A 225,469-nucleotide genomic window follows, 5' to 3' on the forward strand; every position below is an offset into this window, starting at 1 on the left:
GTGCTCACCCAATTGCGGCACGACCCGCGGTCGATCGCGCTGATGCTCATCGCGCCGAGTCTGCTCGTGGGCCTCTTCGCCTGGCTGTTCAGCGATCAGGACGGCGTCTTCGATCAGTTCGGCGGCGCGATCCTGGCGCTGTTCCCGTTCATCGTGATGTTCCTCATCACCTCGATAACGACCCTGCGCGAGCGCCGTTCGGGCACCCTCGAACGCCTGATGACGACCCCGCTCGAGAGGGCCGACTTCATCCTCGGGTACGCGCTCGCGTTCGGTCTGATGGCTCTGCTGCAGGCGGTGATCACGGTGTCGTTCGCCGTCGGGGTGTGCGGGCTCGACGTCGAAGGTCCGCTCTGGCAGCTCGGCCTGGTCGCGGTGGTCGACGCGCTGCTCGGTACCGCGCTCGGTCTGCTCGCGAGCGCGTTCGCGCAGACCGAGTTCCAGGCGGTGCAGTTCATGCCGCTGCTGGTCTTCCCGCAGATCATCCTCGGCGGGCTCTTCATGCCGCGAGATCAGATGCCCGATGTGCTGCACGCGATCTCCGACTGGCTTCCGCTGAGCTACGCGATCGACACGATCAACGCGGTCGCCGCGGGCGACGAGGGGTGGGATGTCTTCGGTCCGCTGCTGATCGTCGTGGCCTTCGCGGTCGGCGCTCTCGTGCTCGCCTCGCTGACACTGCGGCGGCGCACCCGCTGACTCCCGTCCCGGTCGGTGTTCAGCGCGCGGCGCGGTTCTTGGTGTGCTTGGTCGGTGTGGCGGCCCACGGATCCTCGGGCCAGGGATGCCGCGGGTAGCGCCCCCGCATCTCGGCGCGGACCTGTGTGTAGGGGCCGGACCAGAACGAGGCGAGGTCGTCGGTGACCGCGAGCGGACGCCCCGCGGGGGACAGCAGGTGGAACAGCACCGGTACCCGTCCGTCGACGAGGCGGGGGGTCTCCGCCCAGCCGAAGCACTCCTGCAGCTTCACGGCGACGACAGGACGTGACGTCGGGTCGCCGTCGGGTTCGGGGTAGGTGATGCGGACGCGGGATCCGCTGGGCACCTCGAGGCGCTCCGGCACGAGGTCGTCGAGTCGCACCGCTTCGGGCCACGGCAGCAGCCGACGAAGAGCCGACAGCAGGTCCAGCCGGCCCACGGGGGTGCCGGCAGCGAGCGCGTCCAGCTCGGACGTCAGCCAGGTGTCGAGGGTCTCTATCAGTCCGGCGTCCGAGACATCGGGCCACGGATCGCCGAGCTCGCGTCGCAGCATCGCCAGACGGCGGCGCAGTCCGTCGGCGGCGTCGGGCCAGCTGAACAGCGTGAGTCCGTCGCGCCGGAGCACACGACGCACGGCATCCCGCCCCTCCTGGGCCGATGCCCGCACCGGCACCGATGTGCGCAGGATCGCACCGATCCGGCGTTCGCGTCGGGCCTGGACACGACCTCCGACGAGGTCTGCCTCGACGCGGTCGGTCATCAGGTGGCTGGCGGCCTGCTCCATCTGCAGTTCGGTGAGCGCCGCAGCGGAGCGGATGATCGCACCGGACCCGGCCGCCGCACGGCCGGAGGCACGGGTCACGTCGGCGACGGCGAGCCATTCGACGGCCGCGAGCGGGCCCGTCACCCCTGCGCGTGTCCCGGAGGCGAGCAGGTACGTCGCTCCGGTGGCGGTGCGCTCGACGCGGTGGGCGATGCGCTCGGGAAAAGCCAGCGCGATCACGAGGCCGACCCCGTCGAGGTCCGCGCGCACGCCCGGCGCCGGGCCGATCATGCGTTCGAGGCGGTTCGCGTCGTCTCGCCATCGGCGGGCGTCCGGGGTCCGCCCGTTTCTGAGGGCGATGAGGGCCCGCGCGATGTCGGCCTCGGGGCTTCGCAGATCGCCACCCACGAGCGCGACGACCTCAGCCGCGAGACGGCTGCCGACCGTCGGGCTGCCGTCGCGCAGAGCACGGGCCAGCCGGGGATCGGTCGGGATGCGCGCCAGTGCACGTCCCTCGGCGGTGGCGCGGCCCTCGTCGTCGATCGCGCCGAGGCCGTGCAGAACAGCGATGGCGTCGGCCAGGTGGGCGGCGGGCAACGGGTCGATCATCCGCAGGCCGGTTCCACCCGGGGCACCCCAGCACGCGAGCAGGAGCGCGGCATCGGCGAGGTCGACCACGGCCAACTCCGGCACCGGACGGGCGGGTGCCGCCGCGTACGAACGCTCGTCGACGCAGCGGATCACCGCGCCGGGGCCCTGGCGCGTGGCGCGTCCGGCCCGCTGCACGCACGACGAGCGAGGCGCAGCGCTGGTGACCAGGCCCGTCATGCCGCGGGCGGCGTCGCGCTGCGGATACCGCGACAGGCACGTGTCCACGACCAGACGGACGCCCGGCACGGTGAGCGAGGATTCGGCGAGCGACGTCGTGATGATGATGCGCGGACGGTCGTGCGGTGTACGGCCCCGGATCACGGCGTCCTGTTCGGCCGGGGGAACGCGGCCGTGCAGCTCCCGCACATCGAACCTGTCGCCGGCATCTCGGACGCGGCGGGCGATCTCCGCCACCTCGCGGGCACCGGGGGCGAAGACCAGCACGTCGGCATCGGGCTTCTCGCGGAGCAGATCCCGTGCCGCTGATACCGTGACCGCCGCGACGTGGTCGAGGAATCCCCACGTGACACCGCGCTCGTCGAGCCGGGGCACGGGGCTCGGTGCCCAGCGTTCGGCGAGAGGGAAGGCCGGGACGTCGTGGTCGACGATCGGCGCCGGTGTCGCATCCGTGGCGATGACGGAGGCGAGGCGTGTCGCGTCGAGGGTGGCGGACATCGCGATGACCATGAGGTCATCGCGCAGCTCCCGCACCTCGGAGAGCAGACCGATCAGCAGATCGGTCTCGAGCGCGCGCTCGTGCACCTCGTCGATGATCACGGCATCCACGCCGTCGAGCCCCGGGTCGTCGAGCATGCGTCGAAGCAGCACGCCGGCGGTGACGAACTCGACCCGTGTCTCCGGACCGGCCGCGCGCTCGCCGCGGACGGTGAAGCCGACGCGTGCGCCGAGGGTCGAGCCGTCGAGGTGGGCGAGTCGGCGGGCGGCGGCGCGGGCGGCGACACGGCGAGGCTGGGTGACGATCACCCGACCGCTGCGCCGTGAGGCCACGAGCGGCGGTACGAGTGTGGTCTTGCCGGTGCCCGGGGGCGCGGTCACGACGACCGACCCGCTCGTGTCGAGCGCGGCCGAGACCTCGTCGAGGGCGGCCGCGAACGAGAGCCCCGCGCCGATGGCGGCGAGGTCGAATGCGGCGGGGGTCATCCGTCCAGTCTGCCCGGTCGGGCGACGTCCGGAGCCGTTCGGAACTCAGGAGATCTGCGAGGGATTCGGCGGAGCGGGCAGTACGGCGCGTCCACGGGGGCAGGTGTCCTGAGTCGTGAACCGGGGACGGCGGTGCCCGCTCCGGAAACAGCGGATGCCGCGACCGGGTCGGTCGCGGCATCCGCCGAAGTGCTCTGCCTGCTCCGCCTACTCTGCTGTGGGAGATGCGGGGGTTGCGGAAGCGGGCGGTGGTGGAGTGGTCGGCGTCGACACCCGGGGCGCGGGTGCGGGTGCGGGCGGCGTAGCCTCGGCGACTCCTGCACCGAAGCCGCGGCCGACGGCCTGCCCCTGGATGATCCCGGCGAGGTCGAGCCCCGTTGCCGAGTGGACGCTGTCGAACACCGAGCGCAGGGCCTTCGCGCTGTCGGCGCCGACGACGTTCGAAGCGCCGTCTTCGCCGGAGCTGCCGATGATCGACACGTTGCCGATCGCCGCATAACCCTTGGAGAACTCGGCCATGATCGACGGCAGCACCTCGAGCACACGCTGCGAGAGGAACGCGTCCTGGTTCGAGGCGATGGCCTTCGCCTCCGCCTCGAGAGCGGCGGCGCGGGCATCACCCTCGGCGCGGATGGCGTCGGCCTCGGCGCTGGCGCGCAGACGGCGGGCTTCGGCCTCGGCTTCGGCCTGAGCACGCAGCGCGTTCGCCTCACCGCTGGCCTTGGCGATCGCGGCCGCGGCCTCACCGTCGGCACGAGCCTTGTCGGCCTGCGCCTGCTGCTCGGCGATGCGGGTACGGGCCTCGGCCTGCTTGACCTGCTCGATCGCGGCAGCCTCGGCGGCGCGCTCGCGCGTGTAGAGCTCGGCCTGTGCGCGGGTCTCGGCCTCATACCGCTGTGCATCGGCGACGCGCTTGACGTCGGCGTCGAGCTGGGCCTGCTTGTTCTCGGCCTGCTGCTGCAGAACGGCCTGCTCAGCCTGAGCACGAGCCAGCGCCTCGGCCTGCTCGGCTTCGGCACGGGCGCGGCCGATCCCGGAGTCGGAGTTGGCCGTGTTGGTGTCGAGCGCGGTCTGCTCGATCAGGTTGGCTTCCTTGTTGGCGATGTTCTTCTGGTTGATCGCACGGTCGGCGTTGGTCTGCGAGATTTCGGCGGCCTGACGCTTCGCCTGGATCTCGGGAGCGCCGAGGGACTGGATGTAGCCGACCTTGTCGGTGATGCCCTTGATCTGGAACGAGTCGAGGATCAGGCCCTGCTCGGCGAGCTCCTGCGAGACGTCGGCGGCGATCTGGTCGGAGAACTTCTTCCGCTCGCGCATCAGCTCGACGACGGAGAGCGTGGCGACGATGCCGCGGAGGGCACCTTCGAGCTGTTCGGTGGTGAACTGCTCGATGGCCTTGTCCTGCGAGGCGAAGCGCTCGGCCGCGCGGCGGACGTACAGCGGGTCGGAGCCGATCTTCACGATCGCGACGCCGTCGACGTTCAGTGTGACGCTGTCGAGCGACTGGGCCTCGGCGTTGAGGGACACCTGGCGCGAACGCAGGGAGATGATCTCGTGGCGTTGCGTGATCGGGTTGACGAGCGACTTGCCGTTCACGATGACCGTGACGGGCGACTCCGCCAGCTCGGAGCTGGTCGTGCCGTCGGCGGCGATGACCGCCCGCTGGATCTTCTGCTTGCGGCCCGAGATGACGAGTGCTTCGTCGGCTCGCGCGACCTTGATCCAGCTGCGTGCGAACAGCAGCAGGATGAGCAGCAGAACGACGGCGACGACGACCGCGATTCCGACGATGACGAGGATGCCGACGATTCCGGCGATCTCCATGAATGACCTCCCTGGTCCCCCGAAGGGGCGGTCCCGAGCGCGCCGTGGTGCGCGCCTTCGCCCCCCACCCTGCCAGAAATGCAGAGAGGCCGTTCCGGGGGGGCATCGTGGTGGGCGGGAAACTCCACGTCGGGAGGAAGGTCTTCGGCCATACGTCCGCCCGACGAGGAGATCTCCTCCTGCGGGGGTGCGGGCAGGGGCTGGTCAGGGTGTGCGGGCAGGGGAGGTGCCGAGGCCGAGGGCGTCAGCGGGCGCGGAGCTTCTCCGCGAGGTCGCGCAGGGCGCGCAGCTCGTCATCGTCGAGACGGGACATGCGGTCGGCGATCGAGCGTCCGTGCACGGTGGCGAGCGAGCGGAAGGCCCGGGCCCCCTCGTCCGTCGCCCGGATCAGCGCACCGCGACCGTCGTCGGGGTCGGCGCACTTCGCCACGAGTCCTCGTGTGACCATGCGGTCGACCAGGCGCGAGACGCTGGGCTGGCTGATCAGCATGTTCGAGGTGATGTCGCGCAGCCGCGCTGTCATGTCGGGGGAGCGGGTGACGGTGAGCAGCACGTCGTACTCTGCCTGCGCGATATCGCTGTGCTCGAAGTCGCTCATCATCTCGGTGAACAGCTCGTGCTGCGCGCGGAACAGGCTCTCCCAGGCCTCCAGGGCGAGCTTGCGATCGGTCATCCTCACAGAATAGTGCGAACAGTAAAGGGCCGGTCGGAGAGGCTCCCGACCGGCCCTTGTCCCTTGCACCAAGAGTGTCCTGCAATCACATGCGGTGGATGCCACAGCAAACATTCACCGTGTCATCACTGTATAACGGCGAGATAACGAATGCAACGGTTCGATCACGGAAAGTTCTCGATCTCAGGCGACGGTCGGCGCCTTCACGCGGCTCCGGGTGAGGAATCGGAAGCTGACGTCCCAGACGTACTCGAGCGGTCCCTTGCGGAAGCGGCGCATCCAGAGGTTCGCGAACAGGATCACCAGAGCGGCGATCACGAAGAACATCGCCAGGGTTCCGACCAGAGGGTCGAGCGTCTCCGCAAGCGGCGAGTGACCGATGATCGACTGCGCCACCCGACCGAGGATGTTCTGGAGCACGTAGCAGCTCAGGGCCATCTGGCCGACAAGGGAGAGTCCGCGTCCGACGAATCCGATGCGGTGTCCTCGATAGAAGGAGGCCATGAGAGCGAGGATGCCGAATGCGACCAGCGGCGCGGAGAGGAACCTGTTGAGTCCGAACGTCTCTTGCATGAGGAAGAACACGACCTCCCCCGGAACGCCCGCACCGAGGCCGACGATCATGACCCATCTGCGCAGTCGCGCGCCGCGGGCCTCGAACAGTCCGTGGCGGTAGAGCATGGCGCCGAGGGTGAAGACGACGAGACCGAGGGTGAGGATCGAGCCGGTGTCGGTGCCGACCGTCAGGTCGGAGAACACGGTCAGGGTGTTCATCTGCACCTCTTCCCAGTATGTCGGCCTGCCGCCGACCGTCGGGGACTCCCCGGGGATCACGAGGCCCGGGAACATCATGACGCTACCGGTGAAGAGGGGGAGAAGGATGAGCGTGGTGTGCGTCACCAGCGCCACGCCGATGAACACCCACTGGCGTTTCTCGGGGAGCAGCAGGACGAATGCCACGACGAAGCCGAGGACGGCGTAGGCGCGGAGTACGTCGAACTGCACCACGAAGATGTAGTTGAGCATTCCGTCGATGAAGAGCAGACCGGCACGAACGAGATAGGTGCCGGGCCACCGGCTGCCGCGCCGGATCGCTGCCTGGCGCTGGATCTCGAGTCCGATGCCGAACATGATGGTCAACAGGCCCAGGAACTTCCCTTCCGAAAGTGCGGAGACGAGGTCCTGCCACCAGATGTCGACCACCCGTTCGCCGAAGAACGCCTGGAACAGCCAGACGTTGCTGGCGAGAGTGCCGATGATGGCGACGCCGCGGATCACGTCGAGCGAGGCTATGCGGCCAGGCGATGCCATCGCGGTCGTCTCGGGTGCCTCGTGCTCGGCCCTCCCGGCCCCTGCCTGCTCCGGGAGGAGGCCGTCGCCGTGGGGCGGCTTCGCCGTACGGCGATAGCGGGGAAGGGCAGCTCGGGCAGAAGTCTCTGTCATACCTCCAGTCCAGGGCGCGCGCCGTTGCGTGGCCGTATGCCGTTCTCGATATGAGGACGATATGCCGACCACAGGGGCGTCGCCATTCCGCATGGAAAGCGCCGGTCGCCGTATGGGTTCCGTCTGTCAGGCGCTCAGAGGCACGCGTCCGGAGCAACGTGGGAGGCATGTCCGTGTCCCGTCCTCCCCATCACGTCCCCGCGCAGACACTGCCGAGCGCTTCGTGCCCTCCATGCTGGGGCCATCTGTCGAGGACCGTGAGCCACTACGGCACCGTCGCGTGCGTGCTCGCGGTCTATCCGCCCGACTCCACGGACGTGGAGCGGCGCATTGCCGAGGCGCACCGCTGGTTCACTCCGCTGTCGCTCGGCGGTGGCGTCGTCGCGTGGGTGGTGCTGTGCGCCGCGGGTTTTTCTCCGTTGCTCGCTGCGATGCTGCTCGTCGCTGCTCTGCTTCCGATCGGCATCATCCTGTCGCGGCGCTCGCGCAGCATCCGTCGGCGCGTGGTCACGGTATCGGCATGTCGGTCCGGGCTCAGCGAAGACACCGCGGCCGAGCGCGCCCAGCAGCTCCGTCTGGAGACCCTGGCCCAAGCGCTCGGTGACGCCGCTCTCGCCTGCCGTCAGGGAGTGATCGGTCGTGATCGGTTCGACCGGGTGTGGACGGCTGCCTACGCGCAGGCCGCTGTCATCGCGACCGGTTCCGCCCGGTGAATCCCCGGCTTCTCGGCGACTGTCCGAGGCCCCTTCTACTGTGTGTCTCACTCCGCAGACCGGGAAGAGGGAAGAGCCATGACCGCAGCCACGAGCGCAGCCCCGAACGGCTACACGAGCGTCGCCCCCTGGGTCGTCACCGACGACACGGGCGCGCTGCTCGACTTCATCTCCCAGGTCTTCGACGGGGAGGAACTGGCGCGGGTCGCCACGGAAGACGGTCTGATCGGACACGGTGAGATACGCATCGGCGACACCGTCGTCCTCGCCTTCGATCGTCGGCCGGAGTGGCCCGTGATGCCGAGCCTGCTTCGGGTGTGGGTGCCCGACGCCGCAGAGGCCTTCACCAGAGCCGAGGCTGCAGGGGCGACCGTGGTGACCGCCCTCAGCGACAACGCCTTCGGCCAGCGCGGTGGGCGCATCAAGGATCCGTTCGGCAACATCTGGTGGGTCGTGAGCCACGTGGAAGACGTCGATGAAGAAGTGATGTGGCAGCGGCTGCAGCAGACCGAGTATGCCGACCAGATGCGCGTCGCGCAGGAGACGCTCGACGCCGAGCTGAGCGGTCGTGCGCACGGGCGCAGCAGCGCGCCGACGCGCTAGTCGGCGAACGGCTCCCCCCGATACTTGCGGCACACGCCTCCTGTCTCTTCGACATCTTCCGCGACGGCGTCGACGACCGCGACGGCGGCGGTGCGCGTGCGCGGTGCGACCTGGCTCAGTGCGAGGGCACCGGTGCACGCGAACACGATCAGGTCGCCGGGGGAGAGCGCCTTCGGCAGCCGGGCGTGCAGCCGTGTGTCGTCTTCGTCGGTGCGGAGGACGGTCTGCACCAGGTCTCGAGCCCGGGGCGTGCGCAGCCGCTCGACGTGGGTGACCAGCGGGACGATCGCGCGGAGATCGCAGTCGACGGTCGCCGACGCCTCGCGATGCCACCCCGGAGGCTCTTCGCGGGCGGTGATCCGTGCCACCACCAACGTCACGTGCGGGTCCGCTTCGGGGTGCGCCGCAGAGGGCGCGACGGGCGCGATCAGTATGCAGGGGGTGCGTCGTTCGCGCGCGAGATCGGACAGCGCTCGCCCGGCGACGACGATGTCGTGCACACCGATCACGGTGTCTTTCGGCCACAGCTGCCGTGCATCGCGTCGCGGGTCGTTCCATACGAATGCGGTCGAGTGCAGCACGGTGTGCAGGACGGTCATCGTGACGCCTCCACAGAGAGCGCGGCGGCGGCGCGTGGACGCACGTTTCGGAGCGTGACAGCACCGACGCAGGGGACGACGACGAGATCGCCTTCCCGGAGGTCGGCAGGAAGAGGCGCGATGGGGTGCGGCCAGGCCACGCCGCCCTCCTCGCCGGGGATCAGCTCGATCTTCGTCGTCCGCGCCGAAGAAGCCCGGCCGATGAGGCGGCACTCCTCCCACGCGGCATCCACACCGTCGAACGAGCAGTCCGTGAGCGCGATGCGCTTGTCCTCCTGGGTGTCGACGCGCAGCGTTATCCGGAACAGCAGCACGGTCACGTCGGTTCCCGCGGTCGGCAGCGGCAGGTCGCCGGTGAGGACCGCGGGTGATCCGCTGATCTCGAACAGCCGCAGGAGCGAGATGCCTCCCACCACGACATCGGTGGTCGTCGGGTGCGTGTGCACCGGCCACCTCCATCCGTCGAGGGGAGTGGGAATGCTCTGTCGAAGCGTGGGAAGGATGTCGGTGAGGGTCATGACTCCGTCCTACGCCTGGGTGATCCTGGCGATGAAGGAGTCTCACGGAACCCATGCGCGTCCATCCCGATCACTCACGACGTCCCGACCTCGTCGAAACGACGCCGACCCGGCGACGCCGGCGTGACAGGATCGGGACATGGGCACACAGGACATCCTCTTCATCGGCGGCAGCGGTGTGATCAGCGCGGCATCGGTGCGACGGGCGGTCGAGCTCGGACATCGAGTCACCGTTCTCAATCGCGGTCGCTCCGAGGAGAGGGCGCTGCCGGAAGAGTCCGAGCTCCTGCAGGGCGACATCCGCGACGCGGACGCGGTGCGGGCAGCGCTCGGGGACCGCGAGTTCGACGTCGTGGCCCAGTTCACCGCCTTCACCCCCGCCCACGTGCAGGCCGACATCGCGCGTTTCGCCGGCCGGACCGGGCAGTACGTGTTCGTCAGCTCCGCGTCGGCGTATCAGAAGCCACCGTTGCGCTTCCCGATCACGGAATCGACGCCGCTCCGCAATCCGTTCTCCGGATATGCGCGCGACAAGATCGCCTGCGAGGACGCCCTCACCGCCGCGTATCGCGACCAGGGCTTCCCCGTGACGATCGTCCGCCCGTCGCACACCTACGACCGCACCAGCATGCCCACGCTGGCCGGGTGGAACGACGTGGCGCGGATGCGCGAGGGTCGGCCGGTCGTCGTCCACGGCGACGGTACCTCACCGTGGACGATCACGCACACGAACGATTTCGCGGTGGGTTTCGTCGGCCTCTTCGGGCGCCGTGACGTGCTCGGCGACGTCTTCCACATCATGGGGGACCACGCGCCGACGTGGGATCAGATCTACACCTGGCTGGGCGAGGCGGCAGGGGTCCGTCCCGAGCTGGTGCACGTGTCCTCCGACACGATCGCCGCAATCCGGCCGTCGTTCGCCGCAGACCTGCACGGCGACAGGGCTCACCCGATGGTGTTCGACACCGCCAAGATCCGACGTATCGTCCCCGAGTTCTGCTCCCGTGTGCCGTTCTGGATCGGTGCGCAGGAGATCATCGAGTATCACGATGCCACGCCGGCCCGACAGGTCGTCGACGCCGATCTCGACGCCGATCTGGACCGGATGATCGCGACCGTCCGCGGCTAGAGGCGGCGGTTCACGACCGCAGCGGCACCCCGATCGCGAGCCGCTGATCCGCGAGGGGGCAACGGAACACGTCGCGCTCGCCGAGACCGACCCGGTTGATGTAGCGAACCACGATCGCGTATGAGGCGAACAGGCCGACCTGGGTATATTGCACGTCGTGCTCCCGGCAGTACGCGGCGATGATCGGGGCGGCGCGACGCAGATGCGGGCGGGGCATCGAGGGGAACAGATGATGCTCGACCTGGTAGTTCAGCCCACCCATGGCGACGTCGAGGAAGCGGCCGCCGCGCACGTTCCGACTCATCAGCACCTGCCGCCGCAGGAAGTCCAGGGTCATGTCCCGAGGTACGACCGGCATCCCCTTGTGGTTGGGGGCGAAGGCGATCCCCATGTAGAACCCGAACAGTCCCAGTTGCACCGTCAGGAAGACGAAGGCGATTCCGGGGGACAGCACGATGAACACCAGTACCAGGTATCCGATCATGCGGACGCTGAGGAACGTGATCTCGGCCCACCGGCGTTCGAGCCGGCCCCGCGCGAACATCCGCCGCACGCTCGAAGCGTGCAGCGAGAGTCCTTCGAGGAGCAGGATCGGGAAGAACAGCACGCCCTGATGTCCGCGCAGCCACGTGATGACCGGTCCCTGGTGCCTCGTCGCAGCCTCGGCGGAGACGGCGATGACGGGGAGCTCGATGTCGGGGTCGGAGCCCAGCTTGTTCGGGTTGGCGTGGTGGCGGGTGTGCTTGTGCTGCCACCATCCGTAGCTCATGCCGACGAGCAGGTCGCCGAGGATGATGCTGATCCAGTCGTTCCACCGGCCGGACACGAAGATCTGCCGGTGCGCCGCATCGTGCCCGAGGAACGCGATCTGGGTGAACACGATCGCCAGGACGGCGGCGGTGAACAGCTGCCACCAGGTGTCGCCGATCCAGAGGAACGCGAGCAGGCACACGCCCACAGCGATCGGGGCGGCGATGAGCTTCGTCCAGTAGTAGCCGTAGCGCCGGTGCAGGAGCCCGCGCTCGCGTACCTGCTGCGCCAACTCGGTGAAGGCGCTCGATCCTCGGGACGCGTTGTCGCGCGGACGGGTGTGGACGGTCGGACGGATGACGTCCATGATGACCTCGTCTCCGGCGTCGCCCAGAGCGGGCGGCGGAGGTGTTGTTCTTTCGCGAACGGCCCTTCAGAGCGTCGCGTTCGGATCTTCAGTTGTGCTCGCTGGTGCTGACGGTACGCGCCCAAGCTGGGTGCGCGTTCAGGGTCGGGACGGCGCCCGGCGACTCATGATCGGAAGCCCGATCAGCGTACGCAGCTGTTGGAGTACGTCCCGACAGTGCTCGACGGTCCGCCGGGGCGATGATCGTCGCGGCGCTCAACGCTGCCTGATCAGGCGTGGGATCACCGCGACCATCGCCACCATGACGATCAGCTCCACCATCGTCTGGGTGACGACGACGAGTGGCGTGAGCGTGAACGCGTCGGGCAGGGCCAGAGCGAGCGGGAGCACGACGAGAGAGTTGCGCGTGACACCGCTGAAGACGACCGCGCGGCGGCCCGGCGTGTCCACGCCGGCGACCCGCGCGAGGACTGCGCCGAGGGGCGCGGCGATCACGGCGAAGATCGCGAAGACCGGCACCGTGAGGAACAGACGCCCCCACGCGCCGCCAACGGCGAACACCTGCGAAGCGACGACGGCCGCGAGGGTGAGCATCATCAGCGGCACCATCGCCGTGGCGGAACCGCGTTCGATCACGCGGGCCGAGGCGAACCTCCTGGTCAGCACTTGGGTCAGTGCGGCGAGTGCGAGCGGCAGTGCGATCAGCAGCAGGAACGCGTCGATGAACGGGCGCGGGTCGACGACGCTCATCGCATCGGTGCCGAGGAAGAGGGAGAGGTAGACGGGGAGCAGCAGCATCTGCAGCAGCATGAGCAGCGGTGTCGCGGCCAGAAGCCGGGAGCGGTCGCCGCCCGCCAGGCCCGTGAACACGATCACGTAGTCGACGCACGGGGTGAGCAGCACGAGAAGCACCCCCAGCAGGATCGCCTCATCGGCCGCCACCACTCTGCTCACGCCGAAAGCCAGCGCCGGCACCACCACGAAGTTCAGGAGCAGAAGCGTGCCGAGGAAGCGCCCGTCGACGAATGCCCGTCCGATGTGCGCGAACGGCACGCCCAGGAACGTCGCGAACAGCAGAACGCCGAGGAGCGGGGTGACCGCCGACTCCCACACCGGTGCCGTCGAGGGGGAGAGGAGGCCGACGACGGCGCCGACCGCGATCGACGCCAGGTACAGCGCCGCCTGATGCCGTTCTCCCCATGCCGTGAACGCGCGCACGGTCACCTCCACGACCCGGTATTCTCTCGCCCGTTACGTCGGATGCGATACATTGCAGTGTAGGTAGAACTTCAGGCTCTACAGCGATTCCGTGCTCGAGTGGAGGACAAAAGCGGTGGCACTCTCAGGCGGACCCCTCGAGCGCAGGTCGATGAGCGACGAGGCGTACAACCGGTTGCAGGATGCGATCATCAGTGGCGAGCTGCGCCCGGGTGAACGTCTGCGAGACTATGAGCTCGCAGAGCGCCTCGGCACGTCGAAGACCCCGATCCGGCATGCCCTGGACCGCCTCGCCGACCATGGTCTCGTCGAGATGCAGCGCAACCGCTACACCCGCGTCGCCCCGATCGATCTCGATCAGGTCCGCAACGCCGTCGATCTCTTCGGAGACATCTGGATCGGCTCGGTGCGCCACGTGATGCCCCTGATCCAGGACGACGACATCGTCTATCTCACCGAGCTTGCCGACGAGATGTCCGCGGCGGTGAAGGCACGCGATGTGGCGGGGTTCGGTATCGCGCTCCGTGCGGTCGCCACCGGATTCGCGCGCATCGAGGGCAACGCGTCGCGAGCCGTGATCATCGAACGTCTCGGGCCGCAGATCCGGAGGTTCAGCCAGCACTCGCGGGATGCATTCGACTGGGAGGTCGTCGGTGCTTTCGTCGTCTCCCTTCGGGAGGCGATCCTCGAGCGTGATGCGGTGAAGACCCGCGCGGTCCTCGTCACCTTCTTCGACGAGGTGCTCCCCGCCATCATCGATCGCGCCCAGGAACAGGAGCTCGTCCGCTCCGATATCCAGGACTAGCGGGCTCATCCAGTTCTAACGGACTGCAGCTCGCTCAGGCCGAGTCGGACGTCTCCGTCGGTTCAGGCGTGAAGTTCGCACCCTGTCGCAGCGCCTGAACCTCGCTGATCCTTCGCCGGGCGAGGAACCAGCCGCCGATCAGTGCGGGGACGATGACGATCAGCGTGCCCACGGTCCAGGTTCCGGTGGGGTAGTCGAACGCCATGAGGACGATCACCGACGCCAGGAAGGCGAGGGTGAGGTAGGACGTGAACGGCGCCCCGAACAGTCGGAACGACGGCCGCACGATGCGTCCCTGCAACGCCCAGGAGCGGAGGCGCAGTTGGCACAGGATGATCGTCGCCCACGCGGCGATGATGCCCAGCGCCGACATGTTCAGCACGATCTCGAAGGCGTCGTCGGGAACCGCGAGATTGAGCAGGACCCCGATCAGGGCGAACCCTGCGGTGAAGAGGATTCCGGCGACCGGGACGCCACGCCTGCTCATCATTCCGGCGACCTTCGGGGCCGCACCGGAGGCGGCGAGGGAATGGAAGACGCGGCCGGTCGAGTACAGGCCTGCGTTGAGCCCGGAGATCGCGGCGGTGATCACGACGAAGTTCATGGCGCTCCCGGCGATCGCCCCGATCTCCGGGCCGCTGATGTGGGTGAAGAAGGTCACGAAAGGACTCTCCCCGGCTCGGTAGACCGTATACGGGAGCAGGAGTGCGAGCAGGAGCACCGACCCCACGTAGAAGACGCCGATCCGCAGGATCACGGAGTTGACGGCTCGAGGTACGAGCTTGGCCGGATTCTCGGTCTCGCCGGCAGCCGTACCGATCAGTTCGATCGAGGCGTAGGCGAACACGACGCCCTGCATGACGATGACCGCGGGAAGCACGCCTTCGGGACTGAAGCCTCCGTTCTCGCTGAGCATCTGCAATCCCGTCGGTCCCTGATCTGTCTCCCAGCCCGCGGCGAGGACCACGATGCCGATGAGGAGGAAGGCGACGAGAGCGGCGACCTTGATGATCGAGAACCAGAACTCCATCTCGCCGAACAGGCGGACCGAGACGAGGTTGAGTCCGACCACCACCACCAGCGCGACCAGGGCGAGCAGCCACTGGGGTACGACGTCGAACGCCGACCAGTAATGCACGTACAGTGCGACGGCCGTCGAGTCGACGATCGCGACCATGCCCCAATTCAGCAGGTAGAGCCACCCTGCGGCGAAGGCCAGCTTCTCGCCGTAGAACTCGCGAGCGTAGGAGATGAACGATCCGGATGACGGCCGGTGGAGCACCAGCTCGCCGAGCGCTCGGAGGATGAAGAACGCGAAGACACCGCAGATCAGGTAGGAGACAGCGAGCAGGGGGCCGGCCGTGTGCAGTCGTCCCCCCGCTCCCATGAAGAGGCCGGTGCCGATCGCTCCGCCGATGGCGATCATCTGCAGATGCCGCGCCTTGAGAGAGGTGTGATACCCGGTCTGCTCGTGTGCGAAGTCCTGGACCGACGTCGACACGTCGCCGAGCCTCTCGCGGTCGTTCTCGAGATCAGGGGCCCGGTCTCGGGCGCCCGGCTTCTCGGTGGCATCATCGCTGGCGTGCGGCATCGCGGCTCCTGTCTGGTCGGGTGACGCTCCGCAGCATCGGACGCGACCGAAAAGGGATAGACGGGTAATACGTGAAATGTTACTGATTCACGCGTCGAAACCCGATATGCCGTTCTCTCTCGTGGCGTGACGTTATCAGCAGATCCACAGGAAGAGCAAAGGGTCTTCTCCTAATCTGAAGACACCCAAGGGGAGTACTCCGACACGGTGGGGTCGTCATTACGGATGCACGTCGCATCCCGGGCCACCGGTTCCATGTTCCATGGAATGGAGAAGACTTTGGCGGTACTGTCGTACCCCGAGTCTGGAGTCCGCATTTGGATATCACCCCTCTGATCTGGATCATCACGATCGCGGTCACGATCGCCTTCTTCGTCTACGAGTTCTTCGCTCACGTGCGCACACCGCACGAGCCGACGATCGCGGAATCGGCGCGCTGGTCGATCTTCTACATCAGCCTCGCGCTGCTGTTCGGTGTGGGTATCGGCGTCTTCTCCGGGTGGACGTTCGGCGGCGAGTACTTCGCCGGATACCTCACCGAGAAGGCCCTGTCGATCGACAACCTGTTCGTCTTCCTCATCGTGATGACCGGTTTCGCCGTGCCGAAGAAGTACCAGCAGAAGGTGCTGATGATCGGCATCGTGATTGCGCTGATCCTGCGCGGCATCTTCATCGCCGTCGGCGCGACGCTCATCGAGAACTTCTCGTGGATCTTCTACCTGTTCGGCGCTCTGCTGCTGGTGCTCGCCTACCGTCAGGCGTTCAGCAACCACGAGAGCAACCCCGCCAACGGGCGCTTCATGACGTTCGTCCGTCGGCACCTGCCCGTCAGCGACGAGTACAACGGCGACCGGCTCACGGTCGTGAAGAACGGCAAGCGCTTCGTCACGCCGATGCTCCTCACCATCATCGCGATCGGCTTCATCGACCTGGTGTTCGCGGTCGACTCGATCCCCGCCATCTACGGTCTCACCGACCAGGCCTACATCGTCTTCACGGCGAACGCCTTCGCGCTCATGGGACTGCGACAGCTGTACTTCCTCATCGGCGGTCTGCTCGAGCGCCTCGTCTACCTGGCGCAGGGACTCGCCGTCATCCTCGGATTCATCGGCGTCAAGCTGGTCCTGCACGCTCTGCACGTCAACGAGCTGCCGTTCATCAACGGCGGCCAGGGCGTCGAGTGGGCGCCGGAGATCCCGATCTGGTTCTCGCTGCTGTTCATCGGCGCGACCATCGCGGTCGCCACGGTGGCGAGCCTCATCAAGACGCGCCGTGCACCGGGCGACACCTCCCACGACATCTCATCCGCCGACACCACCACCAAGAAGGAGCACTCTTGAGCGCGCAGCGCTGTTCTGACTCTTCGGATTCTGACAGTACGAGCGCCCGGTTCGTCCCGGGCGCTCACCCCACCACAGACGAGGCGGCCCGTTGATGGGCGACCTGCTCTGGAACATCGCCCTCGTCTTCGCGTTCGTGCTGATCGGCGGTGTCTTCGCTGCGACGGAGATGGCGCTGGTCACGCTGCGCGAAAGCCAGATCAATGCGATCGGCCAACGAGGGCGGCGCGGTGCGAAGGTCGCCGCCCTCGCCCGCAACCCCAACACGTTCCTCTCGGCGGTGCAGATCGGTGTGACCGTGGCCGGGTTCGCCTCGGCGGCGTACGGAGCGACATCGATCGCGCCGTCGCTGGCGCCGGTGCTCGAGTCATGGGGTCTCGCCCCCGCTCTCGCCCTCACCGTCGCGACCCTCGTGCTCACGCTGGTGATCGCCTACCTGTCGCTGGTGCTCGGCGAGCTCGTGCCCAAGCGTCTGGCGATCCAGAGAAACGCCCAGTTCGCCTACGCGGTCGCGCCTGCCCTCAACGGGTTCGCGACGGTCATGCGGCCGGTGATCTGGCTGCTCTCGGTCTCGACGAACGCCCTCGTCCGAGTGCTCGGGGGAGATCCGCACAAGACGAGCGACGAGATGACCGACGAGGAGGTGCGCGACATCGTGGCGAGCCATCAGGGGCTGCCCGATGACGAACGGCGCATCCTCGATGATGTGCTCTCCCTCCGTGGGCGCCAGGTCAGCGAGGTCATGCGACCGCGCCCCGAGGTCGTCGCCCTCGATGAGGCCGCGAGCGTCGGCGAGGTGATGGCGCAGGTGCGCGACCTTCCCTTCTCGCGTTACCCGGTCTCGGAGACCTCGATCGACGACATCACCGGATTCGTGCACGTGCGTGATCTGTTCGAGGCCGCATCCGACGACCCGGAGCGTCCGCTGAGCGCGCTGATGCGCGACATTCCCTACATCCCCTCGACTGCGCGCGTGCTGCCGACTCTGACCCGCATGCGGGCGGAGGGCCACCACATCGCGGTGGTCGTCGACGAGTACGGCGGCACGGACGGTCTGGTCACCCTGGAAGACCTCGTGGAGGAAGTCGTCGGCGAGATCTTCGATGAGTACGACGCCGAGGTGTTCATCTCTGCGGATGACGGCATCGACGGACGCCTCAACCTGCAGGACTTCGAGGAGGCGACGGGGCTGGCGATGCCGCGCGGTTCATCCGACACCATCGCGGGTTTCGTGACCGAGCAGCTCGGGCGTCTCGCGGTCGTCGGTGACGTCGTGGAGGTGCCCGGAGCCACGATCCAGGTCGCAGAGGTGGACCGCCGACGCATCGCCCGCGTGCGGGTCATGACCGAACCCGTCGTCGAGCCGGAGGCGTGAGTCCAGGCGGTGGCTCTGACGAGTCCGGGTGTCACGAGCCCGGCCGTCGGGAGCCCGGCCGTCAGGAGCCCGGCCGTCAGGGGCGCCGATGTCAGAGGCGCCGATGTCAGAGGCGCCGACGTCAGGGGCGCCGCACCCGGGTGCCCAGTTCGCCGAGGCCCGCTGTGAGCACCTCGACGAGCAGGCGGGCGTAGCGCCCATCCGGGTCGAGGTCGGGATCGAACACCGTGATGGAGGCGCCGATCGCGCGCGGCGCGAGTTCCCGCAGCAGTGCGGTGAGTTCCGCCGCGCTGATCCCGCCGGCATCGGGGCTGTCGACCGCGGGCATGATGGTCGGGTCGAGCACGTCGACGTCGAGTTGGAGCCAGTACGCGGGACCGGCGACGGCGGCGCTCTCTGCACCCACGCGAGCGGCTCCGAGAGAGGTGACATCGGCGGCGGGGGTGACGCTGCCGAGGATGCCACGTACCTCGTCCTGATCCTCATCGTCGGCGCGGTGACCGATGTGCGCGGTGTGCTCGGACCGGAAGTAGGGCGCGAGCCCGTCGATGTCGGCGATCGACGGCCAGTGTGCGCCGACCGCGGCGGCGAGGGCCTCCCCGGCCACGCTCGCGCATTCGTCGCTGTTGCCCGGGTGACGGAAGTCGGTATGGCCGTCGATGTGCACGAGGCCGACACCGCCGCGGCGTGCGGTCGCGAGACCCGCTCCGAGGAGGATCGCGCAGTCGCCGCCGATCACAAGGGGAGCCTCGCCGCGGTCGATGGCCGCGCCGATGCGCGTGGCGAGGCGCTGGGAGTGGTCGATCATCGCGCTCTCGTTGCGCACGCGGCCGGCCGGCCGGGTGTCGTCGTCATCGACGTAGCGGCCGGCGAGGACGACGCCGGAGTCGGAGGCACCGCGTTCGACGAAGCGCGCGAAGAGGCCGGCATCGCGTAGCGCTTCCGGCGCCTTCGCCGCGCCCGGCACGCTCCCGCGCTCCGGCGGGCGCAGGCCGAGGTTCGACGGGGCAGAGAGCAGTGTGATCATGGGCTCATCCTGCCGCGGGGGTCGGACATAGCGGCCCGGATCATGTCGGGAAACGCACCCCGGTGAGGCGCTCTGCCGCGGTCCACAGCTGCGCCCCGATCGCGGCGGAGCGCACGTCGTCCGATGCGGTCACCCGTGTCGGCGTTCCGCGGAACTCGAGCAGTCCGCCCGGACCCCAGTAGTCGCCGTCGACGACCTCCGACCCGGTCGCGGCATGCACGATCGGGAGGGCCCCGCCGTCCTTGCCCTGCACGAGTGCTCGGGTCGGGGAGGCCACGGCACGGACGAAGCCGGAGACCTCGGCGAGGCCCGGTCGTGGGGGAGTGAGGGGATCGACCGCATAGCCCGGGTGTGCGCAGACCGCCGCGCGAGAGGAACCCGACCAGCGTCGCGCGAGCTCGAAGGTGAAGGCCATCAACGATGCCTTCGACCTTCCGTACTGTCGGAGCGAGGAGCCGCTCCACGGTGCGTCGAGGCTGGCGGCATCGAGGGCGGCGGCGTCGAGATGTGCGAAGCGGTGCGCGATCGATCCGACGGCGACCACGCGGGCATCCGGGGCGAGGAAAGGCTCGAGCTGGGCCACGAGTGCGAAATGACCGAGGAAGTTCGTGCCCACCATGAGGTCGTGGTCGTCGCTCGTGCGCGCCGAGCGGTCGGCCGCCTTCACCCCCGCGTTGCAGATGACCGCATCGAGTCGCTCGCCCACCCCCGTTGCCGCCAGGGCGATGCTGTCGAGGGAGCCGAGGTCGAGCACCCGCACGCGCAGGTCGGCAGCCGGAACCCGGCTTCGGATCGCGGCGACCGCGATCTGCGCACGTTCGGGGGAGCGGCAGCCCAACAGCACGCGTGCGCCCCGGGCGGCGAGCTGTTCGGCGCACCAGTATCCGATGCCGGCGTTCGCGCCGGTGACCAGCACTGTGCGTCCGCGCAGGTCTGCGGGCGGGAGGGGAGCGGCATCCATCTCCCCAACCTAGGCGTTGTGCGCGTCAGTGGTCAGTCGTCGTGGTGGTGGTGGTGGTGGTGGTGGTCGTGGTCGTGCGCGTCCTCGTCGTCGAGGAGCATCCCCACCGAGGTCGCGCAGGCATCGCCCTTCCACGCCTCGATGCCCTCGCGCACCGCGAAGGCGGCGATCACGAGACCGGCGACGGCATCCGCCCACCACCATCCGAGCAGCGAGTTGGCGATCAGCCCGATCAGCACGGCGGCGGAGAGATAGGTGCAGATGAGCGTCTGCTTCGAGTCCGCGACGGCGGTGGCCGATCCGAGTTCCTTGCCCGCACGTCGTTCCGCGAGGGACAGGAAGGGCATGACGGCGACGCTGACCGCGGTCAGGACGATACCGATCGTGCTGTGCTCGGGCCGCTCGGTCGTGACGAGCGCGGCCACGGAGGTGGCTGTCACGTAGAGCGCGAGCGCGAAGAAGGCGACGGCGATCACCCGCAGGGTCGGCTTCTCCCAGCGCTCCGGATCGCGGCGGGTGAACTGCCAGGCCACGGCGGCCGCGGACAGCACCTCGATCGTGGAGTCCAGCCCGAACCCGATGAGCGCGGCGGATGAGGCGACGGAGCCGGCGGCGATCGCGATGACCGCCTCGATCAGGTTGTAGCCGATCGTGATGCCGACGATCAGGCGGATGCGGCGGTGGAGGGTGTCGCGGCGCGCCGCGGTTGCCGTGGCGGTCATCAGCAGGTGCAGCCTTCGCCCGAGCAGCAGTCCGGCTCCACGATGAGGGTGACCCGCATGAGCATGTCGAGGGCTGGAGCGAGGTGGCGATCCGCGAGTCGGTAGCTGCTGCGGCGTCCCTCCGGAACGCTCTCGACGAGCCCGCATCCGCGGAGACAGGCGAGGTGGTTCGACATCGCCTGCCGCGAGACGCCGAGGGCGTCCGCGAGGTCGGCGGGGTAGCGCGGTGCTTCGCGCAGCGCGAGCAGGACGCCGGCGCGGGTGGGGTCCGACAGCGCATGCCCGAGGCGGGCGACGGCGGCCGTGTGGGTGAGGGAGGCCAGAGCAGTGGTCACGCCACTACTGTACAGAAAAGGCTGAATTCAAGAAAACTTGAATTCAGCCTTCTCTGTGAGGGTCTCAGCGGATCGCGTACACCGCGCTTCCGACGATGACGGCCACGACGGTGGTCCAGCCGATGATGGCCAGAGCCTGCCAGAAGAGGATGCGCGCCCTACCGATGCCGGAAGCCGCGAGCATGGTCGCGGTGAACTGCGTCGGCAGCAGGAGCGGTCCGAGCAGGCTGACCCCGGGAACGCCGTAGCGCTCGAACGCACGCTGGAACTTCTCGCGACGCGCGGTGCCGCGGCCCGTCTCGGCCGCATCCGCAGCCGGCTCGTCGATCGTGCCGCCGCCGGCACCGGCGAGCGCCGCGGTCTTGGCGCGCGAACGGTTCACGACGGCCTGTCGGGCTCCGGAGCTGACGAGCACCACCACCAGGACGCAGAGGAAGTTGCCCACGATCGCGGCGATCGCTGCGATCACCGGAGAGATGCCGCCGATGATGCCGATGCTCACCGCCCCTTCGCCCTCGATGAAGGGGATCGCGCCGGCGAGGGCGACGATGAGCGGCTGCACGAGCTCGGGGACCTGGGCGACCAGGTTCTGGAAGGTCTCGATGAGGTTCATGGGATGCCCCCGGTTGTCGGTGCGAACGGAGTCTCCGCCGCGATGACTCCAGTCCAGCCGAGTGCTCCGTTCGGCGGCAGTGTCGGCCCGTCATCGCTTCCCGGGCGGATCGCACGACGCATCCGTGACAACTGTCACGGCCCTATCGTGGGAGCGTGAGCAGCCGCGTCGAGCCCCTCGCCCCCGTCGAACCGAGTCCGGGGGCGAGACAACTGTCTCGCGGTATCACGGCGACGTGGTGGTACACCGTGACCGCCGTGATGTTCCTCCAGGTGATGCTGGTCTTCGCGTGGACGGGCATCCTCGCCGCGCAGGGTCAGAACGGTCCGCTGATCCTCGTGGTCGCCGTCGGCGGCCTGGTGTGGTGCGCATCGACGGCGTTGCTCCTGTTCGACTACCGCCACCGTGTCGACGCGGTGCCGGGATTCCGCTGGAGGCGCATCGCCGTCCCCCTGCTCATCGCCGTCGCGTACGGCACCGTCGCCGGGACGCTTGCCGGGAGCTGGCAGCTCGCGGCGATGCCGATCGTCCAGTCGGTGGTGCTCCTGAACTGGCCGCGAGGCATCCGCATCCGCGTCGTCGTGGCGGGAACGCTGCTCCTGCTGGTGCTGGCCGCCGTCGACTCCTCCGCTCACGCCTTCGGTGCGGTGCTCGCGTGGTGGGTGGCCGTGATCTACACCGCACTCTTCCCCGTGATGACCGTGAGCTCGTTGTGGTGGTGGGATGTGCTCGTCACCCTCGACCGCGCCCGCACCTCGGAGGCGAAGCTCGCCGCGACCCAGGAGCGGCTGCGGGTCGCGACCGACGTGCACGACCTGCAGGGTCACCATCTCCAGGTCATCGCGCTGCAGCTCGAACTCGCCGAGCGTCTCCTGCCGAGCGATCCGGATGCCGGCATGGAGCAGCTGCGCGCCGCGCGGGTCAGCGTCGACGAGGCGCGTCAGGGGACCAGGGATCTCGCGACGCGCTTCCGCTCGGTGCCTCTCGGCGATGAACTCGCCAACGCCCGCGACCTGCTGACCGCGGCCGGGCTCGAGGTGGACGCCGCCATCGGTGCGGATGCCGACTCCGCACCGGCATCGACCCTCGGCCCGGTCATCCGTGAGACGACGACCAACGTGCTGCGCCATGGCGGCGGGGAACGCGCACGCCTCGTGCTCACGCGCGTCGCGGGCACGTGGCGATACGAGATCGCCAACGACGTCGTGCCCGGCGCGGTCGACGAGGGTGACGGATCCGGATTGGACGGCGTCCGTCGGCGCGTCGAAGAGGTCGACGGCACGCTCGACGTGCGTCGGGACGGGGACGAGTTCGTGGTGGTCGTGACGGTCCCGGCGCGGTCGGAGGAGACACGATGATCCGTGTGCTGATCGCCGACGATGAGGCGATGATCCGCTCCGCGCTCGCCGCCCTCCTCCGGCTGGAAGACGATATCGAGGTCATCGCCGAGTGCGAGGACGGCGAGCAGGCGGTCGTCGAGGCTCTGCGACTTCAGCCCGATGTGTGCCTGCTGGACCTCGAGATGCCCGGGCTCGACGGCGTGCAGGTGGCCGAGAAGCTGCACAGGGCGATCGCGACGCGGTGCGTGGTCGTCACCCGTCACGCGCGTCCAGGCGTGCTGCGCCGTGCCCTGGCCTCCGGTGTCTCCGGCTTCCTGCCGAAGTCCCGTGGGGCCGACGAGGTCGCCGCCGTCATCCGCCGGGTCGCGGCGGGGGCTCGCTACCTCGATCCGGAGATCGCCGCCGATGCCCTGAGCGACGAGCGCTCACCGCTCACGGACCGTGAACTCGACGTGCTGCGTGCCGGTCGGCGTGGGGAGACGACGGGGCAAATCGCACGAGCGCTCGCTCTCGCCCCGGGGACGGTGCGCAACCACATCTCCGTCATCCTCGGAAAGCTCGCGGTCGGCACCCGTCAGCAGGCTGTTCTCATCGCCGAGGAGCGCGGCTGGATCTGACGGCCGATATGCTGATGCGCATGGGAACGATATGCGCAGCGCCCGTGATGGGGCGCAACCTCGTGTTCCGCGACCGCCGCGCCTGACGGCGCGCTCGCTCATCGCACGCATCTGCGCGCCGTCCACCGAGATGTCATCGCACCTCGGGACGGGCAGTCCTCAGCGACGCCTCTTCGCGTCCTCCCTCCTCCGAGGTGCTCCGATTCTTCTTCTGGAGCGCACTCATGCCTCGTTCGATCCATGGTGGCCGTCACGAACTCGGCCAGAACTTCCTCACCCATCGTCCGACCCTCACCCGCATCTCCGGCCTCGTCCGCCAGACGTCCGGTTCGATCCTGGAGCTCGGCTGCGGTGACGGCGCCCTGACCCGCGCTCTCGCACAGCTGGGCAGGCCGCTCACCGCGATCGACATCGACGAGCACCGCGTGCACCGACTGCGCGCGACGCTGCCCGGCATCCGTATCGAGATCGCCGACGCCACACGTCATCCGCTCGATGCCGAGGTGGTCGTCGGCAACATCCCCTTCCACGTGACGACGCCGATCCTGCGACGGCTGCTCTCCCGAGGCCGCTGGAACGAGGCGGTGCTGCTCACGCAGTGGGAGGTGGCGCGCAAGCGGGCAGGCGTCGGCGGTGGCACCATGATGACCGCGCAATCGGCGCCGTGGTTCGAATTCTCCCTCGAGGGGCGGGTGCCGGCGTGGGGCTTCTCGCCGCAGCCGAGTGTGGACGGTGGCCTGCTCGCGATCACCCGACGTGGTTCTCCGCTCGTCCCTGTCTCCGATCGGCGAGCGTACGAGGAGTTCGTTCGGGTGATGTTCACGGGGCGGGGAGGCAGTCTGCCCGCCGTCGTCGCGGGTGCGGCGCGGATCCCGATGTCTCGAGCACGACGCGTGGTGGCGGCTGCGGGGGTGACCGGCCGGAGTCTTCCTCGTGATCTGCATCCGGAGCACTGGGCCGCGCTCTGGCGCCAGGTCTCGCGGGAATGACGCGCTGAGGCCGTCGAGCGCTGAAGGGGCTCGACGGCCGCGTCCGTCACGTCGTCCTCAGTGCGCGAGGACCTCGCGCAGGCGGGCCGCGAATTCCGCAGGATGATCGACGAATCCCGTGTGGTCGCCGGGGAAACGGGTCGGCTCGATGCCGAGCTGTGCACCGAGTGCCGTCGTCGTGCGCTCGCAGAGCTGGTCGACCGACTCCTCGCCGATACCCAGGACGAGGTCGTCCGCCCGTGCCCGCAGAGTCTCGACGTCGGGCTCCCAGCGCACGCTGGCCGGCAGCTCGTGCTGGAACCAGAACTGCTCGTCCTCCTGATGCTGCGGATCGACCTCGCCGCCGAACCACTGGACGAGCATCTCCTCCGGCATCGGGATGTTCGCCTGCGCGAAGAACAGCCGCCAGGCGCCGACGCGGTCGCCCGAGAGGGCTGCCGCGGTGAGCTCGTCGGTGAGACGACGCTGCTCGACGCGGTCGGGGAGCAGCTCGAGCAGCGGGGGTTCGTGGGCGATGACCGTGGACGCGAGGTCTCCATGCGATTGCACGAGCGCCAGGCTGGTCACCGCGCCGCCGCTCGATCCGAAGACGACCGCCGGCCCGCGATCGACGTGGGCGATGAGTGCCGCGAGATCGTCGGCGCGCTGCTGGGGGCTCGAACCCCGGGAACGGTCGTGGAGGATGCTCCGCTTGGCGCCGCGCGGGTCGGATGTGAGCACCGTGTGATCGGTCGCGAGTTCGACGGCGAACGGGGCGAAGGCATCGGCGTCCATGGGGGCGCCGATCAGGACGAGGAGCGGTCCTTCACCGCGGAGTTCGTAGTGGAGACGGACGTCGGGCAGGTCGAGCGCAGCCGTGGTGGTGCTCATGTGGTGCTCCTTGTCATCGAGGTGGCGTTCCCGTGTTCTGCGGTTTCGGTAGGTCCAGGTTCGCCCCCCGATGCGTCCTGGCGCCATACCCGTCCGCAGAGTGCCGCGGACGATCGCTGTCGCTGTCGCTGTCGAGAGGTACCCTCGACGCATGCCCGCCTTCGCAACGCTCGCGACCCCGGTCGGCGTCATCGGCGTCGTCAGCGACGGTGCGGCGATCACCCGCGTCGCGTGGCGATCGACTCCGCCCGAAGGGAGCCTGGCGCCGTCAGACCCCACCTCCGATCCGCTGCTCGCCGAGGCGCTCGCCCAGCTCGCCGCGTACTTCGCGGGCACCCTGCATCGCTTCGACGTCCCCGTCGATCTCGGGGATCAGACGGTCGCGACGCGGGCGGTCCTCACGGTGCTGCACGAGACGGTCGGCCACGGTGAGACGATCACCTACGGTGGACTCGCCGCGCGCAGCGGCACAGATGTGCCGGCCCGGGGGATCGGGTCGATCATGGGGGCGAACCCCGTCCCGCTGATCGTGCCCTGCCACCGGGTCGTTGCGGGCGATGGGCTCGGCGGGTACTCGGGCGGCGATGAGGGACACGGGCTCGAGACCAAGCGCTGGCTGCTGGAACACGAGGGTGCGTTGCCGACCTCTCTGTTCTGAGCGGCTCTCTTCTGAGCGGAAGCCGCCTCTCGTGTCATCGCGTCATCGCGGACGGGAACACCCTGCGAGAATGGACGGGCCGAGTCCCGAGCCGAGGAGCCAACGTGCAGTTCATCTCCACCCGCGGCGGCATGCAGCCGCAGTCGTTCAGCGAGACGCTGTTGGAGGGCCTCGCGCCCGACGGCGGACTGGCGGTACCCGAGGCCATGCCGACCGTCGACGGCGAGACGCTCGAGCGCTGGCGCGCCCTGACCTACCCGCAACTGGCGACCGAGGTCCTCGGTCTGTTCGCGACCGACATCCCGCGCGCCGACCTGGCGCGCATGACGGATGCGGCCTACGCCGACTTCCCCGACGGCGTGGTGCCGCTGCGCGCGATCGATGACGAGCTCACCCTGGTCGGGCTCTCCGAGGGGCCGACCCTGGCGTTCAAGGACATGGCCATGCAGTTCCTCGGCCAGGTGCTCGAGTACACGCTCGAGCGCAACGACTCCGTGCTCAACATCCTCGGCGCCACTTCGGGAGACACCGGATCCGCGGCAGAGCACGCGCTGCGCGGCAAGGAGCGCGTCGCGGTGTTCATGCTGTCGCCGCAGGGACGCATGAGCGCGTTCCAGCGGGCGCAGATGTTCTCGCTCGACGATGCGAATGTGCACAACATCGCGGTCGATGGTGTCTTCGACGACTGCCAGAACCTCGTGAAGAAGCTCGCAGGAGACCTCGACTTCAAGCGCGCGCAGCACTTGGGGGCCGTGAACTCCATCAATCTGGCGCGCATCACGGCGCAGACCGTCTACTACTTCTGGGCGTGGCTGCGGGCGACGGACGCCGGTGGCTGGACCGAGCTGTCGTTCACGGTGCCCTCCGGGAACTTCGGCAACATCCTCTCTGGGTTCTTCGCGAAGCAGATGGGACTGCCGATCCGGCGCCTCGTGCTGGCGGCGAACGAGAACAACGTGCTGGACGAGTTCTTCCGCACCGGCGTCTACCGGCCGCGCAGTGCGGCCCAGACCCTCGCGACCTCGAGCCCTTCGATGGACATCTCCAAGGCGTCGAACCTCGAGCGGTTCATCTTCGAGCTGGTCGGTCGCGACCCGGCCCGCGTCGTCGGCGCCTGGGACGACCTCGAGGCGCAGGGCCACTTCGACTTCTCCGCCGAGCAGGAGCGCTTCCTGGAGGAGTTCGGCATCGTCAGCGGCACCTCGACGCACGAGGATCGACTGGCGACCATCCGCGCGGTGTACGAGACGACCGGTGAGGTCATCGACCCGCACACGGCGGACGGCGTCAAGGTCGCACGCGAGTACATCGAGCCCGGTGTGCCGATGCTCGTGCTCGAGACGGCCAAGCCGGAGAAGTTCGCCGAGACGATCCATGAGGCCATCGGTGTGGAGCTCGGCTACGCGCCGGAGCTGCAGGAGATGCTCGACGCGCCTCAGCACGTGACCGAGATGGGTGACGACGAGCACGCGCTCCGCGCCTTCATCGAGACCAACGCGCTGCACTGACCTTCGACCTCGACCCGCGAGGTGGTCGAGACCACGCCTCGAGCCGAGACCCACCCCTGGCGATGTCCGCAGGGGTGGGTCTCGTCGTCGGTCGTGATGTACCGGCGGCCGTGGACGGAGCGAGTGGTGTGCGATCTGCACATCCATGGGTGATTCTCGTGCGATATGCACATGTCGGCCGTGTGGGAAGCGTCGCTACTGTGGCGCACAACCCGTTCCCTCCTCCCGAAGGATCCTCATGGCACGCACGGCGCACGCAGACGACTTCGCGCTCTCCCGAGTGACTCCCGAGGCCCGCAGACCCTGGTTCGGAATCGCCGTGCAGCGATTCGGGCAGGTCTCGGCCCTCTCGCAGTTCCTCCTCGGCGCGACCCTCGGTTACAGCATGACTTTCGGCGAGGCCGTCCTCGCCTTCCTCTTCGGCTCGCTCATCCTCGAGGTGATCATGTGCGTGGTCGGCTTCATCGGCCAGCGCGAGGGCCTCAACACCGCCCTGCTCGCACGCTGGACCGGCTTCGGCGAGATCGGCGCCTCGCTGGTCGGCCTCGCGATCGGCATCAGCCTCATCGGCTGGTTCGGCATCCAGTCGGCCATCTCCGCGCAGTCACTCGACGCCCTCATGCCCGGTGCCCTGCCGGTCTGGGCCTGGAGCCTCATCTTCGGCCTCGCCGTCACCGCGATCGTGGCCTTCGGCTTCGTCGGGATGCAGTGGCTCGCGAACATCACCGTTCCGCTGTTCCTCATCCTGGTCGGCTGGTCGGTCATCACCGAGCTGAGCCGTCACGACATCGGCGAGCTGCTCACGGGACCGGCGCCCGGACCCACGATGAGCGTCTGGGCCGGAACCGGCATCGTCGCCGGTGGTCTCATCGTCGGTGCGATCATCACGGGTGACATGACCCGCTTCAACCGCTCGCGCGCCGACGTGATCAAGCAGACCGTCCTCGGCGTCTCGCTCGGCGAGTTCGTGATCGGTCTCGCCGGCGTGCTGCTCGCCCACGCGGCCGCCACGGGCGACATCGTCGCGATCGTCACCTCGTCGGTCGGTTTCATCGGTCTGTTCATCGTGCTCACCGGCACCCTGAAGATCAACGACTGGAACCTGTACTCCTCCACGTTGGGCCTGGTGAACTTCATCTCCACCGCGTTCGGCAAGAACCTGCACCGTGTCACGACGACCATCGTGCTGGGTGTCGTGGGATCGATCCTCGCCGCGGTCGGCATCCTCGGACAGTTCACCGAATTCCTGATCGTGCTGAGCGTCGCGTTCCCGCCCATCGCCGGGATCATGGTGGCCGAGTACTACATCGTGCGCCGCTGGCGCCCCGACCTCGACGCCACCCGAGACGCCGGCACCCTTCCGACGACCGCTCCGCGCATCGTCCCCGCGACGATCGTCGTGTGGTTGGTCTCCGCGCTGGTCGGCTACTTCGTGACCTGGGGCATCCCGTCGCTGCTGAGCCTGTTCCTCTCGATGGTGCTCTACATCGTGGCCGGCAAGCTCGGCTGGGTCCGTGGCGTCGGTGTGGCGACGACACGACAGGCCACCTCGGTCGAAGCAGCAGCAGCGGCCTGAGCCGCCTGAGACAGACACCCCTCACAGGAAAGCGAGAATCATGCATATCGGCATCGACGTCGGCGGTACCAACACCGACGCAGTCCTCATGGACGGCACCCGCACGCTCGCGGGCGTGAAGCACTCGACCACCCCCGATGTCACCGGTGGCATCATCCAGGCGATCGAGGACCTGCGGGCCGGGCACGCCTTCGAGGGCGCCGACGTCGATGCCGTCATGATCGGCACGACGCACTTCATCAACGCGCTCGTGCAGGCCAGCCGCCTGGCACCGGTCGCCGCCCTCCGGCTCGGGTTGCCCGCCACGCGGGCGCTGCCGCCGCTGATCGACTGGCCCGAGGTTCTGGTCGAAGCCACGCAGGCCCGCAGCTATCTCGCCCACGGCGGCTATGAGTTCGACGGCCGGCCGATCTCGCCGCTCGACCCGGACGAGATCCGGGCGCACGCGGAGGACATGAAGGCGCATGGCATCCGCTCGGTCGCGATCTCGTCGGTGTTCAGTCCGGTCAACCACGACCTCGAGGTGCGGGCGGCTGAGATCGTCGCGGAGGTGCTGGGTGCGGACGCCGCCATCTCGCTGTCCCACGAGATCGGTCGCATCGGGCTGCTGGAGCGCGAGAACGCGACCATCATCAATGCGGCGCTGCGCGAGCTCGCATCGGAGATCGTCGACGGGCTCACCTCCGCCGTGCGCGCCCAGGGCATCGAGGCGCCGATCTTCCTCAGCCAGAACGACGGCACGCTCATGGACGAGGAGTATGTGCGGCGCTACCCGGTCGCGACCTTCGCCTCCGGGCCGACCAACTCGATGCGCGGGGCTGCTGCCACGAGCGGACTCGACGACTGCGCCGTGATCGACGTGGGCGGCACCACGGCCGACATCGGTCTGCTGATCAACGGCTTCCCGCGTGAGACCGCGAACGAGGTGAAGGTCGCGGGCATCCGCACCAACTTCCGGATGCCCGACGTGCTCTCCCTCGGCATCGGGGGCGGGAGCATCGTCGACGAGGAGACCGCCGAGGTCGGTCCGGCTTCGGTCGGATACAAGCTGACCACCGAGGCTCTGGTCTTCGGCGGTTCCACCTTGACCGCCACCGACATCGCGGTCGCCGCGGGTCGCGCACAGGTGGGTGATGCGAGCAAGGTCGCTCACCTCGACCCGGCATTCGTCGAGCGGGTGCTCGCCCGCATCGCTGAACGCGTGTCCGAAGCCGTTGACCGCATGCGCACCTCGCCCGAGCCCATCGCGGTGGTCGCTGTCGGCGGGGGATCCATCCTGCTCCCCGATGAGCTGCCGCTGTTCGGCACCGTGCACCGCCCGGAGAACTATGCGGTCGCCAACGCCATCGGCGCGTCGATCGCGCAGGTCGGCGGCGAGATCGACAAGGTCTACGCGATCGAACCGGGGCGTCGCGACGAGACCATCGCCGAGGTGCGCGCCGAAGCCGTCGACAAGGCGATCGCGGCGGGCGCGAAGCCGTCGACCGTGTCGATCATCGACTTCGACGAGGTGCCGATCCCGTACCTCCCCGGCAACGCGACGCGCATCCGCGTGAAGGCCGTCGGCGACCTCGACATGGGAGCGTGACATGAGCTGGACGATCACTCCCGCGCACATCGACGGTCTCGCCCGCGGTGCTGCCGTCCTCGGCACCGGCGGGGGAGGAGACCCCTACATCGGAGCGCTGCTCGCTCGTCAGGCGCTGACCTCCGGCGACGTCACGGTCGTCGGCCTCGACGAGGTCCCCGACGACGCTCTCGTGCTGTTCGTCGCGATGATGGGAGCACCGACCGTGATGGTCGAGAAGCTCCCGAGCCTCGCCGAGGTCATCGAACCGGTCAGGGCGCTCAGCGTGCACCTCGGCCGTCCGATCACCCATATCGCGTGCGCCGAGGTCGGAGGGGTCAACTCGACCATCCCGATCGCCGCCGCTGCCGCGCTCGGCCTTCCGCTGCTCGACGCCGACGGCATGGGGCGAGCATTTCCGGAACTGCAGATGGTGCTCCCGACGCTGTACGGCGTAACGGCATCGCCGCTCGCGTTCAGCGATGAGAAGGGCAACACCGGCGTGCTGCAGACGGTCGACAACTCGTGGACCGAGCGCATCGCCCGCGTGGCCTGTGTCGAGATGGGGTGCTCGGTCATGATCTCCGGGTTCTCGATGTCGGGATCTGCTGCGCGGGAGTCGCTCGTCTCGGGGTCGCTGTCCCGCTGCATCGAGATCGGGCAGCGTATCGCCGCCGCACGCGACGAGAAGACCGATCCCGTCGCGGCGGTCGTCGAGCTTCTCGGCGGGCGCGAGCTGTTCGACGGCAAAGTCGTCGATGTGCACCGCGCCACCACGACCGGCTTCGCGCGCGGACGTGCACGCATCGACGGCGACGGCGACGGCGACGCGACGCTGACGCTGCAGTTCCAGAACGAGCATCTCGTGGCCGAGGCCGACGGGACCGTGCTCGCGACCACTCCCGATCTGATCATGGTGCTCGACGGGGAATCCGGCGAGCCGATCACGACCGAGGCTCTGCGTTACGGACAGCGCGTGCGGGTGATCGCGGCCCCCGCCGATGAGCGCTGGCACTCGGAGGTGGCGCTCGCGATGGTCGGCCCCGGCTACTTCGGGTACGACATGCCGGCGCACCGCTTCGACGGCAGCATCTCGGCAGGATTCGTCTCGAGGGGAGCCGCGGCATGAGCTGGCAGCTCACCGCCGCAGACCTTCCCGATCTTGCCCGCGGTGCGACGCTGCTGGGCACCGGCGGCGGGGGCGACCCGTACATCGGCAAGATGCTGGTCGAGCGCGTGCTGGGGGAGGGGAGCATCACGATCCTCGACCCGGACGAGCTCGCCGACGACCTCTTCGTGATCCCGACGGCCCAGATGGGCGCGCCGACCGTGATGATCGAGAAGATCCCCGCCGGGACCGAGCCCACCCTCGCCCTGCGCACACTCGAAGAGCACCTCGGGCGGAAGGCGGACGCGACGATGCCGATCGAGTGCGGGGGCATCAACTCGATGATCCCCCTCATCGTCGCGGCGGAGACCGGGCTGCCCGTGGTCGACGCCGACGGCATGGGCCGTGCCTTCCCTGAGCTGTCGATGGAGACCTTCGCCGTGTACGGCGTGCACGGGTCGCCCCTCGCACTCGCGGGAGAGCGGGGTGAGAAGGTCGTGATCGACACGGGAGACGACGACCGCCAGATGGAGTGGCTTGCCCGCGGCATCACCATCCGACTCGGCGGCGTGGGACACATCGCCGAGTACGCGATGACCGGAGCCGACGTGCGCCGGACGGCCGTTCCCCGGACGATCTCGATGGCCCTCGCGCTGGGCCGCGCCATCCGGATCGCCCGTGAGGAGCATCGCTCGCCGTTCGACGCGATCGCCGAGACCCTGGCGAGCACGCTCTACCCGCACCTGCGCGAACTCTGCGTCGGCAAGGTCGTCGACGTCGAGCGGCGCACGACCGAGGGGTTCGCCAAGGGGAGAGCCGTCATCGCGCCCCTCGGTGCCGACGAAGGCGACACCTTCGAGATCTCCTTCCAGAACGAGAACCTCATCGCCCACCGGAGCGGGACGCTGGTGGCGATCGTGCCCGACCTCATCTGCGTGGTCGATCACGAGACGGCGGAGCCCATCACGACGGAGGGCCTCCGCTACGGGCAGCGCGTGCGGGTGCTCGGCATCTCCACACCGGAGATGATGCGCACACCCGACGCGCTCGCCGCCTTCGGCCCGTCCGCGTTCGGCCTCACGGCGGAGTTCGTTCCGCTCGAGACGCTGGCCGCGGGTGAGGACGTTTCTCCCTAGGCTGGAGCGCATGATGCTGCAGCGCGACGACCTCACGGCGCTCGCCCGCGGCTATGCGCTGCTCGGCTCCGGCGGCGGCGGCTCGACGACCATGCTCGAGCTGATGCTCGCCGGTGCCGAGGGCTGGCCGATCGAGGTCTCGCCGATCTCGGCGCTCGACCCCTCCACGCCCTGTCTCGGGGTTGCCTTCGTCGGCTCGACCATGCTGCTGGAGGAGCGTCTTCCGGGTGCGGCGCCGTTCACCCGGCTGCTCGACGCCGTCGAGCGGTGGATCGGTCATCCGGTCCCGGCGGTCTGTTCCCTCGAAGGCGGAGGCATGAACGGGCTGGCGCCGTTGCTGCTGGCCGGGTCGCATGTCGTGGTCGATGCGGACTGCACCGGCCGGGCCGTTCCGGGACTCGACCAGATGTCGCTGTTCGTGGATCGCGTCCCCGGCCTCGTGTTCGCCTGCGATACGGGCTTCGATGGCGTCGCGCTCGTCGAGGCGCACCGGGCGATCGATGCCGAGCGTGTCGTCCGATCGGCGATCATCCAGGCCGGCGGGGTCGGCTGCGCCGTGCTGGGCGGGTTCACGGTCGGCGATCTGCGGGAGCACGCGATCGGCGGCCACCTCGCCCATGCGCTCGACCTCGGTCGGGCTTATCTCGGCGCCGCGACCGCTCCACTCCCGATCCTCGCCGATGCGCTCGGGGCGGAGCTTCTCGCCGAGGGGCGCATCGTCTCGGTCTCCTCGTCTGCGCACGATCCCCACGTGAACGCGGTGGAGATCAGCGGGCTCGCCGGGGCCGTGCACCGGGTGGTCAGTCGCTCCGAGACCCTCGCCGTGCTGACCGACGGCCGTCTGGTCGCATCCGCGCCGACGATCATCGTGGTCATCGATGCGATCTCGCGGGAGATCCTGGAGGTCACCGAGCTCCGACTCGCGCGGAACGTCGCGGTGCTCGCCATCCCCGCGCCGGAATGGTGGAATGCCCGACCGGATCGGCGGGCGAAAGTGCTGCCCTCGGCATACGGACTCGACGATCTGGACGCGGCGTGAACGAGAGACTGCAGTTGAGCGCGCTGCTCGCCCACGGCGAGAACGGCGGGCTTCGGAGAGTCGCGGGCCCCGAGGACGCCGCGTGGGAAGCGGTGACGGTAGGGGCGGGGGAGTCCGAGCTGAGCGCGAGCGGGCCCGATCGGCTCGCAGTCCTGACGGCGACCGCCCCGACGTCGACCTGGCAGCAGGACGCGCTGCTGCGGCGGCTGCGTGATCGCGGATACACGGGACTGGCGCTCTCGGGAGCGGCCTCGTTCGATGCCGGTGCTTTCCGCCTCGCGGATCGGATCGGTCTGTGCCTGCTCGATGTCGAACGTCCCATCCAACTCGCGAAAGCGTGCTGGATGCTGATCGAGGCGCGGGATGCGCTGACGCTCAGCCAGGTGCGCAAGGTCGCGCAGTCGTTCGAGTATGCCGCCGATGACCTGGCCGATCTGCTGGGGCACATCGCCGCGAACCTCGGTGTCGGTGCCGCGCTGATCGACTCGTCGGGAGTGCTGCAGGAGGCAGGTGCGCATCTCGACGAGCGACTGCACGCCGCGATCGGTTTCGAATCCTGGCTCGATCGGGCCGGTGTCGGCGATGCGGCGGCCGCGTCGGTGCGTGTGGACAGCCCGGGGCGCAGCGGGTTGCGGCTCGTGCTCTTCGGTCGAGGACTCGGGGAGGCACAGGTGCAGTCGCTCTCCGTCGCCGCCGAGGTGGCGATGCCGGCGGTCGCCGCACGCATCTTGATCGACGAGGTGGCGGCGGTGAACGACGTCGCCGTGTCCTCCGGGCTGCTGCGCGACTTCGTCGATCTGCATGGGACGGCCGACGCCGATGTCGAGCGGCGCATGGCCGAGCGCGGCTGGCGCACCGGTGGACATCACCTCGGCTTCCGGATGGTGGCGAGGGGACGACTCGATTCCTTCTCGCTGCTGCGGACGGTCAGTGCCGGGCTCAGCGCCATCGACGGCGATGCGCACGCGACGACGGCCGGTCGAGGACTGAGCGGGTGGCTGACCTTCCCGGAGTCGCCGGATCCTGACCGGGTGGAGCGGGCGGTCGCGTCCCTGCGGGAGCTCCATCTGAGTGCCCTGCGCGATTTCGCCGTCGCCACCGGCATCGGCTCGCTCCAGGGAGGACCGGAAGGACTCGCCGCGACTCTCGACGAGGCGGGGGATGCGGCGCGCATCGCGGCGTCGCGATCGGCGACGGGGTGGTTCGTGCGCGTCGACAGCCTCGGACTCGAGCAGCTCCTGCTCGCCTGGACCGGGAACGACACGTTCGTCCCCGCTGCGGAATCCCTGCTCGCACCGTTGCGGGAGGGAGGGGGAGAGCTGCTCACCACCCTTTCGTCGTACCTCGACCACGAATCGGGCATCGCTGCGACCGCGACGGCGCTCGGTCTGCACCGTAACACCGTGACCGTGCGGATCCGGCGTGTGCAAGAACTCCTCGGCATCGACCTGACCGACCCGGAAGCGCGCTTGGCGCTGCATCTCGCCTGTCGGGCGGTGCAGCCGCGCTGACGCGGAGTGGTCTCACTCCTCCGGGTCGCCGTGCAGCATCCACGGGATGCCGAAGCGATCGACGAGCATGCCGAAGAGGCCGCCCCACGGGGGCACGTCCAGCGGCATCGTGATCGTCGCGCCGTCGGAGAGCTTCTCCCACACGGCGCGGGTGGTGTCCTGGGAGTTGCCGCTCAGTGACACCGAGAACCCCTGCGGCTTCTCGTAGGGCATGCCGTCGGGGGAGTCGGAGGCCATGAGCACCAGACCGCCCGGAGCATCGAGTTGGGCGTGCATGACGAGGTCCTTCTGGCTCGGATCCTGCACCATGTCGGGGAACTCTCCGAAGGTGTTGATCACCAGGTCACCGCCGAGGACGCTCTGATAGAACTCCATCGCCGTGCGGGCCTCGGTGCGGAACGAGAGATACGGGTTGAGAGCGGGCATGAAGACTCCAGGAGTGTGTGAACGGTGTCATGACCGGCACCGCTGGAACTCAGTCTGCGCTCGGATCGAGAGGGTCCGCAAGAGGGATCCGGAGCGACGGCGGCCCTAGGCCGGGAGCGCCTTGACCGCGGCGGTGAGCACCTGCGGGACCGTCGGCACACCGGTGGCCCGGAAGACTTCGGTGCCGGTGGAATCGTGGATGATCACGGTCGGTGTGAACCCGATATCCAGCTTCTCGGCAGCATCCGGATCCTGTGCGACGTCGATCTCGGTCACGGTCGCGTCGGGGAGGAATCGTGCGGCCTCGGCGAGAACGGCCCGGGTCCGGGCGCAGGCGCCGCAGAACGACGATGACACCAGGGTCAGTTCCATGTGCACCTCCAGGGGGCGCCGCGCGCCACCCTGGATGCAACCGTCACCTGTTTCGTGGTGTTCCCGTGAGACGGCGGAGGTGTTCAGGCGACGGAACGCCGCACGCTCGGTCGGATCAGCCTCGAGAGGTCATCCGCGGTCGAGGCCGAAGGTGTGCTTCACGAGCGCGCGCACGTCGCGGTCGAGGCCTTCGATACGGCTCTCCACGGCGTCGATGCGAGTGTTCACCGAGACGAATCGCGCATCGACGGCCTCGAACCGCGCGACCATCTCGGTGCGGAGCCCACCGATCTCTGACCTCACGCCGCCGATCTCGGCTCGCAACACTCGGATGAACAGCGTCGAGACCACCGTGACCATTCCGAACATCAGCGCGATGACGGCACCGATCATGGTCCAGATCTGCGGCTCGGTCATCGTGATCACGCTCTCATTCTGGTCGGATGATCTCATCCTGCCAAGACCACGAACCTGGATGCGGCGAGTGGGGAGAAGCCTGTTCCGGAGCAGTATGTGGAGAGGGACTGGAGCAGGGGCACCGCTAGCGGGCGGCGAGCCATTCGGCGAAGCTCTGGCGTCCGAGATCTGCGTCAGGACCGGGGAGAGCATGCCCCGCTCTCATGCCGGCCATCTGCGGCCCCGGCACGTTGAGTCTCGGTATCCATCCGCGGAATCCCGTCCGCCGCGCGAACGCACGCACCATGTCAGACAACTGCTCTTCCCGAGGGCCGGCGAGGTCACGCACGCGTCCCTGCGGATCGGCAGTGGCGAGTGCTGCGAGACGCGCGCCCACTTCGCTCGCAGCCACGGGCTGTGTGCGGGCGTTCGGGGCGATGTGCACGGGTCCCAGCTTCGCCCGGGCGAACATCTGCTCCGCGAACTCATGGAACTGCGTGGCCCGCAGGATCGTCCACGGTACGCGCGACGCCTCGACGATCTTCTCCTGGGCGATCTTGCCGGCGTAATAGTCGTAGGGAATGCGGTCGATCCCAACGATCGACAGCAGCACGACCTGTCCGACTCCCGCATTCGACGCCGCTGAGACCAGGTTTCCGGTCGCGGCGGTGAAGAACTCGATGGCCGCGCTCGCCTTGAGCGTCTCGATGCTCGCGACGTCGACCACCGCGTCAGCGCCTGCCAGGGCGTCGTCCAGCCCCTGCCCGGTCACCAGGTCGACTCCCTGCGACCGGCTGAGGACGACCGCGTCGTGTCCCGCTGTGCGCACCGCCTCGACGGTGTGCCGTCCGACGGTCCCGGTTCCTCCTGCGACGGCGATCCTCATCCGTGTTCTCCTTCGTCTCGGTACATCTTCTCCGGAATCGACGATGCAGGCGACCGAAACGCGTGATGTCGGATCGCGCCGGAACGCGGCCCCGCTGCTGGGTACGATGGCGACTGTGACCACACCGACCGTGCGCCCGGGCATCGCCGAGCGACTTTCGCAGATGATCCGGATACCGACGGTCTCGGCCGAGCTCGAGGAACGCGGACCTGCGCCCTTCGAGGAGTTCGTCGCGCTGATCGCGGAGCTCTACCCGTTGACGCACGAGGAGCTGGGTCTGGAACGGCACACCGGCTTCGGCCTCCTGTTCCACTGGGAGGGGAACGGTGCGACCTCCGACGAGCCCGTCGTGCTGATGGCCCACTACGACGTCGTCCCGGTCGACGAGAGCGACGACTGGACCCATCCGCCGTTCGCCGGCGTGATCGCCGACGGATCGGTGTACGGCCGTGGAGCGCTGGATGACAAGGGCCCGCTGATCGTGGTCCTCGAGGCGGTCGAGAATCTGCTCGCCGACGGGTTCGTGCCGCCCCGTGATGTGTACCTCTCCTTCGGGGGCAACGAGGAGACGTACGGACGCGCCGCCGAGGAGATCGCGCGAGTGCTGCGCGAACGCGGGGTGGTCCCGTGGCTCGTGGTCGACGAGGGTGGTGCCGTGGTCGACGCGCCCCTGCCCTTCGTCCCCGGCCGTGCCGCGATGATCGGTGTCGGGGAGAAGGGCGTGATGACGCTCCGGCTGACGGCCCGCGGCGACGGCGGCCACGCCTCCGCTCCGCCGTCGTCGACCGCCGTCCGGCGCATCGCCACGGCCGTGGACCGACTCGGACCCACCACCTTCCGCCCGCGGGCGTCGAAGGCGATCCTGCGGATGCTGTCGCAGCTGGCCGGGCAGACTCCGGGCCCGGCTCGGCACCTGCTGCGGTTGCTGAGTTCTGCCCCGCTGCTCACCGCGCAGGTCTTCGCCGCCCTCGGCGGTGAACCCGCAGCTCTCGTGCGCACCACGGTCGCGCCGACGATGCAGTCGGGCGGTACTGCGGCGAACGTGCTGCCGTCTCAGGCATCCGCCACCGTCAACCTGCGCATCGCGCTCGGCGAGACGACGCAGCAGACGGTGTTCCGGGTACGTCGGCGCATCCGTGACCCGCTCGTCACGGTCGAGGTCGTCGAAGCGAGCGAGCCGTCGCCGGAGTCACCGACGGACAACGCCCAGTTCGCGCTCCTCGCCGAAGCCCTCGACGTCGCTTTCCCCGGGGTGCCCGCGGTGCCGTATGTGATGATGGCCGCCACCGATTCGCGACACTTCCACCGGTTCTCGCCGGCGGTCTACCGCTTCGCACCGCTGGACATGTCGAACGCCCAGCGTGCCTCGATCCACGGCGTCGACGAGTGCGTCGAGATCGCCGCCCTGGAGCGGGGGGAGCGATTCCACCGGGCGCTGCTCGAACGGCTAGGGTGATCTCACCCTTCCCCCGGAGTGTGCCGGGGAACCCGAAGCAGAAGCAGGAGACGCGATGACGCGCACCCGCACCCTGGGCACCCTCGCCATCGTCGTGGGCTTCCTCGCCTTCGTGGAGTTCACGAGCGGTGTGCTGCAGGGGTACTACACCCCGATGCTCACCGACATCGCGCGCCATCTGGGGATCCACGACGCCGATGTGAACTGGCTCGAGGGGGCGCAGCTGATGCTGTCGGCACTCGTGGTCCCGGCGTTCGCAAAGCTCGGTGACATGGTCGGCCACAAGCGGATGCTGCTGATCTCGACCGCTGTCACCGCCGCCGCCGCTCTGGTGCTGCCTTTCACCGACTCTTTCCCGGTGTTCCTCGCGGCGTGGGCGCTGATGGGGTTCTACGTGGTCTGGCTTCCGCTGGAGATCGCTCTGATCTGGTCGCGCTCGCGGCGCATGGAGGGGCGTTCCTCGATCACGACGAAGGCAGCGGGCCTCCTCGTCGCGGCGCTCGAAGGAGGTGCGATCATCGGCGCGCTCGTGGGTGGCGCGCTCATCGATGTCCTGCCGCTCACCGTGGTGCTGCTGGTGCCTGCCGTGCTGATCGTGGTCTGCTTCTTCGTGATCCTGTTCGGGGTCAAGGAGTCGCCGGAGCCGACGGGCGGTCTCTTCGACACGGTCGGCCTCGTGCTCATCTCCCTCGCCCTCGTCTGCTTCACCGGGGGTCTCAGTCTGCTTCGGCTGGAGGGCGGCCTGACCAACCCCTGGTCCTGGGCGGTGGTGGTGCTCGGCGTCCTGCTGGTGATCCCGTTCGTCCTCTGGGAGCTCCGCGCCGACGATCCGCTGATCGATGTGCGGATGTTCCGTTCGCCGGCGCTCGGCCCCGTCTTCCTGACCGCCGGGCTCTTCGGCGTCAGCGTGCTCGGCGCGCAGGCTCCGCTGTCGACGTTCGCGCGTACCGATCCGACGGTCTACGGCTACGGTCTCGGCACGAGCGGCTTCGCGACCTCGCTGATCATCGGCGTGTATCTGATCGCCATGATCGCGGGGGCTCTCCTGTTCCCGACCGTCGCCCGGCGGGCCACGCCGCGCCTGACGCTGATGGGTGCGTCCGTGCTGGTCGGCATCGGGTTCCTCCTCTTCCTTCCGTTCCACGACACGTACGCGCAGGTCATCACGAACATGGTCGTTGTCGGACTCGGCTCGGGAGCGCTGGTCGCCGCGCTCCCCGCCGCTGCCGCATCGGCCGCTCCGGCCACGCAGACCGGTGTCGCGACGGGGCTCACCAACTCGGTGAAGACCGTCGGCGGCGCGATCGCCTCGTGCGTGTTCGGCATCGCGCTCCTGCATGGGGTCGCGAGCACGGCAGGCGCGAGTGAGGGAACGGCCGGCTCGCTCGCGGGCTACTTCACGGTGTGGATCGTCTGCGGGGTGACCGCCCTCGTGGCCGCGGTGATCCTCGTGTTCGTCCCGAAGACCGCGTTCACCGACCGATCTGTCGAGACCGAGGCGGCCTCGGCCCTCTGACGCTCAGGCGCGCAGCCCGAGTGCGTGCACGATCTGCGGCCACGCGAGGGCACCGAGTTCTGCGTCAGCCGATGGTGAGCCTCCTCGTGCCATCGTCACTCCACCGGTGGCGATCGACTCGCCGGGCAGGATCATCCGGTGCCCGGCGGGGGAGTGCGTGATCAGCGTCGTCTCCCGTCCGTTCGCTCTGCGGCGCTCGACGACCTCGGCGGCGAACCGGTCGCTCGGCCAGACACGGTCGTCGCCTCCCGCGATGAGCACGACGACGCCGCGGATGCTCTCTGAGCGGATCGTTGCGGCTGCAGTGGCGTCAGGAGCGCGATCGAGGCTCGACTGGTACAGGGACCGGTACTCGGGCGGTTCGGTCGACGGCGACCACGACGAGTCGAACGGGACAGCCGGGAGCGGAGCCCCCTGCCAGGTCCAGTGCGACGACCAGTCCCCGTCGGCGAACCCCGCCCAGACGACGGATGACGGTGCGACCGCGACCGTCGCGTCGACCGGGTGAAGGGACGCGGTGACCAGGGCAGCCTCCGCACCGAACGACGTTCCGAAGATCGCGACGCGGCCGGCATCGTGCCGCAGGAGGTCCAGCTGATCCGTGAACAGCTCGATCGGCACTTCGTGGGGTGAGGGGCGCTGACCCGCACCACCGAACCAGCGGATGGCGCGGACCCGGGCCCCGTGCCGTGCGAACAGGTCGGCCCGTTCTGCCTCCACGCGCCCACTCGACCCCGCGAGGAGCAGGATCGCGGTGCCGTTGGGCACTTCCGGATAGGCGTCATACCGGTCGGGTGGGGCGACCGAAGCGTGGTCTCGAAGCGTCGTCATCCGTCGCGGTCGAGACCGAACGTGCGCTTCACGATCGCCTGCACGTCGCGGTCGAGCCCATCGATGCGGTTGTTCACGGCATCGAATCGTGCGTTCATCTCGGTGCGCAGACCGCCGATCTGCCCGTTCATCTCGGTGCGCAGACCGCCGATCTCACTGCGGACGATCCGGACGAACAGGGTCGAGACGACCGTGAGCGTGCTGAACATCAGCACGGTGAACGATCCGATCATCGTCCAGATCTGCGCGTCATTCATGAATCCCACTTCCTCATCGTCGCATCGATTCGGCAAGCCTGCCAGAGCACGGGAGCCGAAGATATCGGTCGCGCACGAGAGGGGGATAACCCGGCCTCTGACGTGTCGGAGCAGGAGAAGACGATCCGCCCGCGGATCTCGCGCGGATCTCGCGGGGAACTCGCGGGGAAGAGGTGGAGAGGAGACCGGGCGGTGGGATCCCACCGCCCGGTCCTGCTCAGTCGCCCTTCACGTTGACGATCTGCCGCAGCGTGTGCCGGATCGACACGAGTCCGGCGGCATCCGCCATCACCTGGGCGATCGGCTTGTACGCCTGCGGGATCTCGTCGATGAAGGCATCGGTGTCACGGAACTCGATGCCCGTCATCGCCTCTCGCAGCTGGTCGTGCGTGAAGGTCCGCCGCGCCGCCGAGCGGGAGTACTCCCGTCCGGCACCGTGCGGGGAGGAGTTCAGCGACTGCGGGTCGCCGAGCCCTTCCACCACGTACGAGGCGGTCCCCATCGACCCGGGGATGAGGCCCGGTCGACCGGCGTCCGCCTGGATGGCGCCCTTCCGTGACACCCACACCTGCTTCCCGTAGTGCTTCTCCGACTCGGTGAAGTTGTGGTGGCAGTTGATGCGCTCCTGTTCGTCGACCGGGGCTCCGAGGAACTCCGACACCTGCCGGATGACGCGATCCATCATCTCCTCCCGGTTCAGCAGCGCGAAGTGCTGGGCCCACCGCAGCTCCCGGATGTAGCGGGTGAACTCCGGTGTGCCCTCGACCAGGTATGCCAGGTCGGGGTCGGGAAGGTCGATCCACCACTGCCTCGCCAGCCGCTGGGCGACGGCGATGTGGTGCCCGGCGATCTTGTTGCCGACGCCTCGCGAACCCGAGTGCAGGAACAGCCAGACCCGATCGAGCTCGTCGACCGACACCTCGATGAAGTGGTTGCCTGAACCGAGCGTGCCCAACTGCAGACGCCAGTTCCCGGCGTACTGCGCCGGGTCGAAGCCGTTCTTCTCGGCGAGCTGCTCCAGCTCGGCGATGCGCGGTTCCGCGGTGGCCACGACCTTGCGGTTGTACCGGCCGGCCGACAGGGGGATGGCGCGCTCGATCTGCTCCCGAAGGTCGGCGAGCCGACGACCGTCGACGTCGCTCCCCGTGAACTGCGTACGAACGGCGATCATCCCGCAGCCGATGTCGACGCCGACGGCGGCGGGGATGATCGCGCCGAGCGTCGGGATGACCGAGCCGACCGTCGCCCCCTTGCCGAGGTGCGCGTCCGGCATCAGTGCCAGGTGCGGGTGGATGAACGGCATGCGGGCCGTGGTGTGCGCCTGAGCGAGTGTCTTCTCGTCGATCAGGGACGCCCACGACAGCAGCCGTGCGGAGAGCCTCTCCATGATTCCTTTCCTTGTGGTGATGTCCAGCCACAGGTCAGAGGAGTCTCCAACGGAAAACGCCCCGGACCTGACGGTACGGGGCGTTGCGAGAGCGGATGCTGTCACACGGCGCGTGCCGGAGGGTACGACTCGTAGCGGTCATTGCGCTTCTGCTGAAGCGGCAACACCGCTGCCTGGGGAAGGTTCCGCTGCGCGGTCATCCGTCGTGCTCCTCGGCTGGTGTGCTGCGCCGATCGGCACAGCTTTGCCACACTAGGGCGCGACACGCCCGGGAGTCAAGCCGTCTCACGGGGCGGGTTGTGCATGAACTCGACCCGGATGCCGTCCGCGTCCTCGACGAACGAGGCGTAGTAGCGCTCCGAGTAGCGCGGGTACTCTTTGGGCTCGCGGACGGCTGTCCAGCCGGCGTCGACCGCGACCGCGTGCAGGCGGTCGACCTGCTCGCGCGTCGGTACCGCGAAGGCGATGTGCTGCCAGCCGATGCGGCCATGACGGTGCGGAGCGGAGTCCTCATCCCAGGTGTAGAGGATGATCTCGGTCTCGTCGCCGTTGTTCCATGAGATCGAATGATCGTTCGCGCCCCCGCTCTGATACCCGAGAGCGGTGAGCACGGGGTGGAACTGCGCCCGTCCGCGCTCGAGGTCGTCGACGGTGATGCCCAGATGATCCAGAAGAGCCATGGGTCGAGTCTTCCAGCAACCGCCGACGTCGTACTAGTGCGGGGCGTGGTATTCGGCTTTGCCGGGAGGTAAATTACACACATGACAACTTCGAGCGCCGTCATCTACTGCCGAATCTCGCAGGACAGCGAGGGCAAGCAGGTTGGTGTGGAGAACCAAGAGGCGACCTGCCGCGAGCTTGCGAAGGCGCTCGGATTGAGCGTGCTCCGAGTCTATGTAGACAATGACCGGGGCGCGTCGTCCCTGTCCAAGAAACGGCGTCCCGACTTTGAGGCGATGGTAGAGGCCGCAGAACGCGGGGAGTTCGGCACGATCATCGCCTATTCGATGAGCCGCGTCACCCGCCGTCCTGCTGAGTGGGAAACGCTGATCACGCTCGCGCAGAAGCACGGGATCGAGTTCGCCTACAAGGTCAGCCCGAAGTACGACCTCAACACCGCAGACGGGCGCGCTACGGCTCGCACCGTTGCCGCGTGGGATGCTGCCGAAGCTGAGCGTACGGGCGAGCGCGTGCAGCATAATCAGGCGGCGAAGCTCGCGAAAGGTGAAGACCTGGGCGGCTCGCGCCCGTTCGGTTTCGAGCGGTCCCGAACCGAGATTCGCGAGAGCGAAGCGAAGTGGATTCGTGAGGCGTACGCGAGGGTGCTCGATGAAGGGCAGGCCGTCTACGCGGTTGCGAAGTGGCTCAGCGAGGCGGGCGTTCCGACCGCAGGGAAGGCCGACCTCTGGACACCGCGCGCGGTGCGGAACCTGTTGCTCCGTCCGCGCAATGCGGGCGTGCTCATCGTCAACGGCATGGAGCGTCCGACCGACAAGCTGCCTGCAATCGTCACACGCGAACGCTGGGAGCAGATGACGGCGCTGCTCAACAACCCCGACCGCAAACCGAAGCGCGGCCCGCGCGCGGCGCACCTTCTGAGCGGCATCGCGAAGTGCGCAGTCTGTGGGTATACGCTCGCACACACCGTTAGCCGGAAGGGCAAGAAAGCCGATCCGAAGACACGCGCCTACTCGATCTATCGATGCACCAATAATCAACCGGTGGGCCGGGGCACGCATCCGACGATGAGGGATGAGGCGCTAGAGGATGCTGTCGTGTCGAAGGTGCTCGACCTAATCGCGAACGGCGATGCGAATCCGACCGGGGGAGAGGCATCCAAGCTCCGCGTGCTGAGCGCCCGCCTGAACGAGATTGCCGATGAGAAGGCGCAGGCGACCGCACTCGGACTCATCCCGGGGGCAAACCTCGCGCTGGTGACAGCGCGCATCGGTGAGCTTGAAGCCGAGCGCGAGGCGAAGGAAGCCGAACGGGACGCTCTGCTCTCGGACACTGCATCGGGCGCGGCCTTCGACGACTTCCGCGAATACGTGCGCGCGAACGTGGGGGAGAAGGGCTGGGGCTACATGGTCGCCAGGAACGCCGCGTGGGAAGTTTGGCAGGCGTACGACATCGAGCGTCAGCGGTCGATACTGCGAGGCTTCGACTTGAGGCTTCACCCGAGCGCAGCGGATGAGCGCGTGACGGTCAAGCGCCGGTAGCTGCCGCTACGCTTCGAGCATGCAGATTCAGATCGACCCGTTCGCCTTCGGCACGGCGCTTTTCGCGGTTCTCATCGCATGGCGTGCGCACTTCCTTGCGAAGTCAGCCCCCGAAGTAGCCCGACGGCGAGAACTACGTGACTCTATCCGTGCTCACGTTCAGACCTTCGACTCTGCTCTGGCTGACGTTGACACGGCTCTGCAGATGGGAAAACCACTTCCGGAGAAGCCGGAAGAAGTCGAGACTGCCGCAGTGAGCATCCATGCGCTCGCGTCGCGTGTGCCCGAAGAGGCGCGCGTGCTACTTCTACACACATACATGCAGTCCGTGGCCAGCAGATGGAGCATGGCACATCATGATGAAGTTCGGCTTCTTTCGGCGCTCGACGCCGAACAAGGCTGGCAGGACGAGGCGAACGCCTCTGCGGCGAGGAACGCAAAGGCCGATGAGTTCGTGCGAAGAACTCTCTCGGACTACAGGGGACAGGTTGAGCGAGGTCGGCGAGCGGCGGATGCAAGCAGAACCACGCTTCGCGAAGGCATTGGGAAGTACAAGGCCGAACGGAAAATCTACATCGACTGGCTCGATGAGCTAGATCGAAGCAAGGGACACGGGTCAAACCGAGTTCTTGTATAGCGGTGACAGCGAGGCCCGGGGCGATTGCCCCGGGCCTCTTTCTGTTACTTGCCGTTCTTCTTCAGCTTTTCGATCTTCTCCATGTACTTAGCCTTCTCGATGAGGCGCTTCGCCTCTGCCCTAAGTTCACGGGGAGTCTTGTTGGTTGAGCCTGCCGGGCGACCCATGCCGTCCCCTTTCGATAGATTTATTGTATTTATACAGTATCTGCGAGCCGGTTGACTAGCATCAATCCGACAACAGACCCGACCGCCGCGCAGAAGCCGATGAGGATGCCGAGCGCGATCACGCGACACCCGCCATGCCAGGCACGTACACATACACGCCCTCGAACGTCATGACGCCGTTCGACTTGAACTCTCGGAACCCGAGATTGCGAATCGCCGTGTAGAACTTCGGGCCGCTCTTCGCGCGCACGTTGTTCTGATCGCACCACGAGACGTACCGGGCGTACAGCGCCGAGCGCGGCACGCGGTAGCTCGCGTTGCCCGCGTCCGCGTACACGAGTTCGTCGGCATCCATCCACTCGCGGATCGGATCGGACTCCCGAGCGAAGCGCTCGCGTACCTCACTCGCCGCGCCGATGATCTCGAAGTAGCGGGCCGGCTCCTGGATCACTTCGTCAGTCGGGCGACCGTTCGCGTCGAAGACCTGCTTCGGCTCGGTGCGGTAGTACAGATCGCGCAGTGCGTTCATCGCCTTGTTGAAGATGCCCGGTACCTCAGCGTGTAGCGCGGCCTCATCGAACGGCTTCGAGCGATCTACCTGGATGTCGAACGGGAGAATCGTCCAGCGCCGGAAGTACGCTCCCGACGTGTTCGCGGACTGCCACACCTTGTTCGTCGAGAAGATCGGCACGGCGAACGGGCGGAACGGGAATGCATCCTTGCCCTTACGCTCGTGCGTCATGGTGTCCCCGCCCGTGATCTGAAGGAAGAGGCTCGTGTCATCCATGTACGCAGCATCGATGTCACCGACGATGTTCGCGGCCTTGCCGTAGAGGCTGGACGCGGCGAACCGGTTTTCGGTCAGGCTCTTCAGGCTCTCGGCTGAGATGTTCTCTCGCCCCAGCATCTCTTCGAGCACTCGCAGGAGCGTGCTCTTGCCGGTGCCCTCTCGACCGAGCAGAAGGAAAGCGGTCTGAAGAGGGTTGCCGGTCATCAGCATGTAGCCGAGGCTTTCCCACAGCAGACCGTGGACTTCGTCAGGTAGTACCGAGTTGAGCCACGCATCGAAGTTCGGGCACGTCGTAATCGAACGGAAGCTGGATCGTCGATCGGTACTCGGGATCGTGCCCCGCGAACCGATCAGCCGCGTTCGTCTCGCGCCACTGGTAGACGCCGTTCCGCAGGTTGATCAGAGGGCACCATGGTTCCGGCTCTTCGGCGGACAGGTGAGGAACGATCTTCTCGGGCATGTAGCGCACGAGCCGTTCGACAACCGAGCCTCGCGAAATTGTGTAGTCGTTGCGCAGCACGCGAGCTACGCGGCGATCAACCACGTCAGGATCGGGACGGTACACACCGCCCTGATACGACCACAGCGAGCCGTCAGGGCCGACCGCGACCCCTTCGGCTACGTGCACGGCAAGAGAGTTCGGCTGGAACTTTCCATCCTTGCTGAACGCATCCTGACGCTTGATCTTGTCCGGGGTCTTGACGATCATCGCTCGACCTCAACCGGAGTCCAGGGGAAGACGCGGTGCACGCCTTCAAGGATCATCTCGTGAAGCTCGGTGGCGGTGAGCGCGTCGTTCATCTCACCGAGCCACAGGTTATATTCCGGATCGTAGACGTAGCTCACGCCGTCGATGCGCAGCGTCTCGTTCAGTCCGGTTTCGGTGTACTGGGGAATGTCACCCTGCTGGTTCTCAGCAGGCGCGGATAGGTCAGACATCGTGTCTTCGCCTTTCGGTTTGGTGTCGGGGTTTACGACTCTCGCGGGAATGGGGGCGGCGCTACGGTCAAGCACTCGCCGCCCCATGACCCCGACAAGAGCCACGCTGAAAGGAGCGTACGTCCTATTGTACAGCAATTCGGCACTATGAGAATTGCGCAAGATCGGCGCAAACTACTGCACATTATGACCGTGTCAAGCCGCCCCAAACCTTGCCCTAAAACTGCCCCAGCCATTTGATTCTATGGAATTGTTGGTTACCTTGGGGTACTTTCAGGGCAGTTCTGGGGTATCGATTGGGGTAGGTAGTTTCGCTCTATGACTGGGAAAGGGTGCCCAGGGTAGTGATTCTATGAAGAATCGGAAACAGGCCGTTTCGCCCGATGAACGCAGTGCGTGGGAAAAAAACTGCCCCGCTGCCCCCAGCGCCTCGACCTGCCCATTATCCCATGCTTGGCGTGTCTGAATCCAGCTCGGGAACCGGATCGTTACAACCCCTAAGTTTAGTGCCCATACCCTTGCGTGCGTTTATATAATGGACGCTCTCAGAATGTCATTAGTGCAATTCGCGGTACAATAGTTGACATGGATCAACTACCGCTACTCAGCCGATCCGGGGCGGCTCTTCCCCGGGAACCGAAGCACGGCACACTCTCGACCTACAACAACTACAAGTGCCGCGATGCGTGCCCGGGCAATGACCTGGGGTACACCTGCCGCATGGCGAACCGGGACTACCGATTCGTCAAGCGAGCCGAGGCCCGCCGCGCCCGTGAGGCGGCGGCATCGTGACCCGCTTCCACCGGTCGAAGGAGTGGGCCGCATTCACGAAGAAGGCCCGCCCGATCCTGGCGGCTAGCCTGCCTGCCCCGTGCGTCAACGCATACCGGGGGCCGGGGTGCCGGGGTGTCGTGCATCCGGGCGAGGCGTTCGACGTGGCGCACATCGTCAGCCACGGGGTAGACCCCACCCAGCCACTTGACCTATCTCGCGTGGGCGCTGCTCATCGTGCGTGCAACCGCCGAGCCGGTGCGGCTGAGGGTGGGCGCAAGCGTGCGGCACAGCGCAAGGCCGAGAACCCGAAGCGTCTTCCGCCTGCGGGGTCGGGATGGTGACCGTCGAACTCGAAGAGCGCAGCCTTCTTTTGAGAGAACGCGATTGCCCGCCTACTCGTGGCAGGAAACCGCGAACGCATCCCCGAGCACGCGGACGCCCATCTTCGAGCGCCCGAAGGAACTCTTCACCTGGCGACCCGGCGTCGGTGGCGTCGACTTCCTCAGCCCGATTCTGCAGAGCCAGGGCTTCCGCCTTGTGTGCGATGAGGAACGTCGATGGACGCTCCGCCGTGATGGGTACCGGGCATCCGGGAACCTGAATCTCGCCTACGCCGTGAACGTCATCGGCGCGGATGAAGAGATCACGCGCGAGTCGCAGGACTGGTTCGACGCGGCGACCTACGCGTACCGCTGGCGGGTCGCTGACGGCACAGAGAAGAGTGCAGACGATACATACGCCCTACCGGGCTACACGAAGCACGTTCGCCGCCAGATCGATCGCGAGTACCCCGGTCCCGGGCGCGCGCAGTACGCCGTGCAGCGTGCGCACAACCGAGGCCGAACGCTGGCTGTCGAGACGGTCGCGAACTGGGATGCGAAGGCAGATCAGGAAGTCCTCGTGCGACTTGACGGAACGCCCATCCAGCTTGGAACCGCCGACTCGATCGAGTGGAACCTCAGCAACGACCGCATGCGCGTGACCTCACGCACGGCGGACACCCCCGAAGGTGCAATCGACCTTCTCTCGGGAACGATCAACGCGCTTCCCGGAACTATCAACTCACTCACGTAAGGAACACATCATGGCAGTAGGTGACAAGGCGCTCGCCGAGGTCTTCCCGGTCGTCAGCGGGTCAGAACTGGCGAACACCATCGACACCGAGATCAACGTTTCGCGCGACCTGATCGCAGATCAGAAGCGCCGTATCCGCGTGCAGGACACGCAGCCTACCGAGAACCTCGTAGTTGGGACTCTGTGGGCGCAGCCTGTGGCCTGACATGGCGACCATCGCATCAGTCAACACCGGTAATTCCGGCACGCTGTTCATCGACGATGACGGCGTGTACATCCGCCTGTACATCGAGAATCGAGGCACGCAGACCTTCGCGAACGGCAAAGCGTGGAGCGTCAGCTTCTCCGGCATCGGCAACGACGGCGGCACGTTCAACATCGGCAAGGGCTACACGAAGATTCAAGTCGGCGGCGCGTACGCTCCGGGCTACTCGCAGACGGTCACCTTCACGATGGGCGCGACAGGTACAACCGGACTCGGTGGGCCTACGTCCGTCTCCGCGAACATCTTCCGCGCGACGATACCCGGCACTCCGGGAACGCCGACCATCTCCGAGGTCATGCCGCAGTCGATGCGACTTACCTGGACGATCCCAGGCAACGGCGGCGCGGCCATCGATCAGATGCTTCTACGTCGCTCGACCGATCCGAACTTCGGCACGTACACCGATCACCCCCAGGGCGGCGGCGTGACGACCGCCGTCGTCTCTGGACTCACGCCCGGTGTCGTGTACTACTGGCGCGTGTACGCACACAACGCCGTGGGCTACAGTCCAGCTTCGGGCGACTCGAATGCGCGCACGCTCTCGGGCTTCAAGGCCTGGAACGGCACCGCTTGGAAGCCGACGATCCTGCGTGCCTGGGACGGCTCGCAATTCAAGGTCTGCATCCTGCGCGAGTGGGACGGGACGCAATGGAAGGTCTGCGGCTGATGAACAAGACCATCATCTACATCGTCTTCGCCGTGCTCGCGGCGCTCGGAATCGTCGGTACGCTCGCGCTTCTCTTCTTTCGTCCGGACGCCACCGCAACGTTTACGGCCTTCGTCATCCAGATTCTCGGCATCGCCGCTGTCGCCGCCGGTACGTTCTACGGCTTCGGGAAGACGAACGAGAAGCTGGAAGCTGTGGAACGGCAGACCAACGGCAACCTTTCCCGGCGAGACGCGGAGATCGAGCGCCTGACCGCTGTGAACATCGAACTCGCGAAGCAGGTGCCGCCGTCCTCCGACGCCGAGCACGGGCGCTAGATGCAGCAAGGGGCTGGCGGATGACCGCCAGCCCCTTGCTGGTACTACTGTCGCTGGATCAGGCGACGCTACTGATCCGACCGCAGCGGCTGCACTTGAGCGAACCCGAGGCCTGCGTGAAAGGACCGTACTTCGCTCCGCAGCCCCGGCAGATCAGATAGAACGGGCCACTGACCCGCCTCGTAGCCATCAGCGGTTCCCGTGCTTCGTCGGATCGACCATGACGTAACCCATCCCCTTGCGCGGGGTGGGTGGCATCGGCTCGCCACGGGTTACCGTGCGCTCCGCTCCGGTACGTCCGCCACGAGGACCGACCTGTTCGTACTGCCCCGAACGCGGGGCCTTTTCTCCGGGGGAAAGGCTAGAAGCCATGTCGCACCTTCTTCCTAGTTTTCGAGGAAGAACTAGAACATGGAGACGGTCAATCGCGACCTACCCCGAGTTAGGGTCTAAGCTTGAAGTTGTCATCCCGTGCAAAGTTTGACGCTCGCAAGCCTGAGATCCTCAGTCCAACCTGAGGCTGTCTCAGGCTTTCGTGCTTCCTACGCCTTCAATGGTACATATAGGGACCGACATTGGGGGCGACCACAAGGGGTAGTAGTTACATCCGTGTAGTTTTCCACCGTTCTCCACGGTTACAACACACGTTGAGCACCGTTTCATCCACAGGCGACGCTCCCCCTTTCGGTGGTAGTGCCGCAATATTTCAAGGGTCTTGAGTCGCACCGTGTGTTCCATCCACAGGGGGCCCGCTACGCGCGGCATCCGACATTCGATTTTCTGTGGAAACTCCTCCACGGCGTGTCGCTGGCGTGTCGTAGAAGAAGTCGATGCGATGATGCAACCCGCGTAGGGTGTGTTATTTGCTTCCGGCCTCGCCGCGCTTCCAGTAACCCTTCACGACGGCTTTCGCGGTGTCGACGCTCCAGCGCTCGAGCAGCGCTCGGCCAGGCTTCACGATCGACTGCTCGGCGGCGATGAAGACGAACGGGTCGGCACCGATCGCGTGCTCGGCGGTCAGCCCCTCGAGGAAGGCGATGAGGGCGGAACCAGAGGGCGCCTCGCCACGATGCAGCCACTCGATGTCGACGGGCGCGTCGATGTCGACCTCTCGGCCGGGGTTCACGGTCTCGATCACGATGCGTGCGGGCGTGCCGTCCGGGATCAGTGCGGCGAAGCGACGGATCGCCGGAATAGCGGTTTCGTCGCCCACGAGCAGCCACGAGCCGGGCTCACCCGACAGAACTGCCGCTCCGCGGGGACCGCCGACACCGATCGTCGATCCGAGCGGTGCCGTCGCCGCCCACGGCGCGGCGACGCCCTGGTCACCGTGCACGGCGAACTCGACGTCGAGCCAGTCCTCGCCCCAGGCGAGCGGTGTGTATTCGCGGCTGGGTGACGCTCGGAGCTCCTCGACGGATTCGGTGGGGCCCGCGGGGAAGAACAGGCGCATGTGGTCGTCGGAGCCGGGAGAGTCGAAGCCGGCGAGATCGGAGCCCGTCAGGCGCACACGCACGAAGTCGGGGGCCAGCCACTCGCGGGCGCTCAAGGTGACGTTGCGGAAGCGCAGCTCGAGGCCGCGACGCTCGATCGAGAAACCGGATTTCGTATCGCTCATAAAGTAAGGCTAACCTAAATGTGCCGAGGGGAGTCGCCCTCCACTCTCGGCTTCCGGCGCCGCAGCGTGCGCATCGATCCCGCAGAACAGGAGTCTCTCCATGTCCGTGCCCAGAACCCTCACCGCCACGAGCGCCGCTCTCGTCGGCCTCCTCGCCCTCGCCGGCTGCACCTCCGGCGGCTCGGCGGAACCGGAGAAGACCGAACCCGCAGCAGCGACCGTCACGATCGAGGACAACACCGGCACGCACGAGATCGCGACGCCTCCCACATCCGTCGTCGCGCTCGACAACCGCACCTTCCAGACGCTTTCCGACTGGGACGTCGAGCTCTCCGCCGGGGCCGTCGCGCTCATGCCGGAGACCGTGTCGTACGTGAAGGACGACGCGATCGTCGACATCGGACTGCACAGCGAGCCCGACCTCGAAGCGGTCGTCGCCGTCGAGCCTGACCTGATCATCAGCGGCCAGCGGTTCACTCAGCACAACGCCGCGATCGCCGATCTGGTCCCCGACGCCACGATCGTCGACCTCGAGCCGCGCGAAGGTGAGCCCTTCGGAGACGAGCTCAAGCGCCAGGTCACCGTCCTCGGCGAGATCTTCGGCAAGCAGGACGAAGCCAAGAAGCTCGTGGACGACTTCGACGCCGCTGTCGAGCGCGCCAAGGCGGCGTACGACGATGCCGACACCGTCATGGCCGTGAACACCTCCGGCGGACAGATCGGCTACCTCGCCCCGACCGTCGGACGCTCGCTCGGACCGATCTACGACATGCTCGGCCTGACCCCCGCGCTCGAGGTCGACGACGCGACCGACGACCACCAGGGCGATGACATCTCGGTCGAGGCGATCGCCGCCTCGAACCCCGACTGGATCCTCGTGCTCGACCGTGACGCCGTCTTCGCGGCCGACACCCCCGACTACGTGCAGGCCGCGGAGATCCTGGAGAGCTCCGAGGCGCTCGCCGGCGTCACCGCTGTGAAGCAGAAGCAGATCGTGTACATGCCCACCGACACGTACCTGAACGAGAGCATCCAGACGTACACGACGTTCCTCGACGACCTCGCCGACGCCCTCGAGAAGAGCGCGAAGAACTGAGGTACGGCGGCGGCATCCGGACGATCCGGGTGCCGCCGCCCCATCATCATGGTCTCCACCGACATCGCTCCGCCGCCCCGCTACGCCGGGCGGCTCTTCGACGTGAAACTGCTCATCGGCGTGCTGATCGTCGTCGTCCTGCTCGCGATCTCGCTCTTCACGGGTGTGTACGACGTCACCGGCGCGGACGACGGCGCGCAGATGTTCCAGATCACCCGAGTGCCCCGCACGATCGCCCTGGTCCTCGCCGGCGCCTCGATGGCCATGGCGGGCCTCGTCATGCAGCTGCTCACCCAGAACCGCTTCGTCGAACCGACGACCACCGGCACCACCGAATGGGCCGGCCTCGGGCTCCTGATGGTCATGATCCTCGTGCCGCAGCCGTCGCTTCCCCTCCGGATGGCCGGCGCGGTGCTCGCAGCGTTCATCGGCACGATGGTGTTCTTCGCGTTCCTGCGCCGGGTGGCACTCAAGTCGTCCCTGATCGTCCCGATCGTCGGCATCATGCTCGGGGCCGTGGTCGGCGCATTGTCGATGTACCTCGCGCTGGCCACCAACTCGCTGCAGATCATCGGCGTCTGGTTCGCGGGCAGCTTCACCTCGGTGATGCGAGGTCAGTACGAGATGCTCTGGATCGTGGCTGTCATCGGGGTGATCGTCTTCATCGTCGCCGATCGGCTGACCATCGCGGGGCTCGGCGAGGAAGTGGCCACCAACGTCGGCGTGAACTACAACAGGATCATCCTGCTCGGGACGGTGCTGATCGCGGTCACCACCGGCGTCGTCACCGTCGTCGTCGGCAATCTGCCCTTCCTGGGGCTGATCGTGCCGAACATCGTCTCGATGGTGCGCGGCGACGATCTGCGCAGCAATCTTCCGTGGGTGTGCCTGCTCGGCATAGCGATCGTCACCGTGTGCGACATCATCGGACGCACGATCATCATGCCGTTCGAAGTGCCGGTGTCGCTGATCCTCGGGGTGGTCGGCGCCGTGGTGTTCGTCCTTCTCCTGCTCAGGCAGCGTCGACGTGGCTAGCGGGGGGACGGGCGACGTGGCGACCGCCGGTGCGCTCCGGTCGGCGGGCTCGTTCACGACCCCAGGTGCGCGCCGGCGTTACGCCGTGGTGCTCGGGATCCTCCTGGTCCTCGCGGCAGGGTCGGGCTTCGGTCTGCTCGCCTGGGCGAATCCGATGCCGGTCGGCTCCACCGGGTTCTGGCGGATCGCGCAGCATCGCGCCACCGACGTCACGGTGATGGCCCTCGTCGCGGTCGCTCAGGCCGTCGCCACGGTGAGCTTCCAGACCGTCACCAACAACCGCATCATCACGCCGTCGATCATGGGGTTCGAATCGCTCTATCGAGTCGTGCAGACCTCGACCGTGTACCTGTTCGGAGTGGCAGGGATCGTGGCGATCCAGGGAATCGGGCAGTTCGCGATCCAGGTCGCGATCATGGTCGGTCTCGCCGTCGCCCTCTACGGTTGGCTGTTGTCCGGACGCTACGGCAATCTGCAGATCATGCTCCTGGTGGGCATCGTGATCGGAGGCGGCCTCGGGGCGATCGCGACGTTCATGCAGCGCCTGCTCACCCCTAGTGAGTTCGACGTGCTCGCCGCGCGTCTGTTCGGCAACGTGTCCAATGCCGACCCCTCGTACCTCCCGCTGGCGATCCCGCTGGTCGTCGCGGCGTCTGCGTTGCTGTGGCTCCGTTCGCGCCGGCTCAACCTCATGGCACTCGGCCCGGATGCCGCGCGCTCCCTCGGTGTCGATCATCGCCGCGAACTGTTCATCGTGCTGTTCCTCGTCGCCGTGTTGATGGCCACCTCCACGGCGCTGGTGGGACCGATGACGTTCCTCGGCTTCCTGGTGGCGACGCTCGCCTACCAGTTCGCCGACACGCACGACCATCGGCTGATCTTCCCCGTCGCGGTGCTCACGGCCTTCACGATCCTGGCCGGGGCCTACTTCGTGATGAAGAACATCTTCTACGCGCAGGGGATGGTGTCGATCCTGATCGAGCTCGTCGGCGGCACCGTGTTCCTCATCGTCATCCTCAGAAAGGGCAGACTGTGATCGCTCTCGACGGCGTCCGCCGCGAATACAGCAGCGAGGTCGCGATCGGCCCCGTCGACCTCGAGATCCCCGCCGGCGGAATCACCGCCCTGATCGGTCCGAACGGCGCGGGCAAGTCGACGCTGCTCACGATGATCGGGCGTCTGACCGGGATGGATGCCGGTGCCATCGAGATCGCGGGGCTCGACGTGGCCTCGACGAGATCGAAGGATCTGGCGAAGGTGGTGTCGATCCTCCGTCAGGAGAATCACTTCGTCACCCGCCTCACCGTTCGCCAGCTGGTCGGTTTCGGGCGCTTCCCGCACTCGAAGGGCAGGCTGAACCGGGCCGACGAGGAGATCATCAGTCAGGCGATCGACTTCCTCGACCTCGGCGCTCTGGAGGGGCGCTACCTGGACGAGCTCTCCGGCGGGCAGCGTCAGCGCGCCTATGTCGCCATGGTCCTCGCCCAGGACACCGAGTTCGTGCTGCTGGACGAGCCACTGAACAACCTCGACATGCGGCACGCCGTGCAGATGATGAAGCATCTGCGCCGGGCCGCGGAGGAACTCGGGCGCACCATCGTGATCGTGCTGCACGACATCAACTTCGCCGGGCACTACGCGGACCACATCTGCGCGATGAAAGACGGTGCGGTCGTGGAGTTCGGCTCGCCGGCGGCGATCATGACGGACGACGTGCTCACGCGGGTGTTCGACACCCCGGTGCGGGTGGTCGACGGACCGTCGGGCCCGCTCGCCGTCTACTACTGAGTCGGGGCGACCACTCAGAGCTCGATGCCGTGGTCCTCGTCGTTGACCCCGGCGTTGTTGCCGCGGCGCGATTCGTATCCGAGGAACCAGCCGAGCCACACGATGGCCGCGAGCAGGACGCCGAGCCAGACGTTCTGGAAGATCAGCCCGATCACGACGCCGACGATCAGCAGGCCGACGGTGACGAGGATGCGCAGCATGGAACGGGACATGGCACCAGCTTAGGTGCCGACGTCAGCGGCGGCGATGGTCTTCGGGTGCGAGACGAGGCCCCCGGCGCGGTTCCTGCACACCACTCGCATGGATGAGGCGGACGACGCGTTGTCGTTGTCCGGCCCACGGCGAGAGGAGCTCGATCATCCCGGCGTCATCGGCGCGTGCGCCCGTCAGCGCGTGGCCGACCTCATGGGCGAGGTGGTAGTCGCCGATACTGACCGCGTCCGGATCCCCGAGAGCGCGGATGCGCGTCTCCGCCGACGTCCAGACCCCCACGCCGGGAAGGCTCGTGAGCACGCGGTCTCGGTCATCCCCTGAGGCGGCGGCTCTGACGGCTCGGGAGATGCGATCTCCGCGCTCGGCCGCACGCACGATGGTGCGCGACTGGGGCGGCTCGACGCCGGCACGATGCCAGGCCCAGGACGGGATGCGATGCCACTGGTCGGGGGACGGCGCGGCGAACATCGGCCGCGGGGTGGGACCGGGAGCGGGTGCTCCGAACCGCGAGATCAGCCAGCGCCACGCGCCGAAAGCCTGCATGCCGGTCACCTTCTGCTCGATGATCGCGCACGCGAGCGCATCGAACACCTCGTCGGTACGCGTCAGACGCAGCCCCGGGTGGCGTCGTGCGGTGTCGGCGATGAGCGGGTGCAGGGAAGGGTCGAAGCCGGTGGCGTCGTCGTGGGCACCGCAGAGCGCGGGCACCAGATCGAGGGCGATGCCCGATCCCGGGCCCCACGCGGTCGCGTGGACCTCGCCGCCGAGCATGCGCAGAGCGAGGGTCGTCGGTCCGAGGGGTGTGCGCAACGCGCGCCAGATGACGGTTCCGTCGATGACCATCGTCGGGTCGTTGCGACCGCGGCGGAGCATGCCGACCGTTCGGTGGAGATCGAGCTCGTGCGGCGGGCGGTAGACGGTCTCCTGAGCAGTGTCCGCGGGGGCGGCGTCCGTCGAGGCGGAGCGCGCTGTCAGGGTCATGCGCCCACCCTACGCGCAGCTGCTGACACCGGCTCCCGGCGACTCAGAAGCGGTCGGGCGAGGGGGTTCCGTGGCCGTAGCGGATGACGACGTCGGCGTGGCGGTCGAAGCGGTAGCCGATGCCGCGCACCGTGCGGACGATGTCCTCATAGCGACCCAGCTTCGCGCGCAGGCGGCGCACGTGCACGTCGATCGTGCGCTCACCGGGCGTCTCGTCGTCCTGGGCCTGCCAGAGCGCGGAGACCAGCTCGCTGCGTTCGATCGTGCGCCCCTCGCGGAGCACGAGGTACTGCAGCAGCTCGAACTCCTTGTATGTGAAGGCGGCGGACTCGCCGTCGATCAGCACGCGCTTGCGGGAGATGTCGACGGTGACGCCCGTCTCCTCGTCCGTGGTGTCCTCTTCCGCAGCGGCCTTGGTGCGCGCGATGGCACCGGGCTCCTGCAGAGCGAGACGGACCACGTCGAGGTCGCGGCCGCCCGATCCGTGCGGGGCGAGGGCGACCGTGGCGTGCGTCTCGGCTCCCGGGGCGAGCTCGGCGAGGGTGCGGCGCAGCGCGTCGACGAGAAGGGGGAGGCTGACGCCGGCTTCGGCGGCCTTGATCTCGTCCAGCCCGACGTAGAGGGCGAAGCCACGGGGTGAGCGCACGGCGGGAAGATCGGCTCCTGCGGCGGACAGGGGCGCGGCGGCTTCGTGCTGCGTGCGGATCGCGGCGGTGGTGGCGGGACGCTCGAGAAGTGCGGTGTTCGACATGATGATGAAGTCCTCAGGACGTGAGCCCGGATCGAGCGGGGCTCTGATGCGTTGCATGAATGACCGGCGGAGCCGGGAAGCGAGCAAGGGTGGATGCTCGGAGACGCTGACCTCGCAGATCGCGAGGAGTTCAGGTCAGGCGGGGTGGCTGTTCGTTCAGCGACACATTCGGCAACACATGCCAACGCGACCGGGCATCATCATCCCGGCAGTCCCGTTCGCCTCCTGGGCGGACAAAGGGCGTGCGTTGGTGGTCATGGGGGGATTATGTCCGATCGTGACGCCCCATGTCAAAACGCCCGGCGGCTCCGGGCGGGCGTAACGTGGTTCGAATGACGATCTCGCACACCGTCGGAGGCTTCATCCTGACCGACGAGAAGGACGCTTCGCGCTACACGCTCATGCGCGACGGGACGCTCGTGAGTGTTCTGGACTACCGGGACGACGGGCGCACCATCGCGCTCACCCGAGCCTTCACGATCCCGACTTTCCGGGGCAACGGCTACGCGGGAAAGGTCGTCGAGGGTGCGGTGGCCGACATCGAGGAGCGCGGTGATCGCAAGGTCGATGCCGTGTGCTGGTACGTGGCCGACTGGTTCACCGCGCACCCGGAGCACTCGGGTCTGCTGCGCTCCCGCTGACTCTCCGGCCATATGACGAACTGTTACGGTCGCTCCCTGCGAGGATGAGCTCATGAAACTCGCCGAGGCCCTCACCGCACGCGCCGACCTGCAGCGCCGCATCGAGCAGCTGCGGGCGCGTATCGTCGCGAACGCCCGCTACCAGGAGGGCGAGGAACCGGCGGAGGACGCGGCCGCGCTGATCGTCGAGGCCGATGCCGCGCTCACGCAGCTGCGCGATCTCATCCGCCGCATCAACGCCACCAACGCGCGCCTCGACCTCGGGGCGGACGGCACCATGACCGATGCGCTCGCCGCCCGTGATGTCCTACGCCTGCGGCACTCGGTGCTGACCGATGCCGCGACCGCCGCCTCGGGGGCCAACGACCAGTTCCTCCGCCAGATGAGGTCGGAGCTGCGTCAGGTCTCCGCGCTGCCCGTCGCGCCGCTGCGCTCCCGTGCCGACGCCGTGGCTCAGGAGCTGCGCGAGCTCGACAATCGGATCCAGCAGGCGAACTGGTCGAACGACCTCGAGGAGGAGAGCGGAAGTCGGTAGTCACGACGAGGCGGGCACAACCCTCAGCCGGCGGGGCAAGCCGGCACCTGTCGGGCGGAGGGCAGCCCTGATATCGCATCGCGCAGCCCCGCACGCCGCACAGGTGAAGGTGCACACGGCATCTCGCATCACCGCGTGCCGATCATCGTGACGAGGGTGGGTCAGGGGACCTTCCGCTTCCTCCTCCGCAGGGCGTGAGAGCGGTGCTGCGGCACGCCTCGGATGAAATGTCGGAGGGGGTTCGTACGGTGTGAGTATGCGCATCCTGCACACCTCCGACTGGCACATCGGCCGGACGTTCCATGGCAACTCGACCATGGACGCCCTCGCCGAGGTGCTCGGGGCGCTCACCGCGCAGGTTCGCGAGAACGCGGTCGACGTCGTCGTCGTCGCGGGAGACGTCTTCGACTCCGCCACGCCCTCCGGAACCGCATACACCCTGCTCGGCGATGCGCTGGTGGCGCTGCATGAGACAGGGGCGCGGGTGATCGTGACCAGCGGCAACCACGATTCGGCCGCGCGCCTCGGCTTCCAGGCGCGGCTGCTCCGCGAGGGCATCCACGTGCTGACCGACCCGCTCGCGGTGGGAGCGCCTGTGACCGTCAACGATGCGCACGGGCCCGTGCACTTCTTCGGCATTCCCTACCTCGAACCCGCCATCGTGCGACAGCACTGGCCCGATGGCGACAGCTCCGGGCGCCCGTTGCGCACGCAGGCGCAGACCATGGCTCACGCGATGCACCTGGTCCGCGCCGGCATGGAACAGCACCCGGGGCGCTCGGTCGCGATCGCGCACTGCTTCGCCGCCGGTGTCGACGCCACCGCCGGGCTCGAACGCGAGGTGCGTCAGGGCGGCCTCGACGTCGTGCCGCTGAGCGTCTTCGATGGTCCTGACTACGTGGCGCTCGGCCACATCCACGGGCGTCAGCAGCTCAGCGATCGGGTGCGCTACGCGGGCGCTCCTCTGCACTACAGCTTCGGCGAGCAGCACAAGCCCCGCGGTTCCTGGCTCGTCGACATCGATGCCGAGGGTCTCTCCGGAGTCGAATGGTTGGAGCTGCCGGTGCCGCGCCGCCTCGTCACACTCACGGGCGCGCTCGACGATCTCCTGTCGACCGAACTGGTCGCAGAACACGCGGGCGACTGGGTCTGTGCCGTCTACACCGACGCCGTGCCGCAGACAGAGCCGATGCGGCGTCTTCGCGAGAGCTACCCGTACTGCGCCATGGTGCAGCACCAGCCCTCGGTCACCGCCGAGGCGGACGAGCGCTCCTATGTGCAGCGTCTGCGCACCGCGGTCACCGATGCCGACCGCATCGAGGCCTTCCTCGAGCACGTCAGGGCGGGGCACGGAGCGACGGAGGCGGAGGGCGAGCTGATCCGCGCGGTGCTCGACGAGCGAGTTCGTGCCGAGGCTCTCGTCTAGATGCGTCTTCATCGCCTGGAGGTCGAGGGGTTCGGCCCCTTCCGGTCACGTCAGATCGTCGACTTCGACGCGTTCGCCGACGACGGCATCTTCCTGATCGCCGGACGGACGGGGGCGGGCAAATCCAGCATCCTCGACGCCGTCTGCTTCGGGCTCTACGGCGGAGTGCCGCGCTACGACGGTGGCGAGAAGCGGCTGCGGAGCGACCACTGCGAGCCCGACGATCCCTCCGAGGTCGTCGTCGAATTCAGCACGCCGACCGGCCGCTTCCGGGTGACCCGGTCGCCCGAGTACCTGCGCCCGGCCAAGCGCGGGGGAGGGATGACCAAGCAGGCCTCGGCCGTCGCCCTCGACGAGTGGACGGATGTCGGGTGGATCGGTCGTGCGGCGCGGGCCGTCGATGTCGCCGGAGAGCTCGACGAGATCCTGCAGCTCAGCCGTGAGCAGTTCCTGCAGGTGATCCTGCTCGCGCAGAACCGGTTCTCGGAGTTCCTCCTCGCGGGCAGTCGAGACCGCCAGGCGCTTCTGCGCCGCCTGTTCGGCACCCAGCGGTTCGAAGATGTGCAGGCGCGGTTCGACGAGCGTCGTCGTGTGGCCGAGCACGCTCTGGGCGCCCGGCTCGCGACGGTCGAGGCCCGCGTCGAGGAGGCCGAGCGGCTGGTGTCCGCCGATGGCCTGTCAGGAGAGGGCGATGAGACCCCGCCCGAGACGGTTCGCGCCCCGTCTTCGATCGAAGATCGACTCGACGCCCTCCGACGTGCGAAGGCCCGCGCCGACTACCGCGCAGAGCGTCGAGCATCCGAGCAGGTCGACGCGGAGAAGCGGTCGGCCGCAGCCGACGAGTCTCTCGCCGTGGCGCGGGACGAGCAGCGGGCGCAGCGCGAGCGCGACCGCGCGAGGTCGGCGCTCGAACGACTCGAGGCCGAAGCGCCCCTGATCGACGATGCCCGCGCAGAGCTCGCTGCGGCCCGAGCCGCGGAGGCGCTGCGGTCGACGATCGCCGCAGTGGCGCGCGCGCATTCCGCGCTCGCGGTCGCCTCCCGAGACGAACAGGACGCCCACGCGGCGGGTGAGGCGCTCGGTCTCGACGTGGACGGCGACCTCGAGGCCTGGACGGCGGCGGCGACCAGAGAGAGCGGTGCCTGGCAACGCGCGCGAGAACTCGAGGAGAGCGCGCCGACGCTCGACGCCGAAGTCCGCGCAGCGGAGGAGGCGGTCGTGGCAGCGACCGCGCGCATCGAAGCTGCGAACGTGAGGCGTGCCGCGCTTCCCGACGAGATCGCCGCGTTGCACACGCTGCGCGACGAGACCCGTCGCCTCGCCGATCGGGGGGAAGACCGGCAGGCCGCGCAGCAGGCGGCAGAGCTACGCCTCACGGCGGCGCACGAGGTGGAACGGCTGCGAATCGCCGAGATCTCCCTCGAGCAGGAGCTCTCGCAGGCCACCGCGCTGCACGCGGATACGCAGTCAGCTCTGGCGCGACTGCGTCAGCGACGAGCCGACGGCATGGCCGGAGAGCTCGCCTCGACGCTCCGCGACGAGCACCCCTGTCCGGTCTGCGGCTCGCTCGATCATCCGGCGCCGGCCACGCATTCGGATCCGGTCTCGCCCGAAGACATCGCCGCCGCAGAGGGCGCGCGAGATGCCGCATCGCAGAAGGAGCGTGATCTGGCGTCGAGCTCCTCGACGTTGCGCGCCGAACTCGCCGCCGTCACCGCCCGCGCCGACGGTCGGGATGTCGAACAGGCCGAGAGCGAGTACGCCGAGGCCGCTGAGGCACTCTCGAGCAGCCGTGCCGCCGCCGAGGAGCTGAAGACGCTCGACGGTCGCATGGACGAACTCGTCGCCCGTGTCGAACTCCTCGACGCCGAGCGGGAAGACGATGCCAGGGCTCTCGCAGAACTGCGCGAACGGCATGCGCTCCTCCGCCAGCGCAGCGCGGAGGCACACGAGCTGATCGCCGAGGCGCGGGGCGGTTTCGACACGGTTGCCGCACGGATGTCCGACACCGAGGCGAAGATCGCCGCGGCCCGCGCCGTGATCCATGCGATCTCGGAGCGGGCACGCAGGGTCGAAGCTCTCGCCGAAGCCGAGGCGGAGCGCGAGGCGGCGCTCGCAGACTCCGTGTTCGATGACGAGGCGGCGGCGGAAGACGCTCTACGCTCGGCCACAGAGCAGGAGGCGCTCGACACGCGGATCGCGCAGCATGCGGTGCAACGAGAGAAGGAACGGGCCATCCTGTTCGACCTCGAGTTGCGCACGCTGCCGGAAGAGCCGATAGACCTCGCGCCGGCCGAGCAGGCATCGGCGGACGCACGCAGCGTCTGGACGCGCGCGGTCGACGAAGCCGCCAGAGCCGCGGCAACCGCAGAGCGGCTCGGAGGGCTGATCGACTCGGCTTCGGACGAGCAGGCTCGCACCGCCGACGATGCCGCGGAGTTCGAGGTGCTGCAGAACCTCGCCGACACGATCGCGGGGCGAGGTGCCAACACCCGCAAGATGACGCTGGAGACGTTCGTGCTGGCCGCGGAGCTCGAGGAGATCGTCGAGGCGGCCAACCGTCGACTGCACGACATGTCCGCCGGTCGGTATCAGCTGCAGCACTCCGATGCGCTCGCTGCCCGCGGGGCGGCATCCGGACTCGGCATCGTGGTCTTCGACGCCTTCACCGGGCAGACCAGGCCGCCGCAGTCGCTGTCAGGGGGCGAGACGTTCCTCACATCGCTCGCTCTCGCCCTCGGACTGGCCGAGGTCGTGACCGCGCGCGCGGGCGGCATCCGCCTCGACACGCTCTTCATCGACGAAGGATTCGGTTCCCTCGACGGCGACACGCTCGATGTCGCCATGCGCACTCTCGATGAACTGCGGCAGGGGGGCCGCACCGTCGGAGTGATCAGTCACGTCGAGGCCATGCAGGAGCAGATCCCCGCCCAGCTCACGGTGCGCGCACTGCCGAACGGACCCAGCGTCATCGAGGCGCGCTGACCCGAGACCGAGGCTGACGCGAGCGCGGGAGGGCGCCCCCTTCGTCAGACGCCGTACTCGCTGCGGATGAAGTCGCGCAGCTGCACGCTGCATCGTGCGACGGCCTCGCGCCAATCCGTCAGCGCACCGTCCTCAGCCTGATCGGAGACGGCGCGGAACACGCGGATCGGCACATCGAACTGTGCGGCGACCCAGATGAAGGCGTACGTCTCCATGTCGACCAGGGCCGCCCCCGACGGACGGATCACGGCGGTGACCTCGGCGTCCTCCACGAAGTGGTCACCGGTGGCGATCAGAACACCTTCCCTTCCGGTGCTGACGCGCGCCGGAAGGGAGACGTGCTGGCCACGGACGCCGTCGAGGTCGGTCACGTCGTGCTGGAATGCGGTTCCGACCTCATGCACGGTCGCCTCGAGAGCGGGGTCGATCGCGCCCGCCGTGCCCACGACCACGATCTCGTCGTAGACCCGGGCATCGAGCGCGCGGGTGAGCGCATACGTCGCCGGCAGCTTGCCGGGGCCGGTCACGAGTCGGTCGAAGCCGTCCAGCTCTTCCGGGAAGGCGGACAGTTCGGAATCAAGGGCAGCGACGAGGAGCTTCACCGCCCCATTCTCTCAGGACTTCACTGGCAGGAACGTGCGAACGCCGCGGCGTCACCCGTGCGTAACACAGAGGGGCGATACTGATTCGAGGACAAGACGGAGGATGACATGTCGTTGCAGCAGCAGATCTCTGAAGACCTCGGCGTCCGGCCGGAGATCGACCCGGAAGCCGAGGTCGAGCGCCGGGTCGGGTTCCTCGTCGAGTACCTTCGCTCGACCGGCGCGAAGGGCTTCGTGCTCGGCATCTCCGGTGGGCAGGACTCCACGCTGGCCGGACGCCTCGCACAGCTCGCGGTCGAACGGGTGCGGTCCGAGGGAGGCGAGGCGAAGTTCCTCGCCGTGCGTCTGCCCTACCGCGTGCAGCACGACGCGGCAGACGCCGAGGCCGCCCTCGAGTTCATCGCACCCGACTCCTCGGTCGAGGTCAACATCCAGAACGGTGTCGACGGGGTCGAGGAGGACATCGAGTTCGCGGTCACGAGCGACATCAGCGACTTCAACCGCGGCAACATCAAGGCCCGCGTCCGCATGGTCACGCAGTACGCCCTCGCCGGCCACGACGGGATGCTCGTCATCGGCACCGATCACGCCGCCGAGGCCGTGACCGGCTTCTACACGAAGTTCGGCGACGGTGCGGCTGACGTCCTGCCGTTGTCGGGGCTGAGCAAACGGCAGGGGCGTTCGCTGCTGCAGTTCCTCGGTGCTCCGGACCGCCTCGCGTTCAAGGTGCCGACCGCCGACCTGCTCGACGGCCAGCCCGGCCGTGCCGACGAGGACGAGCTGGGGCTCACCTACGAGCAGATCGACGACTTCCTGGAAGGGCGCGACGTCGAGCCCGAGGTCGCCGGCCGCATCGAGGCGAGGTACCTCGCGACGCAGCACAAGCGCCATCTTCCGGTGACGCCCGACGACACCTGGTGGCGCTGACCCGCTTTCCCGGGAGGCCCGCGCTTTCGCCCGTGTCGGATGCCGCGGATAGTGTCGAAGCATCCGACAGAACGGGAGCATCGTGCGGATCGACACTCAGGCGCAGCGCGTCATCTGGAGCGCGAGCGACCTCAAGGCGGCCGCGGAGTGCGAGTTCGCGTGGTGTCGAGCGATCGACGCGAAGCTCGGAAGAGTGCCGGCGGTCGAAGAGCCGGAAGACGCGACCCTGAAGCGGGCCGCGGAGTTGGGCGATGTGCACGAGCAGAACGTGCTGGCCCGCTACATCGACGACCTCGGTGACGAGAACGTCCACCGCATCGAGAAGGTCTCTTCCGTCGATGCCGATGCATTGGCGGCTGCGGTCGACGAGACCATTGCCGCCCTCCGCTCGGATGCGGAGGTCGTCTTCCAGGCGGCTTTCGCGACCGAGGAGTTCGTCGGTTTCGCCGACTTCCTCCGCAAGGATCACGACGGCCGCTGGCGGGTGCAGGACTCCAAGCTCGCCCGCAAGGCCCGTGTCACGGCGCTCATGCAGCTGGCGGCATATGTCGACCAGCTCGATCGCCTCGGCATCCCGCGCTCCGACGAGGTCGACCTCATCCTCGGCGACAGCACGCTCAGCACGCACGCCGTCGACGATCTCCTTCCGCTGTTCCAGGTGCGGCGGGCGCGACTGCGCGCCCTCATCGCCGATCGACGCATCGCCGAGGGTGCGACGGGCGCGCCGCTCGCATGGGGCGATGATCGCGGCGACCTCCAGATCGTGGCCTGTGGCCGCTGCGCCACCTGCGAGGAGCAGGTGCTCGCGCATCGCGACCTCCTGATGGTGGCGCGGATGCGTCCGGTGCAGCGAGCACGTCTGCGGGCATCCGGCATCGAGACGATCGATGAGTTGGCTGTGGCACCCGACGCTCCCGCGGGCATGAACGTCGACACGTTCGAGACTCTCCGAGCCCAGGCGCGTCTGCAGCTGCGTGCTGACGCCGAGGGAGCACCGACATTCGACGTCCACTACGCGCAGGCGATCCACACACTCCCGCTGCCCAGTCACGGCGATATCTTCTTCGACTTCGAGGGCGACCCGCTCTACACCGAACCCGCTCCCGACGGCGAGGCGCAGTGGGGGATCGACTACCTCTTCGGCTGGGTCGACAACGCTGACCAGTACTCGGCGTTGTGGGCTCATACCTTCGCCGACGAGAAGCGGGCTCTCGAGACGTTCCTCGACTTCGTCAATGCGCGCAGGCTGGCGCATCCCGGCATGCACATCTACCACTACGCGCCGTACGAGACCTCGCACCTCGTGGCGATGGCCGCGCGGCACGGCGTGCGCGAGGGCGAGGTCGATCGGCTGCTGCGCGAGGGCGTGTTCGTCGATCTCTACCCGCTCGTGCTGCGGACCGTCCGGGTCGGCTCCCGGTCGTACTCGATCAAGAAACTCGAACCGCTCTACATGGGCGACGACGTGCGCACCAGCGACGTGCAGAAGGGCGACGACTCGATCGTGCAGTACGTCGCCGCTCGTGAGCTCGCGGCGGCGGGGGAGAAAGCCGAGGCCGACGCAGTGCTGGCCGACCTCGCCGATTACAACCGCTATGACTGCGTGTCGACACGACGCCTGCGCAACTGGCTCATCGACATCGCACGCCGGAAGGGCGTGACGCCCGCGCCGCCCGACGATGCCGACGAGGTCATCTACGAGCCGTCCCCCCGTTCCGTCGCGCTGCTCGCCGATGCGGAACGCGCCGTGGAAGACGGCGGCGACGGGCTCGTGCACCGTATCGCCGCCGCGGCCATCGACTACTTCCCCCGCGAGGCGAAGAGCTTCTGGGTGTCGCATTTCCAGCGGCTGCGAGAGCCGGTGACGATGTGGGACGGCACGCGTGATGTGGTGAAGGTCGATCGCCCGTCGTCGGTCGTGCGCCGCGAGTGGAGCATCGGCGAGGGACGACGTGTGATGTCGCGTGACATCGAGATCCGCGGCGAGGTGTCGCCCGGCACGACGCTCGGCCCGGGTGCGCAGCCGTTCGCGCTCTACGAGGTCCCGGCCCCCTTCGACACCGAGGTGCCTTCACGCGCCGTCCACGTGCCGCACACCGTCACGGTGGTCGAGGTGCTCGACGACGGCTACCTCGTCTCCGAGTCGGCAGTGCAGGGTCAGACCTGGGACGAGCTGCCGCTCGCTCTCACCCCGGCGGCGCCTCCGCGCGTGGTCTCACTGCAGGGAGCGATCGACGAGTGGGCCGATGCCGTGCACGCGGCCGCGCCCGGCTTCCCGCACGACGCGGCGACCGACATCCTGCGTCGAATTCCCCCGCGCACGACATCGGGCGAAGCACTGCCCCCGGCCCGCGACGACACGATCGATGCGATCGTGCGTGGTGTGCTCGACCTCGACCGCAGCTACCTGGCGGTGCAGGGCCCTCCGGGGACAGGGAAGACCTATACGGGATCGCGTGTGATCGCGCGCCTGGTGAACGAACACGGTTTCAAAGTCGGCGTCGTGGCGCAGTCGCATGCGATCATCGAGACCCTTCTCGCGCGCATCGTCGCCGACGGCGTCGCGCCGGCGCAGGTCGCGAAGGCGCCGAAAGATCCCGAGGCAGAGCCGCCGTACACCGTGATCCCGAAGAACGGCATGGCATCGTTCCTCGCCGAGCACGCGGGCGAGGGGGCCGTCGTCGGTGGCACGGCCTGGGATTTCAGCAACACCCAGCGTGTCGATCGTGCCGGCCTCGATCTTCTCGTGATCGACGAGGCGGGTCAGTTCTCGCTCGCCTCGACGATCGCCGTCGCGGCTGGGGCGAAGCGGCTGCTGCTCCTCGGCGATCCGCAACAGCTCCCGCAGGTGAGCCAGGGCGCGCATCCGGAGCCGGTCGACACCTCGGCCCTCGGCTGGGTGATGGACGGCGACCCCGTGGTGCGGCCCGAATACGGGTACTTCCTCGCACGGTCGTGGCGGATGCATCCGTTCGTGGCTGCGCCGGTGTCGAAGCTCGCCTACGCCGGACAACTCGCCTCGGCGCCGGGAACCGAGCGCCGCTCACTCGACGGAGTCGATCCGGGGCTGCACGTCGTGCCGCTGCGCCACCGCGGCAACGCGACGCAGTCACCGGAGGAAGCCGCCGAGGTCGTACGACTCGTGCGCGATCTGGTCGGGAGAACGTTCACCGACAACGACCCCGACGCCTCGACGAGGCCGCTCACGCCGTCCGACATCATCGTCGTCACGCCTTACAACGCGCAGCGTCAGCTGGTGCTCGACGCGCTTTCCGACGCCGGCTTCCCCGACGTTCCGGTGGGCACTGTCGATAACTTCCAAGGCAAGGAGGCTGTCGTCTCCATCACGTCGCTCGCCGCCTCGAGCGGACGGGACGCTCCCCGCGGACCCGAGTTCCTGCTGCTCCAGAATCGGCTCAACGTGGCGATCTCCCGCGCGCAGGTCGTCGCCTATCTGATCCACTCGCCCGCGTTGCTCGACGATCTGCCGTACACGCCGGAGGGAGTGGCTCGGCTCAGCGCCTTCGCCCGCTTGGTCGGTGCGGCGGAATGAGCGAGCCGACGCACGCGCACTCGACAGACGAGATCCTGCGCGCGGCTGCGGCCTGGGTGTGGTTCCCGCGCGACAGCGAGCACGAGCGCAGTGAGTTGCTCCTCGTGCGGGATCCGTCGAGATTCGGCGGCGGAGTCCGCGGTTCCCAGGTGAGCTCCGTCCTCGAGCCCACGGAGATCGTCGACCATGCTCTGGAGCGGACGGGAGCGTGGGGCGCGTCGAGATTCACCTTCTGGACGAACCCCTCCGACCGTCCGGACGTCGAGGAGGAGCTTCGTCGGCGGGGAGCGGAGCATATCGATACGGTGGCCGTGTTCGCTCGACCGGTCGATGGAGCCGCAGCAGTCGATGTGCCGGACGACATCACCGTCGAGGTCGTGCGCACGCTGGAGCAGGTGCGCGACGTCGACGCGGTCAACGTGCCCGTGTGGCAGCAGGAGCCCCTCGACCCGCAGGGACTGCGGGCGGAGCTCGCCGAGGTGACGACGGCGCTCGAGACTCGCGAAGGCTTCCGGATTCTCGCGCGGATCGGCGGCCGGGCGGTCAGCACCGGCGGGTGCACGATCGACGGTGGATTCGTCCGGCTCTGGGGCGCTTCGACACTGCCGGAGTACCGGGGGCGCGGCGCGTACCGCGCGGTCCTCGCCGAGCGCCTCCGAGAAAGCGCAGCCTGGGGAGCGACGACGGCGCTCGTCAAGGGGCGCGTCTCGACGTCGGCCCCGATCCTGGCGCGCGCCGGCTTCACCCACTTCGGCGACGAGCGTGCCTACCGCCTGACTCTCGAAGCCTGACTCCGTCGGGGCAGGTCCGCGTCAGACCGTGCCGTAGAGCCGATCGCCGGCGTCGCCGAGTCCGGGCACGATGTACCCCTTCTCGTCGAGGCGCTCGTCGAGCGCGCCGAGCACGAGGGTCACATCGCGGTCGCCCGCCATCGCCTCGATCGCGGCGACGCCCTCCGGGGTGCCGAGCAGGCAGATCGCCGTGACGTCCTTCGCACCGCGGTCGAACAGGAACTGGATCGCGGCGGCCAGCGAACCCCCGGTCGCGAGCATCGGGTCGATCGCGAAGCACTGACGGTCGCTCAGATCGTCGGGCAGACGCTCGGCGTAGGTCGTCGGCTCGAACGTGGTCTCGTCGCGCACCATGCCGAGAAAGCCGACCTCGGCGGTCGGGAGCAGCTTCACGAGGCCTTCGAGCATGCCGAGACCGGCACGCAGGATCGGCACGACGATCGGTCGCGGCTCCGAGATCTTCACGCCCGTCGTGGTGGTCACCGGGGTCGTGATCTCGATCGGGCTGACCTTCACGTTGCGTGTCGCCTCGTACGCGAGCAGCGTGACGAGCTCCTCCGTGAGCTGCCGGAAGACCGGCGACGGCGTGCGCGCATCGCGCAGTACCGAGAGCTTGTGAGTGATGAGAGGGTGGTCGGCCACGTGAACACGCATGGATACAGGGTAATGCGCCGCGCGGTCGGGCACGACATCGAAGCTCCGCCCGCGCTCGGCGGCTGTCGTAGGCTCGACGCATGACCGCTGCAGACGACCTCGCGATGCAGCGCGCCCTCGTGCTCGCCGCCGAGGCGGCCGCGGCATCCGAGATCCCCGTCGGTGCCGTCGTGATCGACGGGGGAGGGCGGATCATCGCCGAAGGGCGCAACACCCGCGAGGAGACCCACGATCCGACCGGTCACGCCGAGATCGAGGCGCTGCGGCGCGCGGCGGCGTCCGTCGGTTCCTGGAACCTCGACGGGCACACGCTCGTGGTCACCCTCGAGCCGTGCATCATGTGTGCCGGTGCCATCCTGCAGTCCCGCGTCGGCCGTGTGGTGTTCGGAGCCTGGGACGACAAGGCCGGCGCGGCCGGGTCCATGTACGACGTGCTGCGCGATCGCCGGCTGCCTTACCGGGCCGAGGTCATCGGCGGCGTCCAGGCCGACGCGGCCACAGCGGTGCTGCGTTCGTTCTTCGAGCAGCGTCGCTGAGTCGAGCCCCACTCAGTCGGACGACTTCAGCACGAAGACGTCGGTCGAGGGCTCGGGGTCGATCGCCGGGCGGTACACGTCGGGCTCGATGTAGACGATCCGCGCCACCGGAACGGCCTCGCGGATACGGGCCTCGATCGCGTTGATGTCGTCGGCGGCCTCGCGCAGCGGCTTGTCGGCGTTCAGCGCGATCTTCGCGGCGACCATCAGCTCGTCCGGGCCGAGGTAGAGCGTCTTCATGTGGATGATCTTCTCGATCTCGTCGCCCGCGTTGATCGCGTCCACGATACGGTCGTGGTCCGCCTGCGTCGCGCCTTCACCGACCAGGAGGCTCTTCGTCTCGACGCCCAGCACGATCGCGATCAGCACCAGCAGCACACCGATCATCACGGTGCCGAGTGCATCGAACATCGGGTTGCCCGTGATGAGGGTGAGGCCGACGCCGAGAAGGGCGAACGTGAGGCCGGTCAGCGCTCCCACGTCTTCGAGCAGCACGACCGGGAGCTCAGGTGCCTTCGAACGACGCACGAACGACACCCACGACTGGCCCTTCTCCCGCACGAGGTTGCTCTCGCGCACGGCGGTGCGCAGCGAGAAGGATTCGAGCCCGATCGCGACGACGAGCACGACGAGCGGCAGCCACCACCACGTCTTGTCGAGCTCGTGCGGATTCGTGAGCTTCTCGACGCCTTCGTAGATCGCGAAGAGGCCGCCGACCGAGAAGAGGATGATCGAGACGACGAAGGCGTAGACGTAGCGCTCTCGCCCGTACCCGAACGGGTGCGCACGGTCGGCCTCGCGTCGGGCCTTGCGCCCTCCCAGCATCAGCAGCAGCTGGTTTCCGGAGTCGGCGACGGAGTGGATCGCCTCCGCGAGCATCGAGGCAGACCCGGAGAGGGCCCAGGCGATGAACTTCGCGAGGGCGATGCCCATGTTCGCCAGGAACGCCGCGACGATGGCCTTGTTGCCTCCGGATGCACTCATGGGACGAGTCTAGAACCGCCCGCCCGAGGATGTCGGAGTGCCCGCCGTAGGATGACGACATGGCTGACTCGCTTCCTTCGCTCGCTTTCCTCGGTGCCGGCTCGATGGGTGGTGCGATCCTCCGTGGGGTGGTCGCCTCGGGTATCCCCATCGACGGCGGCATCGCCGCGACGAACCGCACCGCGGAGAAGGCGGAGGCATTCGCCGGGCTCGACGGCGTCACGAGCATCGCGCTCGCCGAGCGGCCGGACGGCAACGCCGAGGCGGTGGAGGGCGCCCGCATCGTGCTGGTCGGCGTGAAGCCGGCCATGGTGCCCGACCTGCTCCGCGAGATCGCCCCGCACCTCGCCGCCGACACGATCGTGGTGAGCGTCGCCGCCGGCGTCACGCTGCAGACCTTCGCCGACGTGCTCGGTGCGGATGCCCGCGTCATCCGCTCCATGCCCAACACCCCGTCGACCGTCCGCAAGGGGGTCACGGGAATCGCGGCAGGCGCCGCGGTCTCGGACGATGACCTGGCTCTGGTGCGTCGCCTCTTCCAGACCGTCGGAGCCGTGGTCGAGGTGCCCGAGTCGCAGATCGATGCGCTGTCGACGATCTCGGGCTCCGGTCCGGCGTACGTCTACCTGCTGATCGAGGAGTTCACGAAGGCCGCGGTGGGCATGGGGTTCGACGACGCCGACGCCCGCCTGATGGTCGAGCAGACGTTCATCGGCGCGACGGCGCTGCTCGACGCCTCGGGCGAGGACCCGACGGAACTTCGTCGTCGGGTCACCAGTCCGAAGGGGACGACCGAGCGTGCGGTCGCCGTGCTGCAGGACGCGCATCTCGAACGCACCTTCGCCGATGCCGCCGCTGCGGCTCTCGCGCGTGCCAGGGAACTCGCCGCCGGGGCGTGAGTGATGCGACTGCGGATCGAGGGCGCGATCTGGTACTGGCGCGGTCCCGCGCCCTTCCATTTCGTCACGGTGCCAGCCGCCGAGAGCGAGCTGATCCACGAGATCGCTTCCGTCGTCACGTACGGGTGGGGCATGATCCCCGCATCGGTCACTGTCGGTGAGACCACGGTGACCACCGCCCTGTGGCCGAAGGACGGCGGGTACATCGTGCCGATCAAGAAGGCGCTCCAGGACCGCGAGGGCGTCGGAGTGGGCGACGTGGTCGAGATCACCCTCGACATCGACGCCTGACGGGTTCCGGTCTCGCTCAGCTCTCGCTGGACACGTCGGCGAGCACCTCGGGCCAGCGACGATCCAGGACCCTCCCGCCGAGCACGGTTCCACCCCAGATCGTCAGTCCGCCGAACGCGATGCCGCATGCGAGGCTGACCCAGCCGAGGGCGGGGTTCCAGATCGCCGCGATCGCGAATCCGAGTGCGGGGGCACCGAGGGCGAGCGTGATCGGACCGATGATGATCATCGCGAGCAACGACTGCACTCCTCCGGACGAGCCGCGTCCGAAGGGATTCGCCTCCGGGGCGGGTGCGCGTCCGGGGAGGAAGCTCCCCACCCATGCACCGGCGCCGCCGGCGATCGCCGTCAGGCCGAGAGCGGCGCCGAGACTGCCCGGCAGCAGGTCGGGACGTCCGGCGAGGAGGCAGGTCGCCACGCACAGCACGATCGTCACCGGAACCGCGATCAGCCCGAAGCCGAGCAGGCGTCCCGCGCGGTCGGCGGCACCGCTGACCCCGGTGAGGATGTGGATGGCGACGGCATCGTTGTCGTAGGCGATCGCCATCTGCACGATTGTTCCGGCGAGCAGGGCGTTGATCGCGGGGATCAGGGTGATGGCCGGGGCGAAGCCGATCGCCTCCTCCTGCAGACCGTTCATCAGCGCGATGCCGATGAAGATCGCCGGCAGCAGCAGGAGCATCACGATGTTGACCAGTTGGCGCGGATCACGACGGAAGTAGCGCAGCGACCGTGCGGCGATCGCCCCCATCGAGTTCGCCGGCAGCACCCGGTCGAGCAGACCGCCGGAACGCACCCGTCCGCCCCCGCTGCTCTGGATCGGCGAGACGAGTCGCGCGGCCAGCAGCCGCTGCGACGCGAACCACAGCACGACCACCGTCGCGAGGGCGATCAGCAGGCGGAGCGCGGCGGTGAGGATGTCACCCTGTGCGGCCGAGGCGGACACCCCGAATACGGCACCCACCGGTGTCCAGGCGGCGATGTCGGCGATGGTGGTGAACGCCTCTCCGACGTCACCGACCCTGGTCAAGGCCCCGATCCCCAGGTTGAGGATGAGGCCGGACGAGGCGGCGAGCAGCACGCCGAGGGTCAGCACCAGGTCGCGTGTGCTGCGGCGCGCCAGCCAGCCGGCGAGGAGGCCGCTCACCACGCGGGCACCGAGCACACAGGTGCTGACGGCCACCGGGATCATGATCACGGCGCTCAACAGAGCGGGCATGCTGACCGACCAGCCGAGCAGCATCAGCAGCAGGGCGACCGTGGTGCCGATACCACCGATGGTCGTGGCTCCGGCGACGACGAAACCCGGCAGCAGTGCGGGTGCGGTCACGGGTAGCAGAGCGAAGCGCTCCGGAGCGAGCGAGTCGTCGGCGCTGACCAGGATCGACCCGATCCACCACCCGAGCACGATCACCGAGCCGGTGAGCACGATGGCGGTGACGGCGCCGTCGGGCGCGGCGAAGCGCAGCGCGACGAGTCCGGCGGTGAGCCCGGCGAGGAGCCCGAGCGCCACCATGCCCGTGATGATCAAGGTGACGATCATCCAGGGATTGCGGGACAACTGATGGCGGAGCTGCCGCCAGCGCAGACTTACGAGGAGCGCAACCATGCGAGCGTCTCCGTTCCGAGGTCGTGCGCCCCCACGAGCGTGAGGAAGCGCTGCTGCAGGGAGAGGCCGGCTCGCACCTCGTCGAGCGGGCCGTGCGCGAGCAGGCGTCCCTCTGCGACGATGGCGACTCTGTCGCACATCGATTCGACGAGTTCCATCACGTGGCTGGAAAGCACGACAGTGCCGCCGCCGTCGACGAACGATCGCAGGATCTGCCGGATCGTCTCGCCCGACACCGGGTCCACGGCCTCGAGCGGCTCGTCGAGGATGAGCAGGCGCGGAGCGTGGATCAGCGCGCAGGCGAGTCCGATCTTCTTGCGCATGCCCGCGGAGTAGTCGACGACGAGCGTGTCGCGGGCGTCGGCGAGCCCGAGGGCCTCGAGCAGGTCGACGGTCCGGGAGACGACGTCCGCCTCGGCCATGCCGCGCAGGAGCCCGGTGTATCGCAGCAACTCGGCGCCGGTCAGTCGGTCGAGCATGCGGATGCCGTCGGGCAGCACGCCCATACGCGCTTTCGCCTCGGCGGGGTTCTGCCACACGTCCGCGCCGAGCACCCAGGCGGTTCCCGCATCGGGACGCAGCAGGCCCGTGGCCATCGCGAGGGTGGTGGTCTTGCCCGCCCCGTTCGGGCCGAGCAGCCCCAGCATGGATCCGGCCGGCACGTCGAGGGAGAGACTGTCGACGGCGACCTTCTGCCCGAACTGCTTGCGAAGCCCGCGAAGGGCGAGGACGGGAGGAGCCGCGGTGTGGTCGGTCATGGGTCCCATCCCATCACGACGACGCGGACCCTCACATCCGCCGCGAGGGGGAGTCGGCAGACCGGACGACGCGTCGTCAGCGGTCGAGGCCGGCGAAGCGCTCGATGTCGCTGTTGGTGCCCGAGACGATGATGAGGTCGTGGTTCGTCACGATCGTGTTCGCCTCGGCGTAGCGGAACGGCTTGCCCGGACTCTTCACCCCGACGACGGTGACCTTGTACTTGGATCGCACGCCGGACTCGTTCAGTCCGACGCCGCGGATGAACTTCGGCGGGTACATCTTGGCGAGGACGAAGTCGTCGTCGAAGCGGATGAAGTCGAGCATCCGTCCGCTCACGAGGTGCGCCACGCGCTCACCCGCTTCGCGCTCGGGGTAGATGACGTGGTTGGCGCCGACACGGGCGAGGATCTTGCCGTGCGACTGGGAGACGGCCTTGGCCCAGATCTGCGGCACCTTAAGGTCGACGAGGTTCGCGGTGATCAGCACCGACGCCTCGATCGAGGATCCGACGGCGACGACCGCGACCTGGAAGTCCTGGGCGCCGATCTGACGCAGCGCGTCGATGTTCTTCGCGTCGGCCTGCACGGTGTGCGTGACCCGGTCGGACCACTTCTGCACGAGTTCGAGGTTGTCGTCGATCGCGAGCACCTCGCGGTCGAGGCGATCGAGCTCGCCGGCGCAGGCAGCGCCGAACCTGCCGAGACCGATGACGAGGACGGGAGCGTCGCCCCGCAGGACTTCAACCAACGATCGGCCTTTCCACGGGCAGTGAGTAGTACTGCGTTCGCGATGTCGCGGCGACCGCCGCGGCGAGTGTCACTGTACCAACGCGGCCCATGAAGATGGTCGCGGCCATCACGTACGAGGCCGAATCGGGAAGTTCCGCGGTGAGCCCCGTCGACAGGCCGACCGTGCCGAACGCCGAGATCACGTCGAACAGCACGTGGCTGATATCGGCCTTGGTGATCTGGGCGATGACGATCGTCGACAGCGCGACGATCGTGGCCCCCCACGCGACGACGCTGAGGGCCACGCGCTGCACGTCGCTCGGGATGCGGCGGCCGAACGCCTCGACGGACTGACGGCCCTTGGCCTCGGACCACACGGCGATGGCGAGCACGGCGAGGGTGGTCACCTTGATGCCGCCGGCCGTCGACGCCGAGCCGCCGCCGACGAACATCAGCATGCTGGCCGCGAGCAGGGAGGACCCGTTCAGGTCGTCCATCTCGATCACGTTGAAACCGCCGGATCTGGTCATCGCCGAGAGGAAGAACGCCTGGAAGGTGGTGTCGGTGGCGTCCATGGAGCCGAAGGTCTTCGGGTTGTTGAACTCGAGGATGACGAAGACGGCCGCGCCCAGGATGAACAGGAGGATGGTCGTGACGAGGGTGAGCTTGGTGTGCAGGGACCAGCGCTTCACGTGCCAGACGTGCTTGGCGAGCGTGTAGATGACGGGGAAGCCGATGCTGCCGAGGAAGACGCCCACCATGAGGAGTGAGAGCACCAGGTAGTCGTCGGCGAACACCGCGACGCCGCCGTCGTTGGGAGCGAAGCCGGTGTTCGTGAACGCCATCGCCGCGAAGTAGGGCGCCTCCCAGAGCGCCGCGATCGGGTCGACCCCGGCCATCACGAGCGCGGGATAGAGGAGGATCGCGAGCGACGCTTCGATGATGAGCGCCGAGACGGCGACGGTGGTCAGCAGCTGGCCGACTTCGCCGAGCCGCACGGTCTGGCTCTCGTTGACCACGCCGCCGTGCGCGCGCATCGGATTCGTGTCGCCGGCGGCCATCAGCTTGGCACGCAGGCCGAGGCGCTTCGAGATCAGCATGCCCATGAGAGACGCGAGGGTGAGGACACCCAGGGCGCCGATGTTCACGCCGAGGAACACCACGACGTGTCCGAAGGGGGACCAGTAGTTGGCCATGTCGACCGTTGCGAGTCCGGTGACGCAGATGGTGGAGACAGCGGTGAAGAGGGCGTCGCTCAGCGGCGTGACCGTGCCGCTCGCGGAGGCGATCGGCAGGGAGAGGAGAACCGTGAACACGAGGATCAGCAGCGCGAAGACGACGATCGCGAAGCGCGACGGCGACGAGGTGACGAGGTGCTTGACCCATCCGGCCGCACTCTTCAGGCTCTGCCGCGGGGACGACGCCGAAACGATGCCCGACATCGCTGCCCCCTCTGGTTTCTCCTTCGGTCGCGCCGAGCGACCGCACGGCGCCTGTCGCCGAGCCTTCGTCATGGTACTCCGTGCCGGGGACGACTACCCTGAACTCATGACGGACATCTTCGACGTGATCGCAGACGGTACGAGGCGAGACATCCTCCAGCTCCTGCTGCGGCGCACGACCGAAGGGGAGGCCGGCACCAGCGTCAGCCAGATCGTCGCCGATCTGGGCATCAGCCAGCCCACCGTGTCGAAGCACCTGAAGGTGCTGCGCGACGCCGAGCTGGTCACCGTGCGCGAAGACGGTCAGCGCCGTTTCTACAGCCTCGCGGTCGAGCCGCTCGAAGTCGTGGACGACTGGCTGGTGCCGTTCCTGGTCGACGCCTACGGCGACAGCGCACCCGACATCGATTACCACGCGGTTCCCGAAAGCGCGGCGCATGCCGCCGAGGTCGTCGGACGGGCGGCCGCCTCCGCGAAGCACGTCGTCGCGAACGCGCTCAAGCGGCTCGGAGCGTGACGGTTCGAGCGACGCCGAACGACCGCATCAAAGGCTTGTAGCTATTTAGCAAAGCTGTTAAATTCTAGGCATGAACCTCCTCATGCGCACACTTCGCGGCCGTATGCGGCGCCGTCTGCTGCTGACGTATCGGGTCGATCCGTCGGCGGCCGGCGAGATGATCCCCGCCCCCTTCCGCCCGCAGCTCATCGACGGGAGCGCGGTCGGCGGGGTGTGCCTGATCGCGCTGACGGAGCTGCGTCCCGGTTGGCTGCGACCGCGGTGGGGCATCTCCACGGAGAACGCCGCGCACCGGTTCGCGGTCGAGTGGGACGAGAGCGGGACCACGCGCACTGGCGTCTACGTGATCGAGCGGCACTCCTCGGACATCGTGCCCGTCATCGGCGGGGGTCGGTTCTTCCCCGGCGTGCAGCGGCGCGCGCGGTTCGACATCGACGAGACCGACTCGCGAATCCAGGTCCGGATGCAGGCGTCCGACGCGAGCGTCTCCGCAGACATCGAGGTGTCGGAGGAATGGGAGAGCTCGCTCTTCCCGACAGTGGGCGACGCTTCACGGTTCTACCGGGCTGGCGCCACCGGCTGGTCGCCGCGACGCGACGGCAGGGGAGCGGAGGCCGTAGAGCTGTCCGCGGCGCGCTGGGCCGTGGAGGCGGGCCGCGTGAACGAGGTCAGGTCGTCGTTCTTCGACGGTCTTCCGCAGGGCGCCGCGCAGATCGACAGCGTTCTGGTGATGCGCGATCTCCCCGTCAGCTGGCGGAGACCCGCAACGACTCGCCCCTGACGACAGGGGGGCTTGTCATCAGGGGCGAGGTGCGGGTCCCCACACCCGGGGCGGACTCGGCGGTGCCGGCACGAGCCCTGCGTCAACAGTCCCAGCGGCAGATGAGCGAAAGCCGCAGAACGCCTATGTCTCCGCTGGGATGTGGGCTCCGCGGGGATATGTCTTCGCGGGGATGCCCGCTGCCGCGGGTCCGCTCAGCGTCGCCCGGCTTTGCGGCGGAAGAGCCACGCACCCCAGGCGACTGCGATCGCGAGGATGACGACGCACCAGCCGATCGCCCACCACGCCTCGCTCTGCACGGGAGCATCAGTGAGCAGCCCGCGGATCGTCTCCACGATGGGTGTGATCGGCTGATTCGCGGCCACCGGCTGCAACCACTCCGGCATGCTCGCCACCGGGACGAACGCACTGGACAGGTAGGGGAGGAAGAGCAGCACGAAGCCGTAGCCGTTCGCCCCTTCCGGGCTTCCTGCGGCAAGGCCGATGGCGGCGAACAGATACGTGATCGCGAGGATGTACAGCGCGATCAGGGCGGCGAGCCCCACCCACTCCCCTGCGCTCGCGCTCGGACGGAAGCCCACGAGCACTCCCACGCCGATCACGATCGCCGTGGCGATGAGGTTGCGCAGCACGCTCGCGACGACGTGCCCGGTCAGCACCGCCCCCGCTCGCAGCGGCATCGTGCGGAACCGGTCGATGATGCCGGTGCGCATGTCGTTCGCGACATACACGGCGGTGGAGGAGGCTCCGAACCCCGCGCAGGTGAGGATGATGCCGGGCACCACGTAGTCGACGTAGGCGCCGGACGGATCGATCGCTCCGCCGAACACCCACGTGAACATGAGCATGAGCATGACGGGCAGCATGATCGCCATGAGCAGCGATTCGCCGTCCCTCAGCGAGTGGCGCAGGCTGCGACCGACGAACACCGCCTCGGCGGTGAGGCCTCGCAGGCGCGGGCGCGGTGAAGGGGCGGGGAGGGCAGATGCCGCGGAGCGAGGGGCGGCGAGGGTGATGTTCATGCGAGCTCCTTCACGGGGTGGTCGATGGGGGCGGCCGCGGTGACGGCGAGGAACACGTCGTCGAGGGTGGGGCGGCGCAGGGTCACGGTGCCGTCCTCTCCGTCTTCGTCGAGCAGGTCGAGCGCTCGCCGGAGGTCGGCGACCGTGCCATCGGTGGGGATCTGCCGGTGAAGCTCGCCGCGGCGGTCGTGGAGTTCGACGGTGTCTCCGCCGACGCGCGCCTTCAATGCGGCAGGCGTGCCGAGGGCGGCGACCCTGCCGTCGTGCAGCACGGCGATGCGGTCTGCCAGCTGATCGGCCTCCTCCAGGTACTGGGTGGTGAGGAAGACCGTCGTCCCCGCGTTCGCCAGCATGCGGATGATGTCCCACAGCCTGCGACGGCTGCGGGTGTCCAGACCCGTGGTGGGCTCGTCGAGGAACAGCACCTCCGGCGTCACCACGAAGCTCAGGGCGAGGTCGAGGCGACGTCGCATTCCGCCGGAGAACGTGCGCACCATGCGGGAGGCGGCATCCGTGAGATCGAACTGGTCGATCAGGTCGGCGGCACGTCGTCGCGCGGCTGCCCGTCCGAGCCCGGCGAGCCGCGCGAACATGACGACGTTCTCGGACGCGCTCAGTGCATCGTCGACGGCTGCCGCCTGGCCGGTGAGGCTGATCCGTCTCCGGACCTCGATCGCCTGCGTCCCGATGTCCCAGCCGGCGACCCGCGCCGAGCCGGCGTCTGCCGCGGTGAGGGTGGTGAGGATGTTGATTGTCGTGGTCTTGCCGGCGCCGTTCGGCCCGAGCAGGGCGAAGACCTCGCCGCGGGCGACCGCGAAATCCAGTCCGTCGACGACGGTCTTGTTCCCGAAGGCCTTGCGCAGCCCCTGCACCTCGATGGCTGTCTCCATCAGGCGCTCCTTTCTGTGTATGTAGAAAACTGTGTATCACCAACGCAACTGTGTATGACCGTAACACACTGTTTAGCTAATAAACAGAAGTAGGATGAGCGCATGACTGAGACGGAGCCGCCGGAGCTGCCACGCGGGATCGCGCTGGCGTGGGGTGTCGCCGCGAACCCGCAGCGTGGTCCCAAGCGCGAGATGAGCGTCGAGAAGATCGTCGACGCCGCCGTCGAGCTGGCGGATGCCGAGGGGATCGGCGCCGTGTCGATGGCCGCGGTCGCGGCGCGGCTCGGATTCACGCCGATGTCGCTGTACCGATACGTGACGGCGAAGGACGATCTGCTGCTGCTGATGCAGGAAGAGGCGACGGGGCTGCCGCCGCAGAGCCACCTCGAGGCCGACGGCTGGCGCGGACGACTGATCGCCCTGTATGAAGAGCAGGTCAAGCTCTACCTGCGCCATCCCTGGATGCTGTCCCTGCCGATCACCGGATCGCCGATCACCCCGAACAGCTCGGCCTGGCTGGATGCCGGGCTCGCCGCTCTCGACGGCACCGCGCTGACGACGGAAGAGCGCATGGCCGTCGCGCTCGCGGTGACCGGGCATGCCCGCTGGTGCGGGATCGTGCAGGCCGGCTACACCGAGCAGTCCCGCGGCACGGGACTCACCCCCGATGAGGTGGCCGCAAACGAAGCCGCTCTCTTCGATCGGGTGATCACGGCCGAGGAGTTCCCCGCGCTCCGTCGCGCGATCGAAGACGATGTGTTCACCTCGACGGCCGATCCGTTCCGGTTCGCCGTCGAGCGGACCCTCGACGGGGTCACGGCGTACATCGCGGGCCTCGACCGCGGAGAGCTGCACGCCGAGGCGGCGGAGTGGATCGACATCGACCCGGCCGAGGTGTCCGGGGATCGTCGGCTCAAAGAGGCGCAGAAGGCGGTGCGCGAGGCTGAGAAGGCTCTGCGGGCGGCCCGCAAGATCGAGCGTCAGGCATGGCGGGAGGCCAGGGAGCGGTCGGCGAAGGTGAAGAAGTCCGGCTGAACCTGAGTTCTCGCGGTCTGTCGCACCTCACTGATCACACGAGTCACAGAGGTTTACACGCGTCCCAGCTACCACATAGAGTGTGCACATCGAGAAAGGGGTACGTGGGATGCCCGAGGTTCCTGACGTCCGATTCCTCACGGTTGCTGAGGTCGCAGAGCTCATGCGCGTGTCCAAGATGACCGTGTATCGGCTGGTCCATGCGGGGGAGTTGCCGGCCGTCCGTTTCGGGCGCAGCTATCGCGTACCCGAGTCCGCTGTGGCTGATGCGCTGCAGCGCCCGATCGCCGACGTCGGCTGACGTCGATCGCCTTCTCGTGCTCCGCCGCCGGTGGGCGGTCGATGCGTGTGACAGGCGACGCCTTCGGGTTTGCTAGACTGACCCGAGGCATTTTCCGTGCCCGTACCCGGGTGTCCGATTTCGGCGACACCCAGCCACTGACTTAGTGAGGTTTCCGTGGGTTCTGTCATCAAGAAGCGCCGCAAGCGCATGGCGAAGAAGAAGCACCGCAAGCTGCTTCGTAAGACTCGCCACCAGCGTCGCAACAAGAAGTAAGCGACCAGACACGAGCGCCTGTCTTCGGACGGGCGCTTTGTGTCTCCGGCCGCATCTCCGTCCCGCCGAGAGGATGTCATGAAGTCGATCACCGTCACCGAGCTCGCCGAGCGCACCGGTATCCCGCTCATCGATGTGCGGGAGGTGGACGAGTTCGCTGCCGGCCATGTGCCGGGGGCCGTCAACATCCCGATGTCCGAGATCGGCAACCGGCTGGAAGAGCTGCCTGCCGAGGCGTTCGACGTCATCTGCCAGGCAGGCGGGCGCTCGGCTCGTGTGGTCGAGGCTCTGGAGTCGCGCGGTTACGACGCCACGAACGTCGAGGGCGGCACCGGCGAGTGGATCGCCCAGGGCCGCGCGGTCGAGGTGCCGTCGGCGTGACCACGCTGACTCTGATCGGCAAGCCCGACTGCCATCTGTGCGACGTCGCCTCCGACGTCATCGATGCCGTCGTCGCCGATCTGCCCGACGCCGCCGCCGAGCAGATCGAGATCGTCGAGGCGTCGATCCAGGACGATCCCGCGCTGTACGAGCTGTGGTGGGAGAAGATCCCGGTCGTGCTGATCGACGGCGAGCTGCACGCGCATTGGCGCGTCTCGCCCGACCGGCTGCGAGAGGCGCTCGAAGACGCACTCCGTGGTGAATCCCCGACCGAACTGAAGGAAGCCCTGTGACCATCCGCCATGTCGTGACCTGGAAGCTCGCCGCCGAAGACGCCGCCGAGCGTGGTGCCCAGGCTGCCGAGGTCGCTCGCCGGCTGAACGCTCTCGACGGTGTCGTCCCGCAGCTCCTCTCCATCTCCGCCGGCGCGAACGTCGCCTATCCGGAGGCGAACTGGGACGTCACGCTCGTCGCGGACTTCGCCTCGGTCGCGGCGATCGACGAGTACCAGGTGCACCCCGCGCACGCCGAGGTCGCCGCGTACATCCGATCGGTCGTCGCCTCGCGCGTCGCCGTCGACTTCGAGGTCTGACACCGCGTCGCACCGACCCAGGAACTCGGTTTCCACGTGTGATCGGGGCGTACTTGCAACACAAACGTAATGCGCGCGGATGCCGATGTCATTGGTCACGCGACGAGCCGCATGTTTAGATGAACTCCTACCCGTCAGCGGGCCTCCGTGCCCTCGACTCACAGGAGCCGACATGCCTCGTCGCAACCTCATCGCCGGCCTCGCCCTCGTGGCGACGGCCACTCTCGCGCTCGCCGGCTGCGCCACCGGATCATCCGACGCGGGAAGCAGTGACGCTCCCGCCGCCGACGACAAGTACGGTCTCGTCGAGGCCGGAACGCTCACCGTGTGCTCCGACGTCCCCTACCCGCCGTTCGAGGTCGAGGACCCCTCCAGCGAGACCGGCTACTCCGGCTTCGACATCGACCTGCTCAGTGCGATCGCCGAGAAGATCGACCTGAAGCTCGCCGTGCAGGACGTGGGCTTCGACGCGCTCCAGTCCGGCACCACGCTCGCCGCCGGCACGTGCGACATCGGTGCCTCTGCGATGACCATCACCGACGAGCGCAAGGCGAACATCGACTTCTCCGACCCGTACGTCGACTCGCTGCAGTCGCTCCTCGTGCGCGCCGACTCGGACATCAAGTCGATCGACGACCTCGACGGCAAGAACGTCGGCGTGCAGCAGGGCACCACCGGCGAGACCTACGCGGGCGAGAACGCTCCGGGTGCGCAGCTGGTGCAGTACCCCTCGGACGGTGAGCTGTGGCCGGCCATGCAGGCGGGTCAGATCGACGCCATCCTGCAGGACCAGCCCGTCAACTACGTGCACGAGCAGGACGACCCCGACTACAAGATCGTCGAGACGTACCCGACCGACGAGTCGTACGGCTTCGCCTTCGCCAAGGGCGAGAAGGACGAGCTGCGCGACGCGGTCAACAAGGCGCTCAAGGAGCTCCAGGACGACGGCGGATACCAGAAGATCTACGACGAGTACCTCGCGGCCAAGTGACCGGCGGGGTCGGTAGAGCGGGAGGTCCTCGACGATGGCGTTGAGGCGTACCACCAAGAGCAAGCTGTATCGCTACACGGTCTACGCGGTGCTGATCGCGATCGCCGTCTGGGCGATCGTGAGCACCGACTGGGCGAAGATCGGCCCGCTGTTCTTCAATCCTGAAGTCGCGGCGAAGATGTTCCCCGGGATCATCACGACCGCGTTGGTCAACACGCTGTGGTTCACGGCCGTTGCCTTCGCCGGGGGGCTGCTGCTCGGAGTCGTGCTGGCACTGATGAAGCTGTCGACCATCGCGCCGTTCCGGTGGATCGCGACGTGCTGGATCGAGTTGTTCCGGGGGCTCCCCGCGATCCTCACGATCTTCGGCATCGCGTTCATCCTGCCGATCGCGCTGGGCGTGCCCGGCACGAAGCTGGGCGGACCTGTCGTGCTCGGTCTCATCGGTCTCGTCCTCGTCGCCTCGGCATACATGGCCGAGACGATCCGTGCGGGCATCCAGGCCGTTCCGAAGGGCCAGACCGAGGCGGCGCGCTCCCTCGGCATGTCGCCCATGAAGACGACGTTCTGGATCATCGTGCCGCAGGGGTTCCGGATCATCATCCCGCCTCTGACCAACGAGTTCGTGCTGCTGCTGAAGGACACGTCGCTGCTCTTCGTGGCGGGTTCGTTCATCTGGTCGAAGGAGCTCACGACCTTCGCCCGCGATGCGAGCACGCAGAACGCGAACGGAACGCCGCTGATCATGGCGGCGATCCTGTACCTGATCGTGACGATCCCGCTCACGCGCTTCAGTGCGTGGCTGGAGCGACGGATGTCGAGGCAGCGATGATCACCGACCTGATTGATGTCCACGCCCCCGCCATCGACGTGCAGGGGCTCGTGAAGTCGTTCGGCGACAACGAGGTGCTCAAGGGCATCGACCTCACCGTCACCAAGGGCGAGGTCGTGTGCGTGATCGGACCTTCGGGCTCGGGCAAGTCGACGCTGCTGCGTTCGGTGAACCTGCTCGAGGAGCCGACCGGCGGCAAGGTGCTGATCGAGGGGATCGACATCACCGACCCCGACGTCGACATCGACCGCGTGCGCACCCGCATCGGCATGGTCTTCCAGAGCTTCAACCTCTTCCCGCACCTCGATGTGCTGGGCAATCTCACGATCGCTCAGCAGCGGGTGAAGAAGCGGTCGAAGAAGGAAGCCGAGCTGATCGCGCATGCCATGCTCGCCCGCGTGGGTCTGGCCGAGAAGGCCGACGCCTACCCGGGGCATCTGTCGGGAGGGCAGCAGCAGCGTGTGGCGATCGCCCGTGCACTGTGCATGAACCCCGACATGATGCTGTTCGACGAGCCCACCTCGGCGCTCGACCCCGAGCTGGTCGGCGAGGTGCTGCAGGTCATGCGATCGTTGGCCGACGAAGGGATGACGATGCTCGTCGTCACGCACGAGATGGGATTCGCACGCGAAGTCGGATCCCGCCTCATCTTCATGGACGGTGGGCACATCGTCGAGGAAGGCGACCCGCGCGAGGTTCTCGGCAACCCTCAGCATCAGCGCACGAAGGACTTCCTCTCGCGCGTGCTCTGACCCGAGATCCGGTTCGCCGACACCTATCGCAATCGCCGAGACCCCCTGTTGCAGACGTCTGCAACAGGGGGTCTCGGCGTGGAACGTGGGTATCGAGCTCAGTCGGCCTCGACGACCTCGGCGTCTGCGGCGTTGCGACGCACGGAGTCGATGCCGTTCAGGGCGGCGGACTTCGACGAGTAGCCTTCGCTGATCGCGATGACCTCGCCGTTGCCGGCCTTCAGGCGGAACCGGTACTCGCCGGACTTGTCGGTGTACAGCTCGAACGTGCCTGCCATGAGGCGTCCTTTCTCTCTCGGATGGAGGGAACCCCGCCCCTCGGGCCTCACGCTAGCGTTCGGGGCGGGCCCGGGGGAAGAGCGATGGGTTCAGCCGCGCGGGTGCACGGCGACGGGCTCGGGAGCGATCGCGATGCGCACCCGATCGCCGAACGCGGGGTGGGTGCCCGGCGCATGCTGCACCCGGACGAGCTCACCGGATTCGGTGCGGACGAGCGTACGACGCATGCTGCCGAGGAAGGTGCTCTCCTCGACCAGGGCATCGGCTGCGGCGTCGGGCTCGGATGCGAAGTAGACGTTCTCCGGTCGCAGATACACGTCGACCGGCCCGTCCGCCCGTGACTGGAGAGGAAGCCGCTGCCCCCAGACCATCACATGATCGCCCTCGGCGACCCCGGATACGACGCTGGACAGGCCGACGAAAGCCGCGACTCCGGCGGTCGAGGGCATCGTGTAGAGCTGTTCGGGGGAACCGATCTGCTCGATACGACCGTCGTTCATCACGGCGATCCGGTCGGAGACGGCCAGCGCCTCCTCCTGGTCGTGGGTGACGAACACGGTCGTGATGCCGAGGCGCAGCTGGATGCGGCGGATCTCGTCGCGCAGCTGCACGCGCACCTTCGCGTCGAGCGCGGAGAGCGGTTCGTCGAGAAGCAGCACCTTGGGCTCGGTCACCAGCGCACGGGCGAGCGCCACCCGCTGCTGCTGTCCGCCGGAGAGCTGGTGCGGAAAGCGATCGGCGAAGTCGGCGAGTCCGACCAGCGCGAGGGCATCGACGGCGCGGCGCGAAGCCTCCGCCTTCGCGATCCCGCGCCGGCGCAGGCCGAAGGCGGTGTTCTCGGCGACCCGCAGGTGCGGGAAGAGCGAGTACGACTGGAAGACCATCCCGATGTCGCGCTTGTTCGTGGGCACTCGGGAGACGTCTCCGCCGCCGAGCAGCACGGCCCCCTCATCCGCGCCCTCGAGACCGGCGAGCACACGCAGCAGGGTGGTCTTGCCGCAGCCGGAGGGGCCGAGGAGCGAGACGAACTCCCCGGGGGCGATGTCCAGGTCGACACCGTGCAGCACCCGGTTGCCGCCGTAGCTCTTGACGATGCCCTGCAGCTCGACGCGCGTTCCCTCGCCCGCCTGGGAGAGCAGCAGGTTGTCCTTGGTGCGCGGCAGCGCGTGGTCGAGGGTCATGAGCGGGCCTTTCCGGTACCGCGGGCGACGCGGCCGATGACGAGGAGCAGGAGGAAGACGAACACCAGCGCGAGCAGCGTGAAGATCGCCGGCGCATACGGATCCTGTTTGTTCACGACGACCATGGCGGTCTGGAACACCTGGCGGTTCAGGAGCGAGGCGATCGTGAACTCGCCGAGCACCACCGCGATGGAGATGAGCGATGCGGCGAGCAGCCCCTGGCGGAGGTTCGGAGCGAGCACCCGGAGGACGACCGTCGGCCAGCTGGCGCCGAGCGACCGTGCGGCCTCGGAGAGGGTGCGCAGGTCGGCGGCATCGATCGACGCCTGGATCGAGCGGAACGCGAACGGCAGCACGGTGACCCCGTAGGCGAAGGCGAGCGTCCAGGTGCCGGTGCCGAAGGCGCGACCGATCTGCAGGTAGATGGGAGCGAGGCCGACCACGAGCACGATGGCGGGGATGGAGATGGGCAGCAGCACCGCGAACTCGAAGGCGGGCTTGAGCTTCGGGAAGCGCAGGTTCACCAGGATCATGGTGGGGGCGAGCAGGAGCAGCACGATGGCCACCGTGACGACGGCCAGGATCAGGGAGTTGCCCAGACCCGCCCAGATCGGCCTCAGGGTAGCGGCCGCCGCGGGGTCGAACAGCGCGATCCAGCGGGCGAACGACAGCCCGCCCTCGGGGTCGCGCAGCGTGAAGAGGAACGTCGACACCAGGGGAACGGCGAAGAACGCACCGACGAGGATGCCGATGACCCAGCGGGTCGCGAGGGAGGGGCCGAGCCGGTTCACGACTGCCACCTGGCCGCGCGTCGTTGCACGAGGGAATACAGGGCCATGACGATCCCGACGATCACGATCATGCCGAGCGCGAGGGCGCCGGCGAGGTTCTCGCGGCCGAGGACCGTCTCGCTCGTGAGGGCAGTGCGAATCTGCAGCGGCACGATCTGCGCTCCCTGACTGGCGAGGGCGGCGGCGGTGGCGTACGACGAGAACGAGTTCGCGAACAGCAGCAGCAGGCTGGCGAGGAACGACGGCGCGAGCACCGGGATGCCGATACGCAGCCAGAAGCTCGCGCGGGTGCCGCCGAGTGTGAGGTTGGCCTCGGCCCACTGCGGCTTGAGCGCGGCGAGGGCGGGCATGAAGGTGATGACCATGAGCGGGATCTGGAAGTAGAAGTAGGGGAGGACGAGTCCGGGCAGCTCGTACAGCCAGGTGCCGTTCTCGAAGATGTTGACGCCGAACGAGTCCTTCAGGAAGACCGTGACGACACCCTGGATGCCGATGGTCGCGATGAAGGCGAACGCCAGCATGACGCCACCGAACTGGGCCAGCACGCCGGCCGCCGCGTCCACAGCCGAGCGCGTTCGCCCCTCGGGGTCCATGCCGAGCAGCGCGTAGCAGACGAGGGCGCCGACGAGCGCACCCACCACGGCGGTGAGCAGCGAGAGCCCGGCGGAGTTCGCGAAGGTGCTCAGCACGACGGGATCGGCGAGGGCCGACATGTTCGACCAGGTGAAGGAGCCGTCCTTGGTGAAGAAGCCGGAGCCGATCGACAGGATCGTCGGCACCGCCAGGAAGAGCACGACGTATGCGGCGAACGGGACGAGCCCGAGCCAGGCGACGGACGGAGCGGACCGCCGGGCCCTCGCGTGCGGCGAGGACCCGGCGGAGGTGGTGGGGGCGGATGCCGCGGCATCCGCCCCCGTTGCGGTGAGGGTGGTCACTGGACCGCCGAGGCCCACTTCTCGCCGAGCAGCGTGCCGGCGTTCGTCGACTGCTCCTCGGTCGGGACGACCGTCTCCTCCGGTGCCTCGGGGAGTGCCGCAGCGAGGTCGGCGTCGATCGTGCCGGCGTCGGTCATGGCCTCCATGCGCACCGGACGGGCGCCGCCCTTCAGCCAGAGGTTCTGCACTTCGTCGCTGTAGAGGAACTCCTGCCACAGGCGGGCAGCAGCCGGGTGCGGGGCGTCGGCGTTGATGGCCTGGTTGTAGTACCCGGCGTAACCGGTGCCGTCGAACACGACGACCTTCCAGTCCTTATTGTCGGCCGTGTGCGAGGCGTTCAGGTAGTCCCAGTCGAACACGACGGGGGTCTCGCCGCTCGCGATCGTCGCGGTGGTCACGTCGACCTTGAGCAGGTTTCCGGCCTTCTGCAGCTCGGAGAAGAAGTCGATGCCCGGCTGGAAGTCGTCGAGCGTGCCGTCGGACTGCACGGTGGCGAGGCCGACGGCGGCGAAGGCCGCACCGGCCTGGGTCGGGTCGCCGTTGATCGCGACGGCGCCCTTGTAGTCGGCCGAGAGCAGGTCGGAGAGTTCGGCCGGAGCGTCGAACTTCGACGAGTCGTAGCCGATCGACATGTACCCGCCGTAGTCGCCGACGAAGAGGCCGGTGGGCTCCTTCAGCTCCTCGGGGATGTCATCCCACGTCTGCACCTTGTACGGCGCGAAGACGTCGGTGTTCTGCAGGGCGACCGTGAGGCCGATGTCGAACACGTCGGGCGCGGTGTCGAGTCCCTCGTTCGTCTTCGCGGCCTGGATCTCCTCGGCGCTCGAGACGTCGGGGGAGGCCTCGTTGATGGTGATCTCGGGGTACTTCTCGGCGAACAGGTCGAGGATCTCGCCGTAGTTCGCCCAGTCGCGGGGGAGCGCGATGACGTTGAGCGAGCCTTCGGCCTTGGCTGCAGCCTCGAGGTCGGCGAAGGTGCCGAAGTCGGTGACAGAGGTCGCGGCGGAGGCGTCGACGTCGGAGCTGCCTCCGCCGGTCGCGTCAGCTGCGCCGGAGCAGGCCGTGAGTGCGAGTGCGGCCGTGGTGGCCAGGGCGATGCCGGCGCCGATGCGCGCGCGGCGGGTGAAGCGAGCCATGAGTGTCCTCTCGGTGTCCGGCGCTGTGAGCCGGTTTCGGGTTGCGAGAGGACACTATGAGGCGCAGGTTGCCGCCCGTCGCGGGTCTGGTGAACGGACGGTGGCGAGCCGGTGGCCGAACAGGGCCGCTGAGCTCAGCCCTGCGGCACGCTGTACTTGAAGCCGCGGTGCGAGCCGATGTAGCCGAGACGCTCGTAGAAGCGGTGCGCGTCGGTGCGGGCGGCATCGGAGGTGAGCTGCACCATGGTCGCGCCGACTGCGGGGGCTGCGGCTTCGCCGACCCAGCGCATCACGGCAGAGCCGATGCCCGACGAGCGCAGTGTGCTCTGCACCCGCACCGCCTCGACGAGCAGCCGCCGCGCGCCGCGGCGCGCCATCCCGGGGATCGAGGTGAGCTGCAGCGTCGCGACGATCGCGCCGTGGAGCTCGACCACGAGCAGATCGTTCGACGGCTCGGCCAGGATCTCGACGAGCCCGCGTGCGTACGCGGGACGATCCTCGTCGGACGCCACATCACCGCGGGCCGCGCTGATCGGGTCGTCGGCGAGCAGTGTGATCACGGCATCCGTGTCGTCGACCGTCGCACGGCGCAGGAGCGCGGTTCCGATACGCGATTCGAGCGGCTGGGGCAGCGGGAGGGCGTCGAGCATGCCTCCAGTCTGCCAGCGCCCGCGTCCGGTGCGAGCGCGGATGCGGGGGTCGTGCCGACTCTCTGGAATCATGGCGAGGTGGATATCGGCGCCGTGCTCGGACTCGAGCAGCTCACGTGGGGGGTGCTGCTGCTCGTGGTGATCGCCGCGTTCTGCGCCGGCTGGATCGACGCGGTCGTCGGCGGGGGAGGGCTGCTGCAGCTGCCGGCCCTGCTGCTGATCCCCGGCATCTCCCCGGTGCAGGCGCTCGCCACCAACAAACTCGCCTCGGTGTTCGGCACCGCGACCAGCAGTGTGACCTACTACCGACGAGCCAGGCCCGACCTGCGCACTGCCGTGCCGATGGCGATCATCGCGTTGATCGGGTCCTTCGGCGGAGCAGCCGTCGCGACGGTGCTGCCGCCGGCCGCGTTCAAGCCGATCATCGTGATCGCGCTGCTCGCGGTGGCGCTGTTCACCGCGTTCAAGCCGCAGATGGGCGCGGCGACCCAGCTGCGGTTCGACGGGCACAAGCACCACATCATGGCGGGTGCCGCGGGGCTCGGCATCGGCTTCTACGACGGCATGATCGGACCCGGGACCGGCACCTTCCTCGTGATCACCCTGGTCGCGCTGCTCGGCTACGACTTCCTGCAGGCGAGCGCCAAGGCCAAGATCGTCAACCTCGCGACGAACGCGGGTGCGCTCATGCTGTTCATCCCGCACGGTGCCGTGCTGTGGCTGCTCGGCGGCATCCTCGCAGTCGCGAACGTCGCCGGCAGCTACCTCGGCTCGCGGATGGCGATCTCGCGCGGGACCACCTTCATCCGCGTGGTCTTCCTCGTCGTCGTCATCGCGCTGATCGCGAAGCTCGGCGTCGACGTGTGGAACGAGAACATCGTGCCCGCGTTCGCGGCGCTCTCGTCTTAGGCTCGAGATGCTCTGCGGCGCGTGGCCTGGGGGATCAGGCAGAAACGCCGGATCAGGCAGGTTCTTCGCAGAACCGCCTGATCCGGCGTGTGTGCCTGGGCTCGCGCGAGGCGGTGGGCGTCAGGCCTCGTCGTCCTCGGGCTCGTAGTCGACACCGGCCTCGGCGCGCTGCGCGTCGGTGATCGGTGCCGGGGCGGAGGTCAGCGGGTCGAAGCCGTTGCCCGACTTCGGGAACGCGATGACCTCGCGGATCGACTCGGTCTTGGTCAGGTGCTGCAGCACGCGGTCCATGCCGAGTGCGATCCCGCCGTGGGGCGGTGCGCCGAACTTGAACGCGTCGAGCAGGAAGCCGAACTGCTCGTCGGCCTGCTCGTCGCTGATGCCCATGACCTCGAACACACGCTTCTGCACGTCTTCGCGGTGGATGCGGATCGAGCCGCCACCGAGCTCCGAGCCGTTGCAGACGATGTCATACGCGTAGGCGAGAGCGGAGCCGGGGTCGGTGTCGAACGTGTCCTGGAACTCCGGCTTCGGGCCGGTGAACGCGTGGTGCACGGCCGTCCAGGCCCCCGCGCCGACGGCGACGTCGCCGGAGGCCACGGCGTCGGCTGCCGGCTCGAACATCGGAGCGTCGACGACCCAGGTGAACGCGAACTCGTCGGGGTTCAGGTAGCCGAGGCGGCGGCCGATCTCGACGCGCGCGGCGCCGAGGAGTGCGCGGCTCTCCTTAGTGGCACCGGCGGCGAAGAAGACGCAGTCTCCGGCTTCGGCGCCGACGAGGTCGGCGAGCCCGGCCTGCTCGGCCTCGGACAGGTTCTTCGCGGCGGGGCCACCGAGCGTGCCGTCCTCGTTGAACAGGACGTAGGCGAGGCCGCGTGCGCCGCGCTGCTTGGCCCAGTCCTGCCAGGCGTCGAGCTGCTTGCGCGGCTGCGAGGCGCCGCCGGGCATACGCACCGCACCGACGTACTCGGCCTGGAAGACGCGGAACGGGGTGTTCTGGAAGTACTCGGTCGCGTCGACGAGCTCGAGGCCGAAGCGCAGGTCGGGCTTGTCGGAGCCGTACTTGGCCATGGCGTCGGCGTAGGTCATGCGCGGCAGCGGGGTCGCGACCTCGACGCCGATCGTCGCCCACATCGCCACGATGAGCGACTCCATGAGGGTGATCACGTCTTCCTGGTCGACGAAGCTCATCTCGATGTCGAGCTGCGTGAACTCCGGCTGCCGGTCGGCGCGGAAGTCCTCGTCGCGGTAGCAGCGCGCGATCTGGAAGTACTTCTCGACGCCGCCGACCATCAACAGCTGCTTGAACAGCTGGGGGGACTGCGGCAGGGCGTACCAGCTGCCGGGGCTCAGACGAGCGGGCACCAGGAAGTCACGGGCGCCCTCAGGCGTCGAGCGGGTGAGGGTCGGGGTCTCGACCTCGGTGAAGTCGTCGGCGTGCAGCACGTCGCGGATCGCCTTGTACACGTTCGAGCGCAGACGCAGGGCAGCGGCCGGGGCCGGGCGGCGCAGGTCGAGGTAGCGGTACTTGAGGCGGGCTTCCTCGCCCACGGTCTCGGTGTCGGCGAGAGCTGTGGAGACCTGGAAGGGCAGAGGCGCGGACTCGTTCAGCACCTCGACGTCGGTCGCGATGAGCTCGATCTCGCCCGTGGGCAGGTTCGGGTTCGCGTTGCCCTCGGGGCGCAGCGAGACCTCGCCGGTCACCTTCAGCACGAACTCGTTGCGCAGCGGGTGGGCGATCTCCTCGTCGCGGATGACGACCTGGGCGATGCCGGAGGCGTCCCGCAGATCGATGAAAGCGACTCCTCCGTGGTCACGACGGCGATCGACCCAACCCGAGAGGGTGACGGTCTGACCGATGTGCTCGGCTCGCAGAGAGCCTGCCGAGTGGGTGCGAAGCACGGAGTATTCCTTCTGATCTGGGAAATGGGGAACCCGCCCATTCTACGGGGGCGGTCGGGAGGTCTTCGGCCCGGTCACCCACTCCCGGGCCGGCATATCAGTAGGATCGCCACGACACAGCTCTTACACAGAAAGGGTGCACGTGGACAACAACGGCATCTCCGATCTCTACGCATCGATCTTCTCCGGTACCACGGGCCTGATCGCGCTCGTCTTCTACATCCTCGTCGCCATCGGGCTGTGGAAGGTCTTCACGAAGGCCGGATACCCCGGCATCCTCGCGATCATCCCGATCGTGAACCTCGTCTTCCTGGTGAAGATCGCCGGATTGTCCGGCTGGTTCGCACTGCTCTACCTCATCCCGATCGCGAACCTGATCCTCGCGATCATCGTCGCGTTCAAGCTCGGCGAGCGCTTCAACAAGGGCGGGGTCTTCTCGTTCTTCCTGCTGTTCCTCTTCCCGTACATCGGGTACCTGATCCTCGGCTTCGGGGATTCGCGCTACAGCAAGGCGTGAGATGACGGCGTCCCGGTTGCACCTCGTCCGACACGGCGAGGTGCACAATCCGGCCCGCGTGCTCTACGGTCGTCTTCCCGACTACCACCTGAGCGACGCGGGCCGGGGGATGGCCGCAGCGGCCGCCGGCCATGTGGCGGCGCTCGACCGTCCCGTCTCCGCGCTCTACGCGTCGCCGCTCGAACGCGCGCAGGAGTCGGCAGAGCCGTTCGCCGAGCGCTTCGACCTCGTGCCGGAGATCGACATCCGTCTGATCGAGCCGACGAACGTGTTCGAGGGGACGCAGATGCGTCGCTCGCTGATGAATCCCATGAACTGGTGGCACCTGCGGCAGCCTTCGCTGCCCAGCTGGGGCGAGCCCTACTCGTCCATCGCGGAGCGGATGCTCGGTGTCATGGACGAAGCCTGGGACGCGGCGCCCGACGGCGACGTCGTGATGGTGTCGCACCAGGCGCCGATCTGGATCACCCACCTCCGCGTCGCCGGCCTGCCGTTGCGGCACGACCCGCGCACCCGTCGCTGCGCCCTCTCGAGCGTCACCTCGTTCGAGCGCGTCGGCGATGTCTGGCGTGAGGTCGCGTATGCCGAGCCTGCGGCGACCGGCGGCGCCGTCGACGTCGGCGCGGTCTGATCCGCGATTCGGGCGCGGTCAGCGCTCAGCGGCCAGCAGCGACTGGATGATGCCGACCGCCGCGAGTTGACCGGCAGCCGCGGCCAGCAGCACTGAGGCCATGGGCCCGGGAAGGGTCGCGCGGTGCGCGAGGTCGCCTGCAGCGAAGACGCCGGGGCGCGAGGTGCGTCCGAACTCGTCGATCTCGATGCACCCGGAGTCGAGCATTCCCAGTCCGAGCTGGGCGGCGAACGGCGACCGCTGGCGCATCTCCCCGGCGGAGATGAAGACGCCGTCGACGACGCTCTCGTCGGTGTCCGTGTGAACGCGGACACCTCCGTCGACCTTCTCGACGGAGGTGACCGGCGTGCGGCGCACCTGCGCGCCTTTCGCCTCGAGAGTTCGGACCTCGTCGTCTGCGAACTCCTCCCCGACGGGTACGACGGTGATGTTCCCGGCGATCCGACCCAACAGGCCGATGAGGTGCTCGGCCCGAGGTGCGGCGCCGATGATGGCGATGTCCCTGCCGGCATGCTCGTGTCCGTCGCAGAACGGGCAGCTGAAGGCGAATGTGCCCCACAGGTCGTGCAGCCCCGGGACATCGGGAAGGTCGTCGGCGACGCCCGTGGCGAGGACGACCCGACGGCCCTCCGCGACGGTGCCGTCGGACACGCCCACGACGAACGCGCCCTCGACGCCCGAGATGCTCGTCGCCGCCGCGTCGCGGATCTCCACGTCGTCGTACTCCGCGAGCTCGGCGCGGGCGGTCGCGCGCAGCTCCGACGGTGGCATCCCGTCCGCGCCGATCATGTTGTGCATGTGCAGGACGGTGCCGTTGCGGTACTCGCCCGAATCCAGGAGCAGAGTCGAGCGGTGCATCCGTCCGAGGGTCAGGGCGGCCTGGAGTCCTGCCGGCCCTGCGCCGATCACGATGGCGTCGTACATGGGGGTCCTTCCGGTGGCGGGGTTGCTTTCCCCGTCAGTCTGTGACTTCATGTCAACATGAAGTCAAGCGAGGGGCACCCCTGGTCCGTCGGCGAGGTCGCCGACCGTTTCGAGCTGCCGACGAACGTGCTGCGGCACTGGGAGTCGGTGGGTCTGCTGCGGCCGCCGCGGGACTCGGCGGGGCGACGGCGCTACGGCGAGGATGAGGTCGTGCGCATCGCCGTGATCCAGCGCAGCAAGGCAGCGGGGATGAGCCTCGAACAGATCGCGGTGCTGCTCGACGACGGGAGCGCCGGGCGGCACCAGGTGTTGCAGCAACACCTGGACGACATCGATCGCCGTATGGAGGAGATGCGTCGATCGCGGGAGATGACCGAGCACGCGATGGACTGCCGCGCGCACGACATCGCCACCTGTCCGCGGTTCCGGGCGGGTGTGGACGACGTCCTGGCGCGCTTCTGATGGGCCTCCGGAGGGTGCTCGTTTCCGGCTCGCGCATAGGAAGCTCTGCGTAAACTCGGAGTCGTGCCAAGCGATTCGACGGTCCGTCCGATCCGCAGCGGCCGCTCCTCCCGCACACGGCGCTCGCGCCGTGCGGTCGGTGCCGCGCTCGCTGCGGTGCTCGCCATCGGTCTGAGCGCCTGCGCTCCCGATCCGGTCAGCGAATCGTTCCTGAACGGCGAGAACACCGGTTATGTCGCCGCCGACGGGGCGATCGTCGAGATCCCGGTCTCCGAGCGCGGTGAACCCGTCGTCTTCAGCGGAGTGACCGAGAAGGGCGAGGAGTTCGACAGCGCCGACATCGCCGGACAGGTCGCTGTCGTCAACTTCTGGTACGCCGGCTGCGCGCCGTGCCGCCTCGAAGCGGCCGATCTGGAAGGTGTCTGGCAGGACTTCCGCGATCAGGACGTCGCGTTCATCGGCATCAACACCCGTGACCAGGCGGACACGGCGGTCGCGTTCGCGAACGAGTACGGTGTCACGTACCCGAGCCTTATCGACGTCGACACCGCCCAGGCCAAGCTCGCCTTCGCGAAGGAGACGCCGATCGCCGCGACGCCGACGACCCTCGTGCTCGACAAGCAGGGCCGGGTCGCCGCGCGCATCATCGGCCCGATCGACGGCAAGTCGATCCTCTCCACGCTCGTCAAGGACGCCCTCGCGGAGACGTCGTGACCACCCGGGGAACGTCGTGAATCCCGAAGCGATCATCGGATCCGGGGCCCTCTGGATCGCGATCCCGGTGGCGATGCTCGCGGGACTCGTCTCGTTCCTCTCCCCGTGCGTGCTCCCGCTCGTCCCCGGCTACCTCGGCTTCCTCGGCGGTGCCGTCGCGCCTCGGTCGACCGCTGCTGCCGGTGCGGAAGGCGGGACGAAGACGCAGACCACCGAAACCGCGACGAGGGGGCGGCTCGTCGGGGGCGTGCTGCTGTTCATCCTCGGGTTCACGATCGTCTTCATCCTCTACACCGTGCTCGGCGGAACGGCCGGGGTCTTCCTGCTGCAGTGGGGCGACCTCATCACCCGCATCCTGGGCGTGGTCATCATCGGGATGGGCCTCGTGTTCCTCGGCCTCTTCGGCTTCGCGCAGAAGGAGTTCCGCTTCCACGTCGACTCCAAGGCGGGGATCGTCGGTGCGCCGCTCCTCGGGGTGGCGCTCGGGATCGGCTGGGCCCCGTGCATGGGGCCGACGCTCGCGGCCATCCTCGCCCTCTCCTTCAACGCCGGCGATCCGGTGCGCGCAGGTTTCCTCGGCCTGGCCTATTCGCTGGGCCTCGGGATCCCGTTCCTGCTCGTCGCCCTCGGCTTCGGCTGGGCGACGAAAGCGGTCGGCTTCCTCCGCCGCCACGTCCGGGTCGTCAACATCGTCGGCGGCGTGATGCTGATCCTGCTGGGCATCCTGATGGTGACCGGCCTCTGGACCGACATCATGTCGCGCCTGACGGCGGTGATCGGAAGTGTCATCCTCCCGCTCTGATCGCTCCACGACGTCCACCAGCTCCGACAAGAACCCCCGCACTGAGAAGGCCATGACCAAGAACAAGGGTGCCGCGAACAGCGACTCCAGCGATCCGCTCCGCCCGTCCGACCACGTCGACGGCGACGACTCGATCACCCAGCCGCGGCTGGGGTTCGTCGGCTGGCTGCGCTGGGGTTGGCGTCAGCTGACCTCGATGCGCACGGCGCTCGTCCTGCTGCTCGTGCTCGCGATCGCCGCGATCCCGGGCTCGATCTTCCCGCAGCGGATGGCCGACCCGAACGGCGTCACGCAGTGGGAGCGCGACAACCCCGACCTCTTCCCGGTGCTCGACGGGCTGAAGCTGTTCGATGTGTACCTGTCGCCGTGGTTCTCGGCGATCTACCTGCTGCTGTTCGCCTCGCTCGTCGGGTGTGTGATCCCGCGCATCAAGCACCACGCCAAGGCACTGCGCGCGCGTCCGCCGCGCACTCCCGCCCGACTGCAGCGACTCGAGGACTACCGCGCCGTCACGCGCGATCCCGCTGTGGACTCCGGAACCAAGACGGGTGATGCGGAAGCGGAGGCGGCCGCGTCCATCGACGTCGCGACGAAACAGCTGAAGGCCCTCGGCTACCGGGTGGAGCGCTACGACCGCGGACGCACGTTCTCAGTCTCCGCCGAGCGCGGCTACTGGCGCGAGACCGGCAACCTGATCTTCCACCTCGCCCTCGTGGGCGTGCTCGTCACGGTCGGCATCGGCGGCGGTTTCTCGTACACCGGTCAGCGCGTGCTGGTGGAGGGGGAGACGTTCGCCAACACGCTCCTCGACTACGACTCGATGAACCGCGGTCGCTTCGTGGGTGACGATGCGTTCGCCCCGTACTCGATGCGCCTCGACTCGTTCGATGTGACGTATCAGCCGTTCGGCGAGCCCGGCTCCGGACAGGCCGGCGACTTCTCCGCCAACGTCACGGTGCAGGAGAACGGGGAGGAGCGCACGGGGTCCGTCAAGGTCAACGAGCCGCTCGGGGTGGCCGACGACGACGTCTTCCTGCTCGGCAACGGCTACGCGCCGACCGTGACCGTGCGCGACCCCGAAGGCAACGTGGTGTTCACGAACAGCACCCCGTTCCTCCCGCAGGACAACAACATGACCTCGCTGGGCGTGCTCAAGGTGCCGGACGGGCTGGCCGAGCAGGTCGGCCTGGTCGGATTCTTCTACCCGACGACGGGTGTGCTCGAGAGCGGCGCGTTCTTCTCCGCGTACGGCGACCTCACGAACCCGACGCTCACGCTCGACGTGTACACGGGCGACCTCGGTATCAACGAGGGCGTGCCGCGCTCGGTCTACGTGCTCGACACCACCGGGATGACAAAGCTCACCGGCCGCACCACCGACGTGAAGTCGATCGAGCTCGCCCCCGGACAGACCGCCCAGCTGCCCAACGGCCTCGGCTCGGTGACCTTCGAGGACGAGTCGCCGGCCGGTGCGACGGATGCCTCGCAGTCGGTGAAGCGCTTCGCCTCGCTGCAGATCCACCGCGACGAGTCCGGAGTGTGGGTGCTCGGCTTCGCGCTGCTCGCCCTCGGCGGCCTCATGATCGCGCTGTTCGTTCCGCGCCGACGCGTGTGGGTCAAGGCCACGGCGCACGATGGCGAGATCGCCCTCGAGTACGCGGCCCTCGCGCGAGGGGAAGACCCGACGCTCGCGGCAGCCGTGGAAGACCTCGTCGCCGGTCACGCCCGACTGCTCGATGCGGCCGGGGGCACCACGGCGCGCCCACCGATCGATGATCCCGCGGACGAGTCCGCCGAGCCGGAAGCCCCGGCAACCGACACCCGGAAAGTAGACTGACACCATGCTCGAGCTCAACGTGATCTCGCCGGTCCTGCTCTGGACGGCGATCGCGATCTACGCGGCGGCCTTCGTGGCGTACGCCTTCGATCTCGCGCGGCGCTCGCAGGCGACGGCCGATGCGCAGAACGTGCGCGAGTCGGTGCTCGTCGGGGCCGGTGGCGGCAGCATCACCGCATCCACCGGCGCTCCCGTGGCAGACGCCGCTCCGCAGCGATACGTGATGGCCCGGATCGGCACCTCCCTGACCGTGCTCGGTTTCCTCTTCCACCTCGCCGCCGCGGTCACCCGTGGCATCGCGGCAGGCCGGGTGCCGTGGGCCAACCTGTACGAGTTCGCGATGATGGGCACGCTGCTCATCATCGCGGTGTACCTCGTCGTGCTCACTCGCATCGACCTGCGCTTCCTCGGTACCTTCATCACCGGCCTCGTCGTGGTGCTGCTCGGCCTCGGTGCGACGAACTTCTACGTCGATGTCTCGCCGCTGATGGACCCGCTGAAGAGTGTGTGGCTCGTCATCCACGTGTTCGTGGCCTCGGTCGCGACGGCGTTCTTCGCCCTCGCATTCGCCCTGTCGGTGATCCAACTGATGCAGTCGCGACGTGAGCGACTTCTCGGCGAGGGCGCGAAGAAGACCGGGCCCGGCTTCCTCCGTACCTTCCCGAACGCCGTGCGCCTGGAGAGCCTGGCGTACATGTTCACGATCATCGGCTTCATCCTCTGGACCTTCACACTCATCGCGGGGTCCATCTGGGCCTACTACGCCTGGAGCCGCTTCTGGGGCTTCGACGTCAAGGAGACCTGGACCTTCGTGATCTGGGTCATCTACGCCGGATACATCCACGCCCGTGCGACGCGCGGCTGGCGCGGCAACCCCTCGGCCTGGCTGGCGATCGTCGGGTTCTCCGCTGTGATCTTCAACTTCACGATCGTGAACGTCTTCTTCAAGGGCCTGCACGCCTACTCCGGCCTGAGCTGAGCCTGCCTCCGGCTGTGAAAACGGAGACCTCCCGGCTCCGTCCCGGCGCGTCTGAGCAAGACACGCGGGGCGGGGTGCGGGAGGTCTCTGTTTTGGCCGAGGGGCGAGCTGGGCCGAGGATCAGCCGCCGAGAGGGAGTACCTCGGCGTACTCGATGCCGTCTTCGTACCAGACCAGCTCTGCTTCGGCGATGACCTCGGTGGGCGCGGGTGAGAGCGGGCGGACCTCGGCTTTCGCGAATCGCGACCAGTCGGCCGCGTCGAGAGTCTTGCCGTAGAGCACCGACAGGTGGAACGTCCAGTCGGCCAGCGGGAGTTCGCCGAGGCGGCGGTAGTCCGTGGCGTCCAGCGTGGCAGTCAGGGTCGAGTACGCCGAGACGAGCGAGGCGCTCCGGGCGAGGCGCACGATCAGGATCTGCCAGGGCAGGGGGAACACGTCGACGGCCTCGGCGCTGACCTCGATCGGTTCTTGCTGTGCCGCCCAGGTGCGGATCAGCGCGGCGAGTTCCTCGCGCCGCTCGGGCTCAAAGAACCCCCGGAGCGTGACGTGTCCGGTGTGCGGACGCCGCGCCGGGATACCGAGGCGATCGAGCGCGGTCTCCTGGATCTCCCGATAGACCTCGGCGACCGCACCGGAGGGCCGGAGCACGAGGTACTGCTGCCCCTCGAGGCTCGCGAGTTGGTCGGGGGTGTCCATGAACGGTCGACGCATGTCAGGATCCTAGGTCGCGGGCGACGCGTGCCGAAACGGAGACGGTCACAGGTGCGGCCCGGCGCGTCATATGTCGACGCGCCGGGCCGGGCACGGGTGCTCTCCGTTTTGGCAGGGAGGTGCGGACGACGTCAGGCCGTGGCGAGGACCGCCTTGGCCGAGGTCGTGCGTCGCAGCGTCACGGCGAGCGTCGTGGCCACGAGCGACAGCACGCCCCAGACAACGAGTGCCGCGACCGCGGAACCGCTCGGCGTGATCAGACCCGCGAAGGCCGGAGCCGTCGGGAGGGCGGCTCCGATGCCAGCCAGCCAGTCCGGCACGGTCGAGATCAGGCCGGTCGCGACCGCGAGCACTCCGACGAGGGCGGAGATCCAGCGCCCGACGCCGCCGAACAGGGCGACGAGGGCCTGGTTCACGGCGGCGAACACCACACCGGCGAGCACGGCCGTGCCCGCGAACGCCCACCAGGTGCCGGCGTCATAGCTCGCCACGATCTGCACGATCAGCGACACCAGGAGGCCCTGAGCCGCACCGACCAGCGCGGCCGGGGCGAAGGCCCGCAGCGCGAGAGTAGCGGATGACCGGCGCGAGGTGAGGGTGCGAGCGGTGTGCGCGCGCATCACCATGAACGACGCCAGACCGCCGAACCAGAGCACGACCGCCGCGAGCAGCGGGATCGCCGTCGGGCCGAAGATGGTGTTCATCGACGAGTTCGACGACACCGGGTCGGCGATCACCGAGGCGAGCGACTTCGACTCGGTGTCGCTGAACGAGGGCAGGGAATCGGATGCCGTGCGCAGCCCGCCTGCGAGGTCACCTGTGCCGGTCGCCAGGGTGTCGAGCCCGGTGGTCAGTTCGGTGGCTCCGTCGGCGAGGGCGGTCGCTCCGCCGGAGAGCTGGGTCGCGCCGGAGGCGAGGCCGCGGGCGCCGGTGGCCGACGCTCCGATGCCCTGGTCGGCGAGCTGGGTGAGGCCACCTGAGAGCTGGGTGGCGCCTGCTCCGGCCTGCGACATGCTGGAGGCCAGCGTGGTGAACCGTACCGGGGAGGGCGGCGACGCCATTCGCGACCTCGGGCGCGTTGAGGATGCCGGATGCCGTGCCGGCATCCGTCGCGACGGAACCGGCCTGCGTTGCGAGGGAGGTGTAGAGCGCGCACTCGGCCTGGTCCGCGACGGGCGGTGTGCAGGCGGCCTGCGCCATTCCGCCCAGCTGCTGGGCGAGAGCGACCGAGTCGTCTGCGGCGGAGCGTGCGGATGCCGAGGCGCTCTGGATCCCGCCGACGAGCTGCTGAACCCCGGCGACGCTTCCTTGCAGCTGCGCGCCGCCATCCGTCAGTCCGGCCCCGATCGCACCCGCGCCGGCCGCAGCCTCGCGCGTCTTGCCCGCGATCGTGTCGAGCCCGGAGGCGAGCGACGATGCCCCCGTCCCGAGCTCACCCGCACCGGAGGCCAGCTTCCTGGCGCCTTCGGGGATCGCTGCCGCTCCGGTGGCGGCATCGCGCGCGCCGTTCGCGAGCTTCAGGGCGCCGTCTGCCGCCTCGCCGATCTGATCGCCGATCGTGGTGAAGCCGACGAGGATGTTCTCGGTCGTGGCCTCGGAGAGCATCGTGCCCATGGTCGAGGCGGCGACGTCCGCGATCTGCCCGGTGATGAGGTCGTCGGCGACGAGTCCGTCCTCCGGGGTCGTGACGGTGATGGTGGCCTGCTCGGCCTTTCCTCCGCCGTCGGAGATCGCGGTGCCGGCGGAGGTGGCGGCGGACGAGAAGTCCTCGGGGATGGTGATGACGGCCTGGTAGGAGCCGTCGGCGAGACCGTCGGCAGCGTCGTCCTTGTTCGAGATCACCCACGTGAGGTTCGAATCGAGGTCGTCCGACCCCTCCACGAGACCCGAAGCGAGCTGGCGTCCGAGGGGAGTCATCTGACCGTCGATGGTCACCGGCTCGTCGAGGTTGACGATGGCCGCGGTCATCGAGTCCAGGCGTTCGGTCGGGTTCTGCAGCGCCGCGACGAGGATGCCGCCCACCGCAGCCGGCAGCAGCAGCACGCCGAGGATGGTCAGCCAGGTGATGGGCTTGCGGGAGCGCGCGCGCTCGATGGGGAGGGTCATGCGGTCACCTCGGTGGAATCTGCGGTACTCCGGCGAGGAGCACGCGTGTCGAGAGTCTGGGGGTCGGGCCATCCGGCCTCGGCAAGGACGGCCCGTGCCGAGTCGGCATCGGAGGCGGTGGTGAACACCGCGAGCGTGCGGGAGGCCGCGGCATCGCGCAGCATGGCCGTCGCCTGGTCGCGCTGGCCACCTGTCAGGCGGTCGAGTCCGTCGATCACGACGATCTGCGACTTCCCACGGAGCGCTTCGGAGAGGTCGCCGAGTGCGGCATCCGCGTCGTCGACCAGCACGCAGCCGACGTGCGCGCGCACCCAGGCCGCACGACCGGGGAGCAGGTGTCCCGCGACGCGGAGCTTCCCGTCCGTCGGCACGAGGCGTCCGGCGACCGTGAGGGCCAGGGCCCGACGAGTCCGCAGATCCCCGCCCGTCGCGATGACCGCACCGCCCTCGGCGATGCGCATCGACAGGCCCTCGACGAGCGGCGCATCTGCGCTGATCTCGAGGTCGTCGGCCGCGACGACCGATCCGTCGCCGGGCCAGGCGGCCAGGTGGCGTTCGCGTTCGACCGCCTCGCCTTCGACGTCGACGCGGGGGAGGATCTTCTCCAGCCAGCGCGGGAGCTCCCAGGCACGCTCGCCCAGGATCGCCATGAGGGCGGGGATCAGCGTCATGCGCACCAGGAAGGCGTCGAATGCGATACCGGCGGCGAGGCCGAGTGCGATCGGTTTGAGCGACGAGTCGCCCTCGGGGACGAACGCGACGAAGACCGCGAACATGATGAGCCCGGCCGCGGTGACGACCTTCGCCGAGCCGGTGAAGCCGCTGCGCACGGCCCGGAGCGCGGCGGCCCGCCGGGTGGCACGGTTCGGGCTCGTCGCGTCCTTGTCATGCACGAAGTCCTCGCGCATGCGGGAGACCAGGAACACCTGGTAGTCCATCGCGAGACCGAACAGCACGCCCATCAGGATGATCGGCATGAAGCTGATGATCGGCCCGACCTTGGCGACGTGCAGCAGATCGGCGAACCAGCCCCACTCGAACACCGCGCCCACCACGCCGAAGGCGGCGACGATCGACAGCAGGTAGCCGACGGCGGCGGTGATCGGCACCCAGAGCGAGCGGAACACGATGGTCAGCAGGATCAGCGAGAGGCCGATCACGAAGATGCCGAAGGGCAAGAGCGCGTTCCCGAGCTGGTCGGAGATGTCGATGCCGACGGCCGTGAACCCGGTGACCTTGAGGTCGATGCCGAACTCGTCGAGCCATTCGTCGTGATGGCTGCGCAGCTCGCGCACGAGATCGGCGGTCGCCGGGTCGTCGGGGGCGGTCTCCGGGATGATCTGCACGATACCGGTGTCGGCCGTCTCGTTCGGCGTCGCGAGGGCGACCTCCTTGACGCCGGGGACCTTCGCCACGGCATCGCCGAGATCTTCCATCAGGGTGAGCGGATCGGTGGAGGTGACGATCGTGCCGGTGAGGATCAGCGGACCGTTGAACCCGGGGCCGAACTGCTCCCCGACGAGGTCGTAGTTCTGGCGGGCCTCGGAGTCCTTCGGGAGCACACCGGCATTCGGCAGCGCGAGGTCGAGGCTCAGCGCGGGAACGGCCACGATCCCGAGTCCCAGGACGACGGCGAGAGAAACCAGCACGGGGTGCTTCATGACGCCGCCGACCCAGCGGGCGCTGCCCTTCACCGGGGCGACGACGTCCTTCGGCTCCTCCGACGCGTCGGAGGCGGTGCTCTTCTTCGCCTTCGACGCCTTGACCTTCTTCGGGCGGCCGACGACCCTGCCCTTCATGAAGCCGAGCAGAGCCGGGGTGAGGGTCACGGCGATCGCCACGGCGACGGCGACCGCGGCGGAGGCGGCGATGCCCATCGTGGTCAGGAACGGGATACCCGCGAAGCCGAGGCCGATCAGCGCGATGAGCACAGTGACGCCCGCGAACACGACAGCGGAGCCTGCGGTTCCGACGGCGCGCGAGGCGGACTCCTCCGGGTCCACGCCCGCGCGCACCTGATCCTGATGTCGAGCCATGATGAACAGCGCGTAGTCGATGCCGACCGCGAGCCCGAGCATGAGCGCCAGCAGCGGGGTGGTCGAGGAGACGATCGCGAACGCGGTCGCGGTGAAGATGCCGGCCATCGAGATGCCGACGCCGAGGATCGCGGTGAGCAGGGGGAGGCCCGCCACCACGAATGAGCGGAACGTGACGATCAGCACGAGCAGGGCGATGAGCAGTCCGACCGCTTCGGTGAGGGTGACGCCGGGGATGGAGATCGCGAAGAGGTCGCCGCCGAGGGAGGTCTGCGAGCCCGCGGGGAGCTCGGCGTCGAGGTCGCTCACGACCGAACGCAGCGCATCCTTCGTCTCGTCCGAGACGTCGGTGGACTCGCCGTCGAACTGCACGCGCACGATGGCGGCGGTGTCGTCGTCGTTGATCATGCCCTTGACCATCTCGTCGTACGGCGAGGTGGCCGCGAGAACACCGTCGAGGTCGCTCAGCTCGTCGACCGCGCCCTCGATGTCGTCCCGGTACTCGTCATCCGTGATCTTGTCGCCGGCGGCCGCGACCACGATGAACTGCGCGTTCGTGCCGCTCACCTGCGGGAACGAGCGGGAGAGCTGCTCGAGCCCCGCCTGCGACTCCGTCCCGGGGATGGAGAACGTGTTGTCGGTTCCCGCGCCCAGCACGAGCGCTCCGGCGCCGGCGATGCCGAGCGCGAGCAGCCAGGACACGAGGACCCGCCACGGGTGCCGGAAGGACCAGCGTCCGAGCGAGGACAGGAGTGTGGACACGCGTTCCTCCGAGGGGTGCGGGGTGGATACACAGGTGTATCCAATACATAGATGTATCGTAAGGTGACCCGCCCGGCCAAGCCTGTGTGCGGGGTGTGAATCATGCGAGAGTGAAGGGTCAGGAGGTTTCGATGTCGACACCCGCAACCCGCAGCCGCGAGAACACGCGAGCCCGCCTGCTCGAGGCGGCGGCGCAGGTCTTCGCCGAAGTCGGGCTCGATGGAGCGTCGGTGGAGGCCGTCTGCGAGCGTGCCGGGTTCACCCGCGGTGCGTTCTACTCGAACTTCGAGTCCAAGGACGAGCTGTTCCTCATGCTCGCCGCCAGCGTCTCCGAGGTGCGCGTGAACGCGGTGCGCACCCGCGTGGAGGAGCTGACGGCCGCCGGTGCCCTGGTCGAGGGGTGCGATCCCATCGACCTCGTGCAGCAGATCATGGAGCTCGGAGGAGACGACCGTCTCGGTGTCATGCTGCTCAGCGAGATCCGTATCCGTGCACTGCGCGACGCGAAGTTCGGCGAGGCCTACCTCGCGCAGGAGCGCGAGATGGTCTCGAGCATCGCGCAGATCGTCGACGACATCGTCACCGCCGGCCTGCTGCGCCTTCGCCTTCCGGCCGAGACGGCTGCCCGCATGCTCATGATCATCTGGGAGGGCATGACCGTGCGCGGCGCCATGGCGGGCCAGGATGACGCCCAGCTGCGGCACTCCGGTGGCGAAGAGCTCGGTCGTCTGGTGCAGCTGCTCATCGAGCAGTAGTCCGCAGGTTCGCCGGGGTGGAGGTGGAGAGGTCCACCCTGCTCAGTGCGCGCTGCTCGAGAGCTCGTAGTGGCAGCGGGCGAGTCGGGCGAACCACCACTCGCGACGCTCGTCCGACGCGGCGAGACGGTTGAGGGACTCGGCATCGGGCGTCACGTGGCCGACCGGGATCGTGCCGTCGACGGGACGCAGGTCCGCCACGTCGTCGAGGAAGAGCGACGCCGTGCCGAGCCCGCAGTCGTAGTCGAGCGACGGGAGCGCGGCAGCGAGTGCGGTCCCCTGTGACAGACCGATCGCCGTGTCCAGGGCACTGGAGACCACGACGGGCAACCCCGCGGCGGTGACGATCTGCAGGGCGTGGGTGATGCCGCCCAGCGGCTGGGCCTTGATCACGAGCAGATCCGCGGCGCCGGCACGTGCGACCGCGAGCGGGTCGGTCGACTTGCGCACGCTCTCGTCGGCTGCCACCGGGATGCCCATGTACTTCACGCGCCGGCGCAGTTCCGCCAGCTCCGGCACCGTCGCGCACGGCTGTTCCACGTACTCCAGGTCGTATTCGCCGAGCGCGTGCACTGCGTGCTCGGCCTCGTCGACGTTCCACGCGCCGTTCGCGTCGACGCGGACGCGTCCCTCCGGCCCCATGACCTCCCGCACGGCGCGCACTCGCGCCACGTCGTCGGCCAGGGTCTGGCCCGGTTCGGCGACCTTGACCTTGGCTGTGCGGCATCCGGGGAACCGTGCCAGCAGCTCGGGCACGCGCTCCGGATCGATCGCCGGCACCGTGGCGTTCACGCCGACTCGGTTGCGCAGCGGCTCCGGCTGCGCACGCCACGCATAGTCGATCGCGGCGGCGAGCCACGTCGCCGCCTCCGCATCCTCGTACTCCACGAATGGGGAGAACTCCGCCCACCCTTCCGGCCCCTCGAAGAGCAGGGCCTCCCGCACGTCCACGCCACGGAAGCGGCTGTGCATCGGGAGGGCGACGACCCTGGCCGAGTCGAGCAGGTCTGCGAGTGGCGGGATCATGTGCCCATTCTGTCCCCGCGGAGTCTCTGAGCGCCGGACGTCAGGTCAGGTGTTTCTGCAACTCGCCCATCCGTTCGGTGGGGGCGAACCCGAGCAGGGTGTTGACGGCGAGCATGTGGGCATTCGACTCGGCGTTGTAGGTGTAGACCGCCCGTGCCTGCGGCGCCGCGTGCTGCAGCAGGCGGAGATTGGCGATCTTCACCGCGGTGCCGAGGCGGTGGCCGCGATCCGAGCCACGTACGAGTGTTCCCCACTGGTAGGCGTTGCCGTCGTCCCCCGACACGACCAGCTGCGTGTAGGCGACCGCCTCGCCCTGCGGGTCGAGGGCGATCGTGCCGATCGACAGGCGGTTCTGCCGGACGAGGAGGTCCTCGTGCTCGCGGATGCTCTCCACATCGGGCTTCGCGGGTTCGATGTCGAGATCGCCGCTGGGCGCCTCGGTGTCGATCGAGGCATCGAGGATCGCCCAGCCTTCGACGACATCATCCGGTACCGGCCCGACCCAGCTGCGGATCGTGTAGCCCTGGATCGCGGCGGCGATGTCGGCATCGATGCCGTCGAGCACCGTCGGCGCGACGGGGAGTGTGAGCCTGTTCTGCACATCGCCGAGCGCGAGCGCGTAGCCGTGTCGACGAGCGAACTCCCGGCCAGGGTCGCCGGAGCCGTCGGAGCCGAGCTCGTACCGCCACGAGGTGTCGCCCTGCGCGGTGGTGCGTCCGGCGGCCGCGGCTTCGCTTTCGAGGAAGGCGAGGGCGGCGGACCCGACTCCGCGCCGTCGGTGCGCGAGGGGCACATCGATGTCGAGGTAGGCGACGTGCGTGTTGTCCTTCAGTGGGAGGGTGAGGCTCGCGGCACCCACGACGAGGCCGTCGTCGTGCAGCAGGAAGGCGCGCCGCTCGTTGACCCGTGACTCCTGCTGCAGCTCGCTGCGGGTCTCCTCCCGGGACCAGACGGGGATGTCGTCCCCGCGGTCTGCGCGCTCGGCGGACGCATAGGCGTCCCACCAGGCATCCACCGCAGCGGCGTCGAACGGGTCGATGCGCGTGATCTCGAGCGTCATGTCTCCACGGTACTTTCCCGCCTCGACACTTTCCCGTCTCGCCTTGGATCGCGCATAAATGTGTGATTGACAATAGTGTGTGGCGCACAGTAATGTGATCGTCATGAACGAGACGCTCGACACGCACCTGCAGGAACTGCGGCGCGGCACCGTGGTGCTCGCCTGCCTGCAGCTGCTGCGCACGCCGGGGTACGGCTATTCGCTGCTCGAGCAGCTCGAGCAGCGCGGCTTCGCTACCGACGCGAACACCCTCTATCCGCTGCTCCGCCGCCTGGAGAAGCAGGAGTACCTCACGAGCGAGTGGAACACCGACGAGGCGCGGCCCCGCAAGTTCTACCGCACCTCCGACGCCGGCATCCGCCTCGCCGACACCCTCACCGACGAATGGCGATCACTCACCACCGCGATCGCGTCCCTCACCGCAGAGGAGAACTGACATGACCACGACGTTCACACTCACCGAGCGCTACATCAGCGCGACGATCCGCAGTCTGCGCCCCGACGCCCAAGCCGACGTCCGCGCTGAGCTCGAGGCCTCCATCGCCGACGCGATCGAGGCCAGGGTCGAGCAGGGGGAGGCACCGGAGTCGGCAGAGCGCGCAGTGCTCACCGAACTCGGCGACCCGGGAATCCTGGCCGCAGGCTACGCGGATCGCCCGCTCTACCTCATCGGGCCGCGCTACTTCCTCACCTGGTGGCGGCTGCTGAAGCTGCTGCTGATCATCGTTCCGGCCTGCGCCGCGTTCGGCATCGCGATCGCGAAGCTCATCGAGGGCGCAACCGTCGGAGAGGTGGTCGGCGCGATCGTCGCCGTCACCCTCTCGGTCGTCGTGCACGTGTGCTTCTGGGTGACCCTGGTCTTCGTCGTGCTGGAGCGCACCGGCGCCGACACGGGGGAGAAGTGGGACGTCGACCAGCTGCCCACGCCGACCGAGAACGGCGCGGCGCGCAGCGACATGATCGCCTCGCTCGTCTTCGTGGGCATCCTCATCGGCGCGGTGCTGTGGGACGCGACGCGCGGGTTCTTCCCGACCGGTGCTGACCCGATCCCCGTCCTGAACCCCGAGCTCTGGCCGTGGGGGATGACCCTGCTCTTCGGAATCATGATCGCCGACGCCCTCCTGGCCGTCGCCGTCTACGTCCGCCGCCGGTGGACCGTCGGACTCGCCGTCGTCAACACCGCGCTCTCGATCGCCTTCGGTGTCTGGGCGGTCGCGCTGCTCGTGCAGGGCGAGCTGTTGAACCCGGAGTTCGTGCAGTTCGTGTTCGTCGACAACGGCGTGGAGGGTGACACTCTGCGGGTCCTCGCGGTGGTCACCGGCGTCGGTATCGTCGCCGTCCAGGTGTGGGCCATCATCGACGGCTGGATGAAGACCTGGCGGGCGCGTCGCGTCTGAAGGCAGAGCCGGACGTCGCACGCGCCGCTCCCTTCCGGAGCGGCGCGTGCGATATGTCGGGGAGGGCGCGAGGAATAGGCTGGATACGTGACCACCGCCTTCGTCTCCGATCTGTTCGACCCGGCCGAATGGGTGCTCGCGCCCGGGGCGGAGGACTACACCGACATCACCGCTCACGTCTCGCGAGACGGCGGTGTCGCACGCATCGCGTTCAACCGGCCGGAGGTGCGCAACGCCTTCCGTCCGCACACCGTCGACGAGCTCTATCGCGCACTCGACATCGCCCGGCAGGATGCGCGCATCGGCGCGGTGCTGCTCACGGGAAACGGACCGAGCCCGAAGGACGGCGGCTGGGCGTTCTGCTCGGGCGGCGACCAGCGCATCCGCGGTCGTGACGGGTACAAGTACTCCGACGCGGAGACGGCGATCGTCGACGGGGCGAGCCGCGCAGCGGTCGGCCGCCTGCACATCCTCGAAGTGCAGCGCCTCATCCGCTTCATGCCCAAGGTCGTCATCGCGGTGGTGCCGGGATGGGCTGCCGGTGGCGGACATTCCCTGCACGTGGTGTGCGACCTCACCATCGCCTCAGCCGAAGAGGCGCGCTTCAAGCAGACCGATGCGGATGTCGGCAGCTTCGACGCCGGCTACGGCTCGGCGTACATGGCCCGTCAGACCGGTCAGAAGTTCGCCCGTGAGGTGTTCTTCCTCGCCGAGGAGTACTCGGCGCAGCGTGCCTACGAGATGGGCGCCGTGAACCGGGTGGTGCCGCATGCCGAGCTCGAGCGCGAGGCGCTGAAGATGGCGCGCACCGTACTCACGAAATCTCCCACGGCGATCCGCATGTTGAAGTTCGCCTTCAACGCGGTCGACGACGGATTGGTCGGCCAGCAGGTCTTCGCGGGGGAGGCCACCCGCCTCGCCTACGGCACCGACGAAGCCGTCGAGGGCCGCGACTCGTTCCTCGAGAAGCGCGACCCGGACTGGTCGTCCTTCCCCTGGCACTACTGACCAGGGCAGCCCAGAGTCGGAGACGCGCATGACCGCCCTGATCCCCACGGATGCCGAAGATCCGGTTCGCCTGCGAGATGCCCTGCAGCGCGCGCTCGACGGCGGTCCGGCGCTGGGGCTCGGGATGGTGGCCGGCGCCCCGGAGGACGTGGCGGACGGCCTCGCCGCCGTGATCGCGACCTCGGGGTCGAGTGGGGTGCCGAAGCGGGTCGCGCTCAGCGGGGAGGCCCTGCGGGCGAGCGCCGAGGCCACGGCCGCGCGGATCGGGAGCGGTCGCTGGCTGCTCGCCCTTCCCGCCGGCTACGTGGCGGGACTGCAGGTGCTGGTGCGCTCGATCATCGCGGACACGCAGCCCGCGCGGATCGAGGGCCGCTTCTCGCCGACATCGTTCGCCGAGGCGACCCTCGAGATGCTGCGGCTGTCGCCAGGGGCCGGGGTCCCGGACCTGTTCACGTCGCTCGTTCCTGCGCAGGTCGCGACTCTGCTCGATGCCGCGGACGACACCGCCGTCCGTGCCGCATTGACGGCCTACCGGGCGATCCTGGTGGGCGGGCAATTGCTCCCCGAACCGTTGCGCGAGCGTGCCGCCGATCTGGGGGTGCGTCTGGTGCGCACCTACGGTTCGACCGAGACCAGCGGCGGCTGCGTCTACGACGGCGTTCCTCTCGACACGGTCGGCGTGCGCACGGTCGACGGCGAGCTGCGTATCGCGGGCCCCATGCTCGCCGAGGGATACCTCGGTGACGGATCGCTGACCGCGCGCACGTTCGTGCGCGACGAGCACGGCATCCGCTGGTACCGGACCGGGGATCTCGGTCTCGTCGAAGACGGTGTTGTCCGGGTGCACGGCCGTGCCGACAACGTGATCGTGTCCGGAGGGATCAACATCTCGCTCGATCGTGTCGAGCGGGTCGTCCGCCGGATCGCGGGTCTGCACGAGGCGGTGGTGGTCGGCGTGGAGGACGAGCGCTGGGGCGAGGCGTCCGTGATCGTCGCGGCCCGGGGCGAGGTGCTGCGTCGCAGCGAGTCGGAGCAGCTCGAGCAGGCGCGCGACGCGGTCGAGGACGAACTCGGCAAGCATGCCCGACCGGGCCGTCTGATCATGGTGGACGAGATCGAGGTGCTGTCCTCCGGCAAACCCGACCGCGAGGCCATCCGCCGCATGGTCGCGCAGCTGCACTGAGGGCGGGCTCTGCCAGACTGAACCGCATGGCCTCGTACACGCATGGACATCACGAATCCGTCCTCCGCTCGCACAACGTGCGCGACATCGCGAACTCGGCCGCGTACCTCCGCCCCCACCTCACGTCCACGACCCGCCTTCTCGATGTCGGCGCGGGCCCCGGCAGCATCACGGTCGACTTCGCCGGCATCGTCGCGCACGTGACCGCGACCGAGATCGACGAGGATGCGCTGTCGCTCTCCCAGGGACTCGCGGCCGACCGGGGCCTGACGAACCTCGACTTCTCTGTCGAGGACGTGCACGCACTGGGCTTCGCCGACGACTCCTTCGACGTCGTGCACGCGCATCAGGTGCTGCAGCACGTCGGCGACCCGGTGCAGGCATTTCGGGAGATGCGCCGCGTCACTGTTCCCGGCGGGATCGTCGCCGCGCGCGATGCCGACTACGCGGGCTTCCTCTGGTTCCCCGTGCTGCCCGAGCTCGACCGCTGGCTGGCGCTGTACCGTGCGGCCGCACGAGCCAACGGCGGCGAGCCGGACGCCGGTCGCCGTCTGCTGTCCTGGGCGCGGGCCGCAGGCTTCGCCGATATCACCGCGACGGCCTCCACGTGGTGCTACTCGTCACCCGCCGAGCGTGCCTGGTGGGGTGGGATGTGGGCCGACCGCATCCTCGAATCCGCCCTCGCGCGGCAGCTCGTCGACAGCGACATGGCCACGCGCGCCGATCTGCAGGAGATCAGCGATGCGTGGAGGCGCTGGGCCGACGACGGCGACGGCTGGTATCTGGTGCCGCACGGCGAGATCCTCGCCCGCGCCTGACGGACGCGGATACATCCCGCGACGGATGCCGGCGCGAGGGCCCCTCGCGTAGCGTGGGGGAGTGATCCGCCCGCTCTCTCGTACGGCGCTGACCCTCGACATCGTCGGGGCGGCGCTGCTCTTCCTCGTGCTCGTGCCGATGTCGCTGGTGTTCTACGGGCCCGGAACGGGGAACACCGCGATCGGGGGAGCAGCGGTCGCTGGCATTGTCATCGCGAGCGTCCTGATGTCGGGCGGCGTCGCCATCGGCCGGCTCGCCCCCGGGTGGGCGCTCGTTGCCGCATGGGCCGGCGCCGTGCTGCAGATGCTCTCCGGGTTCGGACCGTTGCCGATCGACATCGCGATCCTGCTCGTGCTGTACGCCACCTCCGCCTGGGGCACACGCCGCGTGCTCTGGTGGGGATTCGGTTCGGCGCTGTTCGGTGGCCTGGTCGCTGCCGTGTTCATGGTCATCGTCAACGGCGTCGCCTTCGGCACGGGCAGCGGGTGGGAGAAGGTCAGCGCGGGCACGCTTCTGCTCGTCGTCTCCGTCATGGCGCTCGGGTTCGCCTGGGTGTGCGGGCTGCTGTGGCGCGTCGTCCTGCGCGCTCGCCGCACCCGGTCGGCCCAGCTGCAGGCGGAGTCGCTCGCCGCGGAGGAGCAGGAGCGGGTGCGGATCGCGCGCGACATGCACGATGTGGTCGCCCACTCGCTCGCGGTGGTGATCGCGCAGGCCGACGGGGCCAGGTACGCGGCCGCGGTGAAGCCCGAACTCGCGACCGAGGCGCTCGGCACCATCGCCCAGACGGCGCGTGGCGCCTTGAGCGACGTGCGGATGCTGCTCACACAGCTGCGGCACCGGCAGGGCGACGGCCCGCAGCCCACGCTCGCCGACCTCGAAGCGCTGTTCTCGCAGGTGCGGCAGGCCGGAATCGAACCGCGGGTCACCGTCGACCCGATGCCGCCGGGGGAGCCGCCGGCGGCCATCCAGCTCGCGGTCTACCGCATCCTGCAGGAAGCGCTCACGAACGCGATCCGGCATGGGGACGGCGCGGTCGACGTGCACCTCGCCTGGCTCGCGGACCGCGTCGACGTCGATGTGCGCAACACCGTCACGGGGGAAGCGACGGTGTCTCCCGGCGGGCACGGTGTCATCGGCATGCGCGAGCGTGCGCAGCTCGTCGGCGGTAGTCTGCAAGCCGAGCGCCGAGGGGCACAGTTCGTCGTCCACGCCACGCTCCCGATCGGAGTCTCCGAATGATCAGAGTCGTGCTCGTCGACGACCAGGCGCTCTTCCGTGCCGGGATCCGCATGCTCGTCGCCTCCCAGCCCGACCTCGAAGTCGTCGGAGAAGCCGGCGACGGCAAGGAGGCGCTCGAGGTCGTCCGCACGACCCGGCCCGACGTGGTGCTGATGGACATCCGGATGCCGGTCATGGACGGGCTCACGGCGACCGCCGAGATCCTGGCACGCCCGGAACCGCCGCGCGTCGTCATGCTCACGACGTTCGACCTCGACGAAGCGGCGGCACGGGCCATCCGGCAGGGCGCGAGCGGCTTCCTCCTCAAGGATGCCGATCCGGAGTTCCTGCTCGCCGCGATCCGCACGGTGCACTCGGGCTCGAGCGTGATCGCCGCCGCCGCGACACGCGACCTGTTCGAGCACTTCGCCGAAGCACCCAAGCCCGTGCCGCCGCAGTACGCCGACCTCACGGACCGCGAGCGGGAGATCTTCGCGCTCGCCGCCCGGGGGCTCTCGAACGCCGAGATCGCCGGCCGGGAGTACCTGAGCGAGGCGACCGTGAAGACCCACATCAGCCGCATCCTCAGCAAGCTCGCGCTGCGCGACCGCGTACAGCTGGTGGTCTTCGCGTTCGAGCACGGCCTCGCCTGAACGCCGTTCCGCGGGCGGAGTCCGCGGATCATCCTTGCGATGTATGCGGAAGGGTCCCCGGGGGCGATGACCGGCGAGGTACCGCGGAAATAGCGTCGGATGCATGGAGATCACGACCACCGACCTGGGGCTCGCCGCCCGCGTCCAGCACCTGAAGAAGACCTACGGCTCCGGTGAGGGCACCGTCCATGCGCTGGACGACGTCAGCGTCGGCATCCGCCGGGGACAGTTCACCGCCATCATGGGGCCATCGGGCTCCGGCAAGTCCACCCTGATGCACATCATGGCGGGGCTCGACAGCCCCACCGAGGGACGGGCGTGGATCGGTGACACCGAGATCACGGGGCTCGGAGACATCGATCTCACGATTCTGCGTCGTCGCCGGGTCGGCTTCATCTTCCAGGCCTTCAACCTCGTGCCGACGCTCGACGCTCTCGGCAACATCATGCTGCCGTTCGAGCTCGACGGTCGTCGTCCGAGCGCGATCGAGAGGGCGCGCATCGACGGACTGATCGAGACGCTCGGGCTCGGCTCGCGTCTCTCTCACCGCCCGCATCAGCTGTCCGGCGGGCAGCAGCAGCGTGTGGCGATCGCCCGAGCCCTGGCCACGGCACCGGATCTGGTGTTCGCGGACGAGCCCACGGGCAACCTCGACTCGAAGACCGGACGCGAGGTGCTGCGTCTGCTCGCCACCGCGAGCCGTGAGCACGGCCAGTCCATCGCGATGGTCACGCACGACGCGATCGCGGCGAGCCACGCCGACCGCGTGCTCTACCTCGGTGACGGACGCATCGTCGCCGACCACCCGCGTCAGACCGCAGAAGAGATCTCGGCCTACATGCTCGCCGCCGAGGTGGCAGCATGACCGCCGTCGCCACGGTCGTCCCCGAGACCCGCGCGACCGGTCCTCGACTGGCCTGGCTGCGAGACCGGGGGATGGGCGCGAGCGTCCTGGTCGCCGCGCTGTCCGCCGCGTTCGGAGTGCTCCTGGTCGAGATCACGGCCTACATCGGCGCCGTGCTGCAGGCCGATCCCTTCATCGGCGACAGCGGGACGCTCGCGTTCGTTGTCGCACTGCTGTCGGTGCTGCTGACGGTCGTCGCGATGTACGTCGCCGCCATCGTCACGGCGAACACCTTCTCGACGATCATCGCCGGACGCACCCGCCAGATCGCCCTCATGCGTCTGATCGGGGCGACCGCGCGGTCGCAGCGGGCCGAGGTCGGGAAGCAGGGGCTCGTCGTCGGGCTGCTCGGGGCGGCGATCGGCATGCTCGCGGGTCTCGTGCTCGCGGTCGTCGGGGTGCAGGTCGGCGGGCAGCTGATCGCCAACGCCCCGACCGACTTCTCCCTCGCGCAGCCGTTCGTGGCGCTGCCGGCGATCGGCGTCGCCCTCACGACCTGGGCGGCGGCATGGGCGGGTTCCCGCCGTGTGCTGTCGGTCACGCCTCTGCAGGCGCTCGGCGGGTCTGTCGAGCGCACGCACGACGACGTCTCCGGCACGCCGGGTCGGCACATCGGCGCCTGGGTGCTGTTGATCGCCGGTGCCGCGCTCCTCGTGGGTGGTGTGCTCGTCGGTCTCGTCACACCGCTCGGGGTCGTCGTCGCCTTCTTCGGCGGTGTGCTCTCGTTCACGGGCCTGGCTCTCGGATCCGTGCTGTTCATGCCCCCGGTCCTGCGACTGGTGGGGCGGATGTTCGGATCGAGCGCGACGGCTCGTCTCGCGGCCGAGAATGCGCTGCGCTACCCGGAACGCTCGTCGAGGATGGCGATCGGCGTGGTCATGGGCGTGACCTTGGTGACGATGTTCGCCGTGGCCCTCGAGTCGGCCAAGCGGCTGATGATGAGCCAGACCACCGGAGAGGTTCCTGCGGCGTTCTTCGCCCCGATGGACGCCTTCGCGGCGGTGATGATGGTGCTGGTCGCCGTCTCGGCCGTGATCGCGGCGGTCGGGCTCGTCAACCTGCTCACGATCGGCGTGGTGCAGCGTCGTCGCGAACTGGGGCTGCTGCGCTCGATCGGGCTGTCCAACCGCCAGGTGCGACGGATGGTGCTGCTGGAGGCGACCCACATCACGGTCGCCGCGACGCTGACGGGACTCGTCCTGGGCGTGGCATACGGCTGGATAGCCGCGCAGTCGCTGCTCGGATCGGTGCCGACCCTGCCGGACTTCGTTCCCGCGGGACTCATCGCTCCGCAGATCCCGTGGATCCCCGTCGCCATCATCGTCGTCGCGACGGCGGTGCTGACGCTGGTGGCGGCGGCGACGCCCACCCGACTGGCGACCAGGGTGGCCCCGGTCGAGGCGCTCGCGGCGGACTGACGCCTCTAGGCTTGTCGGATGCCGTCGCCGTTCGATCAGTCCACCTATCAGGTCCGCCTCGACTGGGGCACCGCGGGTCTCGCCCGCCTCGCCGATGCCGACGTCGTCGTGGTCGTCGATGTGCTGCGGTTCTCCTCCACGGTCATCGATGCCACGGCGTCCGGCTCTGCGGTCGCGCTCGCGGAGGCGGAGGGGTGGTCGCGGAACGGGGCGGCCGTCGTCGCTGCGGCTCCCTCCGAGGCGACGGTGCTCGTCGGCGGCATCCGCAACGCGGCGGCCGTCGCACGGGCCGTGCAGACCATCCAGGAGCGACGGCAGGCACGCACCTCTGTCGCGGTGATCGCGGCCGGCGAGCTGGATGAGGCGGGTGCGCTGCGGTTCGCCGTCGAGGATCAGCTCGGGGCCGGTGCGATCGTCTCGGCGCTCTCGGATCGGGGTATCGATCACACGGCTCCGGACGCCGCGGTCGCCGCCGAGGGCTTCCACGCCCTGCGCGGCGCGATGCGGCACATGGTCGGTGCGAGCGGATCCGGCCGTGAGCTCGCCGCCGGCGTCGTCGCGACCGCCCGCATCGAAGCATCGGGTCTGATTCCGACCTCCGTGGCGGATGCCGCCGTCCTCGATGCGGTCGACGTCGTCCCGGTGCTCCACGAGGGATCGTTCGTCCGCTTCGACTGATGCGCATGCCCACCCCGTTTGGAGGATTTCTCCCCAACGGGCGGACGCGCGGCCGCAGGACATCCTCCCGACACGGAGATCTCCGCCGGTTACCGCGGGGCAGGCACCGGCACGGCCGCGGGCACGTAGGGTCGTGGCATGAGGTACCTTCCCGCTGTCGTCGTCGATGTCGTGCTCGTGCTGATCTTCGCCGCGATCGGTCGCGCGTCCCACGATGAGAACCCTGCGGGGTTCCTGCTCACGGCATGGCCGTTCCTGATCGCTCTGCTCGTGGGCCATCTCCTCGCCGCGCTGCTGCCCGGCCGACCCCGTCGTCCCTGGTCGCTGCCATGGGGCGCAGTGGTGTGGGTCGTCACGGTCGCGGGTGGGATGCTCATCCGTGTGCTCAGCGGCGACACGGCGGAGCTGCCGTTCATCATCGTGGCGACGCTCGTGCTCGGGGCGTTCCTGGTCGGCTGGCGCGCGATCGCAGCCCTGCTGCGTCGTCGGCGCAGCGCTGCCGATGTGACCGTGGAATCCGGCGCGGCGGTCGATTCCGGCGCAGTGGTCGATTCCGGCGCGGCCGTCGAACCCGGCGCAGCACTGACGACCGATGCGGAGAGCCGCGACGAGCCGAAGGGCTGAGCCGCGGTCAGCGCGGCATCTGCGCGGCGAGGCGCACGTCGGTCGAGATCTCCCGTCGGGTCCAGGCGAAGAGATGACGGGAGTCGAATGTGCGCGAGCACCGGGCGCACGATGTCGGTCTCGTCGGGCGGCGGTGCCGGTAGGTGACGTGACCTGCGGGGCAGCTGCCCACCCAGGGGGCGAGCTCCACGGCCGTCTCACCGTGGTGGGTCGTTCCCCCGACGTAGCCGAGATCACGGGCGACGCGCTTCCACGCGGGCCCATGCGCAGCGGCGTGACCGGCGAGGGCGTGCGCGACCTCATGCAGCAGCACCTGATGGATGTCGTCGTCTTCGAAGCGTGCGGCGAGATAGCGGGACACGGTGATGCGCTTCTTCGTGTAGTCGCACTGCCCGGCCCGCCGCTTGGCGTTGTCGAAGCCGAAAGACCAGCTGTCGTCGAGGTGCAGCGTGATCAGTGCTTCGCCCCAGACGCGCACACGGTCAAGTTCCGCCATGCGATCAGGCTAAGCCATGCCGCCGACATCGCGGTGGCACGAAGACTCAGCCCGCGATGAGCTGCGGCGGGCGGCGCCGCTCGACAGCCTCGATGGCCAGGAGCGCCGTCTCGAGCTCGCTGTCTTCCGCACCCGACTCGCGCCGGAGGAACAGCGACTGCTTGAAGCTCTCCCTGGCGGTCTCGTAGTCGCCTGCGTCGTAGGCGTTCTTGCCGTGGTGCTGGTACGCGAACGCGGCTATCGACAACCAGCGCTGCCCCTCCGCCTCTGTCGCGCAGGTCGAGAGCTCCTGTTCGGCTGCGGCATGCGCACCCCGATACTGCAGGATCGTGGCGTGCAGCACTCGGGCGCGCAGAACGTCCTTCCGGGTGCCGGCCATGCGCGCCTGACGCACCGTCTCATCGGCCAGCGCGAGCGCCTCGTCGAGGCGGTCGAGCACTTTCAACAGCCACACGCGCTCCAGCAGAGCGGGCAGGCTGCGCTGCGAATCGATCTCCGCGAGTCGTGCCTCGCACTCGTCGAGATCGACCTTCTCGCGGAGGGTGTCCTGGTCGTATCCCCGGATCAAACTCATTGCTCTCCTTCCGCAGCGTCCCCCACCAGTCTGCCTTCCGGTGACGGGGTCGTCGGGGCGGCGCGCCCTGGTCTCCGCATCCTCTCTTCGACACACGGCGCCCCGGCGCTGCTGTCACCGATCGTGCCTCTCCTCGGACGCCGGAGACGCTCGTGGCTCAGCGCAGGAAGAGCGAGGCGTCGGGTCGCGGGGAGGCGATGGCGTCGGCGTCGGTCACGATCCGCGCCCCGTGGAGGAAGGCGTCCGCCTCGGCGCCCTGCGCGATCTTCGCGGGGTGGGGACCGGCGGCCAGGATGCGCGGCAGCCATTCCGTCGGCAGGGGAGCGGCCGAGGCCGCGACGACGAGGTTGCCGAACCGCCGGCCCTTGAGCACCTGTGTGTCGGCGAGGATGCCGATCTCGGGGAGCACGTCTGCGATGGTCGCGGCCTGTCGGCGGGCGAAGGCGAGACCGGGGCCGTCGGCGACGTTGACGAGGAGCACGCCGCCGGGCGCGAGCAGCTCCGCGAGCTCACGGTAGAACTCGACGCTGGTGAGGTGGGCGGGCGTCTGGGCTCCGGAGTACACGTCGGAGACGACGAGGTCGCAGCTGGCCTGCAGTCCGCTCGGCAGCTTCGCGACGCCCTCGCGGGCATCGCCGATCCTGATCCGGATCGCCGCCCCTTTCGGCAGAGGAAGATGTTCCCGCACCAGCTGAGCGAGGGGGGCCTCGAGTTCGATGACCTGCTGCCGGGAGCCAGGCCGCGTCGCCTCGACGTAGCGGGGGATCGTCAGCGCACCGGCGCCGAGATGCACGGCGGTCAGCGGGCCGGGCGGCAGCTGGTCGATCACCGCCCCCATGCGCACGATGTACTCGAAGTGCAGGTGCGTCGGGTCGTCCAGATCGACGTGCGACTGCGGCGTGCCGTCGACGATCAGCTCGAAGCCGCTCGTGAACTCCGACGGGATGATGCTGGCGATGCCGCCGTGATCCAACCGGACCTGGGGATGCTCGGTGTCGCGCGATCTCGTCCGGCCCATGGGCACGAGCCTACGCGCTGGCGGTGCGGCTCAGCGCTGCTTTCCGTTCGCGCACGTCTCCTGTTCCGCCGTCTGTCCGGAGATCGCCGAGTCGAGCGTCGCGCGCGGCGCCGGAGCCTCGGTCGCCGGGGCGTCGGTGGCCGGCGGGTCGGTCGCGGGAACCTCGGGGTCGGTTCCCGGCGCGGGCTCGACGAGCTCGACGCCTCCGTTGTTGCTGACATCGCCGGTGAGCTGCACGGGCTGGCCCGCCTTCAGCGCGTCCCAGATGCTGGTCGCGGCGTCCCGGTTCGGGACCACACGATCGGAGTCGTCTGGATCGGCGAACACCGGATACTGCAGGAACACGAACTCCGAGAACGGCACGTCCTTGATGGAGAGCGCGAGCTGGGCAAGTCGGAGGGGGTTCCCCAGTTCGTCGCTGGGATCGATGTTGTCCACGATGGTGTCGGCGAGCCCCAGCACCTTGCCGGGGTCGGACAGCACCTCGTCGCTCATGATCTTCTTCACCAGGCGCGACATGTACTGCTGCTGGTTCGATACGCGCGCCATGTCGCTCTCGTCGCCGACGCCGTGCCGGGTGCGGATGAACTGCAGGGCTTCGTAACCCGAGACGGTGCGCAGACCCGGCTCCCAGTCGAGCGCGGTGTGCCGGTCGCGGATGCCGTCACCGCCGATGCACACCTCGACGCCGCCGATCGCGTCGGTCACCTCCATCACGCCGTCGAAGTCGATCTTCGCCGCGAAGGGGATCTCGATCCCGGTGAGCTCGGTGACGGTCTTCGCGACGCACGACATCCCGGCGTTCTGATAGATCGAGTTGATCTGCGTCTTGCGGGTCTCCGAGGCGATCGATCCGTCTTCTCTGGTGCACTCCGGCGTGGGGATCATGAGGTCGCGGGGAAGCGAGACGACGGTGACGTTGCGCGGCTCCGCCGAGACGTGGACCAGCAGGTTCACGTCGTTGAGGATCCCCCCGTCGGCTTCGGAACAGCGCTCGCCCAGCAGGCCGGTCGACACCTCACCGCATTCGTCCGTGCCGATGATGAGCATGCTGAACTCGCCGGGGTACGCGCTGATCGACGGTGGCTCGACCTCGGGCGCCCCTTCCAACGTGACGGCGCCGTCGTTGAAGCGGTTGAAGTAGTCGGTCACGACGAACGCGACGACGGCGATCGCCGAGACGAGCACGACGCCCAGGGTGATGCCGGCGATCTTCAGGAATCCTCTGCCCGGCCCGGGAGAGGGGAGCGTCGCGTGGCGGGCGACCGTCGAACGGTCCTTGTCGGGAGTGCGGCGAACCATCCGGGGAGCCTATCGGGAGAAGCTGATGTTACGGCCGCGTGACGATTGTGAGAGGAACTTGCAGGTAATTAGTTAGTCGTGGATACTTTTTCCTAACCCCCGGTGAGTACCCGATGCTTGCCAGGACTTTTCAAAGAGGAGATCCCCGCAATGCACAAGCGCATTCTCTCGGCCGTGGCGCTCGGCGCCGTGGCCACGCTCGCCCTCGCCGGTTGCGCCGGCGGCAGCGACACCGGCTCCACCGACGGCAAGGGTCAGGAACTCACCGTCTGGATCATGAAGGGCACGAACCCCGATGCCTCCGCCTTCTACGACAAGGTGTCCGACGCCTTCGAGAAGGAGACCGGCGCGACGGTCAAGATCGAGGAGATCCAGTGGGCCGACGCCCATGACCGCTTCGTGACCTCCATCGCCGGCGGCACGACCCCCGACATCGCCGAGACCGGCACCACCTGGACCGCCGAGTTCGCCGACGCCGGTGCGCTCGAGCCGCTCGACGAGTACGTCGATGCCGAGAAGGGCCTCCGCGACGACCTCGTCGAGGGCCTCGAGGTCGCCGGCACCTACGACGGCGAGCTGTACGGCATGCCGTGGTACGCGGGCGTCCGCTCGCTCGTCTACCGCGCCGACGTGTTCGAGGAGCTCGGACTCGAGGCCCCGAAGACGTGGGACGACATCGTGGCTGCGGGCGACGCCATCAAGGCCGCCAAGCCCGACATGCTCCCCTTCCCGGTCCCGGGCGACGCCGAGTTCCAGGTCTACCCCTGGGTCTGGGGCGCCGGCGGCGAGATCGCCACGAAGGACGGCAAGACCTGGACGAGCGAGCTGGACAGCACGGAGTCGCAGGCCGGCATCGAGTTCTACACCGGCCTGGCCACCGAGCACGGCTTCTCCTCCGCGGGTGCGACCACCTGGAAGGAGACCGACCTTCGTGACGCGTTCACCCAGGGCAACGTCGCCATGATGCTCTCGGGCTCGTGGACGCCGAAGTCGCTCGTCGAGGCGAACCCCGACCTCGAGGGCAAGATCGGCGCGGCCGTCATTCCGGGCGAAGACGGTGGCATCGCTCCGTCCGTGCTCGGCGGATCGCACCTCTCGGTCTTCAACACGACCAAGAACGCCGACCTGGCGTGGGAGTTCGTCAAGCTCATGACCACCGGCGAGTTCGCCGAGCAGTGGTCGAACGAGACCGGCTACTTCCCGGGCGTCCAGTCCGCGATGGAAGAGGCACTGGCCTCGACCGACCCGCTGGTCGCACCGTTCGCCGAGCAGATGGTCGACGGCGGAGCATCCGTTCCGGTCACCCCGAACTTCGGCGCCGTGCAGGCGAAGAAGACGACCAACTCCATGATCCAGGCCATCCTCAGCGGACAGAAGGACGTCGCGACCGCGACGAAGGACGCCGCCGCCGAGATGACCGAACTCCTCAACCAGAAGTAAGGAAGCATCCCTTCCATGTCGATGGTGCAAGCGCCACTGCCGGCCACGAAGGCGGAGTCCACCTCCGCCTCCGTGGCCGGCGGCCGGAAGCGACGCGGTCTCTCGATCGTCGCGGCCCGCCCCTGGCTCCTTCTCGCGCCCGGGCTGGCCATCCTCGCGGTGCTCATGCTCTGGCCGCTCGTCCAGGTGTTCATCTACTCGCTGCAGGACTACGGTCTGCGCGAGATCAACACCGGTGAGAACAACTGGATCGGTCTCGACAACTACGTCGAGGCGCTCACCAACCCGACCCTCTGGACGGTGGTGCTGCCCAACACCGTCGGGTTCGCCGCCGTGGCCGTGTTCGTCACGGTCGCCGTCGGCACGCTCGTGGCGCTCCTGCTCGCACGCCTCGGCACCACCTGGCGCGTCATCGTCTCCAGCTGCATCATGGTCGCCTGGGCGATGCCCGCCGTGACCGGAACCTATGTCTGGACCTTCATCTTCGATGCCGACCGCGGCATCTTCAACACGGTGCTGCGTGACCTCGGTCTCATGGACGACCCGGTGAACTGGTTCACCAACCAGTGGTCGTTCTACGCCATCGTGCTCCTCAACGTGGTGCACCACGGCTTCCCGTTCGTCGCCATCACGGTGCTGGCCGGCCTGCTCGGTGTCTCGAAGGAGATGCTCGAGGCCGCCGCTCTCGACGGTGCCGGCGCCTGGCGTCGGTTCTGGAAGATCATCTTCCCCACGCTCAAGCCCGTCTTCTCGGTCGTGATCATCCTGTCGACCATCTGGGACTTCAAGGTCTTCGCGCAGGTGTACCTGATGCCCGGCGGTGGGGGTGGCAACCGTCAGGTGCTCAACCTCGGCGTCTGGTCGTATGTGGAGTCCTTCGGCCAGAACCGCTACGGCTTCGGTGCGGCGCTCGCCGTGCTGCTCACGCTGGTGCTGATCGGCATCACGATCGTCTACATCCGCTCCCTCATGAAGGAGGACGAGCTGTGAACCCGCGCCCGAGGCTCCGCTCCCGCATCGGAATCGGGATCGCGGTCGCCGCCGTCCTGATCTTCACGCTGTTCCCCGTCTACTGGATGGTCTCCAGCGCATTCGACGGCAAGGCCTCCAGCGGCGGCCAGTCACTGCTCCCGCAGGAGTTCACGTGGGACAACTTCGCCTTCGTGCTCACCGACGGCGGATTCGGCACCTACCTGCGCAACTCGGCGATCGTGGCGCTCGTCACGGTCCTCGTGAGCGCGCTCGTGTGCCTGCTCGCCGCGGTCGCGGTCGCGCGCTTCAAGTTCAAGTTCCGCACCACGATCCTGATGATGATCCTGATCGTGCAGATGGTGCCGCTCGAGGCGCTCGTCATCCCGCTCTTCCTCCAGGTGAAGAGCCTCGGTCTGCTCAACAGCATCCTCGGCCTGATGGTCGTGTACGTCGCACTGTCGCTCGCGTTCGGCATCTGGATGCTCCGCGGCTTCGTCGCCGCTGTCCCGGTCGAGCTCGAGGAGGCCGCGTACATCGACGGCGCGAGCTGGTGGCGCATGTTCCGCTCGGTGCTGCTGCCGCTGGTGATGCCCGGCCTCGTGGCGACCAGCATCTTCAGCTTCATCACCGCGTGGAACGAGTTCATCTTCGCGATGACCATCCTGGGCGCGCAGACCGACCAGTACACGGTCTCCATCGGTCTGAAGTCGTTCTTCGGCCTGCACTCCAACGACTGGGGCAGCATCATGGCCGCGTCGACGATCATCACCGTGCCCGTCATGATCTTCTTCGTGCTGGTGCAGCGCAAGCTCGCCTCCGGCATGGTGGCGGGAGCGGTGAAGGGATGACCGACGACCTCGAACGCCTCGCGAACGGCGTGCTGTGGCCGGGCTTCTTCGGCACGGAAGCTCCGGAGTGGCTCCGCGACGAGCTGCGCGACGGACTGGCCGGGGTCGTGTACTTCGGGCAGAACGTCGGCGCGGGTCTTCCCGCCCTCAGCGCCGCGATCCTCGACGCGAACCCCGACGCCCTGATCGGCATCGACGAGGAGGGCGGCAGCGTCACCCGGCTCGAGTCCGCCACCGGCTCGACGGTTCCGGGTGCCGCCCAGCTCGGTCTGCTCGACGACCTCGTCGCGTCGGAGAAGACCGGCGCCGAACTCGCGCGTCGGGTGCGCGCCGTCGGGGCCAACGTGGTGCTCGGTCCGGTCGCCGACGTCAACACCGATCCTCGCAACCCGGTGATCGGCGTGCGGGCATTCGGCGCTGACGAGGCGCTCGTCTCACGGCACGTGGTGGCGACGATCGACGGTATCCAGGACGGGGCGGTGGCCGCCTGCGTCAAGCATTTCCCGGGCCACGGCGACACCCACATGGACTCGCACCACGCGCTCCCCGAGATCACTCTGGATCTCGACGAGTTCGAACGGGTGCACCTCGAACCCTTCCGTGCCGCGATCGATGCCGGTGTGGATGCCGTCATGACCGCGCACATCGTGGTTCCGGCGTGGGGAGAGCAGCCCGCCACCCTCAACCCGCGGGTGCTCGGCATGCTGCGCGACTGGGGCTACGACGGCGTCATCATCACGGACGCGCTCGACATGGCCGCCATCCGTGAGACGGTCGGACTCGGTGGGGGAGCAGCCAAGGCGCTCGCTGCCGGAGCCGACCTCCTCTGCATCGGGAACCCGACGAATCCGGGTGATGCCGCTCTTCCCGACCAGGACGAGCAGGACTTCCGCGCCGCCAGAGACGGGATCGTCGCCGCGCTGCGAGACGGTTCGCTCTCGCGGGCGCGTGTCGAGGAGGCGGCAGCCAGGGTCGCATCCCTCGCCGCCAGGCTCCGCGTCGCTGCGGAGCAGACGCACGAGCAGATCGAGGCCTTCGACGCGGCGGAGATCGTGCGCCGCGTGGTGACCGTCTCCGGCGACGCCCCGCAGGCGACGTCGGAGCTCGCCGTCATCGACGCACGTCGACGCTCGACGCTCGCCGTCGACAGCGCGGGGTCGTACGTCGCGAGTGCGCTGGCCGGAGATGGTCTGCGGGTGCGCCTCGACGTGGCATCCGCCCCGGTCTCCGAACAGGACCGCGTGATCGACGAGGTCTCCGCAGCCGCAGGCACGACGGTGCTGCTGATCGATCGTCCCGACACGGACGCCGCGCAGCGTGCACTCGTCGAGCGCGCCGCTGTGCGTGATCCTCGTGCGGTGGTCGTCAACGTCGGCCTCCCCACGGCGAATCCGCTGCCGCTGCCGACGATCGAGGTCGCCGCAGCCAGTAGGCTCGGTGCGCAGACGGCGCGTGAAGCACTCCTGGGACGGTTCCCGGTGCAGCAGAGGATGACCAGCGCCGGCTGAGACGGGATTCCCTCCATGGACGACGACGTTCTCGCTCGGGTGCGGCGCTCACTTCCCAAGGTGAGCGCCGCCGAAGCGCGCGTCGCGGAGACGATCCTGGGAGACCCGACACTCGTCGTCGATCTGGCGATCAACGATCTCGCCCAGCTCTGCCACACGTCGCTGTCGACGGTCGCCCGGTACGCCCAGGCGCTCGGATACAGCGGGTACCGGGAGCTCAGGGTCGCGGTCGCCCGCGCGGTCACCCTGGAACAGGCGCAGCAGGCCCGGTTCGGTCTGGACACCACGGCGATCGATCCCGACGACGGTCCAGCGGCGATCGCCGCCAAGCTCGCTGCGCAGGAGATCGACGCCATAGAGAAGACCGCCCTGGCGCTCGACCCTCTCGCCCTCGATCGGGTCGCCCGCGCCGTGGTCGACGCGCGGCACATCGACCTCTTCGGTCAGGCGGCGTCGTCGCTGACGGCGCAGGACCTGCAGTTGAAGCTGTCACGTATCGGATGCTCCGTGTCGCACTCGGCGGACCCGCATCTCGCGGTCACGACGGCTTCGCTGCGGACTGCCGACGATGTGGCGATCGCGTTCTCCCACGGCGGAGAGACCGCGGAGACGCTGCGTGCCCTCGAAGTCGCGCGCGATGCCGGCGCCCTCACCGTGGCGGTCACCAGCGCACCGGACTCGCCGCTGGCGCTCGCAGCGGATGTCGTGCTGCTCACGCACGCGCACGAATCGCCGTTCCGGATGGCCGCGATGTCGAGCCGCATCGCTCAGCTCGCCCTCGTCGACGTGCTGTTCGTGCGTGTCGTGCAGCACCGCGGCGAACCGGTTGCGGTCTCGCTTCAGCGGACCCACGACGCCGTTCCCACACGACGCCGGACCTGATGATCGGTATCCGCCTCGTCGGGCGGAGGCCGCTGCGTCAGGCGGAGTTGTGGGCGTAGCTGTTCCTCCTCACGGGGATCTCTCCGCCCGCGGCGACGCGCCTCAGTCCACGTGATCGCGCGTGCTCACCAGGGCACGCGTCGCGATGCGGTGCCCTCGGGCGACGCTCCCCGCGAGTGACAGGCCGGTGAGGATCCCGGCGAGGAAGCCGGCCGCGAAGGCATCTCCGGCCCCGATGGTCTCCACCACGGGTGCGTCCAGCGCGTCGCTCTCGGCGGTCTCCGTGCGGTCGAACGCCACGGCCCCGCTCGAATCGGTGACGAGCAGATACCGCGGCTCGGGGAAGAGCGCACGCAGCTGATGCGGATCGCTCGTCCCGAACACGGCTTCCGCGTCGGGCCTGGTGCAGAACACGACGTCGGCCCGGCGTGCGAAGTCGGAGACGATCCTCCTGCCCTCCGCCTCGCGGCCGCGCCAGAGCGCCGGGCGCCAGTTCAGGTCGAAGCTGAGCAGCCGGTCGGATCGTCGATCCGCGAACAGGGTCTCCTGGGCCGCGAGCGCCGAAGCAGAGAGCGCCGGCGTGATGCCCGAGGTGTGCACGAGTGCGGCATCGGCGAGGAGGGCGGATGCCGCCGGTGTGGTCAGCGTCTGCGGTGAGAGGGCTGCGGCGGCGGAGCCGGCACGGTAATAGTGCATGGTGCCGTCGACCGCTCCGTCGTCACGGGCCGAGAGCTCCTTCACGTAGAGGCCGGTGGGCGCGTCGCCGTCGACTTCGACCGCGGAGGCGTCGACGTCATGGGCGTGCAGCTCGGCGAGGAGGAAGCGTCCGAATCCGTCGTCGCCCACACGGGAGAGGACCGAGGTGCGAATGCCCGCCGAGGCCAGGGCGATCGCGGTGTTCCACTCGGCGCCCGCGAGGGAGCGGTGGAAGGTCCGGCAGTCCTCGAGCGGACCGGCGGTGGCGGCGACGAGGGCGACCATGCCCTCGCCGAAGCAGACGGCGAGCGGGGTGGTGTCTGGCACGATCTGGACACTACCGGATCGGTGCGGGCTGCGCTGATATCGGATTGCAACATGGATGCGTTTGGCATCTGAGGATCTGCTGGGTACCGTCGAGTCATCACCGTCCCCGAGGCGAAGAAGCCTCGGGACGCGCAACGAAGCGCCCGACAGGGAAGGTCACACAATGCACCAATCAGTCAAGCGTCGGCGAGGACTCATCGCCGTAACCGGAGCCACGATCGCTGCGCTCGCCCTCGCGGGCTGCGTCGCCAGCGAGCGTGGTGACGAAGGGTCTGAAGGTTCCGGCGACGTCGACGGCACGTTCGTCTTCGCCGCTTCCTCCGACCCGGCGAGTCTCGACCCCGCCTTCGCGCAGGATGGCGAGAGCTTCCGCGTCTCGCGTCAGATCTTCGAAGGTCTCGTCGGCACCGAGCCCGGTACCGCCGACCCGGCACCGCTCCTCGCCGAGTCGTGGGAGTCGTCCGAGGACGGCATGTCCCATACCTTCGAGCTGAAGAAAGACGTCACGTTCCAGGACGGCACGCCGTTCAACGCCGAGGCCGTCTGCGTGAACTTCGACCGCTGGTTCAACTGGACGGGGCTCGCCGCGTCCGAGGCCTTCGGCTACTACTACAACAAGCTCTTCAAGGGGTACGCCTCGAGCGCGGCGGACGCCGTGTACAAGTCCTGCACCCCCGACGGCGAGAACTCGGTCACGATCGAGCTGAACAAGCCGTTCGCCGGCTTCGTCGCCTCGCTCTCGCTGCCGGCCTTCGCCATGCAGAGCCCCTCGGCGATGCAGGAGTTCGGCGCGGATGAGGTCAGCGGCTCCGCCGAGGCCCCGCAGCTCTCCGAGTACGCGATGGGTCACCCCGTCGGCACCGGGCCCTACGCCTTCGAGGAATGGGCACCGGGCGAGCAGGTCACGCTCAAGTCCTATGACGGGTACTGGGGAGACAAGGGACAGGTCGACGAGATCATCTTCCGCACGATCGACGACCCGACCGCTCGCCGGCAGGCGCTCGAGTCCGGATCGATCGACGGCTACGACCTGGTCGGCCCCGCCGATACCAAGGCGCTCGAGGACGACGGCTTCACCATGGTGTCGCGTCCGCCGTTCACGATCCTCTACCTCGCCTTCAACCAGGCGGTCCCGGAGCTGCAGGACCCGAAGGTCCGTGAGGCCCTCTCGTACGCGGTCGACAAGGATGCGCTGATCAGCCAGGTGCTGCCGGAGGGCACGCAGAAGGCGATCGAGTTCGTGCCCGAGGTCGTCAACGGATACAACCCCGATGTCACGACCTACGACTACGACCCCGAGAAGGCCAAGTCGCTGCTGGCCGAGGCGGGCTACACCGAAGCGAACCCGTTGAAGCTCACCTTCAACTACCCGGTCAACGTCTCGCGTCCCTACATGCCGGACCCCGAGCAGATCTTCACGGTGCTGTCGTCGCAGCTCTCCGAGGTCGGCGTCGAGACCACCCCGGTCTCGGAGGAGTGGGTCGAGTACCTCGACCGCACCACCGGCACCTCGGACCACGGCATCCACCTGCTCGGCTGGACCGGCGACTACAACGACACCGACAACTTCGTCGGCGTCTTCTTCGGCCAGCAGAGCTCCGAGTGGGGCTTCGACAACCCCGAGCTGTTCCAGAAGTTGAACGAGGCGCGCGGCGTCTCCAACCTCGAGGACCAGACGGCGCTCTACGAGGAGATCAACGAGATGGTCGCCCAGTTCATCCCGGGCGTCCCGCTCGCGCACCCGGCGCCGACCCTGGCGTTCGACCCGCGCGTGAAGAGCTATCCCGCCAGCCCGGTGAACGACGAGGTCTTCACGGACATCGTCCTCACCAAGTAGGCCTGACCACCTGATACGACGCTCTCCCGGTCCCGCGCATTCGGCGGGACCGGGGGAACGGCGTACCTTCTGATCGACGGAGATCTTCGTGCTGCGCACCATCGGCAGGCGACTGCTGTTCCTCATCCCCACCCTGTTCGGGCTCAGCATCCTGCTGTTCGCCTGGGTCAGGGCCCTCCCCGGCGGCCCCGCGGTCGCCCTGCTCGGCGAGAAGGCCACACCCGAGGCCGTCGCGAGAGTCAACGAGCTCTACGGCTTCGACAAGCCCCTCATCGAGCAGTACTTCATCTGGATCGGACGCCTCCTGCAGGGAGACTTCGGCACCTCCATCCAGACCAACCGACCGGTGACGGAGGAGTTCCTCCGCCGGTTCCCCGCGACGCTGGAGCTGAGCGTCATGGCGCTTATCTTCGCGGTGGGCATCGGCATCCCGCTGGGGTACTGGGCCGCCCGCCGCCACGGGAAGTTCACCGACCACGCGTCGGTGGTGCTGAGCCTGATCGGCATCACCATCCCGGTGTTCTTCCTCGCGTTCATCCTGAAGTACGTCTTCGCGGTCCAGCTGGGATGGCTGCCGTCGGACGGGCGCCAGAATCCACGAATAGACGCGACCCATCCCACCGGGTTCTATGTGTGGGACGGCATCATCACCGGCGAGTTCGATGCCGCATGGGATGCGATCCTGCACCTGATCCTCCCGGCACTCGCGCTCGGTACCATCCCGCTCGCGATCATCGTCCGCATCACCAGGGCCAGCGTCCTGGAAGTGCAGAACGCCGACTACGTGCGCACCGGCCGCGCGAAGGGTGTCGGATCGCCGACGTTGCGGAACCGCTTCATCCTGCGCAACGCCATGCTCCCGGTGATCACCACGATCGGCCTGCAGACCGGGCTCCTGATCTCGGGGGCGGTGCTCACCGAGACGGTGTTCGCCTTCCCCGGAATCGGCTCGTTCCTGGCGAGAGCGATCTTCACCAGGGACTTCCCGGTCCTCCAGGGTTTCATCATCTTCATCGCGATCGCGTACGCGCTGATCAACCTGGCGGTCGATGTCTCCTACAGCTTCATCGACCCGAGAGTGAGGGTGCAGTGATGTCCCTCCCCATCGTCCGAAAGGAGGCGGTCGCATGACCATCGCGCTCCCGCCCGCCCAGGGCCCCTCCGCGGAGAGCGGCGGCAGCATCGACACCGTCGCCATCGCCCAGGCCGATCTGAAGAACGGCTCCGGCGGCTTCTGGCGGGACGTGTTCCGCCGCCTCCGCCGAAACCCGACGGCATGGATCGGCGCGGCCATCGTCGTGGCGTTCCTGCTCATCGCCGCGCTCGCGCCCCTGATCGCTCCCTACCCGGAGACGGCGCTGCCGGGTGCGAAGTACATCACGCCGACCTACATCCCGGGACCGGGGGAGCTGCCGCAGTTCCCGCTGGGCCTCGACCGCTTCGGCGGCGACGTGCTGTCCAAGCTCATCTGGGGCGCGCAGGCGTCTCTCATGATCGGCGTCATCTCCACGGCCATGGGCCTGGTCGGCGGCATGATCCTCGGCCTGCTCGCCGGCACGTTCGGCGGCTGGGTCGACACGCTCATCATGCGCATCGTCGACATCATCCTCTCGGTGCCGAACCTGCTGCTGGCGGTGTCGATCGCCGCGATCCTCGGGCAGACCCCGTTCGCCATCATGATCGCGATCGGGGCCTCCCAGGTGCCGATCTTCGCCCGGCTGCTGCGCGCCTCCATGCTGCAGCAGCGCTCCAGCGACTACGTGCTCTCGGCGCAGACGCTCGGTCTGGGTCGCGGCAAGATCACCATGTCGCACGTGCTGCCGAACGCGATCGGACCCGTGATCGTTCAGGGCACCCTGACGCTCGCCACCGCGGTCATCGATGCGGCGGCGCTGTCGTTCCTCGGCCTCGGCGGCGGACGGCCCGAGACGGCGGAGTGGGGGCGCATGCTCACCTACGCGCAGGCCGAGCTCGCCATCGCGCCCTGGCTCGCCTTCCTCCCCGGTATCTGCATCGCCGTCACGGCGCTCGGCTTCACCCTGCTGGGTGAAGCGCTGCGCGAGGCGATGGACCCCCGGACGAGGGCGCGATGAACGCGCGGGACGACGGTGCCGTGAGCGCCGCGAAGGAGAAGCAGATGTCGACCGAACCGTTGCTGTCGGTCCAGGGACTGGCCGTGGACTTCGCCACCATGGACGGCGTCGTGCACGCCGTCGAAGGCGTCGACCTCGAGATCCGTCCCGGCGAGACCGTCGCGATCGTGGGGGAGTCCGGCTCGGGCAAGTCCACCACCGCGATGGCCATCATCGGACTGCTCGCCGGGGGAGGCCGGATCGCGTCCGGCAGCATCCGGCTCGACGGCAAGGAGATCTCGCGGTCACCCGAGCACGAACTGCGCACGATCCGCGGTCGTGACATCGGTCTCGTGCCGCAGGACCCGATGTCGAACCTGAACCCGGTGGCGAAGATCGGCACGCAGGTGGCGGAGACGCTGCTCGCGCATGGCCTCGCCACCCGACAGAACGTGCAGGCGAAGGTGGTCGAGGCGCTGACCGCCGCGGGCCTTCCCGATCCGGCGCGGCGGGCGAAGCAGTACCCGCACGAGTTCTCCGGCGGCATGCGCCAGCGTGCGCTCATCGCGATCGGTCTGGCGTGCAAGCCGCGACTGCTGATCGCCGACGAGCCCACCAGCGCGCTCGACGTCACGGTGCAGCAGACGATCCTCGATCAGATCGGGCAGATGACGCGCGAGCTGGGCACGGCGGTGCTGCTCATCACGCACGACCTGGGCCTCGCCGCCGAGCGTGCGGAGCGGGTGATCGTGATGCACCGCGGCAAGGTGGTGGAGCAGGGCGGTGCGCGCCAGATCCTGGAGGACCCGCAGCATCCGTACACGCAGTCGCTCGTGAAGGCGGCCCCGTCCGTCGCGGCGGCACGCCTGCGGCCCGAGGCCTTCCGGACCCGGGAACGGGCGGCCGATGCCGATGCCGATGCCGATGCCGTCGTCGATGCCGTCGTCGAGGCGGCCCCCGCGGACAACATCGTCGAGATCGAGAACCTCACCAAGGTGTACCCGGTGCGGGGCCGCGGCGAGGATTTCGTGGCCGTCGACGACGTGTCGCTGGTGATCCCGCGCGGGGAGACGGTCGCGATCGTGGGCGAGTCCGGTTCCGGCAAGACCACGACCGCGCGGATGCTGCTGAAGGTGATCGAGCCGACGAGCGGGCTGATCCGCTACGAGGGCAAGGACATCGCGTCGCTGAGCCGGGCGGAGACGAAGGAGTTCCGGCAGCAGGTGCAGCCGATCTTCCAGGATCCGTACTCGAGCCTGAACCCGATGTTCACGATCGAGCGCCTGATCGCCGAGCCGCTGGAGTTCTACAAGCGGGGGAGCGGCGCCGATCGGCGCAAGCGCGTGCGGCAGCTGCTCGACGACGTGGCCCTGCCGCAGTCGATGCTGCGGCGGTATCCGTCCGAGCTGTCCGGCGGCCAGCGACAGCGTGTCGCGATCGCCCGTGCCCTGGCCCTCTCGCCCGATCTGATCGTCTGCGACGAGCCGGTGTCGGCGCTCGATGTGCTGGTGCAGGACCAGATCCTGAAGCTGCTCGGCGACCTGCAGCGGGAGTACGGCCTGAGCTACCTGTTCATCTCGCACGACCTCGCGGTGGTGCGGCTGATCAGCGACTACGTGTGCGTCATGAAGGACGGCAGGCTCGTGGAGGCGGCGACGTCGGAGGAGATCTTCACGAATCCCCGTGACCCGTACACGCGGCGTCTGCTGGCGTCGATCCCCGGCAACGAGCTGGGCATCGCGTCCTGAGATCACCTCCTCCGATCGCCGGGCCGCATGTGTTCCGGTCCGGCGATCGGAGACTCATACCGCAGCTTCCGAGATTGGTCAAGGACTGCGCTTGCCATGTCGCATAATCGTGCGTATAGTTAGTAGTTGCGCTCGTTTCTCCCTGCCCTCATATGGTGGTCGGCATCTGTCGAGTTCCCGGGCGCACACTCCACCTGACGACAAAGGAATCGAGAAGCCCTGCGGGGCTCACGGAGGTTATTCCCTTGGCTGCTGCTCGCAACGCATCCACATCCACCACCACCAAGAACGGACGCGGAGCTTCCCGTCTTTCGTTCGCCAAGATCTCCGACACGCTGACGGTCCCTGACCTTCTCGCCCTGCAGACCGAGTCCTTCGGTTGGCTGGTCGGCAACGACGCCTGGAAGGCGCGCGTGGCCGAGGCCAAGAAGCAGGGTCGCACCGACGTCAACGAGAACAGCGGTCTGGGCGAGATCTTCGAGGAGATCTCTCCGATCGAGGACCTCGGCGAGACGATGCAGCTGTCGTTCACGAACCCCTACCTCGAGCCGGAGAAGTACTCGATCGAGGAGTGCAAGGAGCGTGGCAAGACCTACGCCGCTCCGCTGTACGTCGAGGCCGAGTTCATGAACCACCTCACGGGTGAGATCAAGACCCAGACGGTCTTCATGGGCGACTTCCCGCTGCAGACCGACAAGGGCACGTTCATCATCAACGGCTCCGAGCGCGTCGTCGTGTCGCAGCTCGTGCGTTCGCCGGGTGTCTACTTCGACAAGACCCCCGACAAGACGTCCGACAAGGACATCGTGTCGGCGCGCGTCATCCCGAGCCGTGGTGCATGGCTCGAGTTCGAGATCGACAAGCGCGACCAGGTGGGCGTGCGCGTCGACCGCAAGCGCAAGCAGTCGGTCACCGTCTTCCTCAAGGCACTGGGCATGACCAGCGAGGAGATCCTCGCCGAGTTCGCCGGCTACACCTCGATCGAGGAGACGCTCGCGAAGGACACGATCGTCACCAAGGAAGATGCGCTCCGCGACATCTACCGCAAGCTCCGTCCGGGCGAGCAGGTCGCCGCCGAGGCCGCCCGCGCGCTCCTGGACAACTTCTACTTCAACCCGAAGCGCTACGACCTGGCCAAGGTCGGTCGTTACAAGATCAACCACAAGCTGGGCCTGGACCAGCCGCTGACCTCCTCGGTGCTGACCGTCGAGGACATCGTGGCCACGATCAAGTACCTGGTGCGCCTGCACGCCGGCACCGAGGAGACCTTCACGGGCATCCGCGGCGGCAAGAAGGCCGAGATCCGTCTCGCGACCGACGACATCGACAACTTCGGCAACCGTCGCATCCGCGCGGTCGGCGAGCTGATCCAGAACCAGGTCCGCACCGGTCTGTCCCGCATGGAGCGCGTCGTCCGCGAGCGCATGACCACGCAGGACATCGAGGCGATCACCCCGCAGACCCTGATCAACGTGCGCCCCGTCGTCGCCGCGATCAAGGAGTTCTTCGGAACGTCGCAGCTGTCGCAGTTCATGGACCAGAACAACCCGCTCGCCGGTCTGACGAACAAGCGTCGTCTCTCCGCGCTGGGCCCGGGTGGTCTCTCCCGTGACCGCGCCGGCGTCGAGGTCCGTGACGTCCACCCCTCGCACTACGGCCGCATGTGCCCGATCGAGACGCCTGAAGGCCCGAACATCGGTCTGATCGGTGCTCTCGCGACCTTCGCGCGCATCAACTCGTTCGGTTTCATCGAGACCCCGTACCGCAAGGTCGAGGGTGGCGTCGTCACCGAGCACATCGACTACCTCACGGCTTCCGAAGAGGTCGACTTCAACATCGCGCAGGCCAACGCCCCGCTCGATGCCAAGGGTCGCTTCATCGAGAGCCACGTGCTGGCGCGCCCCAAGGGCGGCAGCGGCGAGGTCGACATGTTCCTCCCGGAGGACATCGGCTACATCGACGTCTCCCCGCGCCAGATGGTGTCGGTCGCGACCTCGCTCGTGCCGTTCCTCGAGCACGACGACGCACAGCGCGCCCTCATGGGTGCCAACATGCAGCGTCAGGCTGTGCCGCTGCTGCGCAGCGACTCGCCGCTCGTCGGAACCGGTATGGAGGGCTACACGGCCATCGACGCCGGTGACGTGCTCACCGCCGACAAGGCCGGTGTCGTCTCCGAGGTCTCCGCAGACCGCGTCGTCGTCATGCTCGACGAGGGCGGGACGCAGGAGTACCACCTCCGCAAGTTCGACCGCTCCAACCAGGGCACGTCGTACAACCAGAAGGTCGTCGTCAACGCCGGTGAGCGCGTCGAGGTCGGAGAGGTCATCGCCGATGGCCCCGCCACCGAGAACGGCGAGCTGGCCCTCGGAAAGAACCTCCTCGTCGCCTTCATGACGTGGGAGGGTTACAACTTCGAGGACGCGATCATCCTGAGCCAGGACCTGGTGAAGGACGACACCCTCTCCTCGATCCACATCGAGGAGTACGAGGTCGATGCCCGCGACACCAAGCTCGGCAAGGAGGAGATCACCCGTGACCTCCCCAACGTCAGCCCGGAGCTGCTGAAGGACCTCGACGAGCGCGGCATCATCCGCATCGGCGCCGAGGTCCGCCCCGGCGACATCCTCGTCGGCAAGGTCACGCCGAAGGGTGAGACCGAGCTGTCGGCCGAGGAGCGTCTGCTCCGCGCGATCTTCAACGAGAAGAGCCGCGAGGTCCGCGACACGTCCCTGAAGGTGCCTCACGGCGAGCAGGGCACGATCATCGCGGTCAAGGAGTTCAACGCCGAGGACGGCGACGACGAGCTCGGCTCCGGCGTCAACCGCCGCGTCGTGGTCTACATCGCCCAGAAGCGCAAGATCACCGAGGGTGACAAGCTCGCCGGCCGTCACGGCAACAAGGGTGTCATCGCGAAGATCCTCCCGATCGAGGACATGCCGTTCATGGCGGACGGCACCCCGGTCGACATCGTCCTGAACCCGCTCGGCATCCCCGGTCGAATGAACTTCGGCCAGGTCCTCGAGACCCACCTCGGGTGGATCGCGAAGCAGGGCTGGAAGGTCGAAGGCACTCCGGAGTGGGCAGCCCGTCTGCCGGAGCAGGCATTCGAGGCCGCTCCCGGCACGAAGGTCGCCACCCCGGTGTTCGACGGTGCGAGCGAGGAGGAGATCGCCGGTCTCCTCGACGCGACCATCCCGACGCGCGACGGTGTCCGTCTGATCGACTCCAGCGGAAAGGCCCAGATGTTCGACGGCCGCTCCGGCGAGCCGTTCCCGGCCCCGATCTCGGTCGGCTACATGTACATCCTGAAGCTGCACCACCTGGTCGACGACAAGATCCACGCACGTTCCACGGGTCCGTACTCGATGATCACCCAGCAGCCGCTCGGTGGTAAGGCGCAGTTCGGTGGACAGCGCTTCGGTGAGATGGAGGTGTGGGCCCTCGAGGCCTACGGCGCCGCATACGCGCTCCAGGAGCTCCTCACGATCAAGTCCGACGACATCCTCGGCCGCGTCAAGGTGTACGAGGCGATCGTCAAGGGCGAGAACATCCAGGAGCCCGGCATCCCCGAGTCCTTCAAGGTGCTCATGAAGGAGATGCAGTCGCTCTGCCTGAACGTCGAGGTCCTCTCGGCCGACGGCACGCTGGTGAACCTCCGCGACACCGACGATGAGGCGTTCCGCGCCGCAGAAGAGCTCGGTATCAACATCTCCAGCCGCTTCGAGGCCGCCTCGATCGACGAGATCTAATCCTTCGGGGGCCCGGGACACGCGTTCCGGGCCCACCGAAGCAGACTTCTCAAAAAGAATTTCCGACACAGGAGAACTAGTGCTCGAGTCCACAACTTTCGATGAGCTTCGCATCGGCCTGGCGACCGCAGACCACATCCGCGCGTGGTCCTACGGCGAGGTCAAGAAGCCCGAAACCATCAACTACCGCACCCTGAAGCCGGAGAAGGATGGTCTCTTCGGAGAGCAGATCTTCGGCCCGTCCCGCGACTGGGAGTGCGCCTGCGGCAAGTACAAGCGCGTCCGCTTCAAGGGCATCGTCTGCGAGCGCTGCGGCGTGGAGGTCACCAAGAGCTCCGTCCGTCGTGAGCGCATGGGTCACATCGAGCTCGCCGCTCCCGTCACCCACATCTGGTACTTCAAGGGCGTGCCCTCGCGTCTGGGCTACCTGCTCGACATGGCGCCGAAGGACCTCGAGAAGGTCATCTACTTCGCCGCCTACATGGTCATCTCGGTCGACGAGGAAGCTCGTCACCGCGACCTGGGCACGCAGGAGAACAACATCCGCCTCGAGCTGAAGACGCTCGGCGACCGCCGCGATGCCAAGATCGCGGAGCGCCTGGCCAAGCTGGAGGAGGAGCTCGCTGCCCTCGAGGCAGAGGGTGCCAAGGCCGACGCCAAGAAGAAGGTCAAGGACGCCGCCGAGAAGGAGATGTCGCTCATCCGCAAGGGTGCCGACGAGGCGATCCTGAAGCTGGAGCGCGTGTGGGAGGACTTCCGCACCCTCGAGGTCGGTGCTCTGCGCCCGGAGGACGACGTCTTCCACGAGCTGCAGGACCGCTTCGGCCAGTACTTCGAGGCCTACATGGGCGCCGAGTCGATCCAGCGTCGCCTCGCGGCGTTCGACCTCGTCGCCGAGGCGGAGAACCTGCGTCTGCAGATCTCCGAGGGCAAGGGTCAGCGCAAGATCCGTGCGATCAAGCGCCTCAAGGTCGTCAGCTCGTTCCTCGAGACCGGCATGAGCCCGGCCGCGATGGTCCTCGACGTCGTCCCGGTGATCCCGCCGGAGCTGCGCCCGATGGTCCAGCTCGACGGTGGCCGCTTCGCGACCTCCGACCTGAACGACCTGTACCGCCGTGTGATCAACCGCAACAACCGTCTTCGTCGTCTGATCGACCTCGGTGCCCCCGAGATCATCGTCAACAACGAGAAGCGCATGCTGCAGGAGGCCGTCGACGCACTGTTCGACAACGGTCGCCGTGGTCGTCCCGTCACCGGTACCGGCAACCGTGCCCTGAAGTCCCTCAGCGACATGCTGAAGGGTAAGCAGGGTCGTTTCCGCCAGAACCTGCTCGGAAAGCGTGTCGACTACTCGGGCCGTTCGGTCATCATCGTCGGCCCGCAGCTGAAGCTGCACCAGTGCGGTCTGCCCAAGCAGATGGCTCTGGAGCTCTTCAAGCCGTTCGTGATCAAGCGCCTGATCGACCTCGGTCACTCGCAGAACATCAAGGCGGCCAAGCGCGCCGTCGAGCGCACCCGTCCTGAGGTCTGGGACGTGCTCGAGGAGATCATCCGCGAGCGTCCGGTGCTGCTCAACCGTGCACCCACCCTGCACCGTCTGGGCATCCAGGCGTTCGAGCCTCAGCTCGTCGAGGGCAAGGCCATCCAGCTGCACCCGCTCGTCTGCGCGGCGTTCAACGCCGACTTCGACGGTGACCAGATGGCTGTCCACCTGCCGCTGTCGGTCGAGGCTCAGGCCGAGGCCCGCGTGCTGATGCTCGCGTCGAACAACATCCTGAAGCCGTCTGACGGCCGTCCGGTCACCCTGCCTTCGCAGGACATGATCATCGGTCTGCACCACCTGACCACGGTCAAGGAGGGTGCTGCCGGTGAGGGTCGTGCGTTCGGTTCCGTGGGCGAGGCGATCCTGGCCAAGGACGAGGGTTCCCTCGACCTGCAGGCGAAGATCCGCATCCGCATCCCCGGTCTGACCTTCCTCGAGGGCGAAGCTCCCGAGGGCTACGAGCGTCACGGTCTCGTCGACGCCTCCCTGGGTCAGGCGATCTTCAACGACACGCTGCCCAAGGGCTACCCGTTCGTCCGCGAGCAGGCCGACAAGAACAAGCTGTCGCAGATCGTCAACAAGCTGGCCGAGGAGTACCCCAAGGTCGAGACGGCTGCGTCGCTGGACCGCATCAAGGACGCCGGTTTCTACTGGGCCACGCGCTCCGGTGTGACCGTCGCCCTGAGCGACATCCTCACCCCGCCGAACAAGGCGGAGATCGTCGCCGGCTACGAGAAGCAGGCCGCGAAGGTCCAGTCGCAGTACGAGAAGGGTCTGACGACCGACTCGGAGCGTCGCCAGGAGCTCATCAAGATCTGGACCGAGGCCACCGACGAGGTCCAGGCCGCCATGAAGGCGAACTTCCCCGAGGACAACACCATCAACCGCATGGTGTCGTCGGGTGCTCGTGGTAACTGGCTGCAGATCCGGAACATCGCCGGTATGCGTGGTCTGGTGAACAACCCCAAGGGTGAGATCATCCCGCGTCCGATCATCTCCTCGTACCGCGAGGGTCTGTCGGTTGCGGAGTACTTCATCGCGACGCACGGTACCCGTAAGGGTCTGGCCGACACCGCTCTGCGTACCGCCGACTCGGGTTACCTGACCCGTCGTCTGGTGGATGTCTCGCAGGACGTCATCATCCGCGAAGAGGACTGCGGCACGTCGAAGGGCCTCGAGCTCCCGATCGCCGCACCGAACTCGCAGGGTGAACTCGTGCGCGACGCGAACGTCGAGAACTCGGTGTTCGCTCGTACGCTGGCCTCCGATGTCGTGAGCGAGTCGGGCGAGGTTCTCGCCTCGGCCGGTGACGACGTGGGTGACGTGCTGATCGACAAGCTCGTCGGGCTCGGTGTCGAGAGCATCAAGGTGCGCTCGGTCCTGACCTGCGACTCCGCCGTCGGTGTCTGCGCGCAGTGCTACGGCCGTTCGCTCGCGACCGGCAAGACCGTCGACATCGGCGAGGCCGTCGGCATCATCGCGGCCCAGTCGATCGGTGAGCCCGGTACCCAGCTGACGATGCGTACCTTCCACACGGGTGGTTCGGCATCGGCGGATGACATCACGCAGGGTCTTCCCCGTGTGCAGGAGCTCTTCGAGGCGCGTACCCCCAAGGGCGCGTCGCCGATCGCCGAGGCCGATGGCCGCATCGCGATCGACGAGACCGACAAGGGCAAGAAGGTCATCCTCACGCCCGACAGCGGTGACGAGCCGGTCATCTACCCGGTGCTGAAGCGCGCGACGCTTCTCGTCGAGGACGGGCAGCACGTCACGGTCGGTCAGCCGATCCTGGTGGGCACGCTCGACCCCAAGGAGATCATGCGTGTCATGGGTGCTCGCGAGGTGCAGCGTTACCTCGTCGGCGGCGTCCAGGGCGTGTACCGCTCGCAGGGTGTGCCGATCCACGACAAGCACATCGAGGTCATCGTCCGTCAGATGCTCCGCAAGGTCACCGTCGTCGATCACGCCGACACGACCCTGCTCCCGGGTGAGATGGTCGACCTCAAGCGCTACCAGTCGATCAACCGCGAGGCTGTGGCAGAGGGCAAGCGTCCCGCGTCCGGCCGTCCGGAGCTGATGGGTATCACGAAGGCGTCGCTCGCGACCGAATCGTGGCTGTCGGCCGCCTCCTTCCAGGAGACGACCCGCGTGCTCACCGAGGCTGCGATGCAGGGCAAGCGCGACCCGCTGGTCGGTCTCAAGGAGAACGTCATCATCGGTAAGCTCATCCCCGCCGGAACCGGTCTCTCGAAGTACCGCGACGTCACGGTCGAGGCCACCGAGGAAGCCAAGAGCGAGCGCTACCCGAACCGGATCTTCGCATCCGACGGTGCGTACGCCGACGGTGACTTCGGCTACGTCGACTTCGACGCGTTCTCGACGGACGACATCACCCCCGGTACTTACAACTGATCGAGGCGAGAGCCGCAGTACTGAGTACTGAATGACGCAGAAGGCCCCAGGCGACTCGCCTGGGGCCTTCTGCGTGCCCGGCGGTGTGCGACGTGGCGCGAGTGCACGGGAAGCTGCCGAGCGCACGGGTGACGTGTGTCGCCGAGCCGTGCACTCGTCGAGAAGCCGTGCAGTCGGCGGAGGATCCTGACACGCGCGGAGCGCGTTGGACGTCAGCCGAAGATGTGCTCCACGATGCTCGAGGTGTAACCGGTCGGCGCGAGGTTCGTGTAGCGCGTGTCGATGAGCACATCATCACGCCAGAACAGCGTGCGGCCGTCGGTCACGGGGTACTGCTCGTTCGGCCAGGTCTTCTCGCAGCGCGTGCCGCCGTCCGGCGTGAAACAGGAGAAGCCCTCGTCGTCGGCGAGCGCATTGAGCTTGTCGAGCGCGGGCCCGCGGTTCATCCGCGAGATCGTCGTCGTGAGTCGCGTGGTGTCTGCACGCGGGTCCGCCCAATTGCAGGTGAGGGCACCGTCAGCGCCCACTCCCGAAGGCCCGAAGGCGGCGTCGTTGAGAGGGATGTCGCCGAGTTCGGCCAGCACGGCTTCCGACAAGATCGCACGACAGTCGGTCGGCAGGGCGACGGGAGCGGTCGTCGGGGTGGGGGTGGGCGACGGGGTGCTGGTCTCCTCACTGCCTGCCGTGTGGCCCTCCGTGGGGCTGGGCGAAGTGTCCCCGCCATCGCCTGCCTGCGGGGTGCACGCCGTCAGACCGACGAGGAGGAGGAAAGCGGCGGCAGCGCCGGCGAGTCGGGGCTTCATATCCACACCGTACTGCTCGTCGGCGGCGCGACGGGAGTGGAACGCGGTGCAGCCCGTCGGTGCACGGCGCCACGATAGTGTCGGCGGGTGAGCATTCAGACTTCTTCCGCCGGTTCCGTGGTCGTGATCGGCGATGCCTTGATCGATGAGATCCGCGACGATTCCGGCGTCCGCGAGCTCGTGGGCGGTGCGGCACTCAACGTCGCCGTCGGACTGCGGCGGCTGGGAGTCGAGACGACGCTGATCGCCATGCTCGGGGAGGACGAGGCAGGCGCGCACATCCGCGAGTACCTGTCCGACCACGGTGTGCGCCTGATAGGGAGTGAGGCCCCCCTCGGCTCGTCCCGCGCGATCGTGCAGCGGGCGGCCGACGGCGAACCGCAGTATGTCTTCAACGAGGCCGCCCAGAGACGCAGCATCCGATACTCCGACGACGCTCGTCAGGCGATCGCCGACGCCGGGCTCGTCGCGATCAGCTGCTTCCCCTTCGATGAGCCGGCGGAGGTCGACGCACTGCGCGATGCCCTGGGAGACGCACGCGTCGCGATCGATCCCAACCCGCGCGCCGGGATGCTCAGCGACCGGGAGGAGTTCGTCCGCGGATTCGAACAGCTCGTGGCTTCGGCTGCCATCGTCAAGGTCGGTGCGGATGATGCGGCGATCCTCTACGACGGTGACCTCGACGCGCTGCGCGCGCGCCTGCGGGACCTCGGTGCTGCGGCCGTCCTCGCGACCGCGGGTGCCGACGGCGCCACGATCGACGCGGATGCCGGCATCGTCTCCGCCCCCATCGCGCAGCTTCCCGGCGCGGTGATCGACACCGTCGGCGCGGGGGATGCGACTCTCGCCGCCGTCGCAGAGGGCCTGGTCACAGCGTCTCCGTCCGACCTGGGGGAGTGGCGCGCACTGCTGCTGCGCGCGATGGATGTCGCCGCCGCGACCTGTCGCGCAGAGGGCGGACTCCTGCGGACGCCCGAGTCGCTGGAGGCCTCCGGTCGCGGCGTGAGCGGCAGCTGACGGTCCGATTTCTTGCACCCGCCTCCGACAGGTATGCTTGTCTCTCGTGCCCCCGGTTGGCTGTCGAAGTCGGACGGGTGCGCTCTGGCGAGTTACCCAAGCGGCCAAAGGGATCTGACTGTAAATCAGACTGCTCTGCATTCGGGGGTTCGAATCCCTCACTCGCCACCATCCATCACCTCCGCGGAAGACTGCGGAAATCCGAGGGCCCACGCGATCACCGCGGGGGCCTTCTCTCATCCCGCCTCCCGGATGTCGCCACCATGAATATGGTGGTCACATGCTCCAGACGATCCGCGCCCGCGTCGACCTCGGAGAGCGACCATGAGCGCCCCCGCCGGGTGGTACACCGATGACCAGGGTGCGACGCGATGGTGGGACGGATCCCGATGGGATGGCGAGGCGCCGACCCCCGTGACGTCGGGGGAGTTCCCGTCGGTCCCGGAGGGAACGAGCGCGAACACCGTATGGGTGTGGCTGATCGTGCTCCTCCCGGTGCTCAGCGCGATCGCCGCCATCGGATACCTGGTGCAGATGCAGCAGGGGATGTTCGACATGCTCGCCGTCGTCCCGCTGGACGGCTCGTCGTCCCTCGACGTGGAGAGATTCATCGCCGCGGAGATCAACGCCTTCCTCACGCCGTGGTACCTGGTCCTGACGCTGTCGGGCTGGACGATCTACGGGCTCTCCGTCTGGTTCGCCGCCCTCGATGCCCGCGAGCTCGCCGGCCGAGGGTTCTCCCGACCTTTCCCCTGGGCATGGACCTTCCTGTCCTCTCTCGTCTACGTGATCGGTCGTCATGTCGTGGTCCGTCGACGGGGAGGACGGGGGTCGACACCGCTGATCGTGATGATCGCCATCCAGGTCGTCTTTCTTCTCGCGGCGTCCGTCTGGGCATCGGTGTTCGCGGCTCAGCTGTTCGAGACGGTCTTCTCGATGGTCACGATGCGGCGGATGTGACGTGGCCTCGCGAGTGCGAACGGTTCATAGACTGGACTGATGCGACCGCTCACCGAAGCCGAAGTCCGGGCCTCGTTCGTCAATGCGGATGCCGACGAACTGCGCCTCATGGAGATGCCGCACGACTTCCTCCTCGTCGACTGGGACTATCTCGACTTCTTCGCCTGGCAGGATCCCGGCGCGAGTCGCCGTGGCTATGTGCTGATCCCGCACGACGAGGAGATCGTCGGCATCGTGCTGCGCGCGACGGATCCCGGACGTGCGCGTTCGGGCATGTGCAACATCTGTCACACGATGCAGCCCGGCAATCAGGTCGCGCTCCTCTCCGCACGTCGGGCGGGGGAGGCAGGGAAGCGCGGCGACTCGTTCGGCACCTACATGTGCGCCGACCTCTCCTGCCACGAGAACGTGCGTCTCGCCCACCCGCTCGCACCGAACGAGGTCAGGACTCCGGGGCAGGTCGACTTCCGCCTCGACGGCACGCGTCGCCGAATGGAGAGCTTCGTCTCGCAGGTCTGGGAGCGGGTCTGATCGCGGTTACGCTGGTCCCACACGTCCTGCGCTCGAAGGAGAAGCCATGAGTGATGCCATCCTGTTCGCCGTCGAAGAGGGATTGGCACGGCTGACGCTGAACCGCCCCGCTCGCCTCAACGCCTTCAACGCCGACCTCGCACACGCCTGGAAGGACGCGACGGCCGAGGCGACGTCGAGATCCGATGTGAAGGCGATCCTGATCGATGCCGTCGGCCCCGCTTTCTGCGCCGGGGGCGATGTGATCGACATGGCGACGACGATGGAGGCTTCCGGCGCGGAGATCACCGCTCTCGCCGAGGTCATCAACACCGGCATCCGCTCGTTGACGGAATCGGCGGTGCCTGTCGTCGCCGCTGCCCACGGCACCACGGCCGGCGGTGGTCTGGGGATTCTGCTGTGCAGCGACTATGCCGTGGTCGGCTCGCGATCGAAGCTCGGCAGCCTCTACGCGAACATCGGTCTGACCCCGGATCTGTCGGTCTCCGCTCAGCTCGCCCGTGCCGTCGGTCAGCGCCGCGCCCTGCAGCTCGTGCTGCAGGATCGACTGCTGTCGTCGGCGGAGGCTGTGGACTGGGGTCTCGTCGCCGAGGCCGTCGAAGGTGCGGACGCCGTCTCCGAGGCGGAACTGGTGCGTGCTCGCGGTGAGGAGATCGCGCGATTCTGGTTGGCGGGCGCCGCAGACGCCTACGGCCAGGCGAAGCGGCTGGTGCGATCGCAGCCGGAGCGCACGTTCGTCGAGCAGCTGAGTGAGGAGGCGCGTTCGATCGGAGCAGCCCTGGAGACGCCGGATGCGCAGGCCAGAGTCGCAGCCTTCGCCGCAGCATCGGCGAAGAAAGCCGGCTGACCTCTCCTCCACAGAGGCAGAGATCGGGAAAGGTCTTCGGCGACGAGGGCGGCGCCCGTGGCATCTGCGGGCGCGCGTGGCAGGATGAAGGCATCGCCGCACGACGAGAGGATCGCCATGTCCCAGCCGGACATCACCACGCATCAGACGCAGGGTGAGAAGAAGAACATGTCGCTGCTCATCAGGGGTTCCCTGTGGATCGCCATCGGGGCCCTGATCGCCGCGGCGCTCGTGTGCGTCATCTGGGTGCTCATCGGCGATCAAGATGGTCTGATCGGCCGGGCGTTCCTCACGATCCTGCTGCTCGCAGCGTTCGCCGGCATCGCGATCCTCGAAGCCGGTCTCGCGCCGAACCGTCCCGACTGGCTCCAGTTGGCGAGCATGGTGAGCTGGATCGTCGCGCTCCTCGTCGGAGCCGTGAAGATCTGGCTGCCGGAAGACGGCTTCTACTTCGGTGCCGAGCGCTTCTTCCAGCTGCTCCTCGTGATCGGCATCCTTCAGCTCGCCCTGCTGCACGTGCGCCTGTTCACTCCCGCGGCGCAGCGATACGTCACAACATTCACGCGGGTCATCTACATCGTCACGATCACGTTCCTCGCTGGCCTCGTCGGCATGCTCGTGTTCTTCCTGGCCTTCCCGAACACGTTCCACTACGGCGAGCTCTACTGGCGCATCGTGGTCGCGCTGACGATCCTGGTGGCCGTCGGCACGACGCTGATCCCACTGCTGAACGCGCTCTTCGCTCCCAAGAAGAAGACGCCCGCCGATCGCGCTGTGGCATCGCCGCCGTCCTGGCCCACCTACGCAGACGGCATCACCCCGCTCCCGGCGCTTCCCGACGCATCGCCCGACTGGAACGCCTACTACACGGGTTACCCGACCGTCGTGCCGCCGCAGCAGGCGCTCGCCGCAGCGCCGGTCTCGAGTTTCCCGGTCGCGCCCCAGCCCACATCGCCACAGCCCACATCGCCACAGCCCGCTGCTCCGCAGTTCACGCAACCGGTCGCCTCGCCGCAGGTGGCTCCGGGAGAGCATCCGGTGCCACCGGCGCCGGCCGCGCAGCCGACGGCTCCTCCGCAGGAGACCTTGCCGGCCTTCCCGCCGCCTCCCCCCGCCCCGCAGCGGCCTGCCCAGTGACACTCGAACTCGAGCTCCTCGAGCTCGCGAGCGAGATCGCGGAAGAAGCCGGACGGCTCGCGCGCACGCGTCGACAGGAGGGGGTGCGTCTGGCGGCCACCAAGTCGTCGCTGGCCGATATCGTCACCGAAGCCGATCGAGAGGTCGAGGCGCTCATCCGCGAACGCCTTCGGGCCGCGAGGGCCGACGACGGTTTCCTGGGGGAGGAGACCGGTGCCGAGGCCGGCAGCAGCGGGATCACGTGGGTCGTCGATCCGATCGACGGCACCGTCAACTATGCATACGGCATCCCGGCGTACAACGTGAGCATCGCCGCCGTCCGCGGCGATCCCGATCCGGAGACCTGGGAAGCACTCGCCGGTGCGGTCAACGCCCCCGCGCTCGGCGAGATGTTCACGGCCGCCCGCGGCCAGGGCGCGTGGTCGAACGGCGACCGTCTCGAGGTGACCGGAGAGACCCCGGCCGGAGCGCTGCTCGCCACGGGGTTCGGCTACGACCCGACCACGCACGAGGGCGACATCGCCACCGTGGGGCGGGTGATGCCGATGGCCCGGGATCTGAGACGCATGGGAGCCGCAGCGCTCGACCTCGCCTTCGTCGCGGCGGGGCGACTGGACGGATACTTCGAGCGGGGGCTTCGTCCGTGGGACTTCGCCGCCGGCGCCCTCCTCGTCGAAGAAGCGGGTGGCGTGGTGTCGCGCATCGACATCGACTCCCCGCGTCCGATGCTGCTCGCGGGCGGGGTGGAAGTGCACTCGCGACTGCGCGCCATCCTCGACCAGAAACATTGAACGATTCATGGCATTCCCAGACTGATCGAGATATGGTTTATGCGATCGTTACTTTCGCCACCCGAAGGTGAAAGTCAAAGTTTGCGCCCCCCGAGCTTGACGCACGACCGAGAGAAACGCTTTGCCCTCCGAGACTTCCCAGGCTGCCTCTGCGCCCACGCGCCGGTCCAGCCGACTCCGCACTGCGGCCTCTGAGGCCCCCGCGGCGGGACCGACGGCACCCATCTCTGCCGCCGAATCCGCCGCCGCGCCCACTGCCGCCGCCCCCACTGCCGCGGTCGACGCCACTGTCGTCGCCCTGGCTGCTGTCGCCCCGCTTTCCCGGCGTGCCGCCCGCCAGCGCCCCACGGCCGACGATGTCGCCGCCGAGCCGCTGGTCGAGCCCTTCATCGCTCCGAACCCGGAGCCGATCATCGCCGATGTTCCCGATGTGCCCGGCGACGACGCCGACGCGTTCGAGCGTGCGTCCCGCGCGTTCCGTGCGACCGGTCCCGTTCCCACCGTCTCCGCAGCCGACCGTGCGCGGGCGCAGTCGGCGCGCGCCTCCGACGACGAGCCCGTCGCCTCCGTGCATGTGGCCGCCCGTCGTCCCCGCAACATCCGCAAGGCTGTGACTCTCAGCGCGACTGTCGGGGTGATGAGCCTCGCCGGTCTCCTCGCGGTGTCCATGACGCTCCCCGCCGAGGCGGTCGCCGGCGTGCAGGGTGCTTCGGCGGCATCGATGTCGCTGGTGTCGTCCTCCGCCGGAGAAGCGAAGGACGCGGCCGAGGGTGAGATCCAGGCGTTCGTCGCGCCATCCGGTGTCGAGAGCGAGGCGCTCACCCGCGCCGATGACTTCAGCACGGTCTCGCTCGCCGAGGTCGCCGCGGAGCAGGGCATCAACTATTCGGGCGAGATCTTCACGAACGACCCCGACGCCGCGATCCAGTGGCCGTTCCTCGTCGGCGTGGGCATGAGCTACGGCTACGGCATGCGCAGCGGCCGCCTCCATGAGGGCATCGACTTCGTGCCGGGCAACGGCGCGCCGATCCAGGCCATCGCCGACGGCACGGTCCGCATCGCGACCGAACAGGGCGGTGCCTTCGGTGTCACGGTCTACATCGACCACGTCATCGATGGCCAGGTCATCACGAGCCACTACTCGCACATGCAGTACGGGTCTCTGAACGTCAAGGCCGGCGACACGGTGACGGTCGGCACTGTCGTCGGCAAGACCGGAAACACGGGCCGTTCCTACGGCGCCCACCTGCACTTCGAGCTCATCGTCAACGGATCGACCATCGACCCGATGCCGTGGCTCAAGGAGAACGCGGGTCGAACGTCGTACTGACCGGCTCGATTTCATGAGGACGCCACAGTGATGGTATTCTCGTACGGTTGCCCCGCGAGGGGCAGCACGCCCCGATAGCTCAGTGGCAGAGCACTTCCATGGTAAGGAAGGGGTCGTCAGTTCAATCCTGACTCGGGGCTCGCAAGCATTCTTCTCACGCGGACGGATGCCTCGCGGCAGGGTAGCTCAGCTGGTTAGAGCGCACGACTCATAATCGTGAGGTCGCGGGTTCAAGCCCCGCTCCTGCTACAAAACACTGGGCCCGCAGGTGAATCTCACCTAGCGGGCCAGCGTTTACCCAGCGGAAACGATTCGCTCCGGCCGCGCTATGCTCACGATCTTGAAGACTCGCGACGCGCTGGCGCCTATGGCAATCACTCTCCTGCTACTCGCCGGATGTAGCGCTGGCGGCGATGCCAAGCCCGAGTCCACGGTCACCCCCTGGGCAGCTCCGACTCCCGAGGAAGCAACGCCTGAGCAGGTCGCGTCGGTACTCGCCGAGTACGAGACAGATTGGCGTGACGTCATCGACGGCGCGATCGACTGCCGTTTCACATGGACCGTGGACGACACCCCACGGGGCAGCTCCAGGGCACGACCTGCTTCACTACCGAGAAGACGATCGGCATCACGTCGCAGTTGGCTGTCCGCGAATGGGGAGAGATGGAAATCCCGTCATCGATGCAAGATCTGGTCGCCAGCACGTCGAAGGTTCTCGGGCTGATCTCGGAGACGGATCTCGCCGCCGTCTGCGGTGAGGACTCGGAACCGAATGGAACGCAGGAATGCAACGATGCCCTCGGAAGCCGGAACTTCGCCTACTCGATGCTGGACGGTGAGCTCGACAAGTGGAAGCCGTACCTCTGACGGTTCGCGACGTGCTTCCCGCGACATAGGATCATATCCTCGGCCGGAGGAAGGAATCACCGGCTATGGGGAACCCTGGGGCGATGCTCTCCGCTTACCGTGACATGCAGTCGCAGGCGCGATCAGTTCTCGAAGCTGCGAAGCATGGTCCGCTGCAGTCGCTGACACCCCGAGAGCTCGACGAACGTGAGCAGCCGATGACCGTCTACCCGCGGCCGAAGCGGGTGCGTGCGTGGGTGCGGTTCGGGCCTGAGGCGGTGCGCGTAGACGCGAAACTGGTGCGGTCGACGCCCCTCGCCGCCGGGATCGAGTTCCGTGTCGAGGACCAGACGTTCCGCTGCTGGACGCTTCTATAAATGTCAAGCTGACGCGGGGCGGTGCGGAGGGTGTTCACCGACGTCGCTGCCAGGGCCGCGCGTACATCGTTGACCGGAAGGCGAACAACGCTCGCACCGCCGGCGCCACTGAAGCGTCCGTGATGCAACCAGCGACCGAGGCTTGCCTGGTGCCTATCGAGGCGGCTGACACCATGAAAGTAGTAGCAGCCCGCGTTGCGTTTCGAACTGGTCAGTAGGATGCGGGGATGACGTCTTCCACACCCAGCTCCCACCCACCTCGTCCGTTGTCTCGCCGCACATTCGTCGCCGCCGCAGGGACAGCTATAGCCGCATCCGCGGTCGCAGCAGACATCTTCGGACGCCCGACAGCAGCATCCGCTGCGGTGACGTGGGGCTACCCGTTTGCGTCCTTGTCATCCCGGTCTCGCGGATTCATACCGAACGTGCACGCGGGAATCGACTTCACTCCCGGTGAGGGCACTCCCATCTATGCCGTCGCAGATGGGACGATCATCATCAGCGGCATCACCGGCACGGCCAATGCCTATGGCGAGAGCATCTGGATTCAGCACGCAGATGGCTACCGCTCCATCTACGGGCACATGCTCGAGGGAACGCGAGTTCCCGTCGGCCCGGTCCGGCGCGGAGACTATCTCGGAAGAGTGGGCAATACGGGAAAATCCACCGGTCCGCACCTGCATCTCGAGATTCGCCTCAACGACGCCCCCATCAACCCTGACCCGTTCATGAACGGCGCTCCACTCGCCACAACGACACCCAGCGGTCCAGCCCGAGCATCCAACGGACCGACCGCAGTCATCGACACGACGAATCGCATTTCTCTCTACGCGATCCGCACCGACGGAAACCTCTGGGGCGCTAGTCAAGCCAGCGCCGGGGCTGGGCTGTCACCGTGGGTGAAGCTGGGCGGGGACCTGGGGATTTTGAGCGGTCGCCCATCTGTGTTGTGGCTTAACGGCAACATCCTCGCGATTTACGCCCGCACCACGCTTGGCACGATCGTGGGCACTAACCAGACCTCCGTCGGTGGGCCCTTCACTCCCTGGACGACGATCGGTGCCGGCGGTAACGGAATCGTCGGAGACCCCGTTGTGGTCCAGTTCGATAACGGTGCGATCGGAGTGTATGCCGCGACCGATTCGGGAACCATCGCCGGTGTCGCACAGACATCTGCAGGCGCATCCTTCGGTTCCTGGACCCCGATCGGTACGTCCAGTATCCGCCTTCTCGGCAAACCGGCGCTCGCAAAGTACTCGGACGGCCGGATCGCTTTGTTTGCCCGAACCGAGTCATCCCAGATCTTCGGCACCGCGCAGACATCCGTGGGCTCGACTTTTGCCGCGTGGGCCGACCTAGGGACTGGTGGCGCGGGCATCTCGACCGACCCCGCTGTCATCAACGATTCGGACCGACTCACCGTATTCGCCGGGGCCGGAAGCACTGTCTCGAGCGTGTCGCACGACGTCCCTAACGGAGCATTCGGCGCCTGGGTCAACTTGGGCTCCGGTCCAGTATCGGTCGGAAGCGCGACACCGTCAGTCCTGCAAACAGGGTCTACCTACTCCATCTATTCTCTGGGCGGCGACGGCACGGTCTGGGGCTCGACTGTGAACGCCGTCCCAACTCCAGCAGGGTGGGGGCAGATCGGTTCGGGAGCAACCCTGATGACCGCCCTCGCCAGCATCCGCACCACAGCAGGCCTCAATGCGATCTACGGCACGAGCCCGGCTGGTGCCATCGTCGGATCGGGGCAATCCACACCCGGAGGCGCGTTCGGCCCTTGGGCAGCGATGTAGCCCGCCAGCCCCGAACGCCCTTGGTCGTGCAGAGCAAATGGCGAACGACGAAGGATCCCCACTTGGCCGGGTGGGATCTTTCGCGCTCAGATGCCTAATGTCAAACCGGTGACGCGACGTTGTGGAGTGCGTTCAGCATTCGGAAGAGTCTGCGGGCGAGGTAGTGCTTGATGATGCGGAGGATCTCTCGTTTACTCTGGCCCTCTGCGACTCTTCGCGTGACATAGGCGCGTGTGTCGGGGTCGTATTGGAGCTTGTTGACGACCGCCATGTGGAGTGCGTTGTTGAGGCGTCGGTCGCCGCCGCGGTTGAGGCGGTGGCGGGTCGTGTTGCCGCTGGAGGCGGGGATGGGGTTGACACCGGCGAGAGCGGCGAACGCGGCCTCCGACCGGACGCGGCCGTGGTGAGACCAGGCGGTCAAGACGACTGCGGCGGTGACGGGGCCGATGCCGGGTTCTTCAAGGATCGGAGCGGCTGGGCTGCTCTTGATGAGAAGCACCATGTCGGCCTTGTTCGTGTCGAGCTGGTCGTTGAGATCCCGGATGCGCCTGGCGAGCCGGATGGCTTCTGCACGCGCGATCTGGGCGCCGTAGGTGGCGACACCCTCGATCGCCCAGAGCGTGGACGCGTCGCCGCCCGTGCGGCGGGCCGCCCAGCCAATTGCCCGGTGGATGCCGGGCGGGGTCGTCGGGAACTGTTCGCAGCCGAGCTGCTCGCCGGTTCGCGGGTCGATGATGGCGTAAGTGTGGGTGCGGGCGTGGCAGTCCACGCCGATGACATAGGAGCGGGATTGCGCGACGATAGTCACCGCGGCCGCCTCCTTTCCTCTCGATGGATCATTCAGGGCTGGCCGCACGCGGCCGGCGTTGATCCGGGAGGAAATCACTTCGGGGCAACTCTGTGAGGAGTCACAACCTTGATCGGTTGGACAGGCTTCTAATCAAGCCACCGATGTGGGCCGGGTCGACGTCGGCCGTCCCATCGAGTACGGACATGTCCAGCAGAAGGCACCCGAACGGGGCCAGGTTTGGGGTGAGTCACGAACACGGTAGGAACGGCCAACGCCAACCCTGCCAGCCAATCCCAGATCGGCCGACCCGAGTCTCACAGGTCTGGGGCAACGCCGCCACTCTCGCTGACGAGACTCCCACCCGAACATAGTTCGAACATATCTTCGAAACTCGGTAGACTCGTCAATACAAAAGACGAGCAAAGGAGGGCTGATGAGTCTTGCTTATCGGCATCCATTCACCGAAAGCTGGTTCGTACAAGCTGAAGGCGAATGGGGCAACAGGGCAGCGTGGCGTAGTTACCCGCCGCATGCTGGCGTGGACTACAACATCGTTGGCGGATCGGCCGGGAAGACCATCCGAGCGATCGCGGACGGATACATCCGCGGCAAGGGATGGCACAACAACTACGGCAACCGCGTCTACATCGAGCACGACGACGGCATGTGGTCTCACTACGCACATATGCAGAACCCGTCGTCGAAGAACAACGGCGATCGGGTGACACTCGGGACCCCGATCGGAAACGTTGGCACTACCGGCCTGTCGTACGGCGAGCATCTCCACCTCGAGATGGCGACCACCGCAGGGCGATGCCACGACGGCAACACCTCGATCGACCCGATCACATTCATCAACAACAATCCCGGCACGCCGACCCCCGGCCCCGGAAAAACGGAGGAAAACATGGAAGCAATCGTCAAGGTCCCCAACGGCACTATCGTTCACCTGCGTTACGGCGGCAAGACCGACTTCTCCAGCGTGGAGCAGTACAACACCTTCCGCCAGCAGGTCGACACGCTTCGCTCGCTCGGCGCGACCGACGTCATGGCGCTGCCTGAGCTATCGAAGGTTCCTGGCGTCGCATGGGACACGTTCTCGTTCCTCGCCGGCTACATCGGTGCCCCCACGTCCTAACCCCCTAGGTCAACGTGAGACCCCGCCCGGCCGCAAGGCTGGGCGGGGGTCTCACGTTTGCCAACTCGCTGCCGACCCGACGCTGGCAATTATTCGATACGGTGTGTGCGTGATAACTTCTCCGGACGAAAGCCCGCCCCCAAAACCGTATTTGTCCCGCCGAGGCTTCATGGCCGCTTCAGGTGTCGCCGCGTTCGCCGCTTCCGTTGGTGTATCGGTCGTAGCCAGCGATGCAGCACACGCCACTTGGGGCGGCTACAGCAACGGATACATCCCAGTTTCCGTCCTTTCGCCAATTCCGTGGGACACGATCCGAATTCTTCGGACCGACGCCCGTGACGCTCTCGTCGCCTTGAACGTCGCGTTTCGGGCCCACTTCGGGCACAACATCACCATCAACGATGGCTATCGCGATTATGCCGAACAGGTCCGAGCGAAAGCCAAGTACGGGAACAACGCAGACACTCCCGGAAAGTCGAACCACGGCTGGGCGATCGCGATCGACGTCGCGAACACGAACCGAGTGCAGATCGGCTTCTCACAGCCGATCTATGTCTGGCTCAAAGCTAACGCGGGAGCCTTCGGATGGATCCACCCAGGGTGGGCTGAGCCAAATGGCTCTCGCCCCGAAGCCTGGCACTGGGAGTACAACGGCACCTGGAACGGCGCCACTCCCACACCCGAAGACAACGCCATCTATCGAACGATTCAAAGGAACAACAACATGGCATCTCTCTACTACACGACCGTGAACGGTGTCACCACCTTCGCGCTCGCAGGTGACGGCGTCGGAAATGCCGCTTGGCTCGAAACTACCGATCAGGCGCTTGCAAACGCACTCGCAGCGCAGCACGGCAACGCCGCGTACCTGACACAGGGATCCTTCAACCAGTGGAAGGGCTGGTACCTGGGCCAGTAGCACCGGCGACAGAACGACGAAAGACCCCCACCCGGCCAAAGGCTAGGTGGGGGTCTTTTGAGCACAAGCGCGTCAGCGGAGGTCTCGCTGTAGCACGCGGGAGACCGCGGCATCGGTGTTCGCAAGCGCCTCGATGGGCTCGATGGTGGCCTGCTTCACCAGGGTCACGTCGGCGTAGTCCTTCGGGATGCCGTTCGACACGATCGACAGCGCGGACGCTGCACCCGCGAGGACGGCTGTCGCGACCGCGCCAGCCGCGGCGAGGCCCACGCCAAGAAGCGCGTCACCTGTCGTAGGGATCGTGATCGCAGCGATCGGGATCACGGAAACTGTGGGTCGCGTACGCGCGCTTCCGGGATCATGACGGCGCGACGCGTCAAGTGGAGCGAACCGGGGCGACCGGACAGAAGGCGGAGGATGCACTGAAAGCGGCGCTGCTGGAGCGCTCTGCGCTGCACGGCGAGGAGATCAAGGCAGACACTGCCGTGAAGGTGATAGCGGAGAAGTGGTACGCGGACGAAGTCGACGGGCGCAAGGCCTACAACACCGAGCGCAGATACCGCGAGGTGCTGGATCTGATGGTGCTCCCGGGGGTCGGGATGGTACGAATTCGCGAGATGTCAGTCGCGCGATGTGACCGTTTTCTCAAGGACGTCGAGAAGGGAAGGGGGGCATCGGCCGCGAAGCATGCAAAGACGGTGCTCACCGGCGTGCTAGGCATGGCGGCTCGCTTCGGCGCGCTCAACGCGAATCCGCTGCGCGACGTCGGATCCATTCACATCGAGAAGAAGACCGTCGAGGCCCTCGAACAGCTCGAGGTGCAGCAGATGCGCACCCTGCTCTATGCGGATGCGGATGCGGATGCGGTCGGGCGCGATATCCCGGGCGGCGTCGACTTCATGCTTGGAACGTCCGCGCGCATCGGCGAGATGCTGGCCACTCGGTGGCTCGACCTCGACCTCGAGGCGGACGTCCCGACCGTTCGTCTCCACGCCACGGTGATCTTCGTGAAGGGCGTGGGCATGGTGGTGCAGGAGCATCCGAAGACATCGTCATCTCGGCGGATCGTACCGTTGCCCGGATTCGTGGCACGAATGCTACTGGGGCGCGTCAATGAGGCTCGGCACCCGGAACTCGTGTTCCCTTCGCACCGCGGTCTGGTGCGGGATCCCTCGAACTTTCGCAAGGGATGGGACGCATTCAAGGAACGCGCAGGCTACGAATGGGTGCACCCGCATGTCTTCCGGAAGACAGCTGCAGCGCTTGTGAAGGATCCGGAGCTCGTTTCTGGACTCCTCGGCCTTGCGGACAGCACGGTCACGAAGACCCACTATCTGCCGCGGGCGACGATCGCACCGGACGTGCGTGACCGGCTCGACGCGATGGGGGACGCGCCAGCGAGTACCCAGCGGAAAGCACGAGCAGTTGTACCGATCAACTCCGAACGACGAGGACGATCACAGCAGGCCGGAGTAAGCGAAGCGGGATAGTCGGGGACGGATGCCGAACAATGAAGAACACGGGTTGAGACTCGTGAGGTCGCGGGTTCAAGCCCCGCTCCTGCTACAGAACGAAACCCCGGTTCGCCGGGGTTTTTCTGGTTCCCGGGGTGCGATCCGAGCCTCAGCGCGCCGGTTGCAGGCCTCCGATGGGTGAGTCCATATCGCCGTTGACGTACATGTACCTGTCGACGATGTCGGCCGAGCGACCGACGCTCAGCCAGGTGTCGACGCCGTCGCACACGTTCGTCGTCTGGGGGACGAGCGCTTCCAGGTCGATCCTGCCGGAGGAGTCCTGCGTCCATCGGCCGCTCAAGTCGTTGCATCCGTCGTTGCCGTCAACCGTGCCGTCGGCGGAGAACCGCAGGTACGGGGTGCCGCCGACGCTCGCCTCCCAGTCTCCGACGGGGTCGGGGAGCGGCGGTGGCGTCTCGACCGGAATCTCGCCGCTCGCGATCCTGTCGTTCCGCTCGTGCATCGGGGCCAGGCCGACCTGGAACAGGATGCTGGTCACGATCGCCGACAGCAGGACGAGGACGACGCCGAGCAACGGGCCCCAGTACGCGGGCTTCCTCGTGTGTCGGGACACCACGGCGACGACCACCGCCGCGAGGACCGAGGCCCCGATCGCCCACGGATAAGCGGCGCGGGCGCCGAAGGCGAGATCCAGATCGCAGTCGCCTTCGCAGCCGACAGCGCTGAACGACTCGAGGATCTGCGCAAAGTACGTCACGAGGAGGATCAGAGGGATGAGGATCCACAGGCTGACCGCGAGTCCGCGCCGATCCGACCGTTCCTGGTCCGCTGTTCCGACCGAGGAGTTCGCCGCGTGCATGCCGTTGAATGTAACAGCCTCGCTGCTGGGTATCGCGATTCGGCGCTCCTTGCGGCGGGAACGCTCCGCCGAGGTCGCCCATCTCCACGATCCAGGCCAGTATCTTTTGGATACCAGGAGCGCTTGCGGGTAACTAGAGTGCTTCGGATAGCGTGACGCGCATGACAACCATGAACACTCCGAACTCCGCCTCCTCGTCGCATCCTCTCCCCGAGCGCATGCCCGCGATCGGCGCCCGCGGTCGACGTCCCGTGACCGATCCCACGTCCCTCAGCGACATCTCGCTTCCCGTGCCGAACCCCGTCGGTCGAGATCTCCTCGTCGAGGTGCAGGGCGTGTCGGTGAATCCCGTCGACGTGAAGGTGCGCGCCGGCGCTCCCACGTCGGGTGCGCCGCGGATCCTCGGATATGACGCGGCGGGAGTCGTGGTCGCCGTCGGTGACGAGATCACGCGTTTCGCGGTGGGGGATCGCGTCTACTACGCCGGGCAGATCGACCGCCCCGGCACCGACGCCCGATACCACCTCGTGAACGAGAACATCGTGGGTCATGCGCCGCACACGCTCTCGGTGGCCGAGACGGCCGCTCTGCCCCTCACCGTCATCACCGCCTGGGAGAGCCTGTTCGACCGCCTCGCCCTCACCCGCGAGAGCGAGGGCGTGCTCCTGGTGATCGGTGCCGCAGGGGGCGTCGGATCGTTGATCATCCAGCTCGCGAAGGCGCTCACCCGTCTCGAGGTCGTCGCGGTGGCCTCTCGGCCTGAGACGGCGGAGTGGGTGCGGAAGATGGGCGCAGATCACGTCGTCGGCCGCGACTTCACCAGCGAGGTGTCGGCGCTCGCTCCGACCGGTGTCGACTACGTGTTCACGTCGTTCACGCCCGGCAACGTCCGCGCGATCGCCGACGTCATCCGTCCACGAGGACAGGTGGTCTCCATCGACGAGACAGGGGGCAGCATCGACGCGCTCAAGGCGAAGAGCGTCACCTGGCGCTGGGAGCTCATGTTCACCCGGCCGGTCACCGACCCCGCCGATCACTACCAGCATGACCTGTTGGAGAGCGTCGCCGCCCTCGTCGACGACGGCACCCTCCGCACCACGGTCACGACCCACCTCACCCCGCTGAACGCCGAGACCATGCGTCGGGCGCACGAGATCGTCGAATCGTCGCGCACCATCGGGAAGGTCGTCGTGACCGACTGGCCGGAGGCAGACCTACTGCAGTGAGGCCGACCCGAGCGCGGGGGTGCGCTCGTCCACTCCGCGGATCACGACCCAGACGATCGCGACACCGACGATCCCCACCAGCAGGTAGAGGAGGTTGGCGATCACGGAGACCCCGCTCGGCGTGCCCACCCCCGCGGCGAAGACCGAGAAGTCCCACACGCCGTGCAGCACCATCGCCCAGATGAGCGATCCGGTCACCCGGCGCAGGATGTAGAGCGCCGTCCCCATGAGGAAGGCGGTGCCCACCTGGCTGACGGTGCCGGCGAACGGTGCGCCGAGAAGCACGTTGACGAAGTGCATCACCGCGAAGAGGGCCGAGGAGAGGAGCCACACCCAGACCTCGGCGAACCGGGATCGCAGAGCCGTGAGCAGCAGTCCGCGGTGCACGATCTCTTCCGTGAAGCCGACCAGGAGGAGCACGAGCGAAGCGCCGAGGAACGCACCGCTGTACGCGCTCCAATCGGTACCGGCGAGATTCAGCACGGCGGCCACGGCGACCAGGATCGGTACGAAGATCGGCCAGGTGTGACGGCTGCGCTGCGCCTCGTGGATCGCCGGGCCCCACCAGCCGAGCAGGCTCGTGGTGATCCCGAGGAGAATCGTCGCGACGATGAGGGAGAGCCCGGCGCCGAAGAAGAGGTTGCCGGCACTGTCGCCCCATGTGTCGTAGGGGATCCCCGTGGACTTCTGGATCGCGAACACCACGACGATGTAGCCGACCCAGATGACCAGGCCGATCCATACCCGCGGCTGCACGCGGAGCGACGGCGCCGTCATGCGGAGCGCGTCTCGGAGAGGGACGGCTGGGCGTCGCCGACGCGACCGCGGATGAAGAAGATCAGCACGAACCCGGTGATGATCACCGCGATGTTGCCGAAGGCGGCGAAGGCCGTGAGTGGACCGTCCGCGGGATACGCGGACTGCAGGAAGATGCTCGGGTCCGTGCTCGCGTGCAGCAGGATCGGTGCGATCAGCGTGCCGGTGACGCGAAGGGCCAGATACATCAGGATGCCGAAGGCGAAGGTGTACAGGACCTGGATCGCGGTGGTCAGCAGAGGCTGTCCCGAGAGCAGGTTGCCCGCGTGGAGGAGGGAGAACAGCGTGGCCGAGATCACCGCGACGACGATCTCGCGGTAGCCGGCCTTGCGCATCAGGGTCACGACCAGGCCGCGGGTGAGGACCTCCTCCGTCAGCCCGATCAGGAGTCCGGTGAGCAGCCACGTGAGGACGACGTCGACGCCGACAGCTCCATAGTCGATCGTGGCGAACCGGAGGATGTTGAAGAGCAGGACGACGACGATCGCGATCCACATCCAGCCACGGCCGCGGATCGGCTGCCGCGCGAAGAGCTCGCGCCACCATCCGACCGACAGGGTGAAGAGCGCCAGGATCACGGCTCCGATGATCTCGGGCAGCAGGTAGAACACCGCGACACCGGCTGTGCCCGCCGGGTCCTGGACCTGCTCGGCGAGAGGGGTGAAGACCAGTGACAACAGCTGGAACAGGGCGAAGTAGACGGCGGTGAGCAGGAGGGCTCGCCACCAGCCGCCCCTCTCCCAGAAGGTCTTCCAGAAGGATGCGATGGGTGCGGGTGACGACACGGGGACTCCAGGCGAGGTGGGGGACGGCCTACTGCTCGTCAGTCTGGCGCAGACCGACATATCGCGTCCACCTGATCATCACGGCGTGTCAGCGTGGTGCAGACCTTCTGCCGTGCGCGCCGCGGGCCGGGGGCAGGTGGGGGATCGGGATGGGGCGCGTTGCACGGGAGGAGTCCTGGAACCGCCGCACGGCCTCGAGGACGTCTTCGGCGGAGGAGTACCGCAGGGCGAGCGGGAGGTCGCGGCGCCACAGCACCTCCACCTCGGTGGGGGCATCCTCGAAGATCGTGCAGACGACTCTGCGGTGGTCGTTCTCCGGGTACTGCAGATCGTGGATCGCCCAGTCGCTCGCGCTCACCTCGACCAGCGTGAATCTCCGGTCTGGATCGTGCTCCATCATTCTCCTCGCTGCCCCCACGATGAACACTGCTCGATCGGGACGCGAAAGGGGAGCCCCTTGACAGAGAGCCGCCCCTGCCCCAGGCGGGCAAGGGCGGCTCGCTCAGCGCGCGACGGGCCTGGAGCCGGGGTCCGTCGGCCCGGCATCGGTCGTGGCGTCGGCGACGGCCGCATCCGACCGTCCGCCCCCGCGCTGCTCGGCCTCCAGCCGCTCCGCCTCGTCACCGCTGATGGCCTCGCCGCGTGCGACCAGTCCGGCCTGATCCGACAGCGGGATCTGCTTGAGGAACAGCGAGAGCAGGAGCGCGAGCACGATGAATGGGACGAGATACCAGAACACCGGCGCCAGGGCGTCCGCATAGGCGGTGACGATGCCCTCTCGGACCTCGTCGGGCAGGGAGCTGAGCGTCGACGGATCGATCGTCGACGCGGCCTCGGAGGCCGCCTCGGGTGAGGCGCCGGCTCCCGCGAAGACGCCGAGCAGGTTCTCGGTGAGCCGCGTGGTGAATATCGTGCCGAACACCGCCGTGCCGAGGGAGGCGCCCACCTCGCGGAAGTAGTTGTTCGTGCTGGTCGCGGTGCCGATCTCGCCGGCCGGGACCGCGTTCTGCACGACCAGCACGACGACCTGCATGATGAGGCCGAGACCGGCGCCGAACACGAACAGGAACACGCAGATCAGCCAGATCGGGGTCGACGCCGACAGCGTGGTCATCGAGACCATGGCGATGCCGGTGATGATCGTGCCCAGGATCGGATAGATCTTGTATCGGCCGGTCTTCGAGATCGCGATGCCCGAGAAGATCGAGGTCCCCATCAGGCCGACCATCATCGGGATCATCAGCAGACCGGATTCCGCGGCAGAGGTGCCGGAGGACATCTGCAGGAAGGTCGGCACGAATCCGATCGCCGCGAACATGCCGATTCCGAGGACGAGTCCGATCGCGGTGGCGTTCACGAAGATCGGGTTGCGGAACAGGCTCAGCGGGATGATCGGGTCCTGCACTCGCGACTCCGTGATCACGAAGGCGGTCGCTGCGACGACGAGTCCGGCCCCCCAGGCCCAGGTGGCGAGCGAATCCCAACCGAACTCCTTGTCTCCGCCGAAGTCGGTGAAGAAGATGAGGCACGTCGTGGCGATGGAGAGGAAGATCACCCCGAAGATGTCGATCGGCTTCTCGGCCTTCTTGCTCGGCAGCTTGAGCGCGACCAGGGCGATGATGAAGGCGGCGATGCCGACCGGGATGTTGATGTAGAACGCCCACTGCCAGGTGAGGTGGTCGACGAAGTAGCCACCGAGCAGTGGACCGGCGACAGCCGAGAGGCCGAAGACGGCACCGAGCGGTCCCATGTACTTGCCACGCTCATTGGCGGGGACGATGTCGGCGATGATCGCCTGCGACAGGATCATCAGACCACCACCGCCGAGACCCTGCAGTGCGCGGAACACGACGAACATCCAGAAGTCGCTGGCGAACGCGCAGCCGACCGAGGCGAGGGTGAACAGCGCGATCGCGACCAGGAAGAGGTTGCGCCGACCCAGCACGTCGCCGAACTTGCCGTAGATGGGCATCACGATGGTGGTCGCGAGCAGGTAGGCGGTGGTGATCCACACCTGGTGGTCGACGCCGCCGAGCTGCCCGACGATCGTCGGCATGGCGGTGGAGACGATGGTCTGGTCGAGGCTGGAGAGCAGCATGCCCGCGATGAGGGCGCTGAAGATGATCCAGATGCGGCGCTTCGTGAGCAGGAAGGGCGCATCCTTCGTGGCGGTGACGGACATTCAGTGGGCTTTCTGTGACGGCGCGTACAGCGATCGGGCGAGGTCGAGGCGTCGGGTGATGAGGTCGGCGAACGACTCGATGGACTGGTGATGCAGGAGCTGGTCCATGCTCATGCGCACGAGCGCGCCGACGGTGTGCACGACCACCTCGGCGCGCAACTCCGCGTCGGCCGTGTCGTCGGTCTGATCGGAGCCTTCGGCGTCGACAGTGCGGCGCAGGATCAGGCCGACATCGCGTCGTTCGTTCTTCGCGATCTGCTCGAATGCAGCCTTGAGCAGACGCGGCTCCTGCTCGATCACGGCGAACATCGCCGGGGCGTCTTCCACGGGATTGAAGAGCTCGAAGCGGCTGATCGTCAGCTGGATGAAGTCGTCGATGAGGTCGCCGCGGCGGGCGGCGAACTCCTCCTCGAGCGCCTCCTGGCGGGAATCGATCGTCGCGAACCCGAAGACCGCGTTCTCCTTGCTCTCGAAGTAGTTGAAGAACGTGCGACGGGAGACCCCGACCTCGGCGCACAGCTCCTCGATCGTGAAACCGGCGAAGCCCCTCTCCGTCGTCAGTCGCCGCGCGGCATCGGTGAGGGCGCGGGAGGTGTCCCGCTTGCGTTGCTCCCGCAGTGAATCTGCACTCTCGCTCATGGAGTGCAATATTGCACTCTCAACCTTGGAGTGCACTGAGAGTGGTGCGTTGAGCCTTCACGAGAATCTTTTCGACCGATCTGTGACATCTGCCCTCCGGCATACGTCTTAGTGATGGCGTCGCCGACCGCGACCTGCGCACCGCACTGCGGGCGGCACACGGATGAAGGAGCTCACGATGACGAACACGACGGGTGGCATTCAGCCCGAGATCCAGGTCGTCACTCCGGTGCAGGGGGCTGCAGTGGGGACGACCACGATCGAGGATGCGGTGATCGCGAAGATCGCCGGCATCGCTGCGCGTGACGTCAGTGGGGTCCACACGCTCGGCGGGGGCGCCGCGCGCATGGTGGGCGCGATTCGGGATGCGCTCAACACGACCGACCTCTCGCAGGGGATCAGCGTCGCGGTCGGCGAAGCACAGATCACGGTCGATGTGACGATCGTCGCGGAGTATCCGGTGTCGCTGCAGAAGGTCGCCGACGACGTGCGCGCAGCCATCCACCGGGACATCGTCGAGCTGGTGGGCGTGCAGGCCGTCGAGGTCAACGTCACCATCGACGACGTGCACGTGCCCTCCGACGATGACAACGACACGGACGACGCGCCGACCGCATAGGGCGCCTCGTCGAAGACGCGGTCCCGAACTCCGGGGCCGATATGGGAGAAGGAGAAGCCATGAGTGCTGAAGACAAGATCAAGGCCGCTGCGGAGAAGGTCTCCGGCAAGGCGAAGGAGACCGTCGGCAAGCTCACCGACAACGACAAGCTCGTCGCCGAGGGCAAAGCCGAGCAGGCGAAGGGCGACGTCCGCGACGCCGCCGAGAACGTGAAGGATGCCTTCAAGAAGTGACGAGGCGGGGAGAGGCCGCGCGGCCTCTCCCCGATCCTTCCCAGGTGGGTGAGAAATGATCCGATCCGGTGGGGCGACTGTTCCGAACCTCTCAGGGGATCGGGTCGAGGGGTGGGGTAGATGGAAGACGAACGCTTTCGCACAGCGCTCGAACATGCGGACGACGGCATCGTCGCCGGCCGCGCGATGGATGGCGACGTCGCGGCGTTCGCGGTTCTCGTGCGCAGGTACACGCCCATGATGCGGGCGTACACGCAGCGGATGCTGAACGCATCGGCCGATGTCGACGACATCGTCCAGGAATCCTTCGTCACCGCCTGGCAGCGGTTCGGCGAGCTCGACGACCCGACCAAGGTGAAGAGCTGGCTGATGCGGATCGTCAGTCGGAAGGCCGTCGATCGCATCCGTGCGACCCGACCGGCCGTGGACATCGACTCGATCGACCGTCCCGCCCCGCTGCACGCGTCGCCGACCGCGGTCGTCGAAGCGCGCGCGGGCGTCGCGGCGCTCGGTGCCGCCCTGCGCGAGCTGCCGGATGCGCAGCGCGAGTGCTGGGTTCTGCGGGAGATCGGCGGGTACTCCTATGAGGAGATCTCCGAGGAGCTCGACATCCCCGTCTCGACGGCCCGCGGACTGCTCGCCCGAGCACGGAAATACATGATCGTACGGATGGAGGAGTGGCGATGACCGACGACAGAGAGAGTCCCGACGTCCGCCGGCTCGGCCTGGAACCGACCGATCTCGACGGGCACACGCTCGACGAGCTCACCGACTATCTCGATGCGGGGCGACAGCCCGCAGATCGCTCGATCGACGAGTCTCCCGGTTGCCAGCTCGCACTCGACGCACTGACACGGCTGCAGGGGCTCGGTGCCGAGCTCATCGCTGCGGAAGCCGCTGCCGAACCTCCGGTCGACGAGAACTGGGTCGATCGCATCCTCAGTGGCATCGCCATGGATGCGCGCGCCGGAAGGCGCATCCCGTTCGAGTCTCCGGATCCGCAGGTGGCTCTCGCGATCACCGAGGGTGCGGTGCGAGGACTCATCCGGTCGGCGGAGAACGCCGTGCCCGGCCTTCTCATCGGACGGTGCCGACTCGACGGGGACGTGACCCGACCCGGGACCCCGATCCGTGTCGAGATCGATGCGAGCGCGCTGCACGGACAGTCCATCCCGAAGGTCGCCGCCGAGCTGCGAGCCGAGGTGGATCGTGGTCTGCGTGCACACACCGAGTTGAACGTCGTCGCGATCGACATCGCGATCAGAGACATCCGGGAGGTGTCGTCGTGGGCGGGGGAGAGCTGATGGATGCACAGGAGCGCGGCGAGCTCGCCGCAGCGATCGAGGCGGTCGTCCGGTCGACGCCGGGCGTCCGCAGCGTCTATCGGTCCGGGTCGTTGATCTCGAACCTGCTGCGTGCGGGGGCCGAGGCGATCGGCGTGCGCACGAACGAGGAGCCGATCGTCTCCGTCGCCGGGAACGGTGACGGTGTGGTCATCGAGGCGACCCTCGGTGTCGACTCCGCAGCGCGTTCGGCGGAGATCCTCCACGCCGTGCAGGCGGCCGTCGATGCGGTGCTCGCGGAGCGCGGCGTCCGCCGTGAGAGCATCACCCTCACCGTCGCTCACGTGCAGGTTCCGGTGCAAGCGCACGCGGCGACCTGACCCAGCGATGAAAGCCACCGCGTGCCGCCGTCCGGGGGGACGACGGCACGCGGTCTCCCCGCGGGATCAGGCGGAGGCGGCGCGCAGCCCCTCGACGAGCGGGGTTGTCGGGCGGCCGATCAGACGTGCGAGCGTGCCGTCGGTGTCGCCGAGGGCGCCGTTCTTGATTCCGGCGTCGAGCGCAGCGACGAATCCGGCCGTACCCTCGTCGAGGCCGGCGCCGCGGAGCGCGGCGATCTGGTCGTCGAAGCCGAGCGGGACGTACGAGACCTCTCGTCCCGTCACCTCGGCGAACGCCGCGGCGAGGTCGGAGTAGTTCCAGGCGACGTCGCCGCCCAGCTCGTAGACCTCGCCGATGTGCCCGTCCTCGAGCGCCACTGCGGCCGCGGCTTCGGCGAAGTCCTTGCGGCTCGCCGAGGCGACACGTCCGTCGCCGGCGCCGGCGGCGAGCACGCCCGTCTCGGCGGCGCGCGCGAGGTCGGCGGCGTAGTTCTCGGTGTACCAGTTGTTGCGGAGGATCACCGCGGGCAGTCCCGCGGCCGCGATGAGCTCTTCGGTCGCCTTGTGCTCCGGCGCCAGGATCAGGTCGCTCGTGGTCGCCTTCGGGGCGCTCGTGTAGACGAACTTGGAGACGCCGGCGGCCTTGGCGGCCTCGATGACCGCCTGGTGCTGTGCGACGCGCTGGCCGACCTCGGATCCGGATACCAGCACGACGGTGTCGACACCCTCGACGGCAGCGGCGACGGATGCGGGGTCGGTGTAGTCGAGGGGGACGACGCGCACGCCGAGATCAGCGGCCTTGGCCGTGTCGCGGGCTCCGGCGACGATCGACTGCGGGTCGGCTCCGCGCTCGAGCAGGCTGGCGATGATGAGGCGGCCGAGGTTGCCGGTGGCGCCGGTGACGAGGATGGTCATGAGGGTCCTTTCTTAGGTGACACCCTCGACAACCCCGGGGTGGGTGTCCGGCATTCCAAACCGACGGTACCCACTTTGAAGTAAGGTACCCACATGACGGTTAGTTTCGCGCAGATAAAGGAATCGACTCCATTCGTCTTCGATCAGAACTGCGGCACGCGGGTCGTCCTCGATCACATCATGAGCAAGTGGGGAGTTCTCGTGCTCTCCTGCCTGTCCGACGGCACCCACCGTTGGGGTGCGCTGCGTCGGGAGGTCGGCGGGATCAGTGAGAAGATGCTCGCGTCCACTCTGCGCACGCTCGCGGACGACGGGTTGGTCCACCGGGAATCGCTCCCGACCGTGCCCCCGCACGTGGAGTACAGCCTGACGCCGCTCGGTCGCGATCTGATGGAGCGGATGCTGCCCCTGATGGAGTGGGTGGCCGATCATGCTGACGCCATGCTCGAAAGGACCTGAATCGACGGAATCCGTCGTCAAGGCGCATCTTGTGCTTCGGATTCAGATGGTCGAAGAAACCCATTGACGCGATAACCGTGGTGGCTCTACTGTTCTGACATGGCAGCAACGACGCCGATTCATCTGGAACGACCCGACGGCAAGGGTCTGGCTGCGGGAACACTGGGACTCTGGGGGTCGACCGTCATCGGTCTCGCCTCGACGGCCCCGGTCTACTCGCTGGTCGCGACGCTCGGTTTCGTGGTGCTCGCCGTCGGCGCGCAGGCTCCGATCGCCTTCATCATCGCCTTCGTCCCGATGCTCCTGATCGCCTTCGCCTATCGCGAGCTGAACAACGCGGTGCCCGACTGCGGCACGACCTTCACCTGGGGGACCAAGGCGTTCGGCCCCTGGGTGGGATGGATGGGCGGTTGGGGTGTCGCGGTCGCCGGCATGGTCGTGCTCGCCAACCTCGCCCAGATCGCCTCGGTCTACTTCTGGTCGCTGATCGGACAGGACCTCGAGAACAACGACTGGCGCGTCGTGGTCGTCGCCGTGCTCTTCATCGCGGCGATGACGTGGGTCAGCTGGCGCGGGGTCGAGATCGGCGAGCGCATCCAGAACATCCTGCTCGGGATCCAGTACCTGGCGCTCGCGATCTTCGTCGTCGCGGCGCTCTGGCAGTTCTTCGCCGGCACCGCCCCGAACCCGACCCCCTTCGACTGGGAGTGGATGAACCCGTTCGCGTTCACCGACTGGTCGGGCTTCACCGAGGCCATCCTGCTCGCGCTGTTCATCTACTGGGGATGGGACACCTGCCTCGCTCTCAACGAGGAGACCAAGGACCCGAAGCGCATCCCGGGTCGTGCCGCGCTGCTGACGACCGTGATCCTGCTGTTCACCTACGTCGCCGTGACCATCGCGGCCATGATGTACGCGGGTCTCGGCGAGGACGGCACGGGCCTGGGCAACGAGGCGAACGCCGACGACTTCTTCTTGGCGATCAAGGACGGGCTGCTCGGCCCGTTCGGATGGGTGCTGGTGGTCTCGGTGATCATCTCGGCGATCTCGTCGACCCAGACCACGATCCTGCCGACGGCCCGCGGCACACTCGCGATGGGTGTCTACCGTGCCCTGCCCGCGAAGTTCAAGGACGTGCACCCGACCTACAAGACCCCGTCGTTCTCGACGATCGTCATGGGAGTGGTCGCCTCCGTCTACTACGTCGGGATGACGCTGATCAGCGACAACATCCTTCAGGACTCGATCCTCTCGCTCGGTCTCGCGATCGCGTTCTACTACGCCATCACCGGCTTCGCCTGCGTGTGGTACTTCCGCAAGGACCTGACGTCGTCCGCCCGCGAGTTCTTCTTCAAGGGCCTGTTCCCGTTGCTGGGCGGACTCATGCTCACGTGGGCGTTCCTCCAGTCGGCGATCGACATGTGGGACGTCGACTACGGCTACACGGTGCTGTTCGGCATCGGCGGCACTTTCGTCATCGGTGTCGGATCGCTGGCCTTCGGCCTGGTGCTGATGTTCGTCTGGTACCTGTTCCCGCGGTCGAAGCGGTTCTTCCGCGGCGAGAGCCTGAACCGCGAGACCGAGGTGATGGTGCCGGACGAGCCTGCGGTGACGATCCGTTCGATCGACGGAGGCATCTGAGGATGCCGGTCGCGACGGCCGACCTCTACGACCAGCTCGGAGAGGGGATCCAATCCCTTTCGCTGCAGTTGCGCTCGTTCGGGCGCAGAACGGCATTCGACGGGCCGATCCGTACCGTCCGCTGCTTCGAGGACAATGCGATCGTGAAGTCCGTCCTCGCGAGCCCCGGCGAGGGGGCCGTGCTCGTCGTCGATGGCGCCGGATCGCTCGAGACGGCGCTCATGGGCGATCTGATCGCGGCATCGGCCGTTGCGAGCGGGTGGGCGGGCGTGGTCATCAACGGGGCGATCCGGGACAGCGTCGCCATCGACGCGCTCGACCTCGGGGTGAAGGCTCTGGGCACCAATCCGCGCAAGAGCGCCAAGCTCGGCGCGGGTGAGCGCGACGTGACGCTCGTGATCGCCGGAGTGGTGTTCCGGCCCGGGGCCCACCTCTACAGCGATGAGGACGGGATCCTCGTCGAACGCTGAGGGGCGACCGGTGGAGGAGAAGTGCGTGTCCTAGGCTTGCTCCGTGCGCATCCGGCTCGACATCGCCTACGACGGCACCCACTTCCGCGGGTGGGCGAAGCAGCCGACTCTCCGCACCGTGCAGGGCACGTTGGAGGCCGCGCTCGCCCGGATCGTCGGATCCGACGTGCAGTTCGTGGTCGCGGGGCGCACCGACGCCGGTGTGCACGCAAGCGGCCAGGTCGCGCACGTCGACCTGGATGAGAGACAGTGGGCGCGCATCGAGGCCCGGCAGGGACGCGCGCCGCTGGAGCCCGCGGAGACCATCGCCGGTCGCATGAGGGGCGTGCTCGGCGCCTACTCCGACGTCACGGTCACGCGGACGTCGATCGCCCCGGAGGGGTTCGACGCCCGATTCTCTGCGGTGTGGCGTCGCTACCGATACCGTCTCGCCGACGCGCAGGCCGGTTTCGATCCGCTGCGCCGCCACGACACGACCACGGTTCGCGGGCGGCTCGACGATCAGGCGATGGATGCCGCCGCGCGTACGCTCATCGGGCTGCACGACTTCGCGGCGTACTGCAAGCCCAGGGAAGGGGCGACGACGATCCGCACCCTGCTCGACTACCGCTGGGAGCGCGATGCCGATGGCGTGCTCGTGGCGGAGGTCAAGGCCGACGCGTTCTGCCACAGCATGGTGCGCGCACTGGTCGGCGCCTGCGTGGCGGTGGGGGAGCGGCGTCTCGATGTGGACGACCTGGTGGTGCTGCGTGACGCGCTGACGAGGACGAGCGAGTTCAAGGTGCTGGCCGCGCGAGGCCTGATCCTCACCGAGGTCGGGTATCCGGCCGACGCGCTGCTCTCGGCGCGGGCGGAGCAGACCCGCGCGCGACGCGATGACACGCGTGGCAGCGACTGAAGGCGTCGGCGCGCCCAGCAGCACTCGACCTCCCGCGCGGACACTCGGTGTGAGAGCGGCGCATACGACGAAGAGGGCCGACCGTCGTGGTCGACCCTCTTCGTGAAACCGTGCCGTGTGTCAGCTGCCGGCGAGCTGCTGGTCCAGGTCCTGGATCGCCCGCATCATGCCCAACAGCGACTCGGACATGTCGTTGATGCCATCGACCGCGGTCTTCAGACCCGTCGTCAACTCCGTGTACCCCTCACCGAACTTCCCCGACGCATGCTGCGTCTTGAAGTCCTCACCCAGAAGAGTGTCCACCTGACCCTTCAACGTGTCCAACTGACCCTGAATGTCATCACGAGCCTGCGACAGCGACGACGCCACCTGCTCCATCTCCGCATAAGACGCACCGAAATCGGCCATCGTCCACACCTCCGCCAATCGAGAGAACCGGACCCCTCCGGCCCGAACAACACCCACCCTACGGCGCACCCACGAACACCGTCGATGGGGACAACTCCCCATCCCCGCACAGGGCTCGATGCGTGTCGGTACCGGCGCCCTCATCGGCACGGGCGCCGGTACCGATCACGTCCAGGACACGCCGTCGGGCGGCTGCGCGGAGCCCACGCACAGCGGTCGGGAGTAGCGTGGGAACGATCATGAAGGTCATCTCGTACAACCTCCAGAAGCACCGGGCAGCCGGCGAACTCGCCGCGCTCGTGCGTGCGCACGATCCCGACGTCCTCTGCCTGCAGGAGTGCGATGTTCCGGAGCTGCCCGCGCAGATCGGCGACCTCGTGCTGGCTGACGCCACGCAGGGCAATCGTCTCGGGCTTGCGCTCTTCTATCGAGCGAGCACATTCCATCTGCAGGCGATCCGCATGCTCGGCCTCAAGAAGTCGTTGCACGACCGCATCGCGAAGCCGGCGCACGAGCGCGTCCTCGGCGCACGATTGCGCGACATCGACGATGGCCAGGACTTCATCGTCGCCTCCTTCCATGCCGCGCCGCTGACCGCGTTGAACTCGTTGCGACGTCACCAGATCCGCGCCGCCCTCAGCGAGCTCGCTGCGCTCGGCGAGGGACTGCCGCAGTTGATGGTCGGGGACTACAACTATCCGATCTTCAAGGAGAACCTCGGTCAGGCCGTTCGAGAGCACGGGTATGCGCTGTCGCTCAGCGACGACCACACGTATACGCGCTACCGCGTGTTCCGGGGGCACTACGACTTCGCCACGTCGACCGGCTTCGAGATCGAACGCATCACGACTCTCCCGCAGGGCGCGAGCGATCACCGTCCCATCCTCGTCACGGTCAAGCCCGACTGAGGCCAGGGTTTGGGCATACGCACGGCGTGGCGTATGATTTCTCTTTGGTGCCTTTCCCCGTCCGCGGAGAAGGGGCATCGTCCGAACGTGAGCCCTCCACTGGCGTGTTCCTCCCTGTCGGGAAGAACCACCCCGGAGTGGGATTCACGAACTTCTCCGTTCGACACAAGAAAGCAGCACTATCGTGACGCGCACTTACACCCCCAAGGCTGGCGAAGTCCAGCGCGATTGGGTCGTCATCGACGCCACTGACGTCGTTCTCGGCCGTCTGGCCTCGCACGCCGCAACGCTCCTGCGTGGCAAGCACAAGCCGACCTTCGCCAACCACATCGACTCGGGTGACTTCGTCATCATCGTGAACGCGGAGAAGGTCGCGCTCACGGGTCAGAAGCTCCAGAAGAAGATGGCCTACCGCCACTCCGGTTACCCGGGCGGCCTGAAGTCGGTCACCTACGCCGAGCTCCTCGAGAAGAACCCGGTCCGCGCTGTCGAGAAGGCCATCCGTGGCATGCTCCCCAAGAACAGCATCGGCCGCCAGCAGCTGTCCAAGCTCAAGGTGTATGTCGGTGCCGAGCACCCGCACGCCGCACAGCAGCCGACGCCGTACACCCTCGACCAGGTCGCCCAGTAAGCGCCGTAAAGACTTAAGGACATACTCGTGGCTGACATCCAGGACACCACCGAAACCCCCCAGAACTTCTCGACGTCGACTCCCGAGACCGACGTGGTCGAGGCGGCTCCCCGCCCCGTCCTCAGCGTCCCGGGCGCCGCTGTCGGCCGTCGCAAGCAGGCCATCGCCCGCGTGCGCATCGTCCCCGGCTCGGGCACGATCACGGTCAACGGCCGCACGATCGAGGACTACTTCCCGAACAAGCTGCACCAGCAGCTGATCAACGACCCGTTCACCGTGCTGAACCTCGCTGGTGCGTACGACGTCATCGCACGCATCTCCGGCGGAGGCCCCTCGGGTCAGGCCGGTGCGCTTCGCCTCGGAATCGCCCGTTCGCTGAACGGCATCGACGAGGAGAACAACCGTCCGACCCTGAAGAAGGCCGGCTTCCTCTCGCGCGACGCCCGTGTCAAGGAGCGCAAGAAGGCTGGACTCAAGAAGGCCCGTAAGGCGCCTCAGTACTCGAAGCGTTAAGGTCAACTGCTCCGATGCCGATCTTTGGCACGGACGGCGTGCGAGGACTCGCCAATGGCACCCTCACCGCCGACCTGGCGCTCACCCTGGCCCAGGCGACTGCTGTCGTCCTGGGCCAGGGCCGTACTGCGGAGGCTCGCAAAGCCGAAGGCAAGCGACTCACCGCAGTGGTCGCCCGGGACCCCCGGGTCTCCGGACATTTCATCGCCGCGGCCGTCGCCGCGGGTCTCGCCTCTTCCGGAGTCGACGTGCTCGAGGCGGGAGTCATCCCGACGCCCGCTCTCGCTTTCCTCGTCGCCGATCGCGATGCCGATTTCGGCGTGATGATCTCGGCGTCGCACAACGCTGCGCCCGACAACGGCATCAAGATCTTCGCCCGCGGAGGACGCAAGCTCCCTGACGTGGTCGAGTTGCGCATCGAAGAAGCGCTGACCGGCGACAAGCTGCGCCCGACGGGTGCCGGCGTCGGTCGCATCGACCGGTTCTCCGACGCGGAGGACCGCTACGTGGTGCATCTTCTCGGATCGCTCCCGAACCGGCTGGACGGCATCCACGTGGTGCTCGACTGCGCCCATGGCGCGGCCTCCGGTGTCTCTCCGGAGACATTCCGCGATGCGGGAGCAGAGGTCACCGTGATCGGTGCCGACCCTGACGGCTGGAACATCAACGACGGTGTCGGCTCGACTCACCTGGACAACCTGGCCGAGGCCGTCGTGCGTCTCGGGGCCGACATCGGCATCGCTCACGACGGCGACGCCGACCGCTGCCTCGCCGTGGACGCCGAGGGCAATCACATCGACGGCGACCAGATCATGGCCATCCTCGCAGTGTCCATGAAGGAGCGCGGCCACCTCACGGACGACACGCTGGTCGCCACGGTGATGAGCAATCTCGGTCTGCATGTCGCCATGCGCGAGCACGGGATCACCGTGCGCCAGACGGCCGTCGGAGACCGTTACGTGCTCGAGGACATGAACGAGGGCGGGTACGCCCTCGGCGGTGAGCAGTCCGGTCACGTCATCATGAGCGAGTACGCCACGACAGGCGACGGAATCCTCACCGGCCTCCACCTGGTGGCCGAGATGGCGCGGCAGAAGAAGTCGATCGCTGAGCTCGCCTCGGTGATGACGGTCTACCCGCAGGTTCTCATCAACGTGCGCGACGTGGACAAGGATCGCGTGTCCGATGACGAGGTCGTGCAGCAAGCCGTCCGTGACATCGAGTCCGAGCTGGGCGACTCCGGACGGGTGCTGCTGCGCAAGTCCGGCACCGAGCCGTTGGTGCGCGTGATGGTGGAGGCGGCCGATGCCGAATCCGTGCATGCATACGCCGGACGCCTCGCAGAGGTGGTCCAAGAGCGCCTGTCGCTCTGACCTGACCTGACGCTACGACGGCCGATCGCTGATCTCAGCGATCGGCCGTCTCGCGTTCCCCGCTCCGTGATCCCGTGTCGCTCTGCGATCCCGTGCCGCTGTGGGCGCGCAGTGCCCGCGGCGTGGCTCCGTAGTCCTCCTGGAGCGCGCGACGGAGGCTGATGGGGGAATGGAAGCCGGAGTGCTGGGACACCTGCTCGATGCTCAGCGCATCGAAACGGCTGTCGATGAGAAGCGATCGGGCGCGGCGCGCGCGCTGGTGTCTGATCTCGCCGGCCACACTGTTCTCCACTTCGGCGAAGACCAGCTGGAGCTGACGGAGGGAGACCTGAACCTCGCGGGCGACGAGGTCAGGATTCAACGCCGGGTCGCCGCACTGCTGTGCGATCACGGCGATGGCGCGGTCGCGCAGCGCGGCGTGGGGAGAGCGTTGCGGGGACGCCGTGTCGACGCGGTCGAGCAGGATCGCTCCGCTCATCTCCACGATCAGATGCTCCATGGCATATCGCTCGATCGCCGTCGCGTCGTCGTCGACGGTGAGGACCTGCTCGATGAACGCCTGCATGGCGCGATCCAACGGGCGCCGCTCTTCGAGGACTCGACTGGTGGCGGGCAGCGTCGCGACGAACGCCCCGAGCGCGGAGCGGGGAACAAAGGCGGCGATGATGCGCCAGGCACCGTCGCACCGAACACGTTGGTCGATCCCGGGCGGGGCGAGCACGAGCCCGTTGCCGAGCGGCACCCACGGGCCGTGCTGCTCCTTCGCCGAGATTCCCCCTGCCTCCACGAAGGCGAAGACGGCGTGGTGCGGGTGCGCGGTGGTGGTGTCGATCGCCAGTTCGGTCGCCGTGCCCTGCATCGACAGCAGGATCACAGGCCCAGGCGTCCGCCGCGTCGCGCGGATCGTCGCCGGATCGTCGACTGCGCGTACGCCGTGCGAGATCAGTTCGGCCGAGCCGATGGCCAATGCCTCTCCCGGACTCACTCAGCACCCCCCGACGCCGATGATCGATGGGCGGCGCCGAACGATGAGGTCGGCTCGCCGGGCTCGTACCTCCCGCCAGCGGTCTGCGACCGCGGGAGAGGTGCTCGCTTCGTCAGAGGATACCCGCACGGAGGTACGCGGCAACAGGGCGTGTTCGTGCCGCGTCGTCCTCCGCTCATGTTCGAGGGGCGGACGCCGCTCAGGTTCGAGAGGCGGACCAGCTGAGCTGTTCGATGTACCTCAGCAGCACGCCTTCGCGCAGAGCCCATGGCGACACTTCGAGCTCGTCGACGTCGAGGGCCGTCATCGCCGTATGCAGAGAGACCGCGGCGGCCACGATCTGGAACGTCCGGTCCGGAGTGATGCCCGGCAGCTCCTGCCGCGCGGAGGCGGGAAGGCGTGCGAGGCGCGGGATCCACGACCCGAGGGAGGCGCGGGGGAGCAGCATCCGCTCGCTTCCCGACCATCCCGGTACCGGGTACCCGACCAGGCGGGCAAGGGAGCGGATCGCCTTCGACGATCCGACGACATGGTCTGGGCGGGGGAGGGCGACGAACCGCGGCAGCACATCGGTCAAGGTTGTCGTCGCGTGCGCGCGCAGCCGCTCCACCTCGGCCTCGCCCGGAGGATCGTGCGGCAGGAACTGCACCGTCATGCGTCCGGCGCCGAGCGGAACGGACGCGGCCGCGTCCGGCATCTCCTCCGCGCCGGCGGCGATCTCCAGCGAGCCGCCGCCGATGTCGAGGAGCAGGATCTGACCGGCGGACCAGCCGAACCAGCGCCGTACCGCGAGGAACGTCAGCTCGGCCTCGGTCTCACCGTCGAGCACCTGCAACGGCTGGCCGAGGGCTGCTTCGATACGGGCGATGACCTCGCTGCCATTGCGCGCGTCGCGAACCGCGCTCGTCGCGGTGGCCAGCAGCGCGTCGACACGCTCGCTCTCGGCCACACGCCGTGCCTGCGCGACCGCTTCCTCGAGCGCGGCGACGCCCTCCTCCGAGATGGAGCCGTCGGGGGTGAGATAGCGCATGAGGCGCAGCACCGTCCTATCGCTCGTCGTCGCGAGCGGCCGTCCACCGGGACGGACGTCGGCAGCGAGCATGTGGACGGTGTTGGATCCGATGTCGAGGACTCCCAGGCGCACGGGAAGAGACTACTCGCCCCCCGGATACGATGTACTCCGTGACCACCGCCGACCCCACACTGCCGCTGTCGCCCTATCGGGAGATCGGACGCGCGGAATGGGCGCGGCTCGCGGCCGGGCTCGACCAGCCGCTCACCGAGACCGAGGTCGTCGAGCTCCGCGGTATCGGGGACCGTCTCTCGCTCACCGAGGTACGCGAGGTGTACCTGCCCCTGAGCCGCCTGCTGAGCCTGTACGCCACGGCGACGAAACGGCTGGGGGCGGCGACCTCCTCCTTCCTCCAGGAGGACGACACCACGACGCCGTTCGTCGTAGGCGTGGCCGGTTCCGTGGCGGTGGGCAAGTCGACCATCGCCCGTCTGCTGCGCGAGCTCATGAGCCGTTGGCCGGGGACGCCGCGGGTGGAGCTGGTCACCACGGATGGCTTCCTGTACCCGAACGCCGAGCTCGAGCGCCGCGGGATCATGGACCGCAAGGGTTTCCCCGAGTCGTACGACCGGCGCGCGCTGATCGAGTTCCTCACCGAGGTCAAGAGCGGTGCCACCGAGGTGCGCGCCCCGTTCTACTCGCACATGCGCTACGACATCGTGCCGGACGCGAACGTCGTGGTGCGTCGCCCCGACGTCGTCATCGTGGAGGGGCTGAACGTGCTGCAGCCGCCGCCGGCTCCGAACGATGTCGCCGTGAGCGACCTGTTCGACTTCTCGATCTTCGTCGACGCCGATACGTCGCATATCGAGAAGTGGTACGTCGACCGCTTCCTCGCACTCCGGCAGGCGGCCTTCAGCAACCCCTCGTCCTACTTCAACGTGTTCGCGCACCTCACGGACGACGAGGCGATCACGACGGCTCTCGGCTACTGGAACGAGATCAACATGCCCAACCTCATCGAGAACGTGATGCCGACCAGGCACCGCGCGCGCCTGGTGCTGCGCAAGGGTGCCGACCACGATGTCGAGACGGTGCTGCTGCGCAAGCTCTGACCCCGCGTGCGACCCGCGACGGGGCGGAAGAATGTACGGACGACTCGCAAAAAACTCGTCTTACTCTTGATCGCATGTGTGGAATCGTCGGATACGTGGGCCCGCGCCCCAGCCAGGACATCCTTCTCGCAGGCCTCGCACGCCTGGAGTACCGCGGATACGACTCGGCGGGTGTCGCCGTCATCGATGGCGGCGGCTCGCTCGGCATGCGCAAGAAGGCGGGAAAGCTCGCCGTGCTGCGCGATTCGCTCGCCGACGCGCCGCTCCCTGACGGGTCGACCGGCATCGGGCACACCCGCTGGGCGACCCACGGAGGACCGACCGACGGCAACGCGCACCCGCACCTTGCCGACGACGACAAGCTCGCCGTCATCCACAACGGCATCATCGAGAACTTCGCCGCACTGCGCGACGAGCTCCTCGCCGACGGCGTCGTGTTCCGCAGTGAGACCGACACCGAGGTCGCTGCTGCGCTCCTCGGACGCGAGTACGCCGGCAACGGCGGCGACCTGCAGCTCGCCTTCCGCAGCGTCGTGAACCGCCTCGAAGGTGCGTTCACCCTGCTGGCGATGCACCAGGACCACCCCGGTCTGGTGGTCGGCGCCCGCCGCAACTCCCCGCTCGTGATCGGACTCGGCGAGGGCGAGAACTTCCTCGGCTCCGACGTCGCCGCGTTCATCGAGCACACGCGCAAGGCGCTTGCGATCGGCCAGGATCAGATCGTCTCGATCACCCCCGACGCCGTCACCGTGATGGACTTCGCCGGCACGCCCGTCGAGCCCGAGCCGTTCGACGTGTCGTGGGATGCCGCCGCTGCCGAGAAGGGCGGATGGTCGAGCTTCATGGCCAAGGAGGTCGCAGAGCAGCCCGAGGCCGTCGCCAACACCATCCGCGGTCGCATCCACGACGGACAGGTCGTCATCCCGGAGCTCGACGGACTGGACGAGCTCTTCGTGGGTATCAACCGCGTGATCATCACCGCCTGCGGCACGGCGTCATACGCGGCGTTGGTGGGCAAGTACGCGATCGAGCAGTGGGCACGTGTCGCCGTCGACGTGGAGCTCGCCCACGAGTTCCGCTACCGCGACCCCGTGATCGGCGCCGACACCCTCGTCGTGTCGATCAGCCAGTCGGGCGAGACCATGGACACCCTGATGGCCGTGAAGTACGCCAGGGAACGCGGTGCGCGCACCCTGTCGATCTGCAACACGCAGGGCGCCACGATCCCGCGCGAGTCGGATGCCGTCGTGTACACCCATGCCGGCCCCGAGGTCGCCGTGGCCTCGACCAAGGCGTTCTCCGCGCAGATCACCGCGCTCCTGCTGCTGGGCCTGCACATGGGCCGGGTGCGCGGTGCGGTCGCCGATGCCTCGGTCGACGTCGACGAACTCGCTGCTCTTCCCGAGAAGATCGCCAAGGTGCTCGAGAGCGAGCAGGAGCACGTCACCCAGCTCGCCGGGTGGATGGCCGACACCCGCTCGGTGCTGTTCCTGGGACGCCACGTCGGGTACCCGATCGCCCTCGAAGGTGCTCTCAAGCTCAAGGAGATCTCCTACATCCACGCCGAGGGCTTCGCCGCCGGCGAGCTCAAGCACGGACCGATCGCACTGATCGAACCCGGGCAGCCGGTGTTCGTGCTGGTTCCGTCGCCGCGCCACTCCGCGCTCGTGCACTCCAAGGTCGTCTCGAACATCCAGGAGATCCGCGCGCGCGGTGCCCGGGTGATCGTGATCGCCGAGGAGGGCGACGCCGCCGTGCTGCCGTTCGCCGACGAGGTCATCCACATCCCGCTCGCCGGAGCGATGTTCGAGCCGCTGCTCGCCGTCGTGCCGCTGCAGATCTTCGCGATGGCGCTGGCCACGGCGAAGGGCCTCGACGTCGACCAGCCGCGCAACCTCGCCAAGTCGGTCACGGTCGAGTAGACCCGCCCTTCGAATCGCGCGAATGGCTTCGTTTCCAGTGGAAACGGAGCCATTTGGGCGATTTCAACCGGAATCAGGCTCGGTAGGCTGAACGGGTGATCATCGGCACCGGAATCGACCTCGTGGACATCCCGCGATTCGAGCGGACGATGGCACGGACGCCGCGATTGCGCGAACGGCTCTTCGCCCCGTCGGAGCGCACCCTCCGCCTTCCGTCCCTCGCCGCCCGCTACGCGGCCAAGGAGGCGCTGATCAAGGCGCTCGGTGGCTCGGACGGCGTGCACTGGACCGAGATCGAGATCGCGTCGGAGCCGTCTGGTCGCCCGCATTTCGTGCTCTCCGGCTCGACGGCCGCCGTCGTCGAGGAACGCGGCATCCTGACGCTGCATCTGACACTCACCCACGACGCCGGTCTCGCCGCAGCGTTCGTCGTCGCCGAAGGAGCACCGCTGTGACCGTCCCGTTCCGCGAAGCGACCATCGATCTCGACGCGATCGCCGACAACGTGCGTCATTTCCGACGACTCACCGGGGTCGAGGTGATCGCCATCGTGAAGGCCAACGCCTACGGCCACGGCGCGGCGGCGGCGGCCGTCGCGGCGCTCTCCGCCGGTGCCACCCGCGTCGGCGTCGCCGAGATCCCCGAGGCGCTCGAACTGCGCCGACAGGGCGTGCGTGCACCGATCATGGCGTGGCTGCACGCGCCGGGGGAACGATTCGAGCACGCCGCCGCGCAGGACATCGAGGTGGGGATCTCGTCGTTCGACCAGCTCGAGGCAGCCGGAGCTGCCGCCGCGGTCGACCGTCCGGTCGGCGTGCACCTGAAGTTCGAGACCGGGCTGTCGCGCAACGGCATCGCCCCCGCCGACTGGGGCCGCGTGCTGGCCGAGGCCGCGCGCCTCGAGCGCATCGGACGACTGCGCATCGTCGGGCTGTTCAGTCACCTCTCCAACACGTCGGTCGACGACGACAGAGCTGCGCTCGCGAAGTTCGAGGAAGGCGTCGCCGCGGCGGCGGCTTTCGGCATCCGCCCCGAGATCCGGCACATCGCTGCGACGGCCGCCGCCATCGACCTGCCGGAGATGCGCCTCGACGCGGTGCGCATCGGCGTCGGACTCTTCGGCCTCTCGCCGTTCGACGGCCGCAGCTCCGCGGAGCTCGGTCTGCGCCCGGCGATGACGCTCCGCGGTGCGATCGCCGCCGTCCGCAGAGTGCCCGCAGGAACCGGCGTCTCCTACGGCTACGACCATCGCACCGACCGCGACACGACGTTGGTCCTGGTGCCTCTCGGATACGCCGACGGGGTGCCGCGGAACGCATCGGGAAAGCTCCCGGTCTCGATCGGCGGACGCCGGTTCGTGAATGTGGGGCGCATCGCGATGGACCAGTTCGTCGTCGACGTCGGCGACGCTCCGGTCTCGATCGGCGATGAGGTGGTCCTGTTCGGCGACCCCACCCTCGGCGTACCGTCCGCGACGGACTGGGCGGATGCCGCCGACACCATCAACTACGAGATCGTCACCCGCATCGGTCCGCGCGTCCCCCGGCGGACCTCGTGAGCGTGGACCCTGCGTTCCTCGGCCGACGAGAGATCGCGACCGCCGACGCGATGGAGCAGTTGGGCGTGCGGATCGGGGAACAGCTGGAAGCCGGCGACCTGCTCGTCCTGACGGGCCCGCTGGGCGCGGGGAAGACCACGTTCACGCGCGGCCTCGCCGAGGGGCTCGGAGTGCGCGGTCCCGTGCAGAGTCCGACCTTCGTCATAGCCCGCACGCATCCCTCGCTGGTCGGCGGTGCGCCACTCGTGCATGTCGACGCCTACCGGCTCGGTTCCGCCGCGGAGCTCGACGACCTCGATCTCGACCTCGAGCGATCGGTCGTGGTGGTGGAGTGGGGACGCGGTATGGCCGAGGAATTGGCCGACTCGTGGTGGGATGTCGAGGTGGAGCGCCCGGTCGGATCCTCCGATCTGGACCCGTCGGAGCTCGACGCCGACGCGCCGAGGGTCGTCACGATCGTGCGAGAGAGCATCGTATGACCCCGGCCGTGGATCGCGCTCTCGTCGCCGTGATCGTCGAGGACGACCCCGATGTGCGATCCCTCCTGGAAGAGGTGTTCCTCGCCGCCGGTTTCGAGACGATCCTCACCGGTTCCGGGTTGGAGGGGCTCGCGGCCATCGAGCAGCACCAGCCGGTGATAACGACGCTCGACATCAATCTCCCCGGCATCGACGGCTTCGAGGTCGCACGACGCATCCGGCGGATCAGCGACACCTTCATCATCATGCTCTCCGCGCTCTCCGAGGAATCCGACGTGGTCCTCGGTCTCACGTCGGGAGCAGACGAATATCTGGTGAAGCCGTTCCGTCCGCGCGAACTGCGTGCGCGCATCGAGGCGCTGCTGCGGCGCCCCCGCGTCGCCGATCCCCGTCCCTCGGACCCCCGCCCTTCCGAACCCCGCTCCCTGCTTCCCCGGCTCCCGGAGACTGTACGAGCGGCAGTCGAGCCCGACCCGGCGGCCGACGGTGCCACCGTTCTCACCTGGCGGGGCCGTGTCCACCGGGATCTCAGCCTCGACCTCGACACGCGGATGGTCCTGATCGGGCAGCGGCGCATCGACCTCACGCCGACCGAGTTCGACCTGCTCGCGATGCTGCTCGAGGCCGGTCTCCGCGTGCGCAGCAAAGCCGATCTCGCGCGAGGGTTGCGCGGGGCACCCGAGGGCTCGAACGAGTACGTGAGCGAGCCGGACAAACGGGCGATCGAGACCCACATCGCCAACCTGCGGCGCAAGCTCCGCGACAGCACGACGCAGCCGCGCTACATCGAGACGGTGCGCGGCGTCGGCTATCGTCTCACGCCGGCCGATGGTCCGTGAATGCCGCGGGGCGGGACCGTGGTTCCCCAACCACGGCCCCGGTTGCCTGCGAATCCCCACTCGCGTGGCCCCAGCGTCTGCGTTGTTCCCCAGTCGCAGTATCGGCCCCCACTCAGAATGCTAGGGGTGCGAGGCCGCCTGAAGAGCGGGCTGCATCGATCTTTGAGTAATCTTGCGGCAAAGCTGAGGTTCGAGGGGGAGGGTGAGCGCTGATGGTCCGCACTGTGTCTATCTGGCGCTGGCAGCTCGTCTTCACCGGCAGCATCGTGGCGATCGTCGTGATGATCACCGCGTTCAAGCCGCAGACCTTCGCCAACCCACTGGTGGTCGCCGGCGTCGGTCTCGTGATCGTCACCACGCTCATGACCCTGGCGCTGCCGTGGCACCGGCTCCCGCGCACGGCCGCCACCGTCGTGCCGCTCCTGGACGCGCTCGCCGTGGGCTTCACGACCAACGCGCCCGACCTCCGCCTCGGGTTCCTCTGGGTCTTTCCCGTCGTGTGGCTGGCCAGCTACTTCACGATGCCCTGGGTGCTCGGAGGCATCGCCTTCATCAGCGCCACTCTCGTGCTGTTCGCCGATCAGAGCGGTGCCCCGGCCGACATCCTGCTGCGGCTGCTCACCCTCGTGATCACCCTGGGCTTCCTCGGGGTGACGGTCCGCATCGGCGCGCAGCGCTCCCGCGCCGCGCGCCGCCTCCTGCAGCGCCGCTCCGAGCAGGTCAACCGCGCCGCCGAGCGGGCGGAGGCGAACCAGCGACGCGTCACGCAGATCGTCGACGCGCTGAGCGTGGCGCTCGTGGTCGTGACGACCGGCGGGCGCGTCCTGCAGATGAACGACGCCTACCGCACGCTCTACGGTCGTGATCGCTTCGGTGCCGCTCTGCCCTCGGCCGCGGTCGAGTACGACGCGCGGCGTGGCACGGCGCTTCCGCCATCGCGCACCTCGCTCGCCCGAGCCGCCGGTGGCGAGCGGCTGCAGGCGGAACGGGTGTGGCTGTTCGACGGCACGGGACAGTGGCGTGCGCTCGAGGTGAGCACACAGCCGATGGCCACCGCGGGAGAGGGCGAGGACATCACGCTCGTCGTGATCGACGACGTGACGGCGCTACTCGAAGTCGACGAGGAACGACGCACCTTCAATGCGGTCGTCTCCCATGAACTGCGCAATCCGCTCACCGCGATCCTCGGTCACGTCGATCTGCTCCGCGAGCGCGACGACCTGCCGGGACGCGTGCCGGCGCAGCTCGAGATCATCGCGCACGCGGGTGAGCGGATGCAGGACCTGGTCTCGAGCATCCTGCAGCAGACGAGCCGCTCCGCGCAGGAGCCGTTTGCCCCGGTCGATCTGCGCGAGGTCGTCGAGGCGGCGGCCGCCTCGTACGCACCCGTCATCGCCGGCAACAGACAGGAACTCGGGATCGGGGGCGCCGCACGCCTGGTGATCTCGGGCGATCCCTTCCGGCTGCGGCAGGTGCTCGACAACCTCCTCAGCAACGCCGCCAAGTACACCCCTGCAGGAGGGCGCATCGAAATCGGTCTGGGGACGGCCACGACGGGTCAGGCGGAGGTCACGATCGTCGACGACGGATTCGGGATGACCCCGGAGGATCTGTCACGGGTGTTCGAGCCCTACTTCCGCACCGAGAGCGCTGTGCGTGCCGGCATCAGCGGCACGGGACTGGGAATGGGGATCGTGCGCGAGATCGTCGCCGCGCATGAGGGCAGCATCGACGTCTCCAGCGAGATCGCGGTCGGCACCCGGGTGACACTCCGCTTCCCGCCGCGTTCCCCGGAAGAGGTGCAGACGTGAACCCGCTCGTCCCCGTCAACGTCGACATCACGACGAGCATGGTGGCCGTCGTCACCGTGCTCACGGTGATGGTCGTGGGCCTCGGCACCCTCGCCCGCCCGTCGAAGGCGACGGTGACCTGGGGAGCGGCCTTCGGCCTGGGGATGCTGGCGGCCTACCTCTGGCTCGCGGGCCAGCAGACCGAGGAACCGGTGTTGCGCGGAGCCGCTTCCGCGTTGATGCTCTGCTTCGAACCGCTGGTCTGGATCGGCCTGCGGATGCACCTGGGTCGGCGAGCGCGCTGGTGGCCGGTCGTCGTCTTCATCCTGGTCTCTCCCACGCTCCTGGTGGCCACGGCCGGCAGCGTCTGGTATCTGCCTTCGTTCCAGCTCGTCTTCCTCGGGAGCGCCGTCTTCGCAGGCCTGGTGGCCTACGAGCTGCTGCGGGACAGACCGGCCGTCAGGGACATCGTGCTGCCGCTGGCCCTCGCTTCATGCGGCTTCGTCGTGGTGGCGGTCGTGAGCGCCGTGTCCGCCCTCGTCTCCGGTGGCGCCGGCACCGAGGCGCAGTTGAGCGCACTGCGCGGCATGAATGCCGTCGGCACGGTGGTGGTGAGCACGTGCGCGGCGTTCACCCTGGTGCTGCTGGTGCGTTCGGAGCAGAAGACGAGGGACGCCGATGACATCGCCGACCGCGCCCGTCGCCGGCTCCGCAAGGCCGAGGCGCAGAACGACCTGCCGTGGTCGGTCCTCGACATCCGGCTCGACGATCCGGCCGACCTCCGGGAGGCGTCGACGGGTTCCGCGTTCGCCATGATCGTCGACCGTTTCCATCACGACATCCAGGAGGGGCTCCCCGCGTCGGCCGACGCCGATCGGGTCGCCGACGGTCGCGCGATCGTCGTCATCCGCGGTGGCGACGAGTCGGTCCGGCACCACCTGCGGGGGATCCTGACCCGCATCTCGGTGATCGACAGGGAGACGGCGGTCACCGGGATCCGATCCTCGGCGAGCATCGGCTGGGCGACCGCCTCGGTCGTCGGTTACGACTACGACGCCCTCGTCGCCGCGGCGGGCAGAGCAGCGGTCAGGGCGCGGGATGCCGGCGGCGATCAGTGGAAGCGCGCCACCGCGGCGGATCTCACGTCGGCCTGAGGAGATGTCCGGCTAGGCGGGGCGGGATTCCCGGCCGCGGGCGAGGGCGGCGGCGATCGCTCCTTCGGCCTCGGCATCGGTCTCCGCGGCGGCGGACACGTTCTCGGCGACGACCGCCTCGATGATCTCGGTGCGCTGGATGCGCGTCTCGCGCGGTGCCTTCACGCCGATCCGCACGCTGTCGCCCTTGATCTCGAGCAGCGTGATCTCGATGTCGCCGTCGATGCGCACGCTCTCACCGATCCGCCTCGTCAAAACCAGCATTCGTTCAGCCTAGTGCTGCGGGGACGACGCCGACCGACGGCGTGGGGATGTCTCGTACGACACCGACGGTCTCGATCGTGAGGGCGGCCGCGGTCGCCTCGGTGTACGAGAGCACAGGGAGGCCGTCCGTCTGCGCCGAGACGAGGCGTCGCACGGCCGGTCGCAGCGACGGTGCGCACACCAGCACCGGCTCGCCGCCCTCGTGAACCGAGGCGACGGCCTGCTTCACGGAATCCACCACCGCCTCCATGCGCTGCGGATCGAACACGATCTGGCTGCCGTCGTCGCCCGGGCGCAGGCTCTCGAGCATCGCCTGTTCGAGCATCGGGTTGATCATCACCACGCGCAGGGTGCCGGCATCCGCGAACCGGGCGGCGATCGCGGGGCCGAGCGCGGCCCGTGCGGCTTCGATCAGGCCCTCGGGTTCGGTGGAGACCCTGGCACGCAGGGCGAGCGCCTCATAGATGCGGCTGAGGTCGTTGATCGGCACCCGCTCGGCGAGGAGGCCCTGCAGGACGCGCTGGACCTCGGCCAGGGACATCAGCGCAGGCGTGAGCTCCTCGACGGCAGCGGGGGAGACCTGTTTGAGGGCGTCCGTGAGCTGGCGTACGTCTTCGCGGCTGAGCAGGCGTGCAGCGTGGGCGTGGATCACACTGGACAGGTGCGTGATGATCACGCTCGCCCTGTCGATCACGGTCGCACCGGCGAACTCGGCGCTGTGGCGCATCTCCATCGGGATCCATTTGCCTTCGAGTCCGAAGACCGGGTCGAGCGTCGCGGTGCCGGGGAGGCTGTCCAGCCCCTGCCCGAGGGCGAGCACGGAACCGACCGGCGCCGTGCCGCGGCCGGTCTCGACACCGGCGATGCGGATGACGTAGGTCGCCTGCGGCAGCTCGATGCTGTCGCGGGTGCGGACGGGCGGCGCGATGAGCCCGAGATCGAGGGCGATCCGGCGTCGGAGGGCCTTCACACGCGCGAGCAGATCGTCGGGTCCGCCGGTGACCAGATCGATGATGTCGGGGGCCAGGAGGATCTCGAGCGGATGCACGCGCATCTTCTCGATGAGTTCCTCGGGCTGGTCGGCCGGGGCGGCGGAGGGGCTCTGCGCGGCGGCGGCCGCCTCCTCGCGCTTCTGGGTCGCCTTGATGCGCTGGGCGATGAGGAGGAGGAGGGCGCCGATCGCGACGAACGGCAGCATCGGCATGTGCGGGATGAGCGACATGATGATCGCGGCGCAGCCGGCGATGATGAGCGCATTGCGGGATTGGCCGAGCTGGGCGGATGCCGCCGTCCCCATCTCCGCCTCCGCCGTGGAGCGGGTCACGATCATGCCGGTGGAGACCGCCATCAGCAGCGCCGGGATCTGCGTGACCAGACCGTCACCGATCGTGAGCAGGCTGTAGGTGTTCACGGCCTCGTCGATCGTCATGCCGTGCTGCACGATGCCGATGGCGATGCCGCCCACGACGTTGATGATGATGATGACGAGACCGGCGATCGCGTCGCCCTTCACGAACTTGGACGCACCGTCCATCGCTCCGTAGAAGTCGGCCTCGGCGGCGACCTCGGCGCGACGCTCGCGCGCCTCCGCATCGGTGATGAGTCCGGCGTTGAGATCGGCGTCGATGGCCATCTGCTTGCCGGGCATCGCATCGAGCGTGAACCGTGCACCGACCTCGGCGACGCGCTCTGCGCCCTTCGTCACCACGACGAACTGGATGACGACCAGGATGAGGAACACGACGGCGCCGATGATGAGCGAGCCGCCGACCGCGATGGCGCCGAACGCCTCGATCACCTGCCCTGCGTACGCCTCGCCGAGCACCAGACGGGTCGAGGCGACGTTCAGTCCCAACCGGAACAGCGTCGCCACGAGCAGCAGCGAGGGAAAGACCGAGAAATCGAGCGGCTTCTTGACGAACATCGACGTGAGCAGGATCACGAGCGCGAACATGATGTTCAGGATGATGAGGATGTCGAGCAGGAACGGCGGCACCGGCACGACGAGGAGCATGATGATGCCCACGACGCCGATCGGCACCCCGAGCTTGGGAAGCAGCTGTCTCATGCGGTCCTCCGGTAGGGAAGGGAGTGGATGCCGCGGGCCGCCCCGCGTCGTCGCAACGAGTCGACGAACACGAGCACGCGTGCCACGGCGTTGTACAGGTCTTCGGGGATCTCCTGGCCCAGCTCGCACGCGGCGTGCAGGGCCCGGGCGAGGGTGATCTCGCGCACCAGCGGCACACCGGCGCGCACGGCCTCGTCGCGGATGCGCTCGGCGATCACCCCGCTGCCCTTGGCGACGACCTTGGGGGCGGCGCGGCCGGGCTCGTACCGCAGGGCGATCGCGATGTGCGTCGGGTTGACCACGACGACGTCGGAGCCGGCGACGGCCGCGATCATGCGGTTGCGGCTGACGGCGAGCTGACGCGAACGTCGCTGCTGGCGGATCAGCGGATCGCCTTCGGAGTTCTTGTTCTCGTCGCGGATCTCGCGCTTAGTCATGCGTGTGTGCTTGCGGTTGCGCCGCATGACCACGAACATGTCGATCGCGGCGAGGGCCAGGCCGACCCCGATCGCGGTCTGCAGAAGCGCGGTCGTGCCCTCGCTCGCGGTGCCGAGCAGGCGGGAGATCGAGTGCGCGCCGCTCGCGGTCAGCACGGGCATCAGGCTCGCGATCACGAACCAGAGGGCGATGCCGATGGCCGCGGTCTTCATGAGGGCCTTGGCGCCCTCCCAGAGGGCCTGCATGCCGAACACCCGGCGGATCCCTGTGACGAGGTTGAACTGTTCGAAACGGCCGGTGAGCGGCTTCAGATGCACCCCGCCCTGGATGACCGCGCCGATCAGGGTGACGATCGCGACGGCGGCCAGCATCACGGTGAGCGTCGGGAGCACGGAGGCGAGACCGCGCCCGAGGGCCGCCAGAGCCGCCTGCGGTGTCGGAGCATCGACCAGGGACGTCAGCGTGAGCAGCTGCTCGGTTCCCGCCGAAGCCCCCAGGGCGATGGCCGCCGGCATCGTGACGGCCGCCGCGCCGATCCCCAGCCAGGCGGTCAGATCCTGGCTGCGTGACAGCCGCCCCTTCTTGCGGGCCTCGCTGAGGTGCTTGTCCGTCGCCTTCTCGCTGCGTTCGCCGCTGTCCGTACCGCTCATTCGTGCACCCCCTGCATCATGCGCAGGGCCTGCGCGGCGAGGGAATCGACGATGCCGGGGAGGACGGCGTAGACGGCGCCCGCGAGCAGCAGCGTCAGCAGGATCTTGACCGGGAAGCCCATCGCGAACGCGTTCAGCGCGGGAGCGACGCGGGTGATGAGTCCCAGCCCGACATCGGCGAGGAACAGCACGAGCACCAGGGGCCCGGCGATCTGCACGGCGGCGAGCACCATCTGCGAGACCCCGTCGACGAGGAGCTCTGCGGGTCCCGCCGCCTGGAACATGCCGTCGACGGGCACGGCCTCGAAGCTGCGGGCGAGCCCGGCCAGGATCAGCTGATACCCGCCGGACGCGAACAGCAGCGTCAGCGCGGTCAGGTGGAAGAGCCGGGTGAACTGGGCGCCGTTCACGAGCGAGTGCGGGTCGAAAGCCTGAGCGAGCTGGAACCCGCCGAACACGTCGATCAGGCTGCCGGCCGCCTGCAGCGCCGAGAAGCACAACAGCACGAGGAAGCCGAGCAGGGCACCGGTGACCAGCTGCAGAACCAGGGCCCCGAGGAACGGGCCGGTGTCGAGGTTCACGTAGCCGGGGGCCACGGCCGTGCCCACCGCGAGGGAGAGCCCGATCGCGAGCATCGCCTTCACCCGCACCGGAATCGCCCCGTACGAGAACGGCGGGGCGATCATGATGAAGGCCGTGATGCGCACGGCGGTGAGCATCGTGGCTTCCAGCCAGGCGAAGTCGATCGGGATGTACACGTCGTCATCCGCTCAGCAGCGAGGGGATACGGGCGAACATCTCGTTCGTGAAGGCGATCATCTCCGCGATCATCCAGTTGCCCGCGATGAGCAGGGCGATCCCGACGGCGACGATCTTCGGCACGAACGACAGCGTCACCTCCTGCACCTGCGTGATCGACTGCAGCAGCGAGATGGCGAAGCCCACCACGAGGGCGGTGACCAGCACGGGCGCGGCGAGTTTCGCCGCGATGAGCAGCCCCTGCGTTCCGATGTCGATGACGGCTTCGGGACTCATCCCACCCCTCCGTAACTCTCGAGCAGCGCCCGGATGATGAGCCCCCAGCCGTCGACGAGGATGAACAGCAGGATCTTGAACGGCAGCGAGATCATCACGGGCGGGAGCATCATCATGCCCATCGACATCAGCGCCGCGGCCACGACGAGGTCGATGACCAGGAACGGGACGAAGATCACGAAGCCGATGATGAACGCGGCCCGCAGCTCGGAGATCATGAACGCGGGGATGAGCGTGTACATCGGGACGCTCGAAGGGTCCTCGGGGTTGGGCTGACCCGCCATCCGGGTCATCAGGGCGAGGTCCTCTTCGCGCGTGAAGCGGAGCATCCACTCCTGCAGAGGCAGTTGGCCGACGTCGATGGCCTGCGTGAAGGTGAGCGTGCCGTCGATGTAGGGCTGCACTGCCACCGTGTTGATCTCGGTGAGCACCGGCCACATGATGAACAGCGACAGGAAGAGCGACAGGCCGGCCAGCACCTGGTTGGGCGGGATGGTCGGCAGCGAGAGGGCATTCCTGGTCATCGCCAGCACCACGAAGATCTTCGTGAAAGACGACATCATCAGCAGGAGCGCGGGGGCGACCGAGAGCAGGGTGATGCCCAGCAGGGTCAGGATCGAGCCGGACGGACCGCCGTCGACGCCGTTGATGTCGATCGTGACGCCCTCGCCCGGGTCGTCCGGGGTCACCTGTGCGTGGGCGGCCGTGCCCGACAGGAGCGTCATCACGACGACCAGCACCGCGGCCGCGGCGAGGATCAGCGCGATTCGCCGCAGCGCGCGCCCGTCGACGACCCCACGGGCGACGCTCATCGGGTGCGCCGGATGGCCTCGGCGGTCTGCCGCCAGGTTTCGGGGGAGAGGATGGAGCCACGCAGCGGGTCGTTCCGGTGACGGACCCGGCGTTGCGGCGCCGGCGTCACGGGAGGGCCGGCCGCCGATTCGGTCAGGGCGGTGGCGGCGAGGATGCGGTCGAACTCCTCGGCGTCGGACGCCGCCTCTGACGTCGTCGCCGACCACGTCGACCGTGCGGTCTCCTCCGGCTCATCTGCGGGTCTGACCGGCAGACGGTCGACGACGTTCACGCCGTGCTCGGTGACGCCGAGCACGTACCGGGCGTCCTCCGTCTGGATCACGACGATCTGCGCCTTCGGGCCGACCCCCTGGCGCCCGAGCACCGTGATCGCCTCGCTGCCGCGGCGACGCGCCTGCGTGCGCGCGACGCGTCGCTGCAGGAACCACAGCACCCCGAGCACTGCGGCGAGCGAGAGCACGACCCGTAGGCCGAGCAGGAGGTCGTCCAGGGTCAGGCCTCGACGTTCTCGAGGATGCGGGTGATCCGCACCGCATAGTCCTGGTCGACGACGACGACCTCGCCGTGCGCGATGATGCGTCCGTTGAGCTTGATGTCGGCCGGAGCGCCGGCGGAGCGATCGAGCTCGACGATGCGTCCCGGTTCCAGATCGAGCACATCGCGCACCGCCATCCTGGTGCGCCCGATCTCGACGGTGAGCTCCATCTCGACGCCCGCGATGCGGTGCAGCCGCCGCGAGGACGAGGAGGCACCGGCGGGCGCGCGCGTCACGACGACGGCGAGCCGGCCGACCGTGTGGTCGGCGTCGTCCTGGAGGTCGAAGAGCTGCACGGCCGGGTCGGCGAAGAGGGAGGAGGCATCGCCGACCGTGCCTGCGCCGAGGGCGCCGGCACCGAGCGCGCTGGTCGCGCTCTCCAGCGCGTCGCGCAGCCGGTCGGCCAGGGGCGTGCCGCCGAGGCCGTCGACCAGGATCTCGGGCTCGAACAGCTGCACCGCCAACTGCGCGCTCGCCTCACCGACGAACTGCACGACCAGGGCGTCGCCGGTGTCGCCGGAGACCTGCGAGGCGCGCGCGACGAGAGGGGAGGCGGTCGGCAACGATGCGGCGAAGGCGGCGGCGACGGCGGACTCGTAGGTGGTGGTGCTGGTCACGCGGGCTCCTCGGCGAAAGCGGGATCGGGGACGGTGGTGGTCACGACGCAGGCCAAGCGCGCTCCTGCGCTGCCGACGGCTGCCGTGGCGACGGTCTGATCACCGACGGAGAGGACCATCGGACGATCGGCGGAGTGCGGGAACGCGATGACGTCGCCGACGGACAGATCCAGGACCTCGCGGGGCAGCACGGCTCGCGGTGCGAGTCGCAGCGCGAGTTCGACCGGGGCGATCTCGACCTGGCGACGGATCCGGGCGGGTGCCGCGGTGCGCTCGTCGTCGGACGGACGCACGGTGAAACCGGCGAGCACGGAGGCCGGCAGCATCACGCTCGTCGGCACGGTGCGACCGGCGAGACGCATCGAGAACCGTGCGACGATGACGGGCTCGCCGGATGCCGCCACCTGGGCGAACTGCGAGCTGTACTGGATGCCGCTGAAGGCGACCCCGGTGGGGAGAAGACCGTCGAGTGCACCGGTGAGGTGGTCGACCGCGTCGACGATCAGCGAGCGGATCAGGGCTTGCTCGATCGGGGTGAACGTGCGGTCCTCTGAGGCTGCGGAAGCTCGTCCGCCCACCATCTGCACGATCCAGGCGGTCGCGGCGGAGGTCGGCAGCTGCACGATGAGGCGCTCTTCGGAGTCGGGCAGGGCGCACACGATCATCGTGGTCGTCGTCGGCAGCGACTGGGCGTACTCGCCGTATGTCATCATGCCGACGTGCTCGACCGCGATGGTGGCGCGCACGTGGATCTTCGCCGAGAGCTGCGCGGACCACTGGCGGGAGAAGGTCTCGAAGGCCAGTTCCAGGGCTCGGGTGTGCTCGCGCGAGAGGGTCGCCGAACGGCCGAAGTCGTACACCTCGACGTCGGCGGTCTTCGTCGCCGTTCCCGCGCGCACGTCGGAGCGCACGCTGTCCTCGATCACCACGAACCGGACTATCGGGCGGTGAACGGCGTGCGTTAGGTGAGAAGGCGGGTCAGGAGGACGGCTTTCCCGCCTGTGCCTGGGGGATGAGCGCGCGCACCTCCTCGTCCGCATCGGAGAGGACGACGATGTCGACCCGTCGGTTCTGGGCCAGGGCATCGGGGGAGTCGCCTGGGGCGACCGGCCTCGTGTCGCCGAATCCGACCGACTTCAGGTGCGCGGGCGGCAGCCCCGAGGCCTCGACGAGGTGCCGCAGCACCTGGGTGGAGCGTCCGGCGGACAGCTCCCAGTTCGTGGGGTACGGGGCGACCGATCCGCGCACGTCGGCGTGGCCCTCGACCGAGATCTCGTTGGCGGTGGTGACCAGCACCGAGCCGAGCGCGTCGAGGACGAGGAGCGCTTTCGCACTGAGCGTCGTGCTGTTCGTGTCGAAGAAGGTCTCGGCACTCACGAGGCCGATCGTGAGGCCGCGCTCATCGATCGTGAAGGTGACGTCGGCTTCGAGACCGTTCTGGGCGAGCACCTGACGCAGGCGCTCACGCAGCGCCGACAGCTCGTTGAACTCGGTCTGCGCAGCGGCGAGGTCGATGTCGGCGAAGTCCTCGCCCTTCTCATCGACCAGTTCGGGAGGCACGACCACGCCTGTCGTTGCGTCGATCTCGTCCGAGGGCTCCTGCCCGAATCCGGTCGCGAGGGAGGCGCTGAGAGCCTCGAACTTCTCCTGGTCGACGGTCGACATCGCGAACAGCACGATGAACATGCACATCAGCACCGTGACCATGTCCATGTAGGACGCCATCCACCGCTCGTCCGGACCGCTGTGCTCCTCCTGCGGCACGCGGCGACGGGCACGGACGCTCATGACGCCTGCTCCGTCTCCTCGGCTGCTCGGGTGCGTGCCTTCCGGCCGGAGCGGGCGGAGGAGCGTTCGGACACGAGGGCTCGCAGGCGCTCGCCGACGAACTGCGGCGGTGCGCCGGCCTGGATCGCGAGCATGCCCTCCATGAGCACGGTCATGCGTTCGAGTTCGAGCTCGCCGAGACGCTGGAGGCGTCCGCCGATGGGCAGCCAGATGAAGTTGGCCGAGAGCAGACCCCACAGTGTCGCGACGAACGCTGTCGCGATCATGGGACCGAGCGTGTCGGGCTTGTCGAGTTTCTCCAGCACGTGCGTGAGGGAGACGACGGTGCCGATGATGCCGACCGTGGGTGCGAAGCCGCCGAGCGTCATGTAGAAGCGTGAGGCGGTGCGGTTGCGGGCGGCGGTCGATGTGAGCTCATCCTCCAGCAGTGTTCGCAGGTCTTCGGCGTCGGTCCCGTCCGCGATGCTCTGCAGTGCCTGGCGCAGGAACGGGTCCTTCTCGTCCTCGAGTCCCTGCTCGAGGGCGAGGAGCCCTTCGGCGCGCGCCTTCTCGGCGTAGCCGACCACCGTGTCGATCATGCTCGACGCGGTGCGGCGCTCGCCGCGGAAGGCGCGGGGGAGCGACTTGACCGCATGCAGCGCATCGCGCACCGTGCCGCTCGCGATGCCGACGGCGATCGTGGCTCCGAAGACCAGCACCATCGGGGCGGGGATCAGCAGTGATCCGATGGTGGCGCCCTCGAGGTTGATCATGGCGATCAGTGCGCCGAACGCGAGGACCAGTCCGAGGATGAGAGACGGATCCATCAGAGACCGACCTCGGCATCGGGGGCGGCGGAATCCGATCCGGCGGTGCTGATCAGAGCGGCGGCCGTGGCGAGCACTCCGGCGCGGAACCGGGTGATCTGCGCGATCACGTCATCCATCGTCTCGGTGACGACGAAGGTCGCACCGTCGACCATGATGAGCGTCGTGTCCGGCGTGGCCTGGACACGTTCGATCAGGTCGGGATTCACCGCGAACCGCGAACGGTTCAGGCGCGTGAGGACGATCATGGGCTCCATCCTGGAAAGATCCGTCCGCGTTCCGGGGAGCACGGACCCGACGGCCCGTCCTGGGCTGTCGGGGGTGACTGTCGGCCGGCGGCGGTCGGACGTTAGCCGAGCCCGGTTCAGGGAGGTGCGCGCGACGAAGTTTCCGTCGGCGGGGGAGCAGAAGCGCGAGTTCGTCGGAGCAACAGGCCTACAAGGCCATCGCTCAGCTCGAAGCGGCAGGATTCGTACAAGAGATCACCGGACGCAAGCGGGACCGTGTCTGGGTCGCCGCCGAACTGCTCGCGGAGCTCGACGACCTCGATCGGCGGATCCAGGCGGAGATGGGCAACTGAAGGGCCAACCGGCGGGACTGCGATCACGTGGGTGTCGCTCCGAGATGCTTCGTGCTCACTGTGCGACCGAGACGGCTCAGCGGTCGGCGAGCAGGCGGTCGCGCACCTGACGACGCAGCACCTTGCCGATGAGCGACCGGGGGAGGTCGTCGACGGCGGTGACCCGGCGAGGCACCTTGTAGGGGGTGAGCCGGGTGCGGCAGAAGTCGCGCAGCGCATCCACGTCGAGGGCCGCACCGTCGCGGAGCACCACGGCGGCGGCAACCTCTTCTCCGCCGTGGGGTCGCGGCAGGCCGACGACCGCCGCGGCGACGACATCGGGGTGGGCGACCAGCGCGTCTTCCACCTCGCTGGGAGACACGTTGAACCCGCCGGTGATGATGAGCTCCTTGAGGCGGTCGACGATGCTCACGAACCCGTCGGAGGAGACCTGGGCGATGTCGCCGGATCGGAGCCAGCCGTCCGGCAGCAGGGCATCTGCCGTCTCGCCCGGACGCCCCCAGTACCCCTGGAAGACCTGCGGTCCGCGGATGAGGAGCTCGCCGGACTCGCCGGCGGGCAGGTCGACCGCAGGGTCAGCCGGATCGACGACGCGGATCTCCGTGCTCGGGAAGGGCACCCCGACGGTGCCGGGGCGACGGGTGGGACCCATCGGATTGCCGAGCGCGACCGGTGAGCTCTCGGTCATGCCGTAGCCCTCGACGAGCAGGCCACCGGTCGCTTCCTCCCAGCGCTTCACGGTGGCCACCGGAAGGCTCATGGCCCCGGAGATCGCGAAGCGGACCGTCGAGAGGTCGATGGTCCCGCGGGCGGCCGCACGTGCGAGCGCGTCGTAGATCGGCGGCACGGCGGGAAGGAAGGTGGGCGGCGTCGTACGTGCCGCCGCGGTGACCAATCCGAGGTCGAACGTCGGGAAGAGGACGAGTCGCGCGCCGATGCTCATCGCGAAGGTGAGGCACAGGGTCATGCCGTAGGCGTGGAACAGCGGCAGCACGCCGTAGAACGTCTCCTCGCCGTCGACGAGACCCGGTACCCACGCCCGTCCCTGCATCGCGTTGGCACGGAGATTCGCGTGCGTGAGGATCGCTCCCTTCGGGACACCCGTCGTCCCGCTCGTGTACTGCAGCAGGGCGATGTCTTCCAGGCCCGGTCCCGCCACCCGTCGGGAGAGGCGTCGGTGATCGGCGAGGCTCTTCCACGCGATCAGGTGCCGCGCCTTCGGGGCGCCCGTGAGCTTCGCCCTGGCCTCGCGGGCCCGGGGCAGGGGCAGGCGGAGCGCGAGGCGCTTCGACAGCGGCATCGCCGTGGTGATGTCGACGCTCACGATGTGCTCGACCCTGACATCGGCGGGGAATCCGGCGACCGTGTCGACCGATTTGTCCCACACGACCGCGACGCGGGCGCCGTGATCCTCGAACTGATGCCGCAGCTCGCGCGCGGTGTAGAGCGGGTTGTGCTCGACCACGATCGCGCCGAGCCGGAGGATCGCGTAGAAGGCGACCACGTGCTGTGGGCAGTTGGGCAGCACCAGCGCGACCCTGTCGCCGTGGCCGACGCCGAGGCGCCGCAGACCCTCTGCTGCCCGTTCGACCTGCTCCCCGAGCTCGCGATAGGTCGTGACCGCTCCGAAGAAGTCCAGTGCCGGGCGCCGCCCGAAAGACTTCACACTCGCCGACAGCATCTCCGGCAGAGTCTGCGACGGTTCCGCGATCTCCGCGGGGACACCCTCCGCATAGGAGTCGAGCCAGGGGCGGGAGGCGAGCGGGGATTCGGGCATGCCTCCATCCTGCCCCGGGATCCCTCTCAGCGGACACCGCATCCGTTCAGCCGAGGAACAGGAACACGATCGACAGGATGACGGAGGCCGCGCCGACCCCGGCCAGCGTGATCCCCAGCACCTGGAACGCATGCAGCAGGGGCCGTCGGGGCTCGAACCGCATCAGGCTCGGGTGCCGTTCACTGAGGAACGCGTCGGCTTCTTCCCTCCCGTGCCAATGGATCGATTCCTCCGCGCGCAGCGGGCGCTCCCAGAAGTCACCGGCGGCGAACCAGCGCGCTCGCGCCCGGCCGCCGCCGTCCTCGACGATGACCACCTCATGCGGCACCCAGGAGCCGTCGTGCAACTTCACCAGGAGCACGATCGCGAGCAGCGGGAGCCCGATGCCGAGGCCGATCCACGAGAGGACCTCGGCGATGGTGCCGACAGCGTCGACCGCGTTCATGACCGGCTCCGTTCTCCCTCAGACGACAGTACCGGCGAAACCCGGCGGCCTAGGCTGAAGGGGTGGACGAAGACACACGGAACGTGCAGGCGGCGCTGGCGAGCATCACCGAGCACTGGCAGCCGCATCGATTGACGAGCATCAACGACTACGACGTCAAGGTCGTCAAACTGCTCGGCGAGTTCGTCTGGCACACCCACCCCGATACCGACGAGCTCTTCATGGTGGTGCACGGAGAGCTGACGATCCAGCTGCGCGACCGCGATGTCGTGCTCGGACCGAACGATGTCTTCGTCGTCCCGAAGGGCGTCGAGCACTGCCCTCGCGCCGACCACGAGGTGCACGCGATCCTCTTCGAGCCGAAGGGCACCGTCAACACGGGCGATGCCGGCGGCGAGATGACCGCGGAGCTGCGCGAATTCGGATAGCCGGACGACCCGCAACCGGGAGCATCGTCCGCGCGGATCGAAGAGGTTCGCGCGGACTGCTCCGCGGTCCCTACTCCCGTGCGAAGGCGGCCTGCGCTTCGAGTTCGAGGTCGAGGTACTGCTCCTCGCTCACATCGACCGCCACACCGTGGATCCTTCCAGCGGTGAACGCGAAGGGAGCACGATAGGAACGGCTCACCGAGTCCGCGCTGTCGTATCCGATGCACAGTCCGTCTCCGCACAAGGTGAACTTCCCGACCTGGGCGCGCATGGGGCCGCTCGCCACCGCGTGGTCGTCGACATAGAGCGTCGTGGTGCCGATGGACTCCTTGTACTCGCCCGGTCCCTCGCGATGGAACTCCATCCCGAGGGAGTGCTTCCCTGCGGTGAGGGGCTCCGACACGAACGTCTGTTCCGGCGGGATGCCGAGGAAGTTGTAGACATAGTGCAGTCGTCCGTCCTGGATGAACAGCGCGTGGCCGCCGAACCGTGACCCGTGGGCGAAGATCACGCCTTCGGTGTCGTGTTCGATCTCGACGTCCGCGATGATCTTGAACGATCGGCCTCGCACGTTCACGGCGACACCCTCCGGCACCGCCCCGCTGTCGGGGTAGTAGATGTAGCGGTGGCGCGGAGGTTCGGAAGAGGGGCGCTCGATCGTGAGCTGCTCCATCGCGGTGCGGTCATCGATGGGGAGTCCGAAGTTGACGTCGGCTTCTTCGAACCAGGCGTCGACGAGCTCTCTGACCTTCTCGGGGTGGTCCGCCGCGACGTTCTTCGATTCCGAGCGGTCTCGGTCCACGTGGTACAGCTCCCACGCGTCCTCGTCGAAGCGACCGTGTCCGGTGATCGGGGCGTGCGTGGCGGCGACCTTCCAGCCGTCTTGCCAGAGTCCCCTGGTGCCGATCATGTTGTAGTACTGGCGCTTCTTCCGAGTGGGAGCGTCGGGGGCGGCGTCGAACGAGTACCGCATAGAGACGCCGGGCAGCGGGGCTTGCTCGACACCGCGATACACCTCGGGCATCTCCAAGCCGGCGACGTCGAGGATCGTGGGCACGATGTCCGTGGCGTGGTGGTACTGGTGGCGGATCTCACCCTTCGCTTCTATGCCGGCGGGCCAGTGGATGATCATCGGATCGCAGGTGCCGCCGGAATACTGGCTGTAGCGCTTGAACATCTGGAACGGGGTGGAGAAAGCTGCTGCCCAGCCCGTCGGATAGTGGTTGTAGGCCTCGGGCCCTCCGAGGTCGTCGATGCGGGTGAGGTTCTCCGCGAGGTCGTCGGGGTAGTTGTTGAAGAACTTGTTCTCGTTCACGGAACCATCGGACGACCCCTCTCCGGACGCGCCGTTGTCGGCGCAGTAGAAGATGATCGTGTTGTCGAGCTGGCCCGTCTCCTCCAGGTAGTCGACGATGCGTCCGATCTGTGAGTCGGTGTACTCGCTGAACCCGGCGAAGACCTCCGCCATGCGACGGAAGAGCGTCTTCTCGTCTTCGCTGAGCGTGTCCCAGGGCTTCACATGGTCCGCGGAGTTCGCCTGATCTTCCGGCATCGGATTGAACGGCGTCAGGTCGGTGTCCGCGGGCATGATGCCGCGCTCGATCATGCGGCCGAGAACCCATTCGCGGTAGGCGTCGTATCCGTCGTCGAAGGCGCCCTTGTACTTGTCGATGTACTCCTGGGGCGCCTGGTGCGGCGCGTGGTTGGCCCCAGGGCAGAACCACATGTACCAGGGCTTGGACGGGTTGGTCGCCTGCTGGGCGCGCAACATCTGCAACGCCTGATCCGCGAGGTCTTTGGAGAGGTGGTACCCCTCTTCCGGGGTGTACGGCTGCTCGATGAAGTGATTGTCCTCAGCGAGGTCCGGATACCACTGGTTCGTCTCACCACCGAGGAATCCGTAGAAGCGGTCGTATCCCATCTGCAGCGGCCATTGGCGGCGGCTGCCGCCGGCGGCGTTGTCCTGTTCCGGGACGTTGTGATCTTTGCCGAGCCAGAACGTCGAGTAGCCGTTGTCCTGCAGGATGTGAGCCATCGGTGCGCAGTCATCGGGGATCCGGCCGGAGTTGCCCGGAAACCCGTTGGTCGACTCCATCAGCGAGGCGATGCTGTTGCGCGTGTGGTTGCGCCCCGTGAGGAAGACGGAGCGAGTGGGCGAGCACAGCGCGGTGGTGTGCCACTGCGTGTACGTGAGTCCGTTCGCGGCGAGCCGGTCGAGAGTGGGCATGTTGATCCGGCCGCCGTACGGCGACCACGATGCCATCCCGGTGTCGTCGTAGAGGATCACGAGGACGTTCGGGGCGTTCTCGGGCGCGGTCGGCAAGAGGTACGGCTTCCAGTCCGGCACCGAGTCCCGCACGTCGAGCGCGATCTTGCCGTTGAACTGTTCAGCCATGCCGGTACCCCCGTCTCGAGATGGGGCGGTGAACCCGCCACCATCCGCGACGCTACCCAGGCGTGTCCCGTCTGTGGGCCCCACGTCACCCCCAGGGGGTGACCCGGACGGGCTCGCCTCAGATCTTGATGGGGAAGGTCAGCAGCGTCGCGATCCCCGCGATGACGATGACCCCGCTCAAGCCGAGGAACACCCAGCGCCGCCATGGAGCCGCCTGGTGCTGCGAGAGAGCGGCGAAGAACAGGACGAGGGCGAAGAGCACCGTGAGGAGGGAGTAGTCGTCGCCGCGCTGATTGTTGGCGAGAGCCTCGTCGAACTTCGCGTCGGCGCGGGCGCTCAGCTCTTCGGACTCGACCGAACCCGGCGGGACGTACTCGTTCATCACGAAGGGTCCTCGGGCAGTGCGACCTTCGGCCGTCCACGCGTCGAACGCGACGGCGAACTCTTCGGTGAAGCGTTCCTCGACGAACCGGACCAGGTCGTCGCGTCCCTCGGCCCCGGCGAGCACCCACTCGGTGTAGAGCGTGAGGTCGTACTGGCGCGCGGCTTGCGCCGTCGACTGCGCGGAGGCGGCTTGCACACGGGCGCTGGACGCCTGGCTGAACGCGATGGACATCTCTCCGCCCCATTTCGAGGCCTCGAACCCGCACCACGCCGTCAGCACCGCGGTCACCGAGAGCAGCACGACCGTCACGATATCGAGCACGCGGGTCGTGCGGACCGACTCTTTCCTGGGTTCCTGCGGCATGGCCCGATCCTCGTGCTCTTCGGCGGGATACGGAAGCGCTCGTTCATCCTGCCGGGGTGAAGGATCGCGGAAGACGCCGTGCTCTGCTGACGGGTTCGTCGCGAGAGGGCGGGGCGATCATCAGGAAGGGGTGAGGGAGTGCGCGCGTGCGCGGTTGCCCGCGCGTAGCGTGCAGCGTGTGGACGAGAGCATGGATGCGCCCGATCCGGAACGAGAGGGCCGACCGAAGCCGTCGCGGCTGCAGCTGGTGCTGCCCGCGAAGCCGCTGGCGTCGGGATTCGCCGTCGCGGTCGGCGTCCTCCTCGCGATCGCTCTGGCAGCCACCGTCGCCGGCATCTCGACCGTGCTCATCTCGATCTTCCTCGGGATGTTCCTCGCGCTCGGTCTCGATCCGTCGGTTCGAGCCTTCGAACGCCGGGGGATGAGTCGTGCCGCGGGGGTGACGATCGTGGCCGTGATCTTCCTCCTCGTCGTCGCGGTGATCCTGCTGCTGCTGGTGCCGGCGACGATCCGTCAGATCTCGGCGGCGATCGAGGCGGCCCCGGAGACCATCGCGGCGGTGCAGCAGAGCGGGTGGTACCTGTCCCTCGAGGAGAGCCTCGGGATCGATCTCTCGGCCGTCATCGCAGAGGGCATTCGTTCCCTCACGACGCTGTCCTCCTTCCTGGCGATCTCGGGAGGAGTCCTGAAGGCGGGATTCGGTGTGATCGGAGCAGTGTCGAGCTTCGTCATGGTGGTCGTGCTCACCCTGTACTTCGTCTCCTCGCTGCAGAGCATCAAGGCAGCGGCGGCGCAACTGGTTCCGCTGTATCGGCGGGCTCGGTTCACCGAGGTGCTGGAGGAGATCACGCGATCAGTCGGCGGTGTGGTCGCGGGCGGCGTCACCCTGTCGGCGATTAACGCCCTCGTCGTCTTCGTGATCCAACTCGCGGTCGGTTCGTCGGTTCCGGCGGTGATGGCGATCATCGCCTTCTTCGTCACTCTGGTGCCGATGATCGGCTCTCTCGTGTTCCTGATCATCGGCGGCGTAGCGACGCTGTTCGTCAGCCCGACGGCCGCGGTGGTCTTCGTGGTCGCGTACCTCGTGTACATCCAGGTGGAGGCCTACATCGTCACGCCGCGGATCATGGGCAAGGCGGCGGCCGTGCCCGGTGTGCTCGTGATCATCGGTGCGATGGTGGGGGCGACCCTCCTGGGCCTGCTCGGGGCGCTCGTCGCCATCCCGTTGACGGCATCGATGCTGATCGTCATCCGCAAGGTGTGGATCCCGCGGCAGAACAGCCGGACCGAACCTCCCGACGACGAGACGGTCAGGTGAGGGCGACCGCGTGACGTCGACGGCGGACCAGGAGTCCCCCGGCGAGGATGAGCAGGATCCCGATCCCTGCGAACAGGGACACGGCGGGCGCGTCGACTCCGGTGGACGGGAGGCCGCCGCCGCCGTCCGGAGCCGGATCCGGGGGTGGAACCAGGTACACGTTCGTGATCGCCGCGATCTGAGACGTCGGCGGCTCGCCTCCGGTGGCCGGGGCGGTGATCGTGACGATCTGGCCGTCGTTGAGCCTCGACCCCTCTCCGAAGGCACCGACCGCACCGGTCTCGGACACTCGGCACACCGAGCCCAGCGGGATACCGTCGAGGCGCGTGCGAAGGTCGTCCGCGCTCGACACGGTGAGGGTGCCGCCCGCGGGGAGCACGAGGGGAACGCCGGCGACCGTGCACTCGACGAGGAAATCGAAGCTGTCCGGAGCTCGCCCCGTGTCGCCGGCCAGCACCTTCTGCACCCCGAGGTCGCCATCGAGCAGGGTGACCCCGGCCTGCACGGGGGCCACGGAGTACTCGCGCCCTCCTGCATCCGTGCCCACCGCGCCCATCTGATTCCACGCGAAGCCCCCGGCATCGGGGACGGTGATCGGAGCGAGGTCCGGATACTCCGGCGATTCCGGGACGTTCTGCGTCTCATAGTGCAGCGACAGCACCTGGCCAGGGCCGAACGACCCGGCCGCCGTGGCGGTGAAGTCGATCGTGACCCGGATTCCGGTCACCTCCTCCCACGCGCCGGCGTAGGAGCGGACGGGCACCCAGGTCGCGGTGGTGTCGCAGAGCAGATCGCCGAACCATGCCGAGCTCGATCCCGTGCCCACGCAGGGCGAAGCCGAGGTCGTCACGTCCAGGGTCAGGGTCGCTCCGACCGGGAGGATGTTCGCGGCCAGGGACTCGGGGAGGAGCACCGGGTCGAATGTGGTGTTGCGTGCAGCGCCGGTCGCCAGCAGCCGGTCGCCGATCCGCGGCAGGGGATCGACGATCGATACGGTCTCGAATCCGACCGTGCCGCTGTTCACGACGGAGAGCCGCCAGTCGTCCGTGGCGCCGACAGCGGTGTAGGCGGCGCACGGTGTGCGGGTGTAGCCGTCAGGGTCGAGCGGACAGGCCGCGTCGGGGTTGTTCAGGTTGACCTCGCCGTCGACCAGGTCGCCGTCGACTTCGCCCTTGACGTACTTGTACGCCGCGAGGGATCCTCCCGGCGACGGCTGGACATAGTTGGTCGTTCCGCACTGGTCGTCGTCGAGGCCGGATACCGTGCCCTCCCCGTTGCCGGACGCATTCGTGCATGCGGTGAGCGCCTCATCGGTCGTGACGACGAACGTGTTGGTCGTGAACTCGTCGAGGGCGAGTCCCGGGGCCAGCACGAGGTTCACGGTGATCGTGAAGACCTCACCGGGTGACATCCGATTCCCGGCCTCCGGCCAGGTGAAGGTCACGTTCTTGCCGGTGTCGTCGATCAGAGCCGACACGTCCGTCGACAGCGTGCCCCCCGCCGAGGTCTGATAAGTCGGCGGGGAGAAGTCCCAGTCGAGGTACTCGGGGAGCGTGTCGACGACCTGGTCGATCGTGAGGAAACCGGTGCCGGTGTTGGTGAACTGCAGCGTCCACGGGAGGCTGGCGCCGATGGACACGACGTGGCTGGTTCCGGGCTGCGACTTCACGACATCGAGCTCGTGCGTGCCGGGATCGATCGTCAGGTCGGCATCGGCGTCGGCATCGGCATCCGCATACAGTCCATCGAGTCGCTCGCTCACGACCGTCGCCGTGTTCGGGAGCGTCGTCGGCAGCGACAGGTCGGTGCCGTCTCGCTGCGTCGTGAGCGCGACGATGTCGAACGCGAGCTGCGCGGTCCAGTCGTCGGGCGGTGCATTGCGCGAGAAGACCTCTCCGGCGGCATTGCGGAACACCGCCCGAAGGCCGACGATCGCGGCCGGATCCGCCGCCGTGGGGAGCGCCGCAGTCGCCGCGAACGCACCTTCGACCCAAGTCGATCCCACGAGCGCGTCGATCCGCACCTGGTCGGCACCGGCCGGCAGCACCACGCTCAGCGCAGGGTCGGGAGCCAGCTGCACCGCGTTCCAGAAGGCGGCGTCCGCATCCGTGATGGTGACCTGCTGGGTCGCCGCTGTGGAGGAGCCGTCCGTCGCGTCGAGCGTCACGGTGACGGGGTCTTGCAGCTGGGTCTCGAGAATCGATTCCGGATCGATGGTCTTCGCGAGCGTCGCGTCGAGCAGGGCGCTGACGAGCACCACGGTGTCGTTCGCGGTGTCGCTCGGCGTCGACGCGTTGCCGGAGGGAGTCAGGACCGGGTCGTAGGACTGGGCGATCACGTCGTTGGCGACGGTGCCGGGCTCCACGAGCTGATCGGCATCCGAACGCTCGTACTGCCGCACCTTGGTGACGATCCCGACGCTCAGGTCCTCCCCGGCGCGGATGCTGCCGCCCTCGGTCGTGGGGTCGATGCCGTGGAACACGACGCTGACCCCGACCACGGTGGCGAGATCGCCGGCGGTGAGCGTTCCCGCGTCGGTCACGGAGAGCGTGCGGGTGCTGAGCGTGCCATCGGTCGCACGGTCCCAGAGCGTGACGGTCGACGCGGCGGGGTCCACCTGTTCGACCGGATAGGCGAAGGTGAGCGATTGCACGGTGAGGCGCTCGTAGGGGTTGGTGTCCGCGTCGTAGACCGCGTCGTCGAACGGATCATCCGCCCAGGCGCCGGGAGCACTCACGCACTGGTCCGCCGCTCCGGCCGCGCAGGGGATCGGATCGGTCACGCGCACGTACGACGCGCGTGCGGTGCTGTCGTTTCTGGCATCGATGTCGAACGTCACGTCCGGATAGTTCGCGGGGTCGACGTCGGCGGACTCCGGGATCGTCACGCTCGACGGCGTGACGGTCTTCTCCACCGAGACGAGGGGCGGCTGGTCGATCAGGGTGATGTTGTCCTGCTCCGAGTCGCTGCCGTTGCCCGCTGCCGAGGTCCAGTCACCCCGGAGGCTGTTCCACACGATGCCGGGGTCGGGGTCGTTGAAGGTCTCGTCGGCGCTCACCCAGCGGTCGCCTGTCGCTGTGTCGTCGCGCACGACGTTGCGCAGCTCCCAGGTGAGGAAGGTCGGCCGATATTCTCCGACAGCGGAGGTCGCGAGTCCGGAGCCTGGTTCGGGTCGCGTGGGATCCGTGCTCGCCGTGCGTGCGGCGTCATCGGGCTCGTAGACCAGGCGGACTCCCGTCGTCCCGGCGGTCTGCGCGGGCGTGAGCGTGTAGCCGACGAATCCGTCGGCTCCCATCCAGGTTCCTCCCGGCGCGGCGATGGGGGTCCACACGCCATCGACGAAGAGCCAGACCTCGGTGATGTCGTCCCAGGCGAGCAGGGGATCGTCGGCGAGAGTGACCGGATCGATGCTCAGCAGGTCGAAAGCCTGGAACACGGTGCTCGCTGCGCCCGGGGGATCCATCTCCGGAGCCGTGGCGGGATCGGTGAGGACGAGGGTGTCGATCCCGCGGGACCCGGTCCGCCACTCGTTGCGCGTGGAGACGATCGCGCCGGACTGCGCATCGAGGAAGTCGGCATCGGTGGTCTTGTCGCTCGTCTGGACCCACCGCTTGTTCGCGTCGACGCCCACGCCCTCGCCGGTGGCGGGAGTCTGCACACCGATCGTGTCCTGGTCGGTCACGACATCGCTGTCGATCCCCTCAGGCAGGCCGTCGACCTCGCCGTGGCTCTGCGCGCTCGCCTCGTTCTCGTAGACGGTGGGCTCCTGCGCGGACTGCTCGTCCTCGGGGGCATCCCGCGGGTCGGTAGGGCCGGATCCGTCGCGCAGGTCGGCCCGCGCATCGAAGACGACGTTCGGCACGACGCTGAACCCCTGGGAGAATCCGTCCGGGTTGTCGAAGGTGAACCGTATCCCGGTGACGTCGGAGGGGAGATCGGGTGGTGTGAGCGCGGCCGCGAACTCTGCACGGCTCATCTGGAACGTCTGCGCGGTCTCGCCTGTGCTGACCGTGGCGAGCGTCGCCCACGATCCGTCCGGCCGCTGGTACTCGACCGTCGCGGTGGTGTTCGGCGGGACCTGGGTGGGCGCGATCGCCACGATGTCGAACGCGTTCCAGAAGTCGTCCGCCTGGTCGTCTCGCCAGGAGTCCTCGACGACGATCTGAGTCGGATCCACCTGCGCGACGCCCGTCTCGGTGGTCGCGGTCAGGCTGGCGACCACACTGTTGCCCGGTTCGACGGCGCCGCCCGGCGTGATCTGCTTGTCGAGCGCGACCCCGATCTGCGGGAAGTAGACCGTGATGTCATCGACCGCTGCGTCGTCAGCGGTACCCACGTCGTTGGTCGCGGTCACGTCGATGCTGTTCGTCCGCTGGTGCGTCGGTGCTTCGGTGCTGACGAGCGCGAGCGAGGGCTCGATTCCCACGTCGATCGTCGCGACCGTGCCGGCAGGGATCTGGCCGGTGAAGTCGATGACGAAACCGGTGACGGTGCCTGTGGGCGGGGTCGGCGCGTCCCCGTCCGCGAACGGGACGGGAGGCTGCGCGACCCCGTCGATGTACCAGGTGATCGTGCCGGCGGTGGCTCCGTCCGGGTACGGGATGCCGGAGGGGAAGCCGCCGAAGAGCATCTCGGCGTCGAAGAAGCCGAGATCGGAGATGCTGAGGCTCTGCACAGGGCCGTTCGACGTGTTCGTCGCCGTGAGCTCCGCCATCGCGTCTCCGCCGGCGGGGAGCTCCGCCGGAGTGATCGTCTTGCCCGCGACCACGTCGACGGTCAGCGGACCGATCTCGTAGGGCGCCGTTGCCTCGTCGCTCGCCGTCGCACCGCCGGGTGCGTTCACGGTGGACGTGACGCTGTTCGTGACGGAGGCGCCCGTGGCGAGCGAGCTCTCGTCGTTGCGATCCGTCGCGCGCTGCTCCACGGTGAAGCCCGTGGAGGCTGCGGAATCCGAGGCGATCGTGCCACCGGCATAGGTCAGGCGGATGCCGCCGACATCACCGGGGTCGACGCCGGCCGGCAGCCCGGGAGTGCTGGCCGGTGTGCCGGTCTGCCAACTCCACGTCCCCGTTCCCTCGTCGTAGACATACGCATCGACCTGGACCGTGGTCGCGTCCGGGGGAAGGGTCGTGGAGACGAACCCTTGGAAGTCGACGATGCGGAAAGGATTGTCGGCGCTGAGGGTCGCCGCTCCGTCGACGGCGCCCGTCGGCTCCTGGATCACGAGTGCGTCGCCGCCGATGTTCGACTGGTTCTGCGCGCCGATCGTGATCTGGGAGGTCGCACCGGCGTCGAACTGCTGCGAGGCGGGCGACCAGTTCTTGCTGGCCTCGACGCCGATCACGGTGTCGATCGTGACGACCGCATCCGCCGTGTCCGAGATGGTCGCGGGGACGTCTCCTGGACCGTTGTCCCAGTCCGCCGTCGCCGTGTTCGTCACGGTGTCGCCGTTGTACGCCCAGTCGGCGGGCAGGTCGAGCGGTGCGCGCAGCACCACGCTGAGCTTGAGGGTTCCGCCGGCCTCGAGGCCGACCCCGCCATCCACGGGCTGCTCGAAGACGACCCTGACCGAGCAGTCGTCGGTGACCTCGACGGGTACACCGCCTTCTTCGACGCATCCGGTCGTCGTGACGTTCAGCGGCAGAGTGGAGGGGGTGTACGACGAGCCGACGAACTCGAAGCCGGCGAACTCGGCCGGAAGGGTGTCGGTGAGGACCACGTTGAGGCAGTCCACATCGTCGCAGACCAGATCGACCGTGTAGGTGAACTCATCGCCGGGCTGCAGGGAGTCCTGCGTATCGAGTCCGTCGACGAGCTTGTCGATGCGGAGCGAGGATTCTGCGGCCTGGGCGGCCAGCGGGACGACCAGTCCGGCACCGACGAGCCCGATGATGGCGATGAGGGCCAAGAGGAAGCGGCGCAGCTGGTTCTCGGCGGGTCGATTCGTCCTGGACATTGTGCTCGTTTCGTGGGGAAGCCGCGAGGGCAACGAAGGAGTACAGGCTGCCGATGCCGCATGAGCGGATCAGATGTGGTGCGACGCCGGAGCCCACGTGGTCATGTCCTGAGGATTCTATGTAAGCGCACACCTGCGGTCCAGGGGATGCGTCGTCGCTCTCACCCGCAGCGGGTGAGAGCGACGACGCAGACGTGATGTGCGAGGGCGGGGTCAGCGCTTGAGGTTCGTGAGCTCCTGCAGCACCTCGTCGCTGGTGGTGATGATGCGGGCGTTCGCCTGGAAGCCGCGCTGCGCGACGATCAGGTTGGTGAACTCCTGCGACAGGTCGACGTTCGACATCTCGAGCGCGCCGCTGATGATGCCGCCGAGCCCGTCGGTGCCGGCCTGACCGAGCGTCGGCTCTCCGGAGTTCCCGCTCGGGCGGTACTGGGAGGATCCGGCCTTCTCGAGTCCGCCCGGGTTGACGAATCCTGCCAGTGCGACGCGGGCGAGCACCTCGGTGTCGCCGTTGCTGAACGTGCCGACGAGGCTGCCGTCGTTCATCAGCGCGTACGAGCTCAGCGTGCCGGCCGGCTTGCCGTTCTGCTCCTTGATCGCGACATCGCTGACGTCTGCGAACCCGGTGACCGCCGAGAGGTCGACCGTGACACCGCCGGAGACGATGGAGGAGGCCGCCGGCTGCTTGCCGTCGGTGAACGTGAGGGCGGTGTTGGTGCCGCCGGGCTCGGTGACGTTCCAGCCCGTGGCGGTGCGGGTGAAGGTGAGACGGAGCGACGTGGCCGTGCCCTCGGCGTCGTAGGTCTTGATGTCGCGCACCAGCTGCTCGCCGACGGCGGCACCGGAGGGCAGGTTGCCGGTGACGCGGGCGGTGGTGGTGGCGGTGGCAGGGCTGAGCGCTCCGACCGGAAGGCGGATGTCGCCGATGCCCTGACCGGGCACGATCACTCCGTTCTGGGCCGTCCAACCCTGCACGAGAGCGCCGTCCGCCGAGACCAGCTTGCCGCTCGCGTCGAACGAGAAGCCGCCGTTGCGGGTGTACAGGGTCTCGCCACCCGAGCGCACGACGAAGAACCCGTCGCCGGCGATCATGAGGTTGGTCGGCACGCCGGTGGGCTGCGGAGCCCCGGAGGCGAAGTTCGTGCTGATGCCGGCGACCTGCACGCCGAGACCGACCTGGGCGGGGTTCTGCCCGCCGGCGGCCTGCTGCGGCATCATCGAGTTGCGCACGAGCTGCGAGAGCGAGTCCTGGAACTGCACGGCCGAGGCCTTGAACCCGGTCGTGTTGACGTTGGCGATGTTGTTGCCGGTGACGTCGAGCATGGTCTGGTGCGAACGCAGACCCGAGATTCCGGCGAACAGAGAGCGGAGCATGGTGATGCCTTTCTGGAAGGGACTGGTCAGGACTGCGAACGGGGAGCGAGGGCGACGCCGGAGACGGCGTCAAGCGGGATGGAGGCGTCGCCGATGGTGACGAGGGGCACGGCGCCGGCGTAGGACACCGAGGTGACGATGCCCTTCTGCGTGACACCCTTCTCATCGACGTACTGCGCTTCATGGCCGATCAGAGCGGCTGCGGTCTGGCGCATGCTGAGCGCGAAGCTCTCGGTCGAGGTCGCCGTGAGCGCGGTCAACTGCTCCATAGAGGCCAGCTGCGTGGTCTGCGAGATCATCTCGTTGGTGTTCATGGGCGAACTCGGATCCTGGTTCGTGAGCTGTGTGACCAGCAGCTTCAGGAACACCTCGGAGTCGAGAGTCTTCTTGCGCTCCGTCGGGGGCGTGGTGCTGCCCGTCTGCACGCCGGAGGGCGGGATGGTGCCGGAGATGGGGTCGACCGTGGTCATGGGTTCCTCTCGGATCAGGCGAAGACGTCGATGCCGCCGTGCGGCGCGATGAGGGACGGGGGAGAGGCGGGGTCTGCGGGTGACGACGGATCAGTCGGCAGAGCGCCGTCGGGCGTGGTGGGCAGGGCATTCGCGTCGCGACCCGTGCCGGTTCCCGGCTGGCCGCCGTGGGTCCCGGCGGCGCCGTTCCCGGAACCGCCGTTGCTCCCGGGACCGCCGTTGCTCCCGGAACCGGTGCCGTTGCCCGGGGCGGAATGCTGCGGGTTCGACGACGCCGGGCCATCGTCCGCGCTCGACAGCAGGAGCGAGGCGTGCGGTGCCGCAGCGGCCAGGTCGCGGCGCAGGTCGATGAGGATCGCACGGAGCGCCTCTCTGCCGAGGTCGTTCGGCGCGTGCAGCTCGATGTGGATGGCACCGCCGGAGATGTGCGCCCGCACGGTCACGGGACCGAGGTTCTCGGGGGACACCGTCAGGGTGAGGCTGTGGTCGCCGTCCGGAGCCTGGGCGAGCGACACCACGGGCGCGGCGATCTGCGGGAGCAGCGCGGGCCGGGCGGTGGGGACCGCGACCGGAGCCGCCACGGAGGTCACGGGCGCAGGGGCGGGCGTGGTGCCCACGGGAGGAAGGGCCGCGTCACCCGGCGTCGCTGTCGAGGAGGCGGTCGGCGAGGCTGTGGACGTCGCTGTCGGCGGGGCTGTCGGCGAGGGAGACGCCGTGGCGACGGGAGTCGAGGTCGCCGCAGCAGCGGATGTCGCGGCATCCAGGAAGCTGTCGCCGACGGTCGCGGACGTCTCCGACGTTCCTGTCCGGGTTGTCGGGATCGAAGCTCCGGGACCGCCGAGGACGGTCGGGGTCGGATTCCCACCGACGCTGATGCGGGGGACGGTCGGGAGAGCCGGGTTCGCCGACGGCGCTGCGTGGCCGGCCGTGCCGATCGCGGCCGTCACCGCAGGCGCGGCGCCTCCCGGAACAGGAGCGACCGTGGGGCCGGGGGTGGAACTCTGCGACGTCGCGAGCGCGGGGGTCTGCGTGTTCGCGGGGGCCGCTGCCGGAGCCGCCGACGGAGAAGCCGGAGCGCCGATCGACCCGGTGTGCGTGGCGAGGCCTGCGGCACCGGCCTCGTGCTCGAGTGTCCCCTCGGCGGTCGTCGTCGGATCCGCGCCGTCCGGCGTAGGCCCCGGCACGAGGGGTGCTCGGGCCGCAGAGCCGTCGATGCCGACCACGGCACCATCCGGAGACGCCGGGTGACTCGGCGTGGGCGCAGGGAGGACAGGCGGGGGAGACGGGATCGGCGCGTCCGACGCCGAACCGTCCGCCGATGATCCGCCGGCAGATGATCCGTCGGCAGACGACGCGGCGGATGATCCGGTGAGAGCATCGGTCGAGGCGCGCGAGGCATCCAGGATGACGTCGGCGAATGCCGCAGCTCCCGGCGTGACCTGCCGGGAGTGTGCGGGTGTACCCGATGCGCGATTCGTCCGCGCGCCGAGCAGATCCACGATGCCGAGAGACGTCATGCCTGGCCCTCCCTGTCCGTCTGGGCGCGCGCGCCGATCTCGTCGAGTTCGGCCTGCTCCGCGTGCAGCTCGGCGGCCCGCACCTGCAGTGCGTGCGCCTGGGCGAGCCTGTCGAGTCCGCGCATCGCTCGCCGCGCGTCCGCGTGCTCGGCTCGTGCCTGATCGACCGTCTGCTCCTGCATCTCCGAAAGCGTCGCGAGGTCGGCGAGCAGGGTCCGGCCGGCCACACGGGCGGCAGCGAGGGCGGCGAGGGAGCGCACGTCGACGGCCTCGCTCCCGACGCCCGACAGGTGCGCGCGCAGCGAGCGGTCGCGGGCCTCGGTGTGCTGGGCGTCGATCACGGCGCGCGAGAGCCGCTGAGCCGCCGCGCGCTCCTGGATCTCGCGTACGCGCAGCAGACCGGCCAGGGAGAAGGACCGCGTCATGAGACTCCTCCGAACGCCGTGACGAGTTCGTCCAGCCGCCGCCATGATTCGCCGATCTCGCTCGTCTCGTCGAGGGACTGGGTGAGGAAGGCGCTGATGGCCTTCTCGTGGGCGACCGCCGCGTCGATGCGGGCGTCCGCCCCGGCCTGGTACGCGCCGATGTCGATGAGATCGTTCGCGCGCCGCCGCGCCGCGAGCACGGCGCGCAGCGTGGCCGCATGCGCCCGGCGTTCGGGAGCGGTGACCTTGCCGGCCACCCGTGACACCGAGCCGAGCACGTCGATCGCGGGATGGTGACCGGAGAGAGCGAGGGCGCGATCGAGCACCACGTGACCGTCGAGGATCGACCGGACGGCGTCGGCGATGGGCTCGTTGTGGTCGTCGCCGTCGACGAGCACGGTGTAGATGCCGGTGATCGAGCCGCGGGTGTCGGTGCCCGCCCGCTCGAGCAGGCCGGCGAGGAGGGAGAACGTCGAAGGCGGATAGCCCCGGGTGGCGGGAGGCTCCCCGGCCGAGAGGCCGATCTCCCGCTGCGCCATCGCCACGCGGGTGAGCGAGTCCATCATCAGGATCGCGTGGGCGCCGTCGTCGCGGAACGCCTCGGCGATCCGCGTGGCGGTGTAGGCCGCACGGATGCGCGCCATGGCCGGCTGGTCCGAGGTCGAGACGACGACGACCGAGCGGGCGAGCCCGTCGGGTCCCAGATCGTCTTCGATGAACTCGCGCACCTCGCGACCGCGCTCGCCGACGAGGGCGATCACGGTGACTTCCGCCTCGGTGCCGCGCGCGATCATCGACAGCAGCGAGGACTTGCCCACACCGGAGCCGGCGAAGAGGCCGACACGCTGCCCGCGTCCGACGCTCACGAGCGTGTCGAGCGCGCGTACGCCGAGGGGAAGAGGCGAGTCGATCCGGTCGCGCCCCATGATCGAGGGCGGAGCATGGTCGAGGCTCACGGGGACGGCACCGGTCAGGGGCCCCTTCCCGTCGATCGGGCGCCCCAGCCCGTCGAGGACCCGTCCGAGCAGCGCGGTACCGGTCGGTACACGCAGCGCCCCTCCGCGTGCGCGCGCCGGAGCGCCGACCGTGAGGCCGGCGACGGGGGCGAGCGGCATGCATCGCAGTCCGCCCTCGCCGATAGCGACGACCTCGGCATCGATGCCGTCGAGGGCCACGACGTCGCCGACCGCTCCCTCGAGTCCGCGCACCTGCACACTCAGCCCGCGCACCTGGGAGACCTCGCCGACCCGCTCCGGTCGCACCGCTTCGCGCACCGCGTCCCAGGCGTTCATGCACCGGCCTCGGCGAGGGCGAGGCGGGCGCGCTCGAGCGCACGGGCGACGCGGGCGTCGATGTGCCCGTGGGGCAGGGTCGCGATGGCGTCACCCCGGGCGAGCGTGTCGTCGGCGATGAGCGCGATGCCGGCCGGTTCGGCTGCCGATCCTCGAAGCGTCCGGAGGTCGTCCGGGTGCAGGCGCACCTCGCGGATCTCCGACGGGTCGACACCGCTGACGGCTCGTCGCGCGGCGGCTGCGGCGGAGGCGCCGGCATCGGAGAGCTCCCCGGCGACGATCAGCTCCGCGAGCTCGATCGCGCACCGCAGCACGTGGTCCTGCGCGGCCGTGGTCAGCTCGCGTTCGCGCTCGTTCAGCGACCGAGCGGCGGCGTGGAGCACGGCGACCGCGCGCGCGACCTCTCCGGCTTCGACCGCCTCACGGGCGGCCCATGCCTCCTCCGCCACGCGCTGTGCCGCCTCCGCCTCGGCGCGGCCGGCGCGAAAGCCTTCCGCGTGTCCGTCGGCATAGCCGCGCGTCTTCGCCCTGGCATGCTCCTCTCCGCTCCCGCGTCCGTCGAGACGCGGGAACAGCACCGGCGAGAAGGCGTCAGTAGACATACTCGTCCTCGTCCGCGCGCTGCACGGTGATGTCGCCGGCCGCCTCGAGCGCGCGGATCGTGCGCACGATCTCGGCTCTGGCCTCCTCCACCTGGGACACGCGCACCGGGCCGAGGGTGCGGGCTTCCTCGTCGAGGTTCTCCCTGTTCCGTTCGGAGACGTTGCGCCGGATGAGGTCGGCGATGGGCTGGTGCGCACCCTTCAGCGCGAGGGCGAGCGAGCGGATGTCCATGCCCCGCAGCACGCGCTGCGTGTCGCGGTCGTCGAGCTTGACGATGTCGGCGAAGGTGAACATGCGCGAGCGGATGTCCTCCGCGAGGGCACTGTCCCTGTCCTCGATGCTCGCCAGGAGGGCCTTCTCGACCGTCGCCCCGGAGCGGGCGATGATCTCGACGAGCGGTTCCACACCGCCGAGCACTTCGGGGGTGTCGCGTGCGGCGAACGTCCCGGTCCGCGCCTTGAGCGCATCCGCCACGATCGCGATGGCCTCCTGCGATGCGGTCCCCATCGTCGCGATCGCATGCGCGACATCGGTGCGGGTGGGGTCGGGAAGGGCGGCCAGCACCGCGGCGGCGCGGTCGGTCGGCAGGTGGGCGAGCACCAGGGCGACGGTCTGCGGGAGCTCGCCGTCCAGAAGGGTCGCCAGCTGCGCGGGGTCGGCGGATCCGAGGAACTCGAAGGACGACGTCATCGAGGAGGAACCGACTCTGCCGAGCACGGCGGCGGCACGTTCGGCGCCGAACGTCGCCTCCAGCAGTCCTGCGGCGATGTCGCGGCCGCCACGGGCGGGCGGCAGGTGGCCCGAGGCGATCCGGTGGAACTGTCCGAGAGCCTGCGCGGTGGTCGCCGCATCGAGGTTCTGCAGGTCGATGATCTCGGCGGCGACGGCCTCCGCCTCGGATTCGGAGAGGTGCTTCATCACCTCGATCGCCTGCGCGCGATCGAGGTTCATCAGCACGACCGCCGCCGTCTGCCTGTCGGTCAGTCCGGTCATACCTGCTGCCTGTCGTCGATGAGGGTCCGCAGCAGGTCGGCCGTGCGCTTCGGGTCCTGCCGGGTGAGGGAGTCGATCTCGGCGCGGCGGCGCTCGAGGCTGACCTGCGCGGGTTCCGGGTCGGGCTCCGGCTCCGGGTCGGGAGTCGTCTCGAGGAAGGCGAGCGGAGTGGTCGGCGCCTGGTCGATCGCCGCGGTGGCACCGGCATCGAGGACGGTGAGCGCGGGCGGGCGCTCGCCGAAGAGCTGGTCGAACTCGGTGTCGGCGCTGCTGCGTCGGCGTGCACGGATGATGAGGGCGGCGAGGCCGGCGAGCAGGGGGATGGCGATGGCGGCGGCGATGATGATCGTGTTCAGCAGCGCGGCCTGACGTGCGGCCCCCTCGGCGTCCTTCGCGGCCTGGAGCGCGGCCTGCGCCGCTTCGGAGCTGGTCTGGTTGAACGAGACGAGCTCGACCGCGATCGAGTCTCCGCGTTCGGTGTCGATACCGGCGGCGCTCTCGACGAGGTCGCTCAGCTGAGCGGTGCTCAGGTCACCGCCCGCACCCGCGTCGACCGCGACCGAGACCGACTGGCGCAGCAGCGATCCGGCGGGAGTGGACGTGCTCTGCGTGCTCTTGTTGACGGCGTTGGTCTTCGAGGTCTCGGTGGACTCGGAGGTTCCGTCGCCGTCGGCGGACGGGACGGCGATGTTGTCGGGGCCGAGCACGCCGGCGTTCGAGCTCGAGCCGTTCTGCCGGTCGGTCCTGGTCTGCTCCGTGAGCGGGGGAGCGCCCTCGGCCGGGGTGTAGGTCTCTTCGACGCGCTCGTTGACCGAGTGATCGATCTCGGCGACGACGGTCACCTTGGCGTTGCCGGGCCCGACGACGGTGTCGAGCATCTGCTGCACGTTCGCGGTGACCCGCGCCTCGTAGTCGCTGGCCTGCTGGTCGATGCCGCCGGTGGTTCCGACGCCCGCGGCGGAGAGGGTCTGCCCGCTCTGGTCCACGACGGCGACGTTCTCGGGCTTCATGCCGCTGACCGCGGCAGAGGTCAGGTGCACGATCGCCTCGACCTGCTTCGGCGACAGCGTCGAGCTGCCGGAGGTCTCCACGAAGACGGAGGCGGTGGGATCGACGGTCTCCGAGACGAAGACGCTCTCCTCGGGGATCGCGAGCTGCACCGATGCGGCGGTCACACCCTTGATCGAGGAGATCGTCGCGGCGAGCTCGCCCTCGATGGCCCGCTTGAAGGTCACCGACTGCTGGAACTCGCTCGTCGTGACGCCCATCTTGTCCAGCAGCGAGTATCCGCCGGAGCTGGTGCCGGGGAGCCCCGCCGACGCGGCGGCGAGCCGCTGGTCGTAGACGTCCTTCTCGGGGACGAGGACGGTCGCTCCTCCGTCGGCGAGTTCGTACGGCACCGATGACGACCGCAGCTGTTCGACCACGGCGTTCGCGTCGGAGGCGCTCATGCCGGAGAACAGCGGCGTGTACGTCGGGCGGCTGAGCCAGCTGGAGAGCGCGACGATGCCGAGGGCGAGCACGGCGACGCCGATGATGGCGATCGTGCGCTGGGCGAGCGAGAAGCCCGCGATCACGCGTCCGATGCGCTGGAACACGTTCGTGACGGCCTGGGGCATCAGGCTTGCATCCGCATGATCTCGTTGAACGCGTCGACACCCTTGTTGCGCACGGCGGCGACGAGTTCGAGGGTCACGGATGCGCGCGAGGACGCGATCATCGCGGAGTGGATGTCGTCGAGGTCGCCGGTGACGGCCGCGACTTTGAGCTTGTCGGACTCGGACTGCAGCGAACGCAGCTCGTCGATGGCCCCGGTCACGCTGCTCGCGAAGGCGGTGTCGTCGGCGGCCTTGGTCGTCGCGGGGGCGGGCGGGGCGAGCGTGAAACCGGAGGAGATGGCTTCGATGCCGGGGAGTGAGGCCATCAGCTGCGTCCGATCTGGAGGGCGGATTCGTAGGAGTTGCGTGCGCGGTCGACGATGGCCGCACTCGCCTGGTAGCCGCGCTGGGCGAGGATGAGCTGGCTCATCTGGTCACCCAGGTCGATGTCGGGGTAGCGCACGTAGCCGTCCGCGTCCGCGAGAGGATGGTCGGGCTGATGGACGAGGCGTCCCTGCGCGCTGCCCTGCGCGGTTCCGGCCACGTACACGCCCGGGGACTGATCGCTCGTCTGGGCGAGGATGTACCTGGCGCGGAAGGCCGCCCCGTTGCTGGGGGCGGCGGTGTTGATGTTGGCGATGTTGTCGCTGATGGCGTCGAGCCACTTGCGGTGCACGGTCAGGCCGGTGCCGGCGATGCCGATGGCGTCGAAGGTCATGAGGTCCTCATCGCGGTGCGCATCGACGTGAACGATCCGTTCACGGCCTGCGTCGCGAACTGATAGCGCAGCATCGTGTCGATGCTGGACAGGGTTTCGGTGTCGAGGTTGACGTTGTTGCCGTTCAGGCGCGTGGGCTCGAGCGAGGTGCCGACCGTCGCGCCGACCCGTCCGTCGCCGGCATCGATCGAGCGGGCGAGCGCCTCTTCGAACTGCACGCGCTTGGCGTGATAGTTCGGGGTGTTGATGTTGGCGATGTTGTCGGAGATCGCGCGCTGGCGCTGCGCGAGGCCGTCGAGCGCACTCGTCAGTGCGTTGATGGTCACAGAATCGAACACGAACCGGCTCCCCGTGTGTGGCTGGTATGGCCGATCCATGGCCGAGTCTTGCGAGCCATCCGTGCTCGCCCTGCTCTATCGGCAGGGTCGTCCGCGATGTTAGGAAGCGGTTTCACCCGTCGACGTCGAGGTAGGCGGGCTCTTCGGGACGGCGCGTGCTCGGGATGCGGCTCACGGCGCCGAGATGCCGACGCATGCCGTCGAGGTCGGAACGGGCACGGTCCATCGCTGAGCGCTGGAGGTCGATCACCCGCCGGGCGTGGTCGGCGAGAGAAGGGGGAAGCGGCGTGCGTGGCGGCGTCCATGGGGCGAGGGTGGCCTCGGCGGCGGCACCGGGGGCGGCGTCGAGGATCTGCTCGGCCTCCTGCTCGAGTCGGTCGAGCAGCGAGGTCCACTCTTCCACGCTCACGCCCGCGCCTCGGCCACCGTGCGCGCGGCCTCGTGCCAGGCGTCGCGCAGGGGGGAGATGATCTCGTGGCAGGCGTGCGTGCGCTCGGGATCGCGACCGATGTTGGCCCCGATGAGCGTCTGCGACAGGAACACGTACAGCGAGCGCAGACCCGCACTGCCGTTCCAGTCGTCGGTGAGCGACGAGGACAGTTCCGAGACGATCGCCTGCGCGTGCTGCAGCTGGGCGTTCGCCTCCTCCCAGTCCTCGGCGCGCTGGGCGACCTCTCCGCGTTCGATGTCGAGCAGGAGACGGTCGTAGAGCATCGTGACGAGACGCTCGGGCGGTGCCGACAGCACGGCGTCGTCACGGTAGCGCTGCTGGGCGCGCAGGGCGGCGTTCATGCTCACTTCCCGGAGTTCGAGCTCGAGCCCGGCAGGGCGGCGATCTGGGACGACAGGTACGAGGACTGCGACTGCAGTTGCGACAGCATGACCTCGAGGCGGGCGTAGGTGCGCTCGAGAGTGGACTTGCGCTGCGCGAGGCGGACGTCCCAGCGTTCCATCTGCTCGCCGAGACCCTTCACCTCGCTCTCCTGGCCGGTGATGCGCGTGGTGAGCAGGCCGTCGTACTTGTCGGAGTAGACCTTCGAGGTGTCCTGCACCCGCGAGGCGATGTCGGAGAACAGCCCGGCGACCGCGTCGGGGTCCTTCGCGAGTGCCTCGGCGAACTTCTTCTCGTCGAAGCTGAGCACGCCGTACATGTCGGTCGAGATGCCGATAGACGACGGGGAGACGCCGTTCACGGGGTGCTGCACCGCGTCGGCGAGGGCCGTGCGGAGTCCTCGGACCGCGCTGTCGCCGGTGAAGACGCCCAGTGTGGTCTTGTCGCCCTGCTTGGCGGCGACGGTCGCCTTCGAGCCGTTGTCGATGCGGGTCAGGATGTCCTTGACGGCGGCGATGAAGTCGGCGGACGCCTTGGTGCGTGCCGCGGTGTCGACGGCGACGCCGATGGTGACGGGGGCGGTGGAGACGGCCGAGACGGTCACGTCGACGCCGTCGAACAGGTCGGTGAACGTGTTGCTCGACGACGTCAGCACCTGCTCGGCGCTGGTGCCCGCCCACAGCCGCACCTGCGCATCGGCGCCGACGTCGATGACGGCTGCTCCTGCTTCGGTGGAGATGTCGGAGGCGGTGCCCGCAGCGACCGCCGCGGTGTCTCCGCGGTATGCGCGGAACTGCCCGGCTTCCCCGGAATCGGCGGCGCGCAGCTGGAGACGGTGCATCACGTTGCCGTCGGCGTCGCGCCCGGCGGGGACGGCCGCGGCGACGATGCCGAAGCCCGCTTCGTTCACGGCCCGCGCGACATCCTGCATGGACGAGGAGTCGGCCGTGACCTGCACGCGCTCGCCCTTCGCGTTCTCGAGGGTGATCACGGGCGGGTCGACGGGCCAGCCGTTGGAGGCGGCCGAGACGATGGTGTGGTTCTTGGCGACCTTGTCGACGACGATGTCGGCCGCGAGCGGCGCCGCGCCCTCGCGGGTGGCGACGGTGACCGTGGGAGAGGACGACGTGGTGGTGAAGCGGGCCAGCCCGTCGCGCGTCGCGGCCTTCTCCGCCGCCGTGGCGAGGTTCTGCACGGCGGTGTTCAGTGTCCGCAGCTGGGTGACGATGCCGTTCTTGTCATCCATCTTCGCCTTGAGCAGCGAACGGGGGATGGCCGCGACATCCATCAGCGCCTTGATGACCTCGGTGGTCTTCAGGCCGGAGACGAGGCCGTCGAGCGAGAGGGACATGGTCGCCTTTCCAGGTCGGGAGCGGACAGGGTCCGGGCGCCGGTGGGCGCCCGGACCCTATGGCATGGTTCAGCGCAGGAGCTGGAGCACGCCCTGGTTGGCCTGGTTGGCCTGGGCCAGCATCGCCGTACCTGCCTGGGACAGGATGTTCTTCGACGTGAACTTGACCATCTCGGACGCCATGTCGGTGTCGCGGATACGGCTCTCGGCGGCGGCGAGGTTCTCCGCCGACACGTTGAGGCTGTTGATGGTCGACTCGAAGCGGTTCTGCAGCGCACCGTAGCCGGCACGTGCGGTCGAGACCGCCTGGATCTGCGTGTCGATGCCCGCCAGTGCGGTACCGTACGTCGCCGCGTCCGTCATGGTCGCCGCGAGCGTCTTGATGTCGGCACCGAGGGTGGCGAAGTCGGTCAGGGCGACCGAGATCTGGTCCTCGGCGGCGACGGAGCCCGCACCGACCTGGAACGTCAGCGTGTCGCCACCCGAGAGCAGCTTGATGCCGTTGAAGTTCGTGCTGCCGGCGATCCGGGTGAGCTCATCACCGAGGGTGTTGATCTCCTTCTGGATCGCGTCGCGCGACTTCGCGTTGTTCGAGTCGTTCGCACCCTGAGCGGTCAGGTCGCGAACGCGCTGCAGGATCGAGTGGACCTCGGTCAGGGCGCCTTCCGCGGTCTGGATGACCGAGATGCCGTCCTGGGCGTTGCGTGCCGCGACGTTCAGACCGTTGACCTGCGAACGCAGGCCCTCGGAGATCGCGAGGCCTGCAGCGTCGTCGGCCGCGCGGTTGATGCGGAAGCCGCTGGACAGCTTCTCGAGCGACTTCGACAGGTCGTTCTGGGTGTTGGACAGGTTGCGGTAGGCGTTGAGGGCCGACACGTTCGTGCTGATCTGCATACCCATAAGGGTTCTCCTCCGTGAATGGTGTTGTGCGGGAGACCATCCGTGGTCTCCCGGTCACACCTATCGGCGGAGGGGACGCGGGCGTTAGCCGTGCGTGCGGGAATCGGCTCAGGCGGGTGCCGGATCGCGGAAGACCCCGGCGATCCGGGAACCCGCGACGTCGGCGATCCGTGTGAAGTAGGCATCGCGGGCGCCGGCGGAGACCCGCGTCGTGGTGGTCGGTGCGGTCCCCTCGGCGAAGAACCGATCCAGGGCGTCGCGCAACAACCGGATCGCCTCCGACCGCTGCTGCGACACGGCCGAGTGCGTCACGCCCAGCTCTTCGGCGATCTCCTTGACCGGACGCTCGTCGAAGTAGACGGCCTGCACGATCCGGCGCATCCGTTCGGGAAGGGCGGCGACGGCCTGTTCGAGCACCTCGCGCCGTTCCCCGATCAGAGCGGATTCCTCGGGGAGGGGGATGTCGGCGGCGACGTCCCGGGCCGAGGGGTCGTCGATGGTGGTGAGCGTCCTGGCGGCATCGCCGAGCGCTTCGATGACGACCTCTTTCGGAACGCCCATCGCCGTGGCGACCTCGGTCGCCGTGGCGGTCCGGCCGAGACCGGCGGTCAGGGTCTCGCGGACGGCGACGGTCTCCTTGATGCGTTTGCGGATGCCCCGGGAGGCCCAGTCCATCGAGCGCATCTCGTCGGCGAAGGCGCCGAGGATGCGACGACGGGCATAGGCGCCGAAAGGCACCCCGAGCTCGGGGTCGAAGGCCTCGGCCGCGGTCACGAGCGCGAGCGCTCCGACGGCGGCGAGCTCGTCGCGGGGGATGTGGGTGGCACGGGCATGGGTCTCGGCGGCGAGGTATCCGACCAGAGGGAGGTTGCTCTCGATGAGCAGATTGCGCTCAGCGCGCGACGACATGGGGGATGATCCACCTCTCTGGATGCACTCCGGAAGTTCCGAGGAGATGAACAGATGCACATATCACACTTCTCGTGATCTGTACATGGGGAGAACTGTCCATCGCCGTTCCACATAGTAACGTTAGGCGAGCGCTGGCCGATAGTGACCTTTGGCCGCGTTGTCAGGCGGGGCGATCACTGGGGAAAAGGGGATCATGGGAGCCAACGAACTATCGATACAGCTGTGGCGCGAGCGTGAACTGCTCGAGATGCTGCTCTTCAAACTCGACGAGCAGCAGTTGCTGCTCGCCGCCGGAAGATCCCAATGGATCCAGTTTGCCGCGCGCGAGATCGATCAGGTACTCGACAGGCTGCGTGGCGCGGGGCTCGCCCGCACCGTCGAGGTCGCGACCGTCGCCGAGGAGTGGGGAGCTCCCGACGCGACGACCATCCGCGAACTGATCGCGCACGCCCCCGAAGGCGCATGGCAGGAGGTGTTCGCCGACCACCTGCGCGCGCTCACGAAGCTCGCCGCCGAGGTCGAGCAGATGCGCGACGCCAATGCCGAGCAGCTCAGCGGCGTGCTCCGCGCGACGCAGGAGACCATCGCCGCACTCGGACACGACACCGGCGAGTACACGACCAAGGGTGACCGCGCACGCGACGACGCTGCGCGCATCATCGACACCGAGATGTGACCGAGAGGGGATCATGTCGACCTTCAGTGGACTGAACACGGCGGCCAGCGGATTGGCCGCCGCCCGGCGCGGCATGGACGTGGTCGGGCAGAACATCGCCAACCAGAAGACCGAGGGATACACGCGCCAGCGCGTGACGACCTCCGCGGTCGCCGCGATCGCGCAGACCGGCCGTTTCAGCGTCGGTGCCCTCCCGGGGCACGGCGTGTCCATCGACGGGGTGGCGCGACTGGGTGACGCTCTTCTCGACGCCAGGGTGCGTGACGCCCTCGGTGCCTCGGGGTACTGGTCCACCCGGGCCGTGGCCGCGACCACGATCGAGGCATCGCTGGCCGAGCCGACCGCGAACGGACTCGCGGCGCGGCTGTCGAAGTTCTGGTCCGGCTGGCAGGATCTCGCGAACACCCCGGATTCGGGTGCGGCGGCATCGAGCATCCTCGAATCGGCGAAGGAGCTCGCCTCGCACATCGCCGGCGGGTATCGCAACGTCGCCACGCAATGGAGCAACGCCCGCGACTCCGCCGATCGCACGGTCTCGCAGGTGAATGCGACCGCCGACCAGATCGCGGTGCTCAACGACGAGATCCGCGACGCGCTCGCCTCCGGTCGCTCGGCGAACGAGCTGATGGATCAGCGCAGCGTCCTCGCGCAGAACGTGGCGAGGATGTCCGGGGCAGCGGCCACGATCGAGGCCGACGGCACGATGACGGTCCGCCTCGGGGGCAACGCACTGGTCTCGGGTTCCGACGCCCGCCATCTCGTGTTGACGGGCCCGGCCTCGATCGACTCCGGTCAGCGCTTCAGCCTTTCCTGGGCGTCCGCGCCCGATCTCCCCGTGTCGATCGACGGCGGCGAGCTCGGCGCCTCGCTCTCGGTTCTGGCACCCGCGGCCGACGGCGGCATGCTCGCCGGACTCGCGGCGACCTACGACACTGTGGCGACGGCCCTCGCCGACGCGATGAACGCGCAGCACCGGGCGGGCGTCACCTCCACGGGCCAGGCCGGCGGCGACTTCTTCACCCTCCCCGCCACCGGATCCGCAGCGCTCGGCCTGAAGGTCGCGGTCGGATCCGCCTCCGAACTGGCGCTCGCCGCCCCGGGGTCGGGGGCGTTGGACGCGACGAACGCCGACCTGATCTCCCAGATCGGCCGGCGCGCCGGCTCTCCCGATGCGATCTGGTCCGATCAGGTCACCCGGTTCGGCGTCGCGACGGCCGCCGACGTGCAGCGCGCCAAGCTCTCCGATTCCGCTGCGGTCGCCGCGGTCGGCGCACAGCAGTCGGTCGCGGCTGTCGACGGCGACGAGGAGACGATCAGCCTGCTCACCTACCAGACCGCCTACCAGGCCGCAGCCCGCGTGATGACCGCGGTGGATGAGGCGCTCGACGTGCTCATCAACCGCACGGGTCTCGTCGGACGCTGAGCAAAGGAGCACCGTGATCTCTCGAGTGACGTCATCCGCGATGACGCAGACGGCCATGCGCCAGCTGCAGTCCAACCTCTCCGAGCTGGCGCGTCTGCAGGAGCAGGCGACGTCCCAGCGCGCGTTCGCCGCCCCATCCGACGATCCGGCAGCCGCGGCAGCCGCACTCGCACTGCATGCCGAGCAGCGGCGCACCGAGCAGTATGCCCGCAACATCGACGACGGCCTGGCATGGGTCACCGCCGCCGACACGGCCATCACCGCGAGCACGGCCCTGCTGGGGCGCGTCCGCGACCTCACCGCCCAGGGAGCGAACGACGGTGCGCTCGACGCCACCGCCAAGGAGGCCCTCGCCGTCGAGCTCGAGGGCATCCGCAAAGAGCTCCTCTCCCAGGCCAACACCCGGCTGCTCGGACGCTCCGTGTTCGCCGGTACCTCCGACACCGCGGCCTTCGCTGCCGATTACAGTCACAGCGGGGTGCCCGGAGCCGAGGTCACCCGACGGGTGTCGGACGCGGCATCCGTCCGCGTCGACACCGACGGCGCCGCCGTGTACGGCACCGGAGACGACTCGGTCTTCGCCCTCGTCGACAAGATCGTCGCCGACCTCCGATCCGGCACGAACGTCGGTCCCCGTCTCGGCGAGATCGACGGTCGCCGTACGGCCATGCTCGCGGTGCAGGGCTCCGTGGGCACCAGACAGGCTCAGATCGAACGCGCCAAGGAGGCGGCAGTGCAGAATTCCGTGTCCCTCGAGTCCCGCAGGACGGCGGTGGAGGACGTCGATTCGATCGAGGTGCTCGTGCGCCTGCAGGCACAGGAGCTCGTGTACCGCTCGGCGCTCGCCGTGAATGCGCGCGTCCTCCAGCCCTCGCTCATGGACTTCCTCCGATGACCGCCGCACTGACCTTCCTCGCCCCGCCGCCGGGACTCGCCCCCCACGTCGAATTCGCGCTCGCACCCGTCGACGGATCCGACGGGCTCTTCTCGATGCGCGCCGTCGACGACTCCGCCTTGCGCCTCTACCTCGTCGATCCCCGGAGCGTTCTGAGCGAGTACGCGCCGATCCTGACCGACGAGCAGGCGGAGGGGCTTGCGCTGGGATCGCCGGATGACGCGCTGATCCTCGTGGTCGCCCATCCGTCCGCTGAGGGGGTGAGCGTGAATCTCCTCGCCCCGGTGATCGTCAACCGGACGACGGGAGCCGCATCGCAGGTGATCCTCGAGGATCAGGACTACCCGCTGCGCGCCCCGCTCGGCTGACCCCGGACCTGGGCTCGCGTCGGCCGCTCTCCTCAGGGGACGGCGGCTAATCTGGAGTCGTGATCCTTGCCGTCGATACTTCCCTGGGCACGGCTGTCGCCCTCATCGATGCCGACGGGACGCGACGCGCCGAAGCCGGTGCCGTCGACCCGCTCGGCCATGCCGAGGTCATCGGCGACCTCCTCGTCCGTGCTCTCCACGAGGCGGGCGATGCCCAGATCACCCACGTGGTCGCGGGCATGGGACCCGGTCCCTTCACCGGGCTGCGCATCGGCATCGCCGCAGCGCGCACCTTCGCCCTCGGGCGCGGACTGCCGGTGATCCCCGTCCCCAGCCATCTCGCGGCAGCACTCACCGCTCTCGAGACCGACGCCGTGACCGCGCCGTTCGCGATCGTGACGGACGCCCGCCGCCGCGAGGTCGCGATCACCGTGTTCCACGGCCTCGACGACGACGGCATCCCGGTGACCGT

Annotated in this window: 228 protein-coding genes, 3 tRNA genes and 1 pseudogene (2 of these 232 running past the window's edge); 128 read left to right on the forward strand and 104 right to left on the reverse strand. The window is 68.2% G+C overall.

Annotated features, from left to right (window positions below):
• A protein-coding gene (locus tag MST3598_RS03670; RefSeq protein WP_029259703.1) for an ABC transporter permease crosses the window boundary here: on the forward strand, positions 1-699 show its 3' portion. It extends 36 nt beyond the left edge of the window; 699 of the gene's 735 nt are visible here — the last part of the coding sequence; the start codon falls outside the window, past its left edge; the stop codon is at positions 697-699.
• Positions 700-718: 19 nt separating this feature from the next.
• Here the strand turns inward: MST3598_RS03670 and hrpB are convergent, their stop codons facing one another.
• The 4 genes from hrpB to MST3598_RS03690 all read right to left on the reverse strand — a co-directional run bounded on the left by hrpB (position 719) and on the right by MST3598_RS03690 (position 7,214).
• Positions 719-3,274, reverse strand: a complete 2,556-nt coding sequence (gene hrpB / locus MST3598_RS03675; protein ID WP_029259704.1) for an ATP-dependent helicase HrpB — start codon at positions 3,272-3,274, stop codon at positions 719-721.
• Positions 3,275-3,481: 207 nt separating this feature from the next.
• Positions 3,482-5,098: an SPFH domain-containing protein gene (locus MST3598_RS03680; protein WP_029259705.1), complete on the reverse strand. Its 1,617-nt coding sequence runs from the start codon at positions 5,096-5,098 to the stop codon at positions 3,482-3,484.
• 244 nt (positions 5,099-5,342) lie between these two features.
• On the reverse strand, positions 5,343-5,771 hold the full coding sequence (locus MST3598_RS03685; protein WP_021198144.1) for a MarR family winged helix-turn-helix transcriptional regulator: 429 nt from the start codon (positions 5,769-5,771) through the stop codon (positions 5,343-5,345).
• 183 nt (positions 5,772-5,954) lie between these two features.
• The gene (locus MST3598_RS03690; protein WP_157749854.1) at positions 5,955-7,214 is read right to left on the reverse strand and encodes a DUF418 domain-containing protein; all 1,260 of its coding nucleotides are present in this window, start codon (positions 7,212-7,214) and stop codon (positions 5,955-5,957) included.
• A gap of 167 nt (positions 7,215-7,381) precedes the next feature.
• On the opposite strand from MST3598_RS03690, the gene MST3598_RS03695 reads away from it, so the two are divergent.
• Positions 7,382-7,927 carry a DUF6611 family protein gene (locus MST3598_RS03695; protein WP_315070093.1) on the forward strand — a complete coding sequence of 182 codons (546 nt, stop codon included), beginning with the start codon at positions 7,382-7,384 and terminating at the stop codon, positions 7,925-7,927.
• 78 nt (positions 7,928-8,005) lie between these two features.
• Entirely contained in the window at positions 8,006-8,530 is a 525-nt protein-coding gene (locus MST3598_RS03700) for a VOC family protein (RefSeq protein ID WP_029259708.1), read from the forward strand.
• Here the strand turns inward: MST3598_RS03700 and MST3598_RS03705 are convergent.
• A complete protein-coding gene (locus tag MST3598_RS03705) occupies positions 8,527-9,129 on the reverse strand; it encodes a hypothetical protein (RefSeq protein WP_029259709.1) in 603 nt (200 codons plus the stop codon). The genes MST3598_RS03700 and MST3598_RS03705 overlap by 4 nt on opposite strands.
• Positions 9,126-9,647, reverse strand: coding sequence for a hypothetical protein (locus MST3598_RS03710; RefSeq protein ID WP_029259710.1), 522 nt, complete (start codon positions 9,645-9,647; stop codon positions 9,126-9,128). The genes MST3598_RS03705 and MST3598_RS03710 overlap by 4 nt, the downstream gene beginning before the upstream one ends.
• A gap of 139 nt (positions 9,648-9,786) precedes the next feature.
• On the opposite strand from MST3598_RS03710, the gene MST3598_RS03715 reads away from it, so the two are divergent.
• A complete protein-coding gene (locus MST3598_RS03715; RefSeq protein ID WP_029259711.1) occupies positions 9,787-10,776 on the forward strand; it encodes an NAD-dependent epimerase/dehydratase family protein in 990 nt (329 codons plus the stop codon).
• A 10-nt stretch (positions 10,777-10,786) separates the two neighbouring features.
• Here the strand turns inward: MST3598_RS03715 and MST3598_RS03720 are convergent, their stop codons facing one another.
• Positions 10,787-11,893, reverse strand: coding sequence for a fatty acid desaturase family protein (locus MST3598_RS03720; protein WP_029259712.1), 1,107 nt, complete (start codon positions 11,891-11,893; stop codon positions 10,787-10,789).
• Positions 11,894-12,148: 255 nt separating this feature from the next.
• Positions 12,149-13,123, reverse strand: coding sequence for an arsenic resistance protein (locus MST3598_RS03725; RefSeq protein WP_231494465.1), 975 nt, complete (start codon positions 13,121-13,123; stop codon positions 12,149-12,151).
• A gap of 103 nt (positions 13,124-13,226) precedes the next feature.
• On the opposite strand from MST3598_RS03725, the gene MST3598_RS03730 reads away from it, so the two are divergent.
• Complete coding sequence (locus MST3598_RS03730; RefSeq protein ID WP_029259714.1) at positions 13,227-13,916, forward strand: GntR family transcriptional regulator; 690 nt, start codon at positions 13,227-13,229, stop codon at positions 13,914-13,916.
• Positions 13,917-13,950: 34 nt separating this feature from the next.
• Here the strand turns inward: MST3598_RS03730 and MST3598_RS03735 are convergent, their stop codons facing one another.
• Positions 13,951-15,507, reverse strand: a complete 1,557-nt coding sequence (locus MST3598_RS03735) for an amino acid permease (protein ID WP_081859709.1) — start codon at positions 15,505-15,507, stop codon at positions 13,951-13,953.
• A 317-nt stretch (positions 15,508-15,824) separates the two neighbouring features.
• On the opposite strand from MST3598_RS03735, the gene MST3598_RS03740 reads away from it, so the two are divergent.
• Both MST3598_RS03740 and MST3598_RS03745 read left to right on the forward strand, forming a co-directional pair.
• Positions 15,825-16,847 carry a TerC family protein gene (locus tag MST3598_RS03740; RefSeq protein WP_021198117.1) on the forward strand — a complete coding sequence of 341 codons (1,023 nt, stop codon included), beginning with the start codon at positions 15,825-15,827 and terminating at the stop codon, positions 16,845-16,847.
• A 94-nt stretch (positions 16,848-16,941) separates the two neighbouring features.
• Positions 16,942-18,222 (forward strand): hemolysin family protein, encoded by a 1,281-nt coding sequence (locus tag MST3598_RS03745; RefSeq protein ID WP_021198116.1) that lies wholly within the window; start codon positions 16,942-16,944, stop codon positions 18,220-18,222.
• Between the two features lie 121 nt (positions 18,223-18,343).
• Here MST3598_RS03745 and MST3598_RS03750 read toward each other — a convergent pair whose 3' ends face one another.
• From MST3598_RS03750 to MST3598_RS03770, 5 genes are all read right to left on the reverse strand, one after another.
• Positions 18,344-19,249 (reverse strand): arginase family protein, encoded by a 906-nt coding sequence (locus MST3598_RS03750; RefSeq protein WP_029259717.1) that lies wholly within the window; start codon positions 19,247-19,249, stop codon positions 18,344-18,346.
• Between the two features lie 40 nt (positions 19,250-19,289).
• The gene (locus tag MST3598_RS03755; RefSeq protein ID WP_029259718.1) at positions 19,290-20,210 is read right to left on the reverse strand and encodes an SDR family NAD(P)-dependent oxidoreductase; all 921 of its coding nucleotides are present in this window, start codon (positions 20,208-20,210) and stop codon (positions 19,290-19,292) included.
• Between the two features lie 32 nt (positions 20,211-20,242).
• Positions 20,243-20,932, reverse strand: coding sequence for a cation transporter (locus MST3598_RS03760; RefSeq protein WP_029259719.1), 690 nt, complete (start codon positions 20,930-20,932; stop codon positions 20,243-20,245).
• The gene (locus MST3598_RS03765) at positions 20,932-21,267 is read right to left on the reverse strand and encodes an ArsR/SmtB family transcription factor (protein WP_029259720.1); all 336 of its coding nucleotides are present in this window, start codon (positions 21,265-21,267) and stop codon (positions 20,932-20,934) included. Before MST3598_RS03765 ends, MST3598_RS03760 begins: the two co-directional genes overlap by 1 nt.
• Positions 21,268-21,331: 64 nt before the next feature.
• The gene (locus MST3598_RS03770) at positions 21,332-21,880 is read right to left on the reverse strand and encodes a hypothetical protein (protein ID WP_021198111.1); all 549 of its coding nucleotides are present in this window, start codon (positions 21,878-21,880) and stop codon (positions 21,332-21,334) included.
• A gap of 155 nt (positions 21,881-22,035) precedes the next feature.
• Between MST3598_RS03770 and MST3598_RS03775 the strand changes: the two genes are divergently transcribed.
• The 3 genes from MST3598_RS03775 to erm all read left to right on the forward strand — a co-directional run bounded on the left by MST3598_RS03775 (position 22,036) and on the right by erm (position 24,826).
• Positions 22,036-23,238, forward strand: coding sequence for a sensor histidine kinase (locus MST3598_RS03775; protein ID WP_029259721.1), 1,203 nt, complete (start codon positions 22,036-22,038; stop codon positions 23,236-23,238).
• Complete coding sequence (locus MST3598_RS03780) at positions 23,235-23,837, forward strand: response regulator transcription factor (RefSeq protein ID WP_029259722.1); 603 nt, start codon at positions 23,235-23,237, stop codon at positions 23,835-23,837. The genes MST3598_RS03775 and MST3598_RS03780 overlap by 4 nt, the downstream gene beginning before the upstream one ends.
• A 224-nt stretch (positions 23,838-24,061) precedes the next feature.
• A complete protein-coding gene (erm, locus tag MST3598_RS03785; RefSeq protein WP_029259723.1) occupies positions 24,062-24,826 on the forward strand; it encodes a 23S ribosomal RNA methyltransferase Erm in 765 nt (254 codons plus the stop codon).
• Between the two features lie 57 nt (positions 24,827-24,883).
• Here the strand turns inward: erm and MST3598_RS03790 are convergent, their stop codons facing one another.
• Positions 24,884-25,696 (reverse strand): alpha/beta fold hydrolase, encoded by an 813-nt coding sequence (locus tag MST3598_RS03790; RefSeq protein ID WP_021198107.1) that lies wholly within the window; start codon positions 25,694-25,696, stop codon positions 24,884-24,886.
• A gap of 151 nt (positions 25,697-25,847) precedes the next feature.
• Here MST3598_RS03790 and MST3598_RS03795 point away from each other — a divergent pair, with 151 nt between their 5' ends.
• The 8 genes from MST3598_RS03795 (at position 25,848) to MST3598_RS03830 (ending at position 35,799) form a co-directional block, all read left to right on the forward strand.
• Positions 25,848-26,354 (forward strand): methylated-DNA--[protein]-cysteine S-methyltransferase, encoded by a 507-nt coding sequence (locus MST3598_RS03795; protein ID WP_029259724.1) that lies wholly within the window; start codon positions 25,848-25,850, stop codon positions 26,352-26,354.
• Positions 26,355-26,458: 104 nt separating this feature from the next.
• The gene (gene thrC / locus MST3598_RS03800) at positions 26,459-27,862 is read left to right on the forward strand and encodes a threonine synthase (protein ID WP_096359456.1); all 1,404 of its coding nucleotides are present in this window, start codon (positions 26,459-26,461) and stop codon (positions 27,860-27,862) included.
• Between the two features lie 238 nt (positions 27,863-28,100).
• On the forward strand, positions 28,101-29,438 hold the full coding sequence (locus MST3598_RS03805; RefSeq protein WP_021198104.1) for a purine-cytosine permease family protein: 1,338 nt from the start codon (positions 28,101-28,103) through the stop codon (positions 29,436-29,438).
• A gap of 40 nt (positions 29,439-29,478) precedes the next feature.
• Complete coding sequence (locus MST3598_RS03810; RefSeq protein WP_029259726.1) at positions 29,479-31,026, forward strand: hydantoinase/oxoprolinase N-terminal domain-containing protein; 1,548 nt, start codon at positions 29,479-29,481, stop codon at positions 31,024-31,026.
• A gap of 1 nt (position 31,027) precedes the next feature.
• Positions 31,028-32,134, forward strand: a complete 1,107-nt coding sequence (locus MST3598_RS03815; protein WP_036271675.1) for a DUF917 domain-containing protein — start codon at positions 31,028-31,030, stop codon at positions 32,132-32,134.
• Positions 32,131-33,249, forward strand: a complete 1,119-nt coding sequence (locus tag MST3598_RS03820) for a DUF917 domain-containing protein (RefSeq protein ID WP_029259728.1) — start codon at positions 32,131-32,133, stop codon at positions 33,247-33,249. Before MST3598_RS03815 ends, MST3598_RS03820 begins: the two co-directional genes overlap by 4 nt.
• Before the next feature lie 10 nt (positions 33,250-33,259).
• Positions 33,260-34,288 (forward strand): S-methyl thiohydantoin desulfurase domain-containing protein, encoded by a 1,029-nt coding sequence (locus tag MST3598_RS03825; RefSeq protein ID WP_029259729.1) that lies wholly within the window; start codon positions 33,260-33,262, stop codon positions 34,286-34,288.
• The gene (locus MST3598_RS03830; protein ID WP_029259730.1) at positions 34,285-35,799 is read left to right on the forward strand and encodes a PucR family transcriptional regulator; all 1,515 of its coding nucleotides are present in this window, start codon (positions 34,285-34,287) and stop codon (positions 35,797-35,799) included. Before MST3598_RS03825 ends, MST3598_RS03830 begins: the two co-directional genes overlap by 4 nt.
• A 12-nt stretch (positions 35,800-35,811) precedes the next feature.
• On the opposite strand, the gene MST3598_RS03835 is transcribed toward MST3598_RS03830, so the two are convergent.
• The 4 genes from MST3598_RS03835 to MST3598_RS03850 all read right to left on the reverse strand — a co-directional run bounded on the left by MST3598_RS03835 (position 35,812) and on the right by MST3598_RS03850 (position 37,879).
• On the reverse strand, positions 35,812-36,225 hold the full coding sequence (locus tag MST3598_RS03835) for a VOC family protein (protein ID WP_021198098.1): 414 nt from the start codon (positions 36,223-36,225) through the stop codon (positions 35,812-35,814).
• A 105-nt stretch (positions 36,226-36,330) separates the two neighbouring features.
• A complete protein-coding gene (locus MST3598_RS03840; RefSeq protein ID WP_029259731.1) occupies positions 36,331-36,597 on the reverse strand; it encodes a glutaredoxin family protein in 267 nt (88 codons plus the stop codon).
• A gap of 129 nt (positions 36,598-36,726) precedes the next feature.
• Positions 36,727-37,014, reverse strand: a complete 288-nt coding sequence (locus tag MST3598_RS03845) for a hypothetical protein (protein ID WP_029259732.1) — start codon at positions 37,012-37,014, stop codon at positions 36,727-36,729.
• A gap of 124 nt (positions 37,015-37,138) precedes the next feature.
• Entirely contained in the window at positions 37,139-37,879 is a 741-nt protein-coding gene (locus MST3598_RS03850; RefSeq protein WP_029259733.1) for an SDR family oxidoreductase, read from the reverse strand.
• Between the two features lie 106 nt (positions 37,880-37,985).
• On the opposite strand from MST3598_RS03850, the gene MST3598_RS03855 reads away from it, so the two are divergent.
• Positions 37,986-39,335, forward strand: coding sequence for a M20/M25/M40 family metallo-hydrolase (locus MST3598_RS03855; protein WP_029259734.1), 1,350 nt, complete (start codon positions 37,986-37,988; stop codon positions 39,333-39,335).
• A 55-nt stretch (positions 39,336-39,390) separates the two neighbouring features.
• A complete protein-coding gene (locus MST3598_RS03860; RefSeq protein ID WP_029259735.1) occupies positions 39,391-40,851 on the forward strand; it encodes an MFS transporter in 1,461 nt (486 codons plus the stop codon).
• A gap of 3 nt (positions 40,852-40,854) precedes the next feature.
• On the opposite strand, the gene MST3598_RS03865 is transcribed toward MST3598_RS03860, so the two are convergent.
• From MST3598_RS03865 to MST3598_RS03880, 4 genes are all read right to left on the reverse strand, one after another.
• The gene (locus MST3598_RS03865; protein WP_231924909.1) at positions 40,855-41,619 is read right to left on the reverse strand and encodes an acyl-CoA thioester hydrolase/BAAT C-terminal domain-containing protein; all 765 of its coding nucleotides are present in this window, start codon (positions 41,617-41,619) and stop codon (positions 40,855-40,857) included.
• 59 nt (positions 41,620-41,678) lie between these two features.
• Positions 41,679-41,939, reverse strand: a complete 261-nt coding sequence (locus MST3598_RS03870) for a hypothetical protein (protein WP_231494466.1) — start codon at positions 41,937-41,939, stop codon at positions 41,679-41,681.
• Between the two features lie 217 nt (positions 41,940-42,156).
• Complete coding sequence (locus MST3598_RS03875) at positions 42,157-43,326, reverse strand: RtcB family protein (RefSeq protein WP_096359460.1); 1,170 nt, start codon at positions 43,324-43,326, stop codon at positions 42,157-42,159.
• 275 nt (positions 43,327-43,601) lie between these two features.
• On the reverse strand, positions 43,602-44,006 hold the full coding sequence (locus MST3598_RS03880; RefSeq protein ID WP_029259739.1) for a VOC family protein: 405 nt from the start codon (positions 44,004-44,006) through the stop codon (positions 43,602-43,604).
• A gap of 81 nt (positions 44,007-44,087) precedes the next feature.
• Here MST3598_RS03880 and MST3598_RS03885 point away from each other — a divergent pair, with 81 nt between their 5' ends.
• Positions 44,088-45,545: a recombinase family protein gene (locus MST3598_RS03885; RefSeq protein WP_081860148.1), complete on the forward strand. Its 1,458-nt coding sequence runs from the start codon at positions 44,088-44,090 to the stop codon at positions 45,543-45,545.
• A 19-nt stretch (positions 45,546-45,564) separates the two neighbouring features.
• Positions 45,565-46,182, forward strand: coding sequence for a hypothetical protein (locus tag MST3598_RS03890; protein WP_029259741.1), 618 nt, complete (start codon positions 45,565-45,567; stop codon positions 46,180-46,182).
• A gap of 285 nt (positions 46,183-46,467) precedes the next feature.
• On the opposite strand, the gene MST3598_RS03895 is transcribed toward MST3598_RS03890, so the two are convergent.
• Genes MST3598_RS03895 through MST3598_RS03905 form a run of 3 tightly spaced genes read right to left on the reverse strand, consistent with a single transcriptional unit; the run spans position 46,468 to position 48,078 of the window.
• Positions 46,468-47,493: a DNA primase family protein gene (locus MST3598_RS03895; protein ID WP_081860149.1), complete on the reverse strand. Its 1,026-nt coding sequence runs from the start codon at positions 47,491-47,493 to the stop codon at positions 46,468-46,470.
• Positions 47,387-47,848 carry a hypothetical protein gene (locus MST3598_RS03900; protein WP_029259743.1) on the reverse strand — a complete coding sequence of 154 codons (462 nt, stop codon included), beginning with the start codon at positions 47,846-47,848 and terminating at the stop codon, positions 47,387-47,389. Before MST3598_RS03900 ends, MST3598_RS03895 begins: the two co-directional genes overlap by 107 nt.
• A complete protein-coding gene (locus tag MST3598_RS03905) occupies positions 47,845-48,078 on the reverse strand; it encodes a hypothetical protein (protein ID WP_029259744.1) in 234 nt (77 codons plus the stop codon). The genes MST3598_RS03900 and MST3598_RS03905 overlap by 4 nt, the downstream gene beginning before the upstream one ends.
• Before the next feature lie 585 nt (positions 48,079-48,663).
• Here MST3598_RS03905 and MST3598_RS18360 point away from each other — a divergent pair.
• From MST3598_RS18360 to MST3598_RS03925, 5 genes are all read left to right on the forward strand, one after another.
• Positions 48,664-48,870 carry a hypothetical protein gene (locus tag MST3598_RS18360; RefSeq protein WP_136053551.1) on the forward strand — a complete coding sequence of 69 codons (207 nt, stop codon included), beginning with the start codon at positions 48,664-48,666 and terminating at the stop codon, positions 48,868-48,870.
• 366 nt (positions 48,871-49,236) lie between these two features.
• Entirely contained in the window at positions 49,237-49,926 is a 690-nt protein-coding gene (locus MST3598_RS03910) for a hypothetical protein (RefSeq protein ID WP_029259745.1), read from the forward strand.
• Between the two features lie 10 nt (positions 49,927-49,936).
• Complete coding sequence (locus MST3598_RS03915; RefSeq protein WP_029259746.1) at positions 49,937-50,131, forward strand: hypothetical protein; 195 nt, start codon at positions 49,937-49,939, stop codon at positions 50,129-50,131.
• 1 nt (position 50,132) lies between these two features.
• On the forward strand, positions 50,133-50,858 hold the full coding sequence (locus tag MST3598_RS03920; protein ID WP_029259747.1) for a fibronectin type III domain-containing protein: 726 nt from the start codon (positions 50,133-50,135) through the stop codon (positions 50,856-50,858).
• Positions 50,858-51,175 (forward strand): hypothetical protein, encoded by a 318-nt coding sequence (locus tag MST3598_RS03925; RefSeq protein ID WP_029259748.1) that lies wholly within the window; start codon positions 50,858-50,860, stop codon positions 51,173-51,175. Before MST3598_RS03920 ends, MST3598_RS03925 begins: the two co-directional genes overlap by 1 nt.
• Positions 51,176-52,034: 859 nt before the next feature.
• On the opposite strand, the gene MST3598_RS03935 is transcribed toward MST3598_RS03925, so the two are convergent.
• The gene (locus MST3598_RS03935) at positions 52,035-52,793 is read right to left on the reverse strand and encodes a siderophore-interacting protein (RefSeq protein ID WP_029259749.1); all 759 of its coding nucleotides are present in this window, start codon (positions 52,791-52,793) and stop codon (positions 52,035-52,037) included.
• 100 nt (positions 52,794-52,893) lie between these two features.
• Between MST3598_RS03935 and MST3598_RS03940 the strand changes: the two genes are divergently transcribed.
• Genes MST3598_RS03940 through MST3598_RS03955 form a run of 4 tightly spaced genes read left to right on the forward strand, consistent with a single transcriptional unit; the run spans position 52,894 to position 56,712 of the window.
• Positions 52,894-53,889 (forward strand): siderophore ABC transporter substrate-binding protein, encoded by a 996-nt coding sequence (locus MST3598_RS03940; protein WP_029259750.1) that lies wholly within the window; start codon positions 52,894-52,896, stop codon positions 53,887-53,889.
• Positions 53,890-53,937: 48 nt separating this feature from the next.
• Entirely contained in the window at positions 53,938-54,924 is a 987-nt protein-coding gene (locus MST3598_RS03945) for an ABC transporter permease (protein WP_029259751.1), read from the forward strand.
• Positions 54,925-54,940: 16 nt separating this feature from the next.
• On the forward strand, positions 54,941-55,960 hold the full coding sequence (locus tag MST3598_RS03950) for an iron chelate uptake ABC transporter family permease subunit (protein ID WP_021198084.1): 1,020 nt from the start codon (positions 54,941-54,943) through the stop codon (positions 55,958-55,960).
• Complete coding sequence (locus MST3598_RS03955) at positions 55,957-56,712, forward strand: iron ABC transporter ATP-binding protein (RefSeq protein WP_021198083.1); 756 nt, start codon at positions 55,957-55,959, stop codon at positions 56,710-56,712. Before MST3598_RS03950 ends, MST3598_RS03955 begins: the two co-directional genes overlap by 4 nt.
• 14 nt (positions 56,713-56,726) lie before the next feature.
• Here the strand turns inward: MST3598_RS03955 and MST3598_RS03960 are convergent, their stop codons facing one another.
• Genes MST3598_RS03960 through MST3598_RS03970 form a run of 3 tightly spaced genes read right to left on the reverse strand, consistent with a single transcriptional unit; the run spans position 56,727 to position 58,657 of the window.
• Positions 56,727-56,924: a hypothetical protein gene (locus MST3598_RS03960; protein ID WP_021198082.1), complete on the reverse strand. Its 198-nt coding sequence runs from the start codon at positions 56,922-56,924 to the stop codon at positions 56,727-56,729.
• A gap of 22 nt (positions 56,925-56,946) precedes the next feature.
• A complete protein-coding gene (locus MST3598_RS03965; RefSeq protein WP_029259752.1) occupies positions 56,947-57,906 on the reverse strand; it encodes a DNA-3-methyladenine glycosylase family protein in 960 nt (319 codons plus the stop codon).
• A gap of 43 nt (positions 57,907-57,949) precedes the next feature.
• Positions 57,950-58,657, reverse strand: a complete 708-nt coding sequence (locus MST3598_RS03970) for a winged helix-turn-helix domain-containing protein (RefSeq protein WP_021198080.1) — start codon at positions 58,655-58,657, stop codon at positions 57,950-57,952.
• Between the two features lie 332 nt (positions 58,658-58,989).
• Between MST3598_RS03970 and MST3598_RS03975 the strand changes: the two genes are divergently transcribed.
• From MST3598_RS03975 to MST3598_RS03990, 4 genes are all read left to right on the forward strand, one after another.
• A complete protein-coding gene (locus MST3598_RS03975; protein ID WP_021198079.1) occupies positions 58,990-59,298 on the forward strand; it encodes a GNAT family N-acetyltransferase in 309 nt (102 codons plus the stop codon).
• Between the two features lie 52 nt (positions 59,299-59,350).
• Positions 59,351-59,833 carry a DIP1984 family protein gene (locus MST3598_RS03980; protein ID WP_021198078.1) on the forward strand — a complete coding sequence of 161 codons (483 nt, stop codon included), beginning with the start codon at positions 59,351-59,353 and terminating at the stop codon, positions 59,831-59,833.
• 256 nt (positions 59,834-60,089) lie between these two features.
• Complete coding sequence (locus tag MST3598_RS03985) at positions 60,090-61,259, forward strand: exonuclease SbcCD subunit D (protein ID WP_029259753.1); 1,170 nt, start codon at positions 60,090-60,092, stop codon at positions 61,257-61,259.
• Positions 61,260-64,244, forward strand: coding sequence for an AAA family ATPase (locus MST3598_RS03990; protein WP_029259754.1), 2,985 nt, complete (start codon positions 61,260-61,262; stop codon positions 64,242-64,244). It begins immediately after the preceding gene.
• Positions 64,245-64,288: 44 nt separating this feature from the next.
• On the opposite strand, the gene MST3598_RS03995 is transcribed toward MST3598_RS03990, so the two are convergent.
• The gene (locus tag MST3598_RS03995) at positions 64,289-64,846 is read right to left on the reverse strand and encodes a phosphorylase family protein (protein ID WP_021198075.1); all 558 of its coding nucleotides are present in this window, start codon (positions 64,844-64,846) and stop codon (positions 64,289-64,291) included.
• Positions 64,847-64,954: 108 nt separating this feature from the next.
• Here MST3598_RS03995 and nadE point away from each other — a divergent pair, with 108 nt between their 5' ends.
• From nadE to MST3598_RS04010, 3 genes are all read left to right on the forward strand, one after another.
• On the forward strand, positions 64,955-65,773 hold the full coding sequence (gene nadE, locus MST3598_RS04000) for an ammonia-dependent NAD(+) synthetase (RefSeq protein WP_029259755.1): 819 nt from the start codon (positions 64,955-64,957) through the stop codon (positions 65,771-65,773).
• An 82-nt stretch (positions 65,774-65,855) separates the two neighbouring features.
• Positions 65,856-69,326 carry a TM0106 family RecB-like putative nuclease gene (locus MST3598_RS04005; protein ID WP_029259756.1) on the forward strand — a complete coding sequence of 1,157 codons (3,471 nt, stop codon included), beginning with the start codon at positions 65,856-65,858 and terminating at the stop codon, positions 69,324-69,326.
• Positions 69,323-70,117, forward strand: a complete 795-nt coding sequence (locus MST3598_RS04010) for a GNAT family N-acetyltransferase (RefSeq protein ID WP_029259757.1) — start codon at positions 69,323-69,325, stop codon at positions 70,115-70,117. The genes MST3598_RS04005 and MST3598_RS04010 overlap by 4 nt, the downstream gene beginning before the upstream one ends.
• 21 nt (positions 70,118-70,138) lie before the next feature.
• Here MST3598_RS04010 and upp read toward each other — a convergent pair whose 3' ends face one another.
• Positions 70,139-70,771, reverse strand: coding sequence for a uracil phosphoribosyltransferase (upp, locus tag MST3598_RS04015; RefSeq protein ID WP_021198071.1), 633 nt, complete (start codon positions 70,769-70,771; stop codon positions 70,139-70,141).
• Positions 70,772-70,851: 80 nt separating this feature from the next.
• Between upp and tadA the strand changes: the two genes are divergently transcribed.
• Positions 70,852-71,307: a tRNA adenosine(34) deaminase TadA gene (tadA, locus tag MST3598_RS04020; RefSeq protein ID WP_021198070.1), complete on the forward strand. Its 456-nt coding sequence runs from the start codon at positions 70,852-70,854 to the stop codon at positions 71,305-71,307.
• A 12-nt stretch (positions 71,308-71,319) separates the two neighbouring features.
• Here the strand turns inward: tadA and MST3598_RS04025 are convergent, their stop codons facing one another.
• Entirely contained in the window at positions 71,320-72,291 is a 972-nt protein-coding gene (locus MST3598_RS04025; RefSeq protein ID WP_021198069.1) for a cation diffusion facilitator family transporter, read from the reverse strand.
• A gap of 59 nt (positions 72,292-72,350) precedes the next feature.
• Between MST3598_RS04025 and proC the strand changes: the two genes are divergently transcribed.
• Together proC and MST3598_RS04035 are read left to right on the forward strand one after the other, a co-directional pair.
• Positions 72,351-73,190, forward strand: coding sequence for a pyrroline-5-carboxylate reductase (gene proC / locus MST3598_RS04030; protein WP_021198068.1), 840 nt, complete (start codon positions 72,351-72,353; stop codon positions 73,188-73,190).
• 3 nt (positions 73,191-73,193) lie between these two features.
• Positions 73,194-73,481 carry a DUF1905 domain-containing protein gene (locus tag MST3598_RS04035; RefSeq protein ID WP_029259759.1) on the forward strand — a complete coding sequence of 96 codons (288 nt, stop codon included), beginning with the start codon at positions 73,194-73,196 and terminating at the stop codon, positions 73,479-73,481.
• 16 nt (positions 73,482-73,497) lie between these two features.
• Here MST3598_RS04035 and MST3598_RS04040 read toward each other — a convergent pair whose 3' ends face one another.
• The 4 genes from MST3598_RS04040 to MST3598_RS04055 all read right to left on the reverse strand — a co-directional run bounded on the left by MST3598_RS04040 (position 73,498) and on the right by MST3598_RS04055 (position 78,019).
• The gene (locus MST3598_RS04040; RefSeq protein ID WP_029259760.1) at positions 73,498-75,090 is read right to left on the reverse strand and encodes a hypothetical protein; all 1,593 of its coding nucleotides are present in this window, start codon (positions 75,088-75,090) and stop codon (positions 73,498-73,500) included.
• Positions 75,072-75,848, reverse strand: a complete 777-nt coding sequence (locus MST3598_RS04045) for an ABC transporter ATP-binding protein (RefSeq protein WP_029259761.1) — start codon at positions 75,846-75,848, stop codon at positions 75,072-75,074. The genes MST3598_RS04040 and MST3598_RS04045 overlap by 19 nt, the downstream gene beginning before the upstream one ends.
• A gap of 76 nt (positions 75,849-75,924) precedes the next feature.
• Positions 75,925-76,596, reverse strand: a complete 672-nt coding sequence (locus tag MST3598_RS04050; protein ID WP_021198064.1) for a potassium channel family protein — start codon at positions 76,594-76,596, stop codon at positions 75,925-75,927.
• Positions 76,589-78,019 carry a TrkH family potassium uptake protein gene (locus MST3598_RS04055; RefSeq protein WP_021198063.1) on the reverse strand — a complete coding sequence of 477 codons (1,431 nt, stop codon included), beginning with the start codon at positions 78,017-78,019 and terminating at the stop codon, positions 76,589-76,591. Before MST3598_RS04055 ends, MST3598_RS04050 begins: the two co-directional genes overlap by 8 nt.
• Positions 78,020-78,125: 106 nt before the next feature.
• On the opposite strand from MST3598_RS04055, the gene MST3598_RS04060 reads away from it, so the two are divergent.
• A complete protein-coding gene (locus MST3598_RS04060) occupies positions 78,126-78,536 on the forward strand; it encodes an ArsR/SmtB family transcription factor (protein ID WP_029259762.1) in 411 nt (136 codons plus the stop codon).
• 70 nt (positions 78,537-78,606) lie between these two features.
• The gene (locus MST3598_RS04065; RefSeq protein WP_081860151.1) at positions 78,607-79,317 is read left to right on the forward strand and encodes a DUF2071 domain-containing protein; all 711 of its coding nucleotides are present in this window, start codon (positions 78,607-78,609) and stop codon (positions 79,315-79,317) included.
• 194 nt (positions 79,318-79,511) lie between these two features.
• Here the strand turns inward: MST3598_RS04065 and MST3598_RS04070 are convergent, their stop codons facing one another.
• Positions 79,512-80,339, reverse strand: a complete 828-nt coding sequence (locus MST3598_RS04070; protein ID WP_029259764.1) for an ABC transporter permease — start codon at positions 80,337-80,339, stop codon at positions 79,512-79,514.
• The gene (locus MST3598_RS04075) at positions 80,336-81,229 is read right to left on the reverse strand and encodes a daunorubicin resistance protein DrrA family ABC transporter ATP-binding protein (protein WP_029259765.1); all 894 of its coding nucleotides are present in this window, start codon (positions 81,227-81,229) and stop codon (positions 80,336-80,338) included. Before MST3598_RS04075 ends, MST3598_RS04070 begins: the two co-directional genes overlap by 4 nt.
• Before the next feature lie 102 nt (positions 81,230-81,331).
• On the opposite strand from MST3598_RS04075, the gene MST3598_RS04080 reads away from it, so the two are divergent.
• From MST3598_RS04080 to MST3598_RS04120, 9 genes are all read left to right on the forward strand, one after another.
• Positions 81,332-82,264: a TetR/AcrR family transcriptional regulator gene (locus tag MST3598_RS04080; RefSeq protein WP_029259766.1), complete on the forward strand. Its 933-nt coding sequence runs from the start codon at positions 81,332-81,334 to the stop codon at positions 82,262-82,264.
• Between the two features lie 109 nt (positions 82,265-82,373).
• Positions 82,374-82,565 carry a helix-turn-helix domain-containing protein gene (locus MST3598_RS04085; protein ID WP_017204627.1) on the forward strand — a complete coding sequence of 64 codons (192 nt, stop codon included), beginning with the start codon at positions 82,374-82,376 and terminating at the stop codon, positions 82,563-82,565.
• Between the two features lie 156 nt (positions 82,566-82,721).
• Complete coding sequence (locus tag MST3598_RS04090) at positions 82,722-82,820, forward strand: 30S ribosomal protein bS22 (protein WP_003792170.1); 99 nt, start codon at positions 82,722-82,724, stop codon at positions 82,818-82,820.
• 78 nt (positions 82,821-82,898) lie between these two features.
• On the forward strand, positions 82,899-83,201 hold the full coding sequence (locus MST3598_RS04095) for a rhodanese-like domain-containing protein (protein ID WP_029259767.1): 303 nt from the start codon (positions 82,899-82,901) through the stop codon (positions 83,199-83,201).
• Positions 83,198-83,494, forward strand: a complete 297-nt coding sequence (locus MST3598_RS04100; protein WP_029259768.1) for a glutaredoxin family protein — start codon at positions 83,198-83,200, stop codon at positions 83,492-83,494. Before MST3598_RS04095 ends, MST3598_RS04100 begins: the two co-directional genes overlap by 4 nt.
• The gene (locus MST3598_RS04105) at positions 83,491-83,793 is read left to right on the forward strand and encodes a Dabb family protein (RefSeq protein ID WP_029259769.1); all 303 of its coding nucleotides are present in this window, start codon (positions 83,491-83,493) and stop codon (positions 83,791-83,793) included. The genes MST3598_RS04100 and MST3598_RS04105 overlap by 4 nt, the downstream gene beginning before the upstream one ends.
• Before the next feature lie 172 nt (positions 83,794-83,965).
• Positions 83,966-84,784 carry a basic amino acid ABC transporter substrate-binding protein gene (locus MST3598_RS04110; protein WP_021198054.1) on the forward strand — a complete coding sequence of 273 codons (819 nt, stop codon included), beginning with the start codon at positions 83,966-83,968 and terminating at the stop codon, positions 84,782-84,784.
• Positions 84,785-84,818: 34 nt separating this feature from the next.
• Positions 84,819-85,616: an amino acid ABC transporter permease gene (locus tag MST3598_RS04115; RefSeq protein ID WP_021198053.1), complete on the forward strand. Its 798-nt coding sequence runs from the start codon at positions 84,819-84,821 to the stop codon at positions 85,614-85,616.
• A complete protein-coding gene (locus tag MST3598_RS04120; protein WP_029259770.1) occupies positions 85,613-86,368 on the forward strand; it encodes an amino acid ABC transporter ATP-binding protein in 756 nt (251 codons plus the stop codon). Before MST3598_RS04115 ends, MST3598_RS04120 begins: the two co-directional genes overlap by 4 nt.
• 98 nt (positions 86,369-86,466) lie before the next feature.
• Here the strand turns inward: MST3598_RS04120 and MST3598_RS04125 are convergent, their stop codons facing one another.
• The 6 genes from MST3598_RS04125 to MST3598_RS04150 all read right to left on the reverse strand — a co-directional run bounded on the left by MST3598_RS04125 (position 86,467) and on the right by MST3598_RS04150 (position 91,340).
• The gene (locus MST3598_RS04125; protein ID WP_017828129.1) at positions 86,467-86,646 is read right to left on the reverse strand and encodes a YegP family protein; all 180 of its coding nucleotides are present in this window, start codon (positions 86,644-86,646) and stop codon (positions 86,467-86,469) included.
• A gap of 90 nt (positions 86,647-86,736) precedes the next feature.
• A complete protein-coding gene (locus tag MST3598_RS04130) occupies positions 86,737-87,828 on the reverse strand; it encodes an ABC transporter ATP-binding protein (RefSeq protein WP_029259771.1) in 1,092 nt (363 codons plus the stop codon).
• Positions 87,825-88,619: an ABC transporter permease subunit gene (locus MST3598_RS04135; RefSeq protein ID WP_096359679.1), complete on the reverse strand. Its 795-nt coding sequence runs from the start codon at positions 88,617-88,619 to the stop codon at positions 87,825-87,827. Before MST3598_RS04135 ends, MST3598_RS04130 begins: the two co-directional genes overlap by 4 nt.
• Complete coding sequence (locus tag MST3598_RS04140; RefSeq protein ID WP_231494469.1) at positions 88,616-89,554, reverse strand: ABC transporter permease; 939 nt, start codon at positions 89,552-89,554, stop codon at positions 88,616-88,618. The genes MST3598_RS04135 and MST3598_RS04140 overlap by 4 nt, the downstream gene beginning before the upstream one ends.
• The gene (locus MST3598_RS04145; protein WP_021198046.1) at positions 89,551-90,690 is read right to left on the reverse strand and encodes an ABC transporter substrate-binding protein; all 1,140 of its coding nucleotides are present in this window, start codon (positions 90,688-90,690) and stop codon (positions 89,551-89,553) included. Before MST3598_RS04145 ends, MST3598_RS04140 begins: the two co-directional genes overlap by 4 nt.
• Positions 90,691-90,824: 134 nt before the next feature.
• On the reverse strand, positions 90,825-91,340 hold the full coding sequence (locus MST3598_RS04150) for a GNAT family N-acetyltransferase (RefSeq protein ID WP_029259774.1): 516 nt from the start codon (positions 91,338-91,340) through the stop codon (positions 90,825-90,827).
• A gap of 78 nt (positions 91,341-91,418) precedes the next feature.
• On the opposite strand from MST3598_RS04150, the gene MST3598_RS04155 reads away from it, so the two are divergent.
• Entirely contained in the window at positions 91,419-92,249 is an 831-nt protein-coding gene (locus tag MST3598_RS04155; RefSeq protein ID WP_081859706.1) for a sulfite exporter TauE/SafE family protein, read from the forward strand.
• 120 nt (positions 92,250-92,369) lie between these two features.
• Here the strand turns inward: MST3598_RS04155 and aspS are convergent, their stop codons facing one another.
• Positions 92,370-94,151 (reverse strand): aspartate--tRNA ligase, encoded by a 1,782-nt coding sequence (gene aspS / locus MST3598_RS04160; RefSeq protein ID WP_029259776.1) that lies wholly within the window; start codon positions 94,149-94,151, stop codon positions 92,370-92,372.
• A gap of 136 nt (positions 94,152-94,287) precedes the next feature.
• Here aspS and MST3598_RS04165 point away from each other — a divergent pair, with 136 nt between their 5' ends.
• Positions 94,288-94,668, forward strand: a complete 381-nt coding sequence (locus MST3598_RS04165) for a DUF5684 domain-containing protein (protein WP_021198042.1) — start codon at positions 94,288-94,290, stop codon at positions 94,666-94,668.
• Position 94,669: 1 nt separating this feature from the next.
• Entirely contained in the window at positions 94,670-95,299 is a 630-nt protein-coding gene (locus MST3598_RS04170; RefSeq protein WP_021198041.1) for a histidine phosphatase family protein, read from the forward strand.
• 18 nt (positions 95,300-95,317) lie between these two features.
• On the opposite strand, the gene MST3598_RS04175 is transcribed toward MST3598_RS04170, so the two are convergent.
• Positions 95,318-96,223 (reverse strand): NAD(P)/FAD-dependent oxidoreductase, encoded by a 906-nt coding sequence (locus MST3598_RS04175; protein ID WP_029259778.1) that lies wholly within the window; start codon positions 96,221-96,223, stop codon positions 95,318-95,320.
• Positions 96,224-96,280: 57 nt separating this feature from the next.
• Between MST3598_RS04175 and MST3598_RS04180 the strand changes: the two genes are divergently transcribed.
• The 5 genes from MST3598_RS04180 (at position 96,281) to ccsB (ending at position 101,017) form a co-directional block, all read left to right on the forward strand.
• Positions 96,281-96,685, forward strand: a complete 405-nt coding sequence (locus MST3598_RS04180; protein WP_029259779.1) for a MerR family transcriptional regulator — start codon at positions 96,281-96,283, stop codon at positions 96,683-96,685.
• Between the two features lie 63 nt (positions 96,686-96,748).
• Entirely contained in the window at positions 96,749-97,399 is a 651-nt protein-coding gene (locus MST3598_RS04185) for a TlpA family protein disulfide reductase (RefSeq protein ID WP_029259780.1), read from the forward strand.
• A gap of 16 nt (positions 97,400-97,415) precedes the next feature.
• The gene (locus tag MST3598_RS04190) at positions 97,416-98,201 is read left to right on the forward strand and encodes a cytochrome c biogenesis CcdA family protein (protein WP_029259781.1); all 786 of its coding nucleotides are present in this window, start codon (positions 97,416-97,418) and stop codon (positions 98,199-98,201) included.
• 52 nt (positions 98,202-98,253) lie between these two features.
• Positions 98,254-100,038 carry a cytochrome c biogenesis protein ResB gene (resB, locus tag MST3598_RS04195; RefSeq protein WP_081860152.1) on the forward strand — a complete coding sequence of 595 codons (1,785 nt, stop codon included), beginning with the start codon at positions 98,254-98,256 and terminating at the stop codon, positions 100,036-100,038.
• Between the two features lie 4 nt (positions 100,039-100,042).
• Complete coding sequence (gene ccsB, locus MST3598_RS04200; protein ID WP_021198980.1) at positions 100,043-101,017, forward strand: c-type cytochrome biogenesis protein CcsB; 975 nt, start codon at positions 100,043-100,045, stop codon at positions 101,015-101,017.
• A gap of 120 nt (positions 101,018-101,137) precedes the next feature.
• On the opposite strand, the gene MST3598_RS04205 is transcribed toward ccsB, so the two are convergent.
• From MST3598_RS04205 to MST3598_RS04215, 4 genes and pseudogenes are all read right to left on the reverse strand, one after another.
• Complete coding sequence (locus MST3598_RS04205; protein WP_231494470.1) at positions 101,138-101,728, reverse strand: 2'-5' RNA ligase family protein; 591 nt, start codon at positions 101,726-101,728, stop codon at positions 101,138-101,140.
• Positions 101,729-101,859: 131 nt separating this feature from the next.
• Complete coding sequence (locus MST3598_RS18840; RefSeq protein WP_442922816.1) at positions 101,860-102,741, reverse strand: hypothetical protein; 882 nt, start codon at positions 102,739-102,741, stop codon at positions 101,860-101,862.
• A gap of 622 nt (positions 102,742-103,363) precedes the next feature.
• Positions 103,364-103,906: pseudogene (locus MST3598_RS18845) on the reverse strand (YhgE/Pip domain-containing protein); the annotation flags it as partial.
• Positions 103,831-106,632, reverse strand: coding sequence for an MMPL family transporter (locus MST3598_RS04215; RefSeq protein ID WP_029259785.1), 2,802 nt, complete (start codon positions 106,630-106,632; stop codon positions 103,831-103,833). The pseudogene MST3598_RS18845 and the gene MST3598_RS04215, both read right to left, overlap by 76 nt.
• A 131-nt stretch (positions 106,633-106,763) precedes the next feature.
• On the opposite strand from MST3598_RS04215, the gene MST3598_RS04220 reads away from it, so the two are divergent.
• The gene (locus MST3598_RS04220) at positions 106,764-107,387 is read left to right on the forward strand and encodes a TetR/AcrR family transcriptional regulator (protein WP_029259786.1); all 624 of its coding nucleotides are present in this window, start codon (positions 106,764-106,766) and stop codon (positions 107,385-107,387) included.
• Positions 107,388-107,429: 42 nt separating this feature from the next.
• Here the strand turns inward: MST3598_RS04220 and MST3598_RS04225 are convergent, their stop codons facing one another.
• The gene (locus MST3598_RS04225; protein ID WP_029259787.1) at positions 107,430-108,413 is read right to left on the reverse strand and encodes an o-succinylbenzoate synthase; all 984 of its coding nucleotides are present in this window, start codon (positions 108,411-108,413) and stop codon (positions 107,430-107,432) included.
• Between the two features lie 40 nt (positions 108,414-108,453).
• Positions 108,454-109,473 carry a GNAT family N-acetyltransferase gene (locus tag MST3598_RS04230; protein WP_029259788.1) on the reverse strand — a complete coding sequence of 340 codons (1,020 nt, stop codon included), beginning with the start codon at positions 109,471-109,473 and terminating at the stop codon, positions 108,454-108,456.
• A gap of 103 nt (positions 109,474-109,576) precedes the next feature.
• On the opposite strand from MST3598_RS04230, the gene MST3598_RS04235 reads away from it, so the two are divergent.
• The 11 genes from MST3598_RS04235 to MST3598_RS04285 all read left to right on the forward strand — a co-directional run bounded on the left by MST3598_RS04235 (position 109,577) and on the right by MST3598_RS04285 (position 119,375).
• Entirely contained in the window at positions 109,577-109,909 is a 333-nt protein-coding gene (locus MST3598_RS04235; RefSeq protein WP_029259789.1) for a PadR family transcriptional regulator, read from the forward strand.
• Between the two features lies 1 nt (position 109,910).
• The gene (locus tag MST3598_RS04240) at positions 109,911-110,870 is read left to right on the forward strand and encodes a permease prefix domain 1-containing protein (RefSeq protein WP_029259790.1); all 960 of its coding nucleotides are present in this window, start codon (positions 109,911-109,913) and stop codon (positions 110,868-110,870) included.
• 87 nt (positions 110,871-110,957) lie between these two features.
• A complete protein-coding gene (locus MST3598_RS04245) occupies positions 110,958-111,878 on the forward strand; it encodes a 1,4-dihydroxy-2-naphthoyl-CoA synthase (protein WP_021198989.1) in 921 nt (306 codons plus the stop codon).
• Positions 111,879-111,906: 28 nt separating this feature from the next.
• Positions 111,907-113,061 carry an AMP-binding protein gene (locus MST3598_RS04250; protein WP_029259791.1) on the forward strand — a complete coding sequence of 385 codons (1,155 nt, stop codon included), beginning with the start codon at positions 111,907-111,909 and terminating at the stop codon, positions 113,059-113,061.
• A 26-nt stretch (positions 113,062-113,087) separates the two neighbouring features.
• The gene (locus tag MST3598_RS04255; RefSeq protein WP_029259792.1) at positions 113,088-113,879 is read left to right on the forward strand and encodes a class I SAM-dependent methyltransferase; all 792 of its coding nucleotides are present in this window, start codon (positions 113,088-113,090) and stop codon (positions 113,877-113,879) included.
• A gap of 61 nt (positions 113,880-113,940) precedes the next feature.
• Positions 113,941-115,119 carry a sensor histidine kinase gene (locus tag MST3598_RS04260; RefSeq protein WP_021198992.1) on the forward strand — a complete coding sequence of 393 codons (1,179 nt, stop codon included), beginning with the start codon at positions 113,941-113,943 and terminating at the stop codon, positions 115,117-115,119.
• Positions 115,116-115,751 carry a response regulator gene (locus tag MST3598_RS04265; protein WP_021198993.1) on the forward strand — a complete coding sequence of 212 codons (636 nt, stop codon included), beginning with the start codon at positions 115,116-115,118 and terminating at the stop codon, positions 115,749-115,751. Before MST3598_RS04260 ends, MST3598_RS04265 begins: the two co-directional genes overlap by 4 nt.
• A gap of 103 nt (positions 115,752-115,854) precedes the next feature.
• Positions 115,855-116,616, forward strand: coding sequence for an ABC transporter ATP-binding protein (locus MST3598_RS04270; RefSeq protein WP_021198994.1), 762 nt, complete (start codon positions 115,855-115,857; stop codon positions 116,614-116,616).
• Positions 116,613-118,073 (forward strand): ABC transporter permease, encoded by a 1,461-nt coding sequence (locus MST3598_RS04275; protein WP_029259793.1) that lies wholly within the window; start codon positions 116,613-116,615, stop codon positions 118,071-118,073. Before MST3598_RS04270 ends, MST3598_RS04275 begins: the two co-directional genes overlap by 4 nt.
• Before the next feature lie 18 nt (positions 118,074-118,091).
• Entirely contained in the window at positions 118,092-118,751 is a 660-nt protein-coding gene (locus MST3598_RS04280; RefSeq protein ID WP_029259794.1) for a 2-phosphosulfolactate phosphatase, read from the forward strand.
• A gap of 138 nt (positions 118,752-118,889) precedes the next feature.
• The gene (locus MST3598_RS04285) at positions 118,890-119,375 is read left to right on the forward strand and encodes a DUF3054 domain-containing protein (RefSeq protein WP_021198997.1); all 486 of its coding nucleotides are present in this window, start codon (positions 118,890-118,892) and stop codon (positions 119,373-119,375) included.
• A gap of 7 nt (positions 119,376-119,382) precedes the next feature.
• Here MST3598_RS04285 and MST3598_RS04290 read toward each other — a convergent pair whose 3' ends face one another.
• The 4 genes from MST3598_RS04290 to MST3598_RS04305 form a co-directional block, all read right to left on the reverse strand.
• Positions 119,383-119,871, reverse strand: coding sequence for a SprT-like domain-containing protein (locus tag MST3598_RS04290; RefSeq protein ID WP_029259795.1), 489 nt, complete (start codon positions 119,869-119,871; stop codon positions 119,383-119,385).
• Positions 119,872-119,917: 46 nt separating this feature from the next.
• The gene (locus MST3598_RS04295) at positions 119,918-120,445 is read right to left on the reverse strand and encodes a hypothetical protein (protein WP_029259796.1); all 528 of its coding nucleotides are present in this window, start codon (positions 120,443-120,445) and stop codon (positions 119,918-119,920) included.
• Positions 120,446-120,602: 157 nt separating this feature from the next.
• Positions 120,603-121,463, reverse strand: a complete 861-nt coding sequence (locus MST3598_RS04300; protein ID WP_029259797.1) for a spermidine synthase — start codon at positions 121,461-121,463, stop codon at positions 120,603-120,605.
• Between the two features lie 30 nt (positions 121,464-121,493).
• A complete protein-coding gene (locus MST3598_RS04305; protein WP_029259798.1) occupies positions 121,494-122,765 on the reverse strand; it encodes an LCP family protein in 1,272 nt (423 codons plus the stop codon).
• Positions 122,766-122,915: 150 nt separating this feature from the next.
• Here MST3598_RS04305 and MST3598_RS04310 point away from each other — a divergent pair, with 150 nt between their 5' ends.
• Genes MST3598_RS04310 through MST3598_RS04330 form a run of 5 tightly spaced genes read left to right on the forward strand, consistent with a single transcriptional unit; the run spans position 122,916 to position 128,415 of the window.
• Positions 122,916-124,205, forward strand: coding sequence for a sugar ABC transporter substrate-binding protein (locus MST3598_RS04310; protein WP_029259799.1), 1,290 nt, complete (start codon positions 122,916-122,918; stop codon positions 124,203-124,205).
• 15 nt (positions 124,206-124,220) lie between these two features.
• Positions 124,221-125,195, forward strand: coding sequence for a carbohydrate ABC transporter permease (locus MST3598_RS04315; RefSeq protein WP_021199003.1), 975 nt, complete (start codon positions 124,221-124,223; stop codon positions 125,193-125,195).
• Positions 125,192-126,025 carry a carbohydrate ABC transporter permease gene (locus tag MST3598_RS04320; protein ID WP_017828171.1) on the forward strand — a complete coding sequence of 278 codons (834 nt, stop codon included), beginning with the start codon at positions 125,192-125,194 and terminating at the stop codon, positions 126,023-126,025. The genes MST3598_RS04315 and MST3598_RS04320 overlap by 4 nt, the downstream gene beginning before the upstream one ends.
• Positions 126,022-127,533, forward strand: coding sequence for a glycoside hydrolase family 3 N-terminal domain-containing protein (locus MST3598_RS04325; protein ID WP_029259800.1), 1,512 nt, complete (start codon positions 126,022-126,024; stop codon positions 127,531-127,533). Before MST3598_RS04320 ends, MST3598_RS04325 begins: the two co-directional genes overlap by 4 nt.
• Positions 127,534-127,548: 15 nt before the next feature.
• Entirely contained in the window at positions 127,549-128,415 is an 867-nt protein-coding gene (locus MST3598_RS04330; protein WP_029259801.1) for a MurR/RpiR family transcriptional regulator, read from the forward strand.
• A 102-nt stretch (positions 128,416-128,517) separates the two neighbouring features.
• On the opposite strand, the gene MST3598_RS04335 is transcribed toward MST3598_RS04330, so the two are convergent.
• Positions 128,518-129,438: a sugar kinase gene (locus MST3598_RS04335; RefSeq protein ID WP_029259802.1), complete on the reverse strand. Its 921-nt coding sequence runs from the start codon at positions 129,436-129,438 to the stop codon at positions 128,518-128,520.
• 163 nt (positions 129,439-129,601) lie between these two features.
• Here MST3598_RS04335 and MST3598_RS04340 point away from each other — a divergent pair, with 163 nt between their 5' ends.
• The 6 genes from MST3598_RS04340 to rpoC all read left to right on the forward strand — a co-directional run bounded on the left by MST3598_RS04340 (position 129,602) and on the right by rpoC (position 142,799).
• On the forward strand, positions 129,602-131,275 hold the full coding sequence (locus tag MST3598_RS04340) for an ABC transporter substrate-binding protein (RefSeq protein ID WP_029259803.1): 1,674 nt from the start codon (positions 129,602-129,604) through the stop codon (positions 131,273-131,275).
• 88 nt (positions 131,276-131,363) lie between these two features.
• Entirely contained in the window at positions 131,364-132,368 is a 1,005-nt protein-coding gene (locus MST3598_RS04345) for an ABC transporter permease (RefSeq protein ID WP_017828176.1), read from the forward strand.
• Positions 132,369-132,402: 34 nt separating this feature from the next.
• A complete protein-coding gene (locus tag MST3598_RS04350; protein WP_021199008.1) occupies positions 132,403-133,368 on the forward strand; it encodes an ABC transporter permease in 966 nt (321 codons plus the stop codon).
• The gene (locus tag MST3598_RS04355; RefSeq protein ID WP_029259804.1) at positions 133,365-135,095 is read left to right on the forward strand and encodes an ABC transporter ATP-binding protein; all 1,731 of its coding nucleotides are present in this window, start codon (positions 133,365-133,367) and stop codon (positions 135,093-135,095) included. Before MST3598_RS04350 ends, MST3598_RS04355 begins: the two co-directional genes overlap by 4 nt.
• A 245-nt stretch (positions 135,096-135,340) precedes the next feature.
• Entirely contained in the window at positions 135,341-138,844 is a 3,504-nt protein-coding gene (gene rpoB / locus MST3598_RS04360; protein WP_021199010.1) for a DNA-directed RNA polymerase subunit beta, read from the forward strand.
• Positions 138,845-138,923: 79 nt separating this feature from the next.
• Positions 138,924-142,799 carry a DNA-directed RNA polymerase subunit beta' gene (gene rpoC / locus MST3598_RS04365; RefSeq protein WP_021199011.1) on the forward strand — a complete coding sequence of 1,292 codons (3,876 nt, stop codon included), beginning with the start codon at positions 138,924-138,926 and terminating at the stop codon, positions 142,797-142,799.
• 212 nt (positions 142,800-143,011) lie between these two features.
• On the opposite strand, the gene MST3598_RS04370 is transcribed toward rpoC, so the two are convergent.
• On the reverse strand, positions 143,012-143,602 hold the full coding sequence (locus MST3598_RS04370) for a hypothetical protein (RefSeq protein ID WP_029259805.1): 591 nt from the start codon (positions 143,600-143,602) through the stop codon (positions 143,012-143,014).
• A gap of 87 nt (positions 143,603-143,689) precedes the next feature.
• On the opposite strand from MST3598_RS04370, the gene MST3598_RS04375 reads away from it, so the two are divergent.
• The 13 genes from MST3598_RS04375 to MST3598_RS04435 all read left to right on the forward strand — a co-directional run bounded on the left by MST3598_RS04375 (position 143,690) and on the right by MST3598_RS04435 (position 153,237).
• Positions 143,690-144,619 carry a PfkB family carbohydrate kinase gene (locus tag MST3598_RS04375; RefSeq protein ID WP_029259806.1) on the forward strand — a complete coding sequence of 310 codons (930 nt, stop codon included), beginning with the start codon at positions 143,690-143,692 and terminating at the stop codon, positions 144,617-144,619.
• Between the two features lie 86 nt (positions 144,620-144,705).
• Positions 144,706-144,790, forward strand: a tRNA-Tyr gene (locus MST3598_RS04380).
• A gap of 153 nt (positions 144,791-144,943) precedes the next feature.
• The gene (locus tag MST3598_RS04385) at positions 144,944-145,579 is read left to right on the forward strand and encodes a DUF2510 domain-containing protein (protein ID WP_051671116.1); all 636 of its coding nucleotides are present in this window, start codon (positions 144,944-144,946) and stop codon (positions 145,577-145,579) included.
• Positions 145,580-145,618: 39 nt separating this feature from the next.
• A complete protein-coding gene (locus MST3598_RS04390) occupies positions 145,619-146,110 on the forward strand; it encodes an FBP domain-containing protein (RefSeq protein WP_021199015.1) in 492 nt (163 codons plus the stop codon).
• Between the two features lie 46 nt (positions 146,111-146,156).
• On the forward strand, positions 146,157-146,957 hold the full coding sequence (locus tag MST3598_RS04395) for an enoyl-CoA hydratase/isomerase family protein (protein WP_029259808.1): 801 nt from the start codon (positions 146,157-146,159) through the stop codon (positions 146,955-146,957).
• Positions 146,958-147,074: 117 nt separating this feature from the next.
• Positions 147,075-148,094 carry a hypothetical protein gene (locus MST3598_RS04400; protein WP_051671118.1) on the forward strand — a complete coding sequence of 340 codons (1,020 nt, stop codon included), beginning with the start codon at positions 147,075-147,077 and terminating at the stop codon, positions 148,092-148,094.
• Positions 148,091-148,885: an inositol monophosphatase family protein gene (locus tag MST3598_RS04405; RefSeq protein WP_029259810.1), complete on the forward strand. Its 795-nt coding sequence runs from the start codon at positions 148,091-148,093 to the stop codon at positions 148,883-148,885. The genes MST3598_RS04400 and MST3598_RS04405 overlap by 4 nt, the downstream gene beginning before the upstream one ends.
• A 121-nt stretch (positions 148,886-149,006) precedes the next feature.
• Positions 149,007-150,215 (forward strand): M23 family metallopeptidase, encoded by a 1,209-nt coding sequence (locus MST3598_RS04410; RefSeq protein WP_029259811.1) that lies wholly within the window; start codon positions 149,007-149,009, stop codon positions 150,213-150,215.
• 68 nt (positions 150,216-150,283) lie between these two features.
• A tRNA-Thr gene (locus MST3598_RS04415) sits at positions 150,284-150,355 on the forward strand.
• Between the two features lie 35 nt (positions 150,356-150,390).
• Positions 150,391-150,464 (forward strand) — tRNA-Met (locus MST3598_RS04420).
• A gap of 414 nt (positions 150,465-150,878) precedes the next feature.
• Complete coding sequence (locus MST3598_RS04425; RefSeq protein ID WP_157749855.1) at positions 150,879-151,082, forward strand: hypothetical protein; 204 nt, start codon at positions 150,879-150,881, stop codon at positions 151,080-151,082.
• An 83-nt stretch (positions 151,083-151,165) separates the two neighbouring features.
• Positions 151,166-151,438, forward strand: coding sequence for a hypothetical protein (locus tag MST3598_RS04430; RefSeq protein ID WP_231494471.1), 273 nt, complete (start codon positions 151,166-151,168; stop codon positions 151,436-151,438).
• A 425-nt stretch (positions 151,439-151,863) separates the two neighbouring features.
• Positions 151,864-153,237, forward strand: coding sequence for a peptidoglycan DD-metalloendopeptidase family protein (locus MST3598_RS04435; protein ID WP_029259814.1), 1,374 nt, complete (start codon positions 151,864-151,866; stop codon positions 153,235-153,237).
• Positions 153,238-153,337: 100 nt separating this feature from the next.
• On the opposite strand, the gene MST3598_RS04440 is transcribed toward MST3598_RS04435, so the two are convergent.
• Positions 153,338-154,045 (reverse strand): IS110 family transposase, encoded by a 708-nt coding sequence (locus MST3598_RS04440; protein WP_029259815.1) that lies wholly within the window; start codon positions 154,043-154,045, stop codon positions 153,338-153,340.
• A gap of 415 nt (positions 154,046-154,460) precedes the next feature.
• Between MST3598_RS04440 and MST3598_RS04445 the strand changes: the two genes are divergently transcribed.
• The gene (locus MST3598_RS04445) at positions 154,461-155,165 is read left to right on the forward strand and encodes a M23 family metallopeptidase (protein WP_081860154.1); all 705 of its coding nucleotides are present in this window, start codon (positions 154,461-154,463) and stop codon (positions 155,163-155,165) included.
• A 169-nt stretch (positions 155,166-155,334) separates the two neighbouring features.
• Positions 155,335-156,084, forward strand: coding sequence for a M15 family metallopeptidase (locus tag MST3598_RS04450; protein ID WP_081860155.1), 750 nt, complete (start codon positions 155,335-155,337; stop codon positions 156,082-156,084).
• A gap of 72 nt (positions 156,085-156,156) precedes the next feature.
• Here the strand turns inward: MST3598_RS04450 and MST3598_RS04455 are convergent, their stop codons facing one another.
• Positions 156,157-156,408: a hypothetical protein gene (locus MST3598_RS04455; RefSeq protein WP_029259818.1), complete on the reverse strand. Its 252-nt coding sequence runs from the start codon at positions 156,406-156,408 to the stop codon at positions 156,157-156,159.
• A 56-nt stretch (positions 156,409-156,464) separates the two neighbouring features.
• Here MST3598_RS04455 and MST3598_RS04460 point away from each other — a divergent pair, with 56 nt between their 5' ends.
• A complete protein-coding gene (locus tag MST3598_RS04460) occupies positions 156,465-157,574 on the forward strand; it encodes a tyrosine-type recombinase/integrase (protein ID WP_051671122.1) in 1,110 nt (369 codons plus the stop codon).
• Positions 157,575-157,707: 133 nt separating this feature from the next.
• Here MST3598_RS04460 and MST3598_RS04465 read toward each other — a convergent pair whose 3' ends face one another.
• Complete coding sequence (locus MST3598_RS04465; protein ID WP_051671124.1) at positions 157,708-158,418, reverse strand: META domain-containing protein; 711 nt, start codon at positions 158,416-158,418, stop codon at positions 157,708-157,710.
• Between the two features lie 161 nt (positions 158,419-158,579).
• Here MST3598_RS04465 and MST3598_RS04470 point away from each other — a divergent pair, with 161 nt between their 5' ends.
• Positions 158,580-159,644: a zinc-binding alcohol dehydrogenase family protein gene (locus tag MST3598_RS04470; protein ID WP_231494472.1), complete on the forward strand. Its 1,065-nt coding sequence runs from the start codon at positions 158,580-158,582 to the stop codon at positions 159,642-159,644.
• Here the strand turns inward: MST3598_RS04470 and MST3598_RS04475 are convergent.
• The 5 genes from MST3598_RS04475 to MST3598_RS04495 all read right to left on the reverse strand — a co-directional run bounded on the left by MST3598_RS04475 (position 159,633) and on the right by MST3598_RS04495 (position 164,066).
• Entirely contained in the window at positions 159,633-160,421 is a 789-nt protein-coding gene (locus MST3598_RS04475) for a CPBP family intramembrane glutamic endopeptidase (protein WP_051671127.1), read from the reverse strand. The genes MST3598_RS04470 and MST3598_RS04475 overlap by 12 nt on opposite strands.
• Positions 160,418-161,245, reverse strand: coding sequence for a CPBP family intramembrane glutamic endopeptidase (locus MST3598_RS04480; RefSeq protein WP_029259823.1), 828 nt, complete (start codon positions 161,243-161,245; stop codon positions 160,418-160,420). Before MST3598_RS04480 ends, MST3598_RS04475 begins: the two co-directional genes overlap by 4 nt.
• 88 nt (positions 161,246-161,333) lie before the next feature.
• Entirely contained in the window at positions 161,334-161,642 is a 309-nt protein-coding gene (locus tag MST3598_RS04485; RefSeq protein WP_029259824.1) for a hypothetical protein, read from the reverse strand.
• Positions 161,643-161,747: 105 nt separating this feature from the next.
• Complete coding sequence (locus tag MST3598_RS04490; RefSeq protein ID WP_029259825.1) at positions 161,748-163,427, reverse strand: MDR family MFS transporter; 1,680 nt, start codon at positions 163,425-163,427, stop codon at positions 161,748-161,750.
• Positions 163,428-164,066, reverse strand: coding sequence for a TetR/AcrR family transcriptional regulator (locus tag MST3598_RS04495; RefSeq protein ID WP_021199036.1), 639 nt, complete (start codon positions 164,064-164,066; stop codon positions 163,428-163,430).
• A gap of 178 nt (positions 164,067-164,244) precedes the next feature.
• Here MST3598_RS04495 and MST3598_RS04500 point away from each other — a divergent pair, with 178 nt between their 5' ends.
• From MST3598_RS04500 to MST3598_RS04520, 5 genes are all read left to right on the forward strand, one after another.
• Positions 164,245-164,685, forward strand: coding sequence for an Asp23/Gls24 family envelope stress response protein (locus MST3598_RS04500; RefSeq protein ID WP_021199037.1), 441 nt, complete (start codon positions 164,245-164,247; stop codon positions 164,683-164,685).
• Positions 164,686-164,744: 59 nt separating this feature from the next.
• Positions 164,745-164,918 carry a CsbD family protein gene (locus MST3598_RS04505; protein WP_029259828.1) on the forward strand — a complete coding sequence of 58 codons (174 nt, stop codon included), beginning with the start codon at positions 164,745-164,747 and terminating at the stop codon, positions 164,916-164,918.
• Between the two features lie 120 nt (positions 164,919-165,038).
• Positions 165,039-165,605, forward strand: a complete 567-nt coding sequence (locus tag MST3598_RS04510; protein WP_021199039.1) for an RNA polymerase sigma factor — start codon at positions 165,039-165,041, stop codon at positions 165,603-165,605.
• The gene (locus MST3598_RS04515) at positions 165,602-166,222 is read left to right on the forward strand and encodes an Asp23/Gls24 family envelope stress response protein (RefSeq protein WP_029259829.1); all 621 of its coding nucleotides are present in this window, start codon (positions 165,602-165,604) and stop codon (positions 166,220-166,222) included. Before MST3598_RS04510 ends, MST3598_RS04515 begins: the two co-directional genes overlap by 4 nt.
• A complete protein-coding gene (locus MST3598_RS04520) occupies positions 166,222-166,581 on the forward strand; it encodes a hypothetical protein (protein ID WP_029259830.1) in 360 nt (119 codons plus the stop codon). The genes MST3598_RS04515 and MST3598_RS04520 overlap by 1 nt, the downstream gene beginning before the upstream one ends.
• Before the next feature lie 66 nt (positions 166,582-166,647).
• Here the strand turns inward: MST3598_RS04520 and MST3598_RS04525 are convergent, their stop codons facing one another.
• Positions 166,648-167,496 carry an SDR family oxidoreductase gene (locus tag MST3598_RS04525; protein ID WP_029259831.1) on the reverse strand — a complete coding sequence of 283 codons (849 nt, stop codon included), beginning with the start codon at positions 167,494-167,496 and terminating at the stop codon, positions 166,648-166,650.
• 93 nt (positions 167,497-167,589) lie between these two features.
• Here MST3598_RS04525 and MST3598_RS04530 point away from each other — a divergent pair, with 93 nt between their 5' ends.
• The 4 genes from MST3598_RS04530 (at position 167,590) to truA (ending at position 170,964) form a co-directional block, all read left to right on the forward strand.
• Positions 167,590-167,955, forward strand: coding sequence for a winged helix-turn-helix transcriptional regulator (locus tag MST3598_RS04530; RefSeq protein WP_021199043.1), 366 nt, complete (start codon positions 167,590-167,592; stop codon positions 167,953-167,955).
• A gap of 99 nt (positions 167,956-168,054) precedes the next feature.
• A complete protein-coding gene (locus MST3598_RS04535) occupies positions 168,055-169,596 on the forward strand; it encodes an APC family permease (RefSeq protein ID WP_021199044.1) in 1,542 nt (513 codons plus the stop codon).
• Positions 169,597-169,598: 2 nt separating this feature from the next.
• A complete protein-coding gene (gene rraA, locus MST3598_RS04540) occupies positions 169,599-170,066 on the forward strand; it encodes a ribonuclease E activity regulator RraA (RefSeq protein WP_029259832.1) in 468 nt (155 codons plus the stop codon).
• Positions 170,067-170,109: 43 nt separating this feature from the next.
• Complete coding sequence (gene truA, locus MST3598_RS04545) at positions 170,110-170,964, forward strand: tRNA pseudouridine(38-40) synthase TruA (protein WP_021199046.1); 855 nt, start codon at positions 170,110-170,112, stop codon at positions 170,962-170,964.
• A gap of 120 nt (positions 170,965-171,084) precedes the next feature.
• On the opposite strand, the gene MST3598_RS04550 is transcribed toward truA, so the two are convergent.
• A complete protein-coding gene (locus tag MST3598_RS04550; protein ID WP_028501988.1) occupies positions 171,085-171,372 on the reverse strand; it encodes a WXG100 family type VII secretion target in 288 nt (95 codons plus the stop codon).
• 239 nt (positions 171,373-171,611) lie between these two features.
• Here MST3598_RS04550 and MST3598_RS04555 point away from each other — a divergent pair, with 239 nt between their 5' ends.
• The 4 genes from MST3598_RS04555 (at position 171,612) to glmM (ending at position 174,797) form a co-directional block, all read left to right on the forward strand.
• A complete protein-coding gene (locus MST3598_RS04555) occupies positions 171,612-172,280 on the forward strand; it encodes an endonuclease/exonuclease/phosphatase family protein (RefSeq protein ID WP_029258647.1) in 669 nt (222 codons plus the stop codon).
• Between the two features lie 184 nt (positions 172,281-172,464).
• Entirely contained in the window at positions 172,465-172,911 is a 447-nt protein-coding gene (gene rplM / locus MST3598_RS04560) for a 50S ribosomal protein L13 (protein WP_017828209.1), read from the forward strand.
• A gap of 27 nt (positions 172,912-172,938) precedes the next feature.
• Entirely contained in the window at positions 172,939-173,424 is a 486-nt protein-coding gene (gene rpsI, locus MST3598_RS04565; protein ID WP_017828210.1) for a 30S ribosomal protein S9, read from the forward strand.
• Positions 173,425-173,438: 14 nt separating this feature from the next.
• Positions 173,439-174,797 carry a phosphoglucosamine mutase gene (gene glmM, locus MST3598_RS04570; protein WP_021198971.1) on the forward strand — a complete coding sequence of 453 codons (1,359 nt, stop codon included), beginning with the start codon at positions 173,439-173,441 and terminating at the stop codon, positions 174,795-174,797.
• A gap of 34 nt (positions 174,798-174,831) precedes the next feature.
• On the opposite strand, the gene MST3598_RS04575 is transcribed toward glmM, so the two are convergent.
• Together MST3598_RS04575 and MST3598_RS04580 are read right to left on the reverse strand one after the other, a co-directional pair.
• On the reverse strand, positions 174,832-175,782 hold the full coding sequence (locus MST3598_RS04575; protein ID WP_136053418.1) for an AraC family transcriptional regulator: 951 nt from the start codon (positions 175,780-175,782) through the stop codon (positions 174,832-174,834).
• Between the two features lie 199 nt (positions 175,783-175,981).
• Positions 175,982-176,926, reverse strand: a complete 945-nt coding sequence (locus tag MST3598_RS04580) for a Ppx/GppA phosphatase family protein (RefSeq protein WP_096359466.1) — start codon at positions 176,924-176,926, stop codon at positions 175,982-175,984.
• 29 nt (positions 176,927-176,955) lie between these two features.
• Between MST3598_RS04580 and coaA the strand changes: the two genes are divergently transcribed.
• From coaA to MST3598_RS04620, 8 genes are all read left to right on the forward strand, one after another.
• Complete coding sequence (coaA, locus tag MST3598_RS04585) at positions 176,956-177,909, forward strand: type I pantothenate kinase (RefSeq protein WP_021198968.1); 954 nt, start codon at positions 176,956-176,958, stop codon at positions 177,907-177,909.
• 74 nt (positions 177,910-177,983) lie between these two features.
• Complete coding sequence (gene glmS / locus MST3598_RS04590; protein ID WP_029258644.1) at positions 177,984-179,831, forward strand: glutamine--fructose-6-phosphate transaminase (isomerizing); 1,848 nt, start codon at positions 177,984-177,986, stop codon at positions 179,829-179,831.
• A gap of 95 nt (positions 179,832-179,926) precedes the next feature.
• Complete coding sequence (locus MST3598_RS04595; RefSeq protein ID WP_029258643.1) at positions 179,927-180,286, forward strand: holo-ACP synthase; 360 nt, start codon at positions 179,927-179,929, stop codon at positions 180,284-180,286.
• Positions 180,283-181,389 (forward strand): alanine racemase, encoded by a 1,107-nt coding sequence (alr, locus tag MST3598_RS04600; protein WP_029258642.1) that lies wholly within the window; start codon positions 180,283-180,285, stop codon positions 181,387-181,389. The genes MST3598_RS04595 and alr overlap by 4 nt, the downstream gene beginning before the upstream one ends.
• Positions 181,386-181,868, forward strand: a complete 483-nt coding sequence (gene tsaE, locus MST3598_RS04605) for a tRNA (adenosine(37)-N6)-threonylcarbamoyltransferase complex ATPase subunit type 1 TsaE (protein ID WP_029258641.1) — start codon at positions 181,386-181,388, stop codon at positions 181,866-181,868. Before alr ends, tsaE begins: the two co-directional genes overlap by 4 nt.
• Complete coding sequence (locus MST3598_RS04610; RefSeq protein ID WP_029258640.1) at positions 181,865-182,707, forward strand: response regulator transcription factor; 843 nt, start codon at positions 181,865-181,867, stop codon at positions 182,705-182,707. Before tsaE ends, MST3598_RS04610 begins: the two co-directional genes overlap by 4 nt.
• A 212-nt stretch (positions 182,708-182,919) precedes the next feature.
• Positions 182,920-184,518: a sensor histidine kinase gene (locus MST3598_RS04615; protein ID WP_029258639.1), complete on the forward strand. Its 1,599-nt coding sequence runs from the start codon at positions 182,920-182,922 to the stop codon at positions 184,516-184,518.
• Entirely contained in the window at positions 184,515-185,651 is a 1,137-nt protein-coding gene (locus MST3598_RS04620; RefSeq protein ID WP_029258638.1) for a hypothetical protein, read from the forward strand. The genes MST3598_RS04615 and MST3598_RS04620 overlap by 4 nt, the downstream gene beginning before the upstream one ends.
• A 12-nt stretch (positions 185,652-185,663) precedes the next feature.
• Here MST3598_RS04620 and csrA read toward each other — a convergent pair whose 3' ends face one another.
• The 14 genes from csrA to MST3598_RS04695 form a co-directional block, all read right to left on the reverse strand.
• On the reverse strand, positions 185,664-185,915 hold the full coding sequence (gene csrA / locus MST3598_RS04625) for a carbon storage regulator CsrA (protein WP_029258637.1): 252 nt from the start codon (positions 185,913-185,915) through the stop codon (positions 185,664-185,666).
• Positions 185,916-185,919: 4 nt separating this feature from the next.
• On the reverse strand, positions 185,920-187,983 hold the full coding sequence (locus MST3598_RS04630) for a flagellar biosynthesis protein FlhA (RefSeq protein ID WP_036271494.1): 2,064 nt from the start codon (positions 187,981-187,983) through the stop codon (positions 185,920-185,922).
• Complete coding sequence (locus MST3598_RS04635) at positions 187,980-189,071, reverse strand: EscU/YscU/HrcU family type III secretion system export apparatus switch protein (protein WP_021198958.1); 1,092 nt, start codon at positions 189,069-189,071, stop codon at positions 187,980-187,982. The genes MST3598_RS04630 and MST3598_RS04635 overlap by 4 nt, the downstream gene beginning before the upstream one ends.
• Entirely contained in the window at positions 189,068-189,829 is a 762-nt protein-coding gene (locus MST3598_RS04640; RefSeq protein WP_021198957.1) for a flagellar biosynthetic protein FliR, read from the reverse strand. The genes MST3598_RS04635 and MST3598_RS04640 overlap by 4 nt, the downstream gene beginning before the upstream one ends.
• A gap of 4 nt (positions 189,830-189,833) precedes the next feature.
• Positions 189,834-190,106 (reverse strand): flagellar biosynthesis protein FliQ, encoded by a 273-nt coding sequence (gene fliQ / locus MST3598_RS04645; RefSeq protein ID WP_021198956.1) that lies wholly within the window; start codon positions 190,104-190,106, stop codon positions 189,834-189,836.
• Entirely contained in the window at positions 190,103-190,918 is an 816-nt protein-coding gene (gene fliP / locus MST3598_RS04650) for a flagellar type III secretion system pore protein FliP (protein ID WP_021198955.1), read from the reverse strand. The genes fliQ and fliP overlap by 4 nt, the downstream gene beginning before the upstream one ends.
• Entirely contained in the window at positions 190,915-191,379 is a 465-nt protein-coding gene (gene fliO, locus MST3598_RS04655) for a flagellar biosynthetic protein FliO (RefSeq protein WP_029258635.1), read from the reverse strand. Before fliO ends, fliP begins: the two co-directional genes overlap by 4 nt.
• A 32-nt stretch (positions 191,380-191,411) precedes the next feature.
• Entirely contained in the window at positions 191,412-192,071 is a 660-nt protein-coding gene (gene fliN / locus MST3598_RS04660; RefSeq protein ID WP_021198953.1) for a flagellar motor switch protein FliN, read from the reverse strand.
• On the reverse strand, positions 192,068-193,000 hold the full coding sequence (locus tag MST3598_RS04665; RefSeq protein ID WP_036271493.1) for a flagellar motor switch protein FliM: 933 nt from the start codon (positions 192,998-193,000) through the stop codon (positions 192,068-192,070). Before MST3598_RS04665 ends, fliN begins: the two co-directional genes overlap by 4 nt.
• A 49-nt stretch (positions 193,001-193,049) precedes the next feature.
• Positions 193,050-193,859: an OmpA/MotB family protein gene (locus MST3598_RS04670; RefSeq protein ID WP_029258633.1), complete on the reverse strand. Its 810-nt coding sequence runs from the start codon at positions 193,857-193,859 to the stop codon at positions 193,050-193,052.
• Positions 193,856-194,665: a motility protein A gene (locus MST3598_RS04675; RefSeq protein WP_021198950.1), complete on the reverse strand. Its 810-nt coding sequence runs from the start codon at positions 194,663-194,665 to the stop codon at positions 193,856-193,858. Before MST3598_RS04675 ends, MST3598_RS04670 begins: the two co-directional genes overlap by 4 nt.
• Entirely contained in the window at positions 194,665-194,913 is a 249-nt protein-coding gene (locus MST3598_RS04680; RefSeq protein WP_021198949.1) for a flagellar FlbD family protein, read from the reverse strand. The genes MST3598_RS04675 and MST3598_RS04680 overlap by 1 nt, the downstream gene beginning before the upstream one ends.
• Before the next feature lie 408 nt (positions 194,914-195,321).
• The gene (locus tag MST3598_RS04690; RefSeq protein WP_029258632.1) at positions 195,322-197,022 is read right to left on the reverse strand and encodes a long-chain-fatty-acid--CoA ligase; all 1,701 of its coding nucleotides are present in this window, start codon (positions 197,020-197,022) and stop codon (positions 195,322-195,324) included.
• A gap of 46 nt (positions 197,023-197,068) precedes the next feature.
• Complete coding sequence (locus tag MST3598_RS04695; RefSeq protein ID WP_036271492.1) at positions 197,069-197,467, reverse strand: hypothetical protein; 399 nt, start codon at positions 197,465-197,467, stop codon at positions 197,069-197,071.
• Positions 197,468-197,529: 62 nt separating this feature from the next.
• Here MST3598_RS04695 and MST3598_RS04700 point away from each other — a divergent pair, with 62 nt between their 5' ends.
• Positions 197,530-197,895, forward strand: coding sequence for a cupin domain-containing protein (locus MST3598_RS04700; RefSeq protein WP_021198945.1), 366 nt, complete (start codon positions 197,530-197,532; stop codon positions 197,893-197,895).
• Between the two features lie 70 nt (positions 197,896-197,965).
• Here MST3598_RS04700 and MST3598_RS04705 read toward each other — a convergent pair whose 3' ends face one another.
• The gene (locus MST3598_RS04705) at positions 197,966-200,290 is read right to left on the reverse strand and encodes an arylsulfatase (protein ID WP_021198944.1); all 2,325 of its coding nucleotides are present in this window, start codon (positions 200,288-200,290) and stop codon (positions 197,966-197,968) included.
• 118 nt (positions 200,291-200,408) lie between these two features.
• Complete coding sequence (locus tag MST3598_RS04710) at positions 200,409-201,038, reverse strand: hypothetical protein (protein WP_029258630.1); 630 nt, start codon at positions 201,036-201,038, stop codon at positions 200,409-200,411.
• 178 nt (positions 201,039-201,216) lie between these two features.
• Between MST3598_RS04710 and MST3598_RS04715 the strand changes: the two genes are divergently transcribed.
• Complete coding sequence (locus MST3598_RS04715) at positions 201,217-202,356, forward strand: AI-2E family transporter (protein ID WP_157749856.1); 1,140 nt, start codon at positions 201,217-201,219, stop codon at positions 202,354-202,356.
• Here MST3598_RS04715 and MST3598_RS04720 read toward each other — a convergent pair.
• The 17 genes from MST3598_RS04720 to MST3598_RS04800 all read right to left on the reverse strand — a co-directional run bounded on the left by MST3598_RS04720 (position 202,349) and on the right by MST3598_RS04800 (position 221,632).
• Positions 202,349-208,312, reverse strand: a complete 5,964-nt coding sequence (locus MST3598_RS04720) for a DUF5979 domain-containing protein (protein WP_096359468.1) — start codon at positions 208,310-208,312, stop codon at positions 202,349-202,351. The genes MST3598_RS04715 and MST3598_RS04720 overlap by 8 nt on opposite strands.
• A gap of 213 nt (positions 208,313-208,525) precedes the next feature.
• On the reverse strand, positions 208,526-209,686 hold the full coding sequence (locus MST3598_RS04725; RefSeq protein WP_029258627.1) for a flagellar hook protein FlgE: 1,161 nt from the start codon (positions 209,684-209,686) through the stop codon (positions 208,526-208,528).
• 26 nt (positions 209,687-209,712) lie between these two features.
• Positions 209,713-210,156: a flagellar hook assembly protein FlgD gene (locus tag MST3598_RS04730; RefSeq protein ID WP_021198940.1), complete on the reverse strand. Its 444-nt coding sequence runs from the start codon at positions 210,154-210,156 to the stop codon at positions 209,713-209,715.
• A 14-nt stretch (positions 210,157-210,170) separates the two neighbouring features.
• Positions 210,171-211,673, reverse strand: a complete 1,503-nt coding sequence (locus MST3598_RS04735; RefSeq protein ID WP_029258626.1) for a flagellar hook-length control protein FliK — start codon at positions 211,671-211,673, stop codon at positions 210,171-210,173.
• On the reverse strand, positions 211,670-212,098 hold the full coding sequence (locus tag MST3598_RS04740; protein WP_029258625.1) for a hypothetical protein: 429 nt from the start codon (positions 212,096-212,098) through the stop codon (positions 211,670-211,672). The genes MST3598_RS04735 and MST3598_RS04740 overlap by 4 nt, the downstream gene beginning before the upstream one ends.
• On the reverse strand, positions 212,095-213,390 hold the full coding sequence (locus tag MST3598_RS04745) for a FliI/YscN family ATPase (RefSeq protein WP_029258624.1): 1,296 nt from the start codon (positions 213,388-213,390) through the stop codon (positions 212,095-212,097). Before MST3598_RS04745 ends, MST3598_RS04740 begins: the two co-directional genes overlap by 4 nt.
• A complete protein-coding gene (locus tag MST3598_RS04750; RefSeq protein WP_081860084.1) occupies positions 213,387-213,992 on the reverse strand; it encodes a FliH/SctL family protein in 606 nt (201 codons plus the stop codon). Before MST3598_RS04750 ends, MST3598_RS04745 begins: the two co-directional genes overlap by 4 nt.
• Positions 213,982-214,986 carry a flagellar motor switch protein FliG gene (gene fliG, locus MST3598_RS04755; protein WP_029258622.1) on the reverse strand — a complete coding sequence of 335 codons (1,005 nt, stop codon included), beginning with the start codon at positions 214,984-214,986 and terminating at the stop codon, positions 213,982-213,984. Before fliG ends, MST3598_RS04750 begins: the two co-directional genes overlap by 11 nt.
• The gene (gene fliF, locus MST3598_RS04760; RefSeq protein ID WP_021198935.1) at positions 214,983-216,605 is read right to left on the reverse strand and encodes a flagellar basal-body MS-ring/collar protein FliF; all 1,623 of its coding nucleotides are present in this window, start codon (positions 216,603-216,605) and stop codon (positions 214,983-214,985) included. The genes fliG and fliF overlap by 4 nt, the downstream gene beginning before the upstream one ends.
• A complete protein-coding gene (gene fliE / locus MST3598_RS04765; protein ID WP_029258621.1) occupies positions 216,605-216,910 on the reverse strand; it encodes a flagellar hook-basal body complex protein FliE in 306 nt (101 codons plus the stop codon). The genes fliF and fliE overlap by 1 nt, the downstream gene beginning before the upstream one ends.
• Positions 216,910-217,302, reverse strand: a complete 393-nt coding sequence (locus MST3598_RS04770; protein WP_021198933.1) for a flagellar basal body rod protein FlgC — start codon at positions 217,300-217,302, stop codon at positions 216,910-216,912. Before MST3598_RS04770 ends, fliE begins: the two co-directional genes overlap by 1 nt.
• Positions 217,299-217,640, reverse strand: coding sequence for a flagellar basal body rod protein FlgB (locus tag MST3598_RS04775; RefSeq protein ID WP_021198932.1), 342 nt, complete (start codon positions 217,638-217,640; stop codon positions 217,299-217,301). Before MST3598_RS04775 ends, MST3598_RS04770 begins: the two co-directional genes overlap by 4 nt.
• A 112-nt stretch (positions 217,641-217,752) precedes the next feature.
• Positions 217,753-218,049: a hypothetical protein gene (locus MST3598_RS04780; RefSeq protein ID WP_029258620.1), complete on the reverse strand. Its 297-nt coding sequence runs from the start codon at positions 218,047-218,049 to the stop codon at positions 217,753-217,755.
• Entirely contained in the window at positions 218,046-218,432 is a 387-nt protein-coding gene (fliS, locus tag MST3598_RS04785) for a flagellar export chaperone FliS (RefSeq protein WP_029258619.1), read from the reverse strand. Before fliS ends, MST3598_RS04780 begins: the two co-directional genes overlap by 4 nt.
• A 2-nt stretch (positions 218,433-218,434) precedes the next feature.
• Positions 218,435-219,823, reverse strand: a complete 1,389-nt coding sequence (fliD, locus tag MST3598_RS04790; protein ID WP_029258618.1) for a flagellar filament capping protein FliD — start codon at positions 219,821-219,823, stop codon at positions 218,435-218,437.
• A 69-nt stretch (positions 219,824-219,892) separates the two neighbouring features.
• Positions 219,893-220,723: a flagellin N-terminal helical domain-containing protein gene (locus MST3598_RS04795; RefSeq protein ID WP_021198928.1), complete on the reverse strand. Its 831-nt coding sequence runs from the start codon at positions 220,721-220,723 to the stop codon at positions 219,893-219,895.
• 108 nt (positions 220,724-220,831) lie between these two features.
• On the reverse strand, positions 220,832-221,632 hold the full coding sequence (locus MST3598_RS04800) for a sigma-70 family RNA polymerase sigma factor (protein WP_029258617.1): 801 nt from the start codon (positions 221,630-221,632) through the stop codon (positions 220,832-220,834).
• A gap of 196 nt (positions 221,633-221,828) precedes the next feature.
• Here MST3598_RS04800 and MST3598_RS04805 point away from each other — a divergent pair, with 196 nt between their 5' ends.
• The 5 genes in view from MST3598_RS04805 to tsaB are tightly spaced (at most 59 nt apart) and all read left to right on the forward strand, a layout consistent with a single transcriptional unit that may run on beyond the window.
• Positions 221,829-222,311 (forward strand): flagellar protein FlgN, encoded by a 483-nt coding sequence (locus MST3598_RS04805; protein ID WP_021198926.1) that lies wholly within the window; start codon positions 221,829-221,831, stop codon positions 222,309-222,311.
• A gap of 13 nt (positions 222,312-222,324) precedes the next feature.
• Complete coding sequence (flgK, locus tag MST3598_RS04810) at positions 222,325-223,734, forward strand: flagellar hook-associated protein FlgK (RefSeq protein ID WP_021198925.1); 1,410 nt, start codon at positions 222,325-222,327, stop codon at positions 223,732-223,734.
• Between the two features lie 13 nt (positions 223,735-223,747).
• Complete coding sequence (locus MST3598_RS04815) at positions 223,748-224,629, forward strand: flagellin N-terminal helical domain-containing protein (RefSeq protein ID WP_029258616.1); 882 nt, start codon at positions 223,748-223,750, stop codon at positions 224,627-224,629.
• The gene (locus MST3598_RS04820) at positions 224,626-224,997 is read left to right on the forward strand and encodes a flagellar assembly protein FliW (protein ID WP_029258615.1); all 372 of its coding nucleotides are present in this window, start codon (positions 224,626-224,628) and stop codon (positions 224,995-224,997) included. Before MST3598_RS04815 ends, MST3598_RS04820 begins: the two co-directional genes overlap by 4 nt.
• Before the next feature lie 59 nt (positions 224,998-225,056).
• A protein-coding gene (tsaB, locus tag MST3598_RS04825; RefSeq protein WP_029258614.1) for a tRNA (adenosine(37)-N6)-threonylcarbamoyltransferase complex dimerization subunit type 1 TsaB crosses the window boundary here: on the forward strand, positions 225,057-225,469 show its 5' portion. The gene runs 211 nt beyond the window's last position; only the first 413 of its 624 coding nucleotides appear in the window; it begins with the start codon at positions 225,057-225,059; the stop codon falls past the right edge of the window.

Origin of the sequence: Microbacterium sp. TPU 3598 (assembly GCF_002356155.1) — a bacterium.
Classification (GTDB): Bacteria; Actinomycetota; Actinomycetes; order Actinomycetales; family Microbacteriaceae; genus Microbacterium; species Microbacterium maritypicum_A.

Bases quoted from the DNA above. Each gene is read 5' to 3' on its own strand.
- hrpB (WP_029259704.1), bottom strand. From the start codon at position 3,274: ATGACCCCCGCCGCATTCGACCTCGCCGCCATCGGCGCGGGGCTCTCG.
- MST3598_RS03680 (WP_029259705.1), bottom strand. From the start codon at position 5,098: ATGGAGATCGCCGGAATCGTCGGCATCCTCGTCATCGTCGGAATCGCG.
- MST3598_RS03685 (WP_021198144.1), bottom strand. From the start codon at position 5,771: ATGACCGATCGCAAGCTCGCCCTGGAGGCCTGGGAGAGCCTGTTCCGC.
- MST3598_RS03690 (WP_157749854.1), bottom strand. From the start codon at position 7,214: ATGACAGAGACTTCTGCCCGAGCTGCCCTTCCCCGCTATCGCCGTACG.
- MST3598_RS03695 (WP_315070093.1), top strand. From the start codon at position 7,382: ATGTCCGTGTCCCGTCCTCCCCATCACGTCCCCGCGCAGACACTGCCG.
- MST3598_RS03700 (WP_029259708.1), top strand. From the start codon at position 8,006: ATGACCGCAGCCACGAGCGCAGCCCCGAACGGCTACACGAGCGTCGCC.
- MST3598_RS03705 (WP_029259709.1), bottom strand. From the start codon at position 9,129: ATGACCGTCCTGCACACCGTGCTGCACTCGACCGCATTCGTATGGAAC.
- MST3598_RS03710 (WP_029259710.1), bottom strand. From the start codon at position 9,647: ATGACCCTCACCGACATCCTTCCCACGCTTCGACAGAGCATTCCCACT.
- MST3598_RS03715 (WP_029259711.1), top strand. From the start codon at position 9,787: ATGGGCACACAGGACATCCTCTTCATCGGCGGCAGCGGTGTGATCAGC.
- MST3598_RS03720 (WP_029259712.1), bottom strand. From the start codon at position 11,893: ATGGACGTCATCCGTCCGACCGTCCACACCCGTCCGCGCGACAACGCG.
- MST3598_RS03735 (WP_081859709.1), bottom strand. From the start codon at position 15,507: ATGCCGCACGCCAGCGATGATGCCACCGAGAAGCCGGGCGCCCGAGAC.
- MST3598_RS03745 (WP_021198116.1), top strand. From the start codon at position 16,942: ATGGGCGACCTGCTCTGGAACATCGCCCTCGTCTTCGCGTTCGTGCTG.
- MST3598_RS03750 (WP_029259717.1), bottom strand. From the start codon at position 19,249: ATGATCACACTGCTCTCTGCCCCGTCGAACCTCGGCCTGCGCCCGCCG.
- MST3598_RS03755 (WP_029259718.1), bottom strand. From the start codon at position 20,210: ATGGATGCCGCTCCCCTCCCGCCCGCAGACCTGCGCGGACGCACAGTG.
- MST3598_RS03760 (WP_029259719.1), bottom strand. From the start codon at position 20,932: ATGACCGCCACGGCAACCGCGGCGCGCCGCGACACCCTCCACCGCCGC.
- MST3598_RS03770 (WP_021198111.1), bottom strand. From the start codon at position 21,880: ATGAACCTCATCGAGACCTTCCAGAACCTGGTCGCCCAGGTCCCCGAG.
- MST3598_RS03780 (WP_029259722.1), top strand. From the start codon at position 23,235: ATGATCCGTGTGCTGATCGCCGACGATGAGGCGATGATCCGCTCCGCG.
- erm (WP_029259723.1), top strand. From the start codon at position 24,062: ATGCCTCGTTCGATCCATGGTGGCCGTCACGAACTCGGCCAGAACTTC.
- MST3598_RS03790 (WP_021198107.1), bottom strand. From the start codon at position 25,696: ATGAGCACCACCACGGCTGCGCTCGACCTGCCCGACGTCCGTCTCCAC.
- MST3598_RS03795 (WP_029259724.1), top strand. From the start codon at position 25,848: ATGCCCGCCTTCGCAACGCTCGCGACCCCGGTCGGCGTCATCGGCGTC.
- MST3598_RS03805 (WP_021198104.1), top strand. From the start codon at position 28,101: ATGGCACGCACGGCGCACGCAGACGACTTCGCGCTCTCCCGAGTGACT.
- MST3598_RS03810 (WP_029259726.1), top strand. From the start codon at position 29,479: ATGCATATCGGCATCGACGTCGGCGGTACCAACACCGACGCAGTCCTC.
- MST3598_RS03815 (WP_036271675.1), top strand. From the start codon at position 31,028: ATGAGCTGGACGATCACTCCCGCGCACATCGACGGTCTCGCCCGCGGT.
- MST3598_RS03820 (WP_029259728.1), top strand. From the start codon at position 32,131: ATGAGCTGGCAGCTCACCGCCGCAGACCTTCCCGATCTTGCCCGCGGT.
- MST3598_RS03825 (WP_029259729.1), top strand. From the start codon at position 33,260: ATGATGCTGCAGCGCGACGACCTCACGGCGCTCGCCCGCGGCTATGCG.
- MST3598_RS03835 (WP_021198098.1), bottom strand. From the start codon at position 36,225: ATGCCCGCTCTCAACCCGTATCTCTCGTTCCGCACCGAGGCCCGCACG.
- MST3598_RS03840 (WP_029259731.1), bottom strand. From the start codon at position 36,597: ATGGAACTGACCCTGGTGTCATCGTCGTTCTGCGGCGCCTGCGCCCGG.
- MST3598_RS03845 (WP_029259732.1), bottom strand. From the start codon at position 37,014: ATGACCGAGCCGCAGATCTGGACCATGATCGGTGCCGTCATCGCGCTG.
- MST3598_RS03850 (WP_029259733.1), bottom strand. From the start codon at position 37,879: ATGAGGATCGCCGTCGCAGGAGGAACCGGGACCGTCGGACGGCACACC.
- MST3598_RS03855 (WP_029259734.1), top strand. From the start codon at position 37,986: ATGGCGACTGTGACCACACCGACCGTGCGCCCGGGCATCGCCGAGCGA.
- MST3598_RS03860 (WP_029259735.1), top strand. From the start codon at position 39,391: ATGACGCGCACCCGCACCCTGGGCACCCTCGCCATCGTCGTGGGCTTC.
- MST3598_RS03870 (WP_231494466.1), bottom strand. From the start codon at position 41,939: ATGAATGACGCGCAGATCTGGACGATGATCGGATCGTTCACCGTGCTG.
- MST3598_RS03875 (WP_096359460.1), bottom strand. From the start codon at position 43,326: ATGGAGAGGCTCTCCGCACGGCTGCTGTCGTGGGCGTCCCTGATCGAC.
- MST3598_RS03880 (WP_029259739.1), bottom strand. From the start codon at position 44,006: ATGGCTCTTCTGGATCATCTGGGCATCACCGTCGACGACCTCGAGCGC.
- MST3598_RS03885 (WP_081860148.1), top strand. From the start codon at position 44,088: ATGACAACTTCGAGCGCCGTCATCTACTGCCGAATCTCGCAGGACAGC.
- MST3598_RS03890 (WP_029259741.1), top strand. From the start codon at position 45,565: ATGCAGATTCAGATCGACCCGTTCGCCTTCGGCACGGCGCTTTTCGCG.
- MST3598_RS03900 (WP_029259743.1), bottom strand. From the start codon at position 47,848: ATGATCGTCAAGACCCCGGACAAGATCAAGCGTCAGGATGCGTTCAGC.
- MST3598_RS03905 (WP_029259744.1), bottom strand. From the start codon at position 48,078: ATGTCTGACCTATCCGCGCCTGCTGAGAACCAGCAGGGTGACATTCCC.
- MST3598_RS18360 (WP_136053551.1), top strand. From the start codon at position 48,664: ATGGATCAACTACCGCTACTCAGCCGATCCGGGGCGGCTCTTCCCCGG.
- MST3598_RS03915 (WP_029259746.1), top strand. From the start codon at position 49,937: ATGGCAGTAGGTGACAAGGCGCTCGCCGAGGTCTTCCCGGTCGTCAGC.
- MST3598_RS03920 (WP_029259747.1), top strand. From the start codon at position 50,133: ATGGCGACCATCGCATCAGTCAACACCGGTAATTCCGGCACGCTGTTC.
- MST3598_RS03925 (WP_029259748.1), top strand. From the start codon at position 50,858: ATGAACAAGACCATCATCTACATCGTCTTCGCCGTGCTCGCGGCGCTC.
- MST3598_RS03935 (WP_029259749.1), bottom strand. From the start codon at position 52,793: ATGAGCGATACGAAATCCGGTTTCTCGATCGAGCGTCGCGGCCTCGAG.
- MST3598_RS03940 (WP_029259750.1), top strand. From the start codon at position 52,894: ATGTCCGTGCCCAGAACCCTCACCGCCACGAGCGCCGCTCTCGTCGGC.
- MST3598_RS03945 (WP_029259751.1), top strand. From the start codon at position 53,938: ATGGTCTCCACCGACATCGCTCCGCCGCCCCGCTACGCCGGGCGGCTC.
- MST3598_RS03960 (WP_021198082.1), bottom strand. From the start codon at position 56,924: ATGTCCCGTTCCATGCTGCGCATCCTCGTCACCGTCGGCCTGCTGATC.
- MST3598_RS03965 (WP_029259752.1), bottom strand. From the start codon at position 57,906: ATGACCCTGACAGCGCGCTCCGCCTCGACGGACGCCGCCCCCGCGGAC.
- MST3598_RS03970 (WP_021198080.1), bottom strand. From the start codon at position 58,657: ATGTCGAACACCGCACTTCTCGAGCGTCCCGCCACCACCGCCGCGATC.
- MST3598_RS03975 (WP_021198079.1), top strand. From the start codon at position 58,990: ATGACGATCTCGCACACCGTCGGAGGCTTCATCCTGACCGACGAGAAG.
- MST3598_RS03980 (WP_021198078.1), top strand. From the start codon at position 59,351: ATGAAACTCGCCGAGGCCCTCACCGCACGCGCCGACCTGCAGCGCCGC.
- MST3598_RS03985 (WP_029259753.1), top strand. From the start codon at position 60,090: ATGCGCATCCTGCACACCTCCGACTGGCACATCGGCCGGACGTTCCAT.
- MST3598_RS03990 (WP_029259754.1), top strand. From the start codon at position 61,260: ATGCGTCTTCATCGCCTGGAGGTCGAGGGGTTCGGCCCCTTCCGGTCA.
- nadE (WP_029259755.1), top strand. From the start codon at position 64,955: ATGTCGTTGCAGCAGCAGATCTCTGAAGACCTCGGCGTCCGGCCGGAG.
- MST3598_RS04010 (WP_029259757.1), top strand. From the start codon at position 69,323: ATGAGCGAGCCGACGCACGCGCACTCGACAGACGAGATCCTGCGCGCG.
- upp (WP_021198071.1), bottom strand. From the start codon at position 70,771: ATGCGTGTTCACGTGGCCGACCACCCTCTCATCACTCACAAGCTCTCG.
- tadA (WP_021198070.1), top strand. From the start codon at position 70,852: ATGACCGCTGCAGACGACCTCGCGATGCAGCGCGCCCTCGTGCTCGCC.
- MST3598_RS04025 (WP_021198069.1), bottom strand. From the start codon at position 72,291: ATGAGTGCATCCGGAGGCAACAAGGCCATCGTCGCGGCGTTCCTGGCG.
- proC (WP_021198068.1), top strand. From the start codon at position 72,351: ATGGCTGACTCGCTTCCTTCGCTCGCTTTCCTCGGTGCCGGCTCGATG.
- MST3598_RS04035 (WP_029259759.1), top strand. From the start codon at position 73,194: ATGCGACTGCGGATCGAGGGCGCGATCTGGTACTGGCGCGGTCCCGCG.
- MST3598_RS04040 (WP_029259760.1), bottom strand. From the start codon at position 75,090: ATGGTTGCGCTCCTCGTAAGTCTGCGCTGGCGGCAGCTCCGCCATCAG.
- MST3598_RS04045 (WP_029259761.1), bottom strand. From the start codon at position 75,848: ATGACCGACCACACCGCGGCTCCTCCCGTCCTCGCCCTTCGCGGGCTT.
- MST3598_RS04055 (WP_021198063.1), bottom strand. From the start codon at position 78,019: ATGTCGGGCATCGTTTCGGCGTCGTCCCCGCGGCAGAGCCTGAAGAGT.
- MST3598_RS04060 (WP_029259762.1), top strand. From the start codon at position 78,126: ATGACGGACATCTTCGACGTGATCGCAGACGGTACGAGGCGAGACATC.
- MST3598_RS04065 (WP_081860151.1), top strand. From the start codon at position 78,607: ATGAACCTCCTCATGCGCACACTTCGCGGCCGTATGCGGCGCCGTCTG.
- MST3598_RS04070 (WP_029259764.1), bottom strand. From the start codon at position 80,339: ATGAACATCACCCTCGCCGCCCCTCGCTCCGCGGCATCTGCCCTCCCC.
- MST3598_RS04075 (WP_029259765.1), bottom strand. From the start codon at position 81,229: ATGGAGACAGCCATCGAGGTGCAGGGGCTGCGCAAGGCCTTCGGGAAC.
- MST3598_RS04080 (WP_029259766.1), top strand. From the start codon at position 81,332: ATGACTGAGACGGAGCCGCCGGAGCTGCCACGCGGGATCGCGCTGGCG.
- MST3598_RS04085 (WP_017204627.1), top strand. From the start codon at position 82,374: ATGCCCGAGGTTCCTGACGTCCGATTCCTCACGGTTGCTGAGGTCGCA.
- MST3598_RS04095 (WP_029259767.1), top strand. From the start codon at position 82,899: ATGAAGTCGATCACCGTCACCGAGCTCGCCGAGCGCACCGGTATCCCG.
- MST3598_RS04110 (WP_021198054.1), top strand. From the start codon at position 83,966: ATGCCTCGTCGCAACCTCATCGCCGGCCTCGCCCTCGTGGCGACGGCC.
- MST3598_RS04115 (WP_021198053.1), top strand. From the start codon at position 84,819: ATGGCGTTGAGGCGTACCACCAAGAGCAAGCTGTATCGCTACACGGTC.
- MST3598_RS04120 (WP_029259770.1), top strand. From the start codon at position 85,613: ATGATCACCGACCTGATTGATGTCCACGCCCCCGCCATCGACGTGCAG.
- MST3598_RS04125 (WP_017828129.1), bottom strand. From the start codon at position 86,646: ATGGCAGGCACGTTCGAGCTGTACACCGACAAGTCCGGCGAGTACCGG.
- MST3598_RS04130 (WP_029259771.1), bottom strand. From the start codon at position 87,828: ATGACCCTCGACCACGCGCTGCCGCGCACCAAGGACAACCTGCTGCTC.
- MST3598_RS04145 (WP_021198046.1), bottom strand. From the start codon at position 90,690: ATGGCTCGCTTCACCCGCCGCGCGCGCATCGGCGCCGGCATCGCCCTG.
- MST3598_RS04150 (WP_029259774.1), bottom strand. From the start codon at position 91,340: ATGCTCGACGCCCTCCCGCTGCCCCAGCCGCTCGAATCGCGTATCGGA.
- MST3598_RS04170 (WP_021198041.1), top strand. From the start codon at position 94,670: ATGACGGCGTCCCGGTTGCACCTCGTCCGACACGGCGAGGTGCACAAT.
- MST3598_RS04175 (WP_029259778.1), bottom strand. From the start codon at position 96,223: ATGTACGACGCCATCGTGATCGGCGCAGGGCCGGCAGGACTCCAGGCC.
- MST3598_RS04180 (WP_029259779.1), top strand. From the start codon at position 96,281: ATGAAGTCAAGCGAGGGGCACCCCTGGTCCGTCGGCGAGGTCGCCGAC.
- resB (WP_081860152.1), top strand. From the start codon at position 98,254: ATGACCAAGAACAAGGGTGCCGCGAACAGCGACTCCAGCGATCCGCTC.
- ccsB (WP_021198980.1), top strand. From the start codon at position 100,043: ATGCTCGAGCTCAACGTGATCTCGCCGGTCCTGCTCTGGACGGCGATC.
- MST3598_RS04205 (WP_231494470.1), bottom strand. From the start codon at position 101,728: ATGCGTCGACCGTTCATGGACACCCCCGACCAACTCGCGAGCCTCGAG.
- MST3598_RS18840 (WP_442922816.1), bottom strand. From the start codon at position 102,741: ATGTCGCAGGCCGGAGCAGGCGCCACCCAGCTCTCAGGTGGCCTCACC.
- MST3598_RS04220 (WP_029259786.1), top strand. From the start codon at position 106,764: ATGTCGACACCCGCAACCCGCAGCCGCGAGAACACGCGAGCCCGCCTG.
- MST3598_RS04225 (WP_029259787.1), bottom strand. From the start codon at position 108,413: ATGATCCCGCCACTCGCAGACCTGCTCGACTCGGCCAGGGTCGTCGCC.
- MST3598_RS04230 (WP_029259788.1), bottom strand. From the start codon at position 109,473: ATGACGCTCGAGATCACGCGCATCGACCCGTTCGACGCCGCTGCGGTG.
- MST3598_RS04235 (WP_029259789.1), top strand. From the start codon at position 109,577: ATGAACGAGACGCTCGACACGCACCTGCAGGAACTGCGGCGCGGCACC.
- MST3598_RS04240 (WP_029259790.1), top strand. From the start codon at position 109,911: ATGACCACGACGTTCACACTCACCGAGCGCTACATCAGCGCGACGATC.
- MST3598_RS04250 (WP_029259791.1), top strand. From the start codon at position 111,907: ATGACCGCCCTGATCCCCACGGATGCCGAAGATCCGGTTCGCCTGCGA.
- MST3598_RS04255 (WP_029259792.1), top strand. From the start codon at position 113,088: ATGGCCTCGTACACGCATGGACATCACGAATCCGTCCTCCGCTCGCAC.
- MST3598_RS04265 (WP_021198993.1), top strand. From the start codon at position 115,116: ATGATCAGAGTCGTGCTCGTCGACGACCAGGCGCTCTTCCGTGCCGGG.
- MST3598_RS04270 (WP_021198994.1), top strand. From the start codon at position 115,855: ATGGAGATCACGACCACCGACCTGGGGCTCGCCGCCCGCGTCCAGCAC.
- MST3598_RS04275 (WP_029259793.1), top strand. From the start codon at position 116,613: ATGACCGCCGTCGCCACGGTCGTCCCCGAGACCCGCGCGACCGGTCCT.
- MST3598_RS04280 (WP_029259794.1), top strand. From the start codon at position 118,092: ATGCCGTCGCCGTTCGATCAGTCCACCTATCAGGTCCGCCTCGACTGG.
- MST3598_RS04285 (WP_021198997.1), top strand. From the start codon at position 118,890: ATGAGGTACCTTCCCGCTGTCGTCGTCGATGTCGTGCTCGTGCTGATC.
- MST3598_RS04290 (WP_029259795.1), bottom strand. From the start codon at position 119,871: ATGGCGGAACTTGACCGTGTGCGCGTCTGGGGCGAAGCACTGATCACG.
- MST3598_RS04295 (WP_029259796.1), bottom strand. From the start codon at position 120,445: ATGAGTTTGATCCGGGGATACGACCAGGACACCCTCCGCGAGAAGGTC.
- MST3598_RS04300 (WP_029259797.1), bottom strand. From the start codon at position 121,463: ATGGGCCGGACGAGATCGCGCGACACCGAGCATCCCCAGGTCCGGTTG.
- MST3598_RS04305 (WP_029259798.1), bottom strand. From the start codon at position 122,765: ATGGTTCGCCGCACTCCCGACAAGGACCGTTCGACGGTCGCCCGCCAC.
- MST3598_RS04310 (WP_029259799.1), top strand. From the start codon at position 122,916: ATGCACAAGCGCATTCTCTCGGCCGTGGCGCTCGGCGCCGTGGCCACG.
- MST3598_RS04315 (WP_021199003.1), top strand. From the start codon at position 124,221: ATGTCGATGGTGCAAGCGCCACTGCCGGCCACGAAGGCGGAGTCCACC.
- MST3598_RS04325 (WP_029259800.1), top strand. From the start codon at position 126,022: ATGACCGACGACCTCGAACGCCTCGCGAACGGCGTGCTGTGGCCGGGC.
- MST3598_RS04330 (WP_029259801.1), top strand. From the start codon at position 127,549: ATGGACGACGACGTTCTCGCTCGGGTGCGGCGCTCACTTCCCAAGGTG.
- MST3598_RS04340 (WP_029259803.1), top strand. From the start codon at position 129,602: ATGCACCAATCAGTCAAGCGTCGGCGAGGACTCATCGCCGTAACCGGA.
- MST3598_RS04350 (WP_021199008.1), top strand. From the start codon at position 132,403: ATGACCATCGCGCTCCCGCCCGCCCAGGGCCCCTCCGCGGAGAGCGGC.
- MST3598_RS04355 (WP_029259804.1), top strand. From the start codon at position 133,365: ATGAACGCGCGGGACGACGGTGCCGTGAGCGCCGCGAAGGAGAAGCAG.
- MST3598_RS04370 (WP_029259805.1), bottom strand. From the start codon at position 143,602: ATGAAGCCCCGACTCGCCGGCGCTGCCGCCGCTTTCCTCCTCCTCGTC.
- MST3598_RS04385 (WP_051671116.1), top strand. From the start codon at position 144,944: ATGAGCGCCCCCGCCGGGTGGTACACCGATGACCAGGGTGCGACGCGA.
- MST3598_RS04390 (WP_021199015.1), top strand. From the start codon at position 145,619: ATGCGACCGCTCACCGAAGCCGAAGTCCGGGCCTCGTTCGTCAATGCG.
- MST3598_RS04395 (WP_029259808.1), top strand. From the start codon at position 146,157: ATGAGTGATGCCATCCTGTTCGCCGTCGAAGAGGGATTGGCACGGCTG.
- MST3598_RS04400 (WP_051671118.1), top strand. From the start codon at position 147,075: ATGTCCCAGCCGGACATCACCACGCATCAGACGCAGGGTGAGAAGAAG.
- MST3598_RS04425 (WP_157749855.1), top strand. From the start codon at position 150,879: ATGGAAATCCCGTCATCGATGCAAGATCTGGTCGCCAGCACGTCGAAG.
- MST3598_RS04430 (WP_231494471.1), top strand. From the start codon at position 151,166: ATGCTCTCCGCTTACCGTGACATGCAGTCGCAGGCGCGATCAGTTCTC.
- MST3598_RS04445 (WP_081860154.1), top strand. From the start codon at position 154,461: ATGAGTCTTGCTTATCGGCATCCATTCACCGAAAGCTGGTTCGTACAA.
- MST3598_RS04450 (WP_081860155.1), top strand. From the start codon at position 155,335: ATGGCCGCTTCAGGTGTCGCCGCGTTCGCCGCTTCCGTTGGTGTATCG.
- MST3598_RS04465 (WP_051671124.1), bottom strand. From the start codon at position 158,418: ATGCACGCGGCGAACTCCTCGGTCGGAACAGCGGACCAGGAACGGTCG.
- MST3598_RS04470 (WP_231494472.1), top strand. From the start codon at position 158,580: ATGACAACCATGAACACTCCGAACTCCGCCTCCTCGTCGCATCCTCTC.
- MST3598_RS04475 (WP_051671127.1), bottom strand. From the start codon at position 160,421: ATGACGGCGCCGTCGCTCCGCGTGCAGCCGCGGGTATGGATCGGCCTG.
- MST3598_RS04485 (WP_029259824.1), bottom strand. From the start codon at position 161,642: ATGGAGCACGATCCAGACCGGAGATTCACGCTGGTCGAGGTGAGCGCG.
- MST3598_RS04490 (WP_029259825.1), bottom strand. From the start codon at position 163,427: ATGTCCGTCACCGCCACGAAGGATGCGCCCTTCCTGCTCACGAAGCGC.
- MST3598_RS04495 (WP_021199036.1), bottom strand. From the start codon at position 164,066: ATGAGCGAGAGTGCAGATTCACTGCGGGAGCAACGCAAGCGGGACACC.
- MST3598_RS04500 (WP_021199037.1), top strand. From the start codon at position 164,245: ATGACGAACACGACGGGTGGCATTCAGCCCGAGATCCAGGTCGTCACT.
- MST3598_RS04505 (WP_029259828.1), top strand. From the start codon at position 164,745: ATGAGTGCTGAAGACAAGATCAAGGCCGCTGCGGAGAAGGTCTCCGGC.
- MST3598_RS04510 (WP_021199039.1), top strand. From the start codon at position 165,039: ATGGAAGACGAACGCTTTCGCACAGCGCTCGAACATGCGGACGACGGC.
- MST3598_RS04515 (WP_029259829.1), top strand. From the start codon at position 165,602: ATGACCGACGACAGAGAGAGTCCCGACGTCCGCCGGCTCGGCCTGGAA.
- MST3598_RS04520 (WP_029259830.1), top strand. From the start codon at position 166,222: ATGGATGCACAGGAGCGCGGCGAGCTCGCCGCAGCGATCGAGGCGGTC.
- MST3598_RS04525 (WP_029259831.1), bottom strand. From the start codon at position 167,496: ATGACCATCCTCGTCACCGGCGCCACCGGCAACCTCGGCCGCCTCATC.
- MST3598_RS04530 (WP_021199043.1), top strand. From the start codon at position 167,590: ATGACGGTTAGTTTCGCGCAGATAAAGGAATCGACTCCATTCGTCTTC.
- MST3598_RS04535 (WP_021199044.1), top strand. From the start codon at position 168,055: ATGGCAGCAACGACGCCGATTCATCTGGAACGACCCGACGGCAAGGGT.
- rraA (WP_029259832.1), top strand. From the start codon at position 169,599: ATGCCGGTCGCGACGGCCGACCTCTACGACCAGCTCGGAGAGGGGATC.
- MST3598_RS04550 (WP_028501988.1), bottom strand. From the start codon at position 171,372: ATGGCCGATTTCGGTGCGTCTTATGCGGAGATGGAGCAGGTGGCGTCG.
- MST3598_RS04555 (WP_029258647.1), top strand. From the start codon at position 171,612: ATGAAGGTCATCTCGTACAACCTCCAGAAGCACCGGGCAGCCGGCGAA.
- glmM (WP_021198971.1), top strand. From the start codon at position 173,439: ATGCCGATCTTTGGCACGGACGGCGTGCGAGGACTCGCCAATGGCACC.
- coaA (WP_021198968.1), top strand. From the start codon at position 176,956: ATGTACTCCGTGACCACCGCCGACCCCACACTGCCGCTGTCGCCCTAT.
- glmS (WP_029258644.1), top strand. From the start codon at position 177,984: ATGTGTGGAATCGTCGGATACGTGGGCCCGCGCCCCAGCCAGGACATC.
- MST3598_RS04610 (WP_029258640.1), top strand. From the start codon at position 181,865: ATGACCCCGGCCGTGGATCGCGCTCTCGTCGCCGTGATCGTCGAGGAC.
- MST3598_RS04615 (WP_029258639.1), top strand. From the start codon at position 182,920: ATGGTCCGCACTGTGTCTATCTGGCGCTGGCAGCTCGTCTTCACCGGC.
- csrA (WP_029258637.1), bottom strand. From the start codon at position 185,915: ATGCTGGTTTTGACGAGGCGGATCGGTGAGAGCGTGCGCATCGACGGC.
- MST3598_RS04630 (WP_036271494.1), bottom strand. From the start codon at position 187,983: ATGAGACAGCTGCTTCCCAAGCTCGGGGTGCCGATCGGCGTCGTGGGC.
- MST3598_RS04635 (WP_021198958.1), bottom strand. From the start codon at position 189,071: ATGAGCGGTACGGACAGCGGCGAACGCAGCGAGAAGGCGACGGACAAG.
- fliQ (WP_021198956.1), bottom strand. From the start codon at position 190,106: ATGAGTCCCGAAGCCGTCATCGACATCGGAACGCAGGGGCTGCTCATC.
- fliP (WP_021198955.1), bottom strand. From the start codon at position 190,918: ATGAGCGTCGCCCGTGGGGTCGTCGACGGGCGCGCGCTGCGGCGAATC.
- MST3598_RS04670 (WP_029258633.1), bottom strand. From the start codon at position 193,859: ATGAGCGTCCGTGCCCGTCGCCGCGTGCCGCAGGAGGAGCACAGCGGT.
- MST3598_RS04675 (WP_021198950.1), bottom strand. From the start codon at position 194,665: ATGGATCCGTCTCTCATCCTCGGACTGGTCCTCGCGTTCGGCGCACTG.
- MST3598_RS04680 (WP_021198949.1), bottom strand. From the start codon at position 194,913: ATGATCGTCCTCACGCGCCTGAACCGTTCGCGGTTCGCGGTGAATCCC.
- MST3598_RS04690 (WP_029258632.1), bottom strand. From the start codon at position 197,022: ATGCCCGAATCCCCGCTCGCCTCCCGCCCCTGGCTCGACTCCTATGCG.
- MST3598_RS04695 (WP_036271492.1), bottom strand. From the start codon at position 197,467: ATGAACGCGGTCGACGCTGTCGGCACCATCGCCGAGGTCCTCTCGTGG.
- MST3598_RS04705 (WP_021198944.1), bottom strand. From the start codon at position 200,290: ATGGCTGAACAGTTCAACGGCAAGATCGCGCTCGACGTGCGGGACTCG.
- MST3598_RS04710 (WP_029258630.1), bottom strand. From the start codon at position 201,038: ATGCCGCAGGAACCCAGGAAAGAGTCGGTCCGCACGACCCGCGTGCTC.
- MST3598_RS04720 (WP_096359468.1), bottom strand. From the start codon at position 208,312: ATGTCCAGGACGAATCGACCCGCCGAGAACCAGCTGCGCCGCTTCCTC.
- MST3598_RS04725 (WP_029258627.1), bottom strand. From the start codon at position 209,686: ATGCTCCGCTCTCTGTTCGCCGGAATCTCGGGTCTGCGTTCGCACCAG.
- MST3598_RS04730 (WP_021198940.1), bottom strand. From the start codon at position 210,156: ATGACCACGGTCGACCCCATCTCCGGCACCATCCCGCCCTCCGGCGTG.
- MST3598_RS04735 (WP_029258626.1), bottom strand. From the start codon at position 211,673: ATGACGTCTCTCGGCATCGTGGATCTGCTCGGCGCGCGGACGAATCGC.
- MST3598_RS04740 (WP_029258625.1), bottom strand. From the start codon at position 212,098: ATGACGCGGTCCTTCTCCCTGGCCGGTCTGCTGCGCGTACGCGAGATC.
- MST3598_RS04745 (WP_029258624.1), bottom strand. From the start codon at position 213,390: ATGAACGCCTGGGACGCGGTGCGCGAAGCGGTGCGACCGGAGCGGGTC.
- MST3598_RS04750 (WP_081860084.1), bottom strand. From the start codon at position 213,992: ATGTCTACTGACGCCTTCTCGCCGGTGCTGTTCCCGCGTCTCGACGGA.
- fliG (WP_029258622.1), bottom strand. From the start codon at position 214,986: ATGACCGGACTGACCGACAGGCAGACGGCGGCGGTCGTGCTGATGAAC.
- fliF (WP_021198935.1), bottom strand. From the start codon at position 216,605: ATGCCCCAGGCCGTCACGAACGTGTTCCAGCGCATCGGACGCGTGATC.
- fliE (WP_029258621.1), bottom strand. From the start codon at position 216,910: ATGGCCTCACTCCCCGGCATCGAAGCCATCTCCTCCGGTTTCACGCTC.
- MST3598_RS04770 (WP_021198933.1), bottom strand. From the start codon at position 217,302: ATGACCTTCGACGCCATCGGCATCGCCGGCACCGGCCTGACCGTGCAC.
- fliS (WP_029258619.1), bottom strand. From the start codon at position 218,432: ATGAACGCCGCCCTGCGCGCCCAGCAGCGCTACCGTGACGACGCCGTG.
- fliD (WP_029258618.1), bottom strand. From the start codon at position 219,823: ATGTCCCTCTCGCTCGACGGCCTCGTCTCCGGCCTGAAGACCACCGAG.
- MST3598_RS04795 (WP_021198928.1), bottom strand. From the start codon at position 220,723: ATGGGTATGCAGATCAGCACGAACGTGTCGGCCCTCAACGCCTACCGC.
- MST3598_RS04800 (WP_029258617.1), bottom strand. From the start codon at position 221,632: ATGTCGTCGCGCGCTGAGCGCAATCTGCTCATCGAGAGCAACCTCCCT.
- MST3598_RS04805 (WP_021198926.1), top strand. From the start codon at position 221,829: ATGGGAGCCAACGAACTATCGATACAGCTGTGGCGCGAGCGTGAACTG.
- flgK (WP_021198925.1), top strand. From the start codon at position 222,325: ATGTCGACCTTCAGTGGACTGAACACGGCGGCCAGCGGATTGGCCGCC.
- MST3598_RS04820 (WP_029258615.1), top strand. From the start codon at position 224,626: ATGACCGCCGCACTGACCTTCCTCGCCCCGCCGCCGGGACTCGCCCCC.